The sequence below is a fragment of the Ferrimicrobium acidiphilum DSM 19497 genome, from assembly GCF_000949255.1.
In the GTDB taxonomy this organism is placed as follows: domain Bacteria; phylum Actinomycetota; class Acidimicrobiia; order Acidimicrobiales; family Acidimicrobiaceae; genus Ferrimicrobium; species Ferrimicrobium acidiphilum.
Map to the genome: position 1 here is coordinate 1 of NZ_JXUW01000003.1, position 175873 is coordinate 175873.

Here is a 175873-nt window from a genome sequence, read left to right on the forward strand (position 1 = left end):
AAGCGCTCAAAGCAGGTATCGGATTCACGGAGTTAGCCAATGGGTTCGCCTCCTGTGAGGACTCTGTAGCTCTTCAAGCTCTCTGTAACCGTCTTGGTCCAAACCAGATCGAGGAGTTCTTCCACCGTTGGATGCAGGTCATCCCAATCCCACTCGACGATAGAGACCGTTTGGCCGGTTTCTGGTGGGAGTTGTCAATGCGTCAGATCGAGGTCTCTCGCACTATCGTCTTTGATGCACCTCGTCGAGCCCGGGCCTTCTTCGAGTCAACCGTGGCCGACAACATCGACATCGGCCGCCCAGATGAAGTCAAGCTAATCTTTGCTCGCCAGATCCGTAAGAACACCAACGCTGAGTTCGCAACCAGGATCGTAACACGGGGAACCGATGTCACCATCAACGCGTTCTACAAACACTCTCGTATCAAGGAATACCTCAAGGAGGGTCGTGCACTCCGTATTGAGACGGTGGTCAATAGCCCCACCGATCTTGGTGTGCAACGTCGCCTCCGCAACCTCGCCGAGTTGATCGACAAGGCTCGAGCCGCCAATCGTCGACTACTTGACATCCAACGTGCCGGTCAGGGCTGTGCCATCGAGACTGCTCTATGGGAGCGGATCTCACAGCCCTCGCTAGAGGAGGGCAGACGAACCGGAGCGATACGCTTCGGGGATAAACGCGTCATGGCCCTGGCCGGTGCGCTCTGCGTGGCGCTAAATACCGTCATCGGCTTCACCAACAAGAGCCTTCGTGCCTCGGTGTCCCAGCTGCTTGGTGGTCCCTATAGCGCCGCGCAGATGACCTATGACCTGCGTAAGCTGCGCCTCAAAGGTCTCATTACAAGGATTCCCCATACCAACAGCTATACGCTTACGCCAGAGGGAATCCGCTTTGCTATTACCTACACCAAGCTAGGTCAGCGTGTTCTGCCACCCCTTCTCGCAGCCAACCAGCAACCTGCTCCTATCGGGTTACAGCGCGCACTCAACACGATAGAGAACTATGTCGGCAACTATCTCGAACATGCAAAACTCAAAGCCGCTGCTTGAAAACTTGGCTCAAAATTAAAGACTGGGATACCAGAGGAGCCCTAGCTAACACTCGATTTACCCGCTTTATGACCGCAGTGGGACTTCGTGTAAATACATGCTGATGTGTTCAGTGGCGAGCGAACTTGTCTTCGGGAACATTATTATAAATCCAGGAGCTGAGGGGAGGGTGCTTGGTACCGACACTCAAGCCAATCGGCGACAGCTGGCTTCAGATAATCATACCCTGGGGATGCACTGCCGAAATAATGGCAGTGCGAACTACGCATGTGAATATCAATGGGGTTTGGTCTGATCAAGCAGCGTCTGTTCCTCGCGTCTTTGGGGCTTATAGTCGTGAATAAAAATATAGGTTTCACGTGAAGAGAGTTGGAAACCTGATGGAGGAACACCAGCGGCTGCATCCGTCCCGGTCGGCATCGCCCCCGCAAGTGTCAGCCGGGTACCCCATGAGCGAATACACCCCATATGTCGCCGCTAGAACGCATGACTACGAGAGCATCACGTATCTTGATGGCGTCGGCAACGAAGGATTCGTTCTCTCAGATCCGTCATCGGTGCTTCGGTCAAGTCTCGATGCTCGGCACGCGCTGGCCGACGTGCGATGCTGTTGCCCACCCTATTCAACGTCCGGGAGGAGACCTTGGTAATCGCTGCTCACGCGAATGTTCGTTTGTTGGTGCACAACGACAAAGAGACTCTTTTCTAGATGAGAGGCGATGATCGAGGGCGGAAGCGAGAGAATGGCCGTTGGGCCACGCTAAGGAATCGACGCTTTGTGATCTGGCTCGCGGGCCAGGGAGTATCGAACACTGGTTCGGCTCTCACAGTAGCGCTAGCCCCAATCATCGCTGTGGTCGTTCTTCACGCGCCGGCCAAGGAGGTAGGGCTTATCGTGGCGACATCCTTGGGATGCACCGCTGTAGCCCGGCCTGCGGCTGCGGTGTTCGCGGAAAGGTCCCGTAATAGGATCCGAGCCCTTTTTGTGATCAATATTGTGTCGGCTATTGTTATTGGACTGATCCCGGTGTTCTGGGTCTACGGATCCTTGTCGCTCCCCGTGTTTTGGATCGTCATCGCCGTCGATGGGCTAGCGGGCGGGGTGTTTGGTGCTTACTCGGCGCCGATGGTGGCTGACCTCGTCGATAAGGAGTCGTTACCGCAGGCGAGCGGACTCATGGGCAGCGCAGCGAATGTCGCTGGCGTCGCCGGCCCAACTCTTGGAGGAGTTATCCTCGCGATCGTGAGTGCACCACTTGCTTTAGTTGCCGATTCAGCTTCGTTCCTTGTCGGGGCCCTCAGTTGCCACTTGATCCGAGGCACCCGGGCTTCACACTCCCCGCCTAAGAGGCCTACAGATTCTGCGGCACAAGTGTCGAAGATCCCATTGATGAGGGCATTTGGTGCTCCCTTCAGAGTGAGCGGTGGTGCGGCTCTGTTGGGCATATTGCTTGCACTCACAGTTGTAAACGGACTCGCGCTTAGCGAGTTGACGGTACTCATGATCAGAGGTGCCGGCGTTCCGCCTGTCGTCGTCGCAGTCATCGCGGGTCTCGGAGCCGTCGGTGGAGTGTTGGCTGGGGTATCCGTGGAATGGATCGCACCGCGAGTTGGTAGTTATAGGGGTGCGCTCATAGGCGCCGCGCTGGCCTCGCTTGCGACAATGGCACTGGCTGTGGTCAAACCAGGCGGGTTTGCCGTGATCCCGTATGCCGCTTATGAGGTCATCGGGGCTGGTGGTAGTACGCTACTGATATCGCTTGCCTTCGCACAGGTGATTGGAGGTTTGGCACCCGCTGCAAGAGCTCGTGGGATCGCTGTCGCTGCGATGCTTCCCGAGGCTGGCCAGACTATTGGCGCGCTCATCGGTGGCATCCTCGTTGGAGTCTTAGGGCTAGCCCGCTTCTACGACATGGCCGCCGCGTTAGGTTTGGTGGTGGCGGTTCTGTCCGTGTGGCTGGCGAGACGGAAACCCTTTGAATGTGATGGAATGGCGAACGCTATGTAATCCACCTGAAGCGCGATAGGGTCGAGTGGAGATGAGACAAGCGCCCATAATCCAAAGGTGGCAGGTGTGGAGAGCCAAATCGTTGCAGAGGTCACGGGGTTGCGAGGAACCGACCTTTCACAAACGAAGTGGACCGGGCTCCTGGGGCTGTCCAATGCGCCGGTTGAAGGCAGTACCGCTTACGGCGGTTCGTGTCAGTCAGTCCATTGGAGGTGGTGACTAAATGAAATACATGGGCGCACCAAGTCAGCAAATTGCAAAGGTTATCGGAATTACAGTGTTGACCGCGATGTTGCTTGCAGCATGCAGTTCAAACGCTTCATCAGCGAAGGTGACGAATTCCTCTAAAGCAGAACCTTCACGAACGCAGGCCATTGCATCTCGTAAAGTCTTGGAGCCAGCTTGGCGCCTCCTAGACAAGGAAGTAGCGGTATCCGTAAATGGTGGCCTCGCATGGACCACGAAGGCCTTGCCACCCGGAATCCAAGTAGAAGGAACTTCAGTAGCAGTCACTGAACAAGGTTCGATTTTAGCAATGGACAGTTCAGGGAGCAACCTTGAGATCTTTCGTGCGTCCAACGCCAACTCGCCATGGACGCATGAATCCTTGCCCATTCGATGGCCGGCTGGAGTAGCGCTTGGACCAACTTATGTCTCGAACCTAGTCAACGTAGAGGATAACTATGGTACTGACGCGACCTCAATCTCGGTGAACGAAGGTGGTGCCCAAACTGGTAACGTCACCGCACTGTTCGTCTCCGATGACGGAGGAAGGACCTTTGCTCAGCTGGACCTACCAACCAACTATGGTACCTATCAAGCTGCCATGCTGTCTTCCAGCGCCGGAGTCATCACGGGTGGCAATAGTTATCAGGGTGTTTGGTTTAGGTCTAATAGAGGAAAGAACTGGGAGCCAGCCTCAATACCGGGATTTGCTCCAAGTCCGTACAGCACCGTTGGTACACCGGTTGCATTTGGCACCCAGATCTATGTCCCTATCGCACTCGGAGTGGGTGCGAACGCAAAGACCACTTTGTACGAGAGCACCGATGGCGGTGCGTCTTTCAAGGCTCTCACCACACAGAATCACGTCGGCAGCCTGATCGTAGCCGCCAATGGTCCAGATATCTGGCTCTTCAATGCTACACATGAAATAGTGGAGTCGTCCAATGACGGATTATCATGGACGACGGTTTCTTCTCCGACGCTCGCCAAGGAGGTAGCCTCCGTCGAATTGGCCTCACCAAGCAAGGCCGTAGTCACGACAATCAACTATGGCTGTACAGGATTCAAGACCGGCTGCTACTACAACACCTACCAGCAGGCCACTACCAATAGTGGAAAGACCTGGACTGAGAACGCCTTGAGCCCCACATTCAATGACTGAGCGGAAGATATCTCAATGCACCACCAACGATGAAGATAGCGCAAATCCCTGGAGATGTGCATCGTCGCTCCGCGAATCACGTCGGATCTAGCACTGTCCGGGACCAAGATGGCTAGGTAAGTCGATCGAGCCATTGTTACGCTTACGCGAATGATTGGCGCAACTGCAATGGGGCCAAATGGGCCGATTGTTTTCAGATGTCTGCCTAAAACGGCGAACGCTATGTGATTCACCTGAAGCGCGAGAGGGTCGAGTGGGGATGCGACAAGCACCCATAATTCCAAAGTGGCAGATCACAAGAACTGCATCCTTACGAAGGTCACGGAGTCGCAGTCAGCTCTCTCCTCAAATAGACGCTCCGCCCTACCGCCATATCTCGAATCCTACTCACTTCCACCATCTACGGGTTCAACATATCTGCTTCGATTGTCTACTCGCGCCTTTTTATCATATGTCGCTTTCCTTCTTGCTGTCGACACCTACGGCGCGTTAATAAAGGCCGCGGTGTACTTGAGCGGGAGATCTCCTTGACTGGAACGACTATAGGGTGCACCGACGAGATGGCTCGCCTCACTCCAGGTGAGAAACGGGGAGAACGCTACTGCAGTGCATGACGAAAAGGGAGCTCCAGTTGGATCAATCAGCGACTTTGACGTCCCTGCTTTAGCGGGCATGTGAACCTGTACCGGGGACTCATTTCCCAGTGAGACGGCAATACTACCTCCGACGGGTGTTGAAATACAAGCGGGATCTCCTGGTTGCTGATTGACACCGACGGTACCGAAAAGGATGTCTACTGCCGTACCACCTGGTGCGAGGGTGATGGGAGCAGGGCTGAGAGGGATCGCAAATGACGGTATCGCGGGAGCTTTAGGGGTCCCGTAAGCTAAGAAGTCGCTCGATCCCTTTTCCCCCGCCGGACCGGGTAGCAGCGGCACCGTCGCTGGGGTGCCGTCGGCATTTGCCAGATAAACAGAGGAAGGGTACACCGGCAGCGAACATGCCTGTCCTGACCTATTGATGAGATTGAAGCCGCTCATCTGGTTGTCCAGTGCCGGCCAGCTGGTCCAGTAATGCGTCTCAAGCTGCGTCGACGTACAAAGTGGAGAGCTTACCACCGCACTTCTAGTCGCGCCTCCGCGCTGAGATGGCTCCCACGGTGGACCCCCCGTGTTCTTCGAGGTCGGTATTGACTTGAGTGGAGCTAGGCGCGGCGCAGATCTCCTCGTCAGTGCGAAGCTCCCAGCTGCAGCAAAGATCAAGGCAAGAGATACAACTACCATGATAAGTTTCCTGTGTGTTATGCGCATCACGCCCTCCCACGTCGGGGTTATGAGTTATCATTGATAATGACCCCGCTAACATCGACATCTTAATCATCATCACGACACGTGTTAAGTGGTGCGAGAAACTTTGTGAATAAGTTCAGCACATCAGTTTCCTCTTTCGCCGGTTCCGTGATCCAAGCGACGATCGGTAGCGCAAGCGACGTGGTGGTTGTGTACGCCAACCGCTCTAGGTGTGCGACATAGGCCTTAAGCAAGACGACACCACGTAGTTTTACGGACACGGTCCTCTCGTCAGTAATGGACTTCGGTGGCCATGTTGGAGTGGTAAGCCCCTTGCGATCCACGTGAAGTGCAAGAGGATCGTGCGGAGATGAGACAAGCGCTCATAACCAAAGGTTTCACATTTTGGGAGCCCTATCGTTGCAAAGGTCGCGGGACTCAAGGGGACACACGTCTCGTTGGGAACACAGCCACCTTGAGGGGTTGTTGGGTTCTTCTGCAAGTTCATAGGGTTAAAACATGCCTTGACCTGGTGGGCCCGGTGGGATTCGAACCCAGGACCAAGGTATATCAAGTGTTCACAAAGTGTCCGAGCTGGTAGTCATAGTATCCGAGTACGTCCCATTTTTGCAGCTCATTCAAGTCTTTTGGCAAGGGCGGTGAGACAGGCTCGGACTGGGTCGGACGTTCTCGAACACAATTGCTGGGCGAAAAGTTGGGTGAAGCGGACGTGGAGATCCTCCTAAGCATTGGTTGACCGCGTTGATCCCAAACACTATCCACGTGTCCTCCGGCCTCAATAGATCACCTGACCATCACTGTCGTGCTTTCGAACAGCCAGTTGTGTTAGCTACACAGACTTCCATCCGACGCCAATTGCCAGTACGAGTCAGTTCGACCAGGTTCAAGCACGCTTACACGGTAACGGCTTTCGGTTCCGCCGAGTTCTAACATTACCTGAAACTCGAGACAGCATCGGGTCCCCCCAGGTAGAGCGAGATAACCTATCGAATCCTCCCGCCTATCGAGACAAACTATACTCCCAGCGTTAACACCTATTTCAATACCCGAAGAGAGTTCTCGCAGAAGCTATCAAAGGGGGTAATCAATGAAGCTTGCAACCAATTATCCGAGCCCAGGGGCAATTGGTAGCGTTTACCGGGAGCAGTGCTGCGCTTGAGTCACCGGCAACTGTGGCTTCTAGCCCAAATAGCGAGTCGTCTTCGTTTCGGATCGGGAAGTACCTGGTGACTCCTACCCCACCCTCAGCTAATTTTGACTCACTTACTACAAGCAGTACAGTCATACGTGCGAATGGATTCCCCGATGGGTCAGCTTGCACTCCTCCGGGTTGGCTTTTTGGGGCGGTCTCACATACGAAATGGGTATACCCACGGTTCACTCCCTGATAAAACCACCAGCCAGCGTCACCGTCACATCAAAGCGCCAGCTCAACAAGTGAACTGTATTCTTCGCGCCGGGCCGGGAACCAAGACTACAACGGGGGTCAGTTCAATTCGATCGTTGCGAAGTGGAACGGGTGTGAGGAGCCATCCAGTATCACCACCTTGGTCGTTTGCGCCGGAACGATCGCAGCAGATCAATAACACCGAAGGAGCTGCTCAACCTCATTGCCAAGAGGCGAGATCACAGCCATTATCGACGATTTGGGCATTCACAGCTATCAGCGCTAGTTAGCTACAATCGCCTCGATACGAACTGTCCCAAACGCTCTGGTCAGCGGACGTTGGAAGGGGCACCATACAACCCGAATGTCGGGAGATTCAAAGAAAGTGTGGAACATTCCGACACGATATTTCAACGAGTAATACCAGTTTCGCCAACAGCCCACCAATGCAATTACAAGGCTCCACCCGCGATGGGAGATACTTTACTTGGCAGATCGGCGAGCCTTAACCGCTCCAGTGTGGCCTGGAAACTACGCGAGGTTGGCATGGCATTCTACAGCTGGCCGGACCGCCGAGATCGCTACCAGTATCCGTGCTATAGTGACACTATGGATACACGCACGACAACCATCCGACTTCCAGCCCCGACCGCCGAGGCGCTTGAAGTAGTCGCCAAAGCTGACAACCAGTCGGTCTCCGAGGCTGTTCGGCAAGCAGTTCTCGAACACATCCGGACACGCCGAGCTGACCCGGAGTTCCAGAAGAGCCTGGACCATCTGCTCGATTCGCAACGAGAAGTGTTCGAAAGGCTCGCCGATCTTTGATCAAATACTTAGGCCTGGGCGGCTACCTAGCGATCGCCGAGTTGATCCTCGGCATCAACGGCGAGTTGCTGGCCAACGGCGTTGGGATCGGCTTAGCAGACTGAGTCCTTGCGGCACCTCAGGCATCCTTCGACGGTATAGAGTTCTGTCCGGAGCTCGAGCGGAAGGCAGCCGTGCTGCTCGAGCACTTGGTTAAGAACCATCCGTGCCCGACGGCAACAAGCGCACGGCCCACGCCACGACGTGGATGTTCATCACGATCAATGGCAGTACGTGAACCCTGGAGGATCCCAATGAGATCGTACCGATGATCATTCGTGTTGCGTCTGGTGAGATCAGCACTGAGGAGCTCGCTGAGTGGATCTCCTCAAACATCAAGCAATGACTCTTGCAATCCGAATTGAATCGTAAGGTCATTCGTCCTTGCTGGACTGGAGGTTGAAGGATATGATGGAGGTTGAAGTTCTTCTTCGAGCTGAAATATATAGTTCCATGGGAAGCCTTCACCCTCTATTGCTCCGGCCATGGGGGTACTGACGCGACTGGGACATGACAGGGCTGGAACTCAGACACCTGGGGCCAGCTGACGCTAGGGATAAGTGAGGACGATCGGTGAACACGAAGCGACTTCTACAACCACAAATCCTGATTGCAATCCTTCTTTCGCTGATTCTGGTGGGCGTCGTGCTCTTTGCGAATATGTCATCTGATGGACCCAACACGGGCGTCCTCTCTGTCGAAGCGATCGGTATCGTTATAACCCAGAAAGGGACGTGTGCAGAAATTGCCTCCAATCCTTTGGGCTCTGGAGTGGTTTGTACTCATGGAGTCGTTCTTGGCAGGAAGGGAGAATGCGTTACCTTTGGGCACAATAACTTTACTCCGAGGTTTACCGATCCAAAGCAAGCCCATATGTCACTCTGCAAGAGTCACGGGCTTCATGCGTCGTCTTAGTAACATCCAATGCTAGCACTCGAGAAGCTGACTCATAGCGCAACTGAAGGGAGCCCCCTAGGTCTCAGTATCAGTGAGTTCTTCAAACCGCATCAGCAGCACCTAGTCCATCCTCGAAGGTCGTCCAGTCGTGCCCGGTTGCACTATTGGATCCAACAGTTCGTATGGCTTGGTTCGACGCTGCCGGAAATCAGAGCAGACTAGTAGGGAGTGAGTATCTGAGGGTAAACGTCGCGGTAAAACTCGGACGACGCGGTGGGCGAACTCCAAACGCTCACCGACACGATCCCCTTTGCCATGTTGTTCGTCTACTTGAATCCACAGCATATGCTCTCGTACTGGTGGGCCCGGTGGGATTCGAACCCACGACCAAGGGATTATGAGGTGTTCACAAAGTGTCCGAGTTGGTAGTCATAGTGTCCGAGTACGTCCCATTTTTGCAGCTCATTCAAGTCCTTTGGCAAGGGTAATGAGACAGGCTCGGACTGGGTGGGACGTTCTCGGACACAATTGTTGGGTGAAAAGTTGGGTGAAGCGGACGTGGAGATCCCCCTATGCATTGGTTGACCGAGTTGATCCCACTGTTCCTACCCGAATACTACCGACGTGTTCTTCGGTATCGATAAAACACCTGACCATCGCTGTCCTGCTTTCGAACAGCCAAACGCCAGAACGGGTCAGTTCTTCTAGGCTAAAGTGAGGCGATGACCGAGCAACGGCCCCCCCGGTTTCACCAAGTGTGAAGGTTACCTTAGAGCCGAGGCCGCGTCGGATCCCCAGGTAGAGCAGCGTAATCCACTATGTCTTTTCACATATCCAGACAAACTGTACTCCCAGTGTTAACATCTATCGCAACAGCAGACGACACTTCTCATAGGAGCGATTAGGGGGTCATCAATGAAGTTTGCAACCATTATCCGGGGGGCTATTGGTAGCGTTCGCGGGGAGCAGTGCTGCGCTCGCGTCACCGGCGACCGTGGCTTATAGCTCGAATCCTGAGCCATCCTCGTTCCAGGTCGGGAAAGTTCTGGTAACCCCCACCCCACCCTCAGCTAACTTTGACCCACTCACTGCGAGCAATGCAGCTCTTCGTGCCAACGGCTTTCCCGAGAGGCCCGCTGGTACTCCTCCGGGTTGGTTCATCGGGGCGGTCTCGCATACGAAATGGGTATACCCGCGGTTCACTCCCCGATATAATCACCAGCCAGCGTCACCGTCACATCAAAGCGCTAGCTCAACAAGTGAATCCAATTCTTCCAACTGGGCCGGGAACCGGGCAGGGAACGGAAGCCAATTCAATTAGATCGTCGCGAAGTGGAACGTTCCATCAGTCGGGAGCCCTGCGGGCACGAATGCATACTCCTCCATCTGGCCAGGGATAGGATCGGGAAAGGCGAGTTCGAACCAGCTCCTACAAGCAGGCAGTGAGCAGGACATTAGCTGGCAGTATGTCCTTCATTATGGATGGGAGGCGACTACTTCCTACTACCTTTGGTGGGAGGCGTATCCGTTCAATGCCCAGCAACAGGTCAACATCGCAGTGAGTCCAGGACAGACCATCTTCGTCAACGTTGCCTACTACGGCTCCTCGACGGCGCACTACTACATCAAGAACGAATCAACGGGAGTTGCCACCAGTTTCGATGCCTCCTTCAGTGGTGGTTTCACCGGCTTGAATGCCGAATGGATCGTAGAGCGTACCCAAGTGGGCAACAACTATCCGCCGCTAGCCGACTTTAACAACACGACCTTCAGCGACGCCAACGCGGAACAGGGAAGCACCTGGAATGGTGTTGGAAACTGGAGCCATAATTACCTGGACATGTATGACTGGCACAACGACGATTCCGAAGTTACCGACGCCTATCCTGGACCGATAAGCTCTGGGAATACCTTCACTCTCTATTGGTCCAACTACGGGGATACTGACGCAGTAAACACATGACTCGACTAGAGATCAGGCACCTGCTGCAAGTTAACGCTAGGGATTGTCAAGGGATGAGTGAGGACGATCGGTGAACATGAAGCGACTTCTACAACCACAAGTCTTGATCGCTATCCTTCTTTTGCTGCTTCTGGTGGGCGTCGTGATCTTTGCGAATAGGTCATCTGATAGGCCCAACACTGGCACATTCACAGTTGAAGCGATCGGGATCGTTGTGAACCAGAAAGGGACATGTGCAGAGGTTGGCCAGCCTAGTCCTTTTCTAAGAACCATAAATCGCCCTGGAGTGGTCTGCACCCATGGAGTTGTTCTTGGCAGGAAGGGAGAATGCGTGACCTTTGGGGAAAATAACTTTACTCCGAGGTTTACCATTCCTGAGCCCGCCAAAATGTCGCTCTGTAAAAGCCACGGGCTTCACATGCCATCCTAAATCGGGAAGCTAATTCATAGCGCAACTGAACGAAGCTGCTTGTCGAAAACGCTGATCTCCGTTGCGCCGCATTACTTGCGATTCAGCAAGCTCAGCATACCGTATCAGTTACACCTGCTGCATTCGCGAAGGTCGTCGTGAACCGCCCCGGACATCTTTGGAGGGCCGATTCGGTGGCTGCCGCGCCTGGGCAAGGTACGACAGCACGCATTCGGTCGGTCGGTAGATGGTATCGATCGGAAGTCGAGGAGTGCCGAATCAGCTGTGACAGGCTATCTGGATTCAGGGGCATCGATCCATCGCACGACGACTAGGACAGATATGGGTTGGCAACGTGGTCGACCCTACACTCTTGAAGTAGTAGAGAAAGTTGTAACACTCCGTGCGAGCAGGACGTTTTGGACGGGCATGGTGCTGTACAAACACCATACCAACGGTTGGGCATGAAAACACAGATAGGCCGAAAGAGACGACCATGTCCGTCACGGAAGCCCCTGGCGGTATGGATCATGCGTTGCTTGCAGGTCATGCGGGTTGCGGCGATGGCCAAAGGACTCGCTGCAACCCTCGTTGATAACTCTCTTCGCGGACGCTGTGTTGATCAAACCGCTGAGCCCCTCGACATCGGCGGTGTAGTGGAGTTCCTCGGGGCATTGCTCGACGATTGCGATGGATAGCGGGTCAGAGGGCATCGGGTAGGGTTACACCGCTTACCCGGTCGATAGCAAACCAGCCCTCAGGGTGAAGGGACTGTTCTCGTTGCGTTCGATCAGGTTTTCCGGTGGAGTGTGGATTCATCGGTAACTGTCTTGCCCACTGCGACCTAATGGCAACCGATGGAGCTCAAGCGGTGAACCGAGGGAATCGAGTTTCGCCTAGTGAGGATGAGCGGCGATCATGTTGGGGGTTATGCGTTCGACCGCTTATAAGGCAAGCGCAGAAGGCACCTTTCCAGTTTCCATTATCAGAGTTGGTGGTCGGTGGCGTGTCTCTCAAGAGGCGCTTCGTCGGCTCTTGGACGTGGGCAGAGGGGTCAGCAGCCAGCGGGCACTATGTCGCTAACGGCGAATACACGGACCGCGGTCAGTGTCGGTCCCCGGGCAGTAGAACTAGCTCAGTCGGAGCCCATAGCCTGTCCGGCGTGTGGTTCTTTGAGATCAACATCGTTCCCAGTTCCCTTACCGAGCAGTCGACCAATATGTTCAGCTGCTCGTCTATCCTCTTCTGGCACCGAGTCGGTGTAGTGACGAGCCATGACCGCATTCGTCCACCCGAGTCGCGACTGTTTCTGCTTCTCTGAGATCACGGCGTCGAGCGCAGTCGCCTGGAAGTGACGCAGAGAATGCAGGTGGATGTCGTCCCCAACACCCGCCAGCGTTCTTGTCCTCGTGAAAGCGTGGGAAATAGAGTCAGGATGTGGCGGTGTCAAGCCATCCGGCCCAAAAGAGAAAACAACGGCATCGACATCGAGCGTCATATCCGCCGACTGAGCTAAGTTCTCTTGAATCTTGCGCAGTCTAAGAAGTTCATCTAAGGTTCCCTCGTCGATCGCAACGCTTCGTATGCTCGCTCTTGTCTTTGGCGACTTCACGGTTGCGCTCCCCTTATTCGATACAATCGACTCATCGATGCGAATGGTACCGAGTATGAGATCACAATCGTTCCAGCGAATCGCACAGGCCTCGCCCCTACGCATGCCGGTGGCAACGATGATGCGAAGAATACAACTGATGCGTGGATCCAGGCTTTGGGCCCCAACAAGCAACCTCTGCACCTCATCAAGTGAAGGAGCCCTCACTGGCGTGTGAGACTCAATCGACCAACTCGGCAGCTCTGAGTCTGCAATCGGGTTGGGCAAAGCTCCACCGCTCCACTTTCGAGCCAATCGGCACGCCCGACCCAAGACGGATCGAACCTGGCGAACCGTGGCTTCAGCCAGCCCTTTGTCCTTTAACCCACGTAGGTACTTCTCGACGTCATAGGATGACAACGAGGAGATACGCCTTCGACCAATCGAGTCTTTGATCTGGACCTTCCATAAACTCTCGTACCTACGTGTCGTGGATGGGGAGAGATCTGCCCAGCCATTGTCGCGCCAAGCAATGATTGCGTCGTTGATGGTGGTCGTCGAGTTCCACCGCAACTCGGTCTCAACGATTGGTGCTGGCTTTGCCTCCTGCTCAGACACCAGCCGGGCAAGCTCTCGTTCGGCCTGACGTTTTGTACCGCGGAAGCGAACGTAGCGATGCTTGACCTTTCCCAGGCTGTCTCGACCCACGAACACACGCAGTTCCAAGGTGCCCGGTTGGGCCACCAGCCGCATGCTTCCTGCCATCGATTCCTCTAACTTCAAACCCCTTGTTGGGTTTTCTGTTGGGTTTTAGTTTAGCGGGAAAGTAGACATACGCTCTGAACTGGTGGGCCGCCAGGGTCTCGAACCCTGCACCTTGGGATTAAAAGTCCCCTGCTCTACCGGATGAGCTAGCGGCCCAGAGGCGCCCACGCTAGCGCGGGCGCTCGACAGTATCAATTACTTCTTGGTCTCCCAAAAGATGTCACTGATTTGTCCGATGCTGGCGAGCAGCTGATCGGCTATCGCTACGTCATTAGCCCGCTTTACCTGGCTAGTGAGCTTCTTGGCGTTCCAGAACACCTCATGTAGTTGTGGATACTTTTCAAGGTGGGCGGGCTGAAAATACTGATACCACAACACGTCGAGGTGGTGATTTACTTCAGCCGCACGCTCTTCCTTGATCAAGGTTGCACGGTCTCGGAAGTATTGATCGTCGGAGGCATTGTACTTTTCCACGATCGCTTTGATGGATTCGGCCTCGATTCTTGCCTGTGCGGGATCGTAAACACCGCAAGGCAAGTCACAATGCGCCGAAGCCTGGGCTGGAGCGCGTAGTGTGTCTACCAACGTGAGCACTTTTGTTAGGAACATAAGCTGTCCTTTCTCTTTGTTATTGGACACCAGTAGCTTACCAGGGCTGGGAGTGTTCGATCGAACCTTGAGCGCTACTCGACGTTCTGCGAGGGCGGGGCGTTCTTGCCACTTGCCGACCCCCGTTGTATTTTTAGCAGCGACCTTAGCAGCGACGTGGTTGTTTTTCCAGCGATATGAAGTGGTGGGAGATTCCATGGAACCTACACTCTTGGCCGGTGACAGATTACTGGTCGCTAAATGGCGTGGCATTCCCGTCAGGCAGATCATCGTTTTGCGTGATCCTCGGTCGAGCGATGACATAGTAAAGAGACTGTTACGTCGGTCGCGATCTTCTGTTTGGGTGGAGGGCGATAACCCTTCGCGCTCCACTGACAGTCGTCAGCTGGGCTGGTTCCCCAGGAAAGGCGTTGTTGGCTGGGCTGTCTATCGTTATTACCCTCCGGATAGGGTAGGAAGCTTGGTAGGTGAGTAGAGTGTGGATATTGACAAAGGGGTGAGCATGGCGGACCTTCGGGTTCAAATCAACGAGTGGCTGGAAGAAGTCGATGAGCTAGTCATTGGCGAAGCTCCTATTGAGTCTCTCAAGACGTTGCGTGATTCTGGCCGCCGGCTCGAAAATTCCGTTTCCTATGCTAGAAGAGTGCTCCAAACGAGGCTCGATATTGCTACTGATCTTCATGCGGCTGGAGCGGAATCTATTGTCTCGGTAGTTACGCCGCATTCGAATCCGGCTCCGCTTGCCGAGCGCCACGTAGAGGTGGAAATCCCGGAAGATGACATGGTAAGTGCCGAAGCGTATCTCCGCTTGCTGGTTGGTGGAGATCGGACCCATTCGTTGGATTTGCTTGACGATTCCCAGCTCGCTAGCTACCAGGCGCGGTTGCAGGAAGGTGAGAGAACAATTTCTGGGTTGAGGAGACAGCTGCATCAGCGTTTGGATAGCCTGGGCAGTGAATTGGTGCGACGCTACCAGCAACACTCCGTGAGTGGTGCGTAGCCTGCCTTCGTCTGGCATTCTCGGAACAACTTCGTCACTCCTGCGGTTAAGCTAGCTATGCTAGCTAGGTTCGGCAGGGGTGTTATAACTTGAGACTTGCTGTGATTAGCTACCATGCCTCACCTGTGGCGGTGCCCGGGTCCGGGGTTAACGGTGGCATGAATGTTTACGTTAGGGCACTCACGACCCATCTCGCTCGTGCTGGGGTGGAGTGTGATATATTTTCTGCGAGCCTCAATACTACTCGGGTGGAGTCTACGCGACTCGAATCAGGGCTCTGGTTGCATTCGTTGCCGGTACAGAAACACACTGGAGTCGAAACCACCCCGGACTATACCGGCATACCAGAGTTTGCGGATCGCGTGGTTGAACACATGCTGCGCTCTCCGATTCGTTACGATGCTGTGCACGCAAACTACTGGCTTTCAGGGGTTGCGGCGCATCGTGTTAAGCACGATCTTGACATCCCTATGATTACCACTTTTCATACGCTGGAAAAGGCCAAGCATTCACTTGGCGCTCTGATCGATAACAGATCGAGTTTGCGAATTCATCAAGAGGCCCGGATTCTGGGTTGTTCCGATGCCGTATTGGCGTCCGGCGATGACGAAGCCAAGTGGCTTCTCGACCTCTACCAGGCTCCCGAGGAGAAGGTAGTGCAGTTGCCCCTTGGCATCGATCGAGCCTTTTTCTCGCCTGGGCCGCCGGGTCCTGCTCGTGAAGCGATTGGGTTCGATGATGGGATCCCTATTGTCCTCTACGTCGGCCGCATCCAATCGCTCAAGGGTACGGCGCTGGCGGTCGAGACGCTCGCACATTTGCTTGCTCGACGGAGTGCTCGACTGATCATTGTTGGTGGACCATCGGGTCTGGATGGAGAACGAGAGTTCAAGCGTGTCTCCGAACTTGTGAGCAGCCATGGCTTGGACGAATTGGTTACCGTGGTCGATCCGATGTCGCACGAGCTATTGTCGACCTATTACCGTGCGGCTGATGTCGTAATTGTGCCTTCTGTGAGTGAGTCATTTGGCCTGGTAGCCCTGGAGGCGATGGGGTGTGGAACGCCAGTAGTCGCTACTGATGCCGGTGGACTGCGGACCGTGGTTGACGCAGGACGCTCAGGTATTTTGGTGAAAGACCGGCAGGCATCGGCATTTGCCCAGGCCATTGACTCGTTGCTAGCTAACCCCGTCCAGTATCGCGCAATGTCGCAGCGGGCGGCGAGTCGTGCGGAATCATTCACATGGGCGGCGAGTGCGCAACGATTGATAAGCGTTGTGGATCGAATTGTCGCACAGGATGTTCTAGTCAACTGCATGAGTTGTGCTTGAATCTACCTTCAGGCTCCCACTGAGGAAGGCTACTGGCGATAGCTCGGCTGGGTTTGATGAGTGAGTAACGAGGAGTAGGTATGTATGATTTGCTGGTGGTCGGCGGGGGTGCCATGGGGGGCGCCTTGGCAGTTGGTATGGGGGGTGCTGAAGGCGGTCCACGCTCGATTGCTATTCTCGATCATACACCAGCAAAGGCGCAGGCTATAGCCTCGATGTTGCCCGCTGGAGCGGCAGTCAACACGCTTGAGCCAGCCGAGGTTTATTTGCTTGCCGTAAAGCCGCACCACATGAGGGGTGTGTTATCCAGTCTCCCAGTCGGAGCCAAGGCGATATCGGTTGCTGCGGGAGTGCGACTTGAACAGCTTAAGTCTTGGGCACCTTCTGGATGTGAAGTCGTTCGTGCCATGCCTAATACGGCCTGCGAGATAGCAGCTGGGGTGACGGCTATCTGCGGTGATGAGAACGATGGAGCCTTGATTGCGCGTGCCAAGGAGCTCTTTCAGCTCGTTGGCGAGGTTTTTGTGATTGCCGAGAACCAGTTTGATGTAGTGAGTGCGCTTTCTGGTAGTGGACCTGCTTATGTCTTCCTGCTCATTGAGGCGATGCAGGAGGCCGGAATAACTCTTGGAATACCAGCATCTGTCTCGCTCGATCTGGCACGTGCCACGATCCGAGGAGCAGGTATGTTGGCTGATTCGAAGCGGGTTGATCCTCGATCTTTGAGGTTGGCGGTCACGTCTCCTGGTGGAATGACCGCCGCTGCGATAGCTGTTTTTGAAGAGTTGGGATTGCGTCATCAGACGCTCGCTGCCGTAAAAGCGGCGGCCCAGCGCGCGCAAGTGCTCTCAGCACATGCTGATGAGTAGAGGGCCGTTTTTGATGATTGCTGAGTATGGCTCCGTTTTGGCATTTCGGCTTGGAGAACGCGACGGGATACACTTAACTGGTCAAGGTTTATGTTTTTGTTGCGGTGGTAGTGCATGTCTGTCATACTTTTAAGTGTTAATGAGGCTGATGTCGGTGTCGAGTTTGATCGGTTTGCGCTCACTCGACCTGATGAGGAGGGGCTTCGCTCTGCTCTTCGAGGTCTAATCGAAGATGGCTCCATCGAAGAGGCATTGCTGCTATGCACCTGTGCGCGTACTGAGCTCTATGTCATGGCAGGTCAGTTTCATTCAACAGTCGACGAGGTGGCGTCAGTCCTCGCGCGAGCATTGCAGCTTCCTGTAACAGAAGTTCAGCCGGTTACCCGTGTAATGTACGGAAGGGCCGCAGTCCGGCACCTTTTGAGAGTGACGGGAGGGTTGGAGTCCACGATTGTTGGCGAGAGTGAAATTTTGTCGCAGGTAAAACAGGCATTAATGGCTGCTCGTGATAGCAAAATTGTTTCGGGCTCCCTTGGCAGATATTTTGAACGTGCACTGGAAGTGGGGAAACGTATACGCAATGAGACGCTAATTGGCTCTGGAAATGTTTCGGTCACGTCTGCTGCTGCATTGCTCGCGATGTCTCTGGAGAGTGATCTCCCAGGATTTTCCCCTCGAGTCGGTGTGGTGGGGTCGGGGGCGATCGGATCTGAAGTAGCACGAGTTCTGGTTGATAGAGGTGCCACGGTTACGGTCATGTCCTCGTCACCGGAGCGCCGCGAGCTCCTGCTTCGAGAGCTGGTAGGTGTTGCAGTTGCTCCAACAAGCGACTTGTCGAGTCAGCTTGCTTCACTCGATACCCTGGTCATGGCTGGTTCCTCTGACAGGATGTCTCTTGATGCCTCGATGCTTGAAGGATACTCTGGGTTACGCATCATAGATCTTTGCAGACCACGAACGATCGATCGAGGCATGGCCGAGCTTGCCGGTGTGGTACTTCTAGATCTCGACGATGTGAATAAGTTCGTGTCCGATCAGCTTGCGGAACGCATGGAAGCAGTCGATGCTGTTGAGCTTATTATCGAATCTGAATTGGCAGACTTCGGTGAGTTGGCGTGGTTGCAGGACATGAATCCAGTGCTCCGAAGTTTGTATGAAGAGGCTGAACAGGTGCGAGTTAGCGAGCTCAGTCGGTCATTGAAAAGGTTGGGTTCCAGCGACCCAAGGGTCGCCCAAGAACTCGAGCTTCTAACTCATAGGATAGTGAATAAGTTGCTTCATCACCCTGCTTCCTCCCTGAGAGAACGAGCTGGAGCAGAGGGTTTTGCGGAGTTTCTAGAAGACTTCAAGACGATCTTCCGATTGTGATTGTACCTCCAAAATGTCCGATTCTGTAAGAATAGCTACTCGTGGTTCGGAGTTAGCTCTGTGGCAAGCAAACCTCGTTGCCGCGCTCCTACCCACACCAACGGAGATCGTCATAGTTGAGACAGAGGGCGATCGGTCAGCTGATCGCAACCTCGCCGAGATTGGCGGTCAAGGAGTATTTGTTAAAGAGGTACAACAGAAGTTGCTGGATAGTCAGGTGAGGTTGGCGGTCCACTCTGCAAAGGATCTTCCTAGTGCTATCGTTGGGGGACTCGAGGTCGCTGCTTGGCTCGCACGCGCGGATCCTCGTGACGTGATTGTCGGCTCCCTGCTAAAGGATCTCCCTCGTGGTGCTCACGTGGGAACATCTTCTACCCGGCGAGCGGCTCAATTGCTAGCGCTGCGTCCGGATGTCGAGATTGAGATACTTCGAGGCAATATTCGTACGAGACTCAAAAAAGGACAGCGGATGGATGCCATTTTTGTGGCAGCTGCTGCACTCGAACGATTAGATCTCCACCCACCTGTGATGGAGATCCTAGAGCCGGAGGTTATGCTGCCTCAAGTTGGTCAGGGAGCTATTGCGGTGGAGTGCCGTTCGGACGATTTCGAGATGCTCGGACTCCTAGCGTCGATCAATGATCGCGACACTCAGCAGGAGATACTTGCAGAGCGGAGTTTTCTCCAGGTGTTTGGGACTGGATGCAGTCTTCCGATTGGTGGGTTTGCGAGAGCAGGTGAAGACGGACTAATGCTCTATGGCATGGTGGCCAAGAGTGACGGAACAAGAGTTCTGCGGGCGGCCCAAAGTGGGGATGAGCCGATCGAGCTTGGCCGCTCGCTGGCGAAGAATTTGATAGAGCGTGGAGCGCTTGAGCTTCTCTCCGTAGCGGAACCTGCGGAGTAGAACTTGGTCGCGCGAGTAGCACTGGTAGGGGCGGGACCTGGAGATCCAGGTCTGATCACCGTTAGAGGCTTGGAACTGTTGCGGAAGGCTGATGTCGTCGTAACAGATTTTTTAGTTGATGTCCGACTTAAACAGCTGATCCCAAAGCACGTTGAGATAGTCGATGTAGGGAAGCGACCCGGGAAGACCTCATTTTCGCAAGATGCAATCAATCGAGAACTTATCCGTTTGAGCCGGTCGCATGAGCTTGTCGTTCGCCTCAAAGGCGGAGATCCGTTTCTCTTTGGACGAGGGGGTGAAGAGGTTGATGCGTTACTTGGAGCTGATATTGCGGTGGAAGTCGTCCCCGGCATCACGTCTGCCTTAGCGGGTCCAATGTTTGCTGGTGTGCCCGTAACGCACCGAGGTCTTGCAGATGGCTATATCGTCATCACCGGTCACCGGCACGCTGATGCGCCACTCGACTACGACTGGTCAGCCTTGGTCAATTCTGGGCTCACCATCGTCGTTTTGATGGGCGTTGCACATCGAGGCGTCATTGCTAAGGCGCTGGTGGACGCGGGTATGGATACCGCAACCTCTGTCACCGCGATCGAATCTGTCACCTGGGCTCAGGAACGTTGTCTCCGGACGACCGTCGGTCAGTTGGCGGATATAGAGATTGCGTCTCCGGCGGTTATCGTTATCGGCAAGACAGCAGGTGTTGACCTGGGTTGGCGTCGATCGCTTCCATTGGCCGGTTGGAGTATCCACCTCCTCAGGCCCTTCGATGTTGGTGACGAGCTTGCAGTTGGATTACGTGACTTTGGAGCAACGGTCGTTCAGGCGCCTGCGATCGAGATTCGTGATCCGTCTGACGGAGGGCTAGCTTTGAAAGCCGCACTGCGGGAGATCGATGCTTACGATTGGCTTGTGTTTACCTCAAAGAATGGTGTTGAGCGGACACTGAATGAGATTGCTGATCTGAGGACGTTGGCTGGAACCAAGATAGCCTGTATCGGTTCTGGGACCAGGTCAGCGTTAGAACGTCATCGAGTTGGCTGTGATCTCATGCCTACAGAGTTTGTTGGGGAATCATTGGTGGCGAGCTTTCCTGAAGGAAGTGGCAGAGTGTTATTCCCTCGAGCTCGTGTAGCCCGGGAAGTCGTGCCGGAAGGACTGACTGCCAAAGGCTGGTCTGTGGACGTTGTTGAGGCCTATCAGGTCCATATCCCAGAGCCGATGATGACGCCGGACCTTGCTGCGGCATTGGATGTGACCGTCTTCACTGCTGCCTCAACCGTGGATGGTTATCGTGCCCAATATCCAGAGGTGAAGCCGAAGCGGGCCGTAGCTATTGGACCGGTGACGGCGGATCGTCTGCGAGGCGTTGGCATCGATCAGATTCATGTCGCACAAGAATATTCGGTGCAAGGTTTGACGGAGTTGCTTTCCTGGCTCGCCTCCTCGCCAGCTGATTCGTAGTTGGGTAGGCTAGAGGTTATGGAACATTTTCGACGACCACGGCGGTTGCGAGCAACCGCTCAAGTGCGAGACCTTGTCGCAGAGACGCGACTCCATCGCCAGCAGTTTATTCTGCCGATGTTCGTCCGCGAGGGAATTAGTCATCCGGTGCCAATCGCATCTATGCCTGGAGTTGTACAGCACTCGACGGCGAGTGCCATCGAGGAGGTTCGCGCTCTCCTGGATTGCGGTGTCTCTAGTGTCCTCCTCTTTGGAGTGACTGATCACAAGGACGAGGATGGCAGCTATGCATGTCGATCCGACTTCATCCTACAACGCACGATTAGCGAGTTGAAGGATACCTTCGGCGACTCGGTCTTTGTATTTAGCGATCTGTGCCTGGATGAGTACACCTCGCATGGACATTGTGGCGTGCTAGATGCAATGGGACGAGTCGACAACGACCGCACCTTGCTCCGTTATCAGGAACTTGCTCAATCGCTTGCGAGTGCTGGTGTCGATATGGTCGCACCTTCAGGCATGATGGATCATCAGGTCGCCGCGATCAGAGAGGCGCTCGATGACATGCACGCAACGGAGTGTGGCATTCTGGCCTACTCTGCCAAATACGCCTCTGCTCTCTACGGGCCGTTCCGAGAGGCGGTCGATGTTCAGATTGCCGATGGGGGCGATCGACGCGCCTATCAACAGGACTATCGAAATCAGCGTGAGGCGTTACACGAGGTTGAGTTGGATCTAGCGGAAGGTGCCGATATGGTAATGGTCAAGCCAGCCTCATACTATCTCGATGTGCTTGCAAAGATTCGAGCTTTCTGCCCAGTCCCGTTGACGGCCTACCAAGTATCAGGGGAGTATTCGATGATAATTTCAGCATCGCAGGCGGGGTTCATAGACCGAAAGCAGACGATTATTGAGTCGTTGACCGCAATAGTCCGAGCCGGTGCGGACAACGTCCTCACCTACTTTGCCAAGGAGGCGGCAGGATGGATATGAGCAACGAGGTCTCCATGGGAAATGAAGCTGCATTCTCTCGTGCCTGCGCATCGCTAGTTGGAGGTGTCAATTCGCCGGTGCGTTCATTCACTTCCGTTGGTGGGAGTCCATTTTTTATCCGAGAGGGTCATGGATCCTATGTTGTCGATATCGAGGGTCGTCGATATCTAGATTATGTCCAGTCGTATGGGGCGATTATTCATGGGCACGGAGACGACGGTGTTCTGGCGGCAGTGATGGATGCGGCTCGAAAGGGTACTACCTTTGGGGCGCCGACGCTTGGCGAGGTGGAACTAGCAGAACGTATCAAAGCGAAGGTACCTGGGATAGACCTTGTGCGCCTGACAAGTTCAGGTACCGAGGCAACTATGACCGCCCTCCGTCTGGCGCGAGGTGTGACTGGCCGATCGAAGATCATCAAGTTCGAGGGGTGTTATCACGGCCATTCTGATGCTCTGCTAGCTTCGAGTGGTTCTGGGGTTGCGTCGCTCGGCCTCCCGGCATCGGTGGGCGTTACACCGGCTGCAGTGCTCGACACCATCGTGGCCCCCTATAACGAGCTTCCCAAGATTGGCGAGGATGTCGCTGCGGTTATTGTGGAGCCGGTGGCTGCCAATATGGGACTAGTACCAGCGTCAGCTGGCTTTTTACAAGAGCTGCGGAGACTCGCCACCGAGGCTGGTGCGTTGTTAATTTTTGACGAGGTAATCACCGGCTTCCGTATTGCAGAGGGTGGTGCGTCAACGCTTTTCGGGGTCACACCCGACCTTTGGTGCTTTGGTAAGGTTATTGGAGGGGGACTTCCGGTCGGCGCGGTCGCGGGACCTGAGGAGATCATGGCATATCTAGCACCAACCGGTCCTGTCTACCAGGCAGGGACGTTGTCGGGTAATCCGCTGGCGACGGCGGCAGGGTCGGCCGCGCTTCGGCAACTGAACTCTGCAAGCTATCGAATGTTGGCTGGTCGGGCTGAGCAGTTGGCCTTTGGGCTTACCAAGGTGATCGAAGAGGCAGATCTAGCCGTGCAGATTCAACGTGTTGAGTCATTGCTCGGTATTTTCTTCGCCGATGAACCGGTGACGAACTATCGGGAAGCAGTCTCGTCGGTGGAGCGAGGCATCTATGCCCACTTCTTTCATGCGATGCTCAAGCGCGGCATAGCAATGGCACCTGGGCCCTATGAGGTTCTGTTCCCTGGGCTTGCCCATACCGTTGATGATGTTGACAAGACAATCGATATCGCCTCTGCAGCCGCTGTCGAGGCCCGAGATCTGTGGGCTAAGAGCCGATAGGTCTTTCCTCCTTCGTTGAGATGCTTCCCTCGCATGTCGCAACGAAGTCAGCTGCGGTTCCTGCGTTGGCGTTGATGTTTGGTCAATATCTGTGATGGAGGAATGGTAAACGAAGCAGGTTTAGCGGGTGATAGTCGCTGGTTGCCGTTGTATCGGCCAAGAGACATGAAGCTGCATAATGAGAGGCAAGCAACACTGCCGCCTAGGCCGTTCCAGCTCGTGTGAATTCCTGCCGATACTTGACCATATCCAGAACTACCATATCCAGAACTATGGAATGGCCAGGTCGTTGTAGAGAGTCGTTAGCTAGACAGCTTGTCTTTCGTGCAGTCGTTGGGTGAAGCTATATATCTGTTCTATGCGATCTGGCGTGGAGCCTGCCATAAGGTTCGCCATGATCGCCACCACTGGAGACATAGTTGCTTTGGATCGCATCGCGAGCCACACTCCAGACGACATCAGGAGAGGATTGGAGATCGCCTTCACAAATAGCCGACCGGCCGCGTAATAACCTGCATAGCGGGCCTGGAGGGTCGCGCTGAATTCGGCCACAGGTCGTGGATCGTTAGTGCCGAGGCTCTGTGTGATAGCATTCGCCGCCATTCTTCCGGTCTCGTAACCATACGAGATTCCCTCGCCATTGAATGGATTGATCGCCGCTGCGGCGTCGCCAACTAGGAGAAAGTTCGCTCCAGATCGGGGTTCGACACTCAGACCCATTGGTAGCTTGCCGCCGGTAGCCCCTCGCAGTCCTTCGTCGGCGGGGAAGTGCCACTCCGGTTGCGTCTGTGCGACGAACCTTTCGAGGGCGTGTGTGGTGTTCATTTTGCGCCACCGCTTGCTGTTTGATAGTAGGCCAAAACCGACGTTCGCAGTACCGTCGCCCGCCGGGAAGATCCAGCCATAGCCAGGTATGGTGGCACCAGTCTCATCTCGAAGATCCAGATGTGACTCAATCCAGTCTTCGTTGGATCTGTCAGTTGGGAAGTAGCCACGTATTGCTAGCCCTAGTGGCTTACTAACGTCACGATGGGCGCCGAGTGAGCGAGCGATTCGTGCGTTGGAGCCCTCCGCGAAGACGTAGACCTTTGCGGTGAGGCAAAGGTCTACGTTGGCTCCTAAATCCCGTACTCTTAGCGATTCAATATGTCCGGAACGCGTCGTTGCCTCTATCGATTCGTGGTGGTAGAGCACCTGCGCGCCAACTTCGCTAGCGCGCTCGAGAACTGCCTGGTCGAGGACGGATCGACGGACGACATAGCCGTAGTTGGGGTAATTTGGAACGCTCGGCCAAGGCAGCTGGTAAGAACGACCAAAGGCCATTGCATGTATCCCAAGGTATTTGTGTTGAGAATCAAGCATCGACTGTAAACCCATGGCTTCGAGTTGAACGACGGCACGTGGGGTGAGTCCATCACCGCAGGTCTTGTCGCGAGGGAAGCGCTTCTTTTCGACCACAATTACCGATACTCCGCGGATGGCGAGCCAATAGGCTACAGCAGCCCCCGCTGGGCCGCCTCCCACGACTATAACGTCCGCCGTTCCTGTTCCTTCGAGAGTTTTGTTCACACACTCTATCGTAGACTGGGTATAGGTGATAGTTCATAATGCGCATAAGACACGGGACTTTTGACGCTAGAAGAGGTAGCTGCCCTCTGGATTTGCGCGCAAGGGTGAAACCGTACCAAGATAGGAGTGTGCGTGAGCGACGGCCACGCCAGCCTTTGTAACTGTACCGATAGAAATGGAGTAGGGTGACTCAATACCTTCCAATAGTCGTCATGCTTGTGCTTGGCGCTCTCTTTGCTTCGGGTTCCTTTGTGGCTTCCGGGCTCTTTGCTCCACGGCGTCCGCACCGGGCTAAGTCTGCGCCCTACGAGTGTGGCATTGTTCCACGATCCGAGGTGGCGGAACGGTTTCCGGTGAGGTTTTACCTCGTAGCCATGATATTCATCATCTTTGACATAGAGATTATTTTTCTCTACCCGTTTGCTGCGGCTGCAGGTGCACTTGGTACTTTCGGAGTGATTGAGATCGCGACGTTTGCTCTGGTTGTGTTCATTGCGTTCGCTTATCTTGTTGCCAACGGCGCTTTGAGCTGGGGTCCAAAGAGAGGTGCCTCTGTCGATACCCGAGTCGCTCATCGTGTCGATCTGGGAGAACTTACTGCGTCGATGGTTCGAGGAGGGCGAGGCTGATGCCGCTTGAAGATCTGAGTTATAACTTCCTAACCGGAAATGTGGAGAAGTTAGTTCAGTGGGCTCGCAAGGCGAGTGTCTGGCCAGCAACTTTTGGGCTAGCGTGCTGCGCCATCGAGATGATGGCCAGCGGAGCGGCTGACTTCGATCTAGCTCGGTTCGGGATGGAGGTTTTTCGAGCCTCCCCTCGACAGTCGGATCTCATGATCGTGGCCGGACGCGTATCTCAAAAAATGGCTCCGGTGCTCCGCCAGGTCTACGATCAGATGATGGAGCCAAAGTGGGTTATCTCGATGGGTGTGTGCGCGTCTACCGGTGGCATGTTCAACAACTATGCGATCGTGCAAGGCGTTGATCAGATCGTACCGGTTGACATCTATGCGCCTGGATGTCCTCCTGGACCAGAGACGTTGATGCACGCGATTCTCACCCTCCACCACCAGATTCAGACCGGCGATATTGTACGACGACGTGCCGCTGGAGAGAAGGGAACAACGGTTCGCATGATCGGCGAGCCAGCGACCAGCAAGGTACTCGGAGGTGTCCAGGATCTTGTCTGATGTGATTATTTTGGAGAGGTCTGATTACCTCTCAACGGTCGAGGCACGTCACCAGGCGGGTTACATCTACTTGGCCGATATCACCTGTGTTGACTATCTCAATGACCAGACGCGAGCCATGACGAATGACCTAAAGCTGGAGCGATTCGAACTCGTCGTTAATCTGCGATCGTTCGCTCCACCGGCGATTCTCCGACTGCGGGTACAGATTCCTGAGCAGAACCCTGTGGCCCCATCGATCTTTGCTCTCTACCCTGGCGCCGAGGCTATGGAACGGGAGGTCTATGACCTCTTCGGGATTCGTTTCGAGAATCATCCTGACCTTACCCGCATTCTCTTGCCCGAAGATTGGGAGGGTCATCCACTCCGCAAGGACTACGGAGTGGGCAGAGTGCCGGTGCAGTTCAAGGAGGTGAAGCGTAACCGATGAGTAACTCTATTTACACCGTCGTGCGTCCTGATGGAGATAATCGATTCGGATTGGCGCAAGAGACCTCCGAGGGTCCCCAAGAGCTTGGTGAGCGATCAGCTACCACCGCTGCCGCGCTCGCAAAGGAGACTGGGGCTACATTGAGGATCCCCGAGGGTGAGGCAGAACTGGAGGGCGACTCAGACGATGGTCGCATGATCATCAATATGGGCCCTCAGCACCCGTCTACCCACGGAGTATTGCGTATCATGCTCGAGATAGAGGGCGAGACCGTACTCCGCTCTAAGCCAGTCGTTGGCTATCTGCACACGGGCATGGAGAAGACCGCCGAAAACTTGACCTACCTTCAGGGTACTACGAACGTTACCCGCATGGACTACTTATCTCCATTGAACAACGAGTTGGTCTTTTGCCTTGCCGCCGAGAGCTTGCTCGGTATAGAGCTGCCAGAGCGTGCAACTTGGATCCGTATGCTCATGTCTGAACTCAATCGTATCGCCTCGCATGTGATGTGGCTAGCGACCAACGGGATGGACCTTGGTTCTACGTCGATGATGATTTTCGGGTTCCGCGATCGCGAGATGGTGCTGTCGTTCTTCGAGAAGACCTCCGGCCTCCGGATGAACAACAACTACATTCGAGTTGGAGGGGTAGCTGCCGATCTACCGGATGGTTGGGAAGATGACGTGACCGCCATCATCGACACCATTGAGGCTCGTACTAGTGACTACGACGAGCTCATCACTGGTCAGCCTATTTTTCGTGAGCGGGTTGTCGGGGTAGGGATTATGAGCCCCCAGGAGGCCGTTGCCCTGTCCGCTTCGGGTCCAATTCTTCGCGCGTCTGGTGTTCCTTGGGATTTACGCAAGGAGATGCCTTACCTATTCTACGATCAGCTTGATTTCGATGTCATCGTCGGAAGTGTTGGTGACACCTATGACCGTTACGCAGTGCGCTTGTTTGAGATTCGAGAGTCGATCTCTATCGTGCGTCAGATACTAGAACGCATGCCCAGCGGACCGTATCGTACGCTGGATCCAAAGGTTACACCTCCTCCTCGCGCACGGATTGACGAGTCCATGGAGGCGCTTATTCATCACTTCAAGCTATTCACTGAGGGTATTCGTATCCCGCCAGGGGAGAGCTATGTGGCAATCGAATCGCCCCGCGGTGAACTGGGGTGCTACATGGTATCGGATGGTTCGGCTAGGCCGTTTCGGATGCACATACGCGGACCATCGTTTGTGAACTTGCAGAGTCTTCCCGTGATGTTGCACGGTGGAATGTTGGCAGATGCTGTGGCCGTTATATCGTCGGTTGACCCAGTTATGGGAGAGGTGGATCGTTAGGTGGCGCGTTTCTCGGATGAAATGTTGAGTCGTGCAGAGGAGTTGGTTGCCCTATATCCGGATCCTCGCTCTGCCACGATCCCGCTCTGCCATCTAGCACAGGAGCAGGACGGATATGTAACTAATGAGGCCATGGCACATATCGCCGAACTGGTCGGCTCGACCGCTGCAGAGGTCCAAGGTACTGCGTCTTTTTACGACATGCTCAAGCTGGAGCCAGTTGGAAGATACGTGATCGGAGTATGCACCAACATCGCCTGTATGTTGCGAGGAGCTTACGAGTTGCTTGAGGATGCAGAGGAGATACTCGATCTCCCTGTCGGCGCCACAACTCAGGACCGCCTCTTCACCTTGGAGGAGGTGGAGTGTATTGCTCACTGCGACCAAGCGCCGGCTGCACAGGTGAACTACCGATACTTCGGTCCGCTTGATCGACAGAGCTTTGAGTCGCTGGTCTCCAAGCTCCGTAATGGAGAGTTGAACGAGGAGGTGCCACCGCATGGGACGCTTATTCGTATACGCCGACAGGCGCCTGCGGTGATCCCGATGGAGGAGATAGATCGCAACAGAGCGGGAGAAGCAGAGTGACTGACCGAATTGTTGGAGCCCGCCTGCATTATGAGGACTCGCAAACCCTAGAACGTTTTCTAGCCACTGGAGGAGATCAGGGGCTTCGCAAGGCACTTCTAGAGCTCACCCCCCAAGAGGTGGCCGATCAGGTAACGACCGCCAATCTGTTGGGTCGTGGAGGTGCAGGTTTTGAGGCTGGACGCAAATGGTCCATGCTTCGGAAGGCTCCTCGACGATATCTGGTGATTAACGGTGATGAGAGTGAGCCTGCGACCTTTAAGGACCATCTCCTTGTAGAGAACGACCCTCATCAGTTGGTTGAGGGAGCGACGATTGCTGCCTATGCCATAGGAGCGTCATTTGTCGTGATCTATCTGCGCGGCGAGTTTGCCCTTGGCCTTGAGAGAGTTCAGCAAGCCATAAATGAGGCCTACGCTAGGAACGCGCTCGGACGTTCTATTTTCGGGTCGTCGTTTTCGGTGGATATAGTGCTGCAGCCCGGCGCTGGCGCCTATATATGCGGTGAGGAGACCTCTCTTATCGAATCCTTGGAGGGTAAGCGAGGTTTCCCAAGGATCAAACCCCCTTATTTTCCGGCGGTGATTGGGCTCTACGGAGAGCCAACCATCGTCAATAATGTCGAGACGGTATCGAATCTTCCTTGGATAGTGCAGCACGGAGGTGAGGCCTTCAAGGCGCTCGGCCAGGGGCGTTCCACCGGTACCCGCCTCTTTGCACTCTCTGGACAAGTGCGCAGACCTGGTCCATACGAGGTAGAGATGACCAAGATAACCTTCAGAGATTTGATCTTCGGCCAAGAGTATGGCCAGGGGCTCGAACCGGGTCGTGAACTGCTCGCCTTCATTCCGGGAGGCGTATCGGCCCCCTGGTTCTTCCCTGAACACCTTGATATTCCTCTGGGGCAAGACGAGGTCGCAAAGGCTGGCTCTATGTTGGGGTCAGGTTCGGTCATCGTTATGGATGACTCGTCGTGCCCCGTCCGTTCGGCTTGGCGGATAGCGCGTTTTTTTGCGAGAGAGTCGTGTGGGCAGTGTACTCCGTGTCGTGAGGGTGGAGCCTGGATAGACAAAATCCTCAGACGAATTGAGGAAGGTGAGGGTAGAGAGGCTGATCTAGATCTTCTCTTGGACCTGTGCGATAACATCTCCCCGGGGATTAAGTGGCCACCAGCTCAGACAACGATCTGTGTTTTGGGGCCGTCCATTCCTCCCTCAGTCAACGCAGCCATCCAACATTTTCGTGATGATTTCCTCATTCATATCAAGGAAGGACGGTGCCCTCATGCCTGATGAGCTGGTAGCCGTAACATTCGACGGTCAACCCCTGCAAGCTCGTAAAGGGGTCAAGTTGATCGATGCACTCGATGAAGCTGGAATCCACGTGCCTCGATTTTGTTATCACCCCCGTATGTCTGCTGTGGGCATGTGTCGGATGTGTTTGGTGGAGGTCAAGGGACCGCGTGGGGTATCGCTACAGCCTTCATGCTATCTTGATGTGGCCGATGGGATGGAGGTCTTCACTGAGTCAGACGCGGTGAAGAAGGCCCAACATGGAGTTTTAGAGTTCCTGCTTGCCAACCATCCCCTTGATTGTCCCGTATGCGACAAGGGAGGTGAATGCCCTCTTCAGGATCAGGCCTTCGCTCATGGCTCTGGCGAGACCCGCTTCGTGGAGGAGAAGCGACATTATGCTAAGCCGATTCCGATATCTCGGCTCATAAAGCTCGATCGGGAGCGTTGCATCCAGTGCGATCGGTGCACGCGCTTCGCCGATGAAGTGGCAGGAGAGCCACTCATAGACTTCGCTGGTCGTGGTGGAACTTTGCGCATCTCGACATTTTCGAACGTCGATTTTGACTCGTACTTCTCTGGCAACGTCGCACAGATCTGCCCAGTCGGAGCGCTGACCACCACGCCATATCGATTCAAGGCACGGCCATGGGATCTCATTCAGTCTGCATCGACCTGCACGCAGTGTGATATGGGTTGCCAAGTAAGTCTGCAGTCAAGCCAAAATGAATTGACACGGATGCTAGGCATCGATTCGGATGCGATAAACCATAGCTGGCTCTGTGACCGTGGAAGGTTCTCAACCAGCGAGGTCAATAACGTGGAGCATCGGGTGACACGCCCGAGACTAAAGGATCAAGATGGCCCAGTAGAGGTTTCCTGGACAAAGGCCCTCCGAGCAGCAGCGTCGACTATGAAAAGGGCGATCGATGAGCGCGGTGCATCAGCTGTTGCGGTGCTTTCTAGCGCGTCCCTGACCCTTGAGGATACATACGCGTGGGCTAAGTTAGCTAGCGACGTCGTTAGAACCAACGCTGTTGATGGTGCTGCTGATGTGCGAATTGATGGGTCCCTGCTGCTAGGGAATCCAGCGTCGATCAATGAGGCGCTGGCCGCACGCAGGCTGGTTTTGTTCAATGTTGATCCAAAAAATGAGCTTCCGGTTTTGCACCTTCGCCTGCGCGCAGCTATCCGTGCCGGCCTTCGTGTAGTCGAAGTGAACGCCGTTCCTACCGATCTGACGTCCATCGTCGATCGATGGGTTCCTATCGATCCAGCAAATCTTGCGACTACTATTGATTCGGTTGTTGCGGCGCTAGATGGCGACTTAGATGATGTGGTAGTCATGGCGGGCTGCCGGGATCGCGCTCTTGGCACCTCTTTGAATACGACTTTGCTTGGGGAGCTATTGAGCCGTATTCCGCGAGCGAAGGTTCTGAGCGGGATAGCTCATGGTGCTAGTGCATTGGCGGTTGGATTCACTCCTAGTGCCCCAAGGGGAATTCGCTCCAGTGGTGGGGTTGAGCCGTCCATGAGTGCCGATTCGATCGTGGCTGCTGCCCTGCGTGGTGAGGTAGCGGTCCTTGTGGTACTCGATAGTGACCTTATGGGGCTTGGGCTCACCGAAGATGAGCTTCTGAGCTTGAATGAACGCACCACGGTGATTGCCTTGAGCTCGTTTGAATCTGCGACTACTAACCATGCGGCGATCGTGCTCCCTATGAGTGCCTACGGAGAGCAGCAAGGATCTACTCTCAACATCGAGTGGCGCCATCTCCGTTTGGGACGCCAGGTTGAGCCCGTTGGCCAGGCGCGGTCAGCGTGGATGATCGCTGCCGAACTAGCTTCGATGCTGGGTGACGAGCTTGGTTTTCTGACCCTGGCTGATATTACACGAGAGCTTGCACAATCGGGCGGGTTGCTTTCGGGGCTTGGTTCGCACTACTTTAGCGATGGACTAGATGGACCGCTCTTCCCGCTCTCACGCAGAGAGGAGAGGCGGACGCAGCGAGTTCTCGATCCGATGGCGACACCAGGTGTCGCTTCGATCGAGCGACAGGGGGCAAATTTTGCTGCGGGCAATGTGATTGAACCGAGTGAATCACCGGGTTTCGCGCTTGGCATTGGTGAGGCTCCGAAATCGCTTCCCTCCGTGAGATCGTCAGTGACGGCAGGAGTGATGGAGCTTGAGCCGCTCACCGAGGGTGAGTACTGGCTCAGCCTGGTGCCTCGATTGTACGATCCTTCACCGGGGTTACTGGCCAACCCATTTCTCAAGCAAGCTATTCGCGAACCGGTACTCGCTGTAGCGCCCGCGCTCGCAAAGGAACTTGGGCTCGCAGATGGTGACCACTGTCGTCTCGTGGGAGCAGGCTCTACTGAGATGGTAGTCAGGCATGCGAAGGATCAGTCGTTGTTCTTAGCGGTACAAGGAGTCACACCAGCGACGCAGCAGTTGTTGGGTGACCAATCCTGGGTCAAAGTGAGGGTGGAGAAGAGCAATGGGTAACGATCCGCTGTTGTCGGGACACATTACGTGGATTGTCGTGTTGATTGTGTTGATCAAGGTTATTGTCGCCTTCATCGCGCTTATGATCTCGGTGCTATTGGCGATTTGGATTGAACGCAAGGTCATCTCTGACATGCAGAACCGGATTGGCCCTAATCGTGCCGGTCCATTCGGGCTCCTGCAAAGCCTGGCCGATGGCATCAAGCTATTCTTCAAGGAAGATCTGATTCCTGAGCGATCGGATAAGTTCATCTTTAAGCTGGCTCCGTATCTGTCGGTGATTCCTGCTTTTATCACCTTCACCTTGGTACCCGTGGGTGGCATAGTGCACATCTTTGGGCACACCACTGAACTTCAAGTGGCCGATCCTCCCATAGGGATACTCCTGCTGCTGGCGATGTCGTCGATTTCGGTGTACGGTGTGATGCTTGCGGGTTGGTCCTCAGGGTCAAAGTACCCACTGATTGGTTCGGTGCGAGCCTCTGCTCAGATGATCTCCTACGAGGCGGCCATGGGCCTATCCATAGCATCCGTTGTGTTGCTTACTGGATCTCTGTCTACGAGAGACATGGTGACCCAGCAACTCGGCACCTTCCTTGGCTTTATCCCGCACTGGAATATCATTCGATTAGGAGTAATACCCTTCATTGTCTTCATAATCGCCATCACCGCCGAGGTGAATAGACCGCCATTTGATCTGGTCGAGGCTGAACAGGAGCTGGTTGGGGGATTTCACACCGAGTACTCATCGATAAGGTTCGCCCTCTTCTATCTAGCCGAGTACATGAACACTATTACCATGTCCGCGATCATGGTCACCATGTTCTTCGGCGGGCCGGATGGTCCTGATCCTCAGTTCCTCCATTGGCTTTGGCCGATCGCATGGTTCATAGTCAAGACTGCGATCTTCTTCTTCATCTATGTGTGGTTCCGGGCCGCGCTTCCACGTCTGCGTTATGACCAACTGATGGATCTTGGTTGGAAGGTGCTTATTCCTGTCATGCTGGTCTGGCTGTTAGTGGTAGCTGCAATGCGAGTCTCGCGTCCACTTGGGTTCGCTATGGTCGGTCTCGGTATCATCGGTGGCCTACTTCTCTACCGTGCGATTGCCGTTGGTCGTGACCGGAGCACAGCTCGGGAGTTGGCACGACCATCGCGAGCTGAAATTGAGCCACCTCAAGATAGAAGGGAGGACCATGGGGATTCTTAGTGGTCTTGGGGGTTTCAAAGTAACCTTCAAGCAGATGGCGGAGCCACGAGTGACTCGCCAATACCCGGAAGAAAAGCGACCAAAGCCACCTCGCTTCCATGGTCGGCACGTGCTGAACCGGTATCCGGATGGGATGGAGAAGTGCATCGGCTGCGAGCTCTGCGCCGGAGTATGCCCGGCCAGGTGCATCTACGTTCGTGGGGCCGACAACGACCCAGAGGCACCGGTATCGCCAGGTGAGCGTTTTGGCTTCGTCTATGAGATCAACTACCTCCGCTGTATTCACTGCGATTTGTGTGTGGAGGCCTGTCCGACGGAGGCTATCACCGAGTCGAAGATGTTTGAGTTTTCGTTCACTAGCAGAGAAGACGCTATCTACACCAAGGCGGAGCTTGTGGTGGACGAGGAAGGACATCCACGTCGTACCCCGTTCGAGGATTGGCGTGATGAGGACGAGGAGGATACCTCGGGATGGGTGCGAGCCACCGCTTCATCAGGGGATCCTAACTTCGAAGGAGTCGCTGGTTGGTCTGGAGAGTTGGGCCATGGTGTCCGGCTTCCAGAGCGAGGCCAGTCGGATATTTCAGAGGATGAGATGACAGCGATGTTCCCGCTACGCGAGATTCTTGCGGATCGGATTGCTCGAAAGATTGGAGGGAAGGTCTGGTGATCATCGCCTCAGTGATTTCGGTTCCTCAGTTGATTGTCTTTATCGTGTCGGTGGTCATCATCGCCGTTGGTGGGCTAGGACTCTTGACAGCTCGCTATCCGGTGCATGCGGCCCTGTTCCTGGTCATGACTCTTTTCGGAGTGGCGATTCTCTTCGTTGAAGAGGGTGCGGAGTTCCTTGCGGCAGTGCAAGTGGTCGTGTATGCAGGAGCTGTTGTGGTCCTGTTTTTGTTCGTCATCATGTTGTTGGGTGTGGATCGGGAGGAGCTAGCGAGTTTCGCTGGTGACACTGTGCGAGTGGTGTTGGCTGGTGTTGGCGTGGCGCTGATCTTGGCCGTGCTTTTCATTGTAGCTACTGGTGCTTGGGCCACTGGGGCGCACTCGAGCGCGGGCAAGTTGACTACTGGCTCAAATGTCGGTGTGCTGGCACGCTCGGTATTCACGACATACCTGCTCCCGTTTGAGCTCACCGCTGCCCTGTTGGTGATTGCGGTGGTGGGTGCTGTGATTCTATCGCGCCGTATGGTGGCTGAGACAAGTGTTATCGAACCAAGACAAGCCAGCGAAGGACGAGAGGTGCAGCAGTGACGATCCCCGGTAGTTGGTATCTCGTTGTGGCGGCGTTGCTCTTTGGTCTCGGGGCTTTCGGGGTCCTTACACGACGCAACGTTATAGTCATGTTCATGTCAGTTGAGCTGATGCTGAATGCAGTCAATTTGACATTCGTGACTTATGCGAGAATGCTCAATGATGTTGGTGGTCAGCTCGCGGTGTTCTTTGTTCTCGTGGTAGCGGCCGCTGAGGTCGTGGTTGGTCTTGGGATTATCGTTGCAATCTTCCGACACCGGGCAACGATCACAGTCGATGACATCTCGAGTTTGAAGGGCTAGACATGGTTGTTTTGGGGTTGGTGGTTGGCTTCCCGCTGCTTGGATTCATACTGCTGCTCGCTTTTGGGCGGCGCATGGGAGATCCAGGTGCAGGATGGTTTGGAACTATTGCGGTTGCCTCTAGTTTTGTAGCCGCCGTTGGAACTTGGATCTTCTTGCTTGCCAAGCACGGGTCCAACCGGACACAGGTACTGCACCTGTTTACTTGGTTCCAAGCGGGCGGCTTTCGGGTAAATATCTCATTTCGAGCGGATCCGCTATCGGTCGTGATGATCCTTTTCGTCACCGGTGTAGCCACGCTTATCCATCTGTACTCGATTGGATATATGAAGCGTGATGCGCGATTCCATCAGTTTTTCGTCTATCTCAACCTGTTCGTGTTTTCGATGTTGGTTCTTGTCACGGCTAACAATCTTCCGCTCACCTTCCTGGGCTGGGAGGGAGTGGGCGCTTGCTCTTACTGGCTGATCTCGTTTTGGTTTGAACGTCCGACGGCGGCGAGCGCCGGAAAGAAGGCGTTCATCATCAACCGGATTGGCGACATGGGTTTCATGTTGGGGACGTTCTTGGTCTTCATGCAGTTGCATTCGGTGAGCTATTCGAAGATATTGCCAGGAGCCCATCAACTTTCGACTGGAACTGCGGAGGCGATCGCTCTGCTGTTCTTCCTCGCTGCGGCTGGGAAGTCCGCCCAACTGCCACTCTTTACTTGGCTACTTGATGCTATGGAGGGCCCAACCCCGGTCTCGGCCCTTATCCACGCCGCTACTATGGTTACGGCTGGAGTGTACCTTATGGCTCGGCTCTCTCCCATTCTCGCACTTGCCCATGCTGCTTCAATGACGATCGCGATCATAGGCGTGATTACCGCCTTTGTGGCGGCAATGGCCGCGACCTCGCAGACGGACATTAAGAAGATTGTCGCCTTCTCTACAGTGAGCCAGCTCGGCTATATGATGCTCGGAATTGGAACTGGAGCCTACGTTGCTGCCATCTTCTTGATGGTGACACATGCGTTCTACAAGGCGTTGATCTTCCTTTCTTCGGGTTCGGTCATTCATTCACTCGATAGCGAGCAGAACATTCGCAAGATGGGAGCGCTGGCTAAGTTGATGCCGATCACTGCCTGGACGATGATTATCGCATGGCTTTCGATCGCTGGTGTCCCGCCCTTCTCTGGATTCTTCTCCAAGGGATCGATACTCGAGGACGCATTCGGGCGTAATGAGCTGCTTTGGGTGGTCGGAGTCGTGACTGCTCTTCTGACGGCTTACTATATGGGTCGGTTAGTGTTTGTCGTCTTCTATGGCAAGGCGCGGTGGCAGGAGGTCACGCATGGCCATGATCCGCATGAATCGCCGCGGATTATGACGATTCCTCTTATCGTGCTGGCGATTGCAGCGGCGACGGCAGGACTTCTGAACCTACCATATTCAGGCCTACGCTTCCTCCACGATTGGCTTGCACCAGTATTCGGTTCTTCGTTGGTCTCTTATCACCTTTCCTCGACTGAAAAGGTGTTGCTCCCTGCCACCGATGCGGTTGTCGCTCTTCTTGGCGTTCTCTTTGCCTGGCGTCTCTGGCGCAACCATTCCGAGCGTAGGGAACTCGAACCAACGATTCTCATCAGGGGATGGTACATCGATACGCTGTACGACAAGACATTTGCGCGTGGCGGAACTGCGCTCGCGAAGTTTACTGACCGCGTCATCGACCCCACTGTCATTGACGGTGCCGTTGGCGGGGTCGCATGGCTATTTCGTTGGGTTGGTGGCCTCGGTAAAAAGGTGCAGTCTGGGCTTGTACGGAGCTATCTCCTCATTATGGTCGCTGGAATTGTTGTGGTCGTTGTGTATGTGCTCGTGAGTGCGGCGCGGTAGAGAGGAATTCGATGACGTTACTCGATTGGCTGATAGCACTTCCCGCCTTGGGAGCTCTCGTGGTTCCCATGATGTCCTTGCCGGCTGACAACCAAAAGTTGGTCCGCTACTTCGGTATCGCGATTTCACTGGTTGAGCTCGGGATCGCCATTGGCATGGCGATAGCATTCAAGCTCCATACCAGTTCGTATCAATTTGTTACCAAGGTTCACTGGATCGGAGCATTTGGCATAGCTTGGTATCTTGGGGCCGATGGCATCTCGCTCGTGCTCGTCTTATTGACCGCCGTTCTGTTTGCCATCGCCATGTTTGCGATGAAGGGCGTGAAGGACTACCGGGCGTATGTCGGTTGGATGTTACTTCTAGAGGCGGCCTGCATGGGGAGCTTCACCGCTCTTGACCTCTTCCTGTTCTTCGTTTTCTTTGAGTTGACCCTAGTGCCAAGTTATTTTCTGATCTCCGATTTTGGTCTAGGAGCATCGGGTCGAGCAGCTATCAAGTTTTTTGTCTACACCTTCGCCGGTTCGGCGCTGCTCTTGATAGGTATCGTTTCCCTGGTGTTTATCCATGATCATCAGACTGGGCACCTCACCTTCTCCTTGCCTGCTCTAATGCATACAAAGCTTCCAAAGGACACGGCTATCCTTCTGTTCTTGGCTTTTGCCGCTGCGTTTGCAGTCAAGACTCCAATCTTTCCCTTCCACACCTGGTCTCCGGATACCTACCGGGCGGCACCGATTCCGGCGGTGGTGATCTTGGCGGGAGTGATGGCCAAGCTCGGAGCCTATGGTCTTATTCGGTTTGACCTTGAGCTATTCCCAGCCACATCGCGTGAATTGGCTTGGTTGATGCTGACTCTTGGTGTGGCCGGGATTCTATATGGTGCGATTGTGGCGGCTGGTGAGCGCGATCTTGGTCGTATGGTGGCTTACTCGTCGTTGTCACACATGGGCTTCATTGTGTTAGGTATTTTTGCCTTTTCCACAGAGGGTCTCTCTGGCAGCACGCTCCAGATGGTCAACCATGGGATCTATACAGCTGCTATCTTCCTATTGCTGGGGATGATTTACGAACGTCGTGGGACGCTCGACATGAATAAGCTTGGTGGTCTTCAAAAGAAGGCTCCGATCTTCGCTGCTGTGTTTATTCTCGTCGTAATGGGCATGATTGGCCTACCTGGTTTGAATGGGTTCGTGGGCGAGTTTTTGATTCTCCTTGGCACCTTTATAACGCATCGGTGGTGGGCGGTGGTGGCAGTGCTTGGTGTGGTCTTGAGCGCCGTCTATCTTTTGTGGGCCTATCAGAGGGTGTTTCATGGAGAAGCTAAAGATGAGCGCAGTTTCCGCGACCTAGCTCCTCGCGAAGCGTTGCTACTTCTACCTCTGGTGGCGATTATCGTATTCTTGGGCATCTACCCGGTCCCGCTGTTATCACGGATTAATCCGACGACGTCAGCCATAGTGCACCACGTGAAAAAGGCGCCGGCGCTCACCAATTCGCCGGTTTCGAGTGCTGCGGCTTCTATCACAACTGGAGGGGCTAAGTAGTGTTTGCGACTCTGGTATCACAGTTGCCGATTAGGCTTCCGGCGATCTCCTATCAGGCGATCGCTCCTGAGATGATTCTCTTTGGGGCCGCGCTGCTGGTGTTGGCTTTGTCAGCCACGCTTGGACGGCGAGAGCATCCAGAACTCTATCGTTGGATTGGCCTCCTAGCCGCACTTGGCGAAGGGGCGTGGTCAGCGAATCTACTCAGGCTGGTGGATAAGCATGGACCCTCTCTTGCCATCGCAGGCGCGATCTCCAACGACGGTTTCTCTGCAGTAGTAGGCATCATTGTGGCCGTGGCGTTGACGCTGACGATGTTGATTGGCCCCGGGTTTGTGCGAACGGTAGCCGGGCAGGGGCCGGAATTCGTGACGCTGCTACTGATCTCGGCTACAGGTGCCGTAGTCATGGCGCAGGCCAATGATCTCATCGTCATCTTCTTGGGGCTGGAGATTCTTTCGATTGCACTCTACATAATGGTCGGCTTCCGATTGAGGGATGGACTATCTAGGGAAGCAGCATTCAAGTATTTTATCTTGGGTGGGTTCTCCTCTGCGGTCTTCCTCTACGGGGTTGCACTCGTCTACGGGGCTACTGGTTCCACCAACCTGCTCAAGATCGGCTCATTTCTTTCGTCTCACGTTCTGATCAACGATGGCGTCCTCCTCTTTGGTATCGCTCTGATCTTGGTTGGATTTGGCTTCAAGATATCCGCAGTCCCTTTTCACGTCTGGTCCCCAGACGTCTATCAGGGCGCTCCGACTTCGGTGACTGGATATATGGCTGCGATGGCAAAGATCGCCGCCTTCGCCGCACTGCTGCGTGTGCTCACGGTCGCCTTCCACCTTCAGCTTCAGTATTGGCGTCCGATCGTTATCGCGCTCGCTGTCCTATCGCTTGTGTTTGGTGCCATTTTCGCACTGCGTCAGCGCGAGATCAAGCGGATGTTGGCCTACTCCTCGATCAATCATGCTGGTTTTATTCTGCTTGGTGTTTTGGCAGCCACTAGCGGCGGTGTGCGGGATTCGCTGTTCTATCTCGCGGCCTATTCGGTGATGGTGATTGGAACCTTCGGGCTCCTGTCTCTCATTCAAGCGGATGCGGGAAAGACAGAGGGTTCCATAGCGTTGAGTGACCTACGTGGCCTTGGGCGCCGGCGACCGGCGGTGGCGACGCTCTTGGCTATTTTGGTGCTTGCTCAAGCTGGGGCTCCCTTCACTAGTGGGTTTATCGCCAAGTTCTCGGTCATCACCGCCGTGATTGCAGTCAACGAATACTGGGTAGCCGTGGTTGCGATGGTTACGGCGGCGATTGCAGTGGCGTTTTACCTAAGGCTCGTCCTCGCACTATTCGCCCGAGATGAGGTCGAGCTGGGGGCAGGCGACGCCCTTTACCCTGCCGTGGTGCGAGGTGGTAGTGATGCGGGTTATATAGCCCCACGCATATCTCAGATTCCGGTGTGGATTGGTGTGTGGCTCTCGGTGGCGTTCACGGTCTTCTTTGGCGTCTTCCCTACCTTGCTGTTGACATTGGCGAGCAATGGCAAGATCTTCTTTTGAGCCTCCTGTCGTCGAAGCAGATGGGTCATCTCCTCGATCCCTCTACCTTGACGAAGCAGCGAATCGTTGGCTACTGGTGGGCCACGCTACTGTTTGTAAGCTAATCTGATTCCGGTGTTAAGTCCTGTCCCAATGGTGATGCGTCGGGGGCTAGCCGTCGTGGTGACGGGTGTCGTTGCTGGCATCGCGGTGGTGCTGTTTCACTGGTCGCTCGAGGGTCTAACGTATCTGCTGCGTGCTATTCTCGGCGTTAAGGAGCTGGTCTCTCCGATCCATGTAGTCCACCTCGTCGGTGAACGCCTATGGGTCCTGCCGATAGCGATCTTCATTGGATTATGTATAGCCAAACTCGTGTCGACGGCTTCGGGTGTCGCTGGTCAGCGGGAGAGGGGAGCCGATCGGGTAATTGAGGCCGTGAATGGTTCAGAGCTAGATCTTCCGCTAACGGAGACGTTGGGGACTGCGGTGGCAGGGGTTATAGCGCTTGGAACCGGGGTCTCTGGTGGGCCTGAAGGGCCGATAGCGATGCTGGTGGGTGGTCCACTGCTTAGGTTGCTATCCTGGTGCAGTTTGGATGATAGCAGCACAAGAGTTTTCGTCGCCGCCGGTGTTGGGGCTGCCCTTGCATGTATTTTTCGAGCCCCGTTCGCCGGTGTTCTGCTCGCCGGTGAGCTATTTGTGCTAGCTGGTTTTGTTGGGGCGGTAATTGTACCTGGGCTCCTAGTCACAGCGATCGCATGGATGATTGACTCCGTTGCCGTTGGTGGATCTCCGTTGATTGGTCATCTTCTCTTTGGGAGTATTCACGCAGAGGCCTATGTAAGCGCAGTGGTGATCGGGCTCATCGCTGGGCTAATCGGCCTTCTGTATCGCTGGTGGATTGCTGTGGTGGCCAAGTCGATCACGCGTTATTCGCGATCGACCTATAGGAGGTGGTTGTCTGTCGCCATAGGGGTGGCAGCTATGACCGCTGGCATCGGGTTGGTTGCACCTGAAGTTCTCTCAACCGGGACGGGTTGGATTCGGCTGGTGACGTTGCTCGGCGCTGAGTCGCGAGCTTGGCCACTGTGGTTGCTCTTATTGGTGCCTGTGGCACGTATCGCCTTGACCGGGCTCAGCCTTTCAGCCGAGGCGCCGATAGGGGTCCTGGGACCGGCTCTTGTGATCGGAGCCTTCAGTGGTGTGTTGCTCTGGCGGATAGTATCGCTTGCCCACCTGCCCCTGAGCTTTGGAACGTTGCCGCTATTCGCAATCATCATGTTTGCGGCAGTATTTGGCTCGATAGGGCGGATTCCACTATCGATGGTGGTGATTGCACTGACCGCAACCGGATCGTTGACGGTAGCAGCAGCTGTAATGGTCGCCGTCGCCGTCGCTTTGCTTGTTGTCCAGCGTAAGCGCATCACCATCTTTGGTTCGCAGGTCCTTGCCGGGCGGAGTCCACTTTCGTCACCGTGATGACGGTGTCGGTCCTTCCAGGCGAGGTGTGTCACTCAGAAAACGACCAATCACCGGTAGATCCCAGAGCGATTCTGCCTTGCTGGCGGCGATGGCGATCGCAGGCAGGTTCTCAATGGTGTCGACGACGAGGTATCGTGGCAACCAGGTGGGATCGAACTTCGAGTTGAAATGCCATAGTGATTCGATCTGCATCGAGTCAGACAGCCTGCCAAGTACCCAGCGCTCGACTCTGGAGGGTATTCCTGATCCGCGCTCGCCTGCTAACACGGCCCGCATGGCTGCAAAGTTGAGGCTGACGGCACCGTAGCCCTGTTCGCCAAGTTGGCGCATGGTCTCTATGATCAAGAGATCAAACATGCCATTGGGATGGTCCCCAAGGTCGCGCCGCATCAGGTCGAGAGAGTAGCCATTTACCGCGGGCGCTGGTACCCACTGACAGAATCCGGTGATGACTCCCTCTTTGTTTCGGCAGATACTCATGAGCAGGTTGGTATCGCGCGGGTCGAAGATGCGACCCAGAGTCATCGAGAAGCCGCGTTCGCGATCACCCCGTCGGGAGGAGGTCATGATGGCTAGGATCTGTTCACGATCGGCCGTTGACAGTCGAATTGGGTTGCTTAACGTGACCGAGTAGCCGTAGTTTTTCATCCTATTGACAGCTTGGCGGAGGCTCTTGTGTCGTTTGCCAGCTAAGTTGAGCCCGTCAAGGGCAACGAGAGCCTCATCTCCTATGTAGTAGCTACGCATGTTCATAGCTTGATATACGGTTCGCCAAGAGGCAGTAGCGCCGAGAATGGCGACGGAACGCCCTTGTCGTTTCATCTCCGCATAGAACTCGACGAAGGCGAGCCTAGAGTTGGATCGCGGACCTATTGGGTCTGGGGAGACGATGACGGTGGAACCGAATATTCCGTATGCAATGACAACTCCATGACGAATCCAGCGCATTTTGTCGTCTCGTAGGGCGAAGTAGTCGAGTGTGCTTTGCGGGTGAGTTGCCAGGATGCGAGTAAATGTCTCGACACTGGGCGGAGCGCGACCCTCGAGATGCACGCGTGTCGATAGCGGAGCCAAGATCGCCCAGATGCCGATGAGGAGCAAGGCCAGCATCGACAACTGCAGCGCATCTCGAAGATAGGGATGCTCGAAGGGTGACGGAGCATGAGCGGAGAGGCCGAAAGAGATGGTCGCGATACTTACGAAGGTGGACAAGAGATGATCAGGTTGGCGTCGGTGGGCGAATAGTTGTGCCACCAGCGTTACGACGAGAGCGACGATCCACACAAGGATCATCGTTACTACAATCCTGACCAAGCGAGAGAGCGTAGGCTTGGTTGGCGTGGGTTGATCGAAGGCACGCCGATTGATGAGCAGAACCATGAGGACAACTGCAAGAACGATCATTGTTGCTAGGTCGCCTCCACGGCCAAGATTCGCCAGGAGGGCCAGAACGGCGACTGCAATGGAGATCTGAAACGATCGCCTTCGACCTGCGTGGAGACCGAGTGCTACCGCAATCATGCCTACGCCAGTGGTGACGGCTAGCGCATTCGCGTAGTGGCGCACGAAGGTGGCGATGCTTGGAAAGAGTACCGAGGCGAGTCTTAGGTGGTGGTGCAGGGGTGGCAACAGAGCACTGGCGAGTTCAATGATCCCACCCAGGAACACGACGATGGCGATCATACGACGGAAGCGCAAGTTGCCAGCGTGCAGCGCTCGGACCAATGGAGAGTAGGCCGGACCATCGGGAGTGGCAGCCTGTAATTGGGGAGTAGGTGTTCGCAGCTCGGGTGTGACCAGCAGACGCAGAAGTCGTGACCGGGTCTTGAGCCGTTGGATCGACCATAGGCTGATTCGAAGGGTGGCGCCCGGCTCAAGCTCCAACCAGGAGGCATCGATCATAGGGAGATAGATGGCCGGAACTGGAATCCGTGTTGGCGCTCGGTTGACGCTGACGCCGAAGTTTCCAGGAGTTGCAAAAATGACATCGGCAACTCTAAGCAGTTCCTTGGTCTGGGTGTCCCCAGTGATCAGGCCGTGGTATCCATCGCGGGAGATCTGATCGAGTCGTAGTCGCTCGGGTTCGTTTGGATCATGGACTCGCATCGCAGTCTCTAGCGGTTTATCGAGGATCCGAAGTGTGCCACGACTGCTGAAAATAGACACCGTGGCAGCCAGCACCAGATCGAGAACGATTGCGATAGCTAAGATTGCCGAACTCGTCACTAGTGCCGTAGACCATTGGTGGTGGATGGGAGGAGCCAATATCAGTGGAATCCGAATCGCCAGGATGAGAAGAATTGGGATGGTCACCCACGGAGTCAGTAGTCGCATATTTCGGTAGAAGGAACGCGAGGCGATGTATCGCGCGATTGATGCCTGTGGGTTGAGGCTAGCCGCATCGGCAAAGCGGCGTCCCTGCTTGCTTAAGCGGTCGAGAATTGCAGCCCTAGGGTCATCGGAGGATGGACGATATGGGTTGCCTGGGTCAACGAGCAGACGCTTGATGCCATGGTCTTCATAGGTGAGTTCAAGACTCGAGCACCACTGTGGATTCCAGTGCGGGTCGAGCAGCTTCTCTTGGGGAGTCGCCATCGTCGGCATGAGATGCCCGAGTTCGATGTTGGCGGCGACGATGAATGTCGGTCGACGATAGCTTTTCAGGACGGCTATATTCTGGCAGGCCTCGACGTTGGTGAGATTGCCACAGACGATGACAATGTCGTTGACGCTCAAGCCATCCGTCGCCGCTTCAAGTTCGGAACGAATATCATCCAAGCGCTGTTCAAGGACCTTACTAGATAGCACCACCGCCTTCTGTCCGGGCTGCAGGTGATAGGTCGTCCCCATTGGGGGTGCTTAGTCGCGAAAATTGACGAACTGTAGCGGAATATCTGCAACTTGCTCTTTGAGCTGTCCCATGACCGCTTGGAGATCATCGCGCTTCTTGCCGGTGACCCTCACCTGATCTCCTTGGATTTGCGCTTGGATTCCCTTCATTCCCATCGCCTTGATTGCTTGGGTGACCTGTTTAGCGCGATCACCATCTAGCCCCGACACCAGGCGAATAGCTTGGCGCACAGTCCCCTTGGAGGCATCCTCCACCTTCTGGCGATCGAGTGCCTTCAATGAGACAGAACGCTTCACGAGACGCTCCTCAAGCACGGTCATGACGGCTTTTAGGCGGTCTGGGGTACTAGACGCTAGGGTGATGAGGAGGTCGTTCTCGTTGAAGACAATAGATGAATCGGTATTCTTAAAGTCAAAGCGAGTCGTGATCTCTCGACTCGCCTGGTCAACTGCATTTTTAACTTCTTGTATATCAATCTCTGAGACTACGTCGAAAGATGGCATACTGGTAGACTATTATGTCCTCACCAGGGTCGGTGCCCGAGTGGCCAATGGGAGCAGACTGTAAATCTGCCGGCGTACGCCTACGGGGGTTCGAATCCCTCCCGGCCCACATGGAGGTATGGCGCGGAGCGATGCAAGAGCAGTTTCTCCGCGCTAGACTAGAGCGAACTCATGGATAAGGACAGCAGTCACCCAACCGAAGGTCCCCATCAGGGTGGGCCAGTGGGAAAATCGCACTTTCGTCGTTCGAGCGACGACTCATTACCCCGTGGAGGCTCAAAGGAGATGAGCGACGAGGAAGGTGCCCGTCTAATTCCTACTCTTCATGGAGACGGGTCAGGCGGCCGCTTCCGCACCATCAGGCGATGGTTTGGCTGGGCCAACGTCGACAATCTGATGAATGTCAATCCGATCTCCACTGGATTTATCGGTTCGCTGCTAGTCTTCGTCGGTTCTTTGCAACCAAACTCCCCCTTCACTTCGAAGATTCCTGGGTCTTGGTACCTTGGGGTGAACGCGTCTCCGCATCCAGGGAATTTGATCGTGGAGTTGTTGGCTGAGTCGTTGATCTATTACGGCCTTGTTCTGACGGCGGTTGCCTGGCTCAGAATCGTTGTCGGCGCTCGGCGTGGCGAGCAGCTTCGCTACAAATGGCTTCTGTTTGGCCTTTGGGTATTGCCGTTGATGGTTGCTGGACCGTTGTTTTCACGAGATGTCTACTCGTATGCAGCTCAGGGGCGCATGGTCACGCTCGGAATCAACCCGTATAGCGGGGGCCCAGCGTTGCTCGGCAATAGCGCCTATCGTTCCACGGTGGACCCACTTTGGGGAATGGCAAAGGCCCCCTACGGCCCACTGTTTCTAGCCTTGGCTGGGGGGCTCGTTCAACTTTCGGGCCACTCTCCGATGATGACCGTGCTTTTGCTTCGCCTGGTTGCTCTCGCCTCTGTTGTCGTCATCGGTATCTTTATCCTTAAGATCGCAGATTTGCTTGGTGTTAATCGAGACCTTGCCTTCGCCCTAAGCGCGGCCAATCCAATTTTGTTGTATACCTTTGCGTCGGCGGGACATAATGACGCCTTAATGACCGCCCTTATGGTGGCCGGAATTTATCTGTTCCTAAAGGATCGTAGGTTGGCTGGCATTGTGCTAGTAGCTCTAGCGGCATCGGTTAAGGTACCAGCGATTGTTGCGGTTGGCTTTATGGGCTATCACTGGAGCAACTCTAACCGTGTGCTTAGCAAGCTGCGTGGCCTCTTCATCGCTGTGATGTTAACCTTGGCTGTTTTCTACCTGCTTGGTCTAGCTACGCATCTGGGAATGGGCTGGATCCCAGCGCTGTCTACTCCCGGATCGGTTCTGTCCTTCGAGGACCCACTCATTCTTGTTGGCTATGCCATTGGTTGGGTGCTCGCTCATGTAGGACTTCCGTTCGGGCCACTCTTTGTGGTTAACGTGTTTCGAGCTCTCGGTGACTTGTGTATCTTGCTCATTGGCGGTATCACTATTCTTGGAAGTCGGCGATCCAATATCGTACGACTTACTGGTGTGATCTTGATCGTCACTGTGGTGCTTGGTCCCGTCATCTGGCCCTGGTATCTCGGTTGGGGAATTGTGTTGTTGTCGCTAGGTGCCGGCGACCTAACGGTGGATTTTCTCGTGCTGCTCACTCTATCGGCGATGCCTATCGACTTTTTGGGGGCACCCACAGCTTTTGCTTGGCTTGGCTATGCTGGTCTCGTCACCATTCTCTATCGACGCCGGTCGAGTCTCCTGCGTGAGGCTAAGGAAGTTTTTGATGGCTTTCGGGTGGCGGTTGCCGAGGTGGTTCCTCCGAGGCTCCAACGTTGGATACCTCAGTTTGTTCGGATCGAGTCCGATGCGTGATCTATCGGTGGCTCACGAGCGATGCAGAGATTGGCGACCCTAGGAATTGACTCAGCTTGAGCGAGTCGAACTAGAACTGGAAGAGGCCGTTGCCGTCCTGGCACAACGGAGCTCGCTGATGGCGGATTTTTATCGCAACTATGGACTCCCTCGGCTATATAGAGATTCGTTTGATCCTGGTCGTAGCGGCGGTCACACCGAACAAGATGCCTTTGGCTTCCTGGTGGAGACGTTGGTGTATCAGCAACTGTCAGGCTCGTCGGCGCGGGCGATTCTGGAACGCCTTGACGCCGCGACTGGATTGCGGGCCGAGACGGTGGCAGTGCTCACGCCAGAGGAGCTTCGCAGGATTGGACTTTCAGGTCCGAAGATTAAAACGTTGGATCGACTCTGCCGGAGTGTGTCAGCCGCTCAGCTTTCTCAGCTTGCGTCTCTCGATGATGCGTCTGTGCGGGCGTTTATCGAGGGACTATACGGCTTTGGGAGCTGGAGCGCCGACATGTTTCTCATGTTTCATCTCCAGCGTTTTGACATCTGGCCAGTGGGGGATCTGGCTATGCGGCGAAGCGTTCAACGACACCTGTCGGGCAGCGTACCACTGTTGCTGCCTGAATTGATAGAGCATGGTGAACAATATCGGCCTTTTCGCTCGCTTGCCGCTTGGTACTTCTGGGCCGACGACCATGCCCAGGCCTAACACTGCTTTCTGGGTGGATGTTGCCATCTTGAGGTAAGCAGCCACGCCTGGATAGAGATGGACGCGTCGAGGTGTTGAACGTTCCGCCCTTAACGTAGCTGTCGTTGCAGGATCGCCATGTCGATCCATCTCCCGAATTTCCTACCAATCTCTCGTTCAACACCTACGAGCCGAAAGTCACAACCAACATGTAGCTGTAACGAAGCTTTGTGATCAGCAACTATATGTGCAATACAACTGTGAAAGCCAAGTGAAGTGGCTGTAACGATCAGGTGTTCTAGCAGCAGTCGCCCAACGCCTTGTCCCTGGTAGTTAGGATCGATGTAGACCGAGTCCTCAACGGTCGAGTTGTACCCTGCGCGTGGGCGAAATGGAGAGATTGAGGCATAGCCGATGGGCTGATCTTTGGCAACGGCCACAAGGGCAGGGTAGATGCCCAGATGCTGTTCGAGCCAACGCTCCTGATCAGCGTGCGTGCGCGGTACGAGATCTAGCGTTGCCGTCGACGACAGTACGGCATGATTGTAAATTTGACGGAGCTGTTCGCTATCTTGGGGGATGAGGTTGCGGATATCAATACCTCTCGGAGCTGACCGGCTGCTCACGGACGTACCAAACCGGGCTGCATGCCTCGATGGTCAAGAGCGCGATCTATTACACTCACCCTAGCGCCGATGTTTGGGGAATGTGGGCCCATAGGGGCGTGAATAGTTGCAAGGCGTGAGGTACGATTCCCATCACCTAGTATCATAGATTGAGCCTGAAACGTATTGCCCCCTTAGCTCAGTCGGCAGAGCACAGCCATGGTAAGGCTGGTGTCGTCGGTTCGATTCCGACAGGGGGCTCTGCAAGGCGGCGTAGCTCAGTAGGTAAGAGCACACGGCTCATAATCGTGGGGTCGTCGGTTCGAGTCCGACCGCCGCTACTGCACCTCGGCCGATGGCGTTGTTGGCGGAGGTCTTGTCTTATTGGAATGGGCGCCTGCGTGCCTATCTCTCTAGTATGGTGTAACGCTGGCGGTAGATTTAGAATCGGCTGCCCGTCGATAGAAGCCTGATGTCGTGTGCTTGGAGCATCATCGAGTTGGTGCCTTGCTGCTGGGTAGACCTTGATATTCTGATATAAGGGTTTTAGCTTGAGGATCGGTCGTGGTCCGTTGCGTGGAAGTGTTATGGGCAAGAGAGGTAACTAATGGCAAAGAATGAGAAGCGAGTGAAGGTCACCTTGGCGTGCGAGGAGTGCAAGCGAAGGAACTATATCACCACCAAGAACAAGCAGAATGATCGCGAACGGATCGAGATGCGTAAGTTCTGTCAGTGGGATCGTCGTCATACCCTGCACAAGGAGACACGCTGACCCCGCCTAAGGCATTGCAGGCCGTCGGCGACCTCAAACCCAGCTTTGAGGAGATCCTCAAGATGACCCAACGCGCGAGCGCAGCCTTGGCGATGAGAATCTTGGGCGATGCCGAGAGCGTCGGTGATGTGCTCCAGGACGCCTATCTGAACGTCTATCGGTCGTTAGAGCGGTTTAGAGGAGATTCGAAGTACGAGACGTGGGTCTATCGCATCGTGGTCAACTCTGCGCTCGGCCATCTTCGGGCTCGAAATCGTCTGACCAATCGAGAGTGCTCGCTTGAGGTCTGTTCTCCTACCGTAGCCGTTAGTCGGGAGGATCCTAATGAGTCGACTGCGGCGGCAGTTGATCTCATAGCCCTGCTGGATAAGGTCCCAGAGTCGACACGGGAATTGCTGGTCATGCGCTATGGAATGGGCTATAGCGTACGAATGATCGCTGATGTCTCCTCGCAGACTGAGGCCAATGTTAAGGTTCGACTCTATCGCGCGCGTAAGCAACTTGCCTTGCTGTTTGCTCAAGAAGCCTCAGTCTCCAGCGCAGAGGGTGCAAACCATGGGGATCCCCTGATAAGCTGGTAGGCCATAAAGGGTAGTAGCTCAATTGGTAGAGCACCGGTCTCCAAAACCGGGGGTTGGGGGTTCGAGTCCCTCCTGCCCTGCTGGTAAGGCGGCGAGTTGTTTGAAGTATGAGGTTTTGACGTGAATCGCGAGACAAAGCGGTTGATGGCGCGCCAGCAGATGGCGCCAGAGAAGAAGCAAGAAGCCGTACGGCGGTCTAAGACGAAGCGCCCTAAAGAGAAGGGTCGTATTCGCCGCTATTTTAGCTCGGTGATCACAGAGCTAAAGGCGGTAGATTGGCCGACACGTGCCCAGGTGCGCAGCTACGCTACAGTCGTGTTTGTGACCTTGGTGCTCGTCATTGGTCTAATCTTTTTGTTGAACCTCTTGTTCTCAACCGGCGTAACCAAACTGTACGGTTGATACAGGAGATTGTGGGAGTAGTAGCGGTGTCAGACGACCAAATTTCAGACGAAGAAGTAACAGCTGGATCATCTCCAATAGATGCGTCCGGGGGGGGTGCCGACTACGGCAGCTCTACCGAGCGTGAGGATGATGTTTCGTTCGAGCTTGGTGATGTCGGTGTTGACCACATTGACCACGGTGAGGCCTCAGATGGATTCGCCGATGAGATGGAGGTGGACGCCATTGAGTCCCCATATGACCGCGCTGGAGCGTGGTACGTTGTCCACTGCTATTCGGGCTACGAAAATAAGGTGAAGACCAATCTTTTCGCACGCGTGAAGTCTCTTAACCTCGATGAGCGCATCTATGAGGTCGAAATCCCGATGGAGGATGTTGCTGAGATCAAGAATGGCAAGCGGGTATCGGTTCGCCGCAAGGTCTTCCCTGGCTATGTGATGGTACGAGCTGATATGGATGACGAAGTGTGGACTGCCATCCGCAATACACCTGGCATAACCTCATTCGTGGGTTCGGGGTCCAAGCCCACTCCTCTGTCCAAGCGTGAGGTGGAGTCGATGCTGGCCTTTAAGACGCCAGAAGAGATGAGAACCGCCACGGTTCGCAAGCCCACCCATGGCTTCGATATCGGCGATACGGTACAGGTTAAGGAGGGTCCGTTGGCGGACTTCTCAGGCCAGATATCGGAGATCAACGCAGATCAGATGAAGCTCAAGGTTCTTTTCAATATCTTCGGCCGAGAGACGCCTGTGGAGCTAGATTTTTCACAGGTTACCAAAATTTAGATTTGTCTTCCACTAGTTAGGCTGTGCGGGAGATCTCTCTGCCCATCACCCTATATACTTGTCTGGTTCAATGTAAGGAGTTCAGTCATCGTGGCGAAGAAACGTGTCGCAGCCATTGTCAAGATAAATTTGCCCGCTGGAGCGGCAACGCCGGCTCCACCGGTTGGTACTGCTTTGGGGCCCCATGGTATCCAAACGATGGAGTTCGTCAAGCAGTACAACGCTGCAACCGAGTCGCAGCGTGGCCAGGTCATCCCGGTAGAGGTAACGATTTTTGAAGATCGCTCCTTCAGCTTTATCCTAAAGACGCCTCCCACGTCCGAGCTGTTGAAGCAGGCCGCTGGGCTCGATAAGGGTTCTGCTACTAATCGTCGAGAACTCGTTGGTACCGTGACTAGGGATCAAGTCGAAGAGATTGCCAAGACCAAGATGCCGGATTTGAACGCCTTTGACCTTGAGTCAGCGATGAAACAGGTAGTTGGCACCGCGGACTCTATGGGCATCACCGTCGCAGAGTAGTGCGACTCTTGGGTAACTGAAGCGAAGAGTTTGGAGTAGTAATGGCCGGAAAAGTATATAAAGAGCAGATTGCGAAGCTAGATGTCGAGAAGTTGTATCTTCCGCGCGAAGCAGTCGAACTGGTACAGGCGATGAGCAAGGCTAAGTTTGATGAGACCGTAGAGCTGGCTGTTCGGCTCGGAGTGGATCCTCGCAAGGCCGATCAGATGGTTCGCGGGACGGTATCGCTGCCAAATGGTACCGGGAGGACGGTCCGAATCGCAGTCTTCGCTGCTGGCGAGGCGGCAACCGAGGCCAGGGAAGCCGGTGCGGATGTCGTTGGAGCTGATGACCTCGTGGAGAGAGTGTCTGGTGGATTCTTAGAGTTTGACGTTGCAATCGCTACTCCGGACCTGATGGGTCAAGTTGGACGTCTAGGGCGAGTACTTGGTCCACGAGGTCTCATGCCTAACCCACGAACAGGTACGGTTACCATGGATGTCGCCAAGGCGGTAGCTGAGTTCAAGGCCGGTAGAGTAGAGTTCCGAACCGATAAGGTCGGTAATGTGCATGTCCCGATCGGCAAGGTGTCGTTTTCGTCGGTTGCTTTGCTTGAGAACTTCCGATCGGTGATCGATGAACTTTCTCGCGCCAAGCCTGCGTCGGCAAAGGGACGTTATTTTCGTTCGGTGCACCTAAGCGCGACGATGACCCCTTCAGTGAGTGTAGACCCCAATAGGATTCGTCTCTTGGACGAAGATTTGGTTGCTGCCGGGGCTGCATAGTCAATTTAGCTGCTATATTATATGACGCCTTGATTCGCTTAAGAGGTCCGGTGCTAACGCTTAATGTTCCCTAGAAATGGGGCGCCCGATGAAGCGGTCTCTCCGAGTCAGGCATAGAAAAAGGAGAGAAGATGGTCGATAATCCGCGTCCTGCAAAGGTTTCTGTGGTCGATGAGGTTCGTTCGAAGCTCGTTGAAACAGATGTCATTTTTGTAACAGAGTATCGTGGTCTAAAAGTCGCTGATCTTCAGTCCTTGCGTTCGCAGCTTCGTTCCGTTGGGGCTTCTTATAAGGTATTTAAGAATAGCCTCGCCAGGATCGCTGCTCAGGAGGCAGGCTACGAGTTGCTCAACGAACTGCTTACCGGTCCAAGTGGACTGGTATTTAGTGGCCCAGATGCAGCCGCTACGGCGAAGGTGCTACGAGATGTTGCTCGCATCAACGAGTTTCTGGTAGTCAAGGGTGCTCTGCTGGGTGGGCAGCTACTCGATCAGCGAGCAGTTTACGCCCTAGCCAGTTTGCCGAGCCGCGATGTGCTTCTTGTTCAGATGGCTGGGCTCATTGCTGCGCCTATGGTTAACTTCGCGTCTGCGTTGAATGCGCTGCCACGTGATTTTGCCTATGGATTGAAGGCGCTCGTCGATCTGCGTGAGGCTGCGTAGCCAAGCGGCTGTTCCCGACCCAACTTTGTAGACATTGTATAGTAAATAGCTTGACGAAATCGTTAGCATAACCGTCCTCATTAGGACACGAAAGGAAACCAATGGCAGACGTTCAGACATTGCTCGATCAGATTTCTGAGATGACCGTCATAGAGCTCTCCGAGCTTCTGAAGGCATTCGAGGAGCGATTCGGTGTTACCGCCGCCGCCCCTGTTGCAGTTGCGGCTGCCGGCGCTGCTGCCGGTGGTGGTGCCGGAGAGGCTGCGGCCGCTGCCGAGGAGCAGGATGAGTTCGATGTTATCTTGACCGCTGCAGGCGAAAAGAAGATCCAGGTGATTAAAGAGGTTCGCGCGCTCACAAATCTCGGCCTTAAGGAGGCTAAGGATCTTGTCGATGCCGCTCCAAAGCCAGTGTTGGAGAAGGCCTCTAAGGAGGATGCCGAAAAGGCCAAGGCTCAGCTTGAAGGTGCTGGCGCGACTGTCGAGCTGAAGTAACGTTCGTTAGTGCGATAGTGCGTCGTTTGAGCCCGTCTTTTCGGGCTCAAACGACGTGCCGCCCAATTTGTCCAACTATGCTATATGTCGTAGTGTCTTGCCCACAACTGAGCTCTTGAAAAACTCATCTGAGCGACCTTGTCGCTTGTGTGAGTTTTTTTGTGTTTTCGGATCTCGTCTAAGGAGTAGTACTTGACCTTGCTTAACCGCTCGCCCCAGCGTTTCTCGTTTGCGAAACTTCCTCAGGTTCTCCCTTTACCTGATCTTATCGCTATTCAGACGGATTCCTTCCGTTGGTTTCTTGAAGAGGGTCTCGCAGAGGCGTTCCATGATATCTCTCCAATCGAGGACTACGGGGGTCAGCTCTCGCTGGAGCTCGAGTACGATCCCAATGATCCCGATCTAGCTCCATTCCCGAAATATTCGGTAGAGGAGTGCAAAGAGAAGGATATGAACTACGCTGCGCCGATTTTCGTGCGGGCTAAGTTCTCGAACAAGAGCACCTATGAGATCAAGGAACAGATCGTCTTCATGGGAGATTTCCCGTTGATGACCGACCGCGGGACTTTTGTCATTAATGGCACCGAGCGCGTTATCGTCTCGCAGCTGGTGCGCTCACCAGGTGTGTTGTTCCAACCAGGCCGAGATCAGAGAACGATCGTTACTGCCACCATCAACCCTTATCGGGGAGAGTGGCTTGAGTTCGACGTAGAGGCCCGACCGGGCCGTGATATCCAGGCCGGTGCTCGTGTTGCTCGCAAGCGGCGGTTGAGTATCTTCACTCTTTTGAGAGCAGTTGGCTTCTCTGACCCTTCTGATCTTCAGAAGTTGGTCCAGCACTTCGACTTCTTGATCCCGCAGTGGGAGAAGGAGGATCAATCACAGACCGAGGAAGAGGCGTTGCTCGAGGTGTTCAAGCGTGTTCGCCCAGGGGAGCCACCGAACGCCGATGCAGCTCGGATGTACCTCGAAGGCGCGTTTTTTCAGGCTCGTCGTTACGACCTTACCAGAGTAGGGCGTTATAAAATTGACAAGCGCCTCAAGCCTGAAATTGCACGTTTGGAGGAGATACTCGGCCATCCTCTAGATACCGCTTACGAGACCCCTGGGGTGTTGTCCAGAGCTGAGGTGGTCGCTACTGCCTCCTATATGCTCCATCTAGCCAGCGGTGAGCTGGGGTATCGCTATGACGATCAGGATCACTTCTCCAATCGTCGAGTTCGTAGCGTCGGTGAGCTCATTCAGAATCAACTTAAGATAGGTTTGTCCAGGCTTGAGCGATTGGTGCGCGAACGCATGACGACCCAAGACGTAGAGGCGATCACTCCGCAAAGCCTGATCAACATTCGGCCGGTGGTAGCCGCTGTCAAGGAGTTCTTCTCCACTAGTCAGCTTTCACAGTTCATGGATCAGAACAATCCGCTGTCGGGTCTCGCCCACAAGCGCCGTCTGTCGGCACTAGGGCCCGGTGGTCTGTCTCGCGAGCGTGCTGGCTTCGAGGTTCGTGACGTCCACTCTTCGCACTATGGTCGGATGTGTCCGATCGAGACTCCAGAGGGGCCAAACATCGGTCTAATTGGGGCTCTTGCGAGTTACGCGCGACTAAACAGGTTTGGTTTTATAGAGACTCCATATCGTAAGGTTGTCGAAGGACGTGTGACCGAGGACATCGTTTATCTCACCGCCGACGAGGAAGAGGAGTTCATCATCGCGCAGGCGAATGCTCGTCTGGATGCCGATGGACGTTTTATTGAGCCCAAGATTCTGGTGCGGCGTGGCCCACAGGGTGCGGTTGTCAAGGTCGGCGTCAACGAGGTGTCGTACGGCTCTACCTCTGAAGTTGAGCTGGCGACTCCCGAAGAGGTAGACCTAATGGACGTCTCTACTTCGCAGGTGGTGTCGGTGTCTACTTCGCTGATTCCTTTCGTCGAGCATGATGACGCCAATAGGGCTCTCATGGGTGCAAACATGCAGAAGCAGGCGGTGCCGCTCATGATTCCTGAGGCGCCGTTCGTCGGGACGGGGGTCGAGGCACGTGCAGGACTGGACGCCGGTGATGTGCTGGTAGCGAAGGGATCTGGACTGGTTACTGAGGTGACCGGCGATTCCATCGTCGTCGACTATGACAAAGGTCAGACAGATGTCAATGGTGTTCCACTCGGCACCAAGCGATATCGCTTGGTCAAGTTCGAGCGTTCGAATCAGAATACGTGCTGGAATCAGCGGCCTCTTGTCGATCAAGGGAATCGAGTGGAGGCCGGAGACCTGTTAGCAGACGGACCTGCTACCCAGAACGGTGAGCTCGGACTAGGTAAGAACCTGTTGGTCGGTTTTATGCCTTGGGAGGGTTACAACTTCGAGGACGCCATAATCATCTCGGAGAGACTGGTCAAGGATGATGTCTTGAGCTCGATTCATATCGAGGAGTTTGAGACGGATGCGCGAGATACCAAGCTCGGAGCTGAGGAGATCACCCGCGATATTCCTAACTTGTCGGAGGAGGCGCTGGCCGATCTTGATGAGCGTGGGATTATCCGAGTAGGGGCAGAGGTTGGCCCTGGCGATATCTTGGTCGGTAAGGTAACTCCGAAGGGCGAGACTGAGCTCACGCCAGAGGAGCGGTTGCTACGAGCAATCTTTGGCGAGAAGTCGCGAGAGGTGCGCGACACCTCGCTGCGCGTCCCCCATGGTGAGTATGGGAAGGTTATTGACATCAAGGTCTTTAGCCGTGACGATTCAACAGAATTGCCCCCAGGTGTGAACCAGTTGGTTAGGGTCTATGTCGCCCAGCATCGCAAGATCTCGGAGGGTGACAAGCTGGCCGGGCGACACGGCAATAAGGGTGTTATCTCAAAGATCCTTCCGCTAGAGGATATGCCGCGGATGGCCGATGGAACTCCGCTAGACATCATCTTGAACCCGCTGGGTGTACCGTCGCGTATGAATGTTGGACAGGTACTCGAGGGTCACCTTGGCTTCGCGGCTAAGTGGGGCTGGACACCTGTGGATGGTAGTGAGAAAGAGGTCATCCAGCGACAGAAGACGCGACCACGGGCTATTCCGAATACCTGGGTGGCGAGCCCGTCCTTCGATGGTGCGCACTGGGATGAGACTGAGGAGGCTGGTGGGTTACCGACCATCAAGGAGCTGTTGGTCAATCTGAACCCTCAGTCGTTTGATGGTAATCGTCTTGTTGGGGAGGATGGCAAGGCCCAGCTCTTCAATGGTCGTACCGGCGAACCCTATGACAGCCCGGTCATGGTCGGCTATGTCTATATGATCAAGCTCGCCCACATGGTGGATGACAAGATCCACGCCCGTTCGACTGGTCCGTACTCGATGATTACCCAACAGCCGTTGGGAGGTAAGGCACAGTTTGGTGGACAGCGATTTGGTGAGATGGAGGTCTGGGCTCTCGAGGCCTATGGCGCCGCGTACGCTCTCCAGGAGCTCTTGACCATCAAGTCTGATGATGTGGTTGGCCGCGTCAAGGTCTATGAGTCGATTGTAAAGGGTGAGAATATCCCTGAGCCAGGTATTCCCGAGAGCTTTAAGGTGCTCATTAAAGAGATGCAATCGCTCTGTTTGAACGTCGACGTACTGTCGCCGACTGGGGAGCGCGTACAACTTCGTGAGCTCGACGAGGATGCCTACTCGGCATCTGAGGATCTAGGAATTAACCTCAGTCGACCGGAGCGCAACGTGGATTATGAGGATGATGGACGCCAGGAGAGAGGAATTTAAATGATTGATTTGAGCCGATTCGATCAGATAAGAATAGGGCTGGCGACCTCCGACGACATCAAGAATTGGTCGCGCGGTGAGGTAAAGAAGCCGGAGACGATCAACTATCGCACCTTGCGTCCGGAGCGCGACGGGCTGTTCTGTGAGCGTATTTTCGGCCCGACCAGAGATTGGGAATGCGCATGTGGTAAGTACAAGCGGGTGCGATTCAAGGGTATCGTCTGTGAACGCTGCGGTGTAGAGGTTACTCGAGCCAAGGTTCGTAGGGAACGCATGGGTCACATCGAGCTGGCCGCACCGGTCGTGCATATCTGGTACCTGCGTGGTACGCGCTCCTGGCTTGCCTATCTCCTTATGGGTACGACTCCGAAAGAGGAGTTGAAGGCCAAGCAGCTCGAGAAGGTTATCTATTTTGCCGCTAACCTTGTCACCTCTGTCGACGAGGATCGTCGCCATCAGGATCTACCTAATCTCGAGACTGAGATGCTCGAGGAGATCAAGAGTCTCGAGGATTCGCGTGATATCGAGATCGAACATCGATTCCAGGAGTTAGAGGAGCAGCTGGCAGCGATGGAGGCAGAGGGTGCTAAGGACAGTGATGTCCGGGCACGCCAACGCCAACTAGAGAAGGAGATTCAGTCCGTCAGGGAACGAGCGAATCAATCTGTCGAGCTCGTTCGTCGCGCATTTGATGAGTTTCGCGAACTCTATCCTCGGATGATTATCGAGGATGAGATTCTCTGGAGGGAGTTGCGAGCTCGTTATTCCGAGTATTTCGATGGCGGCATGGGAGCGGAGGCGATCGCTGATCTGATCAACCGGATCGACTTCGATGTCGAGCAGGTCAAGCTGCGTGAGATGATCGAGCCAACCGATGCTCGTCGACCACTGTCGGCGCAACGTCGGCAGAAGGCGATACGCCGTCTGAAGATCGTGTCGGCGTTCAATCGTCGCGATGAGGATGGTCGCCGGATCAACGACCCGATGGCGATGATTCTGTCAGTTGTTCCGGTGATTCCACCAGATCTACGCCCTATGGTTCAACTAGATGGCGGTCGTTTCGCCACCTCCGACCTGAACGATCTCTACCGTAGAGTGATCAACCGAAACAATCGCTTGAAGCGTTTGTTGGATCTTGGAGCTCCTGAGATCATCGTGAATAACGAAAAGCGTATGCTTCAAGAGGCGGTGGACGCTCTGTTTGACAACGGACGCCGCGGTCGCCCAGTGGTTGGACCTGGTAACCGTCCGTTGAAGAGTCTTTCTGATATGTTGAAGGGGAAGCAGGGTAGATTCAGGCAGAACCTTCTTGGTAAGCGCGTTGACTACTCAGGTCGATCGGTTATCGTTGGTGGACCTACCTTGAAGTTGCATCAGTGTGGTCTTCCTAAGTTGATGGCGCTGGAGTTGTTCAAACCATTCGTCATGCGGAGGTTGGTCGAGCTCGAGTTTGCGCAGAACATCAAGTCTGCCAAGCGTATGGTTGAGCGACGACGTCCACAGGTCTGGGAGGTTCTAGACGGGGTCATCCGGGAACATCCGGTGCTCTTAAACCGTGCCCCTACCCTACACCGACTAGGCATACAGGCTTTTGAGCCCGTCTTGGTTGAGGGCAAGGCGATTCAGATTCATCCGCTTGTCACGACTGCGTTCAATGCCGACTTTGATGGTGATCAGATGGCGGTTCACCTGCCACTTTCACCTGAGGCACAGGCAGAGGCGCGCGTGTTGATGCTCTCGGCGAGCAACATCATCTCGCCAGCGACCGGGCGTCCTATCACCGTCCCGAGCTTGGATATGGTGTTTGGATTGTTCTATCTCACCATTATTCGTGAAGATGAGATTGGCGCAGGCAAGGTCTTCCGGCACAACTATGAGGTTCGTCGGGCCTTGGATGCGGGTGAGTTGGGGCTACACGCTCCGATACGTTTACGCAAGATCGGTGCCGATGGCGAGGTTGCTGAGTTGCGAACGACGGCTGGGCGAGTGATCTTCAACGAGGCGATGCCCGAGGATTTCCGATTTGTCAATGAGATAATTGGCAAGAAGAATCTTCCTATAGGTGCCATCGTTGAAGAGGTAGCGAATCGCTATCCTCGTGTAACCGTTCAGGTGACTCTCGATGCCATCAAGGACCTTGGTTTTAGGTATGCGAGCCAGTCCGGTCTGACGATCTCTATCGACGACGTCAAGACTCCGGTGGCGAAGGCGGAGATTCTGAATCGCTATGAGCGTGAGGCGGAGAAGGCCGAGGCACAGTTCAAGCGTGGAATCATCACTGATGATGAGCGCAAGCAGAAGGAGATCGAGATCTGGACGTCGGCGACTGCGGAGATTGGTCATGCGATCGATGAGATGCTGGCGGCCGACACAATGAACCCACTCGGGATGATGATTGAGTCTGGGGCTCGTGGTAACCCACAGCAGATTCGACAGATCTCGGGGATCAAGGGCTTGGTGGCGAATCCGCGAGGTGAGATGATCCCTAGGCCGATCAAGTCATCGTTCCGCGAGGGTCTGCAGGTTCTTGAGTATTTTCTCTCGACACACGGTGCTCGCAAGGGTCTAGCTGACACCGCGCTCCGCACTGCTGACTCGGGTTACTTGACTCGTCGATTGGTCGACGTTGCTCAGGAGATGATCGTTCGCGAGATCGATTGTGGGACCACTCGTGGGATTTGGCTGGAGGATCTTCGTCCAGACCAGTCCGGTCAGCGTTTCTACATCGAGACTCGCGCCTTTGGGCGTGTGTTGGCTGATCCTGTGAGCCTCGCTGATGGGACCGAGATAGGGCGCGGAACACTCCTTACGGATGCCTTGGTGACGCGGATTGCTGAAGATCCTGATGTAAATCAGATCAGGGTGCGATCGGCGCTCACCTGCGAGACGTCACATGGGGTATGTGCCATGTGCTATGGGAAGTCGCTTGGCGGTGTTGGCCTGATTGAGTTGGGTGAAGCTGTCGGAGTCGTCGCTGCGCAGTCGATCGGTGAGCCTGGAACTCAGTTGACCATGCGCACCTTCCACCAAGGTGGTATAGCGGGTTCGGACATCACCCATGGACTCCCGCGTGTTGTCGAGCTCTTTGAGGCTCGCACACCTCGTGGTGCAGCTATTTTGACTCATGGTGCTGGTGTAGTACACCTGGTGGATGAGGAGAATGGGCAGCGCGTCAGCGTGGTTCACGATGATGGAACCGAAGAGACGTATCTGTTGCCAACGAGAGTACACCTCAACGTAGTGGAGGGGCAAGAGGTCGCGGCTGGCGATCCTCTGGTCGAGGGACCAAAGGATCCGAAGCAGGTGCTCGAGATCAAGGGTATTCGCGAGACACAACAGTATCTAGTTGAAGAGGTACAGAAGGTCTATCGTGACCAGGGTGTGCCTATCCATGACAAGCATATCGAGCTGATCGTTCGACAGATGTTGCGTAGAGTTCTGGTTGCTGAGCCTGGGGATTCAGAGTTTCTCCCGGGTGAACGGGTGGAGTCGCAGCAGTATGCGGAGGTTAACCGAGCGCTGTTCGCGCAGGGTTCCCGCCCTGCTGAGGGTCGACCAGAGCTCATGGGGATTACCAAGGCTTCGCTAGCTACCGAGTCATGGCTGAGCGCCGCCTCCTTCCAGGAGACGACTCGTGTGCTGACAGAGGCGGCCATTGAAGGCAAGTCTGATCCGCTCCTTGGATTGAAGGAGAATATCATTCTTGGTAAGTTGATTCCGGCTGGTTCAGGTGTCCGTGATTATCGCTCTGTTGACGTCAAGGCTCCATTCCATAGGAAGCTGTCGTTCTGGAGTTCCGAGGATGAGAACGAGAATGGTCCGGAGGATCTACTTGAGGAAGGCTAGATCGGTATCAATGTCAGTTAGACTGTCCCGTTGGGCCAGGAGTGGCTCTGGGCTGCTCTGTGTGTTGGCTATTCCAGAATGTATTTGACGAGAGGAACGTCTTGCCTACGATTTCACAGTTAGTTAGGAAAGGTCGAGAGTCCAAGCGGACCAAGACCAAAACACCGGCACTGAAGGGTTCACCTCAGCGTCGTGGGGTATGTACTCGCGTGTACACGGCTACTCCGAAGAAGCCGAACTCGGCTTTGCGGAAGGTGGCGCGCGTTCGCTTGACCTCTGGAGTAGAGGTGACGGCATATATTCCTGGGATTGGACACAATCTCCAGGAGCACTCCATCGTCCTAGTCAGAGGTGGACGTGTCAAGGACTTACCTGGCGTTCGCTACAAGATCGTTCGAGGGTCGCTCGACTCAGCAGGCGTGAAGAATCGCAAACAGGCTCGTAGCCGATACGGCGCGAAGAGGGAGAAGTAGAGTCATGCCCAGAAAGGGCCCAATCCAACCTAGGTTCATTGCTTCCGATCCTGTGTATCATTCCGTTTTGGTTGCTCAGTTTGTCAATAAGGTGCTAGTGAGTGGCAAAAAGTCGGTCGCGGAACACATAGTCTACCGTGCCCTCGACGTGATTGCAGAGAAGGTCGGTAGTGACCCAGTCGCTGTACTCAAGCGCGCGGTCGATAATACGCGGCCCGATACCGAGGTCCGATCGCGGCGAGTCGGTGGTACCACCTACCAGGTTCCTGTTCTTGTGAAGCCCAGACGGGCGAACTCGGTGGCTATCCGTTGGATTGTGACCAACGCTAAAGGCCGTCGCGAGAAGACGATGGTTGAACGGCTAGCCAACGAGGTACTTGACGCATCCAATGGAGTCGGTGCCTCGGTGAAGCGCCGCGATGACACTCATAAGATGGCTGAGTCAAACCGCGCATTTATGCACTACCGCTGGTAAAGGCGCCCTGCCGGTTTGGTCTGTTCCAAGCGCGGTACGGTGTTTCGTGAGCGTATGTATCGAGAGTGTTTCCGCAGTGTGCAGTTGCGGCGGTGGCATTTGAGGCGGTGGCGTTTGAGGTTGGTGTGTCAGCCCGTCGTAGGCGGGCATCAGGTTGGGGGTTTGTTCTTAGCTTCCAAGGCTAGGGCCGAGGAAGAGATGATGGGCGGGCACTGCGAGAGAGTACTCGTGGTGTGTTACGCAGAGGAGAAGAAGTAAATGGCGACGAAGCGGGAGATGCCTCTCGATCGAATTCGTAATATCGGGATCATGGCGCATATCGATGCGGGTAAGACCACGACTACCGAGCGCATTCTGTACTACACCGGTAAGAATTACAAGATTGGTGAGGTTCATGAGGGCGCGGCCACCATGGACTGGATGCCTCAGGAGCAGGAGCGCGGGATCACTATCACCTCCGCTGCTACCACCGCGTTTTGGAAGGATCACCGGGTCAACATCATCGACACGCCTGGTCACGTCGACTTCACCGTAGAGGTGGAGCGTTCGTTGAGAGTGCTCGATGGGGCGGTTGCTGTATTCGATGCGGTCGCTGGGGTGGAGCCGCAAACAGAGACCGTTTGGCGCCAAGGCAACAAGTATGCGGTCCCTCGTATCTGCTTCATCAACAAGATGGATCGTGTTGGTGCGAACTTTGAGCGTTGTGTCGACATGATTAAGGATCGATTGGATGCTAACCCACTGGTCATACAACTTCCAATAGGATCTGAGAGTGATTTTCTCGGAGTAATTGACCTTCTCCGGATGGAGGCGATCATCTGGGATGAGGGAATGGGTGATAAGTTTCACACTGAACCTATCCCCGCTAATCTTGAGGCGGCCGCCGAGAAGGCGCATCGTGACTTAATCGATGTTCTTAGCAACTTCGACGATGAGCTTATGGAGCTCTATATCGGGGATATGGAGATCTCACCTGAGTTCCTCGAAAGTGCTATTCGCAAGGCGACCATCGACAACTCTCTTGTGCCTGTCCTATGTGGCTCAGCGTTCAAGAACAAGGGAGTCCAACCGTTGCTAGACGCGGTTGTAGACTATCTTCCCTCTCCGGTTGATATCGCTCCTGCGGTGGGCACTAGCTTGTCTGGTTCCGAGATGTTGGAGCGTGAGCCCTCTGATGAAGCTCCGTTCTCGGCACTTGCGTTTAAGATCATGACCGATCCGTTTGTCGGAAAACTCACCTATTTCCGGGTTTACTCTGGCACCCTTGAGAAGGGCGCAACGGTTTTGAACTCCACCAAGGACAAGAAGGAGCGACTTGGTCGTATTCTTCTGATGCACGCGAATCACCGTGAGGATATCGACACCGTAGCTGCCGGCGACATCGTCGCTGCGGTTGGTTTCAAGAACACCACCACGGGAGATACGCTGTGCGATCCGTCTAAACCAATCATCTTGGAGAGCCTAGAGTTTCCGGACCCAGTGATTCATGTCGCAGTCGAGCCAAAGACCAAGGCTGACCAGGAGAAGATGAGTCGTGCGCTGTTCGCGCTCTCCGAGGAGGATCCTACTTTTCGTGTGCGTTCAGATCAAGAGACGGGTCAGACGGTCATCTCGGGCATGGGCGAGCTCCATCTTGAGGTCCTAGTCGATCGGATGCTCCGAGAGTTCAAGGTTGATGCAAATGTGGGCAAACCACAGGTAGCCTATCGCGAGACTATTCGTAAGCCAGTGGAGCGAATAGAGGAGCGTTATATTCGTCAGACTGGTGGTCGTGGCCAGTATGGCCACGTGGTGATCAACGTTGAGCCTCTTGGGACCGGCAGTGGTTACGAGTTTGTCGACAAGATCACAGGTGGCGTAATTCCGAAAGAGTATATACCAGCCGTGGACGCCGGTATCCAAGACGCACTAGGCTCAGGTGTCTTGGCCGGTTATCCGGTCGAGGATCTTCGGGTCACCTTAGTCTTCGGCTCCTATCACGATGTTGACTCATCAGAGATGGCGTTTCGTATTGCGGGTTCGATGGCGGTTAAGAAGGCGGTTCGGGCGGCACATCCTGTGCTTCTCGAGCCGATAATGGCGGTAGAGGTGGTAACCCCAGATGATTACATGGGGGATGTCATCGGAGATCTCTCGTCTCGGCGTGGCCGAGTCGAGGGCATGGATCAGGTCGGGAGTAACCAAGTTATCCGCGCCCTGGTTCCATTGTCGGAGATGTTTGGTTACGCCACCGACGTGCGTTCTAGGACGCAAGGTCGGGCGACGTATACCATGCAGTTCCATGCGTATCAAGAAGTCCCGGATTCAATTGCGGCGGAGATCGTTCGTAAGGTCCGAGGCGAGTAGACTACGTAGTTCTGTAATGGGTCAAGGTTGCGCCATATGGGCGCAGTGAGTAGCAACGGAGCAGGAGAAGATGGCAAAGCAGAAGTTCGAGCGAAGTAAGCCTCACTTGAACATCGGTACCATGGGTCACATTGACCATGGTAAGACGACGTTGACGGCGGCTATTACAAAGGTGTTGTCGCAGCGAAATCCAAATGTGAAGTTCAAGCCTTTCGATCAGATCGATAAGGCGCCGGAAGAGAAGGCTCGTGGTATAACCATTGCCATCTCGCACGTCGAGTATGAGACCGATAGGCGGCACTATGCCCATGTTGATATGCCAGGTCACGCTGACTATATCAAGAACATGATCACTGGTGCGGCCCAAGTGGATGGAGCGATCCTGGTGGTTGCTGCAACTGATGGTCCTATGCCTCAGACTCGCGAACATGTCTTGCTCGCTCGTCAGGTAGGCGTCCCTTACATCGTGGTGGCGCTTAATAAGGCCGACATGGTCGATGATGAGGAGCTTTTGGATCTGGTTGAGCTAGAGGTCCGAGAGCTGCTAAACGAGTATGAGTTCCCTGGCGATGATACCCCAATCGTTCGGGTATCTGCACTTAAGGCTCTCGAGGGCGATGCCGAGTGGGAAAACAAGATCATCGAGCTCATGGATGCCGTCGATGAGTACATTCCTGAGCCTGATCGACCGCTCGATCGACCCTTCCTAATGCCTATCGAGGACGTGTTGACTATCCCTGGTCGAGGTACCGTCGTCACTGGTAAGGTCGAGGCTGGCAAGATCAAGGTATCTGAAGAGGTCGAGATCGTCGGACTTCGTGCTACCCAGAAGACGGTGGTTACTGGTGTTGAGATGTTCAACAAGGAGCTCGGCGAGGGTATGGCCGGAGACAACGTTGGAGTTCTCCTTCGTGGTGTGAAGAGGACAGATGTCGAGCGCGGGCAGGTTGTCTGCAAGCCTGGCAGTATTACTCCCCATACTGAGTTCGAGGCGAACGTCTACGTCCTTTCCAAAGAAGAGGGTGGACGTCACAAGCCGTTCTTCAACCATTATCGCCCGCAGTTCTACTTCAGGACTACGGACGTTACCGGAAGCATCATGCTTCCTGAAGGCACTGAGATGGCTATGCCTGGTGATAACATCACCATCAAGGTCGAACTTGGTAAGCCGATTGCGATGGACGAGGGTCTTCGGTTCGCTATCCGCGAGGGTGGTCGTACTGTTGGCGCTGGTCGCGTCGTTAAGATCATTAAGTAGTTCATCGGTGAATGGCCCGGAGTGCGCTCCGGGCCATTCCCTGTGTTTGGGGAGCTCGCGGTCGGTGGCCGGAGCGGAGATGGAGCAAAATGAGTGATAAACAACGAATTAGAATAAGGATCAAAGGTTTCGATCATGAGATCCTGGAGGCGTCGACCCAACGTATTGTCGATACGGTGACGCGTACGCAAGGGAAGGTGGTCGGCCCAGTGCCACTGCCGACCGATATTCATCGGTATACAGTGATTCGCTCTCCTCACAAGTACAAGGACTCTCGCGAGCATTTTGAGATGCGGGTTCACAAGCGCCTACTCGATATCGTCGATCATTCGGCGAAGACGGTTGATGCGCTGAAACGATTAGAACTCCCAGCGGGTGTCGATATCGAGATCAAGATTCAAAACGTTTAAAAAGGCTCAGCTAAGATGCCTGGTCGGCGTCTTCTGAGTAGTAGTATTAGAGGGTCGTTTTATGTCCGGTTGTGCCTTTCAGGGACCCTCCGGCAGTTTCTGACCTATGGGCACCAATGCACGATTGTGTGTATGTGCCGTTGCAAAGATTGAAGGATTTCATGGCTAGTAAGACAGTGGTCGGCGAGAAAATCGGCATGACCCAAATTTGGGTGGATAACGATCGTGTCGTTCCGGTTACGGTGATACGGGTTTTGCCGGCGAGAGTGCTCCGCCGCAAGACGATGGAGCGTGACGGTTATGAGGCGCTACAGGTTGCCGTAGGCGTCGTCCAACCATCCCGGTTGACCAAACCAGTTCTTGGGCAGTTCACCTCAAGAGGAGTCGAGCCCGGACGAAAGATTATGGAGTTTCGACTAGAGGGGTCGCAAGAGTTGGGAGTGGGTTCCCAGATCGACGCCTCGGCTATCAGCACCGGCGACAGGGTCGATGTTATTGGAACTAGTCGTGGTCACGGATTCTCTGGCGGTATGAAGCGTCATAATTTCAAGGGCCAGGGCGGAAGCCACGGTAACCACAAGAAGCACCGTGCTCCTGGTTCGATCGGGGCCTGCGCCACTCCAGCGCGTGTCTTCAAGGGAACCCGTATGGCTGGGCAGTACGGTAGTGAGCGGACGACGATCATGAACCTCGAGGTTGTGCGTTCTGAGCCTGATCGTCAACTCCTGTTGATCAAGGGTGCCGTGCCAGGTCCACGTGGTGCGATGGTTGTCATTCGCGATACGGTGAAAGGCGGGAAGCGGATATGACCCAGCAGGCAAAAGTAGTCGGTGTGACCGGCAGCCTCGAGGGCGAGATCGTCCTCGTAGATCAGGTTTTTGATGTGCCGGCTAACGTTGGCTTGTTGCATCAGGTAGTGGTGGCGGAAGAGGCTAACCGTCGACGAGGTACTCACTCGACCAAGACACGTGCCGAGGTATCTGGTGGTGGTGCTAAGCCGTTCCGTCAGAAGGGTACCGGCAACGCACGCCAGGGCTCGACTCGCGCCCCGCAGTTCACAGGTGGTGGGATTGTCCATGGCCCTCGACCTCGCAGCTATGCGCAGGCCACTCCCAAGAAGATGGTGAGAGCTGCTCTCAGGCAGGCTCTTTCTGACAGGGCTCGTGGCGGCGCTATCTATGTTCTACGTGGCGAGCTGGAGACACCTTCGACCAAAGGCGCTGTCAACATCGTACAGGCCGCCGGACTCGTCGGTAAGAACGTCTCGCTCGTGGCGCTGCCTGCAGAGGCTGGTATCGTCAGGAGTTTTCGGAATCTACCTGAGCTCATGATCGCAACCCCAGCATCGCTTTTGACGCGTACTGTGCTCACAAGCGATGTAGTGCTCTTTACCGAGGCTGGGTTGTCCGCTATTGTTGATCGCTTAAGTGACAGGGAGAGTGAATAATGCACGCTGGGGATCGTTACCAGGTGTTGCGCAGACCACTCGTGTCTGAGAAGAGCTATAACCTTATGGATACCGGTGTCTATACCTTCGAGGTCGACACCGATGCCACGAAGATTGATGTCCGCAAGGCGGTGGAGAAGCTCTTCGAGGTCAAGGTGGCCAAGGTTAACACATTGAATCGCAAGGGCAAGTCGACGCGAAATCGACGCACCGGTAAGGTTAGCTTTCGTCCGGATACCAAAATCGCTTACGTGACACTTCGCGAGGGTTTTGCTATTGAGTTGTTGCAGAGGTAGGTAGATATGGCGATTCGTAGACGAAAACCAACCAGTGCAGGGCGACGTTTCCAGTCGGTCTCAACTTTTGATGAACTCACCAAGAAGGCTCCTGAGAAGTCGTTGCTACAGCCGAAGTCGAGCAGTGGGGGTCGTAACTCTAAGGGCCGCAAGACGGCGCGACACCGTGGAGGGGGACACAAACAGCAGTATCGTTTGATAGATTTCAAGCGAACCAAGGATGGAGTTCCGGCTACGGTAGCAGCGATTGAGTACGATCCGAATCGAAATGCTCGTATCGCTCTGCTTCATTATCATGACGGTGAAAAGCGATATATTCTGGCTCCTCGAGGGTTGAAGGTCGGCGATAAGGTGCAATCGGGTGTTGGCGCCGATATTACCGTCGGCAATGCCTTGCCGTTGCGTGCTATCCCAGTCGGGTCTGTGGTTCACAACGTTGAGTTACGTCCTGGCCAGGGGGGTAAAATCGCTAGAAGTGCGGGTATGAGTGTTCAGCTCGTCGGTCGTGACGAGGTTTACGCTACGCTCCGACTCCCATCGACAGAGATGCGACGAGTTCCGGCCGACGCTCGAGCCACCATCGGCGAGGTTGGTAACGCAGAGTTCGAGCTTCTCTCTATTGGTAAGGCCGGTCGAAACCGTTGGAAGGGAGTGCGCCCACAGACCCGTGGTGTCGCCATGAACCCGGTCGATCACCCCCTTGGCGGTGGTGAAGGCAAGACTTCGGGTGGGCGCCACCCGGTCTCCCCTTGGGGTAAACCAGAGGGTCGCACTCGGCGCGCACATCGTGATTCCGATCAGTTAATTATTCGACGACGTCGCGGTCGCGGAGCCAGGAGATAGTAGATGCCTAGAAGTCTTAAAAAGGGCCCATTTGTCGATGACCATCTGCTCAAGAAGGTCGATGATCTGAATGAGAAGAGCGAGAAGCGAGTCATAAAGACCTGGTCTCGGAGATCAACAATTATTCCGGATATGGTTGGACACACCATCGCGGTCCATGACGGTCGTAAGCACGTACCGGTCTATGTCACCGAGTCCATGGTCGGACACAAGCTCGGCGAGTTTGCGCCGACTCGGACCTTCCGTTACCATGCCGGTCAAGAAAAGACAGCGAGGAGACGATAGTGGCGCAGACGTTAGAGGCGAATCAGGCACGCGCGGTTCTGCGTTACTTCCGCATGAGCCCCACCAAGGCTCGACAGGTTCTCGATCTCATTCGAGGCAAGTCGGCGGTTGACGCTATTAGGGCACTTTCGTTGGTCAATCGGGAGGCCAGTGAGGTAGTTGGCAAATTGCTCGCCTCAGCAGTCGCTAATGCTACGGTTCGCTACGGCCTTGGCGCGGATGAGGTGTTTGTCGCAGCTGCTTTCGCCGACGAGGGCCCGACGATCAAGCGATTTCGGCCGCGAGCTCGCGGTCGGGCGACGCGTATTCGCAAGCGTAGCTGCCATATAACCATCGTTGTTGAGGAGATGCCGCTCGAGATGCGGAGGGTTGAGGCGGCAAAGAGCTCTGGTCGCCAAAGCGCGCGTCGTGCTCAGAGGGTGGCCTCCTCGCGTGGTACCACACAAGCGACCGACACGCCGGCTCTTGCGACAGGGCCAGAGAACACAGGGCCAGAGAACACAGGGCTAGCGAACGAAGACAACGTCGTGGCTGATCCAATTGTCGATAGCGTCGACACGGCTGAGGGTTGGAGTACCAGTGATGGTGCGGTAGTTGAGGCCCAGGCGCAAGAGACCGTTGTGGTTGAACCTGAGGTAGTGGACGCCGATGCCGTTGAGTCCTCGCCAGCAGATGAGGTTCCAGAACGATCGGTCGATGCCGGTGACGAGGCCGCGATCGTCGCAGAGGACGCTGGCTTAGCAGATGACGACCCAGCGGTTGTCGAAGAAGGACGGGAGGACTCATAATGGGTCAGAAGATACACCCTTATGGGTTCCGATTGGGTATTACGACCGACTGGAAGTCGCGTTGGTTTGCCGAGAAGGATTACCAGAAGTGGGTCATTGAGGATTACAAGATCCGTTCCTGGCTACAGCGAGAGCTGGCTACGGCGGCGGTGTCGCGTATCGATATCGAACGGACTCGTGATCGTCTAAAAGTAGACATCCATACTGCTCGCCCTGGCATTGTCATCGGCAAGAAGGGTTCCGAGGTCGACCGACTGCGTAAGGCACTCGAGAAGCTGACTAGTTACCCAAGAGTGCAGTTAAATGTAGAAGAGGTTCGTAATCCAGAGCTCGACGCTACTCTCGTGGCTCAAAGCATCGCCGATCAGATCTCTCGTCGCGTGAGTTTTCGACGCGCAATGAAGCGTTCCATTCAGATCGTGATGAAGGAGGGTGGCAAGGGAGTCACAGTCCAGTGTTCAGGTCGACTGGGTGGGTCTGAGATGGCAAGACGTGAGACGCATCGCGAAGGACGTGTTCCAAGGCATACACTTCGAGCAGACATAGATTATGGTTTGCGTGAGGCACATACGAACTCCGGCACAGTCGGGGTCAAGGTATGGATCTACCGTGGTGACATCGTTCCTTACCAGACGGCTGTAACCGCTACTGCCAGACCAGCGTTGCCCGACCGGCCACGACGTATTATTACAGCCGGTGGTGGCAGGCGTCGCGCCGCCGATGAGGTTGCGGTTGATGAGGCGGTTGTAACCCGTCCTCCGAAGATCGAAGAACCGGTAGTTCCTGAGGAGCTTGAACGCCTCCTTGCAGAGGAAGAGGATATCGAGCGTCGTACCAAAGAAGAGGGACACGAGGCGCCGCACTTCAAGAAGGAGGTGGATTAGTCGATGCTGATGCCCCGTAAAGTTAAGCACCGTAAGACCCATCGCGGTCGTCTTACCGGTATGGCTAAGGGTGGTACAGAGGTCAGTTTTGGTCGGTATGGAATCCAGGCGTTAGAGCCGGGGTGGATTACGGCCAGGCAGATTGAGGCTGCTCGTGTTGCGATGACGCGTCACGTTCGTCGTGGCGGCAAGGTGTGGATTCGTGTTTTCCCGGATAAGCCGGTCACAAAGAAGCCCGCGGAGACGCGCATGGGCTCAGGAAAGGGTAACCCCGAGTTTTGGGTTGCCGTGGTGCGCCCTGGGAAGATCCTGTTCGAGCTCGATGGTGTCAATGAGGAGCTCGGGCGTGCGGCTATGGAGCGTGCTATACAGAAGCTTCCGATCAAAGCGCGATTTGTCATCAAGGAGGGCGTGGAAGCCATCGGAGGTTCAAGGTGAGCAAGGCTACCGAATATCGTGACATGCTTGATGATGAGCTAAGGACCAAGCTTGGGGAGACAAAGGAGGAGCTTTTTAGGCTCCGATTTGCCATCGCCTCTGCCCAGGGGACTGATACGGCGAAGCTTGGATTGCTCCGTAAGGAGATCGCTCGCATCGAGACGGTTTTGAGTGAGCGGCGAGTCGCTGCACTAGGAGGAGAATTATGAGCGAGTCGCCCGAGGTACGCCCGCAGCGCAAGGTCCGTGAGGGTGTTGTCGCCTCTGATGCGATGAACCAGACGATTATCGTTCTGGTGAATCAAAGAGTGCGGCATCCGCGTTACATGCGTACGATTTCAAAGACGAAGAGATTGTACGTTCATGATGTGAATAACGACGCCCATGTTGGCGATACGGTCGAGGTCGAGGAGACCCGTCCGCTCTCCAAGCTGAAGCGTTGGAGGTTGGTTCGAGTTGTGGAGCGTGCAAGGTGATTCAGCAGGAGAGTCGACTGCGTGTCGCTGATAATTCAGGCGCACGAGAGGTTTTGTGCATTCGCGTGCTCGGTGGTAGTCGGCGACGCTACGCGGGTATTGGCGATGTCTTCATCGCGACCGTGAAGGATGCCCTTCCTGGGGCGGGTGTGAAGCGCGGTGATGTGGTTAAGTGTGTCGTCGTTAGGACTCGTAAAGAGTCGCGACGGGCTGACGGTAGCTACATCCGTTTTGATGATAATGCTGCGGTATTGATCAATGATCAGATGCAGCCACGTGGGACACGTATCTTCGGGCCTGTAGGGCGCGAGCTTCGTGATAAGCGCTTCATGCGCATCGTTTCGTTGGCACCGGAGGTGTTGTAATGCGGTTAAAGAGTGGAGATCGAGTTCGTGTGCTTTCGGGCAAGGACCGTGGCTCCGAAGGACAGATCCTAAAGGCATTTCCGGGTGAAGGGAGAGTGCTGGTTGAGGGAGTCCATATGGTTCAACGGCATACGAAGGCTCGTGATGCCACGACTCCAGGTGGTATCATCGAGAAGTCGCTACCGATAGATGCGTCGAACGTAGCAATAGTCTGTTCGTCTTGTGGTCCTACCCGGATCGCCATGGATGTAGATGAGTTCGGAAAACGCTTTCGGGTATGCAGAAAGTGCAGGACAGCGCTATGAGCACCAGTACTACTCAACGGCCTCGGTTGAAGGTTCGCTTCGAACAAGAGGTAAGAGCTCAGTTGTTCGAGTCTCTTGGCGTGGTCAACATACACCAGGTTCCTACGCTTGACAAGATCGTCGTCAATATGGGAGTCGGAAGGGCGACGCAACAGCAGTCACTGCTGGAGGGCGCTATTCGGGACCTCGAGACGATTACCGGTCAGAAGCCGGCGACCCGTCGTGCACGCAAGTCTATCGCGGCCTTCAAGTTGAGGGAGGGCATGCCGATCGGTGCAATGGTGACGCTGCGAGGCGATCGCATGTGGGAGTTCTTTGATCGGTTAGTAGCTATCGCTATTCCTCGAATCCGAGACTTTCGAGGACTCAACCCACGCTCATTCGACGGGCACGGCAATTATTCGTTTGGTGTTAATGAGCAGTTGATCTTCCCGGAGATTGACTACGACAAGATCGATGCTACTCGTGGCATGGATATCACCATCGTCACCACAGCTGAGTCTGATGCACAGGGCAAGGCTTTGTTGCTTGCCTTTGGCTTCCCATTCCGGAAGGAAGGTTTGTAAATGGCTACTAAGGCATTGATTGCGAAGACCAATCGTCGGCCCAAGTATCGGGTGCGTGCTTACACTCGTTGTCAGCGTTGCGGGCGTCCGCACGCGGTGTATAGGAAGTTTGGACTCTGCAGGATCTGCCTCAGAGAGATGGCGCACCTCGGGGAGATCCCTGGTGTGACTAAGGCGAGTTGGTAGGAGGTTTGCGATGAGTATGACTGATCCAATCGCGGATATGCTCACGCGGATCCGCAATGCCTCGCGGGTCCGACACAGTGTTGTGCGTATGCCTGGCTCGAAGATCAAGACTGAGTTAGCCAGGATTCTCAAAGAGGAGGGCTATATTGATGGCTTCTCGGTTGCACCTGCAGTTGAGGGTCCCGGGACAGTGCTTGAGATCCAGCTGCGTTATGTCGGATCCCGCAATAGAGATTGCGCCATCAATGGGATAACTCGAGTATCGAAGCCCGGCCTCCGTGTCTATACCCAGGCCGCCTCGATTCAGCGGGTATTTGGTGGTATGGGTGTAGCGGTGTTGTCGACCTCTCATGGTCTGATGACTGATCGGGATGCACGCAGGGCCGGTGTCGGTGGCGAAGTCATCTGTCATGTCTGGTAGAGGAGTAGAACAGTGTCACGTATAGGCAAGCAGCCGATCATTTTGCCCGATGGTGTGACGGTAACTATTGAGGGCACCCGAGTTAAGGTAAATGGACCTAAGGGTGTTCTCGAGCGCACGATGCCGCCGATGGTAGAGGTCGAGCTCGATGATCGTACGGTTACGGTGCAGCGAGTCGATGATTCGCGACAGGCAAGAGCCATGCACGGATTGTCGCGCACCCTGGTAAATAATATGGTCGTCGGTGTTAGCGAGGGTTATCGCAAGCAGCTCGAGATAGTGGGAGTTGGGTATCGCGCTCAACTGCGTTCGCCGAGTGAGATTGAGCTAGCACTTGGGTTTTCGCACCCGGTGATCGTCAAGGCTCCCGATGGAATTGGGTTCGAGGCACCTAGCCCGACTCGATTGGTTGTACAAGGGGTCGACAAGGAGCTCGTAGGTCAGGTCGCTGCCAACATTCGTAAGATTCGTAAGCCAGAGCCGTACAAGGGCAAGGGTGTTCGATATGAAGGTGAGAAGGTAGTGCGCAAGGTTGGAAAGGCCGGGAAGTAGGTAGCGATGTCGGTAAGCCAGTCGTACAGTCGGCAAAAGAGGCGGCATCAGCGAGTACGCCGTAAGGTTATCGGTTCGACTGATCGCCCGCGGCTCGCTGTGTATCGCTCTAACAAGCATATGTTTGTTCAGCTCATTGACGACAGTCAGGGAGTGACGCTAGTCTCTGCCTCCACGTTAGAGGCTGAGTTTGTTGGGAGTTCTACTGGTAACTGCGATGCGGCTAAGAGAGTCGGTCAGACCATAGCGCAGCGGGCAGTAGCTCACGGTGTAAGTCGTGTTGTTTTTGACCGAGGTGGTTTTCAATATCACGGCCGAGTTGCCGCTTTAGCGGACGCGGCTCGCGAAGCCGGATTGGAGTTTTAGATGGCTGAGAGTCAGTATGAGGATCGGACTATCAAGGTCAATCGAGTGTCGAAGGTGGTCAAGGGCGGACGTAGGTTCTCCTTCACCGCGTTGATGGTCGTTGGCGATGGTAACGGTCGAGTAGGCATCGGCTACGGCAAGGCCAAAGAGGCGAGCATCGCGGTTCAAAAAGGTACCGAGGAGGCGCGACGCAAGTTGATCTCGGTACCGCTTGCTGGTAGCACCATTCCACATCCAATCATCGGACGTGCTGGAGCTGGACGAGTTTTGCTCAAGCCGGCAGCCCCCGGCACCGGTGTAATTGCTGGTGGTGCCGCACGCGCCATCCTCGAGATGGCGGGTATCACCGATGTGTTGGCGAAGTCGTTAGGGTCTTCAAACGGCATCAATGTCGCCCATGCCACGATGGATGGGCTTGCTCATCTGCTCAGCCCTGACCAGATCGCGACTGCACGAGGCAAGTATCCAGACCAGATAGCTCCCAAGGGGATGCTCGCATCCTTCGAGGAACGAAAGCGTCAGCAGGAGAGCGCTCATGGCTAAAGCATCGAGTTCCAAAGCTGTTGTGAAGCAGATCAAGGTGCGACAAGTGCGTTCGCTCATAGGGTCTAAGCCGGTACATAAGGGCACGTTAAGAGCTCTTGGGCTGGGTCGTATTGGCAGGGAGCATGTGTTGCCTGATCGCCCGGAGATTCGGGGAATGTTACGCAACGTCGCCCACCTCGTGGTGGTAGAGGAGATTAAATGATATATCTGCATGAACTGGCGCCGAACGAGGGCTCCAAGACGCGTAAGCGCCGGGTCGGTCGTGGTATAGGTGGAAAGGGAGGCAAGACAGCCGGACGCGGTACGAAGGGACAAGGCGCACGCGATACCATCCCGGTAGGATTCGAGGGTGGTCAGCTACCGCTCACACAACGAATTCCTAAGTTGCGTGGGTTCGACAATCCTTTCCGTGTCTCCTATACCGTTGTCAATCTCGATCAGTTGAGTTTGCTCGCCGAACGAGGCGCGCAGGCGATTTCACCGGAGGTTTTGGAGACCGCTGGCGTGATTCGCAAGGGTGCCTTGGTCAAGATTTGCGCTAGGGGAGCACTCAGTTCCTCTCTTTCGGTATCGGCGCATGGATTTTCAAAGGCCGCCAGAGAGCTGATAGAATCAGCGGGTGGAACGGTTACTGAGGTGCCGTTGCCCTACAAGTCAGGTCGTCGCCCATCGTTGGGCAACGCCCTGATGAATCGGTAGTGAACCAGGAGCGGTTAAAAGTCAGATGCTGCAAAACTTTGTGAATATTTTTCGTGTCAAGGACCTTAGGAATAAGGTCCTTTTCACGCTGCTCATCGTGGGTATCTACCAGTTGGGATCGAATATACCGGTCCCAGGGGTCAGTTATTCTGCCATCCACCAGCTTGTTACTCAGTCACAAGGTGCCGGTGTCTTTGGGTTTTTGGATTTGTTCTCCGGCGGAGCGCTGTCACGCGCGGCGCTTTTTGGGCTTGGTATTATGCCCTACATCACGTCGTCGATTATCATCCAACTTCTCACCGGAGTGATACCGAAGCTTTCGGAGTGGCGCGACCAAGGTTCCGCGGGTGAGCGTAAGATCACTCAGACGACGAGATACCTTACAATTGGACTCGCACTTCTTCAGGCCACAGGGCTTGCATTCGTCTTTCATAGTGGCTTGGGTATTCTCTTGGCGAACCAGAAATCGCTTGATCTCATCCCTAACTTCACCGTGCCTAGGGTATTGTTTATCGTCCTCACGTTAACGGCTGGTACTGCCTTGGTCATGTGGATGGCGGAGTCTATCACCGAACGCGGAGTTGGACAGGGGATGTCTATTCTCATCTTCGCGAATGTTGTCAGTATTATCCCCTCCGGTGGGCGGTTGATCTTCGATCAGGCCGGCGCTGCGAAGTTCTCGGTGATAGTTGTGGTTGTCCTTCTATTGCTAGTGGCGATCGTCTTTGTCGAGCAGGGTCAGCGTCGGATCCCGGTGGTGTTTGCCCGTCGGGTGGTTGGGCGTCGGATGTATGAGGGCGGAAACTCGTATATTCCGCTCAAGGTGAATCAGGCAGGGGTCATTCCGATCATCTTTGCGTCGTCGATTCTTTACTTCCCAGTGCTTTTGTCTAACATCATTCCGGTTAATAGCTTTCGTACCTTTGTCAATAACCATCTGCTCAACGCCACTAGTGGTTTTTACATCATTACCTATGGGCTCTTGATCATCGTGTTCACCTTCTTCTATGTCACCGTGGCTTTCGATCCCTATCAGCAGGCCGAGATCATACGTAAGCAAAATGGGTATATTCCTGGAGTTCGTCCAGGTCAGGCTACTCAACAGTATCTCTCACGTATTTTGAACCGAATCACGCTGCCTGGCGCACTGTTCTTAGCCGCGATCGCGGTCATCCCGTCGATTCTGCTGTCGGCGTGGCATATAACCTCTTTCCCTTATGCTGGCACAACTATTTTGATCTCGGTTATCGTTGCACTTGAGACCGTGAAGCAGATCAACTCCCAGCTCACTATGCGCAATTACAAGGGATTCTTGAAGTAGATGGTTGCTGGTCACCCCCTCCGACTTGTGGTAGTCGGTCGACAAGGTGCTGGGAAGGGCACTCAGTGCGTGAGAGTTTCGCATCGATATGCTATTCCTCATATCTCGACGGGCGACATGCTAAGGGCGGCGGTTGCGGCAGATTCTCCCTTTGGCCAGTTGGCGAAGTCATTTATGGATCGTGGAGAGTTGGTGCCGGATTCTGTCATCAATGGCGTGATTGCCGAGAGGCTCGAACAACCAGATGCTCGCTTGCGCGGTTTTGTGCTCGATGGTTTTCCGCGGACGAGGGAACAAGCGGTGGCACTCAATGATTTGTTGGCGCCCGCCTCACTCAACATGGTGATAAACCTAGAGGTGCCTGTGGACCTCGTGCTCCGGCGCCTATCATCGCGGCGGGTGTGCTCAGTTTGTGGGAGCATATACTCCGATGAACTGCCACCTAGGACCCCTGGGATTTGCGACAACTGTGGTGGGGAGCTGATCCAACGTGAGGACGACACTGAGGCTGCGATCCTACGGCGGCTAGAGATCTATGAACAGACGACCACGCCGTTATTGGGTTTTTATACCGAGATGAACCTTCTCGAGATCGTCGATGGTGTCGGGACGCCGGAGGTGGTGTTGGGTCGCATCAGTGAGGTACTCGCCAGCCATGGATTCTTTGAAGGCGGTAGATAATGATTCGCACTGAGACCGAACTTGCCTCGATGCGAAAGGCTGGTCGTGTTACTGCGGAGATGCTCGCAGCTTGTCGGGAGGCAGTCCGCCCCGGAGTTAGCACTGCTGATCTCGACAAAGTCGCTCGAGAGGTACTCGAGCGTCGCGGTGCTCGTTCGAATTTTCTTGGTTATCATGGATTCCCCGCGGTTATATGTGCTTCGCGTAACAACGTGATTGTGCACGGGATCCCGAATGAGGAGGAGATTCTTCATGAGGGTGATATTATTTCGATCGATGCAGGCGCCATCGTTGAGGGTTACCACGGAGATGCTGCAATCACAGTTGCGGTAGGTTCGGTGCCAAAGCGTGTCGAACGCCTGATTGAGGTTACTGAACAGTCACTCGTGGCTGGAATTCGTGAGATGGTCGCAGGGAATCATCTCCATGACATCGGTCGCGCGGTCGAGCAGATAGCCGTGGCTGCTCATCTGGGGGTGATTCGCGACTACGTGGGCCATGGCATAGGGACGCAGATGCATGAGCCTCCGAACGTGCCTAACTACTGGCCAGGACGAGCCGGACCAAAGCTGCGAGTGCATGAGGTTTACGCCGTGGAGCCGATGTTCACACTCGGTGGTGAGGATACGGTGGTTCTACCTGATGGCTGGGGAGTAGTGACTGCGGATGGCACATGGGCGGCGCACTTCGAGCACACTATCGCGATAACCGATAGCGGCCCGGAAGTCTTTACCGTACTTGACGACATCTCTTGAGATGCTTCCGATTATACTAGCAGGGTAGCTTTTTGCGCCCAGAGAGCTGGCGATCGGTCCTAGTGGCCGTATCCATTGTTAAAAGTGTGTCTGGGTACTATCAATCAGCGTGATCTGTAGGAGGATGAACTGGCGAAAGGAAAAGAGGACACCATTGTCCTTGAAGGGACGGTAGTTGAGCCATTGCCTAACGCGATGTTTCGAGTTGAGTTAGAAAATGGACTCAAGGTACTGGCCCACAGCTCTGGAAAGATGCGCATGCATCGTATCCGTATACTGCCAGGGGATAAGGTCCAAGTGGAGTTCACTCCTTACGATCTCGCTCGAGGTCGTATCACGTACCGGTACAAGTAGGGCGCGAGTTGAAGAGGTTTTGCAGAGCCGCCTCCTAGCCGGTTTCGGTCGGAGGGTTTTGTGAAGATTAGAGTTTCGTTTGGTAATTGAGGAAGGAGCACTATGAAGGTTCGACCAAGCGTCAAACCTATCTGTGAGAAGTGCAAGTTGATCCGCAGAGAAGGTAGGGTACTCGTGATTTGCGAGAATCCGCGTCATAAGCAACGGCAAGGATAGAGATGGCTCGTATATCAGGTGTTGACATTCCAAGGGAGAAGCGAGTTGAGATCTCGCTTACCTATATTTTCGGCATTGGACTAACGACTTCGCAGCAGATCTGTGCTGCGACCGAGGTAAACCCGGATACCCGGGTGCGTGATCTCACCGATGATGAGGTTTTGCGCCTTCGTACCTATATCGATCAAAACTTAAAGGTCGAGGGTGACTTGCGCCGTGATGTCGATCAGAACATTAAGCGCAAGGTCCAGATTGGATGCTATGCAGGCATAAGGCATCGTCGTGGACTCCCGGTCCATGGTCAGCGAACCCACACCAATGCGCGTACGCGCAAGGGCCCACGCAAGACAGTGGCAGGCAAGAAGAAGGTTAAGCGTTAGTCCGACCGCAATGCGGTAGTTGATTTGGATACCGTGCAGCGGTTGTCGAGAGGAGTTTCATGGCAAAGCCACGACCAGGAGGTAGAAGGCCTCGTAAACGGGAGAGGAAGAATATAGCGCGAGGAGTCGCCTATATACATTCTTCGTTTAACAATACGATCGTGACGATCACAGATCCGACGGGCAATGTTCTCGCTTGGGCGAGTTCAGGGAACGTTGGATTCAAGGGCAGCAGGAAGTCGACTCCGTTCGCTGCGCAGGTGGCTGGTGAGACCTGTGCTAAGCGCGCGATGGAGCATGGCGTTCGTGAAGTCGATGTCATGTTAAAGGGACCGGGATCTGGTCGAGAGACGGCTCACAAGGCGCTCGCGTCAGCGGGTATCGAGATCCGGTCAGTGCGCGATGTGACACCGATCCCGCATAATGGGTGTCGGCCAAAGAAGAGGAGAAGAGTTTAGATGGCTCGCTATACAGGGCCGGTTTGCCGGTTATGCCGACGAGAGAAGACCAAGTTGTACCTGAAGGGTCCGAAGTGCGATAGCGCAAAGTGCCCAATTACGATTGGCAGATTTCCTCCAGGCGAGCACGGGCGCGACCGCCAACGGCAACCCTCTGAGTACTCGATTCAGTTGCGTGAGAAGCAGAAGGTGCGCCGGACATACGGTGTGATGGGAAGACAGTTTGCTAAGACCTATGGCGAAGCCGCTAGACAGCGGGGCATTACCGGCGAGAGGCTGCTCCAGTTGCTGGAGTTGCGTCTAGATAATGTTGTCTATCGTGCCGGGTGGGGCTCTTCGAGAGCACAGGCGCGACAGTTAGTTCGCCACGGGCATATTCTGGTCGATGGTCGCAGGGTAGATATCCCAAGTTATCGACTACGGCCAACCCAGGAGATTTCGCTCAAGGAGAGTTCACGGTCGCTCGCTGTGATCGAATTCAACCGCGATATCGTCGCGCGATCGGCTCCAGCCTGGCTCGAGATGGCGCCAGCAGGGTTTTCGGCTCGCGTCTTGAACATCCCGCTCCGTGAACAGATTGATCTTGATGTACGAGAGCAGCTTGTCGTCGAGCTCTTCTCGAAGTAACGACGGGTTCGGCCCTGCTGGGGTTTTATTCCTCGGGAGTGGTGAAGTGACTAGTGAAGTAAAGAGGAACGATTAATGCTCATAATTCAGCGGCCAAGAGTGGAAGAGGTAAGTGAGGAGTCGGCGAATCGCCAGGTCTTCTCTATAGGGCCACTTGAGCCGGGCTTCGGCCACTCCGTAGGGAATGCCCTGCGGCGTGTTCTGCTCTCATCGGTACCTGGTGCCGCTATCACACAGGTGCGCTTCGATGATGCACTCCATGAGTTCACGACTATCGCTGGGGTCAAGGAGGATGTCATCGACATCATCTTGAACCTGAAAGATATTGTGTTGAGGTGTTATTCGCCTGACCCTGTGACGATCCGACTCGATATCAAGGGTCCTGCCAGCGTGCATGCTGGTGATTTTATGTTGTCCTCTGATGTTGAGATCGTCAATCCAGATCTCTACTTGGCTACAGTCTCCGACAAGGGACGACTCGCGCTCGATGTTGTGGTAGAGCAGGGGAGAGGTTACGTATCGGCGGAACGCAATAAGCGGACGAACACGATCGGTATTATCCCGATCGACGCCATCTTCTCCCCGATTCGCAACGCCAACTACGTTGTTGAGCCCGTCCGTGTTGGTCAAGCCACCGACTATGACCAGATCGTAGTCGATGTCGAGACTGACGGTTCGTTGAGTCCTCGTGAAGCGCTGGCGTCTGCCGCTGGCACGCTCACGGGTATCTTCGAGCTCGTATCTGAACTGGTGGCCGATGCTAGTCGACTGATCGTGGCCGATGAGGTTGCTGCCGAAGAGCGTTCTCCTGATTTCGATCTTCCGATCGAGGAGCTCGATTTGACCGAGCGTCCCAGGAACTGTCTCAAGCGTGCGCAGATTAACACTATTGGTGATTTGGTAGAGCGTAGCGCCGACGATCTTTTAGCTATCACGAACTTCGGGCAGAAATCGCTCGATGAGGTTGCAGAGAAGTTGGCAGCACGGAATATGTCGTTAAGGAGTGAGAATTAATGGTACCCGGCCGACCGAAAAGGGGTAACCGCCTCGGCAGCGATGCTTCGCATCAACGTGCCATGTTGGCAAACCTCTGTGCGTCTTTGATCGCAGCAGAGTCGATCTTGACCACGGACGCAAAGGCACGTGCTCTCCGTCCTGTGGTAGAGAAGTTGATCACCAAGGCAAAAAAGGGTGATCTTCATCAGAGGCGCCAGGTCATAGCATTTCTGCGTGATGAGGATGCTACCAAGAAGTTATTTGATGAGGTTGGTCCCAGGTATCAGAACCGTCAAGGTGGCTACGTTCGTATTCTGAAGCGCGGTCCACGCCATGGCGATGGCGCCCCTATGGTCGTTATCGAGTTCGTCTAAGTACCTGCTCATGGGTTGGGCGATAGTGTTGGCCTACGATGGGTCACACTATCATGGGTCCGCACCACAGCCTGGGATCGCGACCGTCGTCGGTGGATTGACCCAGAGCTTGGAGAGGCTCAGGGTCGACTATCATGATCTGGCGCTAGCGGGTCGCACTGATGCGGGTGTCCATGCCCGCTTTCAGCTCGTCTCTTTGGAGGCTCCCAGTCTTACGGAGGAGCACTACCCGCGGCTGCAGGCGATACTTCCCCAAGGAGTGATGCTACGTGTAGTGATGCGTACGCCGGCTGCTTTTCATGCTCGTCATTCCGCGCAGTGGCGGCAATATCGTTACCGTATCAGGCGTGCCTCCCATGATCCTCTTTTCCCACTAAGTTGGCAGATCTCGCATCCACTTGATGTTGGGGCGATGAGCGAGGTGGCATCGTATCTGCGAACGGTGGAGAGCTTTGAGGCGCTGTGCAAGGCGGGGAGTGCGGGCGGATTCCGGAGACGGATCCACTCGATTGAGCTAGCCGAGCGGGAGGGATTCTTCGAGATTTCGGTTCTGGGTGCTAGTTTTTGTCATCAGATGGTCCGACGTATTGTGGGTGCACTGGTGCAGGTAGGTCGTCGACGTTGGTCGCCGGAGTACGTTATAGAGGCTGTCGATGGCAGGGATAGGGCTCTGCTCAGTGAGTTGGCTCCAGCCCACGGTCTCTATCTCTGGAGAGTCGGATATAACCAGGCTTGGGAGTGGGCGGCCGAGAGGTTCCTTGAGCGAGGTTTTGAGGAAGACTGGTCAGTGATTGACAGGTTGGAGCTTCCTTTTCCTCTAGAATGGAGCGCCGAGTGTCCCCACTACCGGCACCCGAGTTGAATGAGGAAGAAAAATCATGAAGACGTTTGTAACCACCACCGCCACAATTGAGCGTGACTGGTGGGTAGTAGATGCCCAGGGATTGCGCTTAGGTAGGCTCGCCACCGAAGTGGCTAGCCTACTCAAGGGGAAGCATAAGCCTTATTTTGCTCCGTACCTCGATTGCGGTGACCATGTTGTGGTAATCAACGCGGGTGAGATTGTGCTTTCCGGATCCAAGGCTGAGAAGAAGGTCTACTACCATCACTCTGGTTATCCTGGTGGCTTGCGTGAGTCGAAGTTTTTGGAGCTCATGGAGAGGCATCCGGAGCGCGCAGTGGAGTTGGCGATCAAGGGAATGTTGCCAAAGAACCGACTCGGCCGACAGATGTTTCGCAAGCTCAAGGTCTATGCTGGGCCGAGTCATCCTCATGCGGCACAGCAACCGGTGGTGCTTGACCTCAATAATCGCCTCAAGACGCTGTAAGGAGCGACATGACTACACCTTTGACTCAATCGACCGGACGGCGAAAGACCGCTACTGCACGTGTGCGACTTGTGCCTGGGAAGGGCGCAGTCGTCGTCAATGGCAAGGAGTTGCGCACCTACGTCACCTCGGTGTCACAACGGGGTCATCTTGTTGAACCGCTCAAGGTCGTTGAACTCGATGAGGTCTACGATGTTTTTGCCACCGTCGATGGGGGCGGCATAGCCGGCCAGGCGGATGCCATCCGCTTAGGACTAGCTCGAGCGATCATCGAGCTTCATCCCGAGCATCGTGCGATCCTCAAAAAGGAGGGGATGCTGACTCGAGATGCTCGCAAGAAGGAGTCGAAGAAGTACGGTCTCAAGAAGGCTCGCAAGGCACCTCAGTATTCGAAGCGGTAGATGCTTCGGTTTGGTACCGATGGGATTCGCGGTAAGGCGAATCAGGAACTGACCATGGAGGTTGGCTATTGGCTGGGGGTTGGTATCGCCAAGGCGATCCAGCCCCCAGCTTTTGCCATCGGACGTGACACCCGCGAGTCTGGCTACTGGCTTGCGCATGCGGTGGGGTTGGGCATCGCCTCGCTCGGGATTGATATCATTGACTGCGGCGTGCTCCCTACCGGGGCGCTGTCGTGGGTCGCACGGTCGCTTGCACTCCCAACCGTTGTGATCTCGGCTTCACATAATCCGTACTTTGATAACGGGATCAAGGTGTTCGATGCAGACGGTGCAAAGATCTCCGCCAACACTGAACGCGGTATCGAAGGCTACCTCGCTGAGTTCCTGGAGGGAAAACGGCCGTTCTTTGGCCCCCTCGGTGGTGTTGATCAGCGCTCCTTCGAAGATTCCTACGTCGATTGGGTACTCACTAAGTTGGGCGTGATAGAGCACCCTTTACGAGTGGTGATCGATGGAGCCAACGGTGCTGCTTGGAGACTGGGCCCAAACTTGGCTACCAGGATGGGCGCCGAGGTGGTAGCGACTATCGGAGACAAACCCGACGGCCGCAATATCAACGCTGGCGTGGGTGCATTGCACCCTGATGTGCTCGCCTCGATGGTGGTGCAACATCAGGCCGATCTAGGGCTGTGTTTTGATGGTGATGCTGATCGACTGATCGCAGTCAGCGAGTCGGGCGCCATAGTCGATGGTGATGAACTCTTGACGATGTTTGCCCTTTATCTTCAACGTAGAGGTGCGCTCGCGCATGACTCGTTGGCAGTCACCATCATGAGTAACCTCGGTATTGAGCGGGCACTTGAACCTCATGCCATCTCGGTGGTGCGTACCGATGTCGGTGATCGACAGATCGCTACGGCGATGACTCGAGACCAGCTCTCGTTGGGCGGAGAGCAGAGTGGCCACATCATAGTTAAGAACCTGGGTCCGACTGGGGACGGACTCGTCTCCGGTGCGCTGTTGCTACATGCGTTGTCCGACTGGGGAGGGTCGCTAGATCGCTTCAGAGCTGAGGAGGTGGTCCGGTATCCACAGGTCCACCGACAGGTGCGTACCCAGGCCCGCGATCGAATCATCCTCGACCCTGATTTCATGGAGCTACGTGCTGACCTCGAGGCCGAACTCGGGTCCGAGGGTCGGCTCGTTTTGCGCCCGAGTGGAACTGAGCCAGTGTTTAGGATCCTGGTAGAGGCGGCCGATATATCGGTGGCGACTAGGTTGGCGGAGCAATTGGTTACCGAAGTCGAGGCGATCTCGCGTCGCCTTACCACCGTCTAGAGGAGGTTAACCGTGTGCGGTATTGTTGGTGCGGTGGGGGCTGAGATCGACCTGTTGGCTACCTTTGAAGGGTTGCGCCGACTTGAGTACAGGGGCTATGACTCCGCTGGAGTGGCGATTATCCATGACGGTGAACTCGAGGTAGCGCGGGCCTCGTTAGCGCGCGAATCGATGAATCAGCTAGCTGAGTGGCTAGCGGTGCAGCCATACTCTACTGGTCAGGTGATGTTGGGGCATACACGCTGGCCCACCCATGGCGCACCTACGCTTACGAATACACACCCTCACGTCGACTGTACCGGCGATCTGGCGATCGTTCATAACGGTATCATCGAAAATTTTCGTGAGCTGAAGGTGGGACTGGTGGCCCGTGGTCATCGATTTCGTTCCGACACCGATTCCGAGGTCATTGCGCACCTATTGGAGGAGGCTCTGGCAAGTGGCCAACTACCTGCTGATGCACTGACTGAGGTATTTACGCAGTTGAATGGACATATGGCTATCGTGGTGGCCTCTCGTGCCCATCCGGGACTTCTGCTTGGGGTTAGGCGAACTTCGCCACTCCTGGCTGCCAGCGCCGTCGACCACTTTTTTTTCGCCTCGGATGCGCCGGCGTTTCTGTCGCTCGCGGACCAGTTCTACGAGGTGCCAGAGGATGTAGTAGTTGTGCTCGGCGATTCGGTCGAGGGCGATGGCGGAGTAAGGCTAGCCGAACTAGAGCCGCTGGCGATCGCCTGGAGCTCCCAGGATGCCGTCTTGGATGGTTATGCGAGCTTTTACGAGATGGAACTCCAGCAGTCGCCATCTGCGTTTTACGATACTGTGGCTGCGTTGATGACCACCGATCATCAGGCAGTGGTCGATCAGCTCTCGATTGATCCCTATGAGCTGCAGCGAATCCGGAAGGTAGTTATCATAGGCTGTGGTACCAGCTATCACGCTGGCCTGGTAGGTCGTTACCTAATTGAACACCTCGCGCGTATTCCTGTTGAGGTCGATGTTGCCTCTGAGTATCGGTACCGAGATCCGATTCTCGATGCCGATACCTTGGTGGTCGGTATAAGTCAGTCTGGCGAGTCGCTAGAGACGATTACTGCGCTTCGTGAGTGTGTAGCGAGTGGCGCAAGGACCATCGCCATCACCAACGTCATTGGTAGTCAGCTCAGCCGGGTCGCCGACGGCGTGCTCTACACCCGTGCGGGACCAGAGATCTCCGTGGCGTCGACCAAAACCCACCTGGCCCAGGTGGGTGCGCTTGGTATGCTTGCAATCTACCTTGGCGAATTAAAGGGTGTCCTCTACCCCGATGAGGCCAGTCGACGCCGTCAGGAGTTGATAGCGATGGCTGAGCTGCTTCGGGCTACCCTTGATCGCCAATCGCAGTGGCGTGCTGGTATCGGCGACTACCTGAGCCGAGAGCACTTCTTCTTTATCGGCCGCAACCTTCTCTATCCTGTGGCGATGGAGGGAGCGCTAAAGATGAAGGAGCTCAGCTATATAGCGGCTGAGGCCTATCCTGCAGGTGAGCTCAAGCATGGACCCATCGCGATGTTGGACGAGCAAGCGGTCGTGGTCGCGCTCCTTGGAGACGATCGCCTCCACGAAAAGATGCTCGGCAACATAGAGGAGGTTCGGGCTAGAGGAGCTACCATTCTCGCCGTGGCTACTGATGGCGACGCAGGGCCCGACGAGCTTGCCGATATCGTGTTGAGGGTCCCGAAGTCCGAGGCGCTATGGTCTCCGCTGCTAATGGTCTTGCCGTTGCAGGTGATGGCTGGTTGGATGGCGCAGGCACGCGGCTATGATCTCGATAAGCCACGCAACTTGGCTAAGACCGTTACCGTAGAGTGAGCTGATTAAGCAGCCGTCGGAGTACATTGAGAGAGTGGTCGAGGCTAAAGTCATGGCGGACTGCTTTGGCATCTATCGCTGGTGGTGAACTCACAACGCACTCAATGGCCGCTGCGAAGGCGTTGGCGTCGGAGGGTTCAACCTTGATCGCCCCATAGGGGATTAGTTCTTCTAATCCTCCAAGTCCACTGATCAGAGTAGGGATGCCTAAGGCGAGCGATTCCAGCGGAACTAACCCTAGACCCTCTGGCAGGGTAGATGGTGCCACCACCCCGGCAGATGCCGTCATCCGTGCGGCTAGGTCAACGCTATCTGGGATACGTGGCTCTACTATGCATCGTGACGATGCTCGTATCCGGTCCATGAGCTCTAGATGTTCTTCGTTTGGCTCGAGCCAGGGGGCGAAGTTGGCCAAGAAGACCATGCGTATCGATGGGTCAGAGACCAGGTCCATTGCCTCAATAGTCTCGACCACACCTTTCTTATTGAGCAGCCGATTCGGGAACAGGAGCGGTCCGGTTGATCGTTGCCATGACGGTCCGACGCCAAAGGCGGGGTCAATAAAGGGAGGTAGAACTTCTGGAGGCGCTGTGAGCCCGAGGTAGTGCTGTGCGTGACTGGACAGGTACTTTGATACCGTCACGACGGTGACGTTGTCGGGTAGCGACACTGGCTTGGACAACTTGTGCTCTTCTGGGCTCCAGTCCGTCAGATTCCAAGCTTCAACGGTGTTGTGAAGAACGAGCAGGGTTGGCTGCAAAAGCTCGCGTGCCCATTCAGGTCGATTGTTGATCACCATAGCGTCACACTGAGAGGCCAACTCGGCAAGCGGCCGTCGGCTGATCGCAGTCGCCGGAGTCGAGTCGTCGAAACGGGTGTAGGACGAGGTGGTATAGGTGTCCGCGAGCCCTCTTGCCCATCCTGTCACCAGCCGTTCAAGACCGCCTGCGTTTGGGAGCAGTGGCGCCAACTCGGTGCCGACGAAACCTATCCGAGGCGACAAAGTCATGGCTCTAGCGTAGACTCGACCGCTGGCGATCTGCAGTCTATTTCGTTAGTTATTGACGATGGCTATACACTAAGAAGGGTTATGATTACTCCAGAACAGCGCCGCATCGACCCGAACTATCTCATCACGCTGGCGCTCGTCGCAGAGACCCACAACCTCTCAGACGCGGCAAAGGAGCTTGGGATCTCGCAACCGGGCGTCTCGCAACAGCTCAAGCATCTCTCTGATGCCGTTGGACAACGACTGCATCTCCGATCCGGTCACGGTGTCGAGCTCTCTGTCGCAGGAGAGGATCTTGCTCGTCGTGCGCGCGAGGTCTATCGCGCCTATCGGGGCGTCCTCGACTATGTCGATAGCGTCGCTAAGGGGAACGATGGACTTCTCTTGATCGCAGCCTCTAACACGGTCTCTGCCTATATTCTCCCGCGCTGGTTGGTACGCTATCGCACCAAGTACCCCGGTGTTGATCTTCGTACTCGCTCGCTCAATTCATCAGAGGTTACTGAGCTGGTGATCGCCGGTGAGTTCGAGGTTGGGGTCATCGAATCCCCCTCCGAAGAGCTACCTGAGCACATGCTCGAGATAGTGGTTGGAGGCGATCATCTCGTCTATGTGGTACGCCCAGAGCTGCTAGGAGCCTTGCCGAACCAGATGCTTGGCTGGGGAGAGGTCTCTAGGATCCCACTAATTCTCCGCGAGGCTGGTTCTGGTGTGCGGCGTGCGACTGAGCAGGCTCTGGCGTCGAGCGGGCTCTCTCCAAGGTTGGCGATTGAGTTGGCCGGTGGAGAGGCGGTAAAGGAGGCAATACTACAGGGGGTCGGGGGTGGGTTCCTCTCGTCATTAGCTGTCGTGCGAGAGATAGCATCCCAAGAGCTAGTACGAGTCGAGATCCGTGAACTTTCCCCGATCTCGCGTAGGTTTAGGATTATTTCGCGTGCTAGAGAGAGTCTCTCTACTCCAGCAGCACGGTTCGTGGAGACCGCCGAAACGGTGGGAGCACCGGAGGTCGAGTGAATATTCGGACCGGCATCGATGCCGTAGATCTGCCTCGTTTTCGACTCGCGCTTCAGCGAACTCCACAGATGAGCAGGCGTCTTTTCACCGACGATGAAGTCCAATCGGTGGCTGGCAGACCTGAAAGTTTGGCAGCTCGCTTCTGTGTCAAAGAGGCGACGATGAAGCTACTGGGAGTGGGTCTCGGTGCAGTCCGATTTCAAGAGATCGAGACCCTGCGCTTGGCCTCCGGTGCTCCGGTGCTCCGGCTATCTGGCACAGCAGCTCGGCTAGCTCGCGACTGTGGCTGCGTCGAGTTCGCGCTTAGCTTGACGCACACCAAGCTTCTCGCTATTGCTCACGTGGTAGCGCTAATCGAGGGGTGATCCTCGACGGCTAGGCTCATGGTCGGTGTCGATTTTGGAGGTCGTTGTCGTGGAGTCGGTAGTCACGATTGCAGAAGTCGCGAATTATGATCGTGAACTGGCTCGAAGAGGCGAGACCGGTGAGGTGATTGATCGTGTCGGGTTCGCGCTTGCTCAGACAGCGGTCTCCCTCCTAGGTGGTAGCTATGGTCGCCGAGTTCTGATCGTGGCGGGTCGCGGCAATAACGGCAACGACGGTCGGAGCATGGCGATACATCTCGGCTATCTGGGTGTAGCGGTGACGGTGGTAAAGCCTGAAGAGCTCGAGAGCGTGTTGATGGGCCCAAGCCCTGACTTGATAGTGGATGCGATGGTTGGAACTGGTCTTTCCCGTCCTTTTGATCCTCCAAAGTTTCCAGAGGGCATACCAGTGCTCTCGATCGATATTCCGTCGGGGGTCGGAGGGGATACAGGAGAGATTCTTGGCGGGGCCGTTCGTGCTGACTATACCGCTGTGATCGGTGGCTTTAAGTTTGGTCACCTATTCGCTCCCGGCCGCGACTACTCAGGGCAGCTGGTGCGTGTACTCCCCACGTTGGCCCCAGCAGTTTCACAGTGCCATATCGTCACCTCTCGTGACCTGGAAGCGGTGATGCCACAGCTGCCGTCAGATAGTCATAAGTGGTCTGCTAGCGTCATGGTCGTGGGAGGATCGCCAGGCATGCGAGGCGCAGCGAGTTTTGGCTCTGCTGGCGCTATGGCTGTCGGTGCTGGCATCGTGCACCTCGTCACCCGCGCAGAGCCCACAGAATGGCTCGAACATCCAGACGAAGTCGTGGTTGACCGGTTGGAGTCCTACTTTGCCGAGCCGGTAGTGGCTGCCTCACGTAGATTCCGGGCCATGGTGGTGGGTCCTGGTCTTGGTGGCTCACTCCAGATAGGCAACTTTGTCCGCCGCCTGTTGATAGATACTGACTGCCCGGTTGTACTCGATGCCGACGGATTGACCTGTTTTCGTGATGGCTCGAATCTCGCCCGAACACTGACTCGACGTCGAGCCTCCACAGTATTGACACCTCACCGTGGCGAGTTCGAGCGTGTTTTTGGCGCTATAGAGGGATCGCCGGTAGTCGCCTGCCGGCAGGCGGCGATCGATCTTGGCGCAGTGGTTCTACTGAAGGGATCTCCAACGATTATCGCTGATCCATCCGGGGCGGTTGCGCTGTCGGCTGCCGGAACAGCAAAGCTGGCGAGCGCGGGTACCGGCGATGTGCTAGCAGGTGTTATAGCTGGTCTGCTTGCCCAAGGGATGTCGGCCTACGAGGCGGCGTGGGTCGGTGCCTATATGCACGGCGCGGCGGGCGCTGGCGTCTCAACCGGAAAGGTGACAGCCACCTCTTTGGTTGACGCCATCGCCCATTACTATGGGGGCCTCCACTGTGTTGCATCCGCTCAGGAACTGCTTCGGTGATTCCATCGTTGCACCGCCCAACCTACGTTGAAGTCGATCTCGCAGCGGTGCGCGATAACGTAGCTAGAGTTCACGCCTTTGCTCGAGCCAATGTCGGGTCGTCGGTCAAACTCGGTGCAGTTGTGAAGGCAGACGCCTATGGCCATGGTGCTATCAGGATCGCAGAGGCCGCCAGTGCCGCTGGAGCCGAAGTCTTCTTTGTGGCCACCTTCGACGAGGCGATGGCCCTTCGTGAGGGCATAGATGAGCCTGCCATCGTTATGTTAAGCGAGCCGGATCCCAGCATGTTGGGTGAGGTGATAAGGTATCGGATCACTCCAACTGTTCATACGATGACTACCCTTCGGTGCATGATCGATGTGGTCGACTCACTCTCTGGACGGGATCGTTCGCTCTATCACCCCTCACTGCAGCTCGAGATAGAGACCGGTCTTCGTCGCATGGGGAGTGATGCCTCCGCCGCGGTCGCGCTGGCACGGGGGGCGCGATCCGCTCGGATCGATGTGGCCGGCGTCTACTCACATTTTGCCAGGGCTGATGAGGGCGAGGAGGGTCGCGATAGTGTGATGAAACAGGTGAGATGTCTTAACGATGTCTACCGGCAGATCGTTGACCAACTAGACGCTCGACCTCTTCTCCATGTTGCCAACACCGCCGGCTTAGTCAACTATCCGCAGACAGGTTTCGATCTGGTTCGACTTGGGATTGGCATGTATGGTTACGGTGCACCGGAGCTATGCGTGCGACCGGCGCTTCGACTTGTAAGCCGGGTGGCCCGGATCCATGAGCTTCCAGGGGCTGGAGGTGTATCATATGGGCATCGCCAGCTGTTCCCAGAGGGGACGTCAATTGCGACGATTCCGATAGGGTACGCCGATGGCTACCGACGCGGGCTCTTTGAGGGTGGCGCTGAGGTTTTGATTCGAGGACAGCGTCATCGGTTGGCGGGCGTGGTTGCGATGGACTATGTTATGGTCGCCGTCGGTGATCCGACGGTCGAGGTCGGTGATGAGGTTGTGCTCATCGGCGATCAGGGGTCGGAGTCGATCGGTGCAGATGAACTCGCCTCACGACTCTCGACCATCAGCTACGAGATCCTGACCGGGATCAGCGTCCGTGTGCCTAGGAACTACCGTGGTTGACAATCTTGATCTGCTAATTAGGGATGCACAAGCCTGCCAGGCCTGCGCTCTCGCAGCGAGTCGTACCCAGGTGGTGGTTGGTGAGGGTTGCGTGCCTAGCGACTTGATGATCATTGGCGAAGGACCTGGTGCTCGTGAAGATGAACTTGGCCGTCCCTTCGTTGGTAGATCAGGAGGTCTACTCGATCGACTCATCGCGGAGGAGCTTGGACGCACTAGAGAGCAGATCTATATTGCCAATGTCGTGAAATGTCGCCCACCCAATAATCGCGACCCGAGGCCCGAGGAGATGGAGGCCTGTGCTTCGCTACTAGATCGCCAGTTGAAGTTGGTGGCTCCAAGAGTCGTACTTCTCCTGGAAAGGACTGCAGTTGGCCGCGTGTTGGGAACCAAAGTACCACTCGGCTCGTTGCGTGGGCGTCTCTACGATCTCGGTGGAGTGACGGTGATACCGACCTACCACCCAGCGTTTGCATTGCGAGGAGGAGCAGCCCGCCTCACGGAGATGCGGGTCGATTTTGCGAGGGTGCATCTGCTGCTCGAGGAGGGCCGGCCGTGAAGCTCAGCGTTGAGACTGCGGGGGCGATGTTCGAGCTGGGACACCGACTTGGATCTGCGCTGCAACCCGGCGACCTTGTATTGTTAACCGGTGAACTCGGTGCAGGGAAGACCACCTTTACCCAGGGAGTAGCTGATGGTCTTGGAATCCAACGATCGGTGACGTCACCAACTTTTGTCACCGTCAAGCCGTATTTGCTCGCCGGCGGTGGCGAGCTCTATCACGTTGATCTGTATCGAGTGGATGACCCTGACTACCTGTACGAACAGGGAATTCTCGAGGAGCTGGAGCGTGGTGCAATGGTAGTTGTTGAGTGGGCAGAGCGCTCACGACTGCTCGATGAGTATGAGCGACTGTTGGTGCGGATCCAACTAGAAGGGGAGAGGCGCCGGTTGGAGGTCGAGGCAACACCTGGATGGCAGGAGCGTTTACGATGGCTGCTTTGAACCCGGTGGTCACCATCTTGGTCGATTGCGCCACACGCCCTGGGCGTGTGCTTGCCCGCAGACATGGGGTAGACGCCAGCCGTGTAGTTGGCGATAGACCACTTGGGGAGCTTGCAGCTGCCGTCGCGGATCTAGCTGGCGATGAACCCATCGATCTGTTGGCACTTGTGACGGGGCCAGGGCCACTGCTGCCGCTTCGAAGTGCGGCGGCCTTTGTTCGTCTGTTGGCTTGGTCACAAGGGATAAGGGTGGTCAGCTTCCGTTCGATTGACCCAATAGCTGATCAGCTGGTTGGGCAGCTCGCCATCGGGCAACGTGGATTGATACTTGAGCCTATTGGTCGCAAGAAGATTCTCAGAGTAGAGGTTCGTCGAGGACAGGCACACCCGATCGAGCGTGCAAGCGTTGTCGCTGGGACCGATCTTGAGCTGGGACATGAAGATCTTGTCACCGGTCAACTGAGGGAGGAGGGCCGGATTCGAGGGGCAAGCATCCTCGATAAGGAGCTGCACTCAGACGCCGAGTTGCTCGATTTCGCCGTAGCTCTGTGGAGGCGGGGAGCGTTCACGGTGCCTAGTGAGCTTCGTGTCTGGTACGTGAAGGAGTCCGGAGTCCGGCGCGGTTTTGATGTCCGGTTGGCGGATGGTTCTATCGGTAGAGTTGGGCTCGAACAATGAAGATTCGCCTTACCCCAATGGCTGAGGAGCATCTCGAGGATGTTTTGCGGATCGAGCAGAAGATCTCTGGCATTCCTTGGAGCAGACGACTCTTCGAGGATGAGCTCGGCCGACGTGAGGATCGACGTTATCGGGTAGCTGTGGCAGAGGAGAATGATCAGCTTGTTGGCTACCTAGGAATGCTCTACATCGTCGACGAGGCCCATATCGCCACCGTGGGAGTCGATCCTGATCAATGGGGTCGCGGGGTGGCGACTCGATTGGTCCTCGACGCTCTCGAAGCGGCACACATGGAGAGGATCAAGGATTGCACGCTTGAGGTTCGATCACATAACGAACGCGCTAAAAGACTTTATCAACGGTTTGGTTTTGCTCCTGTAGCGTTGAGGCGTGGCTATTACCATGACAATGGAGAGGACGCCATCATTATGTGGCTCTACGATCTAGATGCTCCAACCGAGTTGGCTCGTCGTCGAGAGATTGCGGACGAACTCGATCAGGGAGGTTCTGCACGTGTCTAGCAACCACCATCCGACCTCCGGGCTGGCTTCGCATACGTCGGCTGGTTTTAAGCAGGAGTTCTCGGAGTCGCAGTTGGAACTCATAGACGCAGGCGTGATCATGGGGATCGAGACCTCATGCGACGAGACTGCAGTCGCCATACTGGCAGGAACTGATGTGGTTGCGTCTGTGATTCAATCACAGGTTGATATCCACGCATCCTTTGGCGGGGTCGTGCCTGAGCTGGCAGCGCGCGCTCATGATCAGGCGATTCTTGCTACGATCGAGGCGGCACTCGCCGAGGCCAAACTCAATCTTGGAGACCTCGACGCGATCGCTGTGACCAACGGACCTGGTCTTCCGGGGGCCCTGATGGTCGGTGTGGGGAGCGCTCAAGGATTGGCGTTAGGAGCACATCTTCCACTCTATCCAGTTGACCATATGGAGGGTCATCTTTTCGCAGCCGCGCTTGAGGGTCCGGTTGCACTTCCGGCTTTGGTCTTACTGGTCTCCGGTGGACATACGGAGATGATTGCCGTGGATGCGCCTGGGAGTTACCGACTTGTTGGAAGAACCAAGGATGATGCAGCTGGTGAGGCTTTTGACAAGGTGGCTCGACTGCTCGATCTTGGATACCCAGGTGGACCCGCTATCGAACGAGCGGTCCGTGACGCCCCGCCCCCGGCTATAGATTTCCCTAGAGGTCTGCGCAACGAGGGCCTCGACTTCTCGTTTTCGGGACTAAAGACTGCAGTGATGTCCTTCGTCAGAACCCACCCTGAGGTGGGAGTGACTGAGATCGCCGCTGCGTTCCAGGTGGCGGCGATCGACGCGTTGGTGATCAAGGTGGAACGTGCCTTGTCGCTTGACAGCTACGCGTCGGTTGTGATCGGAGGCGGTGTCGCCGCGAACGAACTGCTGAGAACTCGGATCGGGCAGGTAGCTGCCGGGCATGGAGTCATTGCTGCCATTCCTGCGAAGCGCTACTGCACCGATAACGGAGCTATGATTGCTGCCGCGGCCGCCTTTCACCGATCGATAGGCGATATGGGTGTGGTCTGTATCGACGCTGACCCGCAGCGCACACTCATAGATCTGGCATAAGATCACGACTCGATCCGACGCGAGCGTGTCCTGGTCGTCGTCTTCGCGCTTGTTCGGACGAATGTCTCGACCACTAGAAAACTTTGGCTTGTGGATGGAAGTTAGCACTCGAGGTATTAGAGTGCTAGTTGGCCAATAGGTGGCAAGTTAACTCAAACAAGGAGGCAAAGCAGAATGAATCTCCATCCCTTAGAGGATCGGATCGTGGTCCGTCCAGCAGAGTCCGAAGAGCGGACGGCATCTGGACTGGTGATTCCTGATACCGCCAAAGAGAAGCCCCAGCAGGGTCAGGTCCTTGCTGTTGGCCCAGGCAAGCGTGCAGAGTCGACTGGTGAGATCATCGCGCTCGATATCAACGTCGGCGATACGGTGGTGTATTCGAAGTATGGAGGAACCGAGATCACGGTTGACGGCGAGGATCTCTTGATTCTTAATGGCCGTGACGTACTCGCAAAGGTGGTTAAGTAATGCCGAAGATTTTACAGTTTGATGAGACAGCTCGTCGTTCGCTAGAGGCCGGTGTCAACAAGCTCGCAGACGCGGTGAAGGTGACACTCGGGCCAAAGGGCCGCAACGTAGTGCTCGCAAAGTCATTTGGAGCTCCGACCATCACCAATGATGGCGTCTCGATCGCTCGGGAAATTGAGCTCGAGGATCCGTACGAGAATATGGGTGCTCAGCTAGTCAAAGAGGTTGCAACCAAGACCAACGATGTCGCTGGTGATGGCACTACGACCGCTACTGTTCTCGCTCAGGCGATGATTCGAGAGGGGCTGCGTAACGTCGCCGCTGGGGCTAACCCAATGGCGCTCAAGCGTGGTATCGAGCAGGGAGTCGCCGCGGCTGTTGCGGCTATCTCAGCTCAGGCTAAGCCGATTGAGGGACAGAGCGACTTCACCCAAGTCGCCGCTATCTCTGCGGCCGATCAGGCGATCGGCGAGGTGTTGGCCGAGGCGATTGGTCGGGTAGGCAAGGATGGAACAGTAACTGTCGAGGAGTCGAATACCTTTGGTCTCGAACTCGAATTCACTGAGGGTATGCAGTTTGATAAGGGTTACCTCTCGCCGTACTTTGTTACCAATCCAGATCGCCAAGAGGCGATCCTCGAGAATCCTTACATCGTCTACTACTCCTCAAAGATCTCCTCAATTCAGCAACTTTTGCCGCTGCTCGAGAAGGTCATGCAGAGTGGACGACAGCTGTTGATCATCGCCGAGGATCTCGAGGGCGAGGCGCTGGCGACGCTTGTTGTTAACAAGATCCGTGGCACCTTTACCTCGGTAGCCGTAAAGGCTCCTGGATTTGGTGAGCGACGCAAGGCGATGCTCCAGGACATGGCAGTCCTAACTGGCGGTCAAGTTATCGCCGAAGAGGTTGGCCTAAAGCTTGAGAACGCGACCTTGGATCTCTTGGGCGAGGCTCGACGTGTCGAGGTCACCAAGGATGCGACCAAGATCATTGGTGGGTCTGGCGACAAGGCTGAGGTAGAGGGACGAATCGCTCAGATTCGACGTGAGATCGACGACACTGACTCCGACTGGGATCGCGAGAAGCTCCAGGAGCGGCTTGCCAAGCTCGCTGGTGGTGTAGCGGTTGTAAAGGTTGGCGCAGCGACTGAGGTTGAACTCAAGGAGAAGAAGCATCGTATAGAGGATGCACTCTCTGCAACTCGTGCCGCAATCGAAGAGGGAATTGTCGCCGGTGGTGGCACTGCTCTTCTTCGGGCGCGCAGCTCAGTCATCGAAGCAGCTGCCAAGCTCGAGGGTGACGAGGCGACCGGTGCTCGTCTGATCGCCAAGGCGCTCGAAGAGCCGCTGAAGTGGATTGCCTTTAACGCAGGACTCGAGGGCCCTGTGGCGGTCCAGACGGTTGAGCGCGAGAAGGGTAACGTTGGGCTGAACGCACGCACTGGGGTCTACGAGGACCTCGTGAAGGCGGGTGTGATCGACCCAGCGAAGGTTACACGCTCAGCTTTGCAGAATGCTGCCTCGATCGCCGCATTGTTGCTCACTACCGAGGCTCTCGTGGCCGACAAGCCCGAGCCGAAGGATTCCGGTGCCGCAGCAGCGGCCGCCGCTGCCGGCATGGGCGGCATGGGAGGCATGGGCGGGATGATGTAATTCATCCACCCTCTTTCTTTGCGGAAGGAACTACTCTGGCGAGTGTGAATCACACTCGCCAGAGTCATTTTTCGACTTCAATGAGATGCTTTGGGGTTGTTAAGGAGCATGTCTGTGTCTAGGGAGGTCGCTAGTGACGGTGGCACATGATCTGACCGGGTACCTGCAGGCGTTACCCAACGTCGATCTCCGCGTCCCATTGACCTTCGCCCACCTCGACTCTAGAGCTATCGCCACTCCCTCGGAGATTTTAGAACGGCTGCGAGATCGGTTGCTGGGGTTGCCAAGAATGGTCGGTGGCAATAGTGCTGCTGTTCTTCTTCTCCTCTATCCACGGGATGGGGAGATGATGGTGTTGATGACCAGACGTGCATCGTGGCTACGTAACCATCCTCGCGAGGTGTCCTTTCCGGGTGGAGCGGTCGAGCCTGGGGAGACATTGGCGGATGCGGCGTTGCGCGAGACCTTCGAGGAGGTCGGAATCCATCGATCCAACATCAAACTGCTCGGTCTTCTTGGATCAGGTGCGGTCCGTGGTAGTGGGAGGAGTTTCTCCGGAATCGTGGGCTATTGTGAGACGCCGCCGATCACTACCATGAATGCGGATGAGGTAGAGGCGGTACTGGAGGTGCCGTTGGGCCTGGTCTACACCCCGGACTACTTCTGTGAGTTCTGGTATAACAGAAGCTTTGGGTGGGGTCTTTTCCACTTTTTTGTTATGGTGCCCGATATCATTTGGGGTGCCTCAGCGCGTATGCTTGTCGAGTTACTTGCCCTACTTGAGTGACTACGGGCCGGTTGCTAGCGATGATCGACATAGAGCGTCTGGAGCAGGTATCCGAAGCTGTGTTCGCGATCGAAGAGAGTTCCTCGTGTTGTTCCGATGCCTTCGTGGTCTATGGTCGTCCGGGCAGAGAGACCGACCTCGGTGGTGTTAGGCCTAGACCGAAGGCCGATCTCCATAACCGTTGGCAGGAAGAGGAAGTGTTTGAAGTCGAGTTCTGAGCTTATTCCATTCGCCGAGTCCGCCACCAAAAGCACGGCCTCAAGCGGCTCCATTGGTTGGAGGTCGATTAGGTTGAGGCGGGGCCTCGCCCAGACGGTTGCTGGTCCCGGCTCCGTGAAACCACCCTCAAAGAAGGCCCAGTCGATAGAGGCTCCATACGGGAACGACGCGATCGAGCTGTCGGGGTACGAGACCTCGTCACTCGGCACCTGAAGGGTTGGCTCGACACGTGGGGCACGTTCTGCCTCTATCGCCAACCGCCAACTCCTAGCAGAGATAACTACTCGATTGTCGTCGCCATGTGCTCTGGTCTCGACGAGTTCGATGCGACGTCCCGGTCGAAGCGTAGTTGTGACGAAGGTGAGGGGTTTGAGTGGAACTTCGCCAAAGAAGTCGACATGGATCTGGCCAATTCGGCGATCTCGATCGGGTTGATGCCCGACGAGTTCGTGCACTGCGAGAGCTGACGGTGGCCCTCCGTGGCACGCCCCGGGGTTCCATGGCCCTTCGCTCGGTGGTAGTGGAAGATAGCGATGTTCATCGAGCTGGGTGAAGTAGCTGCCATGCTCAATAGAGGCGACCTTTTGCAGCTCGCTTTGACTGACGTTTTGTCTCTCTTCGATGGACTGAGGTGTGTCCGAATTATGCTGAATAAATGTCATACCAGAGTTCGAGTCTAGCGCTATCGTGCGTTCATCTAGTGGGGCCCAATTTTACTAGGCACGGGTAGATCTACACAGTGAGCAGGTATTCACGATTGAGCATGAGGCTAGAGAGTCGATGGCTATCATCGCACGATATGTATTCCCAGGTAGGCAAGGATGGTTGCTGCCACCACGGTGCCCACCATGTTGAGACTGCCAAGCGCCAATGATTCGGCACCGACCAGGGAGAGAGTCTCAAAGGTGAGGGTGGAGAAGGTGGTGTAGGCGCCGATGAAACCATCTCCTATCGCGACAACCGCGTCGGTGGAGAGTAGGTTGCGAGTCGCCAGCCCAGTGACCATACCCAGAACCAGAGCGCCGCTAAGGTTGATCATGAGGGTTCCAACCGGGAAGTCGGTTGCGAGCCGCGTCATGATGGCGCGATCGACCACATAACGGGTGATGGCGCCAAGGGCGCCAAAGACGGCGACGAGGAACCAGTCCATCTATTAGCCGATATGGTCCACGCTGACTGGAAGGCGCAAGGTAGCAGCCCTGACTCCAGCCGTGCTTAGTGTGCTTACCAAGTGGTTCAGCTTATCAGAGGTGTCCGAGATAAAGATCGCTACACCCTCGTCATCGGTCATCGAGAGAAGCGTCTGATGATGGAGACGATGGTGGATCCCGTACCCATCGATGGCTCGAAAGGCAGAAGCTCCAGCCAAACCTTGATCGAGGGCTTGGCGGATTATGAAGTCAACGGCTGAGTGGTGATGTACCCGGTCCGACTCATTGACGAAGATCACTAGCAGTTCTGCGTCCATTTACCTATCCTCTCGCCTAACTCGCGAGCGACTCTTTGCGCAGGTACCATCCACGACCGATTATTCGCCCGGCGATGGCCGCAAGAACGCCCACGGCTATCGTAGCACTCGCGTAGAAAATTGCACTTGCAAAACCCAGCCGCGCGATCTGCTCGGCGAGCGAGACCGCCAGTGTGGAGAGAGTCGTGAGACCGCCACAGAAGCCAGTGGCTAGAAACATCCTGAGAAAAGGCCCAGACCTGAGCGAGACGAGTGGGAGTAGAGTCAGCGTGATTCCGATGATAAAGGCCCCGGTGACGTTGGCGACGAAGATGCCCATTGGGAAGCGTAGTGACGTTCCCAGATGGATCTCTAACCAGTAGCGGAGAAGTGTTCCAAGAGCTCCTCCAACGGCAATCGGCGTTAGTCGTGTGAGCGGTCTCATGTGGGCGCCGGATCGTTGGCGTAGTGGGCGATCGTGAGCTGTTCAAGTAGTTTACGAAGGATAGCCAGCTCGCTCGTTCGAACCGTGGAGGAGAGGTTTCCGTCTTTGATAAGCGTCTGAGTGATCCGTACCGCCGCGATCTCTTTACGTGGGTGTGCAGGAGTTGTTGTGATGATGGCAAGTTCGTAGGTGACGAGCGGGTACTGCGCACTGCCAGGCAAGCTCGGCTGACCACTGCCGTTGTCGACAGCTAAAGGCGGAGTGGTCGGAGGGGTGAGCGAGACGTCTAGGCAGCCAGGCGTAGTCGTGCAGTGGGCAGCGTCGGTGGCCCCATAGCTCGTCGGTTGGACTGAAAGTTCATGGTCTATGATCGAGGCGCGTTGTCCGGTTGTAGGGAATGAGTTGATAGTGAGGCTCAGATTCGGTAGGACTATGTGAGGATTAGCTGCGGCGATCAAGGAGTTGTCCCAGTTGGTGATGGACCCTTCAAGGATCCCGACGAGTACGGCACTGGTAAGGGTGATGGCTTGCGACTTTCCCAGATTGGCGGAGAGGTAGAGTGTGCTGGTTGAGATCGGAACTCGCTTGATACCCCCCAGCTGACCAAGGAGGGTGGTGCCGGGGTTAACCGAGAATAGATACAAGTTGGCCGCGGCAGTGAGGCTAGCAAGGTCCATGCTTTGGGGAGTAGGGTAGGTCGCTCGGGCGACTAGGTGCGGGTAGTTAGCCGTCAGACCCGATAGTGCAGATGAAAAAGTTTGCCGCAGCGGTGTCGCAGCCATGGTGGTAAAGATGACACCGTTCAATGAGACCGGAGAGAGCTTTGATGCACTCGGACTAGGGGTGGAGGTTACGCCAGTTGTAGCTGTCGAGCCGGTACCACATCCCGCGAGCAAGCTTGGGGCCAGTGCGGCGAGCACGCCCAGGCTGAGTCGTCTTAGGTGCATTCGTATGTAGAACCTCCATGCAGGTAGTAGCTACTAGACTCTGTGATTCTAACGGTTGAGCAAGATCCGTGGATCCCGAATGAGTCGGCGGCGTAGTTTCTGTTATGGTGAAGACAAAGGTCACGACGGTGATCAGATCGCTGTGGCGTTGGTTGTAGTGCCGAGTGCCGATTCTTAGAGGTAGTTCGTGGCCTGTGTAGATGGTTGGCGGTCGGTTTGATGACCAGGGAGTGTGTCCCGGTTGATGACCGCGGTTGTGTTTTATGTTCGTCGGTCGAATGGAGGAAGTTTTGGCTGAAATTGAAATTGGAATTGGCAAGTCGGGTCGGCGCGCCTACGGCTTCGATGATATCGCCATCGTCCCGTCTCGCAGGACACGAGACCCTGAGGACGTCGACATCTCATGGGAGATCGATGCGTTTCGTTTCGAGCTCCCCTTCCTCGCCTCGGCGATGGACGGAGTGGTATCACCGGCTACGGCCATAGAGATTGGACGTCTCGGTGGAGTCGGGGTTTTGAATCTCGAAGGACTTTGGACTCGCTATGAGGATCCTGATCCCATCTTCGCTGAAATTGCCTCACTTCCTAGTGAAAAGGCTACTGCTAGGATGCAGGAGGTCTATCAGGAGCCGATCAAGGAGTCGTTGGTTACCGAGCGAATCCGTCAGATAAAGGCTGAAGGCGTCGTCGTGGCAGCGTCGGTCACGCCGCAGCGCACGCAACCGTTGTTGCGGTCGATTCTGGCGGGTGAGCTGGATATCCTGGTTATTCAAGGAACAGTTGTGTCCGCAGAGCATGTATCGCGCTCCGATGAACCACTCAATTTGAAAAAATTCATCCGAGAACTTGAGATCCCAGTGATCGTCGGAGGTTGTGCCTCTTACCAGGCTGCGTTGCATCTGATGCGTACCGGCGCCGTTGGCGTGTTGGTTGGAGTTGGTCCTGGTAATGCGTGCACAACACGGGCTGTTCTCGGGCTTGGTGTTCCTCAGGCGACGGCGATAGCTGATGCTGCTGCAGCGCGGATGCGCCATCTTGACGAGACCGGAGTCTACGTGCACGTTATCGCCGATGGTGGTATGTCAAAGGGCGGCGATGTCTCTAAGGCCATCGCGGTTGGTGCTGACGCTGTGATGATGGGCTCTCCTCTGGCTGCGGCGTATGAAGCTCCTGGTCGTGGCTTCCACTGGGGGATGGCAACCTTCCATCCAACCTTGCCACGTGGAACACGCGTGCGAACTGACACACGCGGATCGCTGAAGGAGATCCTCGTCGGACCGGCTCACGAGAACGACGGACGTATGAATCTTTTTGGCGCACTGCGGACATCGATGGCTACCTGTGGGTATGAGACGATCAAGGAGTTCCAGAAGGCAGAGGTCATGGTGGCCCCGGCGCTTCAGACGGAAGGAAAGGCACTCCAGCAGGCGCAGCACGTCGGCATGGGCCACTAGTGGAGAGTTCTCGCGAATCCCCGGTAATCGTCGTTGACTTTGGTGCCCAGTATGCCCAGCTGATCGCTCGCCGGGTTCGCGAGCTGCATGTGTACTCCGAGATAGTGAGTCATACTGTCACTGCTAATGAGCTTCGCGAGCGTGGGGCACGTGCGATAATCCTTTCGGGTGGTCCAAAGTCAGTCTGGGTGGAGGGTGCTCCGACTCTCGACGCAGAGATCTTTACGATGGGACTACCGATTCTTGGTATCTGTTATGGAGCCCAGCTCATGGCGCAGAGTCTCGGAGGACGTGTGGAACGTACTCGAGCAGGAGAGTATGGCCGCACAACCATACAGAGGTGTTCAGAAAACGGAGTCCTTCTTGAGGCGCTACCGGACACCTTTGAATCATGGATGAGCCACCAAGATACCATGGTTCTACCGCCGGAGGGTGCGGCCGTTACAGCATCAACTGCCCAGTCGGCGGTGGCTTGTTTCGAGGATCGTGAGCGTGAGCGCTTCGGTGTGCAGTTTCACCCAGAGGTTTCGCATGGGGAGTTTGGTCGCGAAGTGCTGCACAACTTTCTTTTTCGTGCTGCCGGCCTCGAACCGAAATGGACGAACTTCTCGATCATCGAGGAGTCGATTGCTCAAATTCGAGAGCAGGTTGGTGAGCGTAATGTGCTTTGCGCGCTCTCAGGGGGAGTGGACTCTACCGTGGCTGCGGTGCTGACTCATGAGGCTGTTGGCGATCAACTTACCTGCGTCTTCGTTGATACCGGACTCCTGCGAGAGGGTGAGGCAGATCAAGTCGTGACCCTCTTCTCCTCCCAGTTTCATATCAAGTTGGTGGTAGTCGAAGCAGCAGAGCGTTTTCTTTCAGCACTAGCTGGTGTACTCGATCCAGAGATCAAACGCAAGATCATTGGGAATCTCTTCATTCGAACCTTCGAGGAGGCGGCACTAGGGATCGACGCCGGTGGCTTTTTGGTGCAGGGGACACTTTACCCTGACGTAATAGAATCTGGCAGTGGTTCGGCGGCGCTTATCAAGAGTCACCATAACGTTGGTGGGCTGCCTGAAGACATGTCATTTGCCCTTGTCGAACCGCTGCGTTTCCTCTTCAAAGATGAGGTTCGGGCTGTCGGGGTTGAGCTGGGAATTCCTGAAGAGGTGGTATGGAGACAGCCGTTCCCTGGGCCTGGACTTGCCGTGCGAGTCGTTGGTGAGGTGACCCAAGAGTCGGTTGGTCGGGTTCGCGAGGCAGATCGCATTGTCCGCGAAGAGATACTTCGTGCTGGCCTTGGTCGGTCGATGTGGCAGTACTTTGCGGTCCTTGCCCCCTCATTGCGTAGCGTTGGGGTCTCAGGTGACGAGCGAACCTATGATGCGCCGATTATCGTGCGCGCGGTTGACTCCGACGATGCCATGACGGCTGATTGGGCTCGCATCCCTTACGAAGTTTTGGATGTGATTGCGCATCGAATCGTCGGTGAGGTGAATGGCGTCAACCGAGTGGTCTATGACATCACCTCCAAGCCTCCAGGAACGATTGAGTGGGAGTAGCTGGGTGGCTGAGGCTGATCAGCATATCCTCGAGGGTCTGAACGAGCGTCAGATAGAGGCTGTTTCTACTCTCGAAGGACCGGTGCTGGTCGTGGCCGGTGCTGGTTCTGGAAAGACGAGAGTTCTCACCCGTCGCATAGCTTATCTGCTTGAGCAGGGGGTGAATCCTAGCGAGATTTTAGCGATCACGTTCACCAATAAGGCAGCACGTGAAATGGTCGAGAGAGTGCACCACCTGGTCGGCGTAGAGGCGGCCAAGGCGCTATGGATCTCCACCTTTCACTCCGCATGCAGTCGTATTCTGCGAGTCCACCCCGAACTTGGTCGACTCCGGTCAGGATTTACGATCTACGACGCCGACGATGCCCGTCGGTTGGTAGAGCGCTCCATTCGTGCGCTTGAGCTCGATACAAAGCGTTTCCCGACACGTGCGGTGATGGCCAAGATCAGCTCTGCGAAGGCTGACCTTATTACTCCTCGTGAGATGGCTTTGGATGCTCATGGAGCATACGATCGCTTGGTTGCCACTGTGTATGAAGCCTATGAAGCAGCGCTGATCGCTAACAACGCAGTGGATTTCGACAACCTCGTTAACTCAGTAGTCACTGGACTCCGTGAGCACGCTGGAGTTCGTGAGTACTATCAGCGTCGGTTCCGGTATCTACTGGTAGATGAGTATCAGGACACCAACCGGGCCCAAAATGAACTAATAGGCCTGTTGGCTGAGCCCGAGAACAATATATTTGTTGTGGGCGACTCCGATCAGTCGATCTACGGGTTCCGTGGAGCAGATCTTGGCAACATCATCGGCTTTGCAAATAGGCTCCCCACCACCCGGACGATTGCACTCGAACAGAATTATCGCTCCACTAACGCTATTCTTGAGCTCGCCAACACCTTGATCACGCGTAACGCCGTCCGACACGATAAGACGCTATGGTCGGAGCTCGGCCAAGGTGTGTCCCCACTCTACTTCAAGGCCCAGGACGACCGTCAAGAGGCGGAGTTCGTCGTCTCTCAGGCTCTGACCGTTTTGAGCGATGGCTACTCTCTTCGTGATGTTGCCGTCATCTATCGCACCAATGCCCAGAGCCGGGTTCTCGAGGAGGAGCTCTCCAAGGCTGGCGTTCCCTATCGGGTGGTAGGCGGAGTTCGCTTCTATGATCGTCGGGAGATACGTGACATGCTCGCATATCTCCGGATTCTTGTGAATCCAGATGACGACGTAGCACTTTCCCGGGTGATCAACACACCGCATCGCGGTATCGGTGCCGGTACGCAGGAGCAACTGGCGAGCGCGGCTCGCACACGCAACGTCTCAATGTTGCACGCGCTTGAACTGTTCTCCACTGAAGAGCTCGGACTTTCTTCGAGAGCGGCAAAGGCGCTTACTCATTTTGTCGAGATGATTGACTATCTGCGCGAACTGATCCACGAGGAGGCTCCTGCCCCGGTAGTGCTGGACGAGGTGATGACTAGGACCGAGTATCTGGAGATGATCAATGAGGAGGATCCACTTACCGCAGAGGGTCGATTAGAAAACCTGGCTGAGTTGCGACGAGTAGCTGCAGAGGCCGACTCGTTGGAGGCGTTTCTTGAGCAGACGGCACTGTTTAGCGCCATCGACGCTGAACTCGATGACTCGAGCATGACCTTGATGACTGTGCACATGGCTAAAGGGCTTGAATTCCCAATCGTTTTTGTCGTGGGTCTCGAGGAGGGCATTTTCCCTCATATGAGATCGCTCACTACACCTGCCGAGATCGAGGAGGAGCGTAGATTGCTCTATGTTGCTGTCACTCGTGCTAAGCAGCGACTCTTGCTCTCCTCGGCACGTCGACGGAGCTTCCAGGGAAATGTCATCTACAACCCTGAGAGTCGGTTCATAGGTGACTTGCCAGAGGGAGTCTATCGCCGCCAGGAGTCACTCGATTATCAGCCGATGCCCGAGCATGAGAGCACTAAGAAAAGGGCGAATGAGCCCGCGCCCTATCGTGTAGGTGACAGGGTATTCCATACGCGTTACGGTGAGGGTGAGGTGCGAGCCATTCGTGAACGCTCAGTCGATCGCGAGGTGGTGGTCTACTTTGACGCTGCTGGCGAGCGTGTCTTCTTTGGATCTATGACCAAACTCAAACTGGTCTAACGCCGGAGCATATGTAGCACCGGATGATCTCGTGAGCGCGAGAACAGTCGTCACCCAATGTTATCGATGGAGGCGATAGCGCTTGGCTCAAGTCAGGGATCGCGATCCACGGCGAGCAAGGTTCAAGGCTCCTTCAAAGAGAGGATGATGGTTTGTCGCTATCGAGTCTTTATCTAGATAAGACTGCTTTACTCGCGTGTAAAGGGTATGCCTGCTGGATGGAACAGACCGCCGAGGCTAGCTAGTTAGTTGTGGTTACCGCGAAGGAGCTAGCGAGTTGGTCGAGACCGACAAAACCCAATTCGAGTGCCTGATGATGAAAGCGCTTAAGGTCAAATGCTGCACCCTCTCTTCGCCGCACCTGTTCACGAATTGAGAGCCAAGCTCGTTCACCAAGCTTGTAGCTGGTGGCCTGGGCGGGCCAACCAAGATAGCGGTCGATCTCAGATGTGGCAAAAATGAGATCGATGCCTGCTATGCGCTGGAGGAAGTCAACCGCTGTCTCTCGAGTCCAGTGGTCGGGCGCCTCGGCAACAACGCCATTTGGTACCTCAAAGTGGTGATGTAAGCCAATATCAATGACTACTCTGGCTGCTCGAAAGGCTTGCGAGGCTAGCATGCCCAGGCGGTAAGCGGCCTCTTCGAAGAAGCCAAGCTCGTCCATCAGTCGCTCGGCATAGAGTGCCCAACCTTCGATATGGCCGGAGTTCCCGCCAAGGGTTCGCTGGAAGGCGTTGAGGCGGTCGCCAAGCCAGGTCGCGTAGCCGATCTGGAGGTGGTGACCCGGGACTCCTTCGTGGTACACGGTACTGAGCTCATGCCAGAGCGGGAAAACTGTCTTTCCTTGGGTCGGGTACCAGGTCCTTCCTGGTCGTGATAGGTCCATCGAGGGTGGGGTATAGTACATGGCCGCAGCACCGCCGGCAGGTGCTAACATCGCCTCAACTCGCTGGATGGTTACCGGTATATCGAAATGTACTCCATTTAAGACGGCCATTGAGCCATCGAGCACCTGTTGATTCCAGAGTCGGAACGCCTCTGCTCCTTGGATTACTAGTGAAGGATCTTGCTCGAGATGAGCGATCACAGCAGCTATACCCGCTCCAGGGAGGATCTTCTCGGCTTCGAGTTCCATCTCGTGACGAATGCGACCGAGTTCCTCAAAGCCCCAGGCGTAGGAGTCCTGCGGGTCAAAGGTTGCCCCATTAAAGAGTTGGCAATAGAGACTCCAACGATCAGGACCCACGCCGTCGATGGTCGACGTTTTCGGAAGATACTCCTGTTCAAAGAAGGTGGCAAGATCTAAATAGGCAGCTGCTGCCTCTTGACAGGCTCTCTCTAAAAAATCCCCGATCTGTGGATGGTGGAGGTTTTGAGAAGCGATGAGCTCATCGAAGTACGAAGGACCTCCTGGTGTGCCGGTCTTTCTCGCCAATCGTGCGGCTTGGAGCACTTGACGCTGCGAGGCTACCTGCCTCTTCTCGAGACCCAAGCGTAGGCTCTGTTGGTAGCCCGACAAAGCATGAGGTACCCTTCGAAGTCGTTCGGCAATCGTCTCCCAGTCCTCGTTAGTTGCCCGAGGCATCAGGTCGATAGCCTGTTTTATCTGGTGCTGAGGAGAGGCGATCACGTTGACGTCAGCCATCCACTCACCGGCATCATGAAGAGCGAGTCGTGTGCGTAGCCGCTCTATCATCAGCTCCTTACTGATCGCCTCCGTAGCGGTAGGTGCGATCGTCTCCGCAGCCTTCAATGTGGCTCGGTCAAGATCTGCTCTTGCCGTGATTCCGTCGGCTGAGTAGTCGGGGAGCCCTGCAGGGTCATCACCCGCACCTAATTCGGTGCCGACTATCGGGTCTAGCTCTACCAATCGTGCTAGGTAGTCGTCCGCGAGCTCGTTGATGGATCGAGTCATATCTGCCTCCTTGGAGATGATGCCATCTGCTCTGACGCTAGCTGGCGGTCACGCTCCTCGCTGTCGTTCGTTGTCGAGTGAGTGAACCTGGTTCTCGGGGGACCACAGTCTTGGTCGTCATCACTCAGCAGCCCGTCTAAAGTTCAGTCGAGTCCCGATTTCCGGTGACCCATTTTTGAGTTTGGAGCCGGTGGTCGGGCTCGAACCGACGACCTGACGATTACAAATCGCCTGCGCTACCAGCTGCGCCACACCGGCCGACATCAGCTAGAGCCTATCGGGTAAACCAAGGTGATTAGGCGTTCTGGTTGCCGAGTTATTGGTCGTCGACCCTCTAACTCCTAGTCATCTCCCGAATCGAGCGGTTCGCGTTACTAACGGCACCCTTGAGACGCTAGGAGAACTCAAGTATCCACATCTTTTCTGACTCTTCTAAACAACTCGCATGCTTTGCGGACAAGAATCATGATGTTGAGGGCGTCGCCAATTCAGCCCCTCATAGTGATGTCAGATTGGTCAAGCGCACCGGTTCGCGCCCGATGCTTGTGGCCAGTTCTTGTATCCGGGGTTTGTCTGTCGCTGAGGTTCAGTGCTGTCCTACTCGAGTGGTATTGGGATTAGATCCTTCCTCCGTTGTGTGGGCACCTCCCGAATCTAACTGTCGGAGTGTCAACGGAGCGGGTCAGAAATGGACAGGTAGCAATCGCGAACTTGAAGATCCATCACTCTTGGGACGCCCTCAGTGTGTTCAGAGCTCATGATGACATGTACTGGGACCACCACTTCGTAATGCCCAGGTGAGAGCAGGAAGGACACACTCGGCCCAAGGTCGGCAGTTCCGACGATGAAGCTTAGCTCTCCCACGGCACCCGGTTCTAACTTCATATGCTGCAGTGATGCAGCTATCTTCCCAGCATGACCCCCAAGAGCGACTGACCCGCCGGGTTCAGATAGCCAACCCACGGGTGCCGAGGCATCGAAAAGCAGACATGTATTGCCCATATTCTCAATAGGGTGCGGCTCCCGTAGAGGGACATCATGCGGCCAGCGGGATTGTCCCATGCGCAAAGCGAGCCTCGTGCACTCGGTGCCGTTCCTTGTCGAGATGGAACCTCCAGTACTCGTCGAAGTCGCCGTTGCTGCGTAAGGCGCGTAGCTTCAAGATCGCCTCCGCTCCGTTGAGTCCCCAACGTGCACCGGTCAAATCGAGGCGATCCTTCACGAGATGGCGACACGCACCTTCGATCACTCCAGAGGCGATCGGCCAGCCTTCTTCGAGCGCTTGGCGGTAGTTGAGGTAATCCCGCTTGGCAAGTAGGTAGTTAGCGCAACGGTCAGCGTTCTCCCTAGAACGGGGATCGAGACCGAGACAAGTGGCCTTGCGCCGGATCGAGGCCGCGACCGTTGATGCCTGCCCTCGTAGTACTGAGAGTGCCTTCTCAGCGACCCACGCTTCTGCGGCAGAGTCACCTTCGGAGAAGAGGACCAGATGTACTCGAGCACGTGGATAAAGTCACAGACGATGCTCACCTTGACCCCACGGGTCTTTGCCTCTGCATTGATACAGTCAATCTGGTGCTTCGCACCGTCGACGAGAGCGATCCAAGTGCGCCGATGCTCTGGGTCACGACGATGTGCCTCGTCGAAGACCGCTGAGATAACGCTCGCAGTGTTATCGACCACGCTGGCTGTGAGCCACTTGTTGGCCGCCTTGGGTGCCGGGGCTCTCTCTGTGTCGGTCTCACGTCCGATAATGTCGCTAGGAGTACGGATAACCGGCGTCACATCATAGACAGCGCCAACCTCAGCCATACGTTTCCTGTTGTGCTTCTCCCCTCTGGAGAGCCTCGTCTTCAACTTTGCAGTGGCTTTCCCGGCCGCCTTTGCAGTAGCTGGCCGCAGGGCATCGGGTCTCATGACGATCCCCTTGCCGTCTACGGAGAGGACGAGGACCTCTCCTTGGTTGCCCTGCATGCGAGGTATATTCTCATAGAAGGCCTCGAAATCGACGACAGAACGAGCCGCCAACAGCTCCACCTGACGCTTTGCGCATCCGACACCGGTGATACGTCGAATCGCCTCGGTCGCCTCCTCGAAGCTCCCCCTTGCCGACTCTATAGCCGAGAGCTCACGCAGCCCGTGAGAATGTAGCTCCTCTGGCAGGTTCAAGGTCGCATCGCCTAGGTAGAGGTTGTCCTTACCTCGCCGACGATAGGCAAGGCGGGTGACTGAGACTTAGTGCGAAGATCGTCTGGAGCGATCGGGTATGGCCGGCCTCGACGCTCGTGTGCCTGTCTGCCTCTGCGTCGATGACATCGACGAGTCGTTCCTCGCGCGAGCTACGCAGGTCCAGGTGGTCTTGATAGAGCTGGCGGACCAGCTCACGGACATCAACGCTCAACTTCGTCTCGAGCTCCCAGTGAGTGAGGCTGCTCGCTGTCTCTCCTCCCATGAAGGAGCACGCCTGCTCGAAGCGAGAGCGACTCGCGCTGAAGGCATCATTGGTAGAGCTAGTCGGCATGGGATCTCCTCCTGATCGGTTGCCCTACAGCGTATAGGCTGTAGGATTGGAGATGGACAGCCGAGATGCCCACTCATGAGGAGACGATGCGATGAGCAAGCCAACACAAACGCCGCCGTTCGCCGCAACGCGCAAGGCAATAGCCGAGGCCCTGGCTGAGATCGACGGGCTATTGCCCGGATCGGTAGTCGTGCGTTACATGCGCTGTGGTAAGGCTGGCTGTGGTTGTAAGGCCGACCCGCCTGTGCTGCACGGTCCCTACATCCAGTGGACCCGAACAGTTCAGGGTAAGACCGTCACGAGATACCTGAGCCAAGAGCAGCTTGAGCGCTACCGGCCGTGGTTCGACAATGCCCACCGACTCAAGGATCTCGTCACTAAGCTCGAGATCGCCTCGCTACAGGCGCTCGAGACGGTGGAGACCTCGACATCACCTCGGAGACCTCGACACACCGAGGGTTAACTCAGCTCGGCTTCCGATTCCTCCCTTCACAGAGCCTCGCACTTGGCGTCCCTCAGCACTGCCAGGCTATGATACCCAGCTCCAAGCCATGATTAGTGGTGTGGTATCAACCCTCCAGAAGAGCTGCACCCATATGTAATAGACAGCAAGGGGTCTGATGGCTAGGGCCTTCTGCCCAAGACACGCTTACACAGCAAGAACACCACATAGCCTACGATCCCAACCATCGCGATAGGAACCAAAACGATTAGCGGACTGGATGAGCTCAAAATATCTGATACTATCACACCAAATTCCATTCAAGGGCATAGTCGAGTTAGGACTGCACACCGCCTGAGCAAGTCGTGGGATTTGACCAGGCACCATTTCCGTACATATTGAAGTCTATCTGCGCACCAAGCTGGTCAACTGTCTCACCACCCACAGATTGGGTAAAGAATCCACTTACTTGGGCGGTAGAGTGCCATGTATTAACTAAAGGGGTGGATGTCCTAAAGGATGATCCGTTATAGGTTATAGTTCCCAAAGCCCATCCTGTGACGTCCTCATGGTTGTTTGGAACACTTACTTGGGTCACAACCGATCCATTCGCAGAGAACCCCAGATAGCTACTGAAGGTGACGACGGTGAACCCGTAGATATCTTTCCAGATACATCCACCATTCATTACTGGATCTCCAGGTATATCCGAGGTATCGGACGGGACTGTTGGATTAGCACTGACGGTGACAGGAGTAGATACTAGTAGGTCTTTAACTTGACTAGGGAGATTCGGGAGAGCTGCCAACCGCTTTGCAAGAGCGTAATTATCCAGGAAGGTCCCGTGTCCCGGCAACAGAGCGTATGAGTAGGGAGCTACGTTCAACATCTTTTCAAACGTAGGGAGATGAGAAGCCAAGGATTGTGAATTGAGCCCTGTCACATCTTGCGCAAACGCTACACCTGAAGTCATTCCAACCCCTACCGCTAGAACTCCGAGCCCGAGTGTCAACTGACGCGCTAGCATGCCTACCTTCATCATTACCCCCTTGTGGTGATCATCATCATCAAACGTTTTGTCTGATACAAGCAACAACCTAACACATCGTGGCGAAGATTTCACGACACTTTTAGAAAGTATCGAAAATATATCGTCTATCATGGTTCTTGGCGCGTTGTCGACCGAACTTTCGAAACTCGTTCCGAATGTATGTCTGTCTCATAGACATTTGCTGGTTTGGGAGGGTTATCCACAGGGAGTGATTTGCATGTTAGTAGGTCAGTGGGGGTGAGTTGATGTCTGGCGCTGCATATAGTGCCCCTGATAATTTATTTGGGTGCGGCTCCCGTAGAGGGACATCATGCGGCCAGCGGGATTGTCCCATGCGCAAAGCGAGCCTCGTGCACTCGGTGCCGTTCCTTGTCGAGATGGAACCTCCAGTACTCGTCGAAGTCGCCGTTGCTGCGTAAGGCGCGTAGCTTCAAGATCGCCTCCGCTCCGTTGAGTCCCCAACGTGCACCGGTCAAATCGAGGCGATCCTTCACGAGATGGCGACACGCACCTTCGATCACTCCAGAGGCGATCGGCCAGCCTTCTTCGAGCGCTTGGCGGTAGTTGAGGTAATCCCGCTTGGCAAGTAGGTAGTTAGCGCAACGGTCAGCGTTCTCCCTAGAACGGGGATCGAGACCGAGACAAGTGGCCTTGCGCCGGATCGAGGCCGCGACCGTTGATGCCTGCCCTCGTAGTACTGAGAGTGCCTTCTCAGCGACCCACGCTTCTGCGGCAGAGTCACCTTCGGAGAAGAGGACCAGATGTACTCGAGCACGTGGATAAAGTCACAGACGATGCTCACCTTGACCCCACGGGTCTTTGCCTCTGCATTGATACAGTCAATCTGGTGCTTCGCACCGTCGACGAGAGCGATCCAAGTGCGCCGATGCTCTGGGTCACGACGATGTGCCTCGTCGAAGACCGCTGAGATAACGCTCGCAGTGTTATCGACCACGCTGGCTGTGAGCCACTTGTTGGCCGCCTTGGGTGCCGGGGCTCTCTCTGTGTCGGTCTCACGTCCGATAATGTCGCTAGGAGTACGGATAACCGGCGTCACATCATAGACAGCGCCAACCTCAGCCATACGTTTCCTGTTGTGCTTCTCCCCTCTGGAGAGCCTCGTCTTCAACTTTGCAGTGGCTTTCCCGGCCGCCTTTGCAGTAGCTGGCCGCAGGGCATCGGGTCTCATGACGATCCCCTTGCCGTCTACGGAGAGGACGAGGACCTCTCCTTGGTTGCCCTGCATGCGAGGTATATTCTCATAGAAGGCCTCGAAATCGACGACAGAACGAGCCGCCAACAGCTCCACCTGACGTTTGCGTATTCTCGCTGAAGTTTGCCACCCATTCTCGCTGAAATCTGCCACCTGTTCTCGCTGAAGTTTGCCACCCCCTAGAGGGCGCGAGAAGGACTCAGGAACAATGGATGCAAAGAGGCCGTGGCATCCTTATGTGGTGACTGAAAACCAACCACCCAAAGGTGCCACATGCCCAATAGGAGGATACCAATGAGAAAGATCGAAGAGGTACTGCGCCTCAGTGCGCAGGACAAGAGTGCCAGGGTAATCAGCCGGGAGACGGGAGTATCTCGGCCAAGCGTGGCTACGTATCTAGAGAAGGCAGCAGAGCACGAGATCGGCTGGCCACTTCCAGCGGGCATGGATGCGAAGAGCTTGGAGCAGTTGTTGTTCGCCGCGGTTGAGACACCAAAGAGTACGCCCGTTATTCCCAACTGGCAGGAGGTGGCCACCGAGATACAGGCTCATAATCACCTGACCCTACAACTGCTCTGGTTCTAAGTACAAGGAGCGCAATCCAAATGGGCTCAGCTATTCACGGTTCTGTGCTCGCTACCGAGAATGGAAGAAGATCAATGAAGTGGTCATGCACTTTGAGCACCGAGGAGGAGAGAAGCTCTTCTGTGACTTTGCCGGTGATACGGTCCCGATCTGGGACGACCACACTGGTGAGGTAAACTTCGCAGCTCAGCTCTTCGTCGCGGTGATGGGAGCGAGCTCCTACACCTTTGCCAAGGCGTTTGCCAACCAGAAGGCTGAGTCATGGACGGCTGGGGGAACAGCGGCATTCGAGTACATGGGAGCAGTTCCCATGTGTGTCGTTCCAGATAACCCCAAAGCGGTGGTCACCCAAGCCATCCAAGTACGACCCGGTATTCAACGAGAGCTACCTGGAGTGGGCCAGGCACTATGAGGTGACGATTCTACCAGCTAGACCCCGAAAACCTCGAGATAAGGCCGCCGTTGAAGGAGGAGTCCTGATCGTCGAACGCCAGATTCTCGCCAGGCTTCGTCACGTCAAGTTCTTCTCCCTGTACGAGCTCAACCAGGCAATCTACGAGCTCTTAGAGGAGCTAAACGCTCAAGGGTTCCAAAGGCGAGAGGGAACCAGAAAGAGCGTGTTTGAGGCTGTGGACAAGCCAGTGATGCGTCCTCTGCCTACTACGGCGTATGAATATGCGGAGTGGAAGCGGCCAACACAGGCCAGCTTGCTTTGCCCGTTTGACATAGTCAGATACCGTGCTCTTTGGGAGCGAACAGGCTTGAGAGATTTCTCGTATTGAGCGGCGCTCGGAAAGTGAGAGCCTTAGTACTTCTCTGATTTGGCGCATGATGATGCGGGGACGTGACACAACTACCTCCTCGGAAAACTCGTTGTCCGATTCAGTATGGCTACCTCAGTGGCCCACCCTGTCTAGGTGTCCGAAAACTCCGAAACGGGTGTCCGGATTGGACCGAAACGGGTGTCCGAAAACCTCCGAAATCTGCAGTAAGGCTCTGGAAACTTGAGATTCAGAAATTGGCAGATGAGATCGGCATCCCAATCACGGTCTGCCATTTTCCGCCAGGAACTTCCAAGTGGAATAAGATTGAACATCGCCTGTTTTCATTTATCTCGGTGAACTGGCGAGGACAACCTCTCATTAGCCATGAAGTCATGGTCAACCTAATTGCGAATACCAGAACCAAGAGCGGACTTAGCGTCCAAGCGGAACTGGACCCAGGGAGTTATCCCAGAGGAGTCAAGGTCTCTGACGAAGAGTTCTCCTCCATCAATCTGATACGTAGCTCTTTCCATGGAGAGTGGAATTACTCGATACACCCCAGAGAGGGCTAGGCTGTTATAGTTATTGTTTGCCGGGCCCTAAGCTCGAGATCGCCTCGCTACAGGCGCTCGAGACGGTGGAGACCTCGACATCACCTCGGAGACCTCGACACACCGAGGGTTAACTCAGCTCGGCTTCCGATTCCTCCCTTCACAGAGCCTCGCACTTGGCGTCCCTCAGCACTGCCAGGCTATGATACCCAGCTTCAAGCCATGATTAGTGGTGTGGTATCAGCCCTCCAGAAGAGCTGCACCCTTCTCAATAAGAGTACGACCTGTCGTAGAGGTGCCACTTGGTAATCTCGTGGAAGTCATCGCAATGCTTGCGTGAAGGATTGACAGGGCGTCGACGACTTGAGGTGGATGGAGCGTGAGTCGAGAAGCGAAATGCACATCCAACGGAAATTTCTTACGTCCAACGGTAATATCTACCGTGGCGCCGAAAGATTCCTTCAGCTTCTCAGCCAGCTCTGCGGCATTTGGTTTAAGGCGTACCGTGATGGCTTCTTTGCCTGCACCGATGCTAAGCAAGGATCCAGGGGCCAGGCGATCAGCCAGTTCGATTACCTTGGATTTTATGGCATCCATTTCCTTCGCGTACTCTTTGCTCACTCAATCTCCAGATCCAGAATATAGGAAGCGAAGAATTTGACGCTGGATCCTAGGCGCCGATCTGGTCGGCGAAATATCTGCCGCTGTAGGCTGCGTGCCTTGTGCTGGTAGCAGCTGGTCAGTGTGTGTAGCCGGAATCTACTGTCTCTATCGAGAGGCCCAAGCTATGTCGGGTTCGAAAAATTAGGAGTTACATTCACCTACAATCTTTCGACGCATTTCAACGTATAAGCGCACTTCAGAGCGTTGTGGGTCGATCGTTCAATATATGCGGCCATAGCCTCACCTGTGAAAATATGGGCGAAAATTCGGATGGACAGGATCCCAGGTGATAATGGAGCGACCGCATTCCACCATCATCGCCGAAGGCAAGCGAGTCCCGAATCTCCAGTGTGATCCATGGTCTCAGAGGACCGGTTTGAAGACGCGTGCTTGAAGCTTACAGATAGTGAATAATCCCGGGTTTCTTGGAGACCCAGACTTCGCCATCTCGGGTCAGTTGACTATCGCTGCTAGAACCTGCTGACTCATAGTTCGCTCAGGTGACCTATACAGTTGCGCACCGACAACCAGGTAGGGTACCTCGGTTTCGGCGATGATCGTGTGGACGGCGGGCTCGGACACCCCAAGTAAAGAACACGAGATGGCCCATGCGTGACGAGTATCCTGCATCAGCACACATCTCTTGAGTGGCGCAGCGATAGCTTGATCGCTGTATCTGGTGGTTCCTCCCAGCGCTCGGAGCTCAGGCTGGTCCCATCGCTACCTCGAGTAGCACCTGATGAACATACGGAGCAAAAGCCGAACGCATGGAACCGGCACCCCACCATTACCGTCAAAGAGATTGTTCCGGAGGCTCTGGCCCCACGGCAATCTAGGCAAGGGATCTCTTCGTGCAATCGCCTTGTGGAGTCCCGTCAGTAACCGCAACTGCAAGGGTCGATCCTAGCGGAGTCCACGGGAAATGCGAGGGATAGCTCCGTTGGACCCTCACATCCCGGGTCCTACCTCCCGTTCAATATTCTGTTGTCGTAGATACTGCTCGTACCGGCACCGAGGTCTACGCCCGGACACCTTTCAGTACCCACACCGCCCGCCACGAATCCCAGCGCGAATACTGCGTAGCCGCTCGGCGATCAACAACTGCCCTTCCTATGTCCACGTAGAGGCTTACGATGTGCGTCGGGTGCCCAGTTCACGCAGGCCTCACTCTCCCCATAGCCCAGGCGTATACGTCGCGACTAATCGCAACTAGCCGTTGTCTGCACTTGGAGATAGTGACTTTCTCCGACCAGCGCGCTCTGCTAGACTCGGGCGGACTCACAGCGGAGGGAACCAATGAACCGGCGTGGACTCTTGGGGACGATCACAGTACTAATTGCCCTTGTCGTGCTCGTAGTAGTTCAGACCAAGGGAATCGCGAGCGTTCCACCACTGGGGGCGACCCTCGATCCAGCCACTGGCGCACTCAGTATTGGCTCCAGGGCGCGACTCCCACGATCTGCGACCATCCCTATCGCCCACATGCCAGGTGTCGTCACCGTCTCCTACTCCGCACAGGGGATCCCCGATCTTCACGCCACGAACCAGAGCGCGCTCTGGTTCGCCATGGGATACCTTGAGGCACGGAATCGACTCTTCGAGATGGATCTCATCCGACGCGAGGCCGCTGGAGAACTCGCGGCCGTCCTCGGGTCGAGCTATCTCGCCTCAGATCTGTTTGAGCTACGCCTTGGTCTAATGCGAACCGCCAAGGCGAACTTTGCCGCCCTGCCTGCAACTGACCGAAAAGTCCTAGAGATCTTCTCCAACGGCGTAAACGCGGCACGTTCCTACGATATGGGTCATCATCAGCTGCCCGTTGAGTTTCGGCTCCTCAACTATACGCCGGCGCCATGGACGCCAATCGACTCGATGCTGGTACAAGGCTATCTCACCCAGACCCTCGACTATTCGCAGAACCCGGTGGACTATTCGATCCTCGTGGGGCACCTGGGTTACCAGCGGACGATGGATCTCTTCCCTGTCATTGCGAGGAACCCTCAATCGCCCTATGATCTTGGACCGTATCACTCACAACACCACATCCCCATAGACCCTTCTACCACCGTGAGCCCCGGACTCCTTGCCTCCTTGCAGGCGATCGCCCAGGCGAGTACGAAGCTACCCGACACCGCGATCCACTCCTTCTCGAACTCCAACAACTGGGCGATCTCGGGATCCAAGTCATCGACCGGCAACGCCATCGTCGCCGGCGATCCGCATCTGAATCAGACGCTCCCGGCCGTTTGGTACTGGGTCAACGCCCACGCACCCGGCATCAGCTTTGCCGGAGTGACGGTACCGGGGCTCCCGATCATTCTGATCGGGAGGAATCAGTCGATTGCATGGAGTGAGACCGATGTCGAGAACCAATCGACCTTCTTCTACCAGGTGACCACCAACAAAGCGCACCCCGGAGACTATCTCCTCCACGGAGCTTGGGTACCATTTGGCCACATAACCTACACCGTCAAAGTCAAAGGTCAACCCGCACAACACCTGGTCATTGACACCACCGCCGACGGCCCAATTATCTCAGTCCACGGCGTAAAGGTCGCGGTGTACTGGCTTGGTGCCCAGGTATCGAAGGACTTCGCCTCCTTGATGGGTGTGTTACATGCCTCGAACTGGACGCAGTTCAAGGCCGCGCTCTCATCATGGAGAGCACCATCTCAGAACTTCGTATTCGGGGACCGCCACGGCAATATCGGACTCATCTCGGCTGGCTACTACCCCATCCTGAGCGCTCGAGATCCCTGGCTTGTCATGAATGGCAACAGTGGAGATCGTATCGTTGGTTCGATTCCCTACCGTGAGATACCACAGAGTTATGACCCGAAGTCGGGCTTCGTCTTCAGCGCCAACCAACGACCTGTCGCCGCCAACTACCCGTACTACCTTGGGACCTCGTTCAACTTCTTTTCCAATGGCTACCGTGCCGACGAGATTCACGCGGTACTGTCCGCAACGAGCAAGATCACCCCTGCCGATGTCGCGCATCTTCAGAACTCGGTGACCGACTATCTCGCTACCCAGCTCGTGCCCTGGCTCGTCCGCCAGTTCAACGGCGTCCATGAACCTCCTGCCGTCGCAGCGGCCCTGCACACGCTCAGCCATTGGAATGCAAGGATGGGAGCGTCCTCGACGGCAGCAAGCATCTGGTGGACCTTTCTCGGCGACGAGATTCACGACACCTTCGGTCCTTGGTTCGCAAGGTATCGCGTCCCCCAACCGACCGGGAGCTCGCTCGTGGTCAATCAGCTCAGTGCACCCCTCGTCGAAGATCTCCAATACATGGATCTATCTCAGCCGTCGAGCCCGTTCTTTACCCCGCCCGGCGATGCGCACAAGGTGACCGCGGGCACGGTTGCACGTGAAGCACTCGGCCAGGCGATCGCAACGCTGACCCACAAGTTCGGCTCCAGTCAGCAGTCCTGGCGCTGGGATCGCCTTCACTTTAGAGAATTCCCATCGTTGAGTGGAGCCGCAGGTCTTTCATATGGACCCCGGGGCTCCTCTGGGGATGCCTGGACCGTCGATGCGGCTGATGGCAACCTACTCTCTGAGGCCGGGCCGAGCTGGCGTATGATCGTAGCCTTTGGGGACCGCGGTTATGCGATCTACCCGGGCGGCCAATCGGAGAACCCGCTCTCACCCTGGTATCAGAATCAGATTCCTGACTGGTTTAGTGGCCGTTATCTGCCCTTCGGTCTCGGTGCGCAACCGGGCATCGCTACCTGGACGCTGGAGCCACGATCATGACCCGGGGGTACTGGTCGATCGTCTGTGTTCTCCTCGGCGTCTTCGCCGTTGCTCTCGCCAACGCCGTTGGACTCTGGTGGCTCGGTTACCTGATAGGCGCGGTCCTCGCAATCTGGATCCGCCCAAGTCTTGCTGGCCTCGCGGTGCTGCTTGGCTGGGGCGCAGGCTTCATGCAAAGCGCCATCGGTGATAACCTCAGCGGATCCGCCCGAGTCGTCGCTCTACTCGCAGGACTACCCGCAAGCCTTGGCCCTGCGCTGGTGGCAATCGCACTGATCCTTGCCTTCCTGGAGGGGTGGCTTCCAGCCATTCTCGCTCGCCGAGTGCTCACGATTGCGAGAAGACCAAAGGCGGCCAACTAGCAGTACCATGCGGTTCGAACACGTCGCCAGATGGCGATGTCGAGAGCACTGGCGCTGCACTGACCTCGCGCGCCACGGAGCGGGTCCGATCGGTATCCACATGAGCTACATGTCGCCATAGAAGCGCAAAGGGAAACAGCCTGATTCGCTTAGGCTCATCATGACTCACATGGCCGCTCGTCGCTCTCACGCTTGGGCGAGTCACTCGCCGCGCGAGACGAGCGCCTTCACCCAAAACACAATCATCCCTTATCTCAGCAGTGAAACCGGTGTGGCGGGGCTCTCAGGCTCCTCCATCACCTGACGCCATCGTCTGGTGCCAGCTTGGCAGGGCTGGACTTCGACAGTGCCCGAGCGTGGTCGGTGTACAACTGGATGGGTCCGTGTAAGGCTGCCCTGCGTTTGCTGAACGGGGGTTTCTTGCTCGTGACCTTGGTGTTGCGCTCTTTTGGGTCAACTTGGTCGCTGTAGGGCTCCTCCGGACCCGCTTGGCCTTAGGGATCCCTGATTTTGAGTTGCTCGTGGATCGGTGGAGCCAACAGGTACAGCTGCCCTGGGATCCAATGGATGCCTCCAGCGTAGCCGATGCGGTCTGCCTTCTCTTGTCGGATCTTGCTCGACCCATCAGCGGTGAGGTGCTGCATGTGGATGGAGGTTTCCATGCCATGGCTACCTGCTTGGGGAGTGGTTCTCCTCGGTGAGATCCGGATGCTCGTGGATATCGGAGACGTTCTTGCCGGTTCGAAGAGGCGCTAAATTAGCGACGAGTTGTAGGAGCTCGCCGATGCTATGCGGTTGTTCGACAGGATGGCGTAATGGTTGATCGGGGTGGATCTCATAGTGGTTGCGACGGCCGATGCGTGTTCGCTTCACATAATTGCCGTCCACGAGATCAGCGATAATTGCCTGGGCTGCGCGCTCGGTGATCCCGACCCGCGAGGCAATGTCGCGGCCGCGAATCCCGGGATCGCCGGCGATACAGACGAGGACATGCCCGTGGTTGGTAAGGAACGTCCAGTTGGACCGTGCCGAATCTTCGGGGGTGCGATTGGAGTGAGCCATATTTCTAATGGTAACTGGGTTCATGAAATGGCTGACAGGTTTTTCCCCACGGGTGACCGATCACCCGCGGCATTGGTTATAATAACAGCGGTGTATAACTCACGAAACGAAGTTCGTAAATAAGTACGGGAGGGTAGCCATGGGACTGGGGCGGACTGTATGCCATGAGGGGAGTTGTTGATGGACGTCTTTACACAATCGCTTCTCGCCGCAGCGGTGCTGATGCCAATGGTAGGGTCCGCTATCGCAGTGCTTGGTGCAAGGGTATCGAATCGTCGCCGTCGAATAGCGACGGAACTTGGTTGGATGTCAGCGCTGCTCGCCGTCGGTACCGCTGTGGCGGTAGCACTTCGTGGATCTTTTGGGATCGCTCTAGGTGGTGCCCATGGTCAGCCATTGCTCGGCCTTTGGGCAGACCCACTCACGGCAACGCTTCTGGTCCTCATCTGTGGGGTTGGTGCGGTGGTGCAAAGCTATGGCCTTCGGTACCTACAGGCCGACCCGAAGGCTGAGCGCTTCGTCGCTGCGGCGAACATGGTAGTGACCGCTATGGCGGTTGTGAGCACATCGATAACGCTCGCAGGCTTGGTCGCCGCTTGGGTGGTTGCAGGGATCGGCTTTGTAGCCGTGGTCGGGGCGCGACCGGATCTGCCGGGAGTGCGGACGTCTGCCCGACGTACCTTGGGAATGTTCGTCCTTGGCGACGCGGCCTTAGTGGGTGCCGCGGTCATTATCTGGTTACGAGCAGGGAACGTCGATGTGGTCTCCTCGTATGCGGTACGCCTGGCAGCTGGAGCCATCGGTGGATTTTCAGGCGCGGTGGCACTCCTTATCGTGGTGGCAGCACTTTCGCGTTCTGCTCAGGGGCCCTTTGGTCGTTGGCTACCGGGCACTGTGTCGGCGCCGACGCCAGCATCAGCCCTGCTCCATGCCGGGGTTGTCAACGGTGGTGGAATCCTGTTGATACGTCTCGGTGCACTAGCCGGTGACTCGATCTTCGCCATGGTAGTAGCGTTTACGGTCGCCGCAGGCACCGCAATCGTGGCGACGGCACTCATGACCCGCAAGCCAGACGTCAAGGGAGCTTTGGTGTTCTCGACGATGGGTCAGATGGGATTCATGATTGCCGAATGTGCAGTTGGAGCTTACCTGGCGGCGTTGGTCCATCTGGTTGGCCATGGCATGTACAAGGCGACGCTGTTCTTTGGCTCTGGCTCACAAGTCTCTCGCCTTGGCGAGGAGTCTATCGCACCGGCTCGTGCGGGCTCTACCCTTGTGCGGTTACTGGCGGCGGGGACGATGACAGTTGCAACGGTCGGTGTAATGACCACAATTCCCGGGGTTCTGGAACATCGCGGCGGTGCGGTATTGCTTGTCTTCACCGCTGCAACCGCTGCAGCAGCAGGCTGGGCATGGTGGGCGCCGCGTCCAGGCTCATTGGGTGTTACAGTCGCGTGGGTGGCCTCAATGCTTGCTGCTGGAGCACTTTATGGGCTGGTCTTGGGCGGTTTGGGTGACTGGATCGGTCCAGCACTCCCAATCACGGGTATCGGTACGCTCAGTCCCTGGTGGTTGTTGATTATGGGTGTGGGAGGACTTGCGATTGCGGGCCTTCTCCGGATCTCTAGCATCAGGCGGCGATTGGTGGCAAGCTTGATCGCAGCTGGTGCACCGCCGGCCATAACAAGCCCGCAAAGGAGCACTCACGGCTTTGTGGATCCCTGGGTGGGGTCGCGTGGAGATGCTGTTCAGACGACTGCCATATGGATGGAGGGTGTGGCGTGAGCGCAACTGATGAACTGCTCGCTGCTCGGACACGACTGCTCGTTCAAGTCGACGAGGCAGCCCGACTCATCGCCCCGTTGTGGCCGCTTTCAACCGTCATCGCAGTAAACCCACTGTGGGATCTCCGTCAAATGCCCTTTGCCGAAGCGGTTACCTACGCAAGCCGTGTGCTTGGCATCTGCGGATACCCGTCACGAACGCTGTTCGCCGAGGAGTATGCGAGCCAACGAATTACCAATGACGATCTGCGAGAAGCTCTTGGGGATTGCCCAGTTGCCCATGGTGGGAAAGGAATCGATGATGTTGTGGTCCTGACGGCTACGGAGCGCCATGATTTGGCTCATGGTACCGAATTCGCGGCGACTACGGATCGGGAGGTCGCCAAGTGGAGTGCTGCATTCCTTGCAGACATGGTACCTATCCATGCAGCCGGTGGGTTCTATGCCGCCTGGCGGGCGATCATACCCTCAGACCCGGCAATCCGCAGGATCTTGGGGAAATCCGGGAGGAGCCGCCTTGCCGAGCTCCCGATCCAGCCCGAGGATGCGATTCTGCTCGGCCTCGACCGGCTCGGCGTGCCCGAGGAGGATCGAATTGCAGAGCTCGCTCGCCAGCTGGCACGGATGCCTGGGTGGGCCGGGCACGCCAAGTGGCGCTCTAGGTGGGCTGCACCCTATCAGCCGGGTCCAGCTCTACATCTAGTTGACTACCTTGCGGTTCGTCTCAGCTATGAGGCCGCATTGTCGGTAGTGGCGACCGACGAAGAGGGAGCGATGGGTAGCTCAGCTTTCTACCAACACCACAGGGAGTTGGATGAGGCGCATCGAAGTTGTGAAGTTCGGCGACTTGAGCCGCCACGCGTGGACGTCGAGGCTATTCCATCCGATGTGCGCGAGGAGTTGTTTGCGTTGTCCGGTGCCGAGGCCGCGCAGGTCTGGCTCAGGGCCTACGAGGGCCACTATCGTGATCGACTGCTCGACTCTTTGAACACAGAGGTTGATGGGCTTTCAACTCAGGCGCCCTCTGCCCAAGCTGTCTTTTGTATTGATGTGCGCTCCGAGGGACTGCGCCGCCATCTCGAAGCTGTTGGTCCGTACGAGACGTTTGGGTTTGCCGGCTTCTTTGCACTGCCGATTCGCCATCAGCCCTGGGGAACGACCGAAGCGGTCGATCTTTGCCCAGTGCTGCTTCGACCCGGCTCGAAGACCATGGAGAAGCCGTATAGTGCCGACGTAACCGCGAGTCGTCACCTTCGTGGCCGCCAGGTAGAGGCTGGTGCTCGTATGATGTTCGATACCGCCAAGAAGGCGGCGGTGTCTCCGTTCATCCTCGCCGAAGCCACCGGTTTCCTGGCTGGTCCTATATCCGCCACCAAGACCTTCTTCCCGGGATCGTATGCGAAGTTGCGTAGTGCGCTGCGTGCATCGCTGGCTCCGTCAGTTGCCACGGTGATCGAAACCGACCCCACCGATGGTGGGATGAGCGACGAAGAGCAGGCGCTGTTTGCCGAGACGGCTTTGACCACGATGGGTCTCACGCGAGATTTTGCCTCGCTGGTTCTGCTTTGTGGGCATGGCAGTACTACGGAGAACAACCCGTATGCCTCTGCGCTCGACTGCGGAGCCTGCGGAGGCAATAGGGGTGGCGCGAGCGCTCGCGCTGCAGCCTGGATCTTGAACCGGATGAGAACTCGTGAATTGCTTGCTCAACGGGGGATCTCCATACCTGGGGAGACGGTCTTTGTCGCAGGCGAGCACGACACCGCGACCGATACGGTCGCCATCTACGACCTACATCTCGTTCCACGGTCTCATCGCGACGGTATCGCTGTCTTGGTCGCAGATCTCGAGCGCGCGGGCACGGCACTAGCAAAGGAGCGTGCTCGGCTCTTGCCAGGGGTGAAGAAGGGTCGCAATGCAGTGACCCAGGTGGCCGCGCGTTCCACAGATTGGGCCCAGGTACAACCTGAATGGGGGTTGGCCCGAAACGCCGCATTCATCGTTGCTCCGCGAAGCGTGACCGCCGGTGTCGATCTGGAGGGTCGCTGCTTCTTGCACTCCTATGATGCATCCGTGGACCCAGACGGCGTTGCCTTGGAGACGATCCTTACAGCGCCTATGGTCGTTGCCCATTGGATCAACGCGCAGTACTACTTCTCAACCGTTGATCCAGAGCTACTCTCTGCCGGAGACAAAACCGTCCACAACATCGTTGCCGGAGTAGGCGTGGTCGCCGGTGCCGGAGGCGACTTGAAGGTTGGCCTGCCCCTCCAATCGCTCTTCGAGAGTGGCCGGACTTATCATGAGCCACTTCGACTACTCACCGTTGTCCAGGCCCCACGAGTCCGCCTCGACGCGGTCATCAATCGCAACCCGGTTCTGCGCGAACTCTTCGACGGGCAGTGGGTGCATTTGGCTGCGCGTGACGACGAGCACGACACCTGGAAGATCCGTCGCAGTGACGGTAGTTGGGTCCAGTGGAGACCCGCTGCAACCTATACCGAGGAGGTAAGTACCCATGGATGAAAGCTGGGCATTGGCGCAGATGACAAGGATCGAGGTCGTGATTGCTGGAGAGGATGTTCCCCTTGTCACTGAGCTCTTGTCCGAGGTGGGTGCAACCGGATTCACCGTGGTGTCGAACGTCTCTGGCCTTGGCCATAGCGGGTATCACCAGGGACGTCTGCTCTTCAACGACCGAAATGCGCTTTCCCTAATTACCGTGGTGCTGCCCGCCGAGAGGGTGAGGCCATTACTCGACGGTCTTCGGTCACTGCTTGCACACCGCTCAGGAGTACTCCTGGTCTCCGATACCTGGGTAAGTCGCCCGGAATACTTCCAGTGATCGTTGCGACGGTCAATCATGTTGTGTCAGAAGTAACCAACAGGTTCCCCCAGGACACCTCCTCGTACAGGGGAGATATTGGGGTCCGAGGACCTCAGAGATCTGGACGCCTAGGTGGCGAGATTTTCAGAAACAAGGCTTGTCGACGCAAAGTGTTACTGAATTGAGAAGATGTATAGAAAATGTGGCAAAAACGCTGTTCAGCCGCCATCGCGTGTACTAATTCAGCCGCCATCGAAGGTCCACAAGCCATACAACTTAACTAAGATCCATGCCCACCTACGCCGGTAAATTGACGTTTCTGTGGTGAGGTACAGAGAGGGACCGGTGATGACGATGGTGCCACGTGGTTGAGCAGGATTGCGTTGATGGCCATGTTTGACTGGCCACTTGGACATCCTTTGCTATACCACCCTTGGATTTGCCCGCAGCCTGCACTTGTTCAATCTCGCGAGTATCTCTATGGTCGTCTCAGCGATAGCCCTCGTCAAGCGGTCGGGGGGCCGCCTGGTCAGTGACCTGGCGGCGAATGACTCGCAAAGAGGCCAGAAACGAGACCCGGTCCGGGTCGAGTTCGTGAACCTCCCCGCCCTTACAGACGTGGCTTCTGGCTCCGCTGTTTGGTTGAGGTTACCTGGCACCGCTCCCATCAAGCTACCGCGACCGACTGGTCTAGCACCGATGGATCGGTACTGGTAGATGAGTTTGCTAGCTTCGGCTTGCTAGTCTGAGTTATCTCAGACAGGGCCCGGTTCTGGGCGCTACTCAAGGCTTTGGCCTTGCGGCACTGCACCATATGGTGTGCCTCGCGTTGATCGGGTGACCAACGTTGGACAGACCGGAGATACGTGACTCGGATTGTAGTATCCGGTCTTATGGGTACGTATTCCCCGTATATCGCCTTCTGGAGGATATTAATTGCTCCTAGGGCGTCTCGATGACAAGTAAACCCACAAACTGGGTTCTTACATCGGTAGTGTCGACCTGACGATCGGTTGCGTGTTAAGCACGCGGGGCAAGTCTTGCTGGAACCGGATTCGTTCAGCAAGTCCAGCTCTAATCCAGTTTTGTCTTGGAGATAGCGTTCCTGGCGTCCTCTCGACCACTGTGACAGTTGTTGACGATCGCTGTCGTCCCATGCGCCGTTTGGCTTTGGCGTGCTTCTCTATACCTTGCACATCGCCAACCACTAATCTACCCGTCTTACGAGCCAGGACATGGTTGGACGCCTTGCGCTTTAACCCGTTGACCGCCACGTATCTCTGCCGACGCTTGCCTGAGATCGAGTCCTTAGGGAGATTGACGACCAGTCGACAGACGGCCCTGTCGATCTTGCGAATCTAGCCCCTCACCTAATGGAACTAAAGATAATGTGGGCAGCAGTTCAGTGACTCAGGAAGAAAACTAGCTCCTACCTGGTGCACCCCTTGGGGTTCCAATCCAGAACCTGCGGATTAAGAGTCCAAAGCCATGTCGGCGCTTGCGGCACGACTGTCTACTGAAGTGGTGATTTCTGCTATAACTTTGCCCAACAGATAGACAGACTGGAGCTGAGATCTAACGATCTTGCAGGCCAGCTGTCTACCCATTGGGCCGCATGGGTGGGTTAAGGTCTGTTGCCGATGACCAACGAGAGTGTTCCGCTATGAGATGCGCCTGAGACGACGGTGCTCTGGGGCACCTTCAGATTTGCTATCCCGGCGGGCATGGCGGTCATTGAGACACCACCCTCAGTGGCACAAAGAACGGCTATGGTCTCTCCCTTTGAATTGGCCAACTTGGAGAGGTTGCGAAAAGCGGTAGAGCCTGCGAGACGAGTCTGTACGTTAGCTGTAACTCCACCGGCCATCATGAGATCGGCGCGATAGGCAACGCATAGGCCATGGAGGTTTGCACCCACCGGGATGCTGCTGCTGACATGACCGGAGGTGGATGTCGTGGGAGATGTCGATTTACCATGTGAAGTCGAGGTTGCGCCTGTTGCCTTATTATGCGCTACGAGGTCGACCTTTGCCGCCACGGCCTTGGGCCCTACGCCGTTGGATTTCACGTGAGTAGCTGCGACAGTGCCGAAACTGCTAGACGCCAAGAGGGTGATGATGATGAGGCCTTTGCCAGATATGAAATTTATCAACATAGCTCTCCCCTCTCAACATGCGAGATGATCTGCCGCTGATGTTCTTCCCTGCACAGCCATTGGATGTAAGCGTGTGGAAGGCGAGAGTCGTTACACTGAGGGAAAAATTCCTTTACTCGCATGGACCTGAGAATCTTACTGGCAACTCAGGAGCTGAGTAGACTGGAGGAGATGCAAACAAAAGATAGGTGGCTCCTACGAGCTAGTGCAACATGGAGTATCTACGTATGGTCCGTGCTGATCAAGAACATGATGAAAGATCGCGACCACTCGATGCGGTTTCGTCTTGTTCATATCGGTCTCGGAGTGATCTCGACAAGCTTTGCCGCCCTCACCTGGAAGATCGCGTCTCATAAGGAGCTACCCACGACCTAGCTCAGCACTACGGTGCTCAACTTCTTCCCTCAGGATTGTTCATCACAGATTGCAATGATCTGTGCGTGGCAAAGATTACCCAGTGCCGCTACGTTGATGTTCAACAGGTGAGATGGGGTGCCAGCGCTTAGCCAAATGCGATCAAACCGAAGAAGAGTACGGTCGATGATAGTGCGAACTTCTGGATCAACCGCCAGCGGAGATATTCCACCTGGCTCCAGAGAGAGCCTCTCGCGCAGATAGTCGGGCCCGACCGAGTGCAACTTGAGGCCTATGCTATCGCCAACCAGGCGCTTATTGACCCGATTTACACCCGAGGCTACGACTATTAGTGGTCCTGCATTGGTATCGAATACTATGCTCTTGGCGATTTGGGCAACTTCACAGCCCACCGCCTTCGCTGCATCGGCAGCCGTGTGGGCGCCCTGCTCGAACTGTTGGATAGTCTCGTCAATCCCGCTGGCATGCAGCTTCTGCCTAACTTTTTGGAGTGGGTCGCGATCCTCAGCCACGATCTGCTTTCATTTGTCGGTGGGGACAGGTGCTGGCACCGAGAATGTATCTGCTCCTAAGTTGCCGATGAGCAGTACGTCAACACGTTCACCGGGTCCAATACGCGCCCCATCCGGGGAGAGGATGAGCCCGTTAGCTCGTGCTAGACCTGTAAGCATATGGGAGCCCTGCTGGTTCTGAGGAGTTGCGGTAAGGCCCCCGTTCCGATCACTTCCTATGGTCGCTCTGAGAAGGTGCAGCTTTCCATCCGGCTCATGATGGATCGCAGCCGTCGATATCGCGGAAAGGGTTGGTCGAAAGAGCTGACTTGCCCCTTGCATGCGGAGTATAGATGGCCGTACGAAAAGCTCAAAACTGACTAGCGCTGAGACCGGATTTCCGGGAAGTCCGAACACTGGAATGTCGCTTATGGCGCCAAAAGCGAAGGGTTTCGCAGGCTTGATGGCGACCTGGAACCAGGTGATTTGGTTGTCCGATAGTTCATTGAGGACCGCCTTGGTGTAGTCGAAATCACCGACGCTTACGCCACCAGAGGTGATGAGTGCATCACAAGTTGCGACTGCATGTTTAAAGGCTCTTCGAATCTCATCTGGATCGTCGCCGACATTGCCAAGGTCGACTGCGGTCGCTCCAAGGGCGGTTACCGAGTCGAGTAAGGCCGGACGATTGGAGTCGTGGATTTTGCCAGGGGCAAGAATCGCGGAATCCGAGAGTTCATCTCCCGTAGAGATGATTCCGATTTTCGGCCTTCGAAAGGTGGTGACCTTTTTCACACCCAGGGATGCAAGGACTCCTCTAACCGCCGGCGTGATTTGGACTCCGGTTTCAAAGACATGTTGGCCCGTCTCCATGTCACTGCCACGACGTCGAATGTTGTCGCCGATCTGGGGAAGCTTAAGGATTCTAACGTAGTCACCTTCTGTGCTTGTGTCCTCGACCATCACCACCGCGTCGGCACTAGGAGGTATGGGTGCCCCGGTCATGATGCGAATCGCCTCTTCGCTGCCGATGCTAAGTTGCGAAGAGTCGACGCCCGCAGGTATTGTTGCCGTGACTCGAAGCAATGGCTTTAGATCTGATTGCCACCCACTCGTGTTGACAGCGAAGCCATCAACGGCGGTATTGTCGAATGGAGGAACCGGAGTTTGGACTACTGTCGATCCCGCCAGGTAGAGCCCTGCTGCCTCGGCCAGCGGGGTCTGTACCTCTGGTAGCCGTGGAATGTTGGCCAGCGTATGGTCTATCACCTCTTGTAGTGGTCTCATGATTCCTGGAACTCTCTTGCCATGATGGCTCGGAGCTCCGCAGCGAAGGCGGGTCCAATATCCTCGCGCATCAGGGCCATCTCTACCACGGCTCTAAGGTACTCAAGCTTGTCTCCTATGTCGTAACGACCTCTTTGAAAGACGACCCCCAGAACTGGTTGTGTGCGGCTGAGTTCAGCGATCGCATCGGTCAGTTGAAATTCACCATTCTTTCCGGAGGGTGTGTTTTCGATCGCAGTGAAAATCTCCGGCGTGAATAGGTAGCGACCGGTAATCGCAAGTGTGGAAGGCGCTTCGCTTGGTTCCGGTTTTTCCACCACCGACGCCACGTGCAACGTTCCGTCCGCAGCGGTCTTGACCTCTGCACATCCGTATAGTCGGATCTGCTCGCGCGGTACCTCCATTAGTGAAAGAACGCTAAATCCTGTCCTGTGGTGGAGTTTTAGCATCTCCTGGAGGAGATCGGAGTCCTCTGTCATGATGTCATCGGCCAGCATGGTCACAAATGGCTCCGTACCCACATGAGCCTTGGCTGCCAAAACAGCGTGACCGAGTCCTAATGGGCGTCCTTGCCGAATGTAATGGATGTTGCCGAGCGTTGAGATGGCGCGAACGAGTTCGAGTTCGTTTTGGCGACCTGACTCCACCAGGAGCTGCTCAAGTTCAAAGGATTGGTCGAAATGATCCTCGATCGATCGCTTGCCACGCCCAGTTACCACAAGAATATTGGTGAGACTGTTGCGAATGGCCTCTTCAATCACGTACTGGATCGCTGGTTTGTCGACTACTGGTAACATCTCCTTGGGCTGCGCTTTGGTGGCCGGCAGGAAACGTGTCCCAAGGCCGGCAGCTGGGATCACCACCTTCGTCACTTTCGACATGCATCACTCCTTGGTATGTGTACTCATTCTATCGTGTGGAATGGCCGGGGCTATGTGGCGGTTACAATGCAGTTAGCAGTCTAGCAATCCGAGTGCTAGCAATTCGAGTCCTATGTGGAGGAACGATGCCGACGTATGAGTATGTCTGCAAGCAGTGTGAGCAGCACCTTGAAGCTGTGCAGTCATTTTACGATGATCCGTTGACCGTCTGCGAGAAGTGCGGGGGAGAGCTTCGCAAGGTCTTTGGCAATATCGGGATAGTTTTCAAGGGATCTGGGTTTTACAAGACCGATTCTCGTGGGAGTTCATCGGCAGTTACTCCGCCATCGAGTGGTGGGTCGACGACTACTGAAGCTTCGACCGCTAAACCAGAGACAAGCGGCACCAAGAGCGATACTGCCTCATCTGTTTCAGACACTTCCACCTCCAAATCTTCATCTAGCGCTAGCAAAGGCTCTGATTCAGCCGCTTAGAGGCCTCTGGCTCTGTGGTTGGGTTGCTCCACTGGCTTCGCTAGTCCTCCCAACCCCGTGAAGGGCGATGTTTGGGGCCTGCGCGGGGTGCAGGTGGTTAAGATTTCCCACTGTTGCTCGGCAGGATGATGGTTCTTGTGGCGTCGCGTACTGGGTCGAAGGCTTGGTGATGGTAGCTGCTATTCAAGAGGAGAGTGACGAGTTCACTCGCATCGTTGGGTAGTCGTGAAATCGTTGTAAAACTAGAGCCGATTGCTTCGGCGACATGGGCGTCAGATGCGGCGACTACCGGAAGCTCGAAAGACCGAGCGAGAACCTCTGCTTGTCGATCAATTTGAGCAGATTTTGAGTTACCAACCTCGATGATGTCGACGAGATTACGTTGACACAAGTTAGCCAATCTTTCGATCCCGATTGCATGACGAGATGTATCGGTTGGATGAGGAACATAGACCAATCCGTGTTGGTCACGGATTCGTTTGCACGTCTCTGCTAGACCAAGGAGGCGGGGGATGGACTCCGTTAGGTACAGGCCGATGACCTCACCTTGACCGGTGTTTATCTCTTCACCTTGGATGACCGGGAGCGAAAACTGCTCCCTCAGAATGCCTGCCGCATAGAGGTCATGGTGATCGGTTATGGCGATGAGGTCAAGTCCGATTGCGCACTCGGCGAACTCCAGGAGGGGAGTCTTTGCATCTCCCGACCGATAGGTGTGCGTATGAAGATCGATCCTGATGACAGTCACCCAACCCGTCGTGTGCACACTTGGCGGCTACAGATTCGATCGTGCATAAGATCTCCGAAAGTCTAGCATTCGAGTGTACGTCAGTTGATCTTGAGTGACACCAACTCGGTGCTTGTTGATCGTGGCTAGGTAAGCTGGAGACTGTAGGTATCCCTGCATCGACCTTGTCCCGGGCAACGTTCGTGCAGCTTGCCGGTAATCTGCCTGAAAACGGGAAGAGGATGCAGCCTCTCAGTGGTTGTAACGGTCAGTGATCCTAGCGAAAGGGAGTTGGTGTGCTGGAGGAGGACGATTCGTTGGCTCGCATGATGATTGAGGTGGCAGCTCCACGTTCGATTGTCGAGATCTCCAAAAGAGTTGAGTTCGAGCTTCTGAATTTCCTCACGACCGAACAAACCCGTTGGAGCCTTGTCGATTCTGACTTCGCAGTTCCACTTGAGGCCCTGCGACGCTTTGTGATCTCCGGCGGAAAGCGCTTGAGACCAGCTTTTTGCTACTGGACTGCCGTCGGTATGGGAGCTGATGCTGATGACCCTGGCTTGATGAAGACGTTGATGGGACTCGAGCTGCTCCATACATTCGCGCTGATTCACGATGACTTGATGGACAGATCTGACATGCGTCGGGGGGAGCCGTCTGTGCATACCGCATTTGCATCACAGCATCGTCAGGAGGCGTTACGAGGCTCGTCGATCCAGTACGGGGACTCGATGGCGATACTCGTTGGGGACCTTGCCTTTGCATACGCAGATCAAATGCTTTTAGATGCTAATCGACGCGCGAGACAGCTGTATGCGGAGTTGAAACTAGAGGTAAATCTGGGTCAGTCGCTCGATGTATCTGGCAGCTTTGCCTCGAGTACGACGTTGGCAAAGGCCGAGCGCATCGCGCTCTACAAATCTGGTAAGTATACAGTAGAGCGACCGATGCATATCGGCGCAGCGCTCGCAGGCCAGTATTTTGCAGCATCCGAGGCTATTACCCATTTCGCCGTCCCGCTTGGTATGGCATTCCAGCTCAGGGATGATGTTCTTGGAGTATTTGGCCAGACTGAACGCACCAAGAAGCCGGTTGGCGATGACCTTAGGGAAGGGAAGCAGACGTTGCTGATTGGGTTGGCATGTCAGATGTGCTCAGCCAACGAACTCGAACTGTTTGAAGGGCTATTCGGCCGCGATGATCTATCGGCCAGCGAGGTGGCAGCCTTGCAAGAGATGATAGCGAGTACTGGCGCGCTGAAGGCGATGGAGGACAGAATCGATCAGCTGTTCTTGCGGTCGATGCAGGCGCTTGACGAACTTTCTTTCACCCAGGAGGCGCGAGTTGCCTTAGGAGAGATGGCAGGATTTGTGGTCGATAGGCTGAATTGATGCCACCTTCGGTCGTGGTAGTGGGCGCTGGCTTTGCTGGAATGACTTCAGCTGTTGAGCTCGCTCGCCAGGGCGTCCGTGTGACGGTGGTGGATAGGCTCTCCTACCCAGGAGGGCGCTCCGGTCGTTATGACAGAGACGGTTTCATGATGGATACTGGGCCAACCGTATTTACGATGCCAGAGCTGTTTCGTGACATCTTTCGTAGGGCAGGAGTCGACCCAGATGATTACGTCGCCTTTAGGCGACTTGAACCAGGCTATCGAGCCGTGTTCGCCGATGCTCATGCTATTGACGGTCGTGGTCGGCTGTCCACCTTCTCTAATCCTGACCAGATGTATGCCGAGATCGAGACCCATGTCTCGCGGAGCGAAGCCGAGGGCTATCTGCGGTTCCGCCGTTACCTCGAAGAGTTGTTCGCTGTCGAATTTCCATCGTTTATTGATGCACAACTCAATAGTGTGGCTGCACTGTTGCGCGACCCAGGCTCCCTGATACGACTGGCGCGTCTGCGCGGGTTCCAACGCCTTCCTAGTGTCGTCGAGCACTACTTTAGTGATGAACGCCTCCAGCGGCTTTTTAGTTTTCAGGCGTTGTACGCTGGACTTTCTCCGCTTAAAGCCCTAGGGATTTTTGCGATCATCAGCTATATGGATGTCGTGTTAGGAGTGGTTCAGCCGGTGGGAGGCATGCGAGCCGCAGTCGATGCGCTCGAGCGGCTGGCTCTAGATCTCGGAGTCGATTTTCGCTACGAACATGAGGTGGAGGCGTTCGTGTTGCACGAGCGGCAGGTCACTGGCGTCATCACCAACAAAGGGTCGTTGGCATGTGATGCCGTCATCACCTCGACCGACCCCGGACAACTTTCACGCATGCTCGGCAGACCATTCCGGCGCCGAGGCGGGCTGCGCTGGCAGATGTCGCCATCGTGTTTTCTTTCACTACGTGGGATTCGTGGAGAACTGCCGAATACCCTTGGTCATCACAACATCTTCTTTGCCTCCGAGTGGTCTGAGGCGTTTGATGACCTGGTTGGCCACGGCCGTGTGATGGCCGATCCCTCGACTCTGATCAGCGTACCAACGCGATCAGATCCTGAGCTAGCTCCTCAGGGTGCGCACATCGTCTATGCACTTGAACCCACTCCGAGCTTGGAGGGGAGGTTCGATTGGGAACGATTGTCAGATGGCTTTGTCAGCCGATTCGATCGACGATTGGAGCGTTCCGGGATCGCTAGAGATTTCGAGACTGTCGTTCGTTATGATCTTGATCCGCGTGACTGGGCTCGAATGGGAATGGACGCAGGCACCCCCTTTTCGGTTGCGCATACATTTTTTCAAAGCGGCCCGTTTCGGCCATCTATGGTAGATCCAACGATTCATAATTTGGTTCGTACTGGGTCTGGGACTACTCCAGGTGTTGGCCTTCCGTTGGTGATGGTCTCCGGTAGGTTGTCGGCCGGACTCGCCAAGGATCTTCTTAGATGACAACAGAAAAACTCTCTAAAGAGGTGGTAGCGCCTGCACGAGCGCTCAACCAACGCCATGGCAAAACCTATTACCTAGCGTCACTGCTGCTCTCAGGCGACGTGCGTCCCTACGTCTTTGCGCTCTACGGTTTCTGTCGCTATGTCGACGATATCGTCGATGTTGAGAATGATGATCCAGCACTACGTCTTCGTAAGGTCGATGGCTTCCGTGAGCGCTTCTTGACGGAGGTGTGCCGTGGTAGCTCTGAAGATCCCATTCTGGCGGCCACTATTGCGACGATCGAGCATTTTGGTATGTCAATCGAGTACTTCGAGCGTTTTCTTACCTCGATGCGTCAGGATTTTCTCGTCAGTCGCTACCCGTGTCTTGCGGACCTACTCGCCTACATGGACGGTTCGGCCGCAGTGATTGGCGAGATGATGCTCCCTATTCTTAGGGCTGATGATCCAGGTGCGCGCGCACCGGCGCGAGCGCTCGGCAACGCCTTCCAGATGACTAATTTCCTGCGCGATATTGGGGAAGATCTCAATCGTGGTCGCATCTACATCCCTGAGGAGGACATCGAGCGCTTTGGCGCCTGGGACTCTTTTGGCTCTCGCAGGGTTACGGATGAGTTTCGCGAGCTGATGGCCTTCGAAATTGCGAGAACTCGGGGTTGGTATTCAGACTCATTTGCAGGTGATGATTACCTGCAAGGGAGGGCACTTCGGTGTATTCGAGCTGCTCGCAACCTATATGCAGCGATACTAGATGAGATTGAGCGAGTTAATTATGACGTGTTTACCGCTCGGGCTGTGGTAAGTCGAACCAAGCGTGTGAAGCTCCTGATACGAGCTGGTTTTCGTCCCTAGTTGACGGGTAAGGGCGCTTGTCGACTCGACTTAACCCCTGTGTTTGGACGGGGTAGGAGCTCATTGGTTAGCAACTTGTTGGAGGGAGAGGTGTGGTGTCCCAAAGTTCTCTCTGCGACCACATGGGCTGACAGAGGATGCTCAACCAAATATTGCGAGGAGAAGGTCGGTCTACTAAAGAACCCAGGTATTTTAGGACCAGGATCGTGGATTTCTAACCTCTTGGAAGGAGCTGGAGCGCTCCTGTAGATTGAACCTGCGTAAAGCAGGAGTCGAGGTTGCTAGCAAACTCGATTTTACTACGGTTCACAGAGACGATTACGAATCGAATGAGGTTGAGCCGGTAGATTCGGGTGGGTCATGACAACTGCGACGGTGCCTGCCAAGGGGATTCAACCCGCCAAGTCTGTCCAACCGCAGCGCTCACAGCGACTGCCAAGACTGAACTCACTGAGATTATTCGCAGCGATTGGTGTGGTGCTTTGCCATGTTGGCTATTTCTTCACCAGCGTTCGCGTGTTGCGCAAGGCTGAAGTCTATGGCTATGGCGGTGTCGAGTTCTTCTTTCTCCTCTCTGGCTTTGTCTTGACCTGGGCGTGGGCGAACCGACGCCCACAGGTACGCAGTTTTTGGTGGCGCAGAGTTGCCAAGCTTTACCCAATCACACTTGCGTTGATGGTATTTGCCTACCTGGCGCTTCCTCAGTATGAACGTATTCCTGGAGTCAAGGGCAAGGTGCTAGAACTCACCCTCCTTCAGGCGTGGTGGCCAAGCCAACGAATCTACTTTGGCGGTAATGGAGTAAGTTGGTCGCTGTCGTGCGAGATCTTCTTCTACCTCGTCTTCCCATTTGTGTTAGCAGGAGTGAAGCGACTGCGGACCACCGGATTTTGGACCTTGGGTGCTGTTACGTTATTGCTCCTCGTTATGGCTCCGCTCATCGCAAACTTAACTGGCGTATCTGAGCCGGTTCGCTATTGGTTATTCTTTGTCTTTCCTCCCTACCAGTTTGGATTCTTCCTGCTTGGTATGTTGATGGCTCGAGCGGTTGCAGGCGGCCTACGATTCCCTAAACCCACGCTTGTCTTCGCTGCTGCACTTGTCTGGCTTGGAGCGCTAGTAGCGGTGGGTGCTTTCTACTCGCTCTATCACAACAATGGACTACCACGACCGTTGGTGCTTTTGGTGGCGTTGCCGGCCTTCGTGGCCATGCTGGTTTCTGCTGCTTCTAAGGATCTTCGCCATGATGAATCGATACTGACAAGTCGCAAACTCACCTATCTTGGTGTGATCTCTTTCGAGCTCTACTTGGTCCATAAGCCATTGTTTTTGTTGGTGCAACCGTTAGGAGTCTGGAATAATAGCGGCGGCCTTGAGGGAGTTCTCGTCTTTGCGGGCTACCTTGGCATTGCGATCGTCGTCGCTATCGCCCTGCATCATCTGTTTCAGGCGCCCATCGAGCGTGTCTTGACCCGTTCTCCCGATCCTCTACGATGGTCACGGCGCTGCGGGAGTTGGTTGAAATCAGCCATGACCAGTGGGGTGGAGATTGTTGCATACAAGCTCAAGGGAAGAAAAGGTGAGATCAAGCGCGGATCGGTCAGCAGTCGCAAGCTCCGGGATTGATGGCGCTTCTTTGGACCAGCGCGGATAGCGTGAGATTCATATGAGTTTTTGGATCTACAATAAGACACAATAGCTAGCCAATCATGGAAACGTCTCTTACTCCCTGGGATGGTGCACTGGTGGCGCTTGCGACTCGACACGGCAAAGAGCGGGAGATAGCTCCTCCCCTTTTTGGTGTCGGTCTAGTCACCCGTGTCGTTGCGCTCGATACTGACCGCTTTGGTACTTTCGCAGGCGAAGTTCCTCGGCAGGGATCTGCCCGAGATACTGTGCTCGCCAAGGCTCGTGCCGGCCTAATCGCTGCTGGATTGCCGCGGGGAGTTGCATCAGAGGGGACACTCGGACCGTACCCAGATCTGCCTGTGTTGACCTACGATCATGAGCTCATCGGGTTTGTCGATGTCGAGTTAGGGCTGGTGGTTGTAGAGGAGGCGATGAGCTTCGAGACAGTGGTGGCCTCGACTCGAGCTCGAGTTGGTGACGATCTGACTAGATTCTTGCAACGTGTAGATTTCCCCGCCCAAGGCCTAATCGTGAGACGAGGCGATGGAGATCTAGGCGATCTCGTCAAGGGTATCGTTACCCTCGAGCAGTTGAAAGATGCTCTCTTTAGGATATCCGGGATCTCCACCGATGGAGAGGTAGTCATCGAGACCGATCAGCGTGCCCATCTATGCCCTACACGAAGAACGGTGATTCGTGAGGCCGCAGATCGGCTCGCCCAACGATTAGCGTGTCGCTGTCCAAGCTGCTCGTGTCCGGGTTTTGGCCTGCTGGAGCATGAATCTGGATTGCCTTGCCGAGCCTGTGGTGCAGAGACCAGCCTGGATCGAGCGATTGTCGAGGGCTGTTCCCGATGTGGGGAGCGGATACGGACGCCGATCGCCTCACTGGCGGATCCGACGCAGTGCGCCTTCTGCAATCCATAAGAGTGATGTTGGATCTCTGCGGAGTTGTGAAGAAGATGGCATAGAGACTTTGCAGCGACTTAGTTTCACAGTGAAGCGCACCACTACGCCCAAAGCTGCGTACGCCGCTTTGGAAGCCCCTCCTTAAGGGCGGGGAGGATGCCACCTCGGAGGAGTAGGCAAGGTCCTCCGAACGATGGATAATGGCAGACAAAGAGCTGGACTGAACATCCAGCACGCGAAGGACCTTGCATCTCTTTCACATCGACGCCGACATTGTGCGCCGATCGTATTGCGCCGAGAGTGCTTTGTGCTTAGAGCGTGCGCACTGACCTCGATAGACTCGACCGGTACATAAACGGTATGAACCCAGCTCCAATCAGGATGTGCATTATTATGAGGCCAATCATGGCAGTGGTGGACGTTGTGGCTGTCAGCGGAAGGGCAAGCGATGCCACCACCACTCCAACGGCGACCACCGTCCAAAGGATGGTCGCACGAGGTAGCCTTCGCTCCGCGATGGAGAGCAGCGCCCATCCAAGAAGTGAAACTGCTAGGCTCACGCCGATGATTTGGGCGAGCCCCAAAGTGGTTGCGGCTCCAGTTCCAAATCGAATTCCAAGATGGATCCCGAGTACGTGAACCTCTACAACCCACGCGACAACTGCGGCCACAACCGCATTATGAACGGCAAAGATCCTCATCTTTACGGGACTGCTTAACTGCTCGTGATTCGCCACTATCGTCATTTATTTCCCCTCCTTCGGGTTTATGCCATGCCCACTGCATTGCTGTTGATTAACCTATTGAGAAGAGATCTCATCGGTCATGACCCACAGGGAGCGATCCTTCTACCTCCATCTGGGCTCCCCGCTACTCCTCTCGGAGTAGAAGAGGGAGCACCTTCAGCAGCATGAGCTGTCTGAATTGGCGCCCTAGGCTGGATGGTTAATGAATGTTTTGTTGAAACTCCGACAGTCGCGATTCTGGTCGGTCCCAATTGGCACCGGGATAGTCGCAATCCTTGCAGTTGTCGGCGCCTGGGTCGAGGCCCATCCTCAGAACCATTACTCAGGGCTCCATCTCATCTCCCAGCCTCCGCTTATCGCGTTCATGATTCCGTTAGCAGCAGCGATAGCCCTTCTCTTTGTCCGTAAGCACCCAGTGGCGGTGTTTCTCTTCACCGTCATTGCTGCGATCGCATGGTCGGCTCTTGGTCAGTTGAACGGGGCGACACTTGTTCCAATACTTGTGGCAGGCTTCTGGATGGCCCAGGAGGATAGCTGGCGGAAGACGGCTCTAGTTGGACTGGCCGCCACCATCGTGCTCTGGTTCGCAAATGGCGCATTTGGGCCATTTGGGTTCATTGGCGGTCCTGGCCTCACCATGTGGCCGGAGATGATCGCAGCCCTCGCCCTTGGCGGAGTCGCCTCGGCTCGACGCCTTTGGCGGGAGGAGGCGCAAGCGCGCCAACGTGACGTTGAACGAGCTCGCGAGGAAGAGATCCATCTGATTATCAACCAAGAGCGGATGCGAATCGCTCGAGAACTACATGACGTCGTAGCCCACACGATGGCCATGATTAACATCCAAGCCAGCGCTGCTCAGCTACTTATCGACACTGATCCCAGTCGCGCCTCGACAGCTATCGTTGAGATTCGTTCGGCTAGTAAATCAGGGCTTAAGGAGTTGAGGTCAATCCTGGCGATTATGCGACCGCCGGAACGGGACGAGGCTCACGGCGAAGTTGTCCCAGATTTGCCTGCGATTCAAAGGCTCATAGCTGACTGGAGTCAAGCTGGCGTGTCTACCACACTTGTCATTAGTGGTGAACCTGGCGAGCTTCCCACCGAGGTTGTACTGGCGAGCTTCCGCATTATCCAGGAGGCTCTCACCAATGTGGCACGACATGCGAAGAACCCGACTACTCAGGTAACGCTTGCGTACACCCCGACTTCGTTGACGATCGAGGTGACAAACACTACCAGTAGCCCAGTCTCTGACTTTCAAGAAGGAGCAGGGTCGGGTCTGATCGGCATGCAAGAACGAGTGCGATCACTCTCAGGTTCCTTCACCGCTGGCCCTCTCGGTGATGACGGCTTTCAAATACGAGTGGTCCTACAACTCAAAGAAGGAGCGAGCCTGGAGGACATGACAGCCTCTGGGCTCAGCAACACATCACAATCTGGTGTCAACCACTCTGATGGTCGCTGATGATCCGTCTAATGCTCGTCGACGACCAGGCGCTGATTCGGGTTGGGTTGAGAGTGCTACTAGAGTCAGCTGACGATATTGAGGTGGTTGCCGAGGCGGCTGATGGCAAAGCCGCGATGGAGCTGTTGCACGTACAACCCGTTGACGTCGTCTTGATGGATATTCGAATGCCTATCCTGGATGGACTGGCAGCGACCAAGATTATCGCGGCCGATCCCGATCTCACTGAGACGCGCATCATCATGCTCACCACCTTCGCAGAGGACGAGTACATACTTGAGGCCATTAGGAATGGCGCTAGTGGCTTTCTCGTCAAAGAAAGTGAACCGTCCGAACTGGTTAATGCGGTACGAGTTGTCTATCGAGGTGAAGCACTGCTATCTCCGAGTGTAACTAGATCACTAATCGCCAACATTGCGAGGAGGAGTACCCCGGTACCGACGAACCAATCTGCGCTCGATATCTTGAGCGATCGAGAGCGAGAGGTGCTCGTACTCGTTGGATCTGGTCTCAGCAACACTGCGATTGCCGAGAAGATCTACCTCAGCCCATTGACGGTTAAGACCCATGTCAGCCACATCATGTCGAAGCTTGAGGTGCGCGATCGTGCTCAACTTGTGGTTATCGCCTATGAGACTGGCCTGATCCGTCCCTCTCTGTCATGACGAAGGCACAACAAAGCCTCAGACAACCCTTCGTTCACCGGGGAGGAGTCGGTCCGATTGGAGCTGATCTAGTCGCCGTGGACTCAGCCTTGGCTGACCGACTACGACTTTATCGAACTCGGATTCCAGTTCTGGACGACCTCGAGCTGCATCATGGGTCTGAGTCGAGCTGGTATCACTGGGGCAAGCATACCGTAGGGCTCTTCGTTATAGAGATGGTGGAGGGCATGGCAACGTTTTAGGTACTCAAGATAGCGCACTTTGGGTATCGCGCCGAGGCGTTGGTGAATGTAGAAGTCATGCACGAAGCTATAGGCGGCACCGTACAGCGTGATGCCGATAGCGATCGGTAGCAGGATCGGATGATGTGAGGTAGCTTGCCAAAAGAGGATGATGGTGGGTAAGGCAAACCCGATGGGGAACAGGTCGTTGGCTTCAAACCGAGTCTCTCGAGGAAGGTGATGCGAGGCGTGGAGAACCCAGCCTACGCCGTGCATGATCGCCCGGTGAGCAAGATACGCTACTGGTTCCATGACGATAAAGGTGGCGATGATAATCGCGACAAAGGTCATTCAGCTCTCCTTGTGTCTCTCTCATTCTAACCCTGGAGTCGGGTTAATTATTCTCGGGTGTTATGGATGAGTTGGTTGTTGAGATGCCAATTACTGCAATCCTAGGTGCGGACGCGGCCGTGAATTCAGGCTTTGTGCCTGCTTAGCCTGCGCTGTCCTTGCTGACGGAGTGGCTCTTGGGTGCCAGGCGAAGCCACAACGTGATCGTGAGAAGCGTGAGTGCAAACCCATAGGCGAAGTCTTCGATCGGAATCGAGAAAGGGAATCGAATCTTGGAGAACTGGTGAGGATTGTAGATGACGATGGGGCTCGACAGCTTGGTGAGCCAGCCATCCACAGGAATTTGGAAGAGTGCCACGATGATCCAGGTAATCCAGAAGTTGAGAGTTCTAATCGCACCCGACCTGGTGATCAAGAGGTCGATGATAACGGTGACGATGACTGCCGCTAGCGCCTCTGCTGTATAGATGCCCATCAGCCTCTCCGTTGCTTTAGCCGCGCGACGATCTGCTGGCGGTGGCGAACTGTTTCAAAGGTCAATAGGGCACAGATGGGTATCACGATAAAGAACGCAACCTCTTCGATGGGCAGAACACCGGCTAGCCTGATTCCGGTGGTAAATTGGCTCGCGTAGGTCCATAGCCGTTGGTGGATTGAGAACGCGTCAAAGAGCGAGAAGGTGATTGCGACGATTGCTATTGTCGGCGCGAGTCTTCGAGGCTGACGCCAAACCCGTGCACCAAGCAACTCAAGTGGGAGGGTGACCATGAGGCAGAGGGCCATCAATATAAGGTACTGGAGATGAGCCATCGCTCTGATAGCCTAACGCGTCCAGTGGCTAACTCTGGGCCTGCCGGCGCCTGGTTGAGCGCCGCTCCACGCCCTGGGCGGAATCCTGAAACCGGGCTAGTTGGCGTTCTATGAGGACGCCCGCCGTAGTAGTATTTTGTAGTAGTCCTTTGCAGCGTCGCAGGACGGATAGAGTCGGTAGGTCATATGGAATTAGAGAACGTTAAGGGTCCGAGTGACCTCGCGGAGTTGAGCATTGCCGAGCTTGAGGATCTCGCGAGCCAGCTTCGCCACAGAATAGTGGGTACGGTCTCGAAAAATGGCGGGCATCTCGGCTCCAACCTTGGGTCGGTCGAGATCACATTGGCGCTCCACCGCAGTTTTGACTCTCCTCGTGATGTGATTCTCTTCGACACTGGACATCAGGCCTACCCGCACAAGCTCCTCACTGGTAGAAATGCCGACTTTGATTCATTACGTCGACGCGGAGGAATTTCCGGTTATCCAAATAGGTCCGAGTCAGAGCACGATTGGATCGAGAATTCGCATGCCTCCACGGCTCTCAGCTACGCTTATGGCATGGCTGCGGCGTTTCAGCTCGGAGCCGATGATCCCGCCGCTCTGCCACTTCGGAGGGTAGTGGCGGTCGTTGGTGATGGTGCATTGACGGGAGGAATGGCGTACGAGGCGCTTAATAATATAGGTCACCGTCGTCTGCCTATTATCATCATCTGGAACGACAATGGACGCTCCTACGCCCCCACGATCTCGAGACTCTCATCATCGTTGACAAAGCTTCGGCTGAACCCCTCCTATATTCAGGCTCGTAACCGTATTAAGCAGGTAATCACAGACCTGCCAAAGGTTGGGAATCGTGCAGTAAGTTCTCTTGCAAACATGACGTCTGCTTTGCGTGAAGCGATCGAACCCCGGGTGTTCTTCGAGGCGCTCGGGGTGCGCTACACCGGACCCATTGACGGTCACGATATCTCTGAGTTAGAGTACGCACTCGCCGGCGCCAAGGAGTGGAATGGACCGATAGTGATCCACGTGCTCACTCAGAAGGGCAAGGGCTATCCTCCTGCCGAAGATGATGAGTTGCAGTGTCTACATGATCTTAAGGTTCCACAGGTCTTTTCGGACGTTGAGGGTGGTCCACCCTTGTCTTACACCCAGACATTCTCAACTGAGCTCGTCCGAATCGGCCGCGAGAATCCATCAGTGGTAGTTTTGACGGCTGCTATGGGTGGCCCTACAGGGCTACTTCCTTTTGAAGAAGCGTTCCCTCATCGCTATTTTGATGTGGGAATCGCTGAACAACACGCGGTGACCTCGGCGGCTGGAATGGCGATGGCCGGCCTGCATCCCGTGGTTGCAATCTATTCAACCTTTATGTCGCGCGCCTTTGATCAGGTGAACCTCGACGTAGGGCTCCACAATCTCGGAGTTACCTTCGTCATGGATCGCGCCGGAATTACCGGTGATGATGGACCGAGCCATCACGGCATCCTGGACCTGGTGCAGATGCTCTCGGTCGCTAACATGACAGTTTTCGTACCCTCATCGGTAGAGGAGTTGCGCGTTCAACTCCGTTCAGCCATCGCGATCGAGGGCCCCTCCTCGCTCAGATTCTCCAAGACCCTTGCCCCTCGAATGGTGCGAGGTGGAGTTGGAGAAGGCATGCACGCTCGAGTGGTCCGTGAGGGCTCGAGCCGACAGGTGGTGGTTGGAATAGGGAAGATGCTGGTTCCAGCTCTTCTTGCCGCAGACCTGTTGGAGGCGGACGGATACGACTGCACCGTGGTTGATCCGAGGGTTATCCGACCCTGTCCGCTCGAGTTGGTTGAGCGACTCGGAGCGGCAGTTCAAGTGATCACGGTGGAAGATGGTCTCATTCATGGAGGCGCGGGTGAGTACCTTGCTCAGATCGTGCATGAGATCAACCCTCATGTGGCCTTTTGTCATCTTGGTGTGCCGAGCGAGTACCTACCACACGGGAATGCGGATGCGCTTCTTACCGAACTTGGACTTGATGGCTTGGGTATTGCTGGTTCTATTCGAGCCTTCCTTGCTCGAACAGAGGACCCGGTTCGTCGCACTGGGCGTTAGTCGCTGTTTTCAGCTGCCGATTTTTTCGCTCTGAGGTGGGCAAGGTAGTGGTGTCGAGGGCGATTGCGTCGTACTGGAGCACCCCATCTACAAGCCAGCTTAGGGCGTTCGATGGTCGAACCAGTGCCGGCATTCTGCCGTGGATAGGCGCTACGAACTCGTCTGCATCTCGAGTGAGGATCACGAAAGACTGCAGCGAGTAGTCGACTAACCCAGCGGCGAAGATCAACGGAGTTGTCGCCGATGGGCTAAAGAGGACGATGCCAGCCGGTCCGGACTCGTAGAATCCATTCATTGGCACCAGTGCCCGCCCTCGATCGAGAAGGCGTCTGAAGGTAGGACGTTCGTGCATACTCTCTGATCGTGCATTGATCAGCATGGGTCTACCCACGCGCCGGAAGCCAAATGATGCCTGAAAGATTCGTTCTCGGGAAAAAACGATGGCCTGATCGGTCGGTAGAACCGTCGGAGCCCGTGGGCTTGGCACAACCATCGTCAAACCCAGTGTCAACAAAAGCTGATGGCACTCGGCTGGGCCGATATTTTGTTCGAATCGTGCGCACATACCCCCGCCCGTGTGAGTTCGAGTTCTAGCTTACTTGCTCGTCGAGAGGACTCTCGGAGGTGCAAGCTCACAAGGGTCGGCACCAGGGTTGTTGATCATCGTTACGCACGAGTCTTCACTCAAGTCCCGTCATCCTTGCAAAGCTATAGTTGGAGTACGCTATACGTTGCTACCATCGGTAATTTCTTTGCAAGTCACGTGCTTATTGTGGGTGGATAGTTGTTGGTCCCGCTTGGTGTGCTCAGGAGGTTCAGCCGATGGTCCCCCTTCGTTGCCTAGACTAATGCTGCTATGAGTATCTTCGAGGACTTCACGGTTCGCATTCAGCACTTTGTTTGGCAGCGTCGGGTGGAGTCGTGGGAACACGAAGCGTCGCCAAATCTTGGTAGGGTCATAGATGCAGTTGTCGACCAGGCCTCACCTACTCTGGAGATGCGTGCTCTCGACCTTGGTTGTGGATCTGGACAGGTCAGCCTTGTACTCGCCCCTCAAGTCGCCGAGATGATAGGGGTAGACATCTCTGAGGGTATGGTCACACGCTTCTTGGCACGAGCGACCGAGGAAGGGTACACCAACGTGGAGGGTCGAGTCTCTCCTCTCGAGCGCCTAGAGGTTGATCCAGGGTCAATTGATTTGATCGTCTCGAATTACGTCTTCCATCATCTGAATGACGATGGCAAGGCTAGGGTAGTCAATCTCTGCTACTCATGGTTGAAACCAGGCGGTCGCTTGGTAATTGGAGACATGATGTTTGGCCGTGGTGGCACCGCAGAGGATCGTCAGGTTATCTTGGGTAAGGTAAGACTACTTGCAGCCAAGGGAGTCGGAGGTTACTGGCGAATCGCGAAGAATGCGTTTCGCTATCTGTTTAGAGTCCAAGAGAAACCGATAGCGAAGGAGCGCTGGATGCAGCTGTTTCTCGATGCTGGATTCCACAATATCGAGGTGTTGACTGTTGTCGCTGAGGCCGGAGTGGTCGTTGGCGACAAACCTGGTGGGCAGGAGCCTCACTAGGCGTCGACTAGAGTAGTTGGCGGAATGCTTGCCAGCTAGACGACAACAAGCCTTTCAAGCACAGGCGCTTTGGAGAGGAGGTATTGGTGCGATCGGAACCCCCAAGTACCACTCCTCATCTGTTAGCGGATCGCGCGTAGCGAGCCGCTTTTTCTTCAGTTCCAAAGTCGCATCTCCCCTGGCAGAAGGAGGTCTCTGTTGTGCAAAACCTCGACCCACGTTTGGACAACGATGAATCAGCTATTCGCGGTGGACTCGGTAAAATTTCCGTCGGCGAGCTGCGCTCTTCTCCGTCACTCAAACGAAAGCTGCTTGCGCTTCTCGCGGTAATTGGCCCTGGCATAATTGTCATGGTTGGAGACAACGATGCAGGCGGAATCACTACCTACGCGCAGGCTGGTCAAGCGTATGGTTATACCCTGCTATGGCTCATGCCGGTCTTGGTGATCGTATTGGCGGTCTCGCAAGAGATGGTGGTACGGCTCGGTGCTGTTACCGGTGTAGGCCACGGGAAACTACTCAAGGAGCGCTTTGGTAGGTTCTGGGCAGCCTTTTCAGTAGTGGACCTCTTTGCGCTCAATCTATTGACTCTCATAACTGAGTTCATCGGTGTTCGCTATGCACTCGGCTACTTTGGCGTACCCCCAGCAATTGCGGTTACGGTGATGGGTATCGTCCTGGTAGGCGCCGTCGCGAGCGGACGGTTCGAGCGATGGGAGCGTTTTATGCTCGTGCTCGTGCTCGTAAGTCTCTTGGTGATACCGCTGGTGCTCTTGACTCACTGGCATGTGGGTGGCGTCGCTACTGGCCTGTTGATTCCTGGAGTAAAAGGTGGCATCACATCGACGGCGACTATTTTTATAATCGGTATCGTCGGAACAACCATTGCGCCCTGGCAACTATTTTTTCAGCAATCCAACGTGGTAGACAAGCGGATCACACCACGCTGGATTAAGTACGAACGAGCAGATACCTTTATTGGTGCCATCGTGACAAATGCGGCAGCGGCTTGCGTGATGATCGCGGCAGCCGCGGTGTTTGTTGGCTTCAAGGTAGGTGCTTTCCAAGACGCTGGGCAACTCGCCCAGGGGTTTGCTAGCCATGCGGGTGCGATCACCGGTGTCATCTTTGCGATAATCCTCCTTGAGGCTTCTCTAATCGGTGCAGCAACGGTCACACTCTCGACCTCGTACGCGCTTGGCGATCTTTTTGGCGTCGATCAATCGCTGAATACACCAGTTCGGGAGGCCAAAGGCTTTTACGCCTCTTATATTCTCTTAGTCGCTATTTCGGCTGGTGTAGTGCTCATCCCATCGTTACCACTCAGCCTGGTTAATCTCGCCGTTCAGGTTTTGGCGGGAGTTTTGCTCCCTAGCGCCCTGCTGTTTCTTCTGTTACTATGCAACGACAAAGAGATTATGGGCCCTTGGATGAATCCACCGTGGCTCAATATTCTCGCGACTTTTATCGTCTCGTTGCTGTTGCAGCTCTCGTTGATTTTGACGATCGTGACCGTCTTGCCCACCATCTCGGTGACTGGACTCTTGATTGGCACCTTTATCCCTGTTGTTGTTGTGACCGTCGGTGTGGCGATCTACCAGGTGAAGATACGCACTCCGGAGCACATTGACAGAGTAGCACGCCTTAGTTGGTCGATGCCTGCGTCGGCACTCCTGCACCGTCCCCCCCAGTCGCGTGGTCGCGGACTAGTTCTTCTTTTCGTACGCATCTACCTGATCATCGCGGTCATCCTGATGGTGATCAGTTTTGTACGCCTTGGTTCTGGTTAACTCGCTAACGGCCAGATTAAGGTCGTTCGCAGCTTCTGTGACTCGCATTGTGGCCGACGGTGTGGGGAGTGCCGATCCAACATGCCGAGAGTGGCAGCTATAGTCGACCTCTGTTCGTGATGGTCCGGTTGCTATTCGCTGAGTGCCTCTTGGCGTCGGCGCCAGCTTGGCGTGATCGTCCGTGGCAGTACGTCGTCAACGGTAACCGATCCGAGTAGAAGACCGTCGTCATCGACTACCGCTAGCGCTGCGAGGTTGTAGTCGGCCATCAGCACGGCCACTTCGCTGAGGTCGGAGCCGGGCTGCACAACCGGAGGTTCTGTCTCGGCGTGTTTGGCGAGCGTGTCTTGCTGGTCAGCGCTGATCATGGCAGAGATGGCGATTTGGCCGTAGAGGTGGCCCGAGCCATCGGTCAGGAAGATCGACCACAGGTTGTGTGGAAGTGCATCGCGGTTTCTCAGCACCTCACAGGCGTCGGCCACCGTCATGTTTGGGTCTAATGTGATGACATCGGTCGTCATGAGGCCACCTGCTGATTCCGGATGGTAGTTGAGTAGCCTAATAATTGGCTCACGAGCGTCAACGGGCACCGCCGCCAACACTCCCTCACGCCTATCCTGGTCGAGGCTGAGAAGTAAATCTACGGCGTCGTCAGGCTCCATCTCGCTGAGCAGCTCGCCAACTTCTGTATCGGTACGATGGCGGATGGCGTCGCGTTGTCTCGCTGGCGCCAACTCTTCGACGACGTCTGCCTCAAATTCAGGGTCTGCTTGCAAGGCACCTAGAATCTCCTGCCCTTCAACTTCAGAGGCCTCTTCCAAGAGGTCGGCTAGCTGAGCAGGGTGGAGCTTGCGGATGCTGCGGAGTTCTAGACGTTTGCGCGCGCTTGGCACATGGCCAACCAGGGGAACGAGGTCGAGCCAGTCAACCAACGAATGCTCTCTTGCCGATCGCTTCGCTTTAAGCCATCTACTCCGGTGTGCGGTAGCGGCGTCAATTGAGACGGCGCGCCAGATTGTCTGTTCACAGTTGAAACCGACGTCTTTGGCGGTTACCAAACGCGGTCGTAATTTGGATTTTGTCCATATCAGGTGGTGATTGAGAAGATCGCGTTCGATCAGTATCTCTTGAGGTCGACGTTCAAATGCAGAGAATTCTGAGAGGGCCTGGTCGGTTGCGACTGACTCTTCTGTGAGGCGCACCAGCTTGTCGCTGGATATGAAAATGGAGGTATCGTTGACTGAGACCAAGAAGCCGGTCAAGACCGGATATCTTGCCTCCTCGAGTCGAAGAACGGCGTCTTCGACCTTGCCAATCTCTGATCCCTGTACAAACACGGGATTTCGGACAACCTCGGTAAACCATAGGAGTTGATCCATCAGGTTGATAAGTGTAGTACCTTCGCTTATGTTTTCCGAGCGTCTTGGGCCGACCGACTGACGAGGCTACCGAGCGGTAAGCTATGGTCCGTGATACCGTGGAGTGAGATCGCCGCAGTGGCGAATGATTGACAAACTTAGGATAGCCTTCACCCTCTATCGTGGGAATCCGCATTCAGGGGGCCAGGGTGTCTACACCGCTTTTTTGACGCGAGAGCTCGCCAGGTTGGGGCATGATGTTCAGGTCTTCGCTGGACCGCCGTATCCACAACTTGATCCACGCGTGACTCTGCACAAGGTGCCCGGACTAAACCTCTTGAGGGAGCCAGACCCTTTTCGATTTCCAAGCCTCAACGAATTCAAGAGCATCGAAGATCTCTTCGAGTTCGGACTCATGAGCGTGGGTGCCTTCCCGGATCCAAAAGGTTTTGGATGGCGACTACGGAGGTATCTTGACGAGCTTCGGCATGATTTTGACCTTGTTCACGATAACCAGTCTCTGAACTGGACGCTTGCGAGGCTGGCGCGCGAGGGAGTTCCGATACTCTCGTCAATCCACCACCCGATTAGTGTCGATCGTAGGCTCGCTCTTGAGGCCGCCGAATCGATCAAAGCTCGAGTTGGTCTCCACCGCTTCTATAGCTTTATTCCTATGCAGGTATCTGTGGCACGCGAGATCCCTCGAATTCTCACGGTCTCGCAGTCGTCTGCCGGAGATCTGGCGAGAGAACTTGGTGTTGATCGTCGCAAGATCTCTGTGGTGCCTATAGGTGTTGACACCGATCTCTATGCTCCTCATCCTGATATTCCTCGTGAGCAGGGGTTGATCTGTACCACTGCAAGTGCTGATGTCCCCTTGAAGGGGCTGCGCTATCTAATCGAAGCGGTGAGCCTGTTGCCATGGACAAGGCTTATCATTATGGGACCTCATGAGAATTCGAACCAACTCCGAGCACTGCTCGCTCGATTCGGGCTCCAAGACAGGGTAACGGTGACCGGAGCCCTCACGCGTGAGGAGATGGTGCACGTCTATGCACGCGCAAGTGTGGCTGTTGTGCCATCGTTGTACGAGGGATTCTCATTGCCAGCAGTAGAGGCGATGGCATGCGCAGTCCCGCTGGTAGCCGCACGAGGAGGTGCCTTGCCTGAGGTGGTAGGCGACGCGGGGGCGATGACAACAGCAGGTTCAGCAAGAGCCTTGGCGGAGGCGATTGAGGCTGTGCTGGCGGCTGGTCCAGCAGCTCTCGAGCGTGGACTCTATGCAAGAGAGCGCGCTATTGCGCGGTTCTCATGGCGCCAGACGGCGCTCGCGACTCTAGATCAGTACCGTGGACTCGTGAGTGGAACGCCATGATCAGCTTTCGCTGGGAGGAGCTTGACGACATTAGTCATTCTCGGGTGCTCGATCTCGGCGCAGGCACTGGCCGACACCTGCGTGCTCTGGACGCCAAGGGCGCTTGGGTTGTCGCCGGGGATCTGCGACCGGAGATCCATGCCGCTTCGGGTGGCGTGGTGCAGCTAGATGCACATCATCTCCCCTTCTTGGATGCGAGCTTCGATCTCGTCGTCGTCTCAGAGGTGCTCGAACACGTCCCAGATCCACTCATAGTTCTCCAGGAGTGTGCTCGCATCGTAAGTCCTGGGGGAATGGTGGTAATCTCAGTGCCTCGTTGCGGGCCTGAGGCGATTAATTGGCTGCTCTCTCTAGAGTATCACAGTGTCCCTGGTGGCCACATCCACATCTTCACTCGTGGTGAGCTCAGTGCTCTAGCCCGGGAGGCGGGTTTTGCCACAGTGAAGACTCACCACAGCCACGCGCTCCACAGTCCTTACTGGTGGTTGAAGTCCTTTGTCGGCATAGAGCACTCTCCCAAAGTTGTGCCGGTACGCTGGTACGAACGAGCATTGGTTAGTGAACTCATGGGTCGGTCACCATTGCTTACTCACATCGAGTCGATCGCGAATCCGGTGCTCGGGAAAAGTATCGTCCTGTATTTGAGGATCGACCGCTGATGATCGAACTAGAGGCGACGCTAGATAGTATCTGTGCTCTCCAGGATCGACGTGGTTTGATTCCATGGGCGAAGGGGAGTCACGCTGATCCATGGAACCACACTGAGGCGGTGGTTGCTTTAACGCTCGGTGGTCGACACCGAGCCGCCAAGCGAGGTATCGAATGGCTGGCATCGGCTGTGAATCGCGATGGCTCTTACTGCCAGTTCTTTACGAGTTCAGCGGTTCTTGAGCCGCGTATCGATTTGAATAACTGTCTATACCCGGCGGTAGGGTTGCTCGCCTATCTGGTAAGCGCGAGAGACATGAGCAGTGTGCGCAGCTTTCTAGTCTCCTTTGACGTAACCGTTGATTTTGTCCTGGATCAACAGCGAAGTGATGGTTCGTTCCCTTGGGCTCTGTCGCCTGATCGAACGGCGCTAGAAGGCTCTTTGTTGGCTGGATCATCGGCAATGCTGCTCTCGCTTGAGGCGATAGAGGCGTTGGATATGATGATCGGTCGAAATCGTCCACGAATCAAAGAGGCCGCATCTGCACTGTGCAACTACATTAGCGACCCTCACAGCCAGTTTCTGGCCAAGGAGGCCTGGGCGATGGACGGGTACTATCCGATTCTGGCGGGAGTTCTCGATGATGTGGACGCAAGTAAGCGGATGAAGGCATTTCTACTGCGTCACTATGTAACCGGGTGCGGTATACAAGCTATTGCAGACAGCGGCTGGGTAACGGCGGCGGAGACGGCCGAGACGGCGATGGCTTTGGTCCGTATCGGCGAACTTGGTATGGCGCGGCAGATGCTACAGGACATAGAGCAGCTACGTTGCGGCGATGGAGGATACTTGACCGGCTGGGTCCTCCCCGACAGGGTAAGCTTCCCATCGGAGGAGGAGAGCGCCTACTCTGCAGCGGCGGTAATTATCGCCCACTACCTCGTCGCCCTCGGAAGACCTTCGGGTCTCATCGAGGGTATCCTAGCGCGGGAGTGAGTTCACCGGGTGTCGTTGTAACCCAACCAATGGTCCTTCGCGATCCACCAGTCTGAATCCAGAGTGGAGTGCTGCCACCATAATCTCATAGGGTGGTCGTCCGCCGAGTGCCGGATCTTCGAAGACGTCATCGATGATGATCATGCCGTTGTCGGCGAGCAACGCAATCGCACAGAGGTAGTCTGTCCACGCCGACAGCGGATCATGGCCACCGTCGATCATGATCATCGCGAAGCCGGGTCTCAGTAGTGTAGCTAGGACCTTGCTGCTGGCTATCAGTACGGTTACTTGATCACGGAGGTTCGCGAGTTCGAGCGTGTCCATCAATATAGTGCTTGAATCTAGACGTCCGTGGACTCGATCGACTATGGCTGGGTCATAATAGGGGAACGGCGGCTTCATCTCGATCGACCCAAGATGGCGATCTACTGTGATCAGCGAGCGATGGTGATGGCGCGCAATCGTACCGAGCACCACGGTCGAACGTCCGCAGTAGCTCCCAATCTCGAGCAATGGTCCCTCTGACCTCGCTAGGGCTAGCTCAGTTAGCCGTGAGAGCCCTCTCAATTGTCGCAAAGGGAAGTACCCTGGTACCGTCGCAGCAAAATCGAGCGCTGACGCTAGCTCAACGTCACTGATCATCTGAGAGCTGCTGATTTAGGAGCAATGCTTGGATCACCACCGACAGAGAACGACCCATTTTCTAACGTCAAAGGTCGACTCCTTCCTTTCTGCATCTCTACGATTCCGGCTTCACTCACATTTCAAGCCGATAACGCATAGCTGCTCTGGTCGGAACCCAAGCTGGCTAAGACAGAATGGAGCTGAGTCGACCTGCATATCGATCGCGGAAACGTAGATTCACTCGGTAGCGCTCAAGTGTCTGCGCTAGCAAGCGCTCACCAGCTGGGAGCTTATGAGACTCGAAGAAGGAGAAGACTTGCGAAGAACGTTGATACGATGACGGTGAAATCAGCGTTGGCAGGGATCCGAATGCAAGGTCGTAATTATTTGCCGGAAGCCTTGCTAGAAGCTCGTCGAAGTGCGAGAAGGCGAAGTCAAGTCCGATCTCACCCACCGCCTCGTTGGCGATGATGCGGTTGAGAACGAAGGCTCCATCCTGGGATCTAATTGAGGAGAGAATCATGGGTAGAAGACGGTTGATTAGCGACGGCTGTCGAAAATCAGCCAAAGCGAGGAGATGACGTCGCTCATCTAGCGGGTCAACCGGATTGCGGTAGCGATCGAGCATGAAGGCAAACTCCGAGTCATCGCCATGCTTGGCGACGGTGGCAAGCACGGCATTGGCTAGATCGCCACTTGGTCCACCGACACCGCTCATCTCCTCGCGGAACCACTGAAGTGCCTGTTCGCGGACGTCAGGGTCATCAGCAATTGTGCCAAGTGCGGTAAAGGCAACCGATCGAGCGACCTTGGTTCTAGGGGTATCGGAGGGAGTTGGCTCCATGCCCAAGGCTGAGATCAACGGATTGAAGATATTGGTAGTGAGCTTAACGACTAGCGCTTGCTCTTCCGGTGACGCAATACGCTGCAAGAGCCCAAGGGAGGATGACACTACCTGCAAGACGTTGGGGTCGGTCTCGGTCGCGCAGTGGTTAAACAGCTCGACTGCATCGGCCAGCGACACTTGGTCTGCGAGAACCAGAGCCCAGGTGTCGGCGATTAGGTTAAAACGTTCGAGCATCGCAAGCTCGCTAAAGCGTTCGCTGATCTTGGGCAGTACCTGTTGGGAGTACCGCGTGCGGTATACCCCGATGCCTCCTGCATTGACGATAATCGGCTCGGAATCGGCGGTTAACACCTGGTCTTGCTGGCCAAGCAGCACCCGACCCTCTACCCCGTTCAACTCCCGGCTCACCACCGGTATGAGCCAACTAGAGCCAATTTCGCCGACAGGATCACTCTCGTCGCTCAAGAAGCGGAATGGAACTTGAGAGAGGCGGACTCCGTTTGGCAAAGCATCGACGGTGACGAGTGGATGACCCCCCTGCAAGATCCAGGTGTTCATCATCTCGGTGACTGGTTGATCGCTTGCCTCTTCAAGTGCGGACCAAAGATCCTCAGTCTCTGCGTTGCCATGGAGGTGGCTGTTGAGGTAGCTCCTTACGCCGGCTTTGAAGGTCTCCTCACCGAGGTACTGCTCCATCATCTTGATCACTGAACACCCCTTCTCGTAGGTGAGAAGATCAAACATATTTTCGGCGTCTGATGGTGCTATCACGGGAAATTCGATCGGCCTTGTTGATGGAAGTCCATCCACGTTGAGTGCTCCTAGGCGGGCTATGCCGAAGGACTCCCACTTGTGCCATTCAGGGTTGAACGCATCCGATGCGCCCGTCTCCATAAAGGTCGCAAAAGCTTCGTTTAACCAGATTCCGTTCCACCATTTCATGGTGACCAAGTCGCCAAACCACATGTGCGCAATCTCATGACAAACTACGTCACAGATGCGCTCAAGCTCCATCTGTCCCGCTCTCGTCTCATCGACCAGAAGTGCCGTCTCTCGAAAAGTAACCGCTCCGAGATTCTCCATTGCGCCGAAGGCAAAATCGGGAATCGCGAGCAGATCGAGTTTTGGTGCCGGATATGGTATCTGGAACCAATCCTCGAAGTAGGCGATTGCATGCTGTGCAACCCGAAGCGCATAGCTAGTAAGCGCCTCTTTGCCCGGTGTGTGGATTACACGCACTGGTATACCGTTGGCGATCACCGGAGTCGTGGCTCGCAGGTCGCCGACGATAAAGGCCAGCAGGTAGGTGGACATAATCATGGTGGTTTCGTACTGGTGGGTTACGAAGTCTGAGTTGTCGCTTGGTTGGCTAGCAACTTCGGGATAGTTTGAGATCGCCTCGAGGGCCGCTGGTGTCTCGAGGGTCACGGCAAAGGTGGCCTTCATGTCGGGTTCGTCGAAACATGGGAAGGCTTGCCTTGCACCAGTGGATTCAAATTGGGTTGTGGCCATCTTGCGGCTAACCCCTTGTTCGTCGTTGTAGACGGAGCTATAGAGGCCCGAAAGGTCAGAGCGCAACCGTGCAGAGAACTCCAGGTAGATCTCAGCATCGGTCCCGGCCGTTAGCGGAGCAGTCCGTTGAATTTGTACGATCTCATGGGCTGGGTCGACCGTGACTGAGGCGGACTCTCCGTTGACGCGAGCAAGCGATACGGTAATGTCAACTGCATTGAGCTCGATGAGCGCTGTAGCCTCGTTGACTCGCACTGCAATAGTCTCGTATCCTGAGAAGACCTCTTGATCGGGGTCGATATGAAGGAAGAGGTCGTAGTGGACGGGCTCAACGGACCGGCTTAAGCGGTATGGGTTATCATCTCTCACCTCAACTACGATAGCCGAGATCGGCGCCAGGGGCGAGCCAAGCGTCTGGAATCCGTGTTGACTAGGTCAACTCCACCTCTAACACCTACTACCGTCAGTGGGATCGGACGCGCAAGTGACTCCTTCGCAGAACGAATGACAGTGGTGATCTGTGCACGAGACTGGGTTCTTGAGGTAGCTGCAAAGATTGGGTGTAAATGACCTTGGAACGCTCCTAGGCTGGAACCCCGTGAAACCAGTTACAGTCTTGGGGTTTGGGTCTGCCATAGTCGACGTCTCGATTCCCGTAGCGGACACCCAGCTTCGTCAGCTCGGGTTGACGAAGGGATCCATGCGTCTAGCTACTCGTGAGGAGCAAGAACGCATCATTGGGAGTCTTCCCGGCGACTGGGACCGACAGGGGGGTGGATCGATCGCCAACTCTCTAGTAGGACTATCGCTACTCGGTGTCGACAGCGCGCTGTACACCGCTATTGGCGGCGACAGCGACGGTAATATTTTCACCCGGGACCTCAGCGAACTTGGAGTCGAGGTTGTCCTCTCTGAGCAGGCATATTCGGCTGGCACTGGCCGCTGTGTGGTGCTTGTGACCGAGGATGGGCAGCGAACTATGCTCACGTACTTGGGCGCCTCACAGGAACTCTCCGCTGAGTTATTCCCTTTTAAGGTCGCGACTGGGACCCCATTTCTCTTTGTGGAGGGTTATCTGTTGGACGTTCCTGGCCTTGGGGATCGTCTTTTTGAGGTGGCCCGCACGGCACGTCGCTATGGGACCAAGGTTGTCTTTAGTCTCTCGGATGCGGGGCTTGTTGAGCGCCATCTAAAGAGTCTTCAGCGTTTGTTGCCGGCTAGCGTTGACTATCTGTTAGCGAATGGTGAGGAGGCGAGCGCCTTCACTCAGCGCAGTGATCTCGATCAGATAGTTGAAGTGCTGTCGAACATGCGCTTTGCTGGAGCTGTGACCCTAGGCGATCGCGGAGCTCTCTATTTTGGGGCGGATCGATATGAGTACCTAGAGGCACCAACTTATGCTCATGCTGTCGATACAACTGGAGCTGGAGATCTATTCGCGGCTGGCTTCATCGCCGGTCTAGTCCATGAGTTGAATCCAGTCGATGCATTGCGGCTTGGTCAAGCCTTGGCCGCTGAAGTTATTGCCCACCCAGGAGCTCGACCCCAGGTGGATCTCGGTGCCTGGCTTGCAGAGCATGAGCCAGACCTAGCGAACACCTAAGAGGGATGCGATCCTTCAGCGAAACGCACACGGAGACTTATCCTGGTGTCTGAAGAATGGAGGCGATACCGTAGGCGATTGCGATCATGGCTGTGGCAAAGGATGCGGCTAAGAGGATCTCAGACAGAGTTAGGAGTCGATCTAAGACGGCGAAGGAGATTGCTGCACTGACGCTCCCGATGGAGTAGCTCGAATAGACCATAGAGAAGGCAGACGCATGAAGACGAGGCTCAAAACGATGAGTGACTGCGTAGGTGCGCAAGCCATTGAGTGGCGCGATGAAGCTGCCAAAGATGAATAGCATGCTCCCAAGTGCCAGCTCGCTGTGATCGCCAAGTCCGCTTGCGACCAGACAGATAGAGAGCCCCAGCAGGGAGAGGGCGATCCTCTTTAGTGGTTCTAGGTTGGCTGAGTGCGTCGCGTGATGAGCATACAGGACTCCTCCGAGGATGGATCCAACGGATAGAAGCGCCATGGCGAGTGCTGCAAAAGCAGCTCTGTGGATGAGCTGAGTGGCGATAGGAACTATCGAAACGACGACCATGCCCTCTGCAATCCCTTCGGCTGCGCTGAGCGCCCAGAGCCAGGAGCGGAGGGTGACCCGCCCGCTGCCCTCTGACTTCGCGTCGCGACTGGAGTCGGGGCCCAACAGGAGTGGGCAGATGAGCGCAAGGATGGCTGGCGTTGCAAGCAGGCCATGGGTGCCAAGTAGCGTGACTTGGATCGCTACAAGGAGCGGCGCTAGGAGGTAGGCGACCTCTAAGGCTACGGCATCCCATGAAAGGTATCTCTGCAGTGAGCCTGGTTGCAGCCGATGCGTGAGTGTGTGACGAAGTTTGCCGCTTCCCAGTGCCGTAAGGGCACCAGAGAGCAACGCTGCCGGGAGGCTCAGCCATAGGAGTACGTGGACGAGACTCGCCATGACGAGCGCGACGTCGACAAGGGCTAGCAAGGCAAGCGTGGATCTAGCCTGAAAATGGGCGCTGTAGTTGTCAAGACGAGTTGCCACGATCCCGACAACCGAGAGCTCGCCGACCGCGAGGGCGCCCACCACGAGCGAGGCAAAGCGGAAGTTGGCTCCTGTGCCGATGACGTACTCGATAGCAAGGGGTATTAAGGCGACGGGGAGCCGAAAGCTAGTGGCTGGAATGAGCCATCTAAAGTAGATAGATCGGTCGCTTGACTCTGCCATCAGGTGCGCCGGAAATCCTCTTCGTTCGAATTGGAGATGGCTGAGTGAATGCGGTTGCATTCCATATGTCCGACAAGTTCCGTGCCGTTGGGCATCCTCATCACCACTCTCTTGTTACCTAGGGCAGTTGATTGTACCTGAGCCGCGCGTGGTGGGCTGTGAATCTGACTTCAACATAGGCGGACTAGACCGCCACTTGAACGTTGTGCGAGCATCGAAGCTCTGACCAGAGACAGATGGGCGATTTTGGCGAACGTGGATGAGCTGCTTTTTTTGTCCGCCTGTGACAGGGTTGGATGCCAGTTCCAGCGGTACTAGTCGCCTGGCTGCGTCTACTATGACATGTTTTCTGATTTGGACTCATCTATCGGGTTCGGTATTTGCCTTTGTTACTCTGTCTTCCTAAGCCAGTATGACCTGGAATTTTGTTGACACTTGTGTTGCCATCTTTGTACCAGCAACCAGATTATCAAGGTGGCTGTGAAGCCATTCTTAGTTCTAGCCCCGCTCTCTAGATTGGAGATCGTTGAGCTTAGAGTAGGCGACGATGCCGGATCGTTTAGTCTTTTCAACCAGGTTGGGCTAGTTTGGTAGGGAGTTCCTGTGGTGCCTATGGGAACGTCGGTAAGTCTACGTCGCGCTTAGGCTGCGACCGGTTCCAGAAGGACGTGGTAAATGTCGCTCGGATTGGAACAGTGTGGGTTAATTGGGGATCTCCATACGGGGGCTGTCGTCTCTGATGAAGGTGCCATCGAATGGCTTTGTGTTCCTCGGTTCGACTCTGATGCCTGCTTTGCGCGCCTGCTTGGTGACGACAGCAATGGCTACTTTCAAGTAGTACCTGATCTACCAATTCTGCGGCGCGAACAGGCCTATGAGAAGGATACGCTTGTCTTGACTACCACCTACCATACCGAGACGGGTTCGGTTCGACTCCTTGACTTTATGCCTATCCGCGAGGAGCATGCTCGGATTGTTCGGATCGTTCAAGGGCTATCTGGTTACGTTGATATGAAGGTGACGCTCTCACTACGTTTTGACTACGGCGTCTCGATCCCGTGGGCTCGACATATAGAACGCGGCCTTTCGTTTGTCCTTGGTCCTAGCGCGGTGCTGCTGGAATCTGATGTCGAAATGCATGGCGAAGACATGATTTCGGTGGGTAGCTTCCGCGTTCGAAAGGGCCAGGATGCAGAGTTTGTCCTCGTCTTCTACGGGTCGACAGAGGCGATCCCAAGAGTAGTCCGTCCACGGGAGGAGCTGACGCGAACGCGTGCGTTTTGGCGAGGTTGGGTGACTGGAGCCAAAGAGGATTATGGTCGCTACGAAGATATCGTACGTCGTTCGATGATTACCTTAAAGGCGCTCACCTACTCTCCCACCGGCGGCATGGTAGCCGCCCTTACGACTGCATTGCCTGAGCAGATCGGAGGCAGTCGGAACTGGGACTATCGTTTCTGTTGGTTGCGAGATGCTACTTTTGCGCTCTACGGCTTCCTGCAGCGCGGTCATCCGGTTGAGGCACGTGCTTGGCGTTCCTGGTTGCTAAGAGCGATAGCCGGCAACGCCGAGCAGTTACAGGTCATGTATGGGGTGGCCGGTGAGCGCAGGCTTCCTGAGCTTGAACTCGATTGGTTGCAGGGGTATCGTAACTCTCGACCGGTCCGCATCGGCAATGCCGCGTCCGGACAGTTTCAGTTGGATATCTATGGTGAAGTCGCCGACGTGCTCCATCAGATGCTTAACCACGGCATCAAACCAGACGAGAATGCTTGGGAGATTCAGCGCTATCTTACCGATCATGTCGTTTCAGTTTGGGAGCAGCCGGATGATGGGATCTGGGAGATCCGTGGTGATCGAAAGCACTTCACTCATTCCAAGATCATGGCGTGGGTGGCGATCGATCGAGGTATCCGAACCCTCGACTTACTTGGTTATGACGGACCTCGTGAGTTGTGGGATCAGGAACGAACCCGTCTGGCTGAAAGGATTTACGATCAAGGTTATAACGAAAAGCTTGGCTCTTTCGTACAGTCTTTTGGTTCAGATCGTCTCGATGCCTCTGTACTTCTCGCTCCGATTATGGGCTTTATTGACCCTAAGGATCCTCGCATGATCTCGACGGTGGAGAGGATTCGCGAGGATCTCTCCTCCGGTGGCTTTATTCTCCGCTATCAGCCCGATGGTGGTGTTGATGGGATCGACGAGCCAGAGGGAGTCTTTCTGCCATGCTCGTTCTGGCTGGTGGAGAATCTCGCCCTCCAAGATAGGGTGGACGAAGCCGAAGAGTTGCTCGACAGACTGATCGGTGTGGCAAACAATCTTGGAATCTACTCCGAGGAGTATGACCCAACCCAGAAGATTATGTTGGGGAATTTTGCGCAGGCGTTCACTCACGTTGGCTTAGTCAATGCGGTGCAACGCGTGGTTCACGCAAAGCATCAAGGTAACTTGGCCGGGTGAGAACATGTGGGAAGTGTTGCCTGGGTTCGACCGCAGTAACGACTTGCCAAGGATTGCCGCATGGAGTGAGGTTCGTTGCCTTGTAGTAGCGCATCGCAACGATAACGTTCATCGCGCTAGCGGTAATGACCCTGTAGGTATAACGCCATAGAGAGAGGGATCACCATGAGAGAGATACCGTTCGTTTTGTTTGGAGCTACGGGCGATTTAGCCAGGAAGATGTTGTTGCCAGCCTTGATGACGCTCTTCCGGGACCACAAGGACTATCACCTTCAGGTGGTTGGCGTCGCTGATACAGATTACAGCATCGATGGTTTTCGAGAGTACGTATCCTCCCTCCTCGTGGATTCAGGGCATTTTGACGAGGCACAAATCGAGGCATTCGTCCGTGAAGTGACCTATGTTCGGGGCGACTACGGCGCAGGCTCGTTGTATGAAGATCTGGCGACGGTGATTGAGGCAGAGGCAGAGCCAATCTTCTATCTTGCGATACCTCCTCGATTCTTTGAGGTGGTGGTGGACCGACTTGAGGCTGCCGGCTTCGCCGAGACTGGAAGGGTGATGGTTGAGAAGCCTTTTGGGCGTGATCTGACGGATGCACGTCAGCTTTCTAGCGTATTGACGAAGGCGTTTCAAGAGTCTCAGATCTACAGGATCGACCACTTCCTTGGTAAGGAGGCTGTTCAAAATCTCCTGGTGTTCCGGTTTGCAAATTCGATACTTGAGCCGTTGTGGAATCGGAACTATGTCTCGAGAATCGAGTTGAATATGCTCGAAGATTTTGGTGTCGAGGGTCGTGGAGCCTTCTACGACAGCGTCGGTGTTCTCCGCGACGTGGTCCAAAACCATCTGCTTCAACTTTTATGTCTCCTTTTGATGGAACCTCCGTTGTCGATGAGTAGCGAGGCGGTTGCTATGGAGCGGGTTAAGGTCCTCGCATCTATGGAGCCGCTGTCACTCGCCGAGTCGGTGCTCGGTCAATATCGTGGCTACATGAACGAACCAGGCGTCACCCCAGGCTCCTCAACTCCCACCTTCGTCGCTGTGCGAGTGCGGGTTAACTCATGGAGATGGGCCGGCGTTCCGGTATTCATTCGAGCCGGCAAGGCTGTTGACGCCACCAGAACTAATGCCATCATCGAGTTTCGATCGCCACCAACCATGATTTTCGACTCCAATGATGTGTACCATCTACCGGAGCCGAATCGACTCATCTTTGAGTTCAAGCCAGATGACCTAATTGACCTGAGAATGCAGGCTAAGGTGCCTGGTCCCAACTTGCGTTCGGCCCCAGTCTCTCTGGAGGTCGGTCGAGCTGGCGGACCAGTCAAGGGTGAGGAGCCTTACGCGCAGTTGATAGATGACGTTACTCGCGACGATCAGTCTAGGTTCGCCTCTGAGGAGTCGGTCGAAGCCGCCTGGCGAGTAGTATCTCCACTACTCGATCAGCCAGCTTCTCTCCTCTATGGCGCAGGTACCGGCGGCCCAAGGGAGGCAGACGGCCTAGTTAGCGAGTTTGGAGGTTGGTGTTAGATGGGCGAGGTTTTGGCGGTTGACCTTGGTGGGACGAATTTTCGGATGGCTCGAGTGTCTAACGAAGGCGAGATACTCAAGCGGGCGGCATTGAGCACCAGGGAGTCGCGGTCAGTTGGCGAAGGACTCGAACAGCTTGTGCAACTGGTTGAGGGTGCCGATGTCCAGACGTTGGTGTTTGGCGCACCGGGTGTTGTCGATCACGCCAAAGGCCAGGTGGTATACGCCCCCAATCTTGATCAAGAGTTCCTAGCCGAACTGAGCGTCTCTGCACTTGAGGGAGTGCTCAACAAGAAGGTCATTCTCGTAAACGATGCGGATATGGCTGCTCTGGGAGAGTCGGAGCTCGGAGCAGGTAAGGGTGGATCGACGGTGCTGTATGTGACTTGCTCCACTGGGATTGGGGCAGGCGTCATACATGAGGGGCAGCTCCTTCGAGGACACTACTCGACCATGGAGGTGGGACATACGCGGCTTGGACTTGAGGCCATGGACGAAGGTGAGTCGCTCGCATCAGGTACGGCACTTGCTCGCATGGCAAAGGAGGCGGGTCTGTTGACCGAGAATCCCGACCTGGTCAAGTTAGCTGCCGCGAATGCCGGCATTGAACGTGAGGTGTTGAGCAGGGTCACAGAGGCATTCGGCATCCTTCTATCGAATCTCTCTTGGTTGCTAGCTCCGGACAAGATAGTTGTAGGCGGAGGTCTGGGCCTTTCGGATCCAATCGTGCTCGAACTGACGCAGCAGGTATTCGATAGGAGCGTGCCCAAGTACCTATACGGCTTGCGACTAGCTCCAGCACAGCTCGGAGACGATGCTGGGCTTCGAGGGGCCGCGTTCGTAGAACATGCGCTCGCTCGAAGAAGTCATCTCGCATAGTTCGGCGATTGTCCAGTAATGATGCCACGTTTGCGTCGTTAGCATCTGGTTGTTGTAGCTACTCTGGCAATCAAGTCTCGTCGGCGGTTGAGTTACGGAGACGGCACTCTGCTTATTTCTAGATAGTCGCCATTGTATTCCTGCTAGCGTGATATGCCGGATACGGCACTAGCTGAGTGAAGAAATCTGCGTCGATTATGGCTCGCCCCTCCTGGCCTTGGAGACAACACAAGCCTCTTATGGCCGTGCCGCTCTCGGTGAGCCTAGAGTCTGGTCGCGACTGTAGCCGATTGGTGATGGGGACATGGCCACCCAGAATCATCTATTCCCTTAGGCCCAGTAACACCATTGTTAAACAGAGCCTAGCTACCCGACGGCGAGGTGTCGCGGCCCGTCTGTGAGCACCTCAATGGCGAGTTCAGGCGAGACGATGTTGATTTGAACGCCGGTTCCCATCTCGAAACCAGCGAGCGTAGAGAGTTTAGGGTAGACGTGTGCATGCCAATGAAAATTGCCGAAGGCACGATATGGGGAGGAGTGGAAGACAAGGTTATATGCCACCGGACCCACTTTTTCGCGTAGAGTTGCCAGCGAGGAAGTAATCGCCTCTCCGACACCAAAAAGTGCCTCTGGGTCGGCAAGATGCATGTACGGTCCATGTTCACGAGGCACGATGAGGAGTTCAAACGGGATCGACGACCAATAGGGGGCGATAACTGCGAGGTGGTCGTCGGTAAAGAGAATACGCGAGTCGATCGACTCCTCAAGTGCAACCGTGGTACAGAGTAGACACCCACCGACAAAGCGAGCGAAACCCGCCTGTTCGTCTGCGAGTTCGCGCGGCACGAACGACATGCCGAGGAGCTGTGCATGGGGATGCGCCATTGAAGCACCTGCGTCGCGACCCTGATTGACGATAGCTTGCGAGTAGCGAATCGACTTTGAGTGGGCATGCGCTTCGATTCGATCGCGCATCGCCGACATGACGACGCGCGACTGTTCGGCATCGAAGTCGCTCCACTTCGCATCGTGGTTAGGTGACAAGATCAGTACCTCGTGGATGCCGGTAGCAGGAGCCTGAGTGAAGACTGGACCATGACTGACGCTGACCATTGGAGCGTCTCCTTGAAATGCGGGGTAGAGGTTGGGAACTACGCGAACCTGCCAGGAGCCGGTTGGACCATAGGTCTCAAGTGCTGGGGGTGTCGCCTCCTCATTGCCTGGACAGAACGGGCACGGCCGCGTTGGATCTTCAGGGGCTATCTCCGACGAGAGGGAGATAGCTGCAGGCCGATAGCGCCGACCCTCCGCGACTACCACCCATCTACCTGTTAGTGGGTCAAGCCTCAACTGATGTGCATCCACAAGCTCTCCTTTTATCACTCAAGCTAGCAGGTCATCTAGCAGGTATCGTGAGTTGTTCAGCTAGGTATAACCCAGAGTTTTCCAACTTGTTCCTTTCCAAGGCTCATGAGTAGCGCGCTAACGTATGCGTTCGCCGCCATCATATGATACGGAGTCGCAGGCTGTTAGCTGCAACTGAGACGCCAGCTGATGATGGAGATACCCCAGTAGCAGAAGGATTTGAGGTTCGAAAAGGATGTAGAGTAGAAACCGGGTGCGGTCGAAGAAGGTTTCTCCTCGACGCTGATGGAAGGTTTTGTGATGTCAGAGTTGTCTCAGCAGATAGATCGACTTGATCAAGAGGACGTACTTGCGGAGTTTTGTGCGCGATTCGTCCCAGACGTGCTCGGGGTTAACTACCTTGATGGGAACTCGCTCGGCCGTCTGAGTCACGACGCTCGAGCAGCGATCGTCTCCACCATCGATGATGAATGGGGGAATGAGCTCATTCGGGGTTGGGAACATTGGACCGAGCTCAGTTCTCAACTAGGAGAGACTCTGGGTTCCCAGCTGCTTGGTGCGGCTCCGGGTCAGGTAGTTGTCTCCGACTCGACCTCGGTCAATTTGTACAAGGCCATCCTCTCTGCGCTTTCCCTTCTGCCAGATCGAAAGGTTTTAGTCGCGGATATCAATGACTTTCCAACTGATCGATTTATCCTTGAGGGCATCGCAGCATCGAATGGTCTTGAACTGCGGCTGATCGCCTCCTCGATGAATGAGCCGGTGGGCCCAGACGAGTTTGCTCCGTATCTTGATGATGATGTTGCAGTTGTAGTGATGTCTCAGGTTAACTATCGTTCTGGTGCTCTGAATGATCTCGCTCGCCTCGCCTACGTCACCCATAGCGTGGGTGCCCTGCTGGTCGCCGATCTCTCACACTCAGTGGGTGCCGTTCCCATTGCCTTAGATGCCGATGATGTTGATTTCGCCGTTGGCTGCACCTATAAGTATGTGAATGGAGGTCCTGGATCACCTGCCTTTCTGTATGCACGTGAACGCCTACAGTCTGAACTCACCCAGCCGATCTGGGGGTGGTTCTCGGCGGCGGATCAGTTCCAGATGGGACTGCGCTACGAGCCTGTGCCCGGGATCGGACGCTTTCTTGTTGGTACTCCACCAGTGCTTCAACTAGCTGCTCTAAAAGGGGCACTTGGGGTGGTATGTGATGCCGGCATCGAACGCATTAGGCAAAAATCTGTGATCCAAACGGAGCTTGCGATCGAGCTCTTTGATGCTCATTTGGCCCCGCAGGGCTTCCGACTTGCATCACCGCGTGACCCGGCTAAGAGAGGTGGGCACGTGACTTTTGAGCATTCAGAGGCCCTCTCTTTCTCCAGCTCTCTGTTTAGTGACCATCGTGTACTGGTCGATTACCGTGTTCCAAACCGCATCCGATTTGCTCCGTCGCCCCTGTATACGAGCTTTGCTCAGGTTTATGAGGGGGTTATGGCGCTTTCGAAGCTGGCTGCTAGATGAGTGGACGCTGAACTAGGGGCGTATCGAATAGCTTTGACTCCGTAGACTCATCGATCGTGGAGGTCTATCTCGATCACGCTGCGACTTCTCCGATGTCCGAGGAGGCTTTGGCGACCTATGTCGAAGCGGTCCGAGCTGCGCCCGCAAATCCTGCATCAGGACATGCTGCTGGGGCTATAGCCAAGCATCAGCTTGAGTTGGCACGTAGCAAAGCTGCCCAGCTCTTTGGGATGAGTGAGGATGAGGTGCTCTTTACCTCTGGTGCAACCGAGTCGATGAACTGGGCAATAAGCGCAGTAGCTGCTCGACCTGGGGTTGTGTTTGCGACTCCGATCGAACACAGCTGTGCGATGGAGCCACTCAAGCGGCTGGGTGATCGTGTAGTCTGGCTGCCAATGACCCCGTCCGGAAAGGTTGATTTCTCGGCCGCAATAACTTCGTTGAAGGCGTGTTCACGCAACATCAATGCCTTGATTGTGATGGGGGCGAACAACGAGACAGGAGTCATCCAGCCGGTACGCGAGCTCGCCTCGTTGGTGAAGCGCCTCAATCCCTTGGCCCTGGTGGTGTCGGATCTGGTTGCAATGGCCTCCTGGGGCGGAGTTGCCGATGCGATGGAATGGGTTGATTTCGGGGTACTTAGTCCCCATAAGGTGGGTGGTCCGGTCGGTGTTGGTGTGGTTCTTCGGCGACGGGGAGCCGAGATTACCCCTTTCGTGATTGGAGGTGCGCAGGAGTACGATATGCGTGCCGGAACGGTATCTGTGCCCTTAGTAGTCGCCGGCGTCGAGGCGCTCTCGGCCGCTGTCCAACATAGTGAAGATCACAGACTGATCTGTAGATCACTTCAAGATCGCCTTGAGCGAGGACTCGCCGATCTGGATGGGAATGTTGTAGTCGTTGGCACTGAGGAGTCACGAGTTGGCATCACCAGTGCGGTGTTTACTGGCTTACGCGCTGAGGATATTCTGTTCTTGCTCGATGAACAGGGTGTTCGCGCCTCAGCTGGGGCAGCATGCGCCTCGGGGGCGATGCAGCCCTCCCATGTCCTGCTTGCCCTTGGTTATCCGCGAGAGGATGCGCTTGCCCAGGTGCGTTTCTCCTATGCCTCCTCATTGAGCGAGTCTGAGATCGATTATGCCATCGACGCCGTAGACAAGGTGGTTACGAAGTTGCGACCGAGATGACGCCAAAGGAGCCAAGACGATGGGCTCCCGAACGATGAGGACCTGACGATGAAGGTAGGTATAAATAATCCGATCTATGTTCTTCTTCTCATCATGCATGTAGGAGCAGGGCTGATTGGTTATGGTGCCAACGCTATGGCTGGATGGACAGCCCGCGATGTTGCAAGCCAAGGACCCACTGATTCAGTGCGGCGTTTCTTTGATGGCAAGGTCTCGTTGGCCCAGTGGTGTGTTGTGTTGGTTCCCGTTTTTGGCATTAGCTTGCTGCTGATACGCGATGCTTCTGATATCTCTAAGCTCTGGTTCTGGGCGGCGGTGACGATCTGGGTTATCACACTCGGGCTTCTGACCGGCAAAGGCTGGCCAGCTCAGCGCAGGTTGGGCAGTCTGTTGGATGCGGTTGAACGTAGTGACATTGAGATCCGTGGGAGCGGCGTTGCCGTTTTGCGAACTCAACAAATCGTGGTGACACTGTACCTGATAGCATTTTTCCTCATGCTCTTCAAGCCATAATTGGGGGATTTCAAGGCTGAGGCAGATGCCGAGGTCGGACCCCCGACTGTTCTATACACTGTTAGCGGAACGCAGTCGACCATGATTGTTAGCTGGTGTTACTGGAGCACGATCAATTACGGACCCCATGATGGTGGCCAAATGTATTCGTGACACACCAAAACAACCAAGAAGGTATTTAGCCTGCAAGGTAGTCTGGATAGCTTTGGGCGTGGACGTGGTAAAGCGAACTACAGGAGCTCGATCAGCCCCGGCCGCAGTTTGGCTTCTTGCCGTGGTTCGCCTTCTTTTTGGCCCGAAGTTTTCGCTTGACTGTTCGCTTTGACATAGGTGCAACAGGTTAGTCGGTGAAGGGCACCCTTCGAACCAGCGTTTCGCCGCGGTAGGCTCTCTGGTATGGAAAGACTCGGCCTGGTTGGGCTCGCAAATGCTGGCAAATCGACTCTCTATAATGCATTAACAGGATCAGAGACGTTGGTTGCACCGCACCCTTTCTCGACAACCGAGAGTGTGGTGGGGGAGGCGGTCGTGCCGGACGAACGCCTGCGCAAGCTTGCGGTGCTCCATGAGTCGAAGAAACTGGTTTACGCCCATATTCAGGTCGCCGATATTGCTGGTCTTGTCTCTGGGAGTTCGACGGGTGCTGGATTGGGGAACCGCTTTCTTGGGCAGATTCGTGAGGTTGATGGCATCGTCTATGTGTTGCGCGCCTTTACTGACGATCAGGTGCCAGGGGAGAGTGATCCGCTTTCGAGTCTGGAGACGCTCGAACTTGAGCTGACTCTCGCCGATCTTGGAAGTATCGAAGGCACTCTGGACAGACGGAAACGCGCAGCCAGGGCTGACAAGTCTTTGGGCGGTGAGATCGAGGCGCTTGAAGCTGCGCGTGCTGTGCTTGAAGACGGTACACCGATCTATCGAGCGAACCTTGGTGCCGATGTGCTCGCTACTCTCCACAACTCGTTTCTTCTCACCAACAAGCGGGTACTGGCGGTCATCAATACTGACGAGGACAACCCTCAAGGGGATCCAACTCTAGAGGCAAAGGTGTCGGCCCAATTAGGGGGCGATCCGGTGGTATTATCGGCGAGCCTGAAGCTCGAGTCTGAGCTTGTCCGTCTCAACCAGGAGGAACGCGAGGAGATGTTTGAGGCCCTCGGTATTGAGCGACCTGCACTAGAACGTATCGCAGAAGCAGCCTTTCGTGCGCTAGATCGCCGGACCTTCTTTACAACCGGTGACAAGGAGTCCCATGCGTGGACCTTCCGTTCAGGCTCGAATGCTGTCGTTTGTGCTGGAGTCATTCATTCGGATCTCGCACGAGGCTTCATTCGTGCCGAGGTGATCTTCTGGGAGGATCTTCTGGAGATAGGTTCATGGTCTAAAGCAAAGGCTGCCGGGAAACTAAGACTCGAGGGGAAAGATTATCTGGTCGCCGACGGCGACGTACTCGAGATTCGCTTCAACGTCTAACTACGATGGCATGGTTGCTTGATTCTCGTGGTCAGGTGCTCGCGTCGCTCATGCTAGCACGGTCGATTGGCTGGTCAATGAGGGCTGTATTCGACATGGCGATCGATGTCGGTTCAGGGATTGTCCTGTGGCCAGGAGTGGGGCGGGCGACGAAAGGTGTGGCGATTTTTCTCGATAGTGACCTGGTGGTCCGCCGTGTTAGAGAACTGCGAGCACTTCATCCATGGCTGATGTTCTCGTCTCAAAGGGTGATAGTGTTGCCTCGGCATATAGTTGCCGTCGAGAGTCCAGCGGTGGGAGATCGACTCGTGATTCGGTTATGACCAACACCCTATTTGTGGTCGGCACTCCGATCGGTAACCTCGGTGATCTAGCTCCACGTGCAAAGGAATGCCTGGGTGCTGTCGACATGATTGTCGCCGAGGACACTCGGGTGATTGGACGTCTCTGTCATCTGGTCGGTATTACTCCTCGAGCGTTACGTGGTTACCAGGGCAGGCACCGTATCACCGAACCCGAGTTGCTATCTGCACTCGAGATCGGTGATGTTGCGCTTGTCTCTGATGCAGGCATGCCTGGTGTCTCTGATCCAGGGGCGGTCTTCATTGCTCTTGCTCTCGAACACGGGATGCAGGTTCGCGTGATTCCGGGGCCGTCTGTGCTGGCAGCTGCCATGGCACTATGGCCTAAGGTTATCTCTACCGCATGCTTCTTTGGATTCCTTCCTCGGCGTGGAGCAGAGAGGTCTCAGATGGTAGCGCAGGTGATGAGCTCGCCCTCGGTAGGGGTGATTTTGGAATCACCCAAACGTCTATATGAGACCTGCGCTGAGTTGGCAACAATCGATGGTTCGCGCCAGGTTCTCCTCCTCGGAGAGCTGACCAAACTCCATGAGTCGATGCATTGGCTAACTCTGTCCGCTGCTGTCACATGGTTGCGCGGGACTGAACCAAGAGGGGAGTGGGCGATCGTGATCGACGGGGCCCGAGCTGTGGTGCCGACAGAGGCAGAGAGTGATCGACTCCTGCTGGCGTTAGCTCGCTCTACGCTTGGAACTAAGGAGGCGGCAGCGATTTATGCCGAGGTGGTGGAGGTGTCTGCCCGAGATGCCTATCAACAGATGCTCTCGAGTCGATCTGAGCGGACATAGCCGGGGTAAACTAGCCTTCAGCAGCAACGATGGATTGGAACTACCGCAATGAGTCGCTTCTACATGACGACACCAATTTTCTATGTGAATGGAGATCCGCACCTCGGAACAGCCTACGCCGCGATCAACGCCGACGCTTTTGCGCGATGGCATCGACTTCTCGGCGATGAGGTACTCTTCCTAACTGGAACCGATGAACATGGCTTAAAGATACAACAATCGGCTGATGAGCACGGAGTCTCTCCGCAGGCCTGGGTCGATCATACGGCTTCGCGCTTTTTAGGAGCGTGGAGGGAACTCGATATCTCCTTTGACGATTTCATCCGGACGACGCAGGAACGCCACCATCGCACGGTTCAGCAGTTCCTGACCGCGATATATGAGAATGGGTTCATTGAAAAGGGATTCTACGTAGGACTATACTGCGTTGCTTGTGAGGCTTATTACGAAGAAAGTGAGCTTCTAGAGGGCAGTAGATGCCCAGTCCACGAGCGGCCAGTGACTGAGATGAGCGAAGAGAATTATTTTTTCAAGCTCTCTGCTTTCACTGATCGATTGATTGAACTGTACGAGTCGGGTGCGATTCGAGTTACTCCTGAGTTTCGGGCAAATGAGGTGCTTGGATTCCTTCGTCAAGGACTAAAAGATATCTCTATTACTCGAACCTCAATAACTTGGGGAGTTAAGGTTCCTTGGGATGATAATCACGTGTTTTATGTCTGGTATGATGCGTTGATCAATTACCTTACTGCTATCGAGTATGGCGAGGATACTGGACGTTTTGCACAATGGTGGCCTGCGGTACACCACCTGCTGGGTAAGGATATAATTCGCTTTCATGCCGTTTGGTGGCCAGCCATGTGCCTCGCCGCCGGTATAGATCCGCCCTCACAGTTGCTAGTTACTGGTTGGCTGCTAGTGGATGGTGCTAAGATGTCAAAGTCAAGCTCCAATCAGATTGATCCGCTTTCAGTGGTCCGTGAAATGTCTTCAGACACGCTGCGGTATTATTTGCTATCTTCCACAAGTTTTGGTGCAGATGGTGACGTATCCCTCGAGCGTTTGCGCGCGAGCTATAACGCTGATCTGGCAAACGACTTGGGTAATCTAGTGTCGAGAACGGTAGCTCTGATTGTTCAGAAGTTCGGAGGCAAGGCTCCATTGGTTCCATCATTAGATGAAAGAAATGTAACTTTGATGGAGTTCGTTTCTAATGGAATCACGGCATGGAATGAGTTCCATCCGAATGTCGCTATAGGGGCGGCTATGGAGATGGTGCGTTCTTCGAACTCGCTGCTCGAACACTATGAACCCTGGAGGCGTCCTGTGGATGATCCTGAGAGCGCTTGGTGCCTTGGCACGATCAGAGAGGCGCTGCGACTCGCAGCGCTGTTGTTGAGCCCTGCTATCCCGCAAGCAGCGCATGGAGTTATCGAGCGCTTGGGTTTGTCCGATCTGGGTCCGCTTGAGTGGCGTCCAGGAGGCGAAATTAGCGAGCTCAGCCGTGCTGAACCGTTGTTTCCTCGTCTGCAGAAGGAAAAGTAGTGATGTGGATTGATTCACATGCTCATCCAACCAGTGACGGAATCGACTCAGAGCTTGAATCCATGCAAGCCCAAGGTGTTGGTGGTTTTATAGCCGTCGGGACTTCGGTAGCATCATCCCGGGCCATGGTTGAACTTGTTGCTGATTTGCGCCAACGTCATCCTCAACTTGTGGTTGGCGCTTCGGTGGGGATTCATCCTCATGATGCGGATTCTGCCACCGAGGATGATCTTGGCATACTTGCCTCGCTCGTCGAGGCCAACCCGGAGGACGTCGCTGGCATCGGAGAATGCGGTCTCGATCTGTTCTATGAATATTCAAACCCACGGAGCCAGGAGGCTGCGTTTCGTTCGCAGATCGCTTTAGCAAAACGCTACGATCGAACGCTTGTGATCCACACGCGCGACGCCTGGGAGGATACGTTTCGGATCTTTGACGATGAGGGAGTTCCGAATCGTCTAATTATGCACTGTTTTGTTGGTGGACCTGAGGAGGCGAGACGTTCGCTCGATTACGGCGCCTATCTCTCCTTTTCGGGTATTGCAACCTTCAAGAACGCTGAAGATGTTCGTCAGTCGTTTTTGATGGCTCCAGATGATCGCATTTTGGTGGAGACGGACGCACCTTATCTGGCGCCTGTACCGCTTCGAGGTCGACCCAATGTCATTGGAAACGTAGCGATCACTGCCTCGTTCCTGGCCCAGCTTCGAGGAGTCGAAGAGCGTGATTTTGCTACGATGACGTGGCAGAATACAATAGATGCATTTAAATTATCATAGAGAAACTTATAAAATCTGCCGAGAAGTGACGGGCGAGTAGCTTAGCCAGGCTAGGTTGACCAAGGCCTTTGTGCCACTTGCAGATTCGCTTTGCCGAATTTGCCGTTCTATTGTCGAGTGGAAGGACTTCGCTCTGATACTTCGCAAGAGGTTGGTATGCATGGGTAGGGCGGTGCCAATAGCGATTGGCGTCGCTTCTGTTCTTGCCTCCAGTTGGGCGGCCACGACGCAGCTAGGGAGTATATCTCTAGCCAACTACAGTGCCGCTGGGCTTCCGCAATCCGTTAGCAACACCGGAGTGCTCCCAGTTACTTATTCATCGACATCTCAGGTCACGCTCTTGAGTGAAAATGGCTTGGCAGTGCTACAGAATCTAGGACCGATGGCTCACGCCACCGAGGGCGTAACCCAGTTGGTCGCGCCACCTACTCCATCGCCTGGTCCACTGCCGATCCCATTAGCGCCACCAAAGCCACCACCACCACCACCACCTCCTCCTCCTCCTCCTCCACCACCACCGGAGTATTCACAGTCGGGGGTTGTGTCGTGGTATGGTTCGCCAGCGGGCACCTGCGCCTCCCCGAGCCTTCCATTTGGAACGGTGGTGACGGTAACCAATGCTTACAGTGGGGCATCGACCAATTGTGTCGTCAATGATCGCGGCCCATACGTTGGTGGTCGAATCCTCGATCTGTCGCCGGCTTCGTTCGCAAACATCGCTCCTCTAGGCCAGGGGCTGACGCAAGCGGTACTACACTGGCAATAATTGGCGACTGGTGTCTCGAAATCTGAATTACAGCGCAGATTGTTCTCAAAAGGCTTCGAGCCGTCGCGTGCGCTCGGTCAAAACTTCCTTGTTGATGCGAATATTGCGCGCAAGATAGCGAGTGAGGCGGCCGCTGGGCAGCTTCCTAGGGCGATCGAGATCGGACCGGGAGCAGGGTCTCTCACTATTTTTCTAGCCGAGTTTTTCGAGCAGGTACTAGCAATTGAGGCTGATCGTGCGCTCGTTGCTGAGTTGCAATCGTTGTTGATGGATCGGCAGATTGTAAATGTCGACGTCGTCAACGGCGATGCGCTACAGTTTGATTTCGTTCACGCTGACCTTGCTCTTTTGCCCACAGTTCTTGTCGGAAACTTGCCCTACAACATAGCTTCGCAAATCATTCTTCGAGTACTCGAACACGCTTGGTATGTCGAATCTATGGTAGTCATGGTTCAGGCGGAGATGGCAGACCGACTGTTGGCCCCGGCGGGTAGTCGGAACTCCTCGGCGTTCGGGGTTCATGTAGCGTTGATGGCTAGAACTCGGTCAGTGTTGACTGTTCCTTCTTCGGTCTTTATCCCGTCGCCGAAAGTGGCCTCTAAGGTGATACGTTTGGATCGTATAAGAGACCCCATCTCTGTCGTCGATCCTTGCCTGTACGCCACCCTGATTTGGGTGATTAAGACTACGTTCGGACATCGTCGTCAGATGTTGCGCCGGGTGCTAAGTTCTGAACAGAGTTCTGTGGTGGCGTCGCTTGGCATCGAGGTGACAAGACGACCCGAATCGCTGCTCATGGAGGAGTGGATCGCCATCGCCCAGGGCCTTGAGGAGGCTGGTATTGGTGCACCACGTTGAGGCCCCAGCCAAACTGACGATCCGCTTCGAGGTGCGTTCGCGGCGTAGCGACGGTTATCACCTCATCGAGGCCGAGATGGTTGCCTTATCCTTTGCAGATCTCCTCAAGGTTGATACCGCTGTCTCTGTTGGTGGCGTGACGATGGTAGCAGATCCTCTTCTCGGCGACGCTGACCGTTATCGTGTTGTTGTCGACGCCTCCAACTCGGTGGTCAGAGCTCTCGATTTTCTAGGTGCGACTGCTCAAGTGGAGGTCAAGAAGCGGATTCCACAGAGCGCCGGTTTAGGAGGTGGATCGAGTGATGCTGCTGCGGTGCTGCGCGCGCTTGGCTACCAGGGCGATCCATCGGCTACCGCCATCTTGGGAGCGGATGTGCCTCCATCGTTGGTTGGTGGACATGTGCACGTCAGCGGAATTGGTGATGAGGTTGAGCTCCTTCCTGACCTACGACGCGATTACGTCCTCTTCCTGCCCGAGTTCTCGATCTCTACCATAGCCGTCTATCGTGCCTTTGATCGGGTGGGGAGCGATGGGGGAGGTAATGATCTTTTCCTTGCGGCATGTGAGGTTGAACCTAAGTTGCGATTGCTCGCCGACGAGTTGGAGGCGCGGTTCCATAAGCCGATAATGCTAGCTGGTTCTGGTTCTACTCTTTTTGCCGAGGCTACCCTTGCCGAACTTGGTCTGGTATCACAAAGGACTAGTCCAGAACTAGAACTGGCGATGTTGAGTACATTGGTTGGGTCAGTAGTCGTTGTCGGGTGTCACACGCTAGCGAGGCCAGAGTTGAACGAACACGGATAGTTATGAAAAAAGATCACCCCCAGGCGATAAGCCTGGGGGTGATGATCAAACCGTGAATCAGTTAACGACCAGCGCGTCGCTGCCAGCGCGTCTTCTTCAACATCTTCTTATGCTTCTTTTTGCGCATGCGCTTGCGGCGCTTCTTAATCAGTGATCCCATGATTGAGAGATGCTAGTCGCTGCGGTGCCTGCATCTGTCTCCTTGCTCGCATTGGTCGGCAACGAATCGGGCGTATGGTAGGGTAACAGGTTGCAGTGGCGGGTAGTTCAATCGGCAGAACGCCTGACTTTGGATCAGGAGGTTCCAGGTTCGAGCCCTGGCCCGCCAGCCACATTGGCCCAGGTCAGAGGCCATATTGCTCCAATGACTCCCAGAGCTGATTTATAAAAATGTCACAAATTAGAGTGTGACGCTCTCCAAGAGACCACAAGGGGATTCATTCCCAACTCAAATAGAAGATCAGAAAACTAGGAAAGAGAAGACCCGTCGACAATTTGAGACGAATTCAAAGAAGACGCAGTCAGACTTTTCGAGAGTGGTAACTCCTCGCTAAGGCAGGTAGCCGAGGATCTTGGCATCTCGAAGGCGACGCTGTCGAACTGGGTTGACAAAGCCCGCAAGGAGAGGCGGGATGTGGGGGTAACTCCAGATCTTGCTGCAGAGAACCGTAGGCTTCGCAAGGAGAACGAACAACTCGCAATGGTGTAAGGAGATCTTAAAACGATTTGCGCCCCTTCCTAGTGTCCCTAGTCTGAAGTTTGCTCAGAAACACTAGGACCCAGATATTTCTGCATAGAAGCGAAGATTTCGTCGGCGCTCTTGGTCCAGATGAAGGGCTTGGGGTTCTTGTTCCAGGCCTCGGCCCACTCGGTAATTCCTTCATTGAGTTCGGTTACACTGTGATGAACACTGCGCTGTAGGTACTTGGTGGTGAGGGCTGAGAACCATCTTTCTACCTGGTTCATCCAGGACGAGTACGTCGGCGTGAAGTGGAACTGAAATCTCGGGTGGGCGAGGAGCCACATGCGGACCGATTCGGTCTTATGGGCTGCGTAGTTGTCAAGGACGACATGAACGCCCAGCTCCTTGGGTACGTTCTTGTCGATGATCTCTAGGAATTCGATGAACTCTATGGCCCTATGGGCAACGGTCATCTTGGTGATGACCTTGCCAGAGGCTACGTTGAGGGCGGCATAGAGATTACTGATACCGTTGCGCTTGTACTCAGTCGTTTGACGCAGGGGAACCCCTGGCACCATCGGACGTATGGGTTGGGTGCGATCAAGGGCCTGTACTTGGGTCTTCTCATCAACACAGAGGACGATGGCCGCCTCTGGAGGGTTCAAGTAGATCCCAGCAACGTCTCTGACCTTTTCGGTGAACTCTGGATCATTCGACACCGTGAAGCTCTCAACCATGTGAGGCTTTAGG

Annotated in this window: 180 protein-coding genes, 7 tRNA genes and 5 pseudogenes; 145 read left to right on the forward strand and 47 right to left on the reverse strand. The window is 55.4% G+C overall.

Annotation, left to right across the window (positions count from 1 at the left end; all coding sequences use genetic code 11):
• Positions 1-1049 (forward strand): annotated as a pseudogene (locus FEAC_RS15425) (hypothetical protein); the annotation flags it as partial.
• Positions 1050-1325: 276 nt separating this feature from the next.
• Here FEAC_RS15425 and FEAC_RS15040 read toward each other — a convergent pair.
• Entirely contained in the window at positions 1326-1517 is a 192-nt protein-coding gene (locus FEAC_RS15040) for a hypothetical protein (protein WP_152623026.1), read from the reverse strand.
• Between the two features lie 241 nt (positions 1518-1758).
• On the opposite strand from FEAC_RS15040, the gene FEAC_RS01875 reads away from it, so the two are divergent.
• Both FEAC_RS01875 and FEAC_RS01880 read left to right on the forward strand, forming a co-directional pair.
• Positions 1759-3057, forward strand: coding sequence for an MFS transporter (locus FEAC_RS01875; RefSeq protein WP_035391951.1), 1299 nt, complete (start codon positions 1759-1761; stop codon positions 3055-3057).
• Between the two features lie 223 nt (positions 3058-3280).
• A complete protein-coding gene (locus FEAC_RS01880; RefSeq protein ID WP_152623027.1) occupies positions 3281-4444 on the forward strand; it encodes a beta propeller repeat protein in 1164 nt (387 codons plus the stop codon).
• A 479-nt stretch (positions 4445-4923) separates the two neighbouring features.
• Here FEAC_RS01880 and FEAC_RS01885 read toward each other — a convergent pair whose 3' ends face one another.
• On the reverse strand, positions 4924-5754 hold the full coding sequence (locus tag FEAC_RS01885) for a DUF4232 domain-containing protein (protein WP_152623028.1): 831 nt from the start codon (positions 5752-5754) through the stop codon (positions 4924-4926).
• A gap of 1858 nt (positions 5755-7612) precedes the next feature.
• On the opposite strand from FEAC_RS01885, the gene FEAC_RS01895 reads away from it, so the two are divergent.
• Complete coding sequence (locus tag FEAC_RS01895) at positions 7613-7966, forward strand: DUF6290 family protein (RefSeq protein ID WP_035391961.1); 354 nt, start codon at positions 7613-7615, stop codon at positions 7964-7966.
• Between the two features lie 1935 nt (positions 7967-9901).
• Here FEAC_RS01895 and FEAC_RS15430 read toward each other — a convergent pair.
• Positions 9902-10063: a hypothetical protein gene (locus tag FEAC_RS15430; RefSeq protein ID WP_156099273.1), complete on the reverse strand. Its 162-nt coding sequence runs from the start codon at positions 10061-10063 to the stop codon at positions 9902-9904.
• Between the two features lie 160 nt (positions 10064-10223).
• Here FEAC_RS15430 and FEAC_RS14435 point away from each other — a divergent pair, with 160 nt between their 5' ends.
• The 3 genes from FEAC_RS14435 to FEAC_RS16240 all read left to right on the forward strand — a co-directional run bounded on the left by FEAC_RS14435 (position 10224) and on the right by FEAC_RS16240 (position 12357).
• Positions 10224-10865 carry a G1 family glutamic endopeptidase gene (locus FEAC_RS14435; RefSeq protein ID WP_082055611.1) on the forward strand — a complete coding sequence of 214 codons (642 nt, stop codon included), beginning with the start codon at positions 10224-10226 and terminating at the stop codon, positions 10863-10865.
• Between the two features lie 939 nt (positions 10866-11804).
• Positions 11805-11972, forward strand: a complete 168-nt coding sequence (locus tag FEAC_RS15435; protein ID WP_160290308.1) for a hypothetical protein — start codon at positions 11805-11807, stop codon at positions 11970-11972.
• 220 nt (positions 11973-12192) lie between these two features.
• Entirely contained in the window at positions 12193-12357 is a 165-nt protein-coding gene (locus FEAC_RS16240; RefSeq protein WP_152623029.1) for a helix-turn-helix domain-containing protein, read from the forward strand.
• A gap of 52 nt (positions 12358-12409) precedes the next feature.
• Here FEAC_RS16240 and FEAC_RS01920 read toward each other — a convergent pair whose 3' ends face one another.
• The 3 genes from FEAC_RS01920 to sodN all read right to left on the reverse strand — a co-directional run bounded on the left by FEAC_RS01920 (position 12410) and on the right by sodN (position 14239).
• Positions 12410-13630: a tyrosine-type recombinase/integrase gene (locus FEAC_RS01920; RefSeq protein WP_052565258.1), complete on the reverse strand. Its 1221-nt coding sequence runs from the start codon at positions 13628-13630 to the stop codon at positions 12410-12412.
• 80 nt (positions 13631-13710) lie between these two features.
• Positions 13711-13786 (reverse strand) — tRNA-Lys (locus FEAC_RS01925).
• A 39-nt stretch (positions 13787-13825) separates the two neighbouring features.
• Positions 13826-14239: a superoxide dismutase, Ni gene (gene sodN, locus FEAC_RS16245; protein WP_052565365.1), complete on the reverse strand. Its 414-nt coding sequence runs from the start codon at positions 14237-14239 to the stop codon at positions 13826-13828.
• A gap of 184 nt (positions 14240-14423) precedes the next feature.
• Here sodN and FEAC_RS16250 point away from each other — a divergent pair, with 184 nt between their 5' ends.
• The 9 genes from FEAC_RS16250 to hemL all read left to right on the forward strand — a co-directional run bounded on the left by FEAC_RS16250 (position 14424) and on the right by hemL (position 23463).
• Positions 14424-14714, forward strand: a complete 291-nt coding sequence (locus FEAC_RS16250; RefSeq protein ID WP_369128193.1) for a S26 family signal peptidase — start codon at positions 14424-14426, stop codon at positions 14712-14714.
• A gap of 3 nt (positions 14715-14717) precedes the next feature.
• Positions 14718-15239 carry an RsiG family protein gene (locus FEAC_RS01935; RefSeq protein WP_152623030.1) on the forward strand — a complete coding sequence of 174 codons (522 nt, stop codon included), beginning with the start codon at positions 14718-14720 and terminating at the stop codon, positions 15237-15239.
• Between the two features lie 101 nt (positions 15240-15340).
• Complete coding sequence (locus FEAC_RS01940) at positions 15341-16570, forward strand: glycosyltransferase (protein WP_035389092.1); 1230 nt, start codon at positions 15341-15343, stop codon at positions 16568-16570.
• 80 nt (positions 16571-16650) lie between these two features.
• Positions 16651-17439, forward strand: a complete 789-nt coding sequence (gene proC, locus FEAC_RS01945; RefSeq protein ID WP_052565260.1) for a pyrroline-5-carboxylate reductase — start codon at positions 16651-16653, stop codon at positions 17437-17439.
• 114 nt (positions 17440-17553) lie between these two features.
• A complete protein-coding gene (gene hemA, locus FEAC_RS01950; protein WP_035389091.1) occupies positions 17554-18807 on the forward strand; it encodes a glutamyl-tRNA reductase in 1254 nt (417 codons plus the stop codon).
• A 13-nt stretch (positions 18808-18820) separates the two neighbouring features.
• A complete protein-coding gene (gene hemC, locus FEAC_RS01955) occupies positions 18821-19714 on the forward strand; it encodes a hydroxymethylbilane synthase (protein WP_035389090.1) in 894 nt (297 codons plus the stop codon).
• 3 nt (positions 19715-19717) lie between these two features.
• Entirely contained in the window at positions 19718-21178 is a 1461-nt protein-coding gene (gene cobA / locus FEAC_RS01960; RefSeq protein ID WP_052565262.1) for a uroporphyrinogen-III C-methyltransferase, read from the forward strand.
• A gap of 18 nt (positions 21179-21196) precedes the next feature.
• On the forward strand, positions 21197-22171 hold the full coding sequence (gene hemB / locus FEAC_RS01965; protein ID WP_035389089.1) for a porphobilinogen synthase: 975 nt from the start codon (positions 21197-21199) through the stop codon (positions 22169-22171).
• A complete protein-coding gene (gene hemL, locus FEAC_RS01970) occupies positions 22168-23463 on the forward strand; it encodes a glutamate-1-semialdehyde 2,1-aminomutase (protein WP_035389124.1) in 1296 nt (431 codons plus the stop codon). Before hemB ends, hemL begins: the two co-directional genes overlap by 4 nt.
• A gap of 306 nt (positions 23464-23769) precedes the next feature.
• On the opposite strand, the gene FEAC_RS01975 is transcribed toward hemL, so the two are convergent.
• Entirely contained in the window at positions 23770-25032 is a 1263-nt protein-coding gene (locus FEAC_RS01975) for a geranylgeranyl reductase family protein (protein WP_160290309.1), read from the reverse strand.
• Positions 25033-25217: 185 nt separating this feature from the next.
• Here FEAC_RS01975 and FEAC_RS01980 point away from each other — a divergent pair, with 185 nt between their 5' ends.
• From FEAC_RS01980 to FEAC_RS02050, 15 genes are all read left to right on the forward strand, one after another.
• Positions 25218-25661: an NADH-quinone oxidoreductase subunit A gene (locus FEAC_RS01980; protein WP_201773818.1), complete on the forward strand. Its 444-nt coding sequence runs from the start codon at positions 25218-25220 to the stop codon at positions 25659-25661.
• On the forward strand, positions 25661-26221 hold the full coding sequence (locus FEAC_RS01985; protein WP_035389088.1) for an NADH-quinone oxidoreductase subunit B: 561 nt from the start codon (positions 25661-25663) through the stop codon (positions 26219-26221). Before FEAC_RS01980 ends, FEAC_RS01985 begins: the two co-directional genes overlap by 1 nt.
• Complete coding sequence (locus FEAC_RS01990; RefSeq protein WP_236684584.1) at positions 26202-26651, forward strand: NADH-quinone oxidoreductase subunit C; 450 nt, start codon at positions 26202-26204, stop codon at positions 26649-26651. The genes FEAC_RS01985 and FEAC_RS01990 overlap by 20 nt, the downstream gene beginning before the upstream one ends.
• On the forward strand, positions 26648-28000 hold the full coding sequence (locus tag FEAC_RS01995) for an NADH-quinone oxidoreductase subunit D (RefSeq protein ID WP_081901046.1): 1353 nt from the start codon (positions 26648-26650) through the stop codon (positions 27998-28000). Before FEAC_RS01990 ends, FEAC_RS01995 begins: the two co-directional genes overlap by 4 nt.
• The gene (locus FEAC_RS02000) at positions 28001-28588 is read left to right on the forward strand and encodes an NADH-quinone oxidoreductase subunit NuoE family protein (RefSeq protein ID WP_052565268.1); all 588 of its coding nucleotides are present in this window, start codon (positions 28001-28003) and stop codon (positions 28586-28588) included.
• Complete coding sequence (locus FEAC_RS02005; protein ID WP_052565270.1) at positions 28585-29880, forward strand: complex I 51 kDa subunit family protein; 1296 nt, start codon at positions 28585-28587, stop codon at positions 29878-29880. Before FEAC_RS02000 ends, FEAC_RS02005 begins: the two co-directional genes overlap by 4 nt.
• Complete coding sequence (nuoG, locus tag FEAC_RS02010) at positions 29873-32389, forward strand: NADH-quinone oxidoreductase subunit NuoG (RefSeq protein WP_035389086.1); 2517 nt, start codon at positions 29873-29875, stop codon at positions 32387-32389. The genes FEAC_RS02005 and nuoG overlap by 8 nt, the downstream gene beginning before the upstream one ends.
• On the forward strand, positions 32382-33599 hold the full coding sequence (gene nuoH / locus FEAC_RS02015) for an NADH-quinone oxidoreductase subunit NuoH (protein WP_081901044.1): 1218 nt from the start codon (positions 32382-32384) through the stop codon (positions 33597-33599). The genes nuoG and nuoH overlap by 8 nt, the downstream gene beginning before the upstream one ends.
• Positions 33586-34269, forward strand: coding sequence for an NADH-quinone oxidoreductase subunit NuoI (gene nuoI / locus FEAC_RS02020; protein ID WP_035389085.1), 684 nt, complete (start codon positions 33586-33588; stop codon positions 34267-34269). Before nuoH ends, nuoI begins: the two co-directional genes overlap by 14 nt.
• Complete coding sequence (locus FEAC_RS02025) at positions 34266-34856, forward strand: NADH-quinone oxidoreductase subunit J (protein WP_052565272.1); 591 nt, start codon at positions 34266-34268, stop codon at positions 34854-34856. Before nuoI ends, FEAC_RS02025 begins: the two co-directional genes overlap by 4 nt.
• The gene (gene nuoK / locus FEAC_RS02030; RefSeq protein ID WP_035389084.1) at positions 34853-35158 is read left to right on the forward strand and encodes an NADH-quinone oxidoreductase subunit NuoK; all 306 of its coding nucleotides are present in this window, start codon (positions 34853-34855) and stop codon (positions 35156-35158) included. The genes FEAC_RS02025 and nuoK overlap by 4 nt, the downstream gene beginning before the upstream one ends.
• A gap of 2 nt (positions 35159-35160) precedes the next feature.
• A complete protein-coding gene (gene nuoL, locus FEAC_RS02035; RefSeq protein WP_035389083.1) occupies positions 35161-37038 on the forward strand; it encodes an NADH-quinone oxidoreductase subunit L in 1878 nt (625 codons plus the stop codon).
• Between the two features lie 11 nt (positions 37039-37049).
• Positions 37050-38585, forward strand: coding sequence for a complex I subunit 4 family protein (locus FEAC_RS02040; protein WP_035389082.1), 1536 nt, complete (start codon positions 37050-37052; stop codon positions 38583-38585).
• Positions 38585-40144 (forward strand): NADH-quinone oxidoreductase subunit N, encoded by a 1560-nt coding sequence (locus FEAC_RS02045; protein ID WP_052565274.1) that lies wholly within the window; start codon positions 38585-38587, stop codon positions 40142-40144. The genes FEAC_RS02040 and FEAC_RS02045 overlap by 1 nt, the downstream gene beginning before the upstream one ends.
• Positions 40145-40258: 114 nt before the next feature.
• A complete protein-coding gene (locus FEAC_RS02050) occupies positions 40259-41602 on the forward strand; it encodes a chloride channel protein (RefSeq protein ID WP_152623031.1) in 1344 nt (447 codons plus the stop codon).
• On the opposite strand, the gene FEAC_RS02055 is transcribed toward FEAC_RS02050, so the two are convergent.
• Positions 41594-44455 (reverse strand): bifunctional lysylphosphatidylglycerol flippase/synthetase MprF, encoded by a 2862-nt coding sequence (locus tag FEAC_RS02055; protein WP_035389080.1) that lies wholly within the window; start codon positions 44453-44455, stop codon positions 41594-41596. The genes FEAC_RS02050 and FEAC_RS02055 overlap by 9 nt on opposite strands.
• A gap of 9 nt (positions 44456-44464) precedes the next feature.
• A complete protein-coding gene (locus tag FEAC_RS02060) occupies positions 44465-44959 on the reverse strand; it encodes a YajQ family cyclic di-GMP-binding protein (RefSeq protein ID WP_035389079.1) in 495 nt (164 codons plus the stop codon).
• A 26-nt stretch (positions 44960-44985) separates the two neighbouring features.
• Between FEAC_RS02060 and FEAC_RS02065 the strand changes: the two genes are divergently transcribed.
• The 3 genes from FEAC_RS02065 (at position 44986) to FEAC_RS02075 (ending at position 47543) form a co-directional block, all read left to right on the forward strand.
• Positions 44986-45068 (forward strand) — tRNA-Tyr (locus tag FEAC_RS02065).
• A 176-nt stretch (positions 45069-45244) separates the two neighbouring features.
• Complete coding sequence (gene mptB / locus FEAC_RS02070) at positions 45245-46846, forward strand: polyprenol phosphomannose-dependent alpha 1,6 mannosyltransferase MptB (protein ID WP_035389078.1); 1602 nt, start codon at positions 45245-45247, stop codon at positions 46844-46846.
• A gap of 46 nt (positions 46847-46892) precedes the next feature.
• A complete protein-coding gene (locus FEAC_RS02075; RefSeq protein ID WP_052565276.1) occupies positions 46893-47543 on the forward strand; it encodes a DNA-3-methyladenine glycosylase family protein in 651 nt (216 codons plus the stop codon).
• An 89-nt stretch (positions 47544-47632) separates the two neighbouring features.
• Here the strand turns inward: FEAC_RS02075 and FEAC_RS02080 are convergent, their stop codons facing one another.
• Positions 47633-48148, reverse strand: a complete 516-nt coding sequence (locus FEAC_RS02080) for a GNAT family N-acetyltransferase (RefSeq protein WP_052565278.1) — start codon at positions 48146-48148, stop codon at positions 47633-47635.
• Positions 48149-48315: 167 nt separating this feature from the next.
• Between FEAC_RS02080 and FEAC_RS02085 the strand changes: the two genes are divergently transcribed.
• The 53 genes from FEAC_RS02085 to glmS all read left to right on the forward strand — a co-directional run bounded on the left by FEAC_RS02085 (position 48316) and on the right by glmS (position 86200).
• Positions 48316-48388, forward strand: a tRNA-Thr gene (locus FEAC_RS02085).
• A 6-nt stretch (positions 48389-48394) separates the two neighbouring features.
• Positions 48395-48468: transfer RNA gene (locus FEAC_RS02090), tRNA-Met, on the forward strand.
• A gap of 266 nt (positions 48469-48734) precedes the next feature.
• A complete protein-coding gene (gene rpmG / locus FEAC_RS14445) occupies positions 48735-48899 on the forward strand; it encodes a 50S ribosomal protein L33 (protein WP_081901041.1) in 165 nt (54 codons plus the stop codon).
• Positions 48860-49480, forward strand: a complete 621-nt coding sequence (locus FEAC_RS02095; RefSeq protein WP_269078246.1) for an RNA polymerase sigma factor — start codon at positions 48860-48862, stop codon at positions 49478-49480. Before rpmG ends, FEAC_RS02095 begins: the two co-directional genes overlap by 40 nt.
• 7 nt (positions 49481-49487) lie before the next feature.
• A tRNA-Trp gene (locus tag FEAC_RS02100) sits at positions 49488-49560 on the forward strand.
• 40 nt (positions 49561-49600) lie between these two features.
• Entirely contained in the window at positions 49601-49882 is a 282-nt protein-coding gene (gene secE / locus FEAC_RS02105) for a preprotein translocase subunit SecE (protein WP_052565280.1), read from the forward strand.
• Between the two features lie 26 nt (positions 49883-49908).
• On the forward strand, positions 49909-50667 hold the full coding sequence (nusG, locus tag FEAC_RS02110; protein ID WP_236684585.1) for a transcription termination/antitermination protein NusG: 759 nt from the start codon (positions 49909-49911) through the stop codon (positions 50665-50667).
• Between the two features lie 87 nt (positions 50668-50754).
• Positions 50755-51186, forward strand: a complete 432-nt coding sequence (gene rplK, locus FEAC_RS02115; RefSeq protein ID WP_152623033.1) for a 50S ribosomal protein L11 — start codon at positions 50755-50757, stop codon at positions 51184-51186.
• A 41-nt stretch (positions 51187-51227) separates the two neighbouring features.
• Entirely contained in the window at positions 51228-51950 is a 723-nt protein-coding gene (gene rplA, locus FEAC_RS02120; protein WP_035389074.1) for a 50S ribosomal protein L1, read from the forward strand.
• Positions 51951-52081: 131 nt separating this feature from the next.
• The gene (gene rplJ / locus FEAC_RS02125; RefSeq protein ID WP_035389073.1) at positions 52082-52612 is read left to right on the forward strand and encodes a 50S ribosomal protein L10; all 531 of its coding nucleotides are present in this window, start codon (positions 52082-52084) and stop codon (positions 52610-52612) included.
• Positions 52613-52713: 101 nt separating this feature from the next.
• A complete protein-coding gene (gene rplL, locus FEAC_RS02130; protein ID WP_035389072.1) occupies positions 52714-53106 on the forward strand; it encodes a 50S ribosomal protein L7/L12 in 393 nt (130 codons plus the stop codon).
• 192 nt (positions 53107-53298) lie between these two features.
• Entirely contained in the window at positions 53299-56850 is a 3552-nt protein-coding gene (gene rpoB, locus FEAC_RS02135; protein WP_152623034.1) for a DNA-directed RNA polymerase subunit beta, read from the forward strand.
• Positions 56851-60696, forward strand: coding sequence for a DNA-directed RNA polymerase subunit beta' (locus tag FEAC_RS02140; protein WP_052565282.1), 3846 nt, complete (start codon positions 56851-56853; stop codon positions 60694-60696).
• Positions 60697-60797: 101 nt separating this feature from the next.
• The gene (rpsL, locus tag FEAC_RS02145; RefSeq protein ID WP_035389109.1) at positions 60798-61169 is read left to right on the forward strand and encodes a 30S ribosomal protein S12; all 372 of its coding nucleotides are present in this window, start codon (positions 60798-60800) and stop codon (positions 61167-61169) included.
• 4 nt (positions 61170-61173) lie between these two features.
• Positions 61174-61644, forward strand: a complete 471-nt coding sequence (gene rpsG / locus FEAC_RS02150; RefSeq protein ID WP_035389071.1) for a 30S ribosomal protein S7 — start codon at positions 61174-61176, stop codon at positions 61642-61644.
• A 258-nt stretch (positions 61645-61902) separates the two neighbouring features.
• The gene (gene fusA, locus FEAC_RS02155; RefSeq protein WP_052565284.1) at positions 61903-63990 is read left to right on the forward strand and encodes an elongation factor G; all 2088 of its coding nucleotides are present in this window, start codon (positions 61903-61905) and stop codon (positions 63988-63990) included.
• Between the two features lie 70 nt (positions 63991-64060).
• Complete coding sequence (gene tuf / locus FEAC_RS02160; protein WP_035389070.1) at positions 64061-65248, forward strand: elongation factor Tu; 1188 nt, start codon at positions 64061-64063, stop codon at positions 65246-65248.
• Positions 65249-65337: 89 nt separating this feature from the next.
• Positions 65338-65658, forward strand: coding sequence for a 30S ribosomal protein S10 (gene rpsJ / locus FEAC_RS02165; RefSeq protein ID WP_035389069.1), 321 nt, complete (start codon positions 65338-65340; stop codon positions 65656-65658).
• A 161-nt stretch (positions 65659-65819) separates the two neighbouring features.
• Positions 65820-66467 carry a 50S ribosomal protein L3 gene (gene rplC / locus FEAC_RS02170; RefSeq protein ID WP_035389068.1) on the forward strand — a complete coding sequence of 216 codons (648 nt, stop codon included), beginning with the start codon at positions 65820-65822 and terminating at the stop codon, positions 66465-66467.
• On the forward strand, positions 66464-67105 hold the full coding sequence (rplD, locus tag FEAC_RS02175) for a 50S ribosomal protein L4 (RefSeq protein WP_035389067.1): 642 nt from the start codon (positions 66464-66466) through the stop codon (positions 67103-67105). The genes rplC and rplD overlap by 4 nt, the downstream gene beginning before the upstream one ends.
• A complete protein-coding gene (gene rplW, locus FEAC_RS02180) occupies positions 67105-67401 on the forward strand; it encodes a 50S ribosomal protein L23 (protein ID WP_035389066.1) in 297 nt (98 codons plus the stop codon). The genes rplD and rplW overlap by 1 nt, the downstream gene beginning before the upstream one ends.
• Positions 67402-67407: 6 nt before the next feature.
• The gene (rplB, locus tag FEAC_RS02185) at positions 67408-68244 is read left to right on the forward strand and encodes a 50S ribosomal protein L2 (protein ID WP_035389065.1); all 837 of its coding nucleotides are present in this window, start codon (positions 67408-67410) and stop codon (positions 68242-68244) included.
• Between the two features lie 3 nt (positions 68245-68247).
• Complete coding sequence (gene rpsS / locus FEAC_RS02190) at positions 68248-68529, forward strand: 30S ribosomal protein S19 (RefSeq protein ID WP_035389064.1); 282 nt, start codon at positions 68248-68250, stop codon at positions 68527-68529.
• Complete coding sequence (rplV, locus tag FEAC_RS16255; RefSeq protein WP_371524751.1) at positions 68529-69317, forward strand: 50S ribosomal protein L22; 789 nt, start codon at positions 68529-68531, stop codon at positions 69315-69317. Before rpsS ends, rplV begins: the two co-directional genes overlap by 1 nt.
• Complete coding sequence (rpsC, locus tag FEAC_RS02200; RefSeq protein ID WP_035389063.1) at positions 69317-70201, forward strand: 30S ribosomal protein S3; 885 nt, start codon at positions 69317-69319, stop codon at positions 70199-70201. Before rplV ends, rpsC begins: the two co-directional genes overlap by 1 nt.
• A gap of 3 nt (positions 70202-70204) precedes the next feature.
• Positions 70205-70639, forward strand: a complete 435-nt coding sequence (gene rplP, locus FEAC_RS02205; protein ID WP_035389062.1) for a 50S ribosomal protein L16 — start codon at positions 70205-70207, stop codon at positions 70637-70639.
• Positions 70636-70848 (forward strand): 50S ribosomal protein L29, encoded by a 213-nt coding sequence (gene rpmC / locus FEAC_RS02210; RefSeq protein WP_035389061.1) that lies wholly within the window; start codon positions 70636-70638, stop codon positions 70846-70848. Before rplP ends, rpmC begins: the two co-directional genes overlap by 4 nt.
• Entirely contained in the window at positions 70845-71114 is a 270-nt protein-coding gene (rpsQ, locus tag FEAC_RS02215) for a 30S ribosomal protein S17 (protein WP_035389060.1), read from the forward strand. The genes rpmC and rpsQ overlap by 4 nt, the downstream gene beginning before the upstream one ends.
• Entirely contained in the window at positions 71111-71479 is a 369-nt protein-coding gene (rplN, locus tag FEAC_RS02220) for a 50S ribosomal protein L14 (protein WP_035389059.1), read from the forward strand. Before rpsQ ends, rplN begins: the two co-directional genes overlap by 4 nt.
• Positions 71479-71784: a 50S ribosomal protein L24 gene (gene rplX, locus FEAC_RS02225; RefSeq protein ID WP_035389058.1), complete on the forward strand. Its 306-nt coding sequence runs from the start codon at positions 71479-71481 to the stop codon at positions 71782-71784. Before rplN ends, rplX begins: the two co-directional genes overlap by 1 nt.
• Positions 71781-72350 carry a 50S ribosomal protein L5 gene (gene rplE / locus FEAC_RS02230; protein ID WP_035389057.1) on the forward strand — a complete coding sequence of 190 codons (570 nt, stop codon included), beginning with the start codon at positions 71781-71783 and terminating at the stop codon, positions 72348-72350. The genes rplX and rplE overlap by 4 nt, the downstream gene beginning before the upstream one ends.
• A complete protein-coding gene (locus tag FEAC_RS14455; protein ID WP_081901040.1) occupies positions 72351-72536 on the forward strand; it encodes a type Z 30S ribosomal protein S14 in 186 nt (61 codons plus the stop codon).
• A gap of 10 nt (positions 72537-72546) precedes the next feature.
• A complete protein-coding gene (gene rpsH / locus FEAC_RS02235; RefSeq protein ID WP_035389056.1) occupies positions 72547-72957 on the forward strand; it encodes a 30S ribosomal protein S8 in 411 nt (136 codons plus the stop codon).
• A gap of 12 nt (positions 72958-72969) precedes the next feature.
• Entirely contained in the window at positions 72970-73509 is a 540-nt protein-coding gene (gene rplF, locus FEAC_RS02240; RefSeq protein ID WP_035389055.1) for a 50S ribosomal protein L6, read from the forward strand.
• A gap of 6 nt (positions 73510-73515) precedes the next feature.
• The gene (rplR, locus tag FEAC_RS02245) at positions 73516-73875 is read left to right on the forward strand and encodes a 50S ribosomal protein L18 (RefSeq protein WP_035389054.1); all 360 of its coding nucleotides are present in this window, start codon (positions 73516-73518) and stop codon (positions 73873-73875) included.
• Positions 73876-74418 (forward strand): 30S ribosomal protein S5, encoded by a 543-nt coding sequence (rpsE, locus tag FEAC_RS02250; protein ID WP_052565286.1) that lies wholly within the window; start codon positions 73876-73878, stop codon positions 74416-74418.
• The gene (gene rpmD / locus FEAC_RS02255; protein WP_035389053.1) at positions 74411-74623 is read left to right on the forward strand and encodes a 50S ribosomal protein L30; all 213 of its coding nucleotides are present in this window, start codon (positions 74411-74413) and stop codon (positions 74621-74623) included. The genes rpsE and rpmD overlap by 8 nt, the downstream gene beginning before the upstream one ends.
• A complete protein-coding gene (gene rplO / locus FEAC_RS02260; protein ID WP_052565289.1) occupies positions 74620-75120 on the forward strand; it encodes a 50S ribosomal protein L15 in 501 nt (166 codons plus the stop codon). Before rpmD ends, rplO begins: the two co-directional genes overlap by 4 nt.
• Positions 75121-75145: 25 nt before the next feature.
• Positions 75146-76441 carry a preprotein translocase subunit SecY gene (gene secY, locus FEAC_RS02265; protein WP_035389052.1) on the forward strand — a complete coding sequence of 432 codons (1296 nt, stop codon included), beginning with the start codon at positions 75146-75148 and terminating at the stop codon, positions 76439-76441.
• The gene (locus FEAC_RS02270) at positions 76442-77122 is read left to right on the forward strand and encodes an adenylate kinase (RefSeq protein ID WP_035389051.1); all 681 of its coding nucleotides are present in this window, start codon (positions 76442-76444) and stop codon (positions 77120-77122) included.
• Positions 77122-77877 (forward strand): type I methionyl aminopeptidase, encoded by a 756-nt coding sequence (gene map, locus FEAC_RS02275; RefSeq protein WP_035389050.1) that lies wholly within the window; start codon positions 77122-77124, stop codon positions 77875-77877. The genes FEAC_RS02270 and map overlap by 1 nt, the downstream gene beginning before the upstream one ends.
• Before the next feature lie 129 nt (positions 77878-78006).
• Entirely contained in the window at positions 78007-78231 is a 225-nt protein-coding gene (gene infA / locus FEAC_RS14460) for a translation initiation factor IF-1 (protein WP_081901039.1), read from the forward strand.
• A 102-nt stretch (positions 78232-78333) separates the two neighbouring features.
• Positions 78334-78447 (forward strand): 50S ribosomal protein L36, encoded by a 114-nt coding sequence (gene rpmJ, locus FEAC_RS14465; RefSeq protein ID WP_081901038.1) that lies wholly within the window; start codon positions 78334-78336, stop codon positions 78445-78447.
• Positions 78448-78449: 2 nt separating this feature from the next.
• Positions 78450-78827, forward strand: a complete 378-nt coding sequence (gene rpsM, locus FEAC_RS02280) for a 30S ribosomal protein S13 (protein ID WP_035389049.1) — start codon at positions 78450-78452, stop codon at positions 78825-78827.
• Positions 78828-78886: 59 nt separating this feature from the next.
• The gene (rpsK, locus tag FEAC_RS02285) at positions 78887-79285 is read left to right on the forward strand and encodes a 30S ribosomal protein S11 (RefSeq protein ID WP_035389048.1); all 399 of its coding nucleotides are present in this window, start codon (positions 78887-78889) and stop codon (positions 79283-79285) included.
• Positions 79286-79912, forward strand: coding sequence for a 30S ribosomal protein S4 (gene rpsD, locus FEAC_RS02290; protein WP_035389047.1), 627 nt, complete (start codon positions 79286-79288; stop codon positions 79910-79912). It abuts the gene before it with no gap.
• Between the two features lie 75 nt (positions 79913-79987).
• Complete coding sequence (locus FEAC_RS02295) at positions 79988-80926, forward strand: DNA-directed RNA polymerase subunit alpha (RefSeq protein ID WP_035389046.1); 939 nt, start codon at positions 79988-79990, stop codon at positions 80924-80926.
• Entirely contained in the window at positions 80926-81282 is a 357-nt protein-coding gene (gene rplQ, locus FEAC_RS02300; RefSeq protein ID WP_035389045.1) for a 50S ribosomal protein L17, read from the forward strand. Before FEAC_RS02295 ends, rplQ begins: the two co-directional genes overlap by 1 nt.
• A gap of 25 nt (positions 81283-81307) precedes the next feature.
• Positions 81308-82144, forward strand: a complete 837-nt coding sequence (truA, locus tag FEAC_RS02305; RefSeq protein WP_160290310.1) for a tRNA pseudouridine(38-40) synthase TruA — start codon at positions 81308-81310, stop codon at positions 82142-82144.
• Between the two features lie 16 nt (positions 82145-82160).
• Positions 82161-82610, forward strand: coding sequence for a 50S ribosomal protein L13 (gene rplM / locus FEAC_RS02310; protein ID WP_035389044.1), 450 nt, complete (start codon positions 82161-82163; stop codon positions 82608-82610).
• A gap of 8 nt (positions 82611-82618) precedes the next feature.
• Entirely contained in the window at positions 82619-83011 is a 393-nt protein-coding gene (gene rpsI, locus FEAC_RS02315) for a 30S ribosomal protein S9 (protein WP_035389043.1), read from the forward strand.
• Positions 83012-84349: a phosphohexomutase domain-containing protein gene (locus tag FEAC_RS02320; protein WP_035389042.1), complete on the forward strand. Its 1338-nt coding sequence runs from the start codon at positions 83012-83014 to the stop codon at positions 84347-84349.
• A 12-nt stretch (positions 84350-84361) separates the two neighbouring features.
• Positions 84362-86200: a glutamine--fructose-6-phosphate transaminase (isomerizing) gene (glmS, locus tag FEAC_RS02325; protein ID WP_035389041.1), complete on the forward strand. Its 1839-nt coding sequence runs from the start codon at positions 84362-84364 to the stop codon at positions 86198-86200.
• Here the strand turns inward: glmS and FEAC_RS02330 are convergent.
• Positions 86187-87209 (reverse strand): glycosyltransferase family 4 protein, encoded by a 1023-nt coding sequence (locus FEAC_RS02330; RefSeq protein WP_035389040.1) that lies wholly within the window; start codon positions 87207-87209, stop codon positions 86187-86189. The two genes, glmS and FEAC_RS02330, sit on opposite strands and share 14 nt — an antisense overlap.
• 81 nt (positions 87210-87290) lie before the next feature.
• Between FEAC_RS02330 and FEAC_RS02335 the strand changes: the two genes are divergently transcribed.
• The 12 genes from FEAC_RS02335 (at position 87291) to FEAC_RS02390 (ending at position 97374) form a co-directional block, all read left to right on the forward strand.
• Positions 87291-88223, forward strand: a complete 933-nt coding sequence (locus tag FEAC_RS02335; protein WP_052565293.1) for a LysR family transcriptional regulator — start codon at positions 87291-87293, stop codon at positions 88221-88223.
• Positions 88220-88588 carry a holo-ACP synthase gene (locus FEAC_RS02340; protein ID WP_035389039.1) on the forward strand — a complete coding sequence of 123 codons (369 nt, stop codon included), beginning with the start codon at positions 88220-88222 and terminating at the stop codon, positions 88586-88588. Before FEAC_RS02335 ends, FEAC_RS02340 begins: the two co-directional genes overlap by 4 nt.
• Positions 88589-88613: 25 nt before the next feature.
• Positions 88614-90038, forward strand: a complete 1425-nt coding sequence (locus FEAC_RS02345) for an NAD(P)H-hydrate dehydratase (protein WP_035389038.1) — start codon at positions 88614-88616, stop codon at positions 90036-90038.
• Positions 90035-91180, forward strand: a complete 1146-nt coding sequence (gene alr / locus FEAC_RS02350) for an alanine racemase (RefSeq protein WP_052565295.1) — start codon at positions 90035-90037, stop codon at positions 91178-91180. Before FEAC_RS02345 ends, alr begins: the two co-directional genes overlap by 4 nt.
• On the forward strand, positions 91173-91739 hold the full coding sequence (locus FEAC_RS02355; RefSeq protein WP_052565297.1) for a uracil-DNA glycosylase: 567 nt from the start codon (positions 91173-91175) through the stop codon (positions 91737-91739). The genes alr and FEAC_RS02355 overlap by 8 nt, the downstream gene beginning before the upstream one ends.
• On the forward strand, positions 91736-92185 hold the full coding sequence (gene tsaE / locus FEAC_RS02360) for a tRNA (adenosine(37)-N6)-threonylcarbamoyltransferase complex ATPase subunit type 1 TsaE (protein ID WP_035389036.1): 450 nt from the start codon (positions 91736-91738) through the stop codon (positions 92183-92185). Before FEAC_RS02355 ends, tsaE begins: the two co-directional genes overlap by 4 nt.
• Positions 92173-92862: a hypothetical protein gene (locus tag FEAC_RS02365; RefSeq protein ID WP_035389035.1), complete on the forward strand. Its 690-nt coding sequence runs from the start codon at positions 92173-92175 to the stop codon at positions 92860-92862. The genes tsaE and FEAC_RS02365 overlap by 13 nt, the downstream gene beginning before the upstream one ends.
• Positions 92859-93383, forward strand: coding sequence for a ribosomal protein S18-alanine N-acetyltransferase (rimI, locus tag FEAC_RS02370; RefSeq protein ID WP_052565299.1), 525 nt, complete (start codon positions 92859-92861; stop codon positions 93381-93383). The genes FEAC_RS02365 and rimI overlap by 4 nt, the downstream gene beginning before the upstream one ends.
• Positions 93376-94467: a tRNA (adenosine(37)-N6)-threonylcarbamoyltransferase complex transferase subunit TsaD gene (gene tsaD, locus FEAC_RS02375; RefSeq protein WP_236684586.1), complete on the forward strand. Its 1092-nt coding sequence runs from the start codon at positions 93376-93378 to the stop codon at positions 94465-94467. Before rimI ends, tsaD begins: the two co-directional genes overlap by 8 nt.
• Before the next feature lie 174 nt (positions 94468-94641).
• On the forward strand, positions 94642-94935 hold the full coding sequence (gene groES, locus FEAC_RS02380; RefSeq protein WP_035389034.1) for a co-chaperone GroES: 294 nt from the start codon (positions 94642-94644) through the stop codon (positions 94933-94935).
• Positions 94935-96587 carry a chaperonin GroEL gene (groL, locus tag FEAC_RS02385; RefSeq protein WP_035389033.1) on the forward strand — a complete coding sequence of 551 codons (1653 nt, stop codon included), beginning with the start codon at positions 94935-94937 and terminating at the stop codon, positions 96585-96587. Before groES ends, groL begins: the two co-directional genes overlap by 1 nt.
• 133 nt (positions 96588-96720) lie before the next feature.
• The gene (locus FEAC_RS02390) at positions 96721-97374 is read left to right on the forward strand and encodes an NUDIX hydrolase (protein ID WP_052565301.1); all 654 of its coding nucleotides are present in this window, start codon (positions 96721-96723) and stop codon (positions 97372-97374) included.
• A 14-nt stretch (positions 97375-97388) separates the two neighbouring features.
• On the opposite strand, the gene FEAC_RS02395 is transcribed toward FEAC_RS02390, so the two are convergent.
• The 5 genes from FEAC_RS02395 to FEAC_RS02415 form a co-directional block, all read right to left on the reverse strand.
• Positions 97389-98255, reverse strand: coding sequence for a thioesterase family protein (locus FEAC_RS02395; RefSeq protein ID WP_035389032.1), 867 nt, complete (start codon positions 98253-98255; stop codon positions 97389-97391).
• A 125-nt stretch (positions 98256-98380) separates the two neighbouring features.
• Positions 98381-98743: a fluoride efflux transporter CrcB gene (gene crcB / locus FEAC_RS02400; protein ID WP_035389031.1), complete on the reverse strand. Its 363-nt coding sequence runs from the start codon at positions 98741-98743 to the stop codon at positions 98381-98383.
• A gap of 3 nt (positions 98744-98746) precedes the next feature.
• Positions 98747-99061, reverse strand: coding sequence for a DUF190 domain-containing protein (locus tag FEAC_RS02405; protein ID WP_052565303.1), 315 nt, complete (start codon positions 99059-99061; stop codon positions 98747-98749).
• Positions 99062-99077: 16 nt separating this feature from the next.
• Positions 99078-99485, reverse strand: coding sequence for a fluoride efflux transporter FluC (locus tag FEAC_RS02410; RefSeq protein ID WP_052565304.1), 408 nt, complete (start codon positions 99483-99485; stop codon positions 99078-99080).
• Positions 99482-100432, reverse strand: a complete 951-nt coding sequence (locus tag FEAC_RS02415) for a type 2 periplasmic-binding domain-containing protein (protein ID WP_035389030.1) — start codon at positions 100430-100432, stop codon at positions 99482-99484. Before FEAC_RS02415 ends, FEAC_RS02410 begins: the two co-directional genes overlap by 4 nt.
• Positions 100433-100722: 290 nt before the next feature.
• Between FEAC_RS02415 and FEAC_RS02420 the strand changes: the two genes are divergently transcribed.
• Genes FEAC_RS02420 through FEAC_RS02430 form a run of 3 tightly spaced genes read left to right on the forward strand, consistent with a single transcriptional unit; the run spans position 100723 to position 105579 of the window.
• Positions 100723-101886 (forward strand): GuaB3 family IMP dehydrogenase-related protein, encoded by a 1164-nt coding sequence (locus FEAC_RS02420; RefSeq protein ID WP_035389029.1) that lies wholly within the window; start codon positions 100723-100725, stop codon positions 101884-101886.
• The gene (gene guaA, locus FEAC_RS02425) at positions 101886-103433 is read left to right on the forward strand and encodes a glutamine-hydrolyzing GMP synthase (protein WP_035389028.1); all 1548 of its coding nucleotides are present in this window, start codon (positions 101886-101888) and stop codon (positions 103431-103433) included. Before FEAC_RS02420 ends, guaA begins: the two co-directional genes overlap by 1 nt.
• A 4-nt stretch (positions 103434-103437) precedes the next feature.
• On the forward strand, positions 103438-105579 hold the full coding sequence (locus FEAC_RS02430; protein ID WP_052565306.1) for an ATP-dependent helicase: 2142 nt from the start codon (positions 103438-103440) through the stop codon (positions 105577-105579).
• Between the two features lie 241 nt (positions 105580-105820).
• Here FEAC_RS02430 and FEAC_RS02435 read toward each other — a convergent pair whose 3' ends face one another.
• The 4 genes and pseudogenes from FEAC_RS02435 to FEAC_RS02450 form a co-directional block, all read right to left on the reverse strand.
• The gene (locus tag FEAC_RS02435) at positions 105821-107494 is read right to left on the reverse strand and encodes a DUF885 domain-containing protein (protein ID WP_035389026.1); all 1674 of its coding nucleotides are present in this window, start codon (positions 107492-107494) and stop codon (positions 105821-105823) included.
• Between the two features lie 182 nt (positions 107495-107676).
• Positions 107677-107752: transfer RNA gene (locus tag FEAC_RS02440), tRNA-Thr, on the reverse strand.
• 411 nt (positions 107753-108163) lie between these two features.
• Positions 108164-108556 (reverse strand): hypothetical protein, encoded by a 393-nt coding sequence (locus FEAC_RS15440; RefSeq protein WP_156099270.1) that lies wholly within the window; start codon positions 108554-108556, stop codon positions 108164-108166.
• Positions 108531-110015 (reverse strand): annotated as a pseudogene (locus FEAC_RS02450) (ISKra4 family transposase). Before FEAC_RS02450 ends, FEAC_RS15440 begins: the two are co-directional and overlap by 26 nt.
• Before the next feature lie 91 nt (positions 110016-110106).
• Between FEAC_RS02450 and FEAC_RS02460 the strand changes: the two are divergent.
• Entirely contained in the window at positions 110107-110478 is a 372-nt protein-coding gene (locus tag FEAC_RS02460; RefSeq protein WP_035392491.1) for a DUF6788 family protein, read from the forward strand.
• A 316-nt stretch (positions 110479-110794) separates the two neighbouring features.
• On the opposite strand, the gene FEAC_RS02465 is transcribed toward FEAC_RS02460, so the two are convergent.
• From FEAC_RS02465 to FEAC_RS02475, 3 genes are all read right to left on the reverse strand, one after another.
• Entirely contained in the window at positions 110795-111496 is a 702-nt protein-coding gene (locus tag FEAC_RS02465) for a hypothetical protein (RefSeq protein ID WP_035392473.1), read from the reverse strand.
• A 320-nt stretch (positions 111497-111816) separates the two neighbouring features.
• A complete protein-coding gene (locus FEAC_RS15445) occupies positions 111817-111984 on the reverse strand; it encodes a hypothetical protein (RefSeq protein ID WP_160290311.1) in 168 nt (55 codons plus the stop codon).
• 41 nt (positions 111985-112025) lie between these two features.
• The gene (locus FEAC_RS02475; RefSeq protein ID WP_052565308.1) at positions 112026-112874 is read right to left on the reverse strand and encodes a hypothetical protein; all 849 of its coding nucleotides are present in this window, start codon (positions 112872-112874) and stop codon (positions 112026-112028) included.
• A gap of 141 nt (positions 112875-113015) precedes the next feature.
• Here FEAC_RS02475 and FEAC_RS02480 point away from each other — a divergent pair, with 141 nt between their 5' ends.
• The 4 genes and pseudogenes from FEAC_RS02480 to FEAC_RS02495 all read left to right on the forward strand — a co-directional run.
• A complete protein-coding gene (locus FEAC_RS02480) occupies positions 113016-113306 on the forward strand; it encodes a hypothetical protein (RefSeq protein ID WP_052565310.1) in 291 nt (96 codons plus the stop codon).
• A gap of 85 nt (positions 113307-113391) precedes the next feature.
• Positions 113392-113718: an IS21 family transposase gene (locus FEAC_RS02485; RefSeq protein ID WP_052565312.1), complete on the forward strand. Its 327-nt coding sequence runs from the start codon at positions 113392-113394 to the stop codon at positions 113716-113718.
• Position 113719: 1 nt separating this feature from the next.
• The gene (locus FEAC_RS02490; protein ID WP_052565315.1) at positions 113720-114088 is read left to right on the forward strand and encodes a hypothetical protein; all 369 of its coding nucleotides are present in this window, start codon (positions 113720-113722) and stop codon (positions 114086-114088) included.
• 200 nt (positions 114089-114288) lie between these two features.
• Positions 114289-114642, forward strand: a pseudogene (locus FEAC_RS02495) (ISAzo13-like element transposase-related protein); the annotation flags it as partial.
• Between the two features lie 219 nt (positions 114643-114861).
• On the opposite strand, the gene FEAC_RS02500 reads toward FEAC_RS02495, so the two are convergent.
• The gene (locus tag FEAC_RS02500) at positions 114862-115242 is read right to left on the reverse strand and encodes a hypothetical protein (protein ID WP_152623035.1); all 381 of its coding nucleotides are present in this window, start codon (positions 115240-115242) and stop codon (positions 114862-114864) included.
• 495 nt (positions 115243-115737) lie between these two features.
• Complete coding sequence (locus FEAC_RS15450) at positions 115738-115914, reverse strand: hypothetical protein (RefSeq protein WP_156099278.1); 177 nt, start codon at positions 115912-115914, stop codon at positions 115738-115740.
• A gap of 666 nt (positions 115915-116580) precedes the next feature.
• Here FEAC_RS15450 and FEAC_RS02505 point away from each other — a divergent pair.
• The 3 genes from FEAC_RS02505 to FEAC_RS16260 all read left to right on the forward strand — a co-directional run bounded on the left by FEAC_RS02505 (position 116581) and on the right by FEAC_RS16260 (position 120109).
• Positions 116581-119046 carry a penicillin acylase family protein gene (locus tag FEAC_RS02505; RefSeq protein ID WP_052565319.1) on the forward strand — a complete coding sequence of 822 codons (2466 nt, stop codon included), beginning with the start codon at positions 116581-116583 and terminating at the stop codon, positions 119044-119046.
• A complete protein-coding gene (locus FEAC_RS02510) occupies positions 119043-119408 on the forward strand; it encodes a hypothetical protein (protein WP_035389529.1) in 366 nt (121 codons plus the stop codon). The genes FEAC_RS02505 and FEAC_RS02510 overlap by 4 nt, the downstream gene beginning before the upstream one ends.
• A gap of 458 nt (positions 119409-119866) precedes the next feature.
• Positions 119867-120109, forward strand: a complete 243-nt coding sequence (locus FEAC_RS16260) for an SDR family oxidoreductase (protein ID WP_081901097.1) — start codon at positions 119867-119869, stop codon at positions 120107-120109.
• Here the strand turns inward: FEAC_RS16260 and FEAC_RS02515 are convergent.
• Complete coding sequence (locus tag FEAC_RS02515; protein ID WP_201773820.1) at positions 120078-120470, reverse strand: helix-turn-helix transcriptional regulator; 393 nt, start codon at positions 120468-120470, stop codon at positions 120078-120080. The genes FEAC_RS16260 and FEAC_RS02515 overlap by 32 nt on opposite strands.
• Positions 120471-120650: 180 nt before the next feature.
• Between FEAC_RS02515 and FEAC_RS02520 the strand changes: the two genes are divergently transcribed.
• From FEAC_RS02520 to FEAC_RS02530, 3 genes are read left to right on the forward strand one after another with little or no spacing between them, the layout of a single operon-like run.
• Positions 120651-122255 carry a proton-conducting transporter transmembrane domain-containing protein gene (locus FEAC_RS02520; RefSeq protein ID WP_052565321.1) on the forward strand — a complete coding sequence of 535 codons (1605 nt, stop codon included), beginning with the start codon at positions 120651-120653 and terminating at the stop codon, positions 122253-122255.
• A complete protein-coding gene (locus FEAC_RS02525; RefSeq protein WP_052565323.1) occupies positions 122252-124780 on the forward strand; it encodes a DUF2309 domain-containing protein in 2529 nt (842 codons plus the stop codon). The genes FEAC_RS02520 and FEAC_RS02525 overlap by 4 nt, the downstream gene beginning before the upstream one ends.
• Positions 124773-125099 (forward strand): P-II family nitrogen regulator, encoded by a 327-nt coding sequence (locus FEAC_RS02530; RefSeq protein ID WP_035389527.1) that lies wholly within the window; start codon positions 124773-124775, stop codon positions 125097-125099. Before FEAC_RS02525 ends, FEAC_RS02530 begins: the two co-directional genes overlap by 8 nt.
• Positions 125100-125748: 649 nt before the next feature.
• Here the strand turns inward: FEAC_RS02530 and FEAC_RS16265 are convergent.
• On the reverse strand, positions 125749-126213 hold the full coding sequence (locus FEAC_RS16265) for a zinc ribbon domain-containing protein (protein ID WP_081901095.1): 465 nt from the start codon (positions 126211-126213) through the stop codon (positions 125749-125751).
• Between the two features lie 492 nt (positions 126214-126705).
• Positions 126706-127236 (reverse strand): hypothetical protein, encoded by a 531-nt coding sequence (locus FEAC_RS02540; protein WP_035389523.1) that lies wholly within the window; start codon positions 127234-127236, stop codon positions 126706-126708.
• A gap of 171 nt (positions 127237-127407) precedes the next feature.
• On the opposite strand from FEAC_RS02540, the gene FEAC_RS15050 reads away from it, so the two are divergent.
• Positions 127408-127611: a hypothetical protein gene (locus tag FEAC_RS15050; protein ID WP_152623036.1), complete on the forward strand. Its 204-nt coding sequence runs from the start codon at positions 127408-127410 to the stop codon at positions 127609-127611.
• 29 nt (positions 127612-127640) lie between these two features.
• Here FEAC_RS15050 and FEAC_RS02545 read toward each other — a convergent pair whose 3' ends face one another.
• The 3 genes from FEAC_RS02545 to galU are packed head-to-tail and all read right to left on the reverse strand — an operon-like array spanning position 127641 to position 130270.
• Positions 127641-128123, reverse strand: coding sequence for a YbaK/EbsC family protein (locus tag FEAC_RS02545; protein WP_052565326.1), 483 nt, complete (start codon positions 128121-128123; stop codon positions 127641-127643).
• 9 nt (positions 128124-128132) lie between these two features.
• On the reverse strand, positions 128133-129389 hold the full coding sequence (locus FEAC_RS02550) for a molybdopterin molybdotransferase MoeA (RefSeq protein ID WP_052565328.1): 1257 nt from the start codon (positions 129387-129389) through the stop codon (positions 128133-128135).
• Positions 129386-130270 (reverse strand): UTP--glucose-1-phosphate uridylyltransferase GalU, encoded by an 885-nt coding sequence (gene galU, locus FEAC_RS02555; RefSeq protein WP_035389521.1) that lies wholly within the window; start codon positions 130268-130270, stop codon positions 129386-129388. Before galU ends, FEAC_RS02550 begins: the two co-directional genes overlap by 4 nt.
• 125 nt (positions 130271-130395) lie before the next feature.
• Here galU and FEAC_RS15875 point away from each other — a divergent pair.
• Positions 130396-130536: pseudogene (locus tag FEAC_RS15875) on the forward strand (FmdB family zinc ribbon protein); the annotation flags it as partial.
• 14 nt (positions 130537-130550) lie between these two features.
• Here FEAC_RS15875 and FEAC_RS15880 read toward each other — a convergent pair.
• Both FEAC_RS15880 and FEAC_RS02560 read right to left on the reverse strand, forming a co-directional pair.
• Positions 130551-130688, reverse strand: a complete 138-nt coding sequence (locus FEAC_RS15880) for a hypothetical protein (protein WP_236684591.1) — start codon at positions 130686-130688, stop codon at positions 130551-130553.
• Between the two features lie 152 nt (positions 130689-130840).
• Positions 130841-131509 carry a PHP domain-containing protein gene (locus FEAC_RS02560; protein WP_081901093.1) on the reverse strand — a complete coding sequence of 223 codons (669 nt, stop codon included), beginning with the start codon at positions 131507-131509 and terminating at the stop codon, positions 130841-130843.
• Between the two features lie 257 nt (positions 131510-131766).
• Between FEAC_RS02560 and FEAC_RS02565 the strand changes: the two genes are divergently transcribed.
• The 5 genes from FEAC_RS02565 (at position 131767) to FEAC_RS02585 (ending at position 137757) form a co-directional block, all read left to right on the forward strand.
• Entirely contained in the window at positions 131767-132861 is a 1095-nt protein-coding gene (locus FEAC_RS02565; protein ID WP_052565331.1) for a polyprenyl synthetase family protein, read from the forward strand.
• The gene (locus FEAC_RS02570; protein WP_035389517.1) at positions 132861-134348 is read left to right on the forward strand and encodes a phytoene desaturase family protein; all 1488 of its coding nucleotides are present in this window, start codon (positions 132861-132863) and stop codon (positions 134346-134348) included. Before FEAC_RS02565 ends, FEAC_RS02570 begins: the two co-directional genes overlap by 1 nt.
• Positions 134345-135202: a phytoene/squalene synthase family protein gene (locus FEAC_RS02575; RefSeq protein WP_052565333.1), complete on the forward strand. Its 858-nt coding sequence runs from the start codon at positions 134345-134347 to the stop codon at positions 135200-135202. Before FEAC_RS02570 ends, FEAC_RS02575 begins: the two co-directional genes overlap by 4 nt.
• A gap of 360 nt (positions 135203-135562) precedes the next feature.
• Positions 135563-136828, forward strand: a complete 1266-nt coding sequence (locus FEAC_RS02580) for an acyltransferase family protein (protein WP_035389515.1) — start codon at positions 135563-135565, stop codon at positions 136826-136828.
• Between the two features lie 83 nt (positions 136829-136911).
• Complete coding sequence (locus tag FEAC_RS02585) at positions 136912-137757, forward strand: DUF6671 family protein (RefSeq protein ID WP_035389512.1); 846 nt, start codon at positions 136912-136914, stop codon at positions 137755-137757.
• Between the two features lie 293 nt (positions 137758-138050).
• Here FEAC_RS02585 and FEAC_RS02590 read toward each other — a convergent pair whose 3' ends face one another.
• Positions 138051-138485, reverse strand: a complete 435-nt coding sequence (locus tag FEAC_RS02590) for a DUF6069 family protein (protein ID WP_052565334.1) — start codon at positions 138483-138485, stop codon at positions 138051-138053.
• 202 nt (positions 138486-138687) lie between these two features.
• Between FEAC_RS02590 and FEAC_RS02595 the strand changes: the two genes are divergently transcribed.
• Both FEAC_RS02595 and FEAC_RS02600 read left to right on the forward strand, forming a co-directional pair.
• The gene (locus FEAC_RS02595) at positions 138688-139950 is read left to right on the forward strand and encodes a sensor histidine kinase (RefSeq protein WP_052565336.1); all 1263 of its coding nucleotides are present in this window, start codon (positions 138688-138690) and stop codon (positions 139948-139950) included.
• The gene (locus FEAC_RS02600; protein WP_035389510.1) at positions 139950-140615 is read left to right on the forward strand and encodes a response regulator; all 666 of its coding nucleotides are present in this window, start codon (positions 139950-139952) and stop codon (positions 140613-140615) included. The genes FEAC_RS02595 and FEAC_RS02600 overlap by 1 nt, the downstream gene beginning before the upstream one ends.
• 101 nt (positions 140616-140716) lie before the next feature.
• On the opposite strand, the gene FEAC_RS02605 is transcribed toward FEAC_RS02600, so the two are convergent.
• The 3 genes from FEAC_RS02605 to FEAC_RS02615 form a co-directional block, all read right to left on the reverse strand.
• Complete coding sequence (locus FEAC_RS02605; RefSeq protein WP_052565337.1) at positions 140717-141187, reverse strand: sterol desaturase family protein; 471 nt, start codon at positions 141185-141187, stop codon at positions 140717-140719.
• A gap of 142 nt (positions 141188-141329) precedes the next feature.
• The gene (locus tag FEAC_RS02610) at positions 141330-141662 is read right to left on the reverse strand and encodes a lycopene cyclase domain-containing protein (protein WP_152623037.1); all 333 of its coding nucleotides are present in this window, start codon (positions 141660-141662) and stop codon (positions 141330-141332) included.
• Positions 141662-141997: a lycopene cyclase domain-containing protein gene (locus tag FEAC_RS02615; protein ID WP_035389508.1), complete on the reverse strand. Its 336-nt coding sequence runs from the start codon at positions 141995-141997 to the stop codon at positions 141662-141664. Before FEAC_RS02615 ends, FEAC_RS02610 begins: the two co-directional genes overlap by 1 nt.
• A gap of 186 nt (positions 141998-142183) precedes the next feature.
• Between FEAC_RS02615 and dxs the strand changes: the two genes are divergently transcribed.
• A complete protein-coding gene (gene dxs / locus FEAC_RS02620; RefSeq protein ID WP_035389506.1) occupies positions 142184-144085 on the forward strand; it encodes a 1-deoxy-D-xylulose-5-phosphate synthase in 1902 nt (633 codons plus the stop codon).
• Here the strand turns inward: dxs and FEAC_RS02625 are convergent.
• Positions 144030-144578, reverse strand: a complete 549-nt coding sequence (locus tag FEAC_RS02625; protein ID WP_160290313.1) for an SOS response-associated peptidase family protein — start codon at positions 144576-144578, stop codon at positions 144030-144032. The genes dxs and FEAC_RS02625 overlap by 56 nt on opposite strands.
• A gap of 363 nt (positions 144579-144941) precedes the next feature.
• On the opposite strand from FEAC_RS02625, the gene FEAC_RS02630 reads away from it, so the two are divergent.
• Both FEAC_RS02630 and FEAC_RS02635 read left to right on the forward strand, forming a co-directional pair.
• Positions 144942-145664, forward strand: a complete 723-nt coding sequence (locus tag FEAC_RS02630) for a class I SAM-dependent methyltransferase (protein WP_052565344.1) — start codon at positions 144942-144944, stop codon at positions 145662-145664.
• 200 nt (positions 145665-145864) lie between these two features.
• The gene (locus FEAC_RS02635; protein WP_236684588.1) at positions 145865-147454 is read left to right on the forward strand and encodes an NRAMP family divalent metal transporter; all 1590 of its coding nucleotides are present in this window, start codon (positions 145865-145867) and stop codon (positions 147452-147454) included.
• A gap of 131 nt (positions 147455-147585) precedes the next feature.
• Here FEAC_RS02635 and FEAC_RS02640 read toward each other — a convergent pair whose 3' ends face one another.
• Positions 147586-148791 (reverse strand): magnesium transporter MgtE N-terminal domain-containing protein, encoded by a 1206-nt coding sequence (locus FEAC_RS02640; RefSeq protein ID WP_160290314.1) that lies wholly within the window; start codon positions 148789-148791, stop codon positions 147586-147588.
• Between the two features lie 166 nt (positions 148792-148957).
• Here FEAC_RS02640 and FEAC_RS02645 point away from each other — a divergent pair, with 166 nt between their 5' ends.
• From FEAC_RS02645 to FEAC_RS02655, 3 genes are read left to right on the forward strand one after another with little or no spacing between them, the layout of a single operon-like run.
• Positions 148958-150187, forward strand: coding sequence for a glycosyltransferase family 4 protein (locus FEAC_RS02645; protein WP_052565347.1), 1230 nt, complete (start codon positions 148958-148960; stop codon positions 150185-150187).
• Entirely contained in the window at positions 150184-150846 is a 663-nt protein-coding gene (locus FEAC_RS02650; RefSeq protein WP_052565349.1) for a class I SAM-dependent methyltransferase, read from the forward strand. Before FEAC_RS02645 ends, FEAC_RS02650 begins: the two co-directional genes overlap by 4 nt.
• On the forward strand, positions 150846-151832 hold the full coding sequence (locus tag FEAC_RS02655; RefSeq protein WP_035389504.1) for a hypothetical protein: 987 nt from the start codon (positions 150846-150848) through the stop codon (positions 151830-151832). The genes FEAC_RS02650 and FEAC_RS02655 overlap by 1 nt, the downstream gene beginning before the upstream one ends.
• Here FEAC_RS02655 and FEAC_RS02660 read toward each other — a convergent pair.
• Together FEAC_RS02660 and FEAC_RS02665 are read right to left on the reverse strand one after the other, a co-directional pair.
• Positions 151818-152474, reverse strand: a complete 657-nt coding sequence (locus FEAC_RS02660) for a class I SAM-dependent methyltransferase (protein ID WP_052565351.1) — start codon at positions 152472-152474, stop codon at positions 151818-151820. The genes FEAC_RS02655 and FEAC_RS02660 overlap by 15 nt on opposite strands.
• A gap of 166 nt (positions 152475-152640) precedes the next feature.
• Positions 152641-155184, reverse strand: coding sequence for a M1 family metallopeptidase (locus FEAC_RS02665; protein ID WP_035389502.1), 2544 nt, complete (start codon positions 155182-155184; stop codon positions 152641-152643).
• A gap of 229 nt (positions 155185-155413) precedes the next feature.
• Here FEAC_RS02665 and FEAC_RS02670 point away from each other — a divergent pair, with 229 nt between their 5' ends.
• Entirely contained in the window at positions 155414-156418 is a 1005-nt protein-coding gene (locus FEAC_RS02670; RefSeq protein WP_052565353.1) for an adenosine kinase, read from the forward strand.
• Between the two features lie 37 nt (positions 156419-156455).
• On the opposite strand, the gene FEAC_RS02675 is transcribed toward FEAC_RS02670, so the two are convergent.
• Positions 156456-157610: an MFS transporter gene (locus FEAC_RS02675; RefSeq protein WP_152623039.1), complete on the reverse strand. Its 1155-nt coding sequence runs from the start codon at positions 157608-157610 to the stop codon at positions 156456-156458.
• 675 nt (positions 157611-158285) lie between these two features.
• On the opposite strand from FEAC_RS02675, the gene FEAC_RS02680 reads away from it, so the two are divergent.
• From FEAC_RS02680 to FEAC_RS02690, 3 genes are all read left to right on the forward strand, one after another.
• Positions 158286-160073, forward strand: a complete 1788-nt coding sequence (locus tag FEAC_RS02680; RefSeq protein WP_035389496.1) for a glycoside hydrolase family 15 protein — start codon at positions 158286-158288, stop codon at positions 160071-160073.
• A 165-nt stretch (positions 160074-160238) separates the two neighbouring features.
• Entirely contained in the window at positions 160239-161606 is a 1368-nt protein-coding gene (gene zwf, locus FEAC_RS02685; RefSeq protein ID WP_035389494.1) for a glucose-6-phosphate dehydrogenase, read from the forward strand.
• Positions 161607-162485: an ROK family protein gene (locus FEAC_RS02690; RefSeq protein ID WP_035389486.1), complete on the forward strand. Its 879-nt coding sequence runs from the start codon at positions 161607-161609 to the stop codon at positions 162483-162485.
• Positions 162486-162851: 366 nt separating this feature from the next.
• Here FEAC_RS02690 and galT read toward each other — a convergent pair whose 3' ends face one another.
• A complete protein-coding gene (gene galT / locus FEAC_RS02695) occupies positions 162852-163850 on the reverse strand; it encodes a galactose-1-phosphate uridylyltransferase (RefSeq protein WP_035389485.1) in 999 nt (332 codons plus the stop codon).
• Positions 163851-164150: 300 nt separating this feature from the next.
• Between galT and kynU the strand changes: the two genes are divergently transcribed.
• From kynU to FEAC_RS02710, 3 genes are read left to right on the forward strand one after another with little or no spacing between them, the layout of a single operon-like run.
• Positions 164151-165365, forward strand: coding sequence for a kynureninase (gene kynU / locus FEAC_RS02700; RefSeq protein WP_035389545.1), 1215 nt, complete (start codon positions 164151-164153; stop codon positions 165363-165365).
• A 56-nt stretch (positions 165366-165421) separates the two neighbouring features.
• A complete protein-coding gene (locus tag FEAC_RS02705; RefSeq protein ID WP_035389483.1) occupies positions 165422-166552 on the forward strand; it encodes a cysteine desulfurase family protein in 1131 nt (376 codons plus the stop codon).
• 48 nt (positions 166553-166600) lie between these two features.
• Positions 166601-167065 (forward strand): hypothetical protein, encoded by a 465-nt coding sequence (locus FEAC_RS02710; RefSeq protein ID WP_035389481.1) that lies wholly within the window; start codon positions 166601-166603, stop codon positions 167063-167065.
• A gap of 244 nt (positions 167066-167309) precedes the next feature.
• Here the strand turns inward: FEAC_RS02710 and FEAC_RS16270 are convergent, their stop codons facing one another.
• The gene (locus FEAC_RS16270) at positions 167310-167393 is read right to left on the reverse strand and encodes a 50S ribosomal protein bL37 (RefSeq protein ID WP_371524890.1); all 84 of its coding nucleotides are present in this window, start codon (positions 167391-167393) and stop codon (positions 167310-167312) included.
• Between the two features lie 68 nt (positions 167394-167461).
• Between FEAC_RS16270 and ychF the strand changes: the two genes are divergently transcribed.
• The 5 genes from ychF to FEAC_RS02735 are packed head-to-tail and all read left to right on the forward strand — an operon-like array spanning position 167462 to position 172012.
• Positions 167462-168538: a redox-regulated ATPase YchF gene (ychF, locus tag FEAC_RS02715; RefSeq protein WP_035389479.1), complete on the forward strand. Its 1077-nt coding sequence runs from the start codon at positions 167462-167464 to the stop codon at positions 168536-168538.
• Between the two features lie 14 nt (positions 168539-168552).
• Positions 168553-168861, forward strand: coding sequence for a hypothetical protein (locus FEAC_RS15455; protein ID WP_160290315.1), 309 nt, complete (start codon positions 168553-168555; stop codon positions 168859-168861).
• A complete protein-coding gene (gene rsmI, locus FEAC_RS02725; protein WP_052565355.1) occupies positions 168858-169688 on the forward strand; it encodes a 16S rRNA (cytidine(1402)-2'-O)-methyltransferase in 831 nt (276 codons plus the stop codon). The genes FEAC_RS15455 and rsmI overlap by 4 nt, the downstream gene beginning before the upstream one ends.
• Before the next feature lie 48 nt (positions 169689-169736).
• The gene (metG, locus tag FEAC_RS02730; RefSeq protein ID WP_052565356.1) at positions 169737-171233 is read left to right on the forward strand and encodes a methionine--tRNA ligase; all 1497 of its coding nucleotides are present in this window, start codon (positions 169737-169739) and stop codon (positions 171231-171233) included.
• Between the two features lie 2 nt (positions 171234-171235).
• The gene (locus tag FEAC_RS02735; RefSeq protein WP_035389473.1) at positions 171236-172012 is read left to right on the forward strand and encodes a TatD family hydrolase; all 777 of its coding nucleotides are present in this window, start codon (positions 171236-171238) and stop codon (positions 172010-172012) included.
• Between the two features lie 387 nt (positions 172013-172399).
• Here the strand turns inward: FEAC_RS02735 and FEAC_RS15885 are convergent, their stop codons facing one another.
• Positions 172400-172582, reverse strand: coding sequence for a hypothetical protein (locus FEAC_RS15885; protein ID WP_160290316.1), 183 nt, complete (start codon positions 172580-172582; stop codon positions 172400-172402).
• Positions 172583-172616: 34 nt separating this feature from the next.
• On the opposite strand from FEAC_RS15885, the gene FEAC_RS16275 reads away from it, so the two are divergent.
• Genes FEAC_RS16275 through FEAC_RS02750 form a run of 3 tightly spaced genes read left to right on the forward strand, consistent with a single transcriptional unit; the run spans position 172617 to position 174441 of the window.
• Positions 172617-172778 carry a septal ring lytic transglycosylase RlpA family protein gene (locus tag FEAC_RS16275; protein ID WP_160290317.1) on the forward strand — a complete coding sequence of 54 codons (162 nt, stop codon included), beginning with the start codon at positions 172617-172619 and terminating at the stop codon, positions 172776-172778.
• On the forward strand, positions 172779-173636 hold the full coding sequence (gene rsmA, locus FEAC_RS02745; RefSeq protein WP_052565360.1) for a 16S rRNA (adenine(1518)-N(6)/adenine(1519)-N(6))-dimethyltransferase RsmA: 858 nt from the start codon (positions 172779-172781) through the stop codon (positions 173634-173636).
• Positions 173623-174441 (forward strand): 4-(cytidine 5'-diphospho)-2-C-methyl-D-erythritol kinase, encoded by an 819-nt coding sequence (locus FEAC_RS02750; RefSeq protein WP_052565362.1) that lies wholly within the window; start codon positions 173623-173625, stop codon positions 174439-174441. The genes rsmA and FEAC_RS02750 overlap by 14 nt, the downstream gene beginning before the upstream one ends.
• Positions 174442-174502: 61 nt before the next feature.
• Here FEAC_RS02750 and FEAC_RS14485 read toward each other — a convergent pair whose 3' ends face one another.
• Entirely contained in the window at positions 174503-174601 is a 99-nt protein-coding gene (locus FEAC_RS14485; protein WP_081901091.1) for a 30S ribosomal protein bS22, read from the reverse strand.
• A 96-nt stretch (positions 174602-174697) separates the two neighbouring features.
• Here FEAC_RS14485 and FEAC_RS02755 point away from each other — a divergent pair.
• Positions 174698-174773: transfer RNA gene (locus FEAC_RS02755), tRNA-Gln, on the forward strand.
• 179 nt (positions 174774-174952) lie between these two features.
• Positions 174953-175150 (forward strand): annotated as a pseudogene (locus FEAC_RS16280) (transposase); the annotation flags it as partial.
• Positions 175151-175188: 38 nt separating this feature from the next.
• On the opposite strand, the gene FEAC_RS02760 reads toward FEAC_RS16280, so the two are convergent.
• The coding region (locus FEAC_RS02760) for an IS630 family transposase (RefSeq protein ID WP_152623041.1) at positions 175189-175873 on the reverse strand (685 nt) is incomplete at its 5' end.

Coding starts and splice junctions, on each gene's coding strand:
- FEAC_RS15040 (WP_152623026.1), bottom strand. CDS start 1,517: ATGGGGTGTATTCGCTCATGGGGTACCCGGCTGACACTTGCGGGGGCG.
- FEAC_RS01875 (WP_035391951.1), top strand. CDS start 1,759: ATGAGAGGCGATGATCGAGGGCGGAAGCGAGAGAATGGCCGTTGGGCC.
- FEAC_RS01880 (WP_152623027.1), top strand. CDS start 3,281: ATGAAATACATGGGCGCACCAAGTCAGCAAATTGCAAAGGTTATCGGA.
- FEAC_RS01885 (WP_152623028.1), bottom strand. CDS start 5,754: ATGCGCATAACACACAGGAAACTTATCATGGTAGTTGTATCTCTTGCC.
- FEAC_RS01895 (WP_035391961.1), top strand. CDS start 7,613: ATGGGAGATACTTTACTTGGCAGATCGGCGAGCCTTAACCGCTCCAGT.
- FEAC_RS15430 (WP_156099273.1), bottom strand. CDS start 10,063: ATGAACCAACCCGGAGGAGTACCAGCGGGCCTCTCGGGAAAGCCGTTG.
- FEAC_RS15435 (WP_160290308.1), top strand. CDS start 11,805: ATGCGTTGCTTGCAGGTCATGCGGGTTGCGGCGATGGCCAAAGGACTC.
- FEAC_RS16240 (WP_152623029.1), top strand. CDS start 12,193: ATGTTGGGGGTTATGCGTTCGACCGCTTATAAGGCAAGCGCAGAAGGC.
- FEAC_RS01920 (WP_052565258.1), bottom strand. CDS start 13,630: ATGGCAGGAAGCATGCGGCTGGTGGCCCAACCGGGCACCTTGGAACTG.
- sodN (WP_052565365.1), bottom strand. CDS start 14,239: ATGTTCCTAACAAAAGTGCTCACGTTGGTAGACACACTACGCGCTCCA.
- proC (WP_052565260.1), top strand. CDS start 16,651: ATGTATGATTTGCTGGTGGTCGGCGGGGGTGCCATGGGGGGCGCCTTG.
- hemA (WP_035389091.1), top strand. CDS start 17,554: ATGTCTGTCATACTTTTAAGTGTTAATGAGGCTGATGTCGGTGTCGAG.
- hemC (WP_035389090.1), top strand. CDS start 18,821: ATGTCCGATTCTGTAAGAATAGCTACTCGTGGTTCGGAGTTAGCTCTG.
- hemB (WP_035389089.1), top strand. CDS start 21,197: ATGGAACATTTTCGACGACCACGGCGGTTGCGAGCAACCGCTCAAGTG.
- hemL (WP_035389124.1), top strand. CDS start 22,168: ATGAGCAACGAGGTCTCCATGGGAAATGAAGCTGCATTCTCTCGTGCC.
- FEAC_RS01985 (WP_035389088.1), top strand. CDS start 25,661: ATGCCGCTTGAAGATCTGAGTTATAACTTCCTAACCGGAAATGTGGAG.
- FEAC_RS01995 (WP_081901046.1), top strand. CDS start 26,648: ATGAGTAACTCTATTTACACCGTCGTGCGTCCTGATGGAGATAATCGA.
- nuoG (WP_035389086.1), top strand. CDS start 29,873: ATGCCTGATGAGCTGGTAGCCGTAACATTCGACGGTCAACCCCTGCAA.
- nuoH (WP_081901044.1), top strand. CDS start 32,382: ATGGGTAACGATCCGCTGTTGTCGGGACACATTACGTGGATTGTCGTG.
- nuoI (WP_035389085.1), top strand. CDS start 33,586: ATGGGGATTCTTAGTGGTCTTGGGGGTTTCAAAGTAACCTTCAAGCAG.
- nuoL (WP_035389083.1), top strand. CDS start 35,161: ATGGTTGTTTTGGGGTTGGTGGTTGGCTTCCCGCTGCTTGGATTCATA.
- FEAC_RS02040 (WP_035389082.1), top strand. CDS start 37,050: ATGACGTTACTCGATTGGCTGATAGCACTTCCCGCCTTGGGAGCTCTC.
- FEAC_RS02055 (WP_035389080.1), bottom strand. CDS start 44,455: ATGGGGACGACCTATCACCTGCAGCCCGGACAGAAGGCGGTGGTGCTA.
- FEAC_RS02060 (WP_035389079.1), bottom strand. CDS start 44,959: ATGCCATCTTTCGACGTAGTCTCAGAGATTGATATACAAGAAGTTAAA.
- mptB (WP_035389078.1), top strand. CDS start 45,245: ATGAGCGACGAGGAAGGTGCCCGTCTAATTCCTACTCTTCATGGAGAC.
- rpmG (WP_081901041.1), top strand. CDS start 48,735: ATGGCAAAGAATGAGAAGCGAGTGAAGGTCACCTTGGCGTGCGAGGAG.
- rplA (WP_035389074.1), top strand. CDS start 51,228: ATGGCCGGAAAAGTATATAAAGAGCAGATTGCGAAGCTAGATGTCGAG.
- rplJ (WP_035389073.1), top strand. CDS start 52,082: ATGGTCGATAATCCGCGTCCTGCAAAGGTTTCTGTGGTCGATGAGGTT.
- rplL (WP_035389072.1), top strand. CDS start 52,714: ATGGCAGACGTTCAGACATTGCTCGATCAGATTTCTGAGATGACCGTC.
- FEAC_RS02140 (WP_052565282.1), top strand. CDS start 56,851: ATGATTGATTTGAGCCGATTCGATCAGATAAGAATAGGGCTGGCGACC.
- rpsG (WP_035389071.1), top strand. CDS start 61,174: ATGCCCAGAAAGGGCCCAATCCAACCTAGGTTCATTGCTTCCGATCCT.
- fusA (WP_052565284.1), top strand. CDS start 61,903: ATGGCGACGAAGCGGGAGATGCCTCTCGATCGAATTCGTAATATCGGG.
- tuf (WP_035389070.1), top strand. CDS start 64,061: ATGGCAAAGCAGAAGTTCGAGCGAAGTAAGCCTCACTTGAACATCGGT.
- rpsJ (WP_035389069.1), top strand. CDS start 65,338: ATGAGTGATAAACAACGAATTAGAATAAGGATCAAAGGTTTCGATCAT.
- rplC (WP_035389068.1), top strand. CDS start 65,820: ATGGCTAGTAAGACAGTGGTCGGCGAGAAAATCGGCATGACCCAAATT.
- rplD (WP_035389067.1), top strand. CDS start 66,464: ATGACCCAGCAGGCAAAAGTAGTCGGTGTGACCGGCAGCCTCGAGGGC.
- rplW (WP_035389066.1), top strand. CDS start 67,105: ATGCACGCTGGGGATCGTTACCAGGTGTTGCGCAGACCACTCGTGTCT.
- rplB (WP_035389065.1), top strand. CDS start 67,408: ATGGCGATTCGTAGACGAAAACCAACCAGTGCAGGGCGACGTTTCCAG.
- rpsS (WP_035389064.1), top strand. CDS start 68,248: ATGCCTAGAAGTCTTAAAAAGGGCCCATTTGTCGATGACCATCTGCTC.
- rpsC (WP_035389063.1), top strand. CDS start 69,317: ATGGGTCAGAAGATACACCCTTATGGGTTCCGATTGGGTATTACGACC.
- rplP (WP_035389062.1), top strand. CDS start 70,205: ATGCTGATGCCCCGTAAAGTTAAGCACCGTAAGACCCATCGCGGTCGT.
- rpsQ (WP_035389060.1), top strand. CDS start 70,845: ATGAGCGAGTCGCCCGAGGTACGCCCGCAGCGCAAGGTCCGTGAGGGT.
- rplX (WP_035389058.1), top strand. CDS start 71,479: ATGCGGTTAAAGAGTGGAGATCGAGTTCGTGTGCTTTCGGGCAAGGAC.
- rplE (WP_035389057.1), top strand. CDS start 71,781: ATGAGCACCAGTACTACTCAACGGCCTCGGTTGAAGGTTCGCTTCGAA.
- FEAC_RS14455 (WP_081901040.1), top strand. CDS start 72,351: ATGGCTACTAAGGCATTGATTGCGAAGACCAATCGTCGGCCCAAGTAT.
- rpsH (WP_035389056.1), top strand. CDS start 72,547: ATGAGTATGACTGATCCAATCGCGGATATGCTCACGCGGATCCGCAAT.
- rplR (WP_035389054.1), top strand. CDS start 73,516: ATGTCGGTAAGCCAGTCGTACAGTCGGCAAAAGAGGCGGCATCAGCGA.
- rpsE (WP_052565286.1), top strand. CDS start 73,876: ATGGCTGAGAGTCAGTATGAGGATCGGACTATCAAGGTCAATCGAGTG.
- rpmD (WP_035389053.1), top strand. CDS start 74,411: ATGGCTAAAGCATCGAGTTCCAAAGCTGTTGTGAAGCAGATCAAGGTG.
- rplO (WP_052565289.1), top strand. CDS start 74,620: ATGATATATCTGCATGAACTGGCGCCGAACGAGGGCTCCAAGACGCGT.
- secY (WP_035389052.1), top strand. CDS start 75,146: ATGCTGCAAAACTTTGTGAATATTTTTCGTGTCAAGGACCTTAGGAAT.
- FEAC_RS02270 (WP_035389051.1), top strand. CDS start 76,442: ATGGTTGCTGGTCACCCCCTCCGACTTGTGGTAGTCGGTCGACAAGGT.
- map (WP_035389050.1), top strand. CDS start 77,122: ATGATTCGCACTGAGACCGAACTTGCCTCGATGCGAAAGGCTGGTCGT.
- rpmJ (WP_081901038.1), top strand. CDS start 78,334: ATGAAGGTTCGACCAAGCGTCAAACCTATCTGTGAGAAGTGCAAGTTG.
- rpsM (WP_035389049.1), top strand. CDS start 78,450: ATGGCTCGTATATCAGGTGTTGACATTCCAAGGGAGAAGCGAGTTGAG.
- rpsK (WP_035389048.1), top strand. CDS start 78,887: ATGGCAAAGCCACGACCAGGAGGTAGAAGGCCTCGTAAACGGGAGAGG.
- rpsD (WP_035389047.1), top strand. CDS start 79,286: ATGGCTCGCTATACAGGGCCGGTTTGCCGGTTATGCCGACGAGAGAAG.
- FEAC_RS02295 (WP_035389046.1), top strand. CDS start 79,988: ATGCTCATAATTCAGCGGCCAAGAGTGGAAGAGGTAAGTGAGGAGTCG.
- rplQ (WP_035389045.1), top strand. CDS start 80,926: ATGGTACCCGGCCGACCGAAAAGGGGTAACCGCCTCGGCAGCGATGCT.
- rplM (WP_035389044.1), top strand. CDS start 82,161: ATGAAGACGTTTGTAACCACCACCGCCACAATTGAGCGTGACTGGTGG.
- rpsI (WP_035389043.1), top strand. CDS start 82,619: ATGACTACACCTTTGACTCAATCGACCGGACGGCGAAAGACCGCTACT.
- FEAC_RS02320 (WP_035389042.1), top strand. CDS start 83,012: ATGCTTCGGTTTGGTACCGATGGGATTCGCGGTAAGGCGAATCAGGAA.
- FEAC_RS02330 (WP_035389040.1), bottom strand. CDS start 87,209: ATGACTTTGTCGCCTCGGATAGGTTTCGTCGGCACCGAGTTGGCGCCA.
- FEAC_RS02335 (WP_052565293.1), top strand. CDS start 87,291: ATGATTACTCCAGAACAGCGCCGCATCGACCCGAACTATCTCATCACG.
- FEAC_RS02365 (WP_035389035.1), top strand. CDS start 92,173: ATGGCTGCTTTGAACCCGGTGGTCACCATCTTGGTCGATTGCGCCACA.
- rimI (WP_052565299.1), top strand. CDS start 92,859: ATGAAGATTCGCCTTACCCCAATGGCTGAGGAGCATCTCGAGGATGTT.
- groES (WP_035389034.1), top strand. CDS start 94,642: ATGAATCTCCATCCCTTAGAGGATCGGATCGTGGTCCGTCCAGCAGAG.
- groL (WP_035389033.1), top strand. CDS start 94,935: ATGCCGAAGATTTTACAGTTTGATGAGACAGCTCGTCGTTCGCTAGAG.
- FEAC_RS02395 (WP_035389032.1), bottom strand. CDS start 98,255: ATGACATTTATTCAGCATAATTCGGACACACCTCAGTCCATCGAAGAG.
- crcB (WP_035389031.1), bottom strand. CDS start 98,743: ATGGACTGGTTCCTCGTCGCCGTCTTTGGCGCCCTTGGCGCCATCACC.
- FEAC_RS02405 (WP_052565303.1), bottom strand. CDS start 99,061: ATGGACGCAGAACTGCTAGTGATCTTCGTCAATGAGTCGGACCGGGTA.
- FEAC_RS02410 (WP_052565304.1), bottom strand. CDS start 99,485: ATGAGACCGCTCACACGACTAACGCCGATTGCCGTTGGAGGAGCTCTT.
- FEAC_RS02415 (WP_035389030.1), bottom strand. CDS start 100,432: ATGCACCTAAGACGACTCAGCCTGGGCGTGCTCGCCGCACTGGCCCCA.
- FEAC_RS02435 (WP_035389026.1), bottom strand. CDS start 107,494: ATGACTCGATCCATCAACGAGCTCGCGGACGACTACCTAGCACGATTG.
- FEAC_RS15440 (WP_156099270.1), bottom strand. CDS start 108,556: ATGGGACAATCCCGCTGGCCGCATGATGTCCCTCTACGGGAGCCGCAC.
- FEAC_RS02460 (WP_035392491.1), top strand. CDS start 110,107: ATGAGCAAGCCAACACAAACGCCGCCGTTCGCCGCAACGCGCAAGGCA.
- FEAC_RS02465 (WP_035392473.1), bottom strand. CDS start 111,496: ATGAAGGTAGGCATGCTAGCGCGTCAGTTGACACTCGGGCTCGGAGTT.
- FEAC_RS02480 (WP_052565310.1), top strand. CDS start 113,016: ATGAGAAAGATCGAAGAGGTACTGCGCCTCAGTGCGCAGGACAAGAGT.
- FEAC_RS02485 (WP_052565312.1), top strand. CDS start 113,392: ATGCACTTTGAGCACCGAGGAGGAGAGAAGCTCTTCTGTGACTTTGCC.
- FEAC_RS15450 (WP_156099278.1), bottom strand. CDS start 115,914: ATGCAGGATACTCGTCACGCATGGGCCATCTCGTGTTCTTTACTTGGG.
- FEAC_RS02505 (WP_052565319.1), top strand. CDS start 116,581: ATGAACCGGCGTGGACTCTTGGGGACGATCACAGTACTAATTGCCCTT.
- FEAC_RS02510 (WP_035389529.1), top strand. CDS start 119,043: ATGACCCGGGGGTACTGGTCGATCGTCTGTGTTCTCCTCGGCGTCTTC.
- FEAC_RS02515 (WP_201773820.1), bottom strand. CDS start 120,470: ATGGCTCACTCCAATCGCACCCCCGAAGATTCGGCACGGTCCAACTGG.
- FEAC_RS02520 (WP_052565321.1), top strand. CDS start 120,651: ATGGACGTCTTTACACAATCGCTTCTCGCCGCAGCGGTGCTGATGCCA.
- FEAC_RS02530 (WP_035389527.1), top strand. CDS start 124,773: ATGGATGAAAGCTGGGCATTGGCGCAGATGACAAGGATCGAGGTCGTG.
- FEAC_RS02540 (WP_035389523.1), bottom strand. CDS start 127,236: ATGTTGATAAATTTCATATCTGGCAAAGGCCTCATCATCATCACCCTC.
- FEAC_RS15050 (WP_152623036.1), top strand. CDS start 127,408: ATGCAAACAAAAGATAGGTGGCTCCTACGAGCTAGTGCAACATGGAGT.
- FEAC_RS02550 (WP_052565328.1), bottom strand. CDS start 129,389: ATGAGACCACTACAAGAGGTGATAGACCATACGCTGGCCAACATTCCA.
- galU (WP_035389521.1), bottom strand. CDS start 130,270: ATGTCGAAAGTGACGAAGGTGGTGATCCCAGCTGCCGGCCTTGGGACA.
- FEAC_RS02570 (WP_035389517.1), top strand. CDS start 132,861: ATGCCACCTTCGGTCGTGGTAGTGGGCGCTGGCTTTGCTGGAATGACT.
- FEAC_RS02575 (WP_052565333.1), top strand. CDS start 134,345: ATGACAACAGAAAAACTCTCTAAAGAGGTGGTAGCGCCTGCACGAGCG.
- FEAC_RS02580 (WP_035389515.1), top strand. CDS start 135,563: ATGACAACTGCGACGGTGCCTGCCAAGGGGATTCAACCCGCCAAGTCT.
- FEAC_RS02585 (WP_035389512.1), top strand. CDS start 136,912: ATGGAAACGTCTCTTACTCCCTGGGATGGTGCACTGGTGGCGCTTGCG.
- FEAC_RS02590 (WP_052565334.1), bottom strand. CDS start 138,485: ATGACGATAGTGGCGAATCACGAGCAGTTAAGCAGTCCCGTAAAGATG.
- FEAC_RS02595 (WP_052565336.1), top strand. CDS start 138,688: ATGAATGTTTTGTTGAAACTCCGACAGTCGCGATTCTGGTCGGTCCCA.
- FEAC_RS02600 (WP_035389510.1), top strand. CDS start 139,950: ATGATCCGTCTAATGCTCGTCGACGACCAGGCGCTGATTCGGGTTGGG.
- FEAC_RS02605 (WP_052565337.1), bottom strand. CDS start 141,187: ATGACCTTTGTCGCGATTATCATCGCCACCTTTATCGTCATGGAACCA.
- FEAC_RS02610 (WP_152623037.1), bottom strand. CDS start 141,662: ATGGGCATCTATACAGCAGAGGCGCTAGCGGCAGTCATCGTCACCGTT.
- FEAC_RS02615 (WP_035389508.1), bottom strand. CDS start 141,997: ATGGCTCATCTCCAGTACCTTATATTGATGGCCCTCTGCCTCATGGTC.
- dxs (WP_035389506.1), top strand. CDS start 142,184: ATGGAATTAGAGAACGTTAAGGGTCCGAGTGACCTCGCGGAGTTGAGC.
- FEAC_RS02625 (WP_160290313.1), bottom strand. CDS start 144,578: ATGGTTGTGCCAAGCCCACGGGCTCCGACGGTTCTACCGACCGATCAG.
- FEAC_RS02630 (WP_052565344.1), top strand. CDS start 144,942: ATGAGTATCTTCGAGGACTTCACGGTTCGCATTCAGCACTTTGTTTGG.
- FEAC_RS02645 (WP_052565347.1), top strand. CDS start 148,958: ATGATTGACAAACTTAGGATAGCCTTCACCCTCTATCGTGGGAATCCG.
- FEAC_RS02650 (WP_052565349.1), top strand. CDS start 150,184: ATGATCAGCTTTCGCTGGGAGGAGCTTGACGACATTAGTCATTCTCGG.
- FEAC_RS02655 (WP_035389504.1), top strand. CDS start 150,846: ATGATCGAACTAGAGGCGACGCTAGATAGTATCTGTGCTCTCCAGGAT.
- FEAC_RS02660 (WP_052565351.1), bottom strand. CDS start 152,474: ATGATCAGTGACGTTGAGCTAGCGTCAGCGCTCGATTTTGCTGCGACG.
- FEAC_RS02675 (WP_152623039.1), bottom strand. CDS start 157,610: ATGGCAGAGTCAAGCGACCGATCTATCTACTTTAGATGGCTCATTCCA.
- FEAC_RS02680 (WP_035389496.1), top strand. CDS start 158,286: ATGTCGCTCGGATTGGAACAGTGTGGGTTAATTGGGGATCTCCATACG.
- zwf (WP_035389494.1), top strand. CDS start 160,239: ATGAGAGAGATACCGTTCGTTTTGTTTGGAGCTACGGGCGATTTAGCC.
- FEAC_RS02690 (WP_035389486.1), top strand. CDS start 161,607: ATGGGCGAGGTTTTGGCGGTTGACCTTGGTGGGACGAATTTTCGGATG.
- kynU (WP_035389545.1), top strand. CDS start 164,151: ATGTCAGAGTTGTCTCAGCAGATAGATCGACTTGATCAAGAGGACGTA.
- FEAC_RS02710 (WP_035389481.1), top strand. CDS start 166,601: ATGAAGGTAGGTATAAATAATCCGATCTATGTTCTTCTTCTCATCATG.
- FEAC_RS16270 (WP_371524890.1), bottom strand. CDS start 167,393: ATGTCAAAGCGAACAGTCAAGCGAAAACTTCGGGCCAAAAAGAAGGCG.
- ychF (WP_035389479.1), top strand. CDS start 167,462: ATGGAAAGACTCGGCCTGGTTGGGCTCGCAAATGCTGGCAAATCGACT.
- rsmI (WP_052565355.1), top strand. CDS start 168,858: ATGACCAACACCCTATTTGTGGTCGGCACTCCGATCGGTAACCTCGGT.
- metG (WP_052565356.1), top strand. CDS start 169,737: ATGAGTCGCTTCTACATGACGACACCAATTTTCTATGTGAATGGAGAT.
- FEAC_RS02735 (WP_035389473.1), top strand. CDS start 171,236: ATGTGGATTGATTCACATGCTCATCCAACCAGTGACGGAATCGACTCA.
- FEAC_RS14485 (WP_081901091.1), bottom strand. CDS start 174,601: ATGGGATCACTGATTAAGAAGCGCCGCAAGCGCATGCGCAAAAAGAAG.